Annotated in this window: 225 protein-coding genes, 3 tRNA genes and 2 riboswitches (2 of these 230 only partly in view); of the genes, 109 read left to right on the top strand and 119 right to left on the bottom strand. The window is 62.2% G+C overall.

The features are described from left to right. From ACR0NY_RS06480 to ACR0NY_RS06450, 7 genes are all read left to right on the top strand, one after another. Positions 1-106 carry the 3' portion of a cytochrome c oxidase subunit 3 gene (locus ACR0NY_RS06480; protein ID WP_093962747.1) on the top strand. It extends 710 nt beyond the left edge of the window, so only the last 106 of its 816 coding nucleotides appear in the window; the start codon falls outside the window, past its left edge; its stop codon occupies positions 104-106. Positions 107-279: 173 nt separating this feature from the next. Beyond that, the gene (locus tag ACR0NY_RS06475; RefSeq protein WP_170339384.1) at positions 280-957 is read left to right on the top strand and encodes an SURF1 family protein; all 678 of its coding nucleotides are present in this window, start codon (positions 280-282) and stop codon (positions 955-957) included. Then, positions 954-2,342, top strand: a complete 1,389-nt coding sequence (gene thrC, locus ACR0NY_RS06470) for a threonine synthase (protein WP_170337539.1) — start codon at positions 954-956, stop codon at positions 2,340-2,342. Before ACR0NY_RS06475 ends, thrC begins: the two co-directional genes overlap by 4 nt. Beyond that, positions 2,339-3,601, top strand: coding sequence for a M16 family metallopeptidase (locus ACR0NY_RS06465; RefSeq protein ID WP_170337540.1), 1,263 nt, complete (start codon positions 2,339-2,341; stop codon positions 3,599-3,601). The genes thrC and ACR0NY_RS06465 overlap by 4 nt, the downstream gene beginning before the upstream one ends. Further along, the gene (locus tag ACR0NY_RS06460; protein WP_093962743.1) at positions 3,601-4,185 is read left to right on the top strand and encodes a GNAT family N-acetyltransferase; all 585 of its coding nucleotides are present in this window, start codon (positions 3,601-3,603) and stop codon (positions 4,183-4,185) included. Before ACR0NY_RS06465 ends, ACR0NY_RS06460 begins: the two co-directional genes overlap by 1 nt. 92 nt (positions 4,186-4,277) lie before the next feature. Next, a complete protein-coding gene (locus ACR0NY_RS06455; RefSeq protein WP_170337541.1) occupies positions 4,278-5,096 on the top strand; it encodes an MBL fold metallo-hydrolase in 819 nt (272 codons plus the stop codon). Positions 5,097-5,134: 38 nt separating this feature from the next. Beyond that, positions 5,135-6,553 carry an FAD-binding oxidoreductase gene (locus tag ACR0NY_RS06450; RefSeq protein ID WP_170368820.1) on the top strand — a complete coding sequence of 473 codons (1,419 nt, stop codon included), beginning with the start codon at positions 5,135-5,137 and terminating at the stop codon, positions 6,551-6,553. 38 nt (positions 6,554-6,591) lie between these two features. Here the strand turns inward: ACR0NY_RS06450 and ACR0NY_RS06445 are convergent, their stop codons facing one another. Both ACR0NY_RS06445 and ACR0NY_RS06440 read right to left on the bottom strand, forming a co-directional pair. Beyond that, positions 6,592-7,074 (bottom strand): fasciclin domain-containing protein, encoded by a 483-nt coding sequence (locus ACR0NY_RS06445; RefSeq protein ID WP_093962740.1) that lies wholly within the window; start codon positions 7,072-7,074, stop codon positions 6,592-6,594. A 169-nt stretch (positions 7,075-7,243) separates the two neighbouring features. After that, complete coding sequence (locus tag ACR0NY_RS06440) at positions 7,244-7,783, bottom strand: adenine phosphoribosyltransferase (protein WP_170337941.1); 540 nt, start codon at positions 7,781-7,783, stop codon at positions 7,244-7,246. Between the two features lie 209 nt (positions 7,784-7,992). On the opposite strand from ACR0NY_RS06440, the gene ACR0NY_RS06435 reads away from it, so the two are divergent. After that, on the top strand, positions 7,993-8,166 hold the full coding sequence (locus ACR0NY_RS06435) for a hypothetical protein (RefSeq protein WP_222457049.1): 174 nt from the start codon (positions 7,993-7,995) through the stop codon (positions 8,164-8,166). 6 nt (positions 8,167-8,172) lie between these two features. Here ACR0NY_RS06435 and ACR0NY_RS06430 read toward each other — a convergent pair whose 3' ends face one another. Together ACR0NY_RS06430 and ACR0NY_RS06425 are read right to left on the bottom strand one after the other, a co-directional pair. After that, positions 8,173-8,802, bottom strand: a complete 630-nt coding sequence (locus ACR0NY_RS06430) for a LysE family translocator (protein ID WP_040634229.1) — start codon at positions 8,800-8,802, stop codon at positions 8,173-8,175. 61 nt (positions 8,803-8,863) lie between these two features. After that, positions 8,864-9,736: an S-methyl-5'-thioadenosine phosphorylase gene (locus ACR0NY_RS06425; protein WP_170368819.1), complete on the bottom strand. Its 873-nt coding sequence runs from the start codon at positions 9,734-9,736 to the stop codon at positions 8,864-8,866. 216 nt (positions 9,737-9,952) lie between these two features. Between ACR0NY_RS06425 and ACR0NY_RS06420 the strand changes: the two genes are divergently transcribed. Continuing rightward, positions 9,953-11,587 (top strand): SulP family inorganic anion transporter, encoded by a 1,635-nt coding sequence (locus tag ACR0NY_RS06420; RefSeq protein WP_170368818.1) that lies wholly within the window; start codon positions 9,953-9,955, stop codon positions 11,585-11,587. A gap of 15 nt (positions 11,588-11,602) precedes the next feature. Here ACR0NY_RS06420 and ACR0NY_RS06415 read toward each other — a convergent pair whose 3' ends face one another. Further along, positions 11,603-12,208 (bottom strand): flavin reductase family protein, encoded by a 606-nt coding sequence (locus tag ACR0NY_RS06415; RefSeq protein ID WP_093962734.1) that lies wholly within the window; start codon positions 12,206-12,208, stop codon positions 11,603-11,605. A gap of 72 nt (positions 12,209-12,280) precedes the next feature. Here ACR0NY_RS06415 and ACR0NY_RS06410 point away from each other — a divergent pair, with 72 nt between their 5' ends. From ACR0NY_RS06410 to ACR0NY_RS06390, 5 genes are all read left to right on the top strand, one after another. After that, positions 12,281-12,775: a GNAT family N-acetyltransferase gene (locus tag ACR0NY_RS06410; protein WP_170368817.1), complete on the top strand. Its 495-nt coding sequence runs from the start codon at positions 12,281-12,283 to the stop codon at positions 12,773-12,775. Positions 12,776-12,829: 54 nt separating this feature from the next. Beyond that, complete coding sequence (locus ACR0NY_RS06405; protein WP_170368816.1) at positions 12,830-13,579, top strand: EcsC family protein; 750 nt, start codon at positions 12,830-12,832, stop codon at positions 13,577-13,579. Positions 13,580-13,806: 227 nt separating this feature from the next. After that, on the top strand, positions 13,807-14,157 hold the full coding sequence (locus ACR0NY_RS06400; protein ID WP_254432907.1) for an NUDIX hydrolase: 351 nt from the start codon (positions 13,807-13,809) through the stop codon (positions 14,155-14,157). 72 nt (positions 14,158-14,229) lie between these two features. Further along, on the top strand, positions 14,230-14,685 hold the full coding sequence (locus ACR0NY_RS06395) for a DUF1178 family protein (protein ID WP_170368814.1): 456 nt from the start codon (positions 14,230-14,232) through the stop codon (positions 14,683-14,685). Positions 14,686-14,688: 3 nt separating this feature from the next. Beyond that, positions 14,689-15,327, top strand: a complete 639-nt coding sequence (locus tag ACR0NY_RS06390) for an SDR family oxidoreductase (RefSeq protein WP_170337552.1) — start codon at positions 14,689-14,691, stop codon at positions 15,325-15,327. Here the strand turns inward: ACR0NY_RS06390 and ACR0NY_RS06385 are convergent. Continuing rightward, positions 15,321-15,677: a hypothetical protein gene (locus tag ACR0NY_RS06385; RefSeq protein ID WP_093962729.1), complete on the bottom strand. Its 357-nt coding sequence runs from the start codon at positions 15,675-15,677 to the stop codon at positions 15,321-15,323. The genes ACR0NY_RS06390 and ACR0NY_RS06385 overlap by 7 nt on opposite strands. Before the next feature lie 166 nt (positions 15,678-15,843). Between ACR0NY_RS06385 and ACR0NY_RS06380 the strand changes: the two genes are divergently transcribed. The 6 genes from ACR0NY_RS06380 (at position 15,844) to ACR0NY_RS06355 (ending at position 24,654) form a co-directional block, all read left to right on the top strand. After that, a complete protein-coding gene (locus ACR0NY_RS06380) occupies positions 15,844-17,082 on the top strand; it encodes an aspartate kinase (RefSeq protein WP_170362969.1) in 1,239 nt (412 codons plus the stop codon). A gap of 46 nt (positions 17,083-17,128) precedes the next feature. Then, the gene (gene ptsP / locus ACR0NY_RS06375) at positions 17,129-19,372 is read left to right on the top strand and encodes a phosphoenolpyruvate--protein phosphotransferase (protein ID WP_170368813.1); all 2,244 of its coding nucleotides are present in this window, start codon (positions 17,129-17,131) and stop codon (positions 19,370-19,372) included. A 146-nt stretch (positions 19,373-19,518) separates the two neighbouring features. Further along, entirely contained in the window at positions 19,519-20,964 is a 1,446-nt protein-coding gene (gene zwf / locus ACR0NY_RS06370; protein WP_170337966.1) for a glucose-6-phosphate dehydrogenase, read from the top strand. Position 20,965: 1 nt separating this feature from the next. After that, positions 20,966-22,771, top strand: a complete 1,806-nt coding sequence (gene edd, locus ACR0NY_RS06365) for a phosphogluconate dehydratase (protein WP_170337557.1) — start codon at positions 20,966-20,968, stop codon at positions 22,769-22,771. Positions 22,772-22,775: 4 nt separating this feature from the next. Further along, positions 22,776-23,411: a bifunctional 4-hydroxy-2-oxoglutarate aldolase/2-dehydro-3-deoxy-phosphogluconate aldolase gene (locus ACR0NY_RS06360; protein WP_093962724.1), complete on the top strand. Its 636-nt coding sequence runs from the start codon at positions 22,776-22,778 to the stop codon at positions 23,409-23,411. 52 nt (positions 23,412-23,463) lie between these two features. After that, positions 23,464-24,654 (top strand): pyridoxal-phosphate-dependent aminotransferase family protein, encoded by a 1,191-nt coding sequence (locus ACR0NY_RS06355; RefSeq protein WP_170368812.1) that lies wholly within the window; start codon positions 23,464-23,466, stop codon positions 24,652-24,654. Here ACR0NY_RS06355 and ACR0NY_RS06350 read toward each other — a convergent pair. Further along, positions 24,651-25,760, bottom strand: coding sequence for a pyridoxal phosphate-dependent aminotransferase (locus ACR0NY_RS06350; protein ID WP_170368811.1), 1,110 nt, complete (start codon positions 25,758-25,760; stop codon positions 24,651-24,653). The genes ACR0NY_RS06355 and ACR0NY_RS06350 overlap by 4 nt on opposite strands. Before the next feature lie 144 nt (positions 25,761-25,904). Between ACR0NY_RS06350 and ACR0NY_RS06345 the strand changes: the two genes are divergently transcribed. Next, positions 25,905-26,687: a crotonase/enoyl-CoA hydratase family protein gene (locus tag ACR0NY_RS06345; RefSeq protein ID WP_170368810.1), complete on the top strand. Its 783-nt coding sequence runs from the start codon at positions 25,905-25,907 to the stop codon at positions 26,685-26,687. A gap of 26 nt (positions 26,688-26,713) precedes the next feature. Here ACR0NY_RS06345 and ACR0NY_RS06340 read toward each other — a convergent pair whose 3' ends face one another. Together ACR0NY_RS06340 and ACR0NY_RS06335 are read right to left on the bottom strand one after the other, a co-directional pair. Beyond that, a complete protein-coding gene (locus ACR0NY_RS06340) occupies positions 26,714-27,880 on the bottom strand; it encodes a benzoate/H(+) symporter BenE family transporter (RefSeq protein ID WP_254432906.1) in 1,167 nt (388 codons plus the stop codon). A gap of 128 nt (positions 27,881-28,008) precedes the next feature. Continuing rightward, the gene (locus ACR0NY_RS06335) at positions 28,009-31,170 is read right to left on the bottom strand and encodes a valine--tRNA ligase (protein ID WP_170368809.1); all 3,162 of its coding nucleotides are present in this window, start codon (positions 31,168-31,170) and stop codon (positions 28,009-28,011) included. A gap of 145 nt (positions 31,171-31,315) precedes the next feature. Here ACR0NY_RS06335 and ACR0NY_RS06330 point away from each other — a divergent pair, with 145 nt between their 5' ends. Both ACR0NY_RS06330 and ACR0NY_RS06325 read left to right on the top strand, forming a co-directional pair. After that, positions 31,316-33,607, top strand: coding sequence for a xanthine dehydrogenase family protein molybdopterin-binding subunit (locus ACR0NY_RS06330; protein WP_170368808.1), 2,292 nt, complete (start codon positions 31,316-31,318; stop codon positions 33,605-33,607). Then, positions 33,585-34,664 (top strand): DUF2235 domain-containing protein, encoded by a 1,080-nt coding sequence (locus tag ACR0NY_RS06325; RefSeq protein WP_170368807.1) that lies wholly within the window; start codon positions 33,585-33,587, stop codon positions 34,662-34,664. The genes ACR0NY_RS06330 and ACR0NY_RS06325 overlap by 23 nt, the downstream gene beginning before the upstream one ends. A 3-nt stretch (positions 34,665-34,667) precedes the next feature. Here ACR0NY_RS06325 and ACR0NY_RS06320 read toward each other — a convergent pair whose 3' ends face one another. Both ACR0NY_RS06320 and ACR0NY_RS06315 read right to left on the bottom strand, forming a co-directional pair. Beyond that, complete coding sequence (locus ACR0NY_RS06320) at positions 34,668-35,312, bottom strand: NUDIX hydrolase (RefSeq protein WP_217354880.1); 645 nt, start codon at positions 35,310-35,312, stop codon at positions 34,668-34,670. Between the two features lie 5 nt (positions 35,313-35,317). Continuing rightward, on the bottom strand, positions 35,318-35,896 hold the full coding sequence (locus ACR0NY_RS06315; RefSeq protein WP_093962717.1) for a GcrA family cell cycle regulator: 579 nt from the start codon (positions 35,894-35,896) through the stop codon (positions 35,318-35,320). Between the two features lie 126 nt (positions 35,897-36,022). On the opposite strand from ACR0NY_RS06315, the gene ACR0NY_RS06310 reads away from it, so the two are divergent. Then, positions 36,023-36,826, top strand: coding sequence for an ABC transporter permease (locus ACR0NY_RS06310; protein WP_170337564.1), 804 nt, complete (start codon positions 36,023-36,025; stop codon positions 36,824-36,826). Here the strand turns inward: ACR0NY_RS06310 and ACR0NY_RS06305 are convergent. Then, on the bottom strand, positions 36,823-38,058 hold the full coding sequence (locus ACR0NY_RS06305; RefSeq protein WP_170337565.1) for an MFS transporter: 1,236 nt from the start codon (positions 38,056-38,058) through the stop codon (positions 36,823-36,825). The genes ACR0NY_RS06310 and ACR0NY_RS06305 overlap by 4 nt on opposite strands. A 106-nt stretch (positions 38,059-38,164) precedes the next feature. After that, positions 38,165-39,049 (bottom strand): DMT family transporter, encoded by an 885-nt coding sequence (locus ACR0NY_RS06300; protein WP_170368806.1) that lies wholly within the window; start codon positions 39,047-39,049, stop codon positions 38,165-38,167. A gap of 306 nt (positions 39,050-39,355) precedes the next feature. Here ACR0NY_RS06300 and ACR0NY_RS06295 point away from each other — a divergent pair, with 306 nt between their 5' ends. From ACR0NY_RS06295 to ACR0NY_RS06285, 3 genes are all read left to right on the top strand, one after another. Next, positions 39,356-40,543 (top strand): aspartate aminotransferase family protein, encoded by a 1,188-nt coding sequence (locus ACR0NY_RS06295; RefSeq protein ID WP_170368805.1) that lies wholly within the window; start codon positions 39,356-39,358, stop codon positions 40,541-40,543. 63 nt (positions 40,544-40,606) lie between these two features. Beyond that, positions 40,607-41,533, top strand: a complete 927-nt coding sequence (gene argF, locus ACR0NY_RS06290) for an ornithine carbamoyltransferase (protein ID WP_170368804.1) — start codon at positions 40,607-40,609, stop codon at positions 41,531-41,533. Between the two features lie 57 nt (positions 41,534-41,590). Next, the gene (locus tag ACR0NY_RS06285) at positions 41,591-41,935 is read left to right on the top strand and encodes a 5-carboxymethyl-2-hydroxymuconate Delta-isomerase (RefSeq protein ID WP_170368803.1); all 345 of its coding nucleotides are present in this window, start codon (positions 41,591-41,593) and stop codon (positions 41,933-41,935) included. 14 nt (positions 41,936-41,949) lie between these two features. Here ACR0NY_RS06285 and ACR0NY_RS06280 read toward each other — a convergent pair whose 3' ends face one another. Both ACR0NY_RS06280 and ACR0NY_RS06275 read right to left on the bottom strand, forming a co-directional pair. Beyond that, positions 41,950-42,555, bottom strand: a complete 606-nt coding sequence (locus ACR0NY_RS06280; RefSeq protein WP_170368802.1) for a ferric reductase-like transmembrane domain-containing protein — start codon at positions 42,553-42,555, stop codon at positions 41,950-41,952. A gap of 5 nt (positions 42,556-42,560) precedes the next feature. Continuing rightward, entirely contained in the window at positions 42,561-43,049 is a 489-nt protein-coding gene (locus ACR0NY_RS06275) for a peptidase associated/transthyretin-like domain-containing protein (RefSeq protein ID WP_170368801.1), read from the bottom strand. Between the two features lie 205 nt (positions 43,050-43,254). On the opposite strand from ACR0NY_RS06275, the gene ACR0NY_RS06270 reads away from it, so the two are divergent. The 3 genes from ACR0NY_RS06270 (at position 43,255) to ACR0NY_RS06260 (ending at position 46,236) form a co-directional block, all read left to right on the top strand. After that, positions 43,255-44,097, top strand: a complete 843-nt coding sequence (locus ACR0NY_RS06270) for a phytanoyl-CoA dioxygenase family protein (RefSeq protein ID WP_170368800.1) — start codon at positions 43,255-43,257, stop codon at positions 44,095-44,097. Positions 44,098-44,199: 102 nt separating this feature from the next. Then, a complete protein-coding gene (locus ACR0NY_RS06265; protein WP_170368799.1) occupies positions 44,200-45,162 on the top strand; it encodes a pirin family protein in 963 nt (320 codons plus the stop codon). Between the two features lie 78 nt (positions 45,163-45,240). After that, on the top strand, positions 45,241-46,236 hold the full coding sequence (locus ACR0NY_RS06260; RefSeq protein ID WP_170368798.1) for a 2-dehydropantoate 2-reductase: 996 nt from the start codon (positions 45,241-45,243) through the stop codon (positions 46,234-46,236). Here the strand turns inward: ACR0NY_RS06260 and ACR0NY_RS06255 are convergent. Then, complete coding sequence (locus ACR0NY_RS06255; protein WP_170368797.1) at positions 46,233-46,688, bottom strand: NUDIX hydrolase; 456 nt, start codon at positions 46,686-46,688, stop codon at positions 46,233-46,235. The two genes, ACR0NY_RS06260 and ACR0NY_RS06255, sit on opposite strands and share 4 nt — an antisense overlap. Before the next feature lie 71 nt (positions 46,689-46,759). After that, a complete protein-coding gene (gene hrpB / locus ACR0NY_RS06250) occupies positions 46,760-49,210 on the bottom strand; it encodes an ATP-dependent helicase HrpB (RefSeq protein ID WP_170337575.1) in 2,451 nt (816 codons plus the stop codon). Between the two features lie 126 nt (positions 49,211-49,336). Here hrpB and meaB point away from each other — a divergent pair, with 126 nt between their 5' ends. The 3 genes from meaB to rpmB all read left to right on the top strand — a co-directional run bounded on the left by meaB (position 49,337) and on the right by rpmB (position 52,066). After that, positions 49,337-50,314, top strand: coding sequence for a methylmalonyl Co-A mutase-associated GTPase MeaB (gene meaB, locus ACR0NY_RS06245; RefSeq protein WP_170368796.1), 978 nt, complete (start codon positions 49,337-49,339; stop codon positions 50,312-50,314). Between the two features lie 156 nt (positions 50,315-50,470). After that, positions 50,471-51,607 carry a Hint domain-containing protein gene (locus ACR0NY_RS06240; RefSeq protein WP_170368795.1) on the top strand — a complete coding sequence of 379 codons (1,137 nt, stop codon included), beginning with the start codon at positions 50,471-50,473 and terminating at the stop codon, positions 51,605-51,607. 171 nt (positions 51,608-51,778) lie between these two features. Continuing rightward, positions 51,779-52,066 carry a 50S ribosomal protein L28 gene (gene rpmB / locus ACR0NY_RS06235; protein ID WP_039532366.1) on the top strand — a complete coding sequence of 96 codons (288 nt, stop codon included), beginning with the start codon at positions 51,779-51,781 and terminating at the stop codon, positions 52,064-52,066. Between the two features lie 69 nt (positions 52,067-52,135). On the opposite strand, the gene ACR0NY_RS06230 is transcribed toward rpmB, so the two are convergent. Continuing rightward, entirely contained in the window at positions 52,136-52,621 is a 486-nt protein-coding gene (locus ACR0NY_RS06230) for a GNAT family N-acetyltransferase (protein ID WP_170368794.1), read from the bottom strand. 456 nt (positions 52,622-53,077) lie between these two features. Here ACR0NY_RS06230 and ACR0NY_RS06225 point away from each other — a divergent pair, with 456 nt between their 5' ends. After that, positions 53,078-53,428, top strand: coding sequence for a hypothetical protein (locus tag ACR0NY_RS06225; RefSeq protein WP_170368793.1), 351 nt, complete (start codon positions 53,078-53,080; stop codon positions 53,426-53,428). Between the two features lie 45 nt (positions 53,429-53,473). Further along, positions 53,474-53,947, top strand: a complete 474-nt coding sequence (locus ACR0NY_RS06220; protein ID WP_170368792.1) for a copper chaperone PCu(A)C — start codon at positions 53,474-53,476, stop codon at positions 53,945-53,947. Positions 53,948-54,048: 101 nt separating this feature from the next. On the opposite strand, the gene ACR0NY_RS06215 is transcribed toward ACR0NY_RS06220, so the two are convergent. Both ACR0NY_RS06215 and ACR0NY_RS06210 read right to left on the bottom strand, forming a co-directional pair. Beyond that, a complete protein-coding gene (locus ACR0NY_RS06215) occupies positions 54,049-54,657 on the bottom strand; it encodes an HdeD family acid-resistance protein (protein WP_170337580.1) in 609 nt (202 codons plus the stop codon). A 52-nt stretch (positions 54,658-54,709) separates the two neighbouring features. Further along, the gene (locus tag ACR0NY_RS06210) at positions 54,710-55,405 is read right to left on the bottom strand and encodes an NAD-dependent deacylase (RefSeq protein ID WP_170358291.1); all 696 of its coding nucleotides are present in this window, start codon (positions 55,403-55,405) and stop codon (positions 54,710-54,712) included. A gap of 27 nt (positions 55,406-55,432) precedes the next feature. Between ACR0NY_RS06210 and ACR0NY_RS06205 the strand changes: the two genes are divergently transcribed. Continuing rightward, positions 55,433-55,876 (top strand): low molecular weight protein-tyrosine-phosphatase, encoded by a 444-nt coding sequence (locus ACR0NY_RS06205; RefSeq protein WP_170368791.1) that lies wholly within the window; start codon positions 55,433-55,435, stop codon positions 55,874-55,876. Here the strand turns inward: ACR0NY_RS06205 and ACR0NY_RS06200 are convergent. Both ACR0NY_RS06200 and ACR0NY_RS06195 read right to left on the bottom strand, forming a co-directional pair. Continuing rightward, a complete protein-coding gene (locus ACR0NY_RS06200; protein WP_170362997.1) occupies positions 55,873-56,835 on the bottom strand; it encodes a LysR family transcriptional regulator in 963 nt (320 codons plus the stop codon). The two genes, ACR0NY_RS06205 and ACR0NY_RS06200, sit on opposite strands and share 4 nt — an antisense overlap. A gap of 67 nt (positions 56,836-56,902) precedes the next feature. After that, on the bottom strand, positions 56,903-57,214 hold the full coding sequence (locus ACR0NY_RS06195; RefSeq protein ID WP_093962696.1) for a hypothetical protein: 312 nt from the start codon (positions 57,212-57,214) through the stop codon (positions 56,903-56,905). Between the two features lie 345 nt (positions 57,215-57,559). Here ACR0NY_RS06195 and lepA point away from each other — a divergent pair, with 345 nt between their 5' ends. Beyond that, a complete protein-coding gene (gene lepA / locus ACR0NY_RS06190) occupies positions 57,560-59,359 on the top strand; it encodes a translation elongation factor 4 (protein ID WP_170368790.1) in 1,800 nt (599 codons plus the stop codon). 67 nt (positions 59,360-59,426) lie between these two features. On the opposite strand, the gene ACR0NY_RS06185 is transcribed toward lepA, so the two are convergent. Further along, complete coding sequence (locus ACR0NY_RS06185; RefSeq protein ID WP_170337585.1) at positions 59,427-60,140, bottom strand: class I SAM-dependent methyltransferase; 714 nt, start codon at positions 60,138-60,140, stop codon at positions 59,427-59,429. 322 nt (positions 60,141-60,462) lie between these two features. Between ACR0NY_RS06185 and ACR0NY_RS06180 the strand changes: the two genes are divergently transcribed. Both ACR0NY_RS06180 and ACR0NY_RS06175 read left to right on the top strand, forming a co-directional pair. After that, positions 60,463-60,777 carry a hypothetical protein gene (locus ACR0NY_RS06180; RefSeq protein WP_110644555.1) on the top strand — a complete coding sequence of 105 codons (315 nt, stop codon included), beginning with the start codon at positions 60,463-60,465 and terminating at the stop codon, positions 60,775-60,777. 123 nt (positions 60,778-60,900) lie between these two features. Next, a complete protein-coding gene (locus tag ACR0NY_RS06175) occupies positions 60,901-61,353 on the top strand; it encodes a hypothetical protein (protein WP_170368789.1) in 453 nt (150 codons plus the stop codon). A 954-nt stretch (positions 61,354-62,307) separates the two neighbouring features. Here the strand turns inward: ACR0NY_RS06175 and ACR0NY_RS06170 are convergent. The 4 genes from ACR0NY_RS06170 to ACR0NY_RS06155 form a co-directional block, all read right to left on the bottom strand. After that, positions 62,308-62,445, bottom strand: coding sequence for an entericidin A/B family lipoprotein (locus ACR0NY_RS06170; protein WP_093962692.1), 138 nt, complete (start codon positions 62,443-62,445; stop codon positions 62,308-62,310). A 73-nt stretch (positions 62,446-62,518) separates the two neighbouring features. Further along, positions 62,519-63,313 carry an iron chelate uptake ABC transporter family permease subunit gene (locus ACR0NY_RS06165; RefSeq protein ID WP_170337587.1) on the bottom strand — a complete coding sequence of 265 codons (795 nt, stop codon included), beginning with the start codon at positions 63,311-63,313 and terminating at the stop codon, positions 62,519-62,521. After that, on the bottom strand, positions 63,313-64,056 hold the full coding sequence (locus tag ACR0NY_RS06160; protein ID WP_170368788.1) for a metal ABC transporter ATP-binding protein: 744 nt from the start codon (positions 64,054-64,056) through the stop codon (positions 63,313-63,315). Before ACR0NY_RS06160 ends, ACR0NY_RS06165 begins: the two co-directional genes overlap by 1 nt. Further along, a complete protein-coding gene (locus ACR0NY_RS06155) occupies positions 64,053-64,532 on the bottom strand; it encodes a Fur family transcriptional regulator (protein ID WP_170368787.1) in 480 nt (159 codons plus the stop codon). The genes ACR0NY_RS06160 and ACR0NY_RS06155 overlap by 4 nt, the downstream gene beginning before the upstream one ends. A gap of 91 nt (positions 64,533-64,623) precedes the next feature. Here ACR0NY_RS06155 and ACR0NY_RS06150 point away from each other — a divergent pair, with 91 nt between their 5' ends. After that, positions 64,624-65,685: a zinc ABC transporter substrate-binding protein gene (locus ACR0NY_RS06150; protein ID WP_170368786.1), complete on the top strand. Its 1,062-nt coding sequence runs from the start codon at positions 64,624-64,626 to the stop codon at positions 65,683-65,685. Positions 65,686-65,741: 56 nt separating this feature from the next. On the opposite strand, the gene ACR0NY_RS06145 is transcribed toward ACR0NY_RS06150, so the two are convergent. Continuing rightward, on the bottom strand, positions 65,742-66,077 hold the full coding sequence (locus ACR0NY_RS06145) for an ArsR/SmtB family transcription factor (protein ID WP_093962687.1): 336 nt from the start codon (positions 66,075-66,077) through the stop codon (positions 65,742-65,744). A 353-nt stretch (positions 66,078-66,430) separates the two neighbouring features. On the opposite strand from ACR0NY_RS06145, the gene ACR0NY_RS06140 reads away from it, so the two are divergent. The 6 genes from ACR0NY_RS06140 to ACR0NY_RS06115 all read left to right on the top strand — a co-directional run bounded on the left by ACR0NY_RS06140 (position 66,431) and on the right by ACR0NY_RS06115 (position 70,178). Then, on the top strand, positions 66,431-67,063 hold the full coding sequence (locus ACR0NY_RS06140; protein WP_093962686.1) for an ATP-dependent Clp protease proteolytic subunit: 633 nt from the start codon (positions 66,431-66,433) through the stop codon (positions 67,061-67,063). Positions 67,064-67,199: 136 nt separating this feature from the next. Next, entirely contained in the window at positions 67,200-68,468 is a 1,269-nt protein-coding gene (clpX, locus tag ACR0NY_RS06135; RefSeq protein ID WP_170337591.1) for an ATP-dependent Clp protease ATP-binding subunit ClpX, read from the top strand. A gap of 64 nt (positions 68,469-68,532) precedes the next feature. Beyond that, positions 68,533-68,895: a RidA family protein gene (locus tag ACR0NY_RS06130; protein WP_170338037.1), complete on the top strand. Its 363-nt coding sequence runs from the start codon at positions 68,533-68,535 to the stop codon at positions 68,893-68,895. Between the two features lie 79 nt (positions 68,896-68,974). Then, a complete protein-coding gene (locus ACR0NY_RS06125; protein WP_170338039.1) occupies positions 68,975-69,358 on the top strand; it encodes an NADH:ubiquinone oxidoreductase subunit NDUFA12 in 384 nt (127 codons plus the stop codon). 11 nt (positions 69,359-69,369) lie between these two features. Then, a complete protein-coding gene (mlaD, locus tag ACR0NY_RS06120; RefSeq protein WP_093962682.1) occupies positions 69,370-69,822 on the top strand; it encodes an outer membrane lipid asymmetry maintenance protein MlaD in 453 nt (150 codons plus the stop codon). Continuing rightward, the gene (locus ACR0NY_RS06115; protein WP_170337593.1) at positions 69,819-70,178 is read left to right on the top strand and encodes a DUF2155 domain-containing protein; all 360 of its coding nucleotides are present in this window, start codon (positions 69,819-69,821) and stop codon (positions 70,176-70,178) included. The genes mlaD and ACR0NY_RS06115 overlap by 4 nt, the downstream gene beginning before the upstream one ends. Here the strand turns inward: ACR0NY_RS06115 and aat are convergent. The 4 genes from aat to ACR0NY_RS06095 all read right to left on the bottom strand — a co-directional run bounded on the left by aat (position 70,142) and on the right by ACR0NY_RS06095 (position 73,369). Next, entirely contained in the window at positions 70,142-70,774 is a 633-nt protein-coding gene (aat, locus tag ACR0NY_RS06110) for a leucyl/phenylalanyl-tRNA--protein transferase (RefSeq protein WP_170337594.1), read from the bottom strand. The two genes, ACR0NY_RS06115 and aat, sit on opposite strands and share 37 nt — an antisense overlap. A gap of 55 nt (positions 70,775-70,829) precedes the next feature. Continuing rightward, positions 70,830-72,176 carry an acetyl-CoA carboxylase biotin carboxylase subunit gene (gene accC, locus ACR0NY_RS06105; RefSeq protein WP_170368785.1) on the bottom strand — a complete coding sequence of 449 codons (1,347 nt, stop codon included), beginning with the start codon at positions 72,174-72,176 and terminating at the stop codon, positions 70,830-70,832. 9 nt (positions 72,177-72,185) lie between these two features. Continuing rightward, the gene (gene accB, locus ACR0NY_RS06100) at positions 72,186-72,683 is read right to left on the bottom strand and encodes an acetyl-CoA carboxylase biotin carboxyl carrier protein (RefSeq protein WP_170337596.1); all 498 of its coding nucleotides are present in this window, start codon (positions 72,681-72,683) and stop codon (positions 72,186-72,188) included. A 149-nt stretch (positions 72,684-72,832) separates the two neighbouring features. Then, entirely contained in the window at positions 72,833-73,369 is a 537-nt protein-coding gene (locus ACR0NY_RS06095) for a LuxR C-terminal-related transcriptional regulator (protein WP_093962677.1), read from the bottom strand. Between the two features lie 220 nt (positions 73,370-73,589). Between ACR0NY_RS06095 and ACR0NY_RS06090 the strand changes: the two genes are divergently transcribed. The 5 genes from ACR0NY_RS06090 (at position 73,590) to ACR0NY_RS06070 (ending at position 79,502) form a co-directional block, all read left to right on the top strand. Further along, on the top strand, positions 73,590-74,885 hold the full coding sequence (locus ACR0NY_RS06090; protein WP_170368784.1) for a helix-turn-helix domain-containing protein: 1,296 nt from the start codon (positions 73,590-73,592) through the stop codon (positions 74,883-74,885). Between the two features lie 78 nt (positions 74,886-74,963). Beyond that, positions 74,964-75,344 (top strand): response regulator transcription factor, encoded by a 381-nt coding sequence (locus ACR0NY_RS06085; protein ID WP_093962675.1) that lies wholly within the window; start codon positions 74,964-74,966, stop codon positions 75,342-75,344. Then, positions 75,341-75,661 (top strand): hypothetical protein, encoded by a 321-nt coding sequence (locus ACR0NY_RS06080; protein WP_170368783.1) that lies wholly within the window; start codon positions 75,341-75,343, stop codon positions 75,659-75,661. Before ACR0NY_RS06085 ends, ACR0NY_RS06080 begins: the two co-directional genes overlap by 4 nt. Then, positions 75,649-78,327 carry a sensor histidine kinase gene (locus tag ACR0NY_RS06075; RefSeq protein ID WP_170337600.1) on the top strand — a complete coding sequence of 893 codons (2,679 nt, stop codon included), beginning with the start codon at positions 75,649-75,651 and terminating at the stop codon, positions 78,325-78,327. The genes ACR0NY_RS06080 and ACR0NY_RS06075 overlap by 13 nt, the downstream gene beginning before the upstream one ends. Positions 78,328-78,404: 77 nt before the next feature. Then, positions 78,405-79,502: a FliM/FliN family flagellar motor switch protein gene (locus tag ACR0NY_RS06070; protein ID WP_170337601.1), complete on the top strand. Its 1,098-nt coding sequence runs from the start codon at positions 78,405-78,407 to the stop codon at positions 79,500-79,502. 9 nt (positions 79,503-79,511) lie between these two features. Here the strand turns inward: ACR0NY_RS06070 and ACR0NY_RS06065 are convergent, their stop codons facing one another. After that, on the bottom strand, positions 79,512-79,943 hold the full coding sequence (locus ACR0NY_RS06065; RefSeq protein WP_170337602.1) for a protein tyrosine phosphatase family protein: 432 nt from the start codon (positions 79,941-79,943) through the stop codon (positions 79,512-79,514). Positions 79,944-80,212: 269 nt separating this feature from the next. On the opposite strand from ACR0NY_RS06065, the gene ACR0NY_RS06060 reads away from it, so the two are divergent. Continuing rightward, positions 80,213-80,428, top strand: a complete 216-nt coding sequence (locus ACR0NY_RS06060; protein ID WP_170337604.1) for a hypothetical protein — start codon at positions 80,213-80,215, stop codon at positions 80,426-80,428. 9 nt (positions 80,429-80,437) lie between these two features. On the opposite strand, the gene ACR0NY_RS06055 is transcribed toward ACR0NY_RS06060, so the two are convergent. Then, complete coding sequence (locus ACR0NY_RS06055; protein ID WP_170337605.1) at positions 80,438-80,656, bottom strand: hypothetical protein; 219 nt, start codon at positions 80,654-80,656, stop codon at positions 80,438-80,440. Positions 80,657-80,821: 165 nt separating this feature from the next. Here ACR0NY_RS06055 and ACR0NY_RS06050 point away from each other — a divergent pair, with 165 nt between their 5' ends. Continuing rightward, the gene (locus ACR0NY_RS06050; RefSeq protein ID WP_093962669.1) at positions 80,822-81,088 is read left to right on the top strand and encodes a DUF2312 domain-containing protein; all 267 of its coding nucleotides are present in this window, start codon (positions 80,822-80,824) and stop codon (positions 81,086-81,088) included. Positions 81,089-81,112: 24 nt separating this feature from the next. Here the strand turns inward: ACR0NY_RS06050 and ACR0NY_RS06045 are convergent, their stop codons facing one another. Then, positions 81,113-81,988 carry a hypothetical protein gene (locus ACR0NY_RS06045; protein ID WP_170337607.1) on the bottom strand — a complete coding sequence of 292 codons (876 nt, stop codon included), beginning with the start codon at positions 81,986-81,988 and terminating at the stop codon, positions 81,113-81,115. A gap of 445 nt (positions 81,989-82,433) precedes the next feature. Between ACR0NY_RS06045 and ACR0NY_RS06040 the strand changes: the two genes are divergently transcribed. Continuing rightward, positions 82,434-82,509, top strand: a tRNA-Thr gene (locus tag ACR0NY_RS06040). A gap of 74 nt (positions 82,510-82,583) precedes the next feature. Here the strand turns inward: ACR0NY_RS06040 and ACR0NY_RS06035 are convergent. Next, a complete protein-coding gene (locus ACR0NY_RS06035) occupies positions 82,584-83,543 on the bottom strand; it encodes a LysR family transcriptional regulator (protein WP_170368782.1) in 960 nt (319 codons plus the stop codon). Between the two features lie 133 nt (positions 83,544-83,676). On the opposite strand from ACR0NY_RS06035, the gene ACR0NY_RS06030 reads away from it, so the two are divergent. From ACR0NY_RS06030 to ACR0NY_RS06010, 5 genes are read left to right on the top strand one after another with little or no spacing between them, the layout of a single operon-like run. Then, positions 83,677-85,089, top strand: coding sequence for an aldehyde dehydrogenase family protein (locus ACR0NY_RS06030; protein ID WP_170368930.1), 1,413 nt, complete (start codon positions 83,677-83,679; stop codon positions 85,087-85,089). Next, positions 85,089-86,066, top strand: coding sequence for a membrane dipeptidase (locus tag ACR0NY_RS06025; RefSeq protein ID WP_170368781.1), 978 nt, complete (start codon positions 85,089-85,091; stop codon positions 86,064-86,066). The genes ACR0NY_RS06030 and ACR0NY_RS06025 overlap by 1 nt, the downstream gene beginning before the upstream one ends. A 44-nt stretch (positions 86,067-86,110) precedes the next feature. Further along, a complete protein-coding gene (locus tag ACR0NY_RS06020) occupies positions 86,111-87,748 on the top strand; it encodes a hypothetical protein (protein WP_170339392.1) in 1,638 nt (545 codons plus the stop codon). After that, positions 87,745-88,374, top strand: a complete 630-nt coding sequence (locus ACR0NY_RS06015) for a DUF3726 domain-containing protein (RefSeq protein ID WP_170337612.1) — start codon at positions 87,745-87,747, stop codon at positions 88,372-88,374. Before ACR0NY_RS06020 ends, ACR0NY_RS06015 begins: the two co-directional genes overlap by 4 nt. A gap of 10 nt (positions 88,375-88,384) precedes the next feature. Beyond that, on the top strand, positions 88,385-89,395 hold the full coding sequence (locus ACR0NY_RS06010; RefSeq protein ID WP_170337614.1) for an Ldh family oxidoreductase: 1,011 nt from the start codon (positions 88,385-88,387) through the stop codon (positions 89,393-89,395). Between the two features lie 52 nt (positions 89,396-89,447). Here ACR0NY_RS06010 and ACR0NY_RS06005 read toward each other — a convergent pair whose 3' ends face one another. The 8 genes from ACR0NY_RS06005 to ACR0NY_RS05970 form a co-directional block, all read right to left on the bottom strand. Continuing rightward, positions 89,448-90,668 carry an aminopeptidase P family protein gene (locus tag ACR0NY_RS06005; protein WP_170337616.1) on the bottom strand — a complete coding sequence of 407 codons (1,221 nt, stop codon included), beginning with the start codon at positions 90,666-90,668 and terminating at the stop codon, positions 89,448-89,450. A gap of 163 nt (positions 90,669-90,831) precedes the next feature. Next, entirely contained in the window at positions 90,832-92,043 is a 1,212-nt protein-coding gene (locus ACR0NY_RS06000; protein WP_093962661.1) for an ABC transporter permease, read from the bottom strand. A gap of 5 nt (positions 92,044-92,048) precedes the next feature. Next, positions 92,049-93,323, bottom strand: coding sequence for an ABC transporter permease (locus ACR0NY_RS05995; RefSeq protein WP_170337618.1), 1,275 nt, complete (start codon positions 93,321-93,323; stop codon positions 92,049-92,051). Between the two features lie 73 nt (positions 93,324-93,396). After that, on the bottom strand, positions 93,397-94,488 hold the full coding sequence (locus tag ACR0NY_RS05990) for an extracellular solute-binding protein (RefSeq protein WP_093962659.1): 1,092 nt from the start codon (positions 94,486-94,488) through the stop codon (positions 93,397-93,399). Positions 94,489-94,591: 103 nt separating this feature from the next. Beyond that, on the bottom strand, positions 94,592-95,740 hold the full coding sequence (locus ACR0NY_RS05985; RefSeq protein ID WP_217354879.1) for an ABC transporter ATP-binding protein: 1,149 nt from the start codon (positions 95,738-95,740) through the stop codon (positions 94,592-94,594). Between the two features lie 81 nt (positions 95,741-95,821). After that, positions 95,822-96,538, bottom strand: a complete 717-nt coding sequence (locus ACR0NY_RS05980; RefSeq protein ID WP_170368779.1) for a maleate cis-trans isomerase family protein — start codon at positions 96,536-96,538, stop codon at positions 95,822-95,824. Beyond that, the gene (locus ACR0NY_RS05975) at positions 96,535-97,680 is read right to left on the bottom strand and encodes a M24 family metallopeptidase (protein WP_170368929.1); all 1,146 of its coding nucleotides are present in this window, start codon (positions 97,678-97,680) and stop codon (positions 96,535-96,537) included. Before ACR0NY_RS05975 ends, ACR0NY_RS05980 begins: the two co-directional genes overlap by 4 nt. Next, entirely contained in the window at positions 97,677-98,720 is a 1,044-nt protein-coding gene (locus tag ACR0NY_RS05970; protein ID WP_170368778.1) for a pyridoxal-phosphate dependent enzyme, read from the bottom strand. The genes ACR0NY_RS05975 and ACR0NY_RS05970 overlap by 4 nt, the downstream gene beginning before the upstream one ends. Positions 98,721-98,957: 237 nt before the next feature. Between ACR0NY_RS05970 and ACR0NY_RS05965 the strand changes: the two genes are divergently transcribed. Further along, positions 98,958-99,043: transfer RNA gene (locus tag ACR0NY_RS05965), tRNA-Leu, on the top strand. Between the two features lie 32 nt (positions 99,044-99,075). Here the strand turns inward: ACR0NY_RS05965 and ACR0NY_RS05960 are convergent. After that, the gene (locus tag ACR0NY_RS05960; RefSeq protein WP_170337628.1) at positions 99,076-99,573 is read right to left on the bottom strand and encodes a hypothetical protein; all 498 of its coding nucleotides are present in this window, start codon (positions 99,571-99,573) and stop codon (positions 99,076-99,078) included. Beyond that, positions 99,566-100,318 carry a helix-turn-helix transcriptional regulator gene (locus tag ACR0NY_RS05955; protein WP_170366581.1) on the bottom strand — a complete coding sequence of 251 codons (753 nt, stop codon included), beginning with the start codon at positions 100,316-100,318 and terminating at the stop codon, positions 99,566-99,568. Before ACR0NY_RS05955 ends, ACR0NY_RS05960 begins: the two co-directional genes overlap by 8 nt. Positions 100,319-100,923: 605 nt before the next feature. Here ACR0NY_RS05955 and ACR0NY_RS05950 point away from each other — a divergent pair. The 6 genes from ACR0NY_RS05950 to ACR0NY_RS05925 all read left to right on the top strand — a co-directional run bounded on the left by ACR0NY_RS05950 (position 100,924) and on the right by ACR0NY_RS05925 (position 109,779). Beyond that, the gene (locus ACR0NY_RS05950) at positions 100,924-103,278 is read left to right on the top strand and encodes a hypothetical protein (protein ID WP_170363022.1); all 2,355 of its coding nucleotides are present in this window, start codon (positions 100,924-100,926) and stop codon (positions 103,276-103,278) included. Between the two features lie 133 nt (positions 103,279-103,411). Next, positions 103,412-105,367, top strand: coding sequence for a type I secretion protein (locus tag ACR0NY_RS05945; RefSeq protein ID WP_170368777.1), 1,956 nt, complete (start codon positions 103,412-103,414; stop codon positions 105,365-105,367). A 36-nt stretch (positions 105,368-105,403) separates the two neighbouring features. Beyond that, on the top strand, positions 105,404-107,695 hold the full coding sequence (locus ACR0NY_RS05940) for a type I secretion system permease/ATPase (RefSeq protein WP_170368776.1): 2,292 nt from the start codon (positions 105,404-105,406) through the stop codon (positions 107,693-107,695). 12 nt (positions 107,696-107,707) lie between these two features. Beyond that, positions 107,708-109,048: an HlyD family type I secretion periplasmic adaptor subunit gene (locus ACR0NY_RS05935; RefSeq protein ID WP_170337636.1), complete on the top strand. Its 1,341-nt coding sequence runs from the start codon at positions 107,708-107,710 to the stop codon at positions 109,046-109,048. A 74-nt stretch (positions 109,049-109,122) separates the two neighbouring features. Next, a complete protein-coding gene (locus ACR0NY_RS05930) occupies positions 109,123-109,515 on the top strand; it encodes a rhodanese-like domain-containing protein (protein WP_093962649.1) in 393 nt (130 codons plus the stop codon). 84 nt (positions 109,516-109,599) lie between these two features. Beyond that, positions 109,600-109,779, top strand: coding sequence for a hypothetical protein (locus ACR0NY_RS05925; protein WP_170337638.1), 180 nt, complete (start codon positions 109,600-109,602; stop codon positions 109,777-109,779). 5 nt (positions 109,780-109,784) lie between these two features. Here the strand turns inward: ACR0NY_RS05925 and ACR0NY_RS05920 are convergent, their stop codons facing one another. Continuing rightward, entirely contained in the window at positions 109,785-110,588 is an 804-nt protein-coding gene (locus ACR0NY_RS05920) for an alpha/beta fold hydrolase (protein ID WP_254432904.1), read from the bottom strand. A gap of 47 nt (positions 110,589-110,635) precedes the next feature. Between ACR0NY_RS05920 and ACR0NY_RS05915 the strand changes: the two genes are divergently transcribed. Then, on the top strand, positions 110,636-111,010 hold the full coding sequence (locus tag ACR0NY_RS05915; RefSeq protein ID WP_170337639.1) for a hypothetical protein: 375 nt from the start codon (positions 110,636-110,638) through the stop codon (positions 111,008-111,010). 72 nt (positions 111,011-111,082) lie between these two features. On the opposite strand, the gene glyA is transcribed toward ACR0NY_RS05915, so the two are convergent. Continuing rightward, positions 111,083-112,378: a serine hydroxymethyltransferase gene (gene glyA / locus ACR0NY_RS05910; protein ID WP_170368775.1), complete on the bottom strand. Its 1,296-nt coding sequence runs from the start codon at positions 112,376-112,378 to the stop codon at positions 111,083-111,085. Between the two features lie 168 nt (positions 112,379-112,546). Here glyA and ACR0NY_RS05905 point away from each other — a divergent pair, with 168 nt between their 5' ends. After that, positions 112,547-113,308 (top strand): NAD kinase, encoded by a 762-nt coding sequence (locus ACR0NY_RS05905; protein ID WP_170337641.1) that lies wholly within the window; start codon positions 112,547-112,549, stop codon positions 113,306-113,308. A 263-nt stretch (positions 113,309-113,571) separates the two neighbouring features. Here the strand turns inward: ACR0NY_RS05905 and ACR0NY_RS05900 are convergent, their stop codons facing one another. The 4 genes from ACR0NY_RS05900 to ACR0NY_RS05885 form a co-directional block, all read right to left on the bottom strand. Further along, entirely contained in the window at positions 113,572-115,011 is a 1,440-nt protein-coding gene (locus ACR0NY_RS05900) for an amidase family protein (protein WP_170337642.1), read from the bottom strand. A gap of 90 nt (positions 115,012-115,101) precedes the next feature. Next, positions 115,102-116,991: a propionate-CoA ligase PrpE gene (prpE, locus tag ACR0NY_RS05895; protein ID WP_170337643.1), complete on the bottom strand. Its 1,890-nt coding sequence runs from the start codon at positions 116,989-116,991 to the stop codon at positions 115,102-115,104. A 228-nt stretch (positions 116,992-117,219) separates the two neighbouring features. After that, complete coding sequence (locus ACR0NY_RS05890; protein WP_170368774.1) at positions 117,220-117,609, bottom strand: GFA family protein; 390 nt, start codon at positions 117,607-117,609, stop codon at positions 117,220-117,222. A gap of 46 nt (positions 117,610-117,655) precedes the next feature. Continuing rightward, positions 117,656-119,929: an NADP-dependent malic enzyme gene (locus tag ACR0NY_RS05885; RefSeq protein ID WP_170368773.1), complete on the bottom strand. Its 2,274-nt coding sequence runs from the start codon at positions 119,927-119,929 to the stop codon at positions 117,656-117,658. Between the two features lie 143 nt (positions 119,930-120,072). Here ACR0NY_RS05885 and ACR0NY_RS05880 point away from each other — a divergent pair, with 143 nt between their 5' ends. From ACR0NY_RS05880 to upp, 6 genes are all read left to right on the top strand, one after another. Further along, positions 120,073-121,158: a cupin domain-containing protein gene (locus ACR0NY_RS05880; protein ID WP_170368772.1), complete on the top strand. Its 1,086-nt coding sequence runs from the start codon at positions 120,073-120,075 to the stop codon at positions 121,156-121,158. Between the two features lie 106 nt (positions 121,159-121,264). Continuing rightward, positions 121,265-121,648, top strand: a complete 384-nt coding sequence (locus ACR0NY_RS05875) for a cytidine deaminase (protein ID WP_170338105.1) — start codon at positions 121,265-121,267, stop codon at positions 121,646-121,648. 11 nt (positions 121,649-121,659) lie between these two features. Next, positions 121,660-122,967, top strand: coding sequence for a thymidine phosphorylase (locus ACR0NY_RS05870; RefSeq protein ID WP_170368771.1), 1,308 nt, complete (start codon positions 121,660-121,662; stop codon positions 122,965-122,967). Beyond that, entirely contained in the window at positions 122,964-124,175 is a 1,212-nt protein-coding gene (locus ACR0NY_RS05865) for a phosphopentomutase (RefSeq protein ID WP_170337650.1), read from the top strand. Before ACR0NY_RS05870 ends, ACR0NY_RS05865 begins: the two co-directional genes overlap by 4 nt. Then, positions 124,172-125,158 carry an adenosine deaminase gene (locus ACR0NY_RS05860; protein ID WP_170368770.1) on the top strand — a complete coding sequence of 329 codons (987 nt, stop codon included), beginning with the start codon at positions 124,172-124,174 and terminating at the stop codon, positions 125,156-125,158. Before ACR0NY_RS05865 ends, ACR0NY_RS05860 begins: the two co-directional genes overlap by 4 nt. Next, positions 125,155-125,787, top strand: coding sequence for a uracil phosphoribosyltransferase (upp, locus tag ACR0NY_RS05855; RefSeq protein WP_093962638.1), 633 nt, complete (start codon positions 125,155-125,157; stop codon positions 125,785-125,787). Before ACR0NY_RS05860 ends, upp begins: the two co-directional genes overlap by 4 nt. Positions 125,788-125,793: 6 nt before the next feature. Here the strand turns inward: upp and ACR0NY_RS05850 are convergent, their stop codons facing one another. Continuing rightward, on the bottom strand, positions 125,794-126,807 hold the full coding sequence (locus ACR0NY_RS05850; protein ID WP_170368769.1) for a hypothetical protein: 1,014 nt from the start codon (positions 126,805-126,807) through the stop codon (positions 125,794-125,796). Positions 126,808-126,952: 145 nt separating this feature from the next. Between ACR0NY_RS05850 and ACR0NY_RS05845 the strand changes: the two genes are divergently transcribed. From ACR0NY_RS05845 to ACR0NY_RS05835, 3 genes are all read left to right on the top strand, one after another. Continuing rightward, positions 126,953-127,888 carry a DMT family transporter gene (locus ACR0NY_RS05845; RefSeq protein ID WP_170368768.1) on the top strand — a complete coding sequence of 312 codons (936 nt, stop codon included), beginning with the start codon at positions 126,953-126,955 and terminating at the stop codon, positions 127,886-127,888. Next, the gene (locus ACR0NY_RS05840; protein ID WP_170368767.1) at positions 127,885-128,532 is read left to right on the top strand and encodes a sulfotransferase family 2 domain-containing protein; all 648 of its coding nucleotides are present in this window, start codon (positions 127,885-127,887) and stop codon (positions 128,530-128,532) included. The genes ACR0NY_RS05845 and ACR0NY_RS05840 overlap by 4 nt, the downstream gene beginning before the upstream one ends. 185 nt (positions 128,533-128,717) lie before the next feature. Next, positions 128,718-129,482, top strand: coding sequence for a Hint domain-containing protein (locus ACR0NY_RS05835; RefSeq protein WP_260063326.1), 765 nt, complete (start codon positions 128,718-128,720; stop codon positions 129,480-129,482). Positions 129,483-129,537: 55 nt separating this feature from the next. Here the strand turns inward: ACR0NY_RS05835 and ACR0NY_RS05830 are convergent, their stop codons facing one another. From ACR0NY_RS05830 to ACR0NY_RS05800, 7 genes are all read right to left on the bottom strand, one after another. Continuing rightward, complete coding sequence (locus tag ACR0NY_RS05830; protein WP_170368766.1) at positions 129,538-131,739, bottom strand: 3-hydroxyacyl-CoA dehydrogenase NAD-binding domain-containing protein; 2,202 nt, start codon at positions 131,737-131,739, stop codon at positions 129,538-129,540. A 23-nt stretch (positions 131,740-131,762) separates the two neighbouring features. Further along, complete coding sequence (locus ACR0NY_RS05825; protein ID WP_170368765.1) at positions 131,763-132,974, bottom strand: acetyl-CoA C-acetyltransferase; 1,212 nt, start codon at positions 132,972-132,974, stop codon at positions 131,763-131,765. A gap of 10 nt (positions 132,975-132,984) precedes the next feature. Next, positions 132,985-133,623 carry a glutathione S-transferase family protein gene (locus tag ACR0NY_RS05820; RefSeq protein WP_170368764.1) on the bottom strand — a complete coding sequence of 213 codons (639 nt, stop codon included), beginning with the start codon at positions 133,621-133,623 and terminating at the stop codon, positions 132,985-132,987. 136 nt (positions 133,624-133,759) lie between these two features. After that, positions 133,760-133,972 (bottom strand): hypothetical protein, encoded by a 213-nt coding sequence (locus ACR0NY_RS05815; protein WP_005981899.1) that lies wholly within the window; start codon positions 133,970-133,972, stop codon positions 133,760-133,762. A 56-nt stretch (positions 133,973-134,028) separates the two neighbouring features. Then, positions 134,029-135,810: an acyl-CoA dehydrogenase C-terminal domain-containing protein gene (locus tag ACR0NY_RS05810; protein ID WP_170368763.1), complete on the bottom strand. Its 1,782-nt coding sequence runs from the start codon at positions 135,808-135,810 to the stop codon at positions 134,029-134,031. A 47-nt stretch (positions 135,811-135,857) separates the two neighbouring features. Continuing rightward, on the bottom strand, positions 135,858-136,259 hold the full coding sequence (locus ACR0NY_RS05805) for a MerR family transcriptional regulator (RefSeq protein ID WP_093962630.1): 402 nt from the start codon (positions 136,257-136,259) through the stop codon (positions 135,858-135,860). Positions 136,260-136,541: 282 nt separating this feature from the next. Further along, entirely contained in the window at positions 136,542-136,910 is a 369-nt protein-coding gene (locus ACR0NY_RS05800) for a MerR family transcriptional regulator (RefSeq protein ID WP_170337669.1), read from the bottom strand. A 113-nt stretch (positions 136,911-137,023) separates the two neighbouring features. On the opposite strand from ACR0NY_RS05800, the gene ACR0NY_RS05795 reads away from it, so the two are divergent. From ACR0NY_RS05795 to ACR0NY_RS05785, 3 genes are read left to right on the top strand one after another with little or no spacing between them, the layout of a single operon-like run. Beyond that, positions 137,024-137,443: a PaaI family thioesterase gene (locus tag ACR0NY_RS05795; protein ID WP_170358398.1), complete on the top strand. Its 420-nt coding sequence runs from the start codon at positions 137,024-137,026 to the stop codon at positions 137,441-137,443. A gap of 1 nt (position 137,444) precedes the next feature. Further along, a complete protein-coding gene (locus ACR0NY_RS05790) occupies positions 137,445-137,963 on the top strand; it encodes a PaaI family thioesterase (RefSeq protein WP_170368762.1) in 519 nt (172 codons plus the stop codon). Positions 137,964-137,968: 5 nt separating this feature from the next. Continuing rightward, complete coding sequence (locus ACR0NY_RS05785; protein WP_170368761.1) at positions 137,969-139,285, top strand: MATE family efflux transporter; 1,317 nt, start codon at positions 137,969-137,971, stop codon at positions 139,283-139,285. Here the strand turns inward: ACR0NY_RS05785 and arsC are convergent. Genes arsC through ACR0NY_RS05765 form a run of 4 tightly spaced genes read right to left on the bottom strand, consistent with a single transcriptional unit; the run spans position 139,282 to position 141,441 of the window. Further along, a complete protein-coding gene (gene arsC / locus ACR0NY_RS05780) occupies positions 139,282-139,623 on the bottom strand; it encodes an arsenate reductase (glutaredoxin) (RefSeq protein ID WP_170368760.1) in 342 nt (113 codons plus the stop codon). The genes ACR0NY_RS05785 and arsC overlap by 4 nt on opposite strands. Then, positions 139,620-140,678, bottom strand: coding sequence for a quinone-dependent dihydroorotate dehydrogenase (locus ACR0NY_RS05775; RefSeq protein WP_093962625.1), 1,059 nt, complete (start codon positions 140,676-140,678; stop codon positions 139,620-139,622). Before ACR0NY_RS05775 ends, arsC begins: the two co-directional genes overlap by 4 nt. Further along, entirely contained in the window at positions 140,675-141,106 is a 432-nt protein-coding gene (locus ACR0NY_RS05770; RefSeq protein ID WP_170368759.1) for a DUF1330 domain-containing protein, read from the bottom strand. The genes ACR0NY_RS05775 and ACR0NY_RS05770 overlap by 4 nt, the downstream gene beginning before the upstream one ends. Further along, positions 141,103-141,441, bottom strand: coding sequence for a DUF952 domain-containing protein (locus tag ACR0NY_RS05765; protein ID WP_170368928.1), 339 nt, complete (start codon positions 141,439-141,441; stop codon positions 141,103-141,105). The genes ACR0NY_RS05770 and ACR0NY_RS05765 overlap by 4 nt, the downstream gene beginning before the upstream one ends. A gap of 107 nt (positions 141,442-141,548) precedes the next feature. On the opposite strand from ACR0NY_RS05765, the gene ACR0NY_RS05760 reads away from it, so the two are divergent. Continuing rightward, entirely contained in the window at positions 141,549-143,126 is a 1,578-nt protein-coding gene (locus tag ACR0NY_RS05760) for a bifunctional metallophosphatase/5'-nucleotidase (protein ID WP_170368758.1), read from the top strand. A 63-nt stretch (positions 143,127-143,189) separates the two neighbouring features. On the opposite strand, the gene ACR0NY_RS05755 is transcribed toward ACR0NY_RS05760, so the two are convergent. Next, positions 143,190-144,842 carry a tetratricopeptide repeat-containing sulfotransferase family protein gene (locus ACR0NY_RS05755; RefSeq protein ID WP_170337682.1) on the bottom strand — a complete coding sequence of 551 codons (1,653 nt, stop codon included), beginning with the start codon at positions 144,840-144,842 and terminating at the stop codon, positions 143,190-143,192. 55 nt (positions 144,843-144,897) lie between these two features. On the opposite strand from ACR0NY_RS05755, the gene ACR0NY_RS05750 reads away from it, so the two are divergent. Both ACR0NY_RS05750 and mnmH read left to right on the top strand, forming a co-directional pair. Further along, complete coding sequence (locus ACR0NY_RS05750) at positions 144,898-145,566, top strand: SOS response-associated peptidase (protein ID WP_170368757.1); 669 nt, start codon at positions 144,898-144,900, stop codon at positions 145,564-145,566. Between the two features lie 51 nt (positions 145,567-145,617). Continuing rightward, positions 145,618-146,670, top strand: coding sequence for a tRNA 2-selenouridine(34) synthase MnmH (gene mnmH / locus ACR0NY_RS05745; protein WP_170337686.1), 1,053 nt, complete (start codon positions 145,618-145,620; stop codon positions 146,668-146,670). On the opposite strand, the gene selD is transcribed toward mnmH, so the two are convergent. The 7 genes from selD to ACR0NY_RS05710 are packed head-to-tail and all read right to left on the bottom strand — an operon-like array spanning position 146,661 to position 154,767. Further along, positions 146,661-148,820: a selenide, water dikinase SelD gene (selD, locus tag ACR0NY_RS05740; RefSeq protein ID WP_170368756.1), complete on the bottom strand. Its 2,160-nt coding sequence runs from the start codon at positions 148,818-148,820 to the stop codon at positions 146,661-146,663. The two genes, mnmH and selD, sit on opposite strands and share 10 nt — an antisense overlap. Before the next feature lie 4 nt (positions 148,821-148,824). After that, complete coding sequence (locus ACR0NY_RS05735) at positions 148,825-149,211, bottom strand: Na+/H+ antiporter subunit G (RefSeq protein ID WP_093962618.1); 387 nt, start codon at positions 149,209-149,211, stop codon at positions 148,825-148,827. Between the two features lie 7 nt (positions 149,212-149,218). Next, positions 149,219-149,488, bottom strand: a complete 270-nt coding sequence (locus tag ACR0NY_RS05730) for a K+/H+ antiporter subunit F (RefSeq protein ID WP_093962617.1) — start codon at positions 149,486-149,488, stop codon at positions 149,219-149,221. Beyond that, positions 149,485-149,982, bottom strand: coding sequence for a Na+/H+ antiporter subunit E (locus ACR0NY_RS05725; protein ID WP_093962616.1), 498 nt, complete (start codon positions 149,980-149,982; stop codon positions 149,485-149,487). Before ACR0NY_RS05725 ends, ACR0NY_RS05730 begins: the two co-directional genes overlap by 4 nt. Then, positions 149,982-151,538, bottom strand: coding sequence for a monovalent cation/H+ antiporter subunit D (locus tag ACR0NY_RS05720; protein WP_170368755.1), 1,557 nt, complete (start codon positions 151,536-151,538; stop codon positions 149,982-149,984). The genes ACR0NY_RS05725 and ACR0NY_RS05720 overlap by 1 nt, the downstream gene beginning before the upstream one ends. Beyond that, positions 151,535-151,894, bottom strand: a complete 360-nt coding sequence (locus tag ACR0NY_RS05715) for a Na+/H+ antiporter subunit C (protein WP_170337694.1) — start codon at positions 151,892-151,894, stop codon at positions 151,535-151,537. Before ACR0NY_RS05715 ends, ACR0NY_RS05720 begins: the two co-directional genes overlap by 4 nt. Continuing rightward, positions 151,894-154,767 (bottom strand): monovalent cation/H+ antiporter subunit A, encoded by a 2,874-nt coding sequence (locus ACR0NY_RS05710; protein WP_170368754.1) that lies wholly within the window; start codon positions 154,765-154,767, stop codon positions 151,894-151,896. Before ACR0NY_RS05710 ends, ACR0NY_RS05715 begins: the two co-directional genes overlap by 1 nt. 237 nt (positions 154,768-155,004) lie before the next feature. Here ACR0NY_RS05710 and ACR0NY_RS05705 point away from each other — a divergent pair, with 237 nt between their 5' ends. Both ACR0NY_RS05705 and ACR0NY_RS05700 read left to right on the top strand, forming a co-directional pair. Then, positions 155,005-155,460: a rhodanese-like domain-containing protein gene (locus tag ACR0NY_RS05705; RefSeq protein WP_093962612.1), complete on the top strand. Its 456-nt coding sequence runs from the start codon at positions 155,005-155,007 to the stop codon at positions 155,458-155,460. After that, the gene (locus ACR0NY_RS05700) at positions 155,460-156,275 is read left to right on the top strand and encodes a CE1 family esterase (RefSeq protein WP_170368753.1); all 816 of its coding nucleotides are present in this window, start codon (positions 155,460-155,462) and stop codon (positions 156,273-156,275) included. Before ACR0NY_RS05705 ends, ACR0NY_RS05700 begins: the two co-directional genes overlap by 1 nt. On the opposite strand, the gene mdoH is transcribed toward ACR0NY_RS05700, so the two are convergent. The 7 genes from mdoH to ACR0NY_RS05665 all read right to left on the bottom strand — a co-directional run bounded on the left by mdoH (position 156,276) and on the right by ACR0NY_RS05665 (position 165,769). Then, entirely contained in the window at positions 156,276-158,147 is a 1,872-nt protein-coding gene (mdoH, locus tag ACR0NY_RS05695; RefSeq protein ID WP_170368927.1) for a glucans biosynthesis glucosyltransferase MdoH, read from the bottom strand. After that, the gene (locus tag ACR0NY_RS05690) at positions 158,144-159,643 is read right to left on the bottom strand and encodes an OpgD/OpgG family glucan biosynthesis protein (RefSeq protein ID WP_170337703.1); all 1,500 of its coding nucleotides are present in this window, start codon (positions 159,641-159,643) and stop codon (positions 158,144-158,146) included. Before ACR0NY_RS05690 ends, mdoH begins: the two co-directional genes overlap by 4 nt. Next, entirely contained in the window at positions 159,640-160,857 is a 1,218-nt protein-coding gene (locus ACR0NY_RS05685) for an OpgC family protein (RefSeq protein ID WP_170368752.1), read from the bottom strand. The genes ACR0NY_RS05690 and ACR0NY_RS05685 overlap by 4 nt, the downstream gene beginning before the upstream one ends. A gap of 29 nt (positions 160,858-160,886) precedes the next feature. Further along, the gene (locus ACR0NY_RS05680) at positions 160,887-162,257 is read right to left on the bottom strand and encodes a tetratricopeptide repeat protein (protein WP_170337707.1); all 1,371 of its coding nucleotides are present in this window, start codon (positions 162,255-162,257) and stop codon (positions 160,887-160,889) included. 180 nt (positions 162,258-162,437) lie between these two features. Continuing rightward, positions 162,438-163,622, bottom strand: a complete 1,185-nt coding sequence (locus ACR0NY_RS05675) for a CaiB/BaiF CoA transferase family protein (protein ID WP_170337709.1) — start codon at positions 163,620-163,622, stop codon at positions 162,438-162,440. Beyond that, entirely contained in the window at positions 163,609-165,228 is a 1,620-nt protein-coding gene (locus tag ACR0NY_RS05670; protein ID WP_170368751.1) for a thiamine pyrophosphate-binding protein, read from the bottom strand. The genes ACR0NY_RS05675 and ACR0NY_RS05670 overlap by 14 nt, the downstream gene beginning before the upstream one ends. Positions 165,229-165,307: 79 nt before the next feature. Beyond that, positions 165,308-165,769: a DUF302 domain-containing protein gene (locus ACR0NY_RS05665; RefSeq protein ID WP_170337712.1), complete on the bottom strand. Its 462-nt coding sequence runs from the start codon at positions 165,767-165,769 to the stop codon at positions 165,308-165,310. A 146-nt stretch (positions 165,770-165,915) separates the two neighbouring features. On the opposite strand from ACR0NY_RS05665, the gene ACR0NY_RS05660 reads away from it, so the two are divergent. Beyond that, on the top strand, positions 165,916-166,260 hold the full coding sequence (locus tag ACR0NY_RS05660) for a DUF1636 family protein (RefSeq protein ID WP_170337714.1): 345 nt from the start codon (positions 165,916-165,918) through the stop codon (positions 166,258-166,260). On the opposite strand, the gene ACR0NY_RS05655 is transcribed toward ACR0NY_RS05660, so the two are convergent. From ACR0NY_RS05655 to cbiE, 9 genes are all read right to left on the bottom strand, one after another. Next, the gene (locus tag ACR0NY_RS05655) at positions 166,248-166,742 is read right to left on the bottom strand and encodes a hypothetical protein (protein ID WP_170337716.1); all 495 of its coding nucleotides are present in this window, start codon (positions 166,740-166,742) and stop codon (positions 166,248-166,250) included. The two genes, ACR0NY_RS05660 and ACR0NY_RS05655, sit on opposite strands and share 13 nt — an antisense overlap. 64 nt (positions 166,743-166,806) lie before the next feature. Beyond that, complete coding sequence (locus ACR0NY_RS05650) at positions 166,807-167,505, bottom strand: CbtA family protein (RefSeq protein ID WP_170337718.1); 699 nt, start codon at positions 167,503-167,505, stop codon at positions 166,807-166,809. 4 nt (positions 167,506-167,509) lie between these two features. Then, positions 167,510-167,680 carry a CbtB domain-containing protein gene (locus tag ACR0NY_RS05645; RefSeq protein ID WP_170337720.1) on the bottom strand — a complete coding sequence of 57 codons (171 nt, stop codon included), beginning with the start codon at positions 167,678-167,680 and terminating at the stop codon, positions 167,510-167,512. A gap of 36 nt (positions 167,681-167,716) precedes the next feature. After that, positions 167,717-167,925, bottom strand: a riboswitch (cobalamin riboswitch). A gap of 43 nt (positions 167,926-167,968) precedes the next feature. Continuing rightward, the gene (cobF, locus tag ACR0NY_RS05640) at positions 167,969-168,712 is read right to left on the bottom strand and encodes a precorrin-6A synthase (deacetylating) (RefSeq protein WP_170368750.1); all 744 of its coding nucleotides are present in this window, start codon (positions 168,710-168,712) and stop codon (positions 167,969-167,971) included. After that, complete coding sequence (gene cobA / locus ACR0NY_RS05635) at positions 168,705-169,433, bottom strand: uroporphyrinogen-III C-methyltransferase (RefSeq protein WP_170368749.1); 729 nt, start codon at positions 169,431-169,433, stop codon at positions 168,705-168,707. Before cobA ends, cobF begins: the two co-directional genes overlap by 8 nt. Next, entirely contained in the window at positions 169,430-170,746 is a 1,317-nt protein-coding gene (locus ACR0NY_RS05630) for a cobyrinic acid a,c-diamide synthase CobB (RefSeq protein WP_170368748.1), read from the bottom strand. Before ACR0NY_RS05630 ends, cobA begins: the two co-directional genes overlap by 4 nt. Then, on the bottom strand, positions 170,739-171,533 hold the full coding sequence (gene cobM / locus ACR0NY_RS05625; protein WP_170337728.1) for a precorrin-4 C(11)-methyltransferase: 795 nt from the start codon (positions 171,531-171,533) through the stop codon (positions 170,739-170,741). Before cobM ends, ACR0NY_RS05630 begins: the two co-directional genes overlap by 8 nt. After that, complete coding sequence (locus tag ACR0NY_RS05620) at positions 171,530-171,898, bottom strand: cobalamin biosynthesis protein (protein WP_170339400.1); 369 nt, start codon at positions 171,896-171,898, stop codon at positions 171,530-171,532. Before ACR0NY_RS05620 ends, cobM begins: the two co-directional genes overlap by 4 nt. Continuing rightward, the gene (cbiE, locus tag ACR0NY_RS05615) at positions 171,895-173,094 is read right to left on the bottom strand and encodes a precorrin-6y C5,15-methyltransferase (decarboxylating) subunit CbiE (RefSeq protein WP_170337730.1); all 1,200 of its coding nucleotides are present in this window, start codon (positions 173,092-173,094) and stop codon (positions 171,895-171,897) included. The genes ACR0NY_RS05620 and cbiE overlap by 4 nt, the downstream gene beginning before the upstream one ends. On the opposite strand from cbiE, the gene ACR0NY_RS05610 reads away from it, so the two are divergent. Beyond that, a complete protein-coding gene (locus ACR0NY_RS05610; RefSeq protein WP_170337732.1) occupies positions 173,093-173,842 on the top strand; it encodes a cobalt-precorrin-6A reductase in 750 nt (249 codons plus the stop codon). The two genes, cbiE and ACR0NY_RS05610, sit on opposite strands and share 2 nt — an antisense overlap. Here the strand turns inward: ACR0NY_RS05610 and cobJ are convergent. The 8 genes from cobJ to ACR0NY_RS05570 all read right to left on the bottom strand — a co-directional run bounded on the left by cobJ (position 173,815) and on the right by ACR0NY_RS05570 (position 183,017). Then, positions 173,815-174,567, bottom strand: coding sequence for a precorrin-3B C(17)-methyltransferase (gene cobJ, locus ACR0NY_RS05605; RefSeq protein WP_170337734.1), 753 nt, complete (start codon positions 174,565-174,567; stop codon positions 173,815-173,817). The two genes, ACR0NY_RS05610 and cobJ, sit on opposite strands and share 28 nt — an antisense overlap. Next, a complete protein-coding gene (locus ACR0NY_RS05600; RefSeq protein WP_170368747.1) occupies positions 174,564-175,292 on the bottom strand; it encodes a precorrin-2 C(20)-methyltransferase in 729 nt (242 codons plus the stop codon). The genes cobJ and ACR0NY_RS05600 overlap by 4 nt, the downstream gene beginning before the upstream one ends. After that, positions 175,289-175,918, bottom strand: a complete 630-nt coding sequence (locus tag ACR0NY_RS05595) for a precorrin-8X methylmutase (protein ID WP_170337738.1) — start codon at positions 175,916-175,918, stop codon at positions 175,289-175,291. Before ACR0NY_RS05595 ends, ACR0NY_RS05600 begins: the two co-directional genes overlap by 4 nt. Then, positions 175,918-177,045: a cobalamin biosynthesis protein CobG gene (locus ACR0NY_RS05590; RefSeq protein ID WP_170368746.1), complete on the bottom strand. Its 1,128-nt coding sequence runs from the start codon at positions 177,043-177,045 to the stop codon at positions 175,918-175,920. Before ACR0NY_RS05590 ends, ACR0NY_RS05595 begins: the two co-directional genes overlap by 1 nt. After that, positions 177,042-180,335 carry a cobaltochelatase subunit CobN gene (gene cobN / locus ACR0NY_RS05585; RefSeq protein ID WP_170368745.1) on the bottom strand — a complete coding sequence of 1,098 codons (3,294 nt, stop codon included), beginning with the start codon at positions 180,333-180,335 and terminating at the stop codon, positions 177,042-177,044. The genes ACR0NY_RS05590 and cobN overlap by 4 nt, the downstream gene beginning before the upstream one ends. 6 nt (positions 180,336-180,341) lie before the next feature. Then, complete coding sequence (gene cobW, locus ACR0NY_RS05580; RefSeq protein WP_170368744.1) at positions 180,342-181,397, bottom strand: cobalamin biosynthesis protein CobW; 1,056 nt, start codon at positions 181,395-181,397, stop codon at positions 180,342-180,344. Between the two features lie 2 nt (positions 181,398-181,399). Next, a complete protein-coding gene (locus ACR0NY_RS05575; RefSeq protein ID WP_093962591.1) occupies positions 181,400-181,783 on the bottom strand; it encodes a DUF1636 family protein in 384 nt (127 codons plus the stop codon). An 81-nt stretch (positions 181,784-181,864) separates the two neighbouring features. Continuing rightward, a riboswitch (cobalamin riboswitch) is annotated at positions 181,865-182,069 on the bottom strand. A gap of 72 nt (positions 182,070-182,141) precedes the next feature. Further along, the gene (locus ACR0NY_RS05570; protein WP_170337745.1) at positions 182,142-183,017 is read right to left on the bottom strand and encodes a LysR family transcriptional regulator; all 876 of its coding nucleotides are present in this window, start codon (positions 183,015-183,017) and stop codon (positions 182,142-182,144) included. 108 nt (positions 183,018-183,125) lie between these two features. Between ACR0NY_RS05570 and ACR0NY_RS05565 the strand changes: the two genes are divergently transcribed. Next, positions 183,126-184,082, top strand: coding sequence for an NAD(P)-dependent oxidoreductase (locus tag ACR0NY_RS05565; protein ID WP_170337747.1), 957 nt, complete (start codon positions 183,126-183,128; stop codon positions 184,080-184,082). Positions 184,083-184,301: 219 nt separating this feature from the next. On the opposite strand, the gene ACR0NY_RS05560 is transcribed toward ACR0NY_RS05565, so the two are convergent. Continuing rightward, positions 184,302-184,375, bottom strand: a tRNA-Cys gene (locus ACR0NY_RS05560). A 227-nt stretch (positions 184,376-184,602) separates the two neighbouring features. Between ACR0NY_RS05560 and ACR0NY_RS05555 the strand changes: the two genes are divergently transcribed. The 3 genes from ACR0NY_RS05555 to ACR0NY_RS05545 all read left to right on the top strand — a co-directional run bounded on the left by ACR0NY_RS05555 (position 184,603) and on the right by ACR0NY_RS05545 (position 187,663). After that, on the top strand, positions 184,603-185,256 hold the full coding sequence (locus ACR0NY_RS05555) for a protein-L-isoaspartate O-methyltransferase family protein (RefSeq protein ID WP_093963017.1): 654 nt from the start codon (positions 184,603-184,605) through the stop codon (positions 185,254-185,256). Positions 185,257-185,351: 95 nt separating this feature from the next. Beyond that, positions 185,352-186,770, top strand: a complete 1,419-nt coding sequence (locus tag ACR0NY_RS05550) for a TolC family outer membrane protein (protein ID WP_170337765.1) — start codon at positions 185,352-185,354, stop codon at positions 186,768-186,770. Between the two features lie 74 nt (positions 186,771-186,844). Beyond that, positions 186,845-187,663 carry a hypothetical protein gene (locus ACR0NY_RS05545; protein WP_170368743.1) on the top strand — a complete coding sequence of 273 codons (819 nt, stop codon included), beginning with the start codon at positions 186,845-186,847 and terminating at the stop codon, positions 187,661-187,663. Between the two features lie 3 nt (positions 187,664-187,666). Here the strand turns inward: ACR0NY_RS05545 and ACR0NY_RS05540 are convergent, their stop codons facing one another. Both ACR0NY_RS05540 and ACR0NY_RS05535 read right to left on the bottom strand, forming a co-directional pair. Continuing rightward, positions 187,667-189,124, bottom strand: coding sequence for a cobyric acid synthase (locus ACR0NY_RS05540; protein ID WP_170337768.1), 1,458 nt, complete (start codon positions 189,122-189,124; stop codon positions 187,667-187,669). 158 nt (positions 189,125-189,282) lie between these two features. Continuing rightward, on the bottom strand, positions 189,283-189,603 hold the full coding sequence (locus tag ACR0NY_RS05535) for a DUF6280 family protein (RefSeq protein WP_093962585.1): 321 nt from the start codon (positions 189,601-189,603) through the stop codon (positions 189,283-189,285). Positions 189,604-189,822: 219 nt separating this feature from the next. Here ACR0NY_RS05535 and efp point away from each other — a divergent pair, with 219 nt between their 5' ends. Further along, the gene (gene efp, locus ACR0NY_RS05530; RefSeq protein ID WP_093962584.1) at positions 189,823-190,386 is read left to right on the top strand and encodes an elongation factor P; all 564 of its coding nucleotides are present in this window, start codon (positions 189,823-189,825) and stop codon (positions 190,384-190,386) included. Between the two features lie 40 nt (positions 190,387-190,426). Here efp and ACR0NY_RS05525 read toward each other — a convergent pair whose 3' ends face one another. After that, the gene (locus ACR0NY_RS05525; protein WP_170368742.1) at positions 190,427-191,392 is read right to left on the bottom strand and encodes an ABC transporter transmembrane domain-containing protein; all 966 of its coding nucleotides are present in this window, start codon (positions 191,390-191,392) and stop codon (positions 190,427-190,429) included. Between the two features lie 106 nt (positions 191,393-191,498). Beyond that, on the bottom strand, positions 191,499-192,236 hold the full coding sequence (gene ygfZ, locus ACR0NY_RS05520) for a CAF17-like 4Fe-4S cluster assembly/insertion protein YgfZ (RefSeq protein ID WP_170368741.1): 738 nt from the start codon (positions 192,234-192,236) through the stop codon (positions 191,499-191,501). Between the two features lie 72 nt (positions 192,237-192,308). Here ygfZ and ACR0NY_RS05515 point away from each other — a divergent pair, with 72 nt between their 5' ends. Beyond that, a complete protein-coding gene (locus ACR0NY_RS05515; RefSeq protein ID WP_367646348.1) occupies positions 192,309-192,908 on the top strand; it encodes a glycosyltransferase in 600 nt (199 codons plus the stop codon). On the opposite strand, the gene ACR0NY_RS05510 is transcribed toward ACR0NY_RS05515, so the two are convergent. Next, entirely contained in the window at positions 192,856-193,725 is an 870-nt protein-coding gene (locus tag ACR0NY_RS05510) for a hypothetical protein (RefSeq protein ID WP_254432903.1), read from the bottom strand. The genes ACR0NY_RS05515 and ACR0NY_RS05510 overlap by 53 nt on opposite strands. A 106-nt stretch (positions 193,726-193,831) precedes the next feature. Between ACR0NY_RS05510 and ACR0NY_RS05505 the strand changes: the two genes are divergently transcribed. Beyond that, the gene (locus ACR0NY_RS05505; protein ID WP_170368740.1) at positions 193,832-194,602 is read left to right on the top strand and encodes an alpha/beta hydrolase; all 771 of its coding nucleotides are present in this window, start codon (positions 193,832-193,834) and stop codon (positions 194,600-194,602) included. Between the two features lie 14 nt (positions 194,603-194,616). On the opposite strand, the gene ACR0NY_RS05500 is transcribed toward ACR0NY_RS05505, so the two are convergent. From ACR0NY_RS05500 to parE, 4 genes are all read right to left on the bottom strand, one after another. Then, entirely contained in the window at positions 194,617-194,898 is a 282-nt protein-coding gene (locus ACR0NY_RS05500) for a DUF1496 domain-containing protein (RefSeq protein ID WP_170368739.1), read from the bottom strand. Positions 194,899-195,184: 286 nt separating this feature from the next. After that, complete coding sequence (locus ACR0NY_RS05495) at positions 195,185-195,799, bottom strand: hypothetical protein (RefSeq protein ID WP_170368738.1); 615 nt, start codon at positions 195,797-195,799, stop codon at positions 195,185-195,187. A 3-nt stretch (positions 195,800-195,802) separates the two neighbouring features. Next, a complete protein-coding gene (locus ACR0NY_RS05490; RefSeq protein ID WP_170368737.1) occupies positions 195,803-196,300 on the bottom strand; it encodes a hypothetical protein in 498 nt (165 codons plus the stop codon). A 93-nt stretch (positions 196,301-196,393) separates the two neighbouring features. Then, entirely contained in the window at positions 196,394-198,352 is a 1,959-nt protein-coding gene (parE, locus tag ACR0NY_RS05485; RefSeq protein WP_170368736.1) for a DNA topoisomerase IV subunit B, read from the bottom strand. A gap of 156 nt (positions 198,353-198,508) precedes the next feature. Here parE and ACR0NY_RS05480 point away from each other — a divergent pair, with 156 nt between their 5' ends. Continuing rightward, positions 198,509-199,117: a carboxymuconolactone decarboxylase family protein gene (locus tag ACR0NY_RS05480; RefSeq protein WP_170368735.1), complete on the top strand. Its 609-nt coding sequence runs from the start codon at positions 198,509-198,511 to the stop codon at positions 199,115-199,117. A 45-nt stretch (positions 199,118-199,162) separates the two neighbouring features. Here ACR0NY_RS05480 and ACR0NY_RS05475 read toward each other — a convergent pair whose 3' ends face one another. Continuing rightward, positions 199,163-200,041, bottom strand: a complete 879-nt coding sequence (locus tag ACR0NY_RS05475; RefSeq protein WP_170368734.1) for an alpha/beta fold hydrolase — start codon at positions 200,039-200,041, stop codon at positions 199,163-199,165. Positions 200,042-200,175: 134 nt separating this feature from the next. Here ACR0NY_RS05475 and ppk2 point away from each other — a divergent pair, with 134 nt between their 5' ends. Next, positions 200,176-201,105, top strand: coding sequence for a polyphosphate kinase 2 (gene ppk2 / locus ACR0NY_RS05470; protein ID WP_170337789.1), 930 nt, complete (start codon positions 200,176-200,178; stop codon positions 201,103-201,105). Positions 201,106-201,206: 101 nt separating this feature from the next. Further along, complete coding sequence (locus ACR0NY_RS05465) at positions 201,207-202,559, top strand: MATE family efflux transporter (RefSeq protein ID WP_170337791.1); 1,353 nt, start codon at positions 201,207-201,209, stop codon at positions 202,557-202,559. 15 nt (positions 202,560-202,574) lie between these two features. Here the strand turns inward: ACR0NY_RS05465 and ACR0NY_RS05460 are convergent, their stop codons facing one another. Both ACR0NY_RS05460 and ACR0NY_RS05455 read right to left on the bottom strand, forming a co-directional pair. Beyond that, a complete protein-coding gene (locus tag ACR0NY_RS05460) occupies positions 202,575-202,976 on the bottom strand; it encodes a hypothetical protein (RefSeq protein WP_170337793.1) in 402 nt (133 codons plus the stop codon). 14 nt (positions 202,977-202,990) lie between these two features. After that, entirely contained in the window at positions 202,991-204,193 is a 1,203-nt protein-coding gene (locus ACR0NY_RS05455) for a pyridoxal phosphate-dependent aminotransferase (protein ID WP_170368733.1), read from the bottom strand. 92 nt (positions 204,194-204,285) lie between these two features. Between ACR0NY_RS05455 and ACR0NY_RS05450 the strand changes: the two genes are divergently transcribed. The 3 genes from ACR0NY_RS05450 (at position 204,286) to ACR0NY_RS05440 (ending at position 205,499) form a co-directional block, all read left to right on the top strand. Next, a complete protein-coding gene (locus ACR0NY_RS05450) occupies positions 204,286-204,678 on the top strand; it encodes a helix-turn-helix domain-containing protein (protein ID WP_170337797.1) in 393 nt (130 codons plus the stop codon). Then, complete coding sequence (locus tag ACR0NY_RS05445) at positions 204,675-204,923, top strand: succinate dehydrogenase assembly factor 2 (RefSeq protein WP_170337799.1); 249 nt, start codon at positions 204,675-204,677, stop codon at positions 204,921-204,923. Before ACR0NY_RS05450 ends, ACR0NY_RS05445 begins: the two co-directional genes overlap by 4 nt. Before the next feature lie 78 nt (positions 204,924-205,001). Further along, positions 205,002-205,499: a MarR family winged helix-turn-helix transcriptional regulator gene (locus ACR0NY_RS05440; RefSeq protein WP_093962569.1), complete on the top strand. Its 498-nt coding sequence runs from the start codon at positions 205,002-205,004 to the stop codon at positions 205,497-205,499. Here the strand turns inward: ACR0NY_RS05440 and ACR0NY_RS05435 are convergent. Genes ACR0NY_RS05435 through ACR0NY_RS05425 form a run of 3 tightly spaced genes read right to left on the bottom strand, consistent with a single transcriptional unit; the run spans position 205,493 to position 207,347 of the window. Next, the gene (locus tag ACR0NY_RS05435) at positions 205,493-206,224 is read right to left on the bottom strand and encodes a DUF1194 domain-containing protein (protein WP_170368732.1); all 732 of its coding nucleotides are present in this window, start codon (positions 206,222-206,224) and stop codon (positions 205,493-205,495) included. The two genes, ACR0NY_RS05440 and ACR0NY_RS05435, sit on opposite strands and share 7 nt — an antisense overlap. After that, a complete protein-coding gene (locus tag ACR0NY_RS05430) occupies positions 206,221-206,922 on the bottom strand; it encodes a DUF1194 domain-containing protein (RefSeq protein WP_170368731.1) in 702 nt (233 codons plus the stop codon). Before ACR0NY_RS05430 ends, ACR0NY_RS05435 begins: the two co-directional genes overlap by 4 nt. Next, positions 206,919-207,347, bottom strand: a complete 429-nt coding sequence (locus ACR0NY_RS05425) for a VOC family protein (RefSeq protein WP_170337804.1) — start codon at positions 207,345-207,347, stop codon at positions 206,919-206,921. Before ACR0NY_RS05425 ends, ACR0NY_RS05430 begins: the two co-directional genes overlap by 4 nt. Before the next feature lie 178 nt (positions 207,348-207,525). On the opposite strand from ACR0NY_RS05425, the gene thyX reads away from it, so the two are divergent. Both thyX and ACR0NY_RS05415 read left to right on the top strand, forming a co-directional pair. Beyond that, positions 207,526-208,437 carry an FAD-dependent thymidylate synthase gene (thyX, locus tag ACR0NY_RS05420; protein WP_093962566.1) on the top strand — a complete coding sequence of 304 codons (912 nt, stop codon included), beginning with the start codon at positions 207,526-207,528 and terminating at the stop codon, positions 208,435-208,437. Between the two features lie 58 nt (positions 208,438-208,495). Continuing rightward, on the top strand, positions 208,496-208,789 hold the full coding sequence (locus ACR0NY_RS05415) for a hypothetical protein (RefSeq protein ID WP_170337808.1): 294 nt from the start codon (positions 208,496-208,498) through the stop codon (positions 208,787-208,789). An 82-nt stretch (positions 208,790-208,871) separates the two neighbouring features. Here ACR0NY_RS05415 and ACR0NY_RS05410 read toward each other — a convergent pair whose 3' ends face one another. After that, complete coding sequence (locus ACR0NY_RS05410; protein ID WP_008758035.1) at positions 208,872-209,078, bottom strand: cold-shock protein; 207 nt, start codon at positions 209,076-209,078, stop codon at positions 208,872-208,874. Between the two features lie 213 nt (positions 209,079-209,291). Between ACR0NY_RS05410 and ACR0NY_RS05405 the strand changes: the two genes are divergently transcribed. Next, entirely contained in the window at positions 209,292-209,609 is a 318-nt protein-coding gene (locus tag ACR0NY_RS05405) for an ArsC/Spx/MgsR family protein (RefSeq protein ID WP_170337810.1), read from the top strand. Between the two features lie 42 nt (positions 209,610-209,651). Beyond that, a complete protein-coding gene (locus tag ACR0NY_RS05400; RefSeq protein ID WP_170337812.1) occupies positions 209,652-210,020 on the top strand; it encodes a hypothetical protein in 369 nt (122 codons plus the stop codon). 1 nt (position 210,021) lies between these two features. Here the strand turns inward: ACR0NY_RS05400 and ACR0NY_RS05395 are convergent, their stop codons facing one another. From ACR0NY_RS05395 to thrS, 5 genes are all read right to left on the bottom strand, one after another. Beyond that, positions 210,022-210,549, bottom strand: coding sequence for a DoxX family membrane protein (locus tag ACR0NY_RS05395; protein ID WP_093962563.1), 528 nt, complete (start codon positions 210,547-210,549; stop codon positions 210,022-210,024). Further along, positions 210,546-211,310 carry an HvfC/BufC N-terminal domain-containing protein gene (locus tag ACR0NY_RS05390; protein WP_170337813.1) on the bottom strand — a complete coding sequence of 255 codons (765 nt, stop codon included), beginning with the start codon at positions 211,308-211,310 and terminating at the stop codon, positions 210,546-210,548. The genes ACR0NY_RS05395 and ACR0NY_RS05390 overlap by 4 nt, the downstream gene beginning before the upstream one ends. Continuing rightward, positions 211,307-212,164: an MNIO family bufferin maturase gene (gene bufB, locus ACR0NY_RS05385; RefSeq protein WP_093962561.1), complete on the bottom strand. Its 858-nt coding sequence runs from the start codon at positions 212,162-212,164 to the stop codon at positions 211,307-211,309. Before bufB ends, ACR0NY_RS05390 begins: the two co-directional genes overlap by 4 nt. Positions 212,165-212,237: 73 nt before the next feature. After that, positions 212,238-212,540, bottom strand: a complete 303-nt coding sequence (locus tag ACR0NY_RS05380; RefSeq protein WP_005982123.1) for a BufA1 family periplasmic bufferin-type metallophore — start codon at positions 212,538-212,540, stop codon at positions 212,238-212,240. Between the two features lie 222 nt (positions 212,541-212,762). Then, a complete protein-coding gene (gene thrS, locus ACR0NY_RS05375) occupies positions 212,763-214,721 on the bottom strand; it encodes a threonine--tRNA ligase (protein WP_170337815.1) in 1,959 nt (652 codons plus the stop codon). 219 nt (positions 214,722-214,940) lie between these two features. Here thrS and ACR0NY_RS05370 point away from each other — a divergent pair, with 219 nt between their 5' ends. The 5 genes from ACR0NY_RS05370 to ACR0NY_RS05350 all read left to right on the top strand — a co-directional run bounded on the left by ACR0NY_RS05370 (position 214,941) and on the right by ACR0NY_RS05350 (position 218,537). After that, positions 214,941-215,690, top strand: coding sequence for an alpha/beta hydrolase (locus tag ACR0NY_RS05370; RefSeq protein ID WP_170337817.1), 750 nt, complete (start codon positions 214,941-214,943; stop codon positions 215,688-215,690). Continuing rightward, positions 215,690-216,682 carry an alpha/beta hydrolase gene (locus tag ACR0NY_RS05365; RefSeq protein WP_170337819.1) on the top strand — a complete coding sequence of 331 codons (993 nt, stop codon included), beginning with the start codon at positions 215,690-215,692 and terminating at the stop codon, positions 216,680-216,682. The genes ACR0NY_RS05370 and ACR0NY_RS05365 overlap by 1 nt, the downstream gene beginning before the upstream one ends. Next, the gene (locus ACR0NY_RS05360; RefSeq protein ID WP_170368730.1) at positions 216,682-217,107 is read left to right on the top strand and encodes a VOC family protein; all 426 of its coding nucleotides are present in this window, start codon (positions 216,682-216,684) and stop codon (positions 217,105-217,107) included. Before ACR0NY_RS05365 ends, ACR0NY_RS05360 begins: the two co-directional genes overlap by 1 nt. 20 nt (positions 217,108-217,127) lie before the next feature. Continuing rightward, the gene (locus tag ACR0NY_RS05355) at positions 217,128-217,742 is read left to right on the top strand and encodes a hypothetical protein (RefSeq protein ID WP_170368925.1); all 615 of its coding nucleotides are present in this window, start codon (positions 217,128-217,130) and stop codon (positions 217,740-217,742) included. Between the two features lie 84 nt (positions 217,743-217,826). Continuing rightward, positions 217,827-218,537 (top strand): alpha/beta fold hydrolase, encoded by a 711-nt coding sequence (locus ACR0NY_RS05350; RefSeq protein ID WP_170337822.1) that lies wholly within the window; start codon positions 217,827-217,829, stop codon positions 218,535-218,537. On the opposite strand, the gene ACR0NY_RS05345 is transcribed toward ACR0NY_RS05350, so the two are convergent. Further along, positions 218,534-218,863 carry the 3' portion of a DUF6151 family protein gene (locus tag ACR0NY_RS05345; protein WP_170368729.1) on the bottom strand. 255 nt of this gene lie beyond the right edge of the window, so the window shows 330 of its 585 coding nt (coding positions 256-585); its start codon lies off the right edge, out of view; the stop codon is at positions 218,534-218,536. The genes ACR0NY_RS05350 and ACR0NY_RS05345 overlap by 4 nt on opposite strands.

Genomic DNA, 218,863 nt, shown 5'->3' with positions numbered 1-218,863 from the left:
ACACGTCGGGTTCGAGGCGGCCGCATGGTACTGGCACTTTGTCGACGTTGTCTGGTTGTTCCTGTTCTTCGCCGTTTACATTTGGGGTCAGGCACCTCTGATGTGACGTCGCGCAAGGCTGTCGAATTGCAAAAGCCGCCCTTCTGGGCGGCTTTTTCTCGATCAGGTGCGCAAGGGATTGCGCCCCTTACAATTGCAAGGTTGCATTTCCTTGCGCACAGACCGTAACAAGACGCCGGCTTGACCCCGAGCCGCTATGACACGCAACAAGGGCCAGACATGCGCCGCATCCTGTTTCTGCTGATTTTCGGGCTCGCCGGGCTGGCGGTTCTTGTGTCTCTGGGCACTTGGCAGGTTCAGCGTCTGGCGTGGAAAGAGGGCATTCTGGCCGATATCGAAGCCCGGATCGCCGCCTATCCGGTGCCGCTGCCCGAGGCGGTCGATCCCGAAGCCGACCGCTATCTGCCCGTAGAGGTATCGGGCGAGATGCTGCCCGGCGAAATCCATGTGCTGGTTTCGGTCAAACAGGTCGGGCCGGGCTATCGGATCATAGCGCCTTTCCGAACCGGTGATCGTACGATCCTGGTGGATCGGGGTTTTGTGCCCACAACGGCCAAGCAGGCCGAACGCCAGATCGGCCCCACGCAGGTTGTCGGAAATCTGCATTGGCCCGATGAGATCGACGGCTATACCCCCGATCCGGACCGGGCGGGCAACATCTGGTTTGCCCGCGATGTACCCGCGCTGGCCGATGCGCTTGGGGCCGAGCCGATCCTTCTGGTTGCCCGCAGCCAGACCGATCCCGCCATCACGCCGCTGCCGGTGGATACGGCGGGTATTCCCAATGACCATCTGCAATACGCGGTGACATGGTTCGGCCTGGCGCTGGTCTGGGCCGCAATGACCGGATATTTCCTGTGGCGCGGCCGCGCCCCATCAGAAAGTGACGCGCAATGAAATATATCTCGACCCGCGGGCAGGCGCCCGAACTGAGCTTTGAAGAGGCGATGCTGACCGGTCTTGCCCGCGACGGCGGCCTGTACCTGCCTGCCGAGATCGCGGTTCTGAGCCAGGACGAGATCGCCGCGATGGCCGGGCTGCCCTATGAAGAGATCGCGTTCCGCGTTATGTGGCCCTATGTCAGCGGCTCGTTCGCCGGGGACGAATTCAAAGAGATCATTGCCCGCGCCTATGCCGGGTTCGGTCATGATGCCCGCGCGCCGTTGAAGCAGCTGAACGAGAACCACTTTCTGCTGGAGCTGTTCCACGGGCCCACGCTGGCCTTCAAGGATTTCGCCATGCAACTGATTGGTCAGCTGTTTCAGGTGGCGCTGAAGCGGCGGGGTGAGCGTGTGACCATCGTGGGCGCCACCAGCGGCGATACCGGATCTGCCGCGATCGAGGCGTTCCGGGGGCTGGATGCGGTCGATGTGTTCATCCTGTTCCCGCACGGTCGCGTGTCCGAGGTGCAGCGCCGGCAGATGACCACACCCGCCGACAGCAACGTGCACGCGCTGGCCGTCGATGGCGATTTCGACGACTGTCAGGCCGCCGTGAAGGACATGTTCAACGATTTCGACTTCCGCGACGGGGTCAAGCTGGCGGGGGTGAACTCGATCAACTTTGCCCGCGTGCTGGCTCAGGTGGTCTATTATTTCTCGGCCGCGACCAGCCTGGGCGCGCCGCACCGCAAGGTCAGCTTCACTGTACCCACCGGCAATTTCGGCGACATCTTCGCCGGCTACATCGCCAAGCGGATGGGTCTGCCCATCGACCGTCTGGTGGTGGCGACCAACCAAAACGACATCCTGCATCGCTGCTTGTCGGGGCAGGGCTACTTCAAGGGCGACACCATCCCCTCGATCAGCCCGTCGATGGACATTCAGGTCAGCTCGAACTTTGAACGCGCGCTGTACTATGCCTATGGCGAGGACGGGCGGGCCGTGGCGCAGTTGATGGACGAGCTGAAACAGGGCGGCTTCCACGTCAGCCAAGGCGCGATGGAGGCCCTGCGCGAAAGTTTCGACTCGGGCCGTGTGTCCGAAGAAGAAACGCTGGCCACGATCAAATCCACGCTGGAACAGAGCGCCGAGCTTGTCTGCCCGCACACTGCCGTGGGCATCAAGGTGGCCGAAGACACCCGTGCCGCCGATGTGCCGATGGTCACGCTGGCCACCGCGCACCCTGCGAAATTCCCCGCCGCGGTCGAGCAGGCCAGCGGTGAGCATCCGCCTCTTCCCTCGCGCATGTCCGATCTATATGAACGTCCGGAACGGGTGACCCGCATCGCCAACGATCTGGGCGCCATCGAGGATCATATCAAAAGGCACATTGCTGAGTGACTGTCAGACTGGACCAACTAACGAACGGCTTTCGGATCGTCAGCGAGCAGATGCCGGGGCTGCAATCGGCCGCCATCGGAATCTGGGTGACCGCCGGCGGGCGGCACGAGCGGATCGAACAGAACGGCATCGCGCATTTCCTCGAGCACATGGCCTTCAAGGGCACCGAGCGGCGCTCGGCCCTGCAGATCGCCGAGGCGATCGAGGATGTGGGGGGATATATCAACGCCTATACCTCGCGCGAGGTGACGGCCTATTACGCCCGGGTGCTGAAGGATGACGTGGCACTGGCGATGGACGTGATCGGCGACATCGTTCTGAACCCCGTCTTCGATCCGCGCGAAATCGAAGTCGAGCGCGGCGTGATCCTGCAGGAAATCGGCCAGGCGCATGACACGCCCGATGACGTGATCTTTGACTGGCTGCAGGAACAGAGCTATCGCGACCAACCGCTGGGCCGCCCCATCCTTGGCCCATCCGAACGGGTCAGCGCCTTTTCGCGCGACGACCTGTCGGCCTTCGTGGCCGAGCATTATGCGCCCGACCAGATGATCCTGTCGGCGGCAGGTGCCGTCGATCATGACCAGCTGATGAAGCTGGCAGAAGAGATGTTCGGCCATCTGCAACCCCGCAAGGGGCTGCTGCCGGAACCCGCCCGGTTCACCGGCGGCGAGGCGCGGCGGGACAAGGCGCTGGAGCAGGCGCATTTCGCACTGGCGCTGGAAAGCCCGGGCTATCGCGATGACGAGATCTATACCGCGCAGATCTATTCGACCGCGCTGGGTGGCGGCATGTCCTCGCGCCTGTTCCAGGAAGTGCGCGAGACCCGCGGGCTGTGCTATACGATCTTTGCCCAGACCGGCGCCTATGCCGACACGGGAACGACCACGATCTATGCCGGCACCTCGGCCGATCAGGTGGGCGAACTGGCCACCATCACCATCGACGAGATGAAGCGTGCCGCCGAGGACATGAGCCCCGAGGAGGTTGCCCGGGCCCGGGCGCAGATGAAGGCCGGGATGCTGATGGGGCTGGAAAGCCCCTCGAACCGGGCCGAGCGTCTGGCCCGACTGGTGCAGATCTGGGGCCGTGTTCCGCCGCTTGAGGAAACCGTGGCCAAGATCGACGCGGTCAGCACTGCAGACGTCCGCGCCTTCGCCGAGAAGATGGCGGTTCAGGCCCCGGCGGCGCTGGCGCTTTACGGGCCTGTGGGGGGTGCGCCGACACTGGAGAGGCTGCAGGAGAGGCGCGCGGCGTGATGCTGTTGGGCAGACGCAGGCTGAAACTCGAGACCGAGCGGTTGAGCTTGCGCCCGCCCGTGCATTCCGACTTCAACGACTGGGCCGCGCTGCGGCTGGCCTCGCGCGAGTATCTGACCCCGTGGGAGCCGATCTGGGCCAAGGACCATCTGACCCGCAAATCCTTCACCAACCGTGTCTACTGGGCGCAACGCTCGGTGGCCAATGGCACGGCGGTTCCGCTGTTCCTGTTCCGCAGAACCGATGACATGCTGGTGGGCGCCATCACGCTGGACAACATCCGCCGGGGGCCGGCGCAGGCCGGAACGCTGGGCTATTGGACCGGGCAGGCCTTTGCCCGGCAGGGTTACATGCGCGAGGCCATCGGCGCCGTGGTGCATTACGCCTTTACCCGGCTCGACCTGAGCCGGATCGAGGCCGCCTGTCTGCCGGAAAACGCCGCCTCTCGCGGGCTTCTGGAAAGTTCGGGGTTCAAATACGAGGGCGTGGCGCAATCCTATCTGCAGATCAACGGGCGTTGGCGGACGCATGTGCTCTATGCGTCGCTGCGATCGGACCGGCGCGGGCGGACGGACGCGGGCTAGGGCGCCCGTTCGGCCCTGATCCGGGCGGGCCTGTTTCCGAAATCTGGGCCCCGTGACGTGACTCGAGGCGCCGATGCGCTAGACTTCCCGTCATGCGGAGTATTTTGGCGGGTTTGATCTTTCTGGCAGGGACGGCGGCGGCGCAGGAGCGTCGGCCGAGTCATTGCATCGCCATCGCCCAGAACACCCCCGGCATCGAATATCTGCACAAGGCGGCGTGGCAGGATCCGGTGCCCGAATTCTCGGTCCGGATCAGCTATGTCGCGCATGCGTCCTTTCTGATCCAGACACCCGGCGGGCTGAATGCCGTGACTGATTTCACCGGGTTCATCGGCGGCGCGGACCTGATCCCCGACATCGTGACGATGAACCACGCCCATGACACCCATTGGACCGCCTATCCCGATCCGGCCATCCCGCATGTGCTGCCGGGGTGGGGTGAGTTCGGGCAGGGCATCGAACACTATCTGGATCTGGGCGAATTGCTGGTGCGCAACGTATCGACCGATATCCGATCAGCATACGGCGGAGTGGAAGAGCGCGGAAACTCGATCTTCGTGTTCGAGGTCGAAGGCCTGTGCATTGGCCATCTGGGACATCTGCACCATGTGCCGTCCGACGCGCAATTCGCCGCCCTTGGGCGGCTGGACGTGGTCATGGCGGCGGTAGACGGGGGCACGACCATGCCCTTGCCCGAGATGATCTCGGTCCTGCAGCGGCTGAAAAGCTCGGTCATCATTCCGATGCACTGGTTCTCGGGCTATTCGCTGGACCGGTTCCTGGCCGATATCCGATCCGACTTCCCGGTGCGCCGGGATGGGGTTTCGGAGATCGAAGTGTCCCTGCGGACCCTCCCGGACCGCCCGACGGTGGTAGTGCTCGAGCCGCAATACCTGATGGAACTGGAATAAGCCTTGCCGTGCGCCGCGGGCTTGGGCATGCAGAGGGCATGCATTTGAACCCTGCCGACGAAACCTTTGCCGAAACCATCCGCGCCCGCCTGGGTGACGATATTCTGCGCCCGGTCGAGCCGCGCTATCTGGACGAGCCGCGCCGCCGCTTTGTCGGGCAGGCGGGTCTGCTGGCCTTGCCCCGCACGGTTGAGCAGGTCGCAGCCTTGGTGCGATTGGCGTCCGAGGCCCGCGTCCCGGTGGTGCCATACGGTGGCGGCACCGGTCTTGTGGGCGGGCAGGTCATGGCGGATGGCCCCGCGCCCCTGATCCTGACGCTCGGGCGGATGCGCGCGATCCGGGCCGTTTACCCGACCGAAAACATCCTGATCGCCGAGGCTGGTGCGGTGCTGGCCGACATTCAGGCTGCGGCCGAGGCGGCCAATCGGTTGTTTCCGTTGTCGCTGGCGGCGCAGGGGTCATGCCGGATCGGGGGAAACCTGGCTACCAATGCAGGGGGCGTCAACGTCCTGCGCTATGGCAATGCGCGGGATCTGTGCCTCGGGCTCGAGGCGGTTCTGCCCAACGGCGAGATCTGGCACGGGCTGGGGCGGCTGCGAAAGGACAACACCGGTTATGACCTGCGCAACCTGCTGATCGGGTCCGAGGGCACGCTGGGGGTTATCACCGCCGCCTCGCTCAAACTGTTCCCGCGTCCTGCCGGGCTGGGCACGGCGATCTTTCAGGTGGCCAGTCCCGAAGCGGCGATCGACCTGCTGGCCCTGGCCCGGGACCATCTGGGCGAAACCGTCAGCGCATTCGAACTGATCCACAGACAGGGGCTGGATTTTCTGGCAGAGGTCTTGCCGGACGTGCGGCAACCCTTTGACACACCGCCGGAATGGTCGGTGCTGATCGAGCTGGGATTGGCGGCGGGGCACGAGCCCGAGGCGGCGCTGGAATCCTTGTTCGTGGCAGCGGAGGCGCGTGGTCTGGTGTCGGACGGCGTCATCGCCCAGAGCGCCGCGCAGCGCGACGCGCTGTGGTCGGTGCGCGAACGCATCCCCGAGGCAAACCGGTTGATCGGTTCGGTGTCCAGCCACGATATCTCGGTTCCGATTTCGCGGATCCCCGACTTCATCCGGCAAGGCGGCAAGGCGATTGCGGCCCTCGGACCGTTCCGGGTGAACTGCTTTGGTCATCTGGGGGACGGCAACCTGCACTACAACGTCTTCCCGCCCAAAGGTCACGACCGGGGCGAGTTCGATGACCGGCGCGGCGCGATCAAGCGCGCGGTTCATGACCTGGTGCATGAATTTGAAGGATCGGTCAGTGCCGAGCATGGGGTGGGCCGTTTGAAGACCGGCGATCTGGAACGCTATGGTGATCCGGCCAAACTGTCGGCCATGCGCGCCATAAAGGCTGCTTTGGACCCGCTCGGGATCATGAACCCGGGCGCCGTCCTGTCAGATGTGTGAGTGCGGCCCGGACGCTCCGGGCCGCAGCGATGCGTTCTTTACGACTCGGGCAGGATAACCTTGTCGATGACGTGGATCACGCCATTGCTGGTTTCGATATCTGCCTGAACGACATTTGCGTCATTGACCATGACACCGTTGTCGAGATCGATCGTGATCTCTCCACCCTGTACGGTGGCGGCGGTCATGTCGTCGGACAGATCACCCGACATCACCTTGCCCGGAACCACGTGATAGGTGAGGATCGCCACAAGTTGATCCTTGTTCTCGGGCTTCAGCAGCGTTTCCACGGTGCCTTCGGGCAGCGCGGCAAAGGCTTCATCGGTAGGCGCGAAAACGGTAAACGGACCTTCGCCCTTCAGCGTGTCAACCAACTCGGCGGCCTGCACGGCTGCGACCAGAGTGTTGAAGCTGCCAGCCCCGACAGCGGTGTCCACAATGTCCTTGCCGTGGCCGTCGGCCATGGCAGCGGTCGAAAACAGGATACTGGCGACACCGGCAACAGCGAATTTGCGAAACATGATCTACTTCCCTTGTTGAGGATGTCATCGGCGACATCAGGGGCGATACGGCGACACGCCGGGAAAAGATCATGCGTCGGGGGCAAAAAACCGACTGGAAAACGAACGACGCCGCGCTAAGCGCGCGGCGTTTTCAGCGGCAAGTCACGAAATCGTGACTGTTGTCTGTTCACAGCCCTTCGAATTCGCACAAGACATGGACGTCCATGCCCATCTCCTCCAGCACCTTCCGGCCACCCAGCTCGGGCAGGTCGATGATGAAGGCGCAGCTGACGATCTCGCCGCCCAGACGCTCGATCAGCTTGATGCCTGCCGCGGCAGTGCCGCCGGTGGCCAGCAGGTCATCAACCACCAGAACCTTCTCGCCGGGCTGGATCGCGTCATCGTGGATCTCGACGATGGCCTCGCCGTATTCCAGCTTGTATTCCTCGCTGATCGTGGTGCCCGGCAGCTTGCCCTTCTTGCGGATCGGAACGAAGCCCACGCTCAGCTGGTGAGCGATCGCGCCGCCCAGGATGAACCCGCGCGCCTCGAGCCCAACGACCTTGTCGATGCGCTCGCCGGCATAGGGGTGCAGCATCTGGTCGATGGCCATGCGAAACCCGCGGGGATCCGCAAACAGGGTCGTCACGTCGCGGAACATGATCCCTTCGTGGGGAAAATCGACGATGGTCCGAATGTAATCCTTGACCGTTTTGCTTCTGGACATGGGGCAACCCTTCTTGCGTCAAAACACGGCGGTGTTTGGCGTATCACGGCCAGTCATGCAAGCCACGGCTGCCTTCCTGCGCGTATTTACTGCGGAACAGATGCGCCGGGACCACCCGCCCTTGGGGGGCTGTGGGTATCGACAAGCGATGCGCTTTGTCTATACAAGGTGCCACGCGCTGATGCAGGCCCAGAACAAGGATGACAGCCGTGGCCAAGGCCGACCTCAAGGGATCCACCAAAAAGAATAGCCAGCTGGTTCTGCGCCTGGACAAGGACGAACGCGACGCATTTGTTGCGCTTTGCCGCGATCTCGACACCTCGGCCGCGCGCGAGATCCGCAAGTTCATTCGCGCGTTCATGGCCGAGAACGCCGGGACCTGACTGCCTTCAGGCCGGGCGGCGCAGTACCGCCGTGGCCACGCCCATTCCGATCAGGGTCAACCCTCCGAAACGGGTCATGCCGGTGATGATGCCGGGGCGGCCGATTACGCGGCGCAGCCGGTCGGCCAGCAGCGCATAGGCCAGCGCGTTCAGCCCCGCCAATCCCACGAAAGTGGCGATCAAAATGGCGAATTGCGGACCCAACGGCTCGGCCGGGCGCAGAAATTGCGGCACGAAGGCAATGAAGAAGGCGATGGATTTTGGGTTTAGGGCAGTAACGGCGGCCGCATGGCCGAACACGCCGCGCGCGGTGACGTCGCGCCCGGTGGCAACCGCTTGCATCCCGCCGGACGGCGCACTGCGCAGCAGCTTGATGCCCAGCCAGACCAGATAGGCGGCGCCCACCCATTTCAGCACCGAAAACAGCGTGGCCGACGCCAGCACCAGCGCCCCAAGCCCCAGCAGCGAAGCGGTCATGGCAATCAGGTCCCCCAGCGCAACCCCTGTGGCAGAGGCCACGGCCACGCTGCGCCCTTTGGACAGCGCATAGCTGAGCACCAGCAGAACCGTCGGTCCCGGGATCAGCAGAAGAGCGGTCGAAGCTGCGACAAAGGCCAGCCAAAGTTCAAAATCCATTACAAACCTCCGTCAGATCCGCCGCAGCAATCCTGAAAAAACTTGTGGCCATCAAGACCGCCTACAATACCCGGCCCGCCACCGCATCCAGCTTGGCCAGCACTTGCGGGTCGCGCTTTTCCGGGGCCGTCAAAATCGCGTGGTCCAATGCCCGGTCGCAGCCATGCGGGCAGGGCGCGCGGTCCGCTCCCAGCAGGGCGGGCAGGCCTTTGACCAAGGCGCGCGCCTTCTCGGCGTTGCCAGTCAGCGTCGCGATGATCGCGGTCACGTCCACTTCGCCGTGATCGGGGTGCCAGCTGTCATAGTCGGTGACCATCGCCACCGAGGCATAGCAAAGCTCGGCCTCGCGGGTCAGTTTGGCCTCGGGCATGTTGGTCATGCCGATCACGTCGCAGCCCCACTGCTCGCGGTACATCTTCGATTCCGCCAGCGTCGAGAATTGCGGCCCTTCCATCGCCAGGTAGGTGCCGCCGCGATGCACGGTGATGCCGGCCGCACGGGCGGCGGATTCACAGGCATCGCCCAGGCGTGGGCAGGTCGGATGGGCCACGCTGACATGGGCGACGCAGCCGGTGCCGAAAAAGCTTTTCTCGCGGGCGAAGGTGCGGTCGATGAACTGATCGACGACCACGAAATCGCCCGGCGCCATGTGTTCGCGGAAGGAGCCGCAGGCCGAAACCGAGATCACATCGGTCACCCCCAGCCGTTTCAGCGCGTCGATATTGGCACGATAGGGCACCTCGGTCGGCGAATGCACATGCCCGCGCCCGTGGCGGGGCAGAAAGGCCATCCCTATGCCGTTCAATGTCCCGGTCAGGATCTGGTCGGACGGCGCGCCCCAGGGCGTTTCCACGGTAACCCATTGCGGCGTTTCCAGCCCATCGATGTCATAAATTCCCGATCCGCCGATGACGGCAATCTTTGTCTGGGCCACGTTCGTTCTCCGCTGCGATACCTGCCTGTGGGAATTTCTGCGGGCTTGTCGGGCATTTGGCAAGGCTTGCCGGTGTTTTTGCGCCCCACAGGGGCCACAAGGCGCGCGGCCTTGCAGTTTTTGCATGACAGCCTGCCATCGATGGGCTAGCAGACAGCGCCGAAGGCGGGTATACGACCGCCTTCGCGCGAACATTCTGACCCACAGGACCATTTCATGCCCCGAGCCTTGCTGGCAAGCTTTGCCAATCGCCTCGCTATTCCCGATCTGAGCTGGATGCCGGACGAAAAGCTGACCCCCGCCCGCCTGCGGATCGAGCTTCTGTCGGGCCTGACCGTCGCCCTGGCCTTGGTGCCCGAAGCGGTGGCCTTTGCCTTCGTCGCCGGGGTTCACCCTCTGGTGGGCCTCTACGCGGCGTTCCTGGTGGGGCTGATCACCGCGCTGATCGGGGGCCGTCCGGGTATGATCTCGGGCGCAACCGGTGCGCTGGCGGTCGTCATGGTGGCGCTGGTGGCGCAGCACGGGGTCGAATACCTGTTCGCCACGGTGGTCTTGATGGGCATTCTGCAGATCATCGCGGGGGCCATGCACTGGGGCCGGTTCATCCGACTGGTGCCGCATCCGGTGATGCTGGGCTTTGTCAACGGCCTGGCCATCGTAATCTTTCTGGCGCAACTGGGCCAGTTCAAGGTGCCGGGCACGATGGAAAACACTGGCCACGGCATGAGCGGCGGTGAATGGCTGTCCGGGATGCAACTCTATACGATGCTGGGGCTGGTCGCGCTGACCATGGTGGTGATCTGGGTGATGCCGCGCATCACGCGCATCGTGCCAGCGCCGCTGGCGGGCATCGTCGTGGTTGCCGCGTTGGTGATCGGCATGGGGCTGGATGTCCCGCGCGTCGGTGACCTGGCCTCGATCGAGGGCGGACTGCCGAAATTCCACATCCCCATGGTTCCGCTGACTTGGGAGACATTGGAGATCATTCTGCCCTACGCCGTCATCCTGGCCGCCATCGGCCTGATCGAATCTCTGCTTACGCTGAACCTGGTGGGCGAGATCACCGGCAAGCGCGGTGGTGCGTCGCAGGAATGCATCGCGCAGGGCACCGCCAACGTCGTGACCGGGTTCTTTGGCGGCATGGGCGGCTGTGCGATGATCGGTCAGTCGATGATCAACGTGAAGTCCGGCGGCCGCACGCGCATCGCGGGGATCGCTGCCGCGCTGTTCCTGCTGGTGTTCATCCTTGTCGGCTCACCCCTGATCGAACAGATCCCGCTGGCCGCGCTGGTTGGCGTGATGTTCATGGTGGTGATCGGCACCTTTGCTTGGAACTCGTTCAACATCCTGCGCAAGGTGCCGCAGACGGATGCCTTCGTCATCGTTCTGGTCACCGTCGTCACCGTGATGGAAGACCTCGCTGTGGCCGTCGTGGTCGGCGTGATCGTTTCGGCGCTGGCCTATGCCTGGAACAACGCCAAGCGCATCCACGCGGTCACCCGCGACTCGGAAACCGAGAAAGGCGCCAAGGTCTACGAGATCAAGGGGCCGCTGTTCTTCGGCTCGTCTGAGGGGTTTGTCGAACTGTTCGATGTCCAGAACGACCCGGAAACGGTGATCGTGGACTTCGCCGACAGCCGTGTGGTCGACCAATCGGCCCTGCAGGCCATCGAAAACATCGCCGCGAAATACGAGGCGGCAGGCAAGCGCGTCATGCTGCGCCATCTCAGCCGGGATTGCCACAAGCTGCTCAAGAAAGCAGGTCACCTGATGGTCGACAGCGACGATGACCCGGATTACGGCCTTGCGGTCGACTATTCTGTTCGAACCGGCGTTCTGGGCGGCCATTGAGCCCCCAAACCCGGCTCAATCGTCTGGACGATTGAGGGAAAACAACTCCGTCACCACCGAGTAGTCGCGATACCCAAGCCGCGACAATGGTTGAAAGGTGGTGACGTCGAACTTGCCGTCCTTCAGGCAGTCATCGCGCAGGTGCACGCCGATGACCTCTCCGAAAACCACCCGGTTGGCTTCGCCGGGCAGCGTGACGATCTGAGTCAACTTGCATTCCAGCGCGGCGGGGGCGCCTTCGATGCGGGCGCATGGGATGGTTTCGCATTCCACAGGTGTAAGGCCGGCGTGAGCGAACTCGTCCACCTCTTTCGGAAGGCTGGCCGAGCTTGCGTTCATCGCATCCCGATGGGCGTGGGCCACCACGTTGACGCAAAAGACGCCGGTCGCCTCGATATTGGCGATGCTGTCCTTTCCGCGGTCCTGGTCGTGCTTTGTGCCGGTTGAGGCAAACATCACCTGAGGCGGCGTATAGGCGACCCCGTTGAAGAACGAATAGGGCGCCAGGTTGTTGATCCCATCCGCGCCGCGGGTCGAGATCCATCCGATTGGGCGCGGCGTGATGATGGCGTTGAACGGGTTGTGCGGCAATCCGTGACCGTCTTCGGGGCGATAGAACATCTGATCTCCAAGCGTTTGCTCAAGGCCTAGCGAAGTGCTAGGGCGATTTCCAGAGTCGAAAAGAGGGCCGCGGTGCAGCAGTTCGGGATCAGGCCGGAAGAGCCGGAGGATTGGTGGGAAGTCGAAGCCCTCTATGACCTGTGCTTTGCGCCGGGGCGCGAGGCGCTGTCGTCCTACCGCTTGCGCGACGATGTTCCGCCAGTGTCGGGCCTGTCGATGGTGGCCCGTGACGGGCAGGGCATCTTGGCCGGGGCCATACGATTTTGGCCGGTTCATGTTGGCGCACACGATGCGCTCTTGCTGGGGCCCGTTGCGGTTCACCCGACCCACCAGGGGGAAGGGTTGGGTGGTTTTCTGATCCACGAAGGTATCGAAGCCGGGCGGGCCAAAGGGTGGGACCGGGTCATGCTGGTTGGTGATGCGCCCTATTATTCACGCTTTGGGTTTGCCCGGCTCGAGGGGGTAGGGATGCCGCCGCCAACCAACCCGGATCGGGTTCTCGGGCTGGATTTGATCCCCGGCGCATGGCACGGAGTGAGTGGTTTGGTGACCCGCTGGACGCGCTGATCTATTGAAACGGCGTTGTGAAATGCCAATGTTTCAGGGTCAGGAGGACACCGAATGAATGACGTCGTTCTCGTCGGAAAAATTGATCCCGACGCCGAGTTGGACCGGCTGGCAATCCACTACCGCAGCGCGGGCGGCAGCGGCATCCGGTTGCTCAATCGTCTGGGTGGATCGGCCGAGTCGCTGCTGGAACAGCTGCCCGGTTCGGTGCGCGATGGGCTGACCGGCGCAACCGAGCAGGCTTTGTGGCTTGCAGTCCGTGCCGCTGACGGATCGCGCCGCGCGGTTCCCGACCAAAAGCCGTGGGTCAACACCGCCATCTCGACCACGATGGGCGCCGCGGGTGGGGCTGGCGGCCTGACGACGGCGTTGATCGAGCTTCCGGCGACCACGGCCATGTTGTTGCGCGCAATCCAAGGGGCCGCATCGCGTGAAGGTTTTGACCCCTCGGCAAGGAACGTGCAGTTCGATTGCATCCGTGTCTTGTCGGCGGCAGGTCCCTTGGCGCATGACGACGGCGCAGACATGGGGTTCTTTTCGGTCCGACTGACCGTGACGGGCCCCGCTCTGCAAAAGATCATTGCCGCCGTCGCGCCGAGATTGTCGGTCGTTTTGGGGCAGAAACTGGCGGCACAGACCGTTCCGGTACTGGGAGCTTTGGCCGGAGGCGGCGCGAACTACCTCTACGCCCGGTACTATCAGCAGATTGCCCGTGTGCATTTTGGCCTGCGGCGTCTGGCGATCGATGCCGATATTCCGCATGACGAGCTTGTGCAGCGTCTGCAACGTCGCATGTTGGTCTGACCCACAGTTTCAAAATTGGACAGAACCGCAGGATGTGGTATCCTGCACCTAATCGGTCCGCAAGATAAGTGGCCGAAAACAGGCAAGAAGAACAAAGCAAGAGGCGGGGCAGCGTGAAAAACGCAGGGCTGTCACCAGATATTCTGTCCGAAACCGGGGCATTTCCGGTTCTGCCGCAGTCTGCGGCTCTATGCTACCGGCTTCGGCGCGGGGTGCCTGAGATATTGTTGATCACGACCCGGGGGTCGGGGCGGTGGATCATCCCCAAAGGCCGCATGATCGACGGCCTTAGCGGGGCTGAGACCGCAGCGCAGGAAGCCTGGGAAGAAGCCGGTGTGACAGGCCGCTGTGAGACGCGCAGTATCGGGCAGTTCTCTTTCGACAAACACCACCGGGATCTGGGGCGGGTGACATGTGTCGTTGATGTCTACCCGTTGCTTGTCGCCAAGACGGCGGATTGGTTCCCCGAAGTCGCCGAGCGGCGGCGTAGATGGATGCTGCCCGAAAAGGCAGCACAAGCGGTTTCGATCGACGGGCTTTCCGGGCTGTTGCGGTCAAATGCGCTCAATCCTCATTGAACCGCCTCTGTAAAGACTTGATATTGCCATGTCTGTCAGTATCTATTGGCCCACCGACATTTTGGGCGACAGATGATTCAATATTCACTGAAATGCTGCAATGGTCACGCGTTTGACAGTTGGTTCCAGTCTGCGGACGCTTACGACAAGCTGTCCAAGGCTGGACTGGTCTCTTGCGCGACTTGCGGCAGCACCCAGGTCGAAAAGGCGATCATGACGCCGCGGGTCCAGTCTGCGCGCTCATCTGCTGCAATGCCGCGCGCGGAGAACAGTGATCGACCCGAAGCCCAGCGCCAACCGACCAAGGCCGAGATAGAGCGCGTTCTCAACGCCCTGCGCGCCAAGGTCGAGGCGAATTCCGATTATGTCGGCCACGAATTTGCGCGCGAGGCCCGCAAGATACATCTGGGCGAGGCCCCGGAGCGCGCCATCTATGGCGAGGCCAGGCCGGAAGAGGCCAAGGCCCTGATCGAAGATGGGGTTCCCGTGGCCCCTCTGCCGTTCATTCCAAGCCGAAAGACGAACTGAACCGTGCATCTTGTTATCACCGGCGCCAATCGCGGCATTGGGCGTGCTCTTGCTGAATGCTATCGTGGCCGCGGCGATACTGTCACCGGCACCGCACGGGACGATTCCGCCGATATTCGTCTGGACGTTACCGACCCGGCGCAACAGGCGCAGATGGCGCGCAAGTTGGATGGCCAGCCCGTAGATCTGTTGATCTGCAATGCAGGTGTCTATCTGGACAAAGGCCAAACAATCGACGGCTACCCTGCCGAGATGTGGGGCCAGACCTTTGCGGCCAACGTCACCGGGGTGTTTCTGACCATTCAGTCCTTGTTGCCCAATCTGCGTGCGGCGCGCGGCAAGATCGCGATCATCTCGTCGCAGATGGCCTCGCACACGCGGGCGCCCGGGGGCAGCTATATCTATCGGGCCTCCAAGGCGGCTGTGCTGAACCTTGGGCGCAACCTGGCGGTGGATATCAAGGACGATGGCATCGCCGTCGGCATTTATCACCCGGGATGGGTGCAGACGGACATGGGCGGTCAGGCCGCCGACATCACCGTGTCACAGGCCGTTGCCGGGTTGACCGAGCGTTTCGATGCGCTGAGTTTGGACTCCACCGGCTGCTTTGAAACCTGGGACGGGCAGGCACACCCTTACTGAGCGGCCAGCGCTGCCTTGGGGATCTCGTAGACTTCACCGGGATCGATGAAAATCACCAGAATTTCGCCCCGCGTTTCCGAAGTGATCTTCGACGTCGAGCTGCTGGAATCCGGCTTTCCATCGGTGAAATAGATGCGGCGTACCTCCCCAGTATCCAACTGAACCGCCAAAGTTGCAGTGCCATCATCCTTGCGCCGCAACTCGGCAGGGCAATTTTTCAACGGCTGGCCCGCCAACGCGGCGCAGGGGACCGTTCCCAACGCGTTCTGGCCGTCCGTTCCGGACAGTGAAGCCACCTGAGCCATAGCCGGGCCGGACATCAGCACACAGGCGAAAACAAAACGCAGCATGGTTTTCCTCATGGTTTAAATCCTTGACGATACGCTGACATTGCTGCCGGTCCTTGTAAAGCGTTGCGCTGCAGTGTCCCGACTTTCTATGTACCCTTGCTCTTGCGTGTTGCCTCGCATAAGACGCACGGGACCGGAAATCCAAGGCGCGGAGACATTTGCCCCCATGCCCGTACTCGTGATGAAATTCGGCGGCACATCCGTCGCCAACCTCGACCGCATCCGCCGCGCGGCCAAGCGCATCGGCGTCGAAGTGGCCAAGGGTTATGACGTCATCGTCATCGTGTCGGCCATGTCAGGCAAGACCAACGAACTGGTGGGTTGGGTCGACGAGATCTCGCCGCTGTACGACGCACGCGAATATGATGCCGTGGTATCCTCGGGCGAGAATGTCACCGCCGGTCTGATGGCACTGACGCTGCAGGAAATGGACATTCCCGCCCGCAGCTGGCAGGGCTGGCAGGTGCCGCTGCTGACCGATGGCGCCCATTCGGCGGCGCGGATCCAGGATATCCCGACCGACAACATCAACCAGAAGTTCGGCGAGGGGATGAAGGTCGCCGTGGTGGCGGGCTTTCAGGGTCTCAGCCCCGAAGGGCGGATCACCACGTTGGGCCGGGGCGGTTCGGACACCACTGCCGTGGCTTTTGCCGCCGCCTTCGACGCCGAGCGCTGCGACATCTACACGGATGTGGACGGCGTCTATACCACCGATCCGCGCATCTGCGAGAAGGCGCGCAAACTGGACAAGATCTCGTTCGAGGAAATGCTCGAACTGGCCTCGTTGGGGGCCAAGGTGCTGCAGACCCGCTCGGTCGAGCTGGCGATGCGGTACAAGGTGAAACTGCGTGTTCTCTCGAGCTTCGAGGAACAGTCCGACGAGGCCGGAACCCTGGTCGTCGACGAGGAGGAAATCATGGAATCCAATGTAGTCTCGGGTGTGGCCTATTCGCGGGACGAGGCCAAGATGACCGTCGTGTCGGTTGCCGACCGCCCCGGCATAGCCGCGATCATCTTCAACGCGCTCAGCGATGAGGGGATCAACGTCGACATGATCGTGCAGAACATCTCGGACGAGGGGCGCACGGACATGACCTTTTCCTGCCCCACCAACCAAGTGGCGCGCGCCGAAAAGGCGCTGTTGGCAGTCAAGGAGCGTGGCGAGTTGAACTATGCCGAGCTGGTCGCCGACACCGATGTGGCCAAGGTTTCGGTGGTGGGCATCGGCATGCGCTCGCAGTCGGGCGTGGCGGCCAAGATGTTCAAAGTACTCTCGGATGAGGGGATCAATATCAAGGTCATTACAACCTCCGAGATCAAAATTTCCGTCCTCGTCGACCGGAAATACATGGAACTTGCCGTTCAGGCGCTGCATGATGCCTTTGAACTGGAAAAGGCGGCCTGAGCATCTCGGCCAAGGTCCCGCCTGACACCGCAGAGTAGATCGGGCGATGGCAGACGGAATGGAAACAGAATCCCGCAAGCTGCTGGGGCGGCTGCGCGAGGAGATGGCAAGCGAGGCGGCCGGTCAGGAGCGTCTTGACCGGATCACGCATCTGATCGCCGACAGCATGCGGTGCGAGGTATGTTCGATCTACCTGTTCCGCGACGACGAAACCCTGGAGCTGTGTGCCACCGAAGGTCTTGCTCCCGAGGCCGTTCACCAGACCCGGATGCGTCTGGGCGAAGGTCTTGTTGGCCGGGTGGCCAAGTTCGGCAAGGTCGTCAACGCCGCCGATGCGCCCTCCGAGAAAGGTTTTCGGTACATGCCGGAAACGGGCGAGGAGCGGTTTTCATCGTTCTTGGGTGTGCCCATTCAGCGGCTGGGGCAGAAGCTTGGGGTTCTTGTGGTCCAGTCCCGCGCTCAACGCGAGTTTTCCGCGGATGAGGTCTATGCGCTTGAAGTCGTGGCAATGGTTCTTGCGGAAATGGCCGAATTGGGTGCGTTTGTGGGCGAAGGTGCCGCCCTTTCACCGCTGCATCAGCAATCCATTTTGCTGCGCGGTGGCCCGGCACAGGAGGGCTCGGCCGAGGGGCATGTCTGGCTGCACGAGCCGCGCGTCGTCGTCACCAACCCGATCGCCGACGATCCACATCGCGAGCTGGAGCGGCTGAACGAGGCGGTCGAAGAGCTGCGCGTAGGCGTCGACAAGATGCTTGAAATCTCGCGGGGCGGTGACACCGAACAGCTGCAGGTTCTGGAAGCCTACCGGATGTTCGCCAATTCCAAGGGCTGGATGCGCCGGATGGAAGAGGACATCGCCCGCGGTCTCAGCGCCGAAGCGGCGGTGGAAAAGGAACAGTCGCAGGCCCGCGCCCGGATGAGCCAGGTTACGGATCCCTATTTGCGCGAGCGTCTGGCGGATCTGGACGATCTGTCCAACCGTCTGCTGCGCATCCTGACCGGGCAGGGCGGGTCGAAAGGTAAAGAGCTGCCGCCCGATCCGATCCTTGTGGCGCGCAATATCGGCCCGGGTGACCTGCTGGAGTATGGCCGTTCGCTGAAAGGTGTCGTGCTCGAGGAGGGCTCGGTCGGCAGTCATGCCACCATCGTCGCCCGCGCTCTGGCCATCCCGCTGGTGGTGCATGTGGGCCGGATCACGACCGAGGCCTTGAACGGCGACCACATCCTGGTTGACGGCGACGAGGGCGTTGTGCATCTGCGCCCTGAAGATACGGTGGTCAGCGCCTTCCGCGACAAGATGGCCATGCAGGCCGAGGCGCAGAAACGCTATGCCTCGATCCGCGAAACCCCGACCGTGACCAAGGATGGCGAGCGGATCAATCTGGTGATGAATGCCGGCCTGATGGCCGACCTGCCGTCGCTCAAGACATCCGGGGCCGAGGGTGTAGGCCTGTTCCGCACCGAATTGCAGTTCCTGATCCGCAACCAGATGCCCAAACGGTCCGAGTTGGTGGCGCAGTACAAACGCGTTCTGGATTCGGCCGATGGCAAGCGCGTAGTATTCCGTACGCTGGATATCGGGTCGGACAAGGTTCTGCCCTACATGAAACATGTCGCCGAGCCCAACCCGGCGCTGGGTTGGCGCGCCATTCGTGTGGGCCTGGACAAGCGCGGCGTGATGCGGATGCAACTGCAGGCCCTGTTGCGCGCGGCGGATGGCCGTCCTCTGACGGTCATGTTCCCGTTTGTCGCCCAGGCCGACGAATACCGCGAGGCCCGTTGGGAAGTGAACAAGACGCTGGAGCGCGAAAAGCGCTTGGGTCATGTCCTGCCAGAAACGCTGGAAGTAGGGGCGATGCTGGAAACACCGTCATTGGCCTTCGCCCCCCAGAAGTTCTTTGACGAGGTCGATTTCATTTCGATCGGCGGCAACGACCTGAAACAGTTCTTCTTCGCCGCCGACCGTGAAAACGAGCTGGTGCGCCGCCGCTATGACACGCTGAATGTCAGCTTCCTCAGCCTGATCGAGCGCATCGTCGAACGGTGCGGAATTTCCGACACGCCGCTGAGTTTCTGCGGCGAGGATGCCGGCCGCCCGATCGAGGCACTGTGCCTGGCGGCGATGGGTATCCGCACCCTGTCGATGCGCCCGGCCTCGATCGGACCGGTCAAAAGCCTGCTGTTGCGGTCCAACCTGCAGGATGTCCGCAAGATCATCGCCGACGCGCGCCATCGCGGCGAACAATCGGTGCGCCCGGCGATCATGGAGTATCTGCGCGACAACGGCTGAGGCCATGATGACCGCGAAAAAAGGCCCGATTCCGAAATCCGGGCTTGCTTTTTGGGCTTGGTCTTTCTATCCAAGCCACGAATGTTAGCGGTAACAGGGTGTCTGGCTGCAGACCGCGCCGGATTGTCCGAAGAAGGGAGCCAGCCATGGTTTCACGCGTAATCCCGGTAGATCCGTTCGACCTGGTCCTGTTCGGCGCGACCGGAGATCTGGCCCAGCGCAAGATCCTGCCTGGCCTCTACCATCGCTTCGAAGTGGGGCAGATGCCCGAAGATGCGCGCATCATCGGGACCGCGCGATCGGATATGGACGATGACGGGTTCCGCGCGCAGGTGCGCAAGTCGATGAAGGAATTCGCTCCGTCCTTCAAAAAGGACGTGCTGGACCGGTTTCTGGCCCGGGTCGAATACGTGCCCGTGGATGCGCTGGGCGAAAACGGCTGGGACAAGCTGGCCAAATCGCTGCGCCCCGACGTGGTGCGCGCCTTTTATCTGTCGGTCGGTCCGAAACTGTTTCCCGGCATCGCACAGCGCCTGCATGATCACGGGCTTGCCACGCCCGACAGCCGCATCGTGGTCGAGAAACCCTTTGGCCATGATCTGGCCTCGGCCAAGGCGCTGAACGAAGGTCTGCGCGCCTGTTTCGAAGAGCATCAGATCTATCGGATCGACCATTACCTGGGTAAGGAAACGGTGCAGAACCTGATGGCGCTGCGCTTCGCCAACTCGCTGTTCGAACCGCTGTGGAACGCGACCCATGTGGATCATGTCCAGATCACCGTTGCCGAAACCGTCGGGGTCGAAGGGCGTGGCGCCTATTACGACCAGTCCGGCGCGATGCGGGACATGGTGCAGAACCACTTGGTGCAGCTTTTGTGCCTGACCGCGATGGAGCCGCCTTCGACCTTCTCGCCCAACGCGGTGCGCAGTGAAAAGGTTAAGGTGATCGAGGCACTGGAACCTGTCGCCCCGACCGACATCGCCCGCGGCCAGTACCGGGCGGACAAGGGCGGCGACGGCTATGTCGATCATGTGGGCAACCCCGACAGCCTGACCGAAAGCTATATCGCGCTGAAGGTGCGCGTGGGCAACTGGCGCTGGTCGGGGGTTCCGTTCTATCTGCGCACGGGCAAGCGTCTGCGCGCGCGTGAATCCGAAATCGCGGTGTTTTTCCGCGACCCGCCGCACACAATCTTTCCCAATGTCGGCCCGCTGCACGGCAACGTTCTGGTGATCCGCCTGCAGCCCGACGAAGGCATCACCCTGCGCACCACGATCAAGGATCCCGGCCCGGGCGGCTTCCGCCTGACGGACGTGGCGCTGGACATGAGCTTTGCCGAGGCACTTGGTGCTGATGTGCGCGCGCAGGACGCTTATGAACGGCTGGTGATGGACGTGATCCGTGGCGACCAGACTCTGTTCATGCGCGGCGACGAGGTCGAGGCCGCCTGGGCCTGGGTCGATCCCATCATCAAGGGCTGGGAAGAGCGCGGCGACCGTCCCTCGCGCTATGATCAGGGCAGTTCCGGCCCAGAAGACGCATTGATGCTGATGCATCGCGACGGACGCCGCTGGCGCCAGATCGGAGGTTGAGATGGTTCACAACGTCATCACCGATGTCACCCAAAGGATAATCGAGCGAAGCGCCGATCCCCGCCGCACCTATCTGCAGCGGATGGAGCAGGCCCGGTCCGAAGGGCCGGCGCGCGCGCACTTGTCGTGCAGCGGCCAGGCCCATGCCTATGCCGGTGCAGGGGCCGATCAGCAAACGATGGCCACGACCAGCGTGGGCAATCTGGGCATCGTCACCGCCTATAACGACATGCTGTCGGCGCATCAGCCGTTCGAGCGCTATCCCGAACTGATCCGGCGCGCGGCCCGTGCCGCGGGCGGCACCGCGCAGGTGGCGGGCGGGGTGCCGGCCATGTGCGACGGGGTCACGCAAGGTGAGGCCGGGATGGAACTGTCGCTGTTCTCGCGCGACGTGATCGCGCTCGCGGCGGCGGTGGCGCTCAGCCACAATACATTTGACGCGGCGGTGTTCCTGGGGGTCTGCGACAAGATCGTGCCGGGGCTGGTGATCGCAGCGCAGAGCTTTGGCCACCTGCCGGCGGTGTTCCTGCCCGCCGGCCCGATGACCAGCGGCCTGCCCAATGACGAAAAGGCCAAGGTGCGCCAGAAATTCGCCGCCGGCGAAGCCACCCGCGAAGAACTGATGGCCGCCGAGATGGCCGCCTATCACGGGCCGGGCACCTGCACCTTTTACGGCACCGCCAACACCAACCAGATGCTGATGGAGTTCATGGGCCTGCACCTGCCGGGCTCCAGCTTCGTCAACCCCAACACGCCGCTGCGCGATGCGTTGACCGAGGAAGGCGCCCGCCGTGCCCTGTCACTCAGCGCGCTGGGCAACAACTACACGCCGGTGTGCCAGATCCTCGATGAACGGGCCTTCGTGAACGGCATCGTGGGGCTGATGGCCACGGGCGGGTCGACCAACCTGCTGATCCACCTGATCGCCATGGCCCGTGCCGGGGGCATCGTGCTGGACTGGCAGGACTTCTCGGACATCTCGGGCGTCGTGCCCCTGGTCGCGCGGGTCTATCCCAACGGTTTGGCCGACGTGAACCATTTCCACGCCGCGGGCGGTCTGGGGTATACCATCGGCACGCTGCTGGATGAAGGCTTGCTGCATCCCGACACGCTGACCGTGGCGGGGCAGGGGCTGCGCCACTATACGCAGGAGCCCAAGCTGATCGATGGCGCGCTGGTCTGGGAGGACGGCGCCGGCCACAGTCTGAACGAAAAAATCCTGCGCCCGGCCAGTGACCCGTTCCAGCCCACCGGAGGCCTGTCGCGGCTGAGCGGCAACCTGGGTACCGGCGTGATGAAGGTCTCGGCCGTGGCGCCCGAACACCAGGTGGTCGAGGCCCCGGTGCGCGTCTTCCACGACCAGGACGAGGTCAAGACCGCGTTCAAGGCGGGCGAGTTCACCGACGATGTCATCGTCGTGGTCCGTTTTCAGGGGCCCAAGGCCAACGGCATGCCCGAACTGCACTCGCTGACGCCGCTGCTGTCGATCCTGCAGGGGCGCGGGCAGAAGGTGGCGTTGGTGACCGATGGCCGCATGTCGGGGGCCTCGGGCAAAGTGCCCGCGGCGATCCATGTCTGCCCCGAGGCGCTGGACGGCGGCCCGATCGCCAAGCTGCGCGATGGCGACCTGCTGCGCGTCGACGCGGTGCGGGGTCAACTTGAAATCCTGACCCCCGGCGTGCTGGACCGCCCCGCCGCCACCGCCGATCTTTCGGCGCATCAATACGGGGTCGGCCGCGACCTGTTTACCACGTTCCGCAACGCCGTCGGCTCGGCCGATGCCGGTGCCAGCATTTTCGGAGCCTGAGCCTATGTCCGCAAAAACTCAACGCACACGCGAGATCTGCGCATTGGCGCCCATCGTCCCGGTTCTGGTCGTCGATGACGCCACCCATGCCCGCCCGCTGGCCGAGGCTCTGGTGGCCGGTGGCCTGCCCGCGCTCGAGGTGACCTTGCGCACGCCCGCCGCGCTGGACGCGATCCGCGCCATGGCGCAGGTGCCCGGCGGGGTCGTGGGGGCCGGCACGCTGGTCACGCCCGACGATGTCCGCGCCGCAAAAGAGGCGGGCGCGCAATTCGGGGTATCGCCCGGTGCCACCGACGCCCTGATCGCCGCCTGCGAGGCCGAGGGCCTGCCGCTGCTGCCCGGCGCGGCCACTGCGACCGAGGCGATGCGCCTGCTTGAGCAGGGCTATGACATGCTGAAATTCTTCCCGGCCGAAGCCTCGGGCGGGGCGCCTGCGCTCAAGGCGATCGGCGCGCCGCTGCCGCAGATCACCTTCTGCCCGACTGGCGGTGTGTCGCCCGCCAACGCGCGCGACTACCTGTCCCTGCCCAACGTGATCTGCGCGGGCGGCAGCTGGGTTGCGCCGAAACAGATGGTTACACAGGGTAACTGGGCGGGGATCGAAACCCTCGCGCGTGAGGCCGCCGCCCTGATGGATTGACCTCGCCTAACTGGGCGCTAGGGTGGGCGCCATTACAGGCAGGTTGATCCACATGACAGACAATATGTCCCTCGCCCAAGGGCGAAATTATCTGGCCATTCCGGGCCCTTCCGTGATTCCGGACGCGGTGCTGCAGGCCATGCACCGCCCGTCGCCCAATATCTATGCCGGTGAACTGGTCGAGATGATGCCCGACCTGACGGCCGACCTGCGCCGCGTGGCCCGTACACGGCACGAGGTGGCGATCTACATCGCCAACGGCCACGGCGCGTGGGAGGCGGCGCTGTCCAACGTTCTGGCGCCGGGGGAAACCGTGCTGGCTCCGGCTTCGGGGCGGTTCACCCATGGCTGGGCGGAAATGGCCGAGCGTCTGGGCGTGAAGGTCGACATGATCGATTTCGGCCCCTCCGACCCTTGGGATATCGACCGGATTGCACAGGCCCTGCGGGCTGATGCCGACCACCGGATCAAGGCGGTTCTTGCGGTGCATGTGGACACGTCCAGTTCCATCCGCAACGACATTCCGGCGCTGCGGGCGCTGTTGGACGACCTGAACCACCCGGCATTGCTGATGGCGGATTGCATCGCCTCGCTGGGCTGCGACCGGTTCGAGATGGATGATTGGGGCGTCGATGTCATGGTCACCGCCTGCCAGAAGGGGCTGATGACCCCTGCGGGCATGTCCTTCGTGTTTTTCAACGACCGGGCCAAGGCCAAACGGGCCGCGATGCCGCGGGTTTCGGGCTATTGGGACTGGCAGCCGCGATCAGAGCCCGACTGGTTCTATCAGTATTTCGGCGGCACCGCGCCGACGCACCACCTGTACGGCCTGCGCGCCGCCTTGGACCTGATCCATGCCGAGGGGATTGAGCAGGTCTGGGCCCGCCATGCGCGGCTGGCACAGGCTGTCTGGGCCGCCTGCGAGAAGTGGGCCGAGGCCGGGGCGCTGCACCTGAACGTCGGCGATCGCGCGCATCGCAGCCATGCCGTCACCGCCCTGCGCCTGACCGAGGGTCGCGGCACGCCCCTGCGCAGCTATACCGAGCGGCACCTGGGCTTGACCCTTGGCATCGGGCTGGGCATGGCGGACGAGGAATCGTGTTTCCGGCTGGGCCACATGGGCCATCTGAACGGGCACATGGTCATGGGCCTGCTGGGCGGCATCGAAACCGCCATGACCGCGTTGGAGATCCCGCGCGGGTCCGGCGCGCTCGAGGCTGCGGCGGCGGTTCTGGCAGGTTAAGCGCTGAGTGCTGCCGCCAGCGCCTGCGGCAGGGCGGCGGCAAAGGCGTTCAAGTGGGCTTCGGTGCCGCAACTGACGCGGATGCAGCGGTTCTGCGGGGCCGCAAAGGGCATCCGCACGAAGATCCCCTGCGCCACCAGCGCATCCAGCACCGCCTTGGCAAATGCTCCGTCGCGCCCGCAGTCGATCGCCACGAAATTGGTGGCCGAGGGCAGCGGGGTCAGTCCGTTGTCACGCGCGATCGCGCCGATCCGGTCGCGGGCCGAGACGATGCGCGCCTTTACCTGCGCCAGCCAGTCCTGATCGTGCAGGGCGGCCAGCGCCCCGGCTTGCGCCATGCGGTTCATACCGAAATGGTTGCGCACCTTGTTGAAGGCCGAGATCAGCTCGGGCGCTCCGATCGCATAGCCGACCCGCGCGCCGGCCATACCGTAAACCTTGGAAAAGGTGCGCATCCGGATCACGCGCGGATCATCCGCCGCGACCGGCGCAGCGGTGCCGTCGGGTGCACATTCCACATAGGCCTCGTCCAAAACCAGCAAACAGCCGTCCGGCAGGGCGTCCAGCGCCGCGACGATGTCCGCGCCGCGATGCCAACTGCCCATCGGGTTGTCCGGGTTGGCCAGATAGACCAGCTTGGCCCCGACCTCGGCCGCCTTGGCGAACAGGGCGGCCGGGTCCTCGTGATCGTTGGCATAAGGTACCTTGTGAATCGCCCCGCCATAGCCTGCGACATGGTAGTTGAAGGTGGGATAGGCCCCGTCCGAGGTCACGACCGCATCGCCCGAACCGACCATCAAACGCACCAGGTAGCCCAGCAGCCCGTCGATGCCTTCGCCGACCACGATGTTGTCAGGGCTGATCCCGTGATGATCGGCCAGCGCTTGGCGCAGATCGTGGTTCTCGGGGTCGCCATACATCCAGATGCCGTCAGCGGCCTGCCGCATCGCCTCGATCGCGCAGGGCGAGGGGCCGAACACGCTCTCGTTTGCGCCCAGCCGGGCCACGAAGGGCGCGCCGCGCTGGCGCTCCTGCGTCTCGGGGCCGACGAAGGGCACGGTTGCGGGCAGGGATTGGGTAAGCGGGGTGTATCTGGGTCCGGTCATGGGCGCAGATAATCCCAAGGGCATAGCCGGGGCAAGCCTTGCATGGGGCCGGGCCGTCCGCGCCGATCTGCCCTCACGTCGGGCTGGCGTCGGCTGCGGGTTTCGGGGCATGGTTTGCCCGGAACATCAAACCCGGAGGCCCAGATGGCGCGCGTATCAGTCGAATACAGGAACCACATCGCCCATGTCACCCTGACCCGCGGCGACAAGATGAACGCGCTGGACGATGCGATGATCAAGGCGATCCTGGCGGCGGGGCAAGAGGTCGCCGCCTCGGACGCCCGTGCCGTGGTGCTGTCGGGCGAGGGCAAAAGCTTCTGCGCGGGGCTCGACATGGCCAGTTTCGCGGCCATGGCGCACAAGGACCCGACCGAGTGGCTAATGACCCGCAGCCATGACGACGCGAATGAGATGCAGGAACTGGCGCTGATCTGGCGCCGCGTGCAGGTGCCGGTGATCTGCGCCATTCAGGGCGTGGCCTATGGCGGTGGTCTGCAAATCGCGCTGGGCGCCGATATCCGCATTGCCCATCCCGACGCCAAGCTGGCCGTGATGGAGATGAAATGGGGCATCATCCCAGATATGGGCGGCATGGTCCTGTTGCCGAAACTGGTGCGGTCCGACGTGCTGCGCATGCTGACCTATACCGCGCGGCCCATCGGTGCCGCTCAGGCCGCCGACTGGGGGTTGGTCACCAGCCTGTCGGATGATCCGCTGACCGAAGCCATCGCGCTGGCCGAGGATATCGCGGGCAAGAGCCCCTCGGCCATCCGCGCCGCGAAACGCCTGATCGAGGTGGCCGAAACCAAGTCGCGCGCCGAGGTTCTGCTGGCCGAATCCGCCGAACAGGTCGAGCTGATCGGCAAACCCGACCAGATGGAAGTGGTGATGGCCCAGATGCAGGGTCGCAAGCCCGAGTTCAAGTAAACTCGCGGGCCGCGGCCAGGTGGGCCTCAGCCCCGCAGGCGCGTCGTCACCCAATAGGCGATGCCGCCTGCCAGCAGACCCCAGACCGCCGCGCCCAGGCCAAACACGGTGATGCCCGAGGCGGTGATGGCAAAGGTCAGGATCGCGGCTTCGCGCTCGGCCGGAACCTCGAGCGCGGCGAAGGTGGCATTGGCCATGACCCCGATCAGCGCCACGCCGGTCAACGTGCCCATCAGCATCGGATCGGCATGGGCGGCAAACCCGGTTATGGCCACGGCGAACATCCCGAATAGGCAATAGAACACCCCGGCCATGACAGCCGACCAATAGCGCTGATCCCGGTCGGGGTGGCTGTCCTCGTTCGAGCACATGGCGGCGGTGATGGCCGCGAGGCAGGTCGCCGGCGCGCCGAAGGGGGCCGACAGGATGCTGGCCCCGCCCACGGCCGAGAATAGCCGCCCTGCCACCGGGGCATAACCAAAGCTGCGCATGACCGCGATGCCGGGAATGTTCTGCGTGGCCATCGTGACCACGAACAGCGGCACCCCGATGCCGATCATCGACGCCACCGAGAATGTGGGCGTGGTCCAGACCGGCGCGGCCAGCAGGTGGTCGGGGCGGACCGACGGTCCGTCAGAGAACAGAACTACGACCAGCGCGGCGGCCAGCACGGCGGCGGGGACCGCCAGCAGTCTGTGCACACGTCCGGCGATGAACCAGGTCAGGATCACCGGCAGGGCCTGCCAGGGGATCTCGACCGCGGCCTGAAACGGGACGATGCACAGCGGCAGCAGCACTCCGCCCAGCATCGCCTGCGCCAAGGAGGTGGGAATCGCCGCCGCCAACCGTCCCAACGGGCGCCACATTCCGGCCAGCACGGTCAGCGCACCCGCAAACAGGAACGCGCCGATGGCATCTGAGAAACCCGCGGCCGGCGCGGCCGAAACCGCCAGCAGCGCCGCACCGGGCGTGGACCAGGCCACGCTGATCGGCTGGCGGTACCACAGGCTGAGCACGATCGCCGCCAGCCCCATGGCAAGGGCGGCCATCATCAGCCCCGATGCCGCCTGCGGCCCCGAAGCGCCCATGGCGTCCAGCCCCTGCAGGACAATCGGAAAGGAACTGAAAAAGCCGACTACGGCCACGACCAGCCCGGTTGAAACGGTCTGCATCGGCGGAAAGGGTCTGGACATGGGGGCCTCGGTGGATTGGTTCCGAGATTGCTAGCAACCGTTTGGCCCGGTGAACAGGGCCGGGTGGAAAAAAACCCGCCGGGCGTGCGCGGCGGGGTTTCGTCAAGCGTGTGCGAGGGGCTGACGGATCAGGCGATCTCGGCCAGTCGGGCCAGCGCCTCGTTGATGCGGGCCTCTTCCTCTTCGCGGGCCGCCAGGTTGGCCTTGGCCTCTTCCACCACCTCTTCCGGGGCCGAGGCCACGAATTTGGGGTTGTTGAGACGCCCGCGCAGACCGCCCAGTTCCTTGGCCAGTTTGCCCTTGGCTTTTTCCAGCCGTTCCTTCTCGGCGCCGATGTCGATGATATCGGCCAGCGGCAGGCCAAAGGACGCGCCGGGCGCCGCGATCGAGATCGTGCCCTTGGGCAGCGTGTCGGCCTTGGTCAGGCTGTCGATCCGGGCCAGCCGCTTGATCAGCGCCTCGTTCCGGTCCCAGGCGGCCTGGCCGTGGGCGTCGATCTCGGTCACCAGCATCGGCACGTACAGGCCCGCCGGGACGCGCATCTGGGCGCGGGCCGAGCGGGTGTTCTCGATCACCGAGATCACCCAGTTCATCTCGCGATCCGCGTCGGCGTCGACCAGATCGTCGGCGGCATAGCTGGGCCAGTCGGCATGCACCAGCATCTTGGCACGGGTGCCGGTCAGGCCCCACAGCTCTTCGGTGATGAAGGGCATGATCGGGTGCAGCAGGACCAGGCACTGATCCAGAACCCAGCGCATGGTGGCGCGGGTCTCGGCCTGGGCCTCGGCATCGTCGCCCTGCAGCAGCGGTTTGGACAGTTCCACGTACCAGTCACAGACCTTGCCCCAGACAAAGGCATAAAGCGCATTGGCCGCGTCATTGAAGCGATAGCTCTCCAGCGCCGCGTCGACCTCTTCCCGCACGCGGGCGGTTTCGCCGATGATCCAGCGGTTTACGGCGGCCTTGGGCTGCAACTCGGCCACGTCCAGTTGCGGGACGGCGTCGGTAAAGACCTCGTTCATCTCGGCAAAGCGGACGGCGTTCCACAGCTTGGTGCCAAAGTTGCGATAGCCGGTGATGCGCTCGCGCGACAGTTTCAGCACGCCGCCGATGGCCGCCATCGACGCGTTGGTAAAGCGCAGCGCGTCGGCGCCGAACTCGTCCACGATTTCCAGCGGGTCGATGACGTTGCCGGTGGTCTTGGACATCTTCTTGCCCTTCTCGTCGCGGACGAGCTGGTGCAGATAGACGGTGTGGAACGGAATTTCGTTCACCACGGCCAGCTGCATCATCATCATCCGGGCGACCCAGAAGAATAGGATGTCGAACCCGGTGATCAGGACATCGGTGGGGAAGTAGCGCTGCAACTCCTCGGTCTGTTCGGGCCAGCCCAGCGTGCCGATGGGCCACAGGCCGGACGAGAACCAGGTGTCCAGCACATCCGGGTCACGCCAGACCGGATAGACCAGCTTGGTCGGATCGCGGTCGATGGCGTATTGCGCCAGGCTTTCGGCGAACCGGTGGATCGCCTCGTGCTTGTCGGCCACCTCGATCACCGTGGCGTGGCTGAGCGGGCTGGGAATGTCGGCATTGTCATCCAGGAATTTTCCGGTGACGTCCTCGAAGCTGGCGGCGCACTCCATGACCGCGCCCCGGTGCAGCATGCCGCCTTCGTTCAGCAGCCGGCCCAGTTCGACCAGGTCCAACTCGCCGTCGTTTTCGTCATCCTTGAAATCCTCGGCCGACAGGTCCAGCCCGTACCAGACCGGAATCTGATGCCCCCACCACAGCTGGCGGCTGATGCACCAGGGTTCGATGTTTTCCAGCCAGTGGTAATAGGTCTTTTCGCCCGATTCCGGGATGATCTTGACCCGGCCATCGCGCACGGCGTCCAGCGCGGGGCCCACGATCTTTGACGTCTCGACGAACCACTGGTCGGTCAGCATCGGCTCGATCACCACCTTCGAGCGGTCGCCGAAGGGCTGCATGATCGGTTTGCTCTCGACCAGCGGCACCAGCGCGTCCGCGCCTTCGGCATCGGGTTTCAGCGCGGTCGATCCCAGGCGCGGATCATCCGCACGGGTCATCACGGCCAGACCTTCGGCGGTGATCTCTTCGACCACCTTGGCGCGCGCCTCGAATCGGTCCAGGCCGCGCAGGTGGTCGGGCACCAGGTTGATCGCGTCGATCTCGTTCTCGGTGAATTCGCGCCCGCGGGCATATTCCTGGGCCTTGGCGGCTTCGTCCGCGTAGGGCGCGCCGTCGGCCCGCATGTGGCCGCGCGTGTCCATCAGGCGGTACATCGGGATCTTGCCGCGCTTGGCCACCTGATAGTCGTTGAAATCATGCGCGCCGGTGATCTTCACCGCGCCCGAGCCGAAATTCGGGTCGGGGTATTCGTCGGTGATGATCGGGATCTGGCGGCGATGCTCTTTCGGGCCCACCGGGATTTCGCACAGCTTGCCGACGATGGGCGCATAGCGTTCGTCCGACGGGTGCACCGCAACCGCGCCGTCGCCCAGCATGGTTTCGGGGCGGGTCGTGGCGATCGAGATGTAGTCGCGCTCTTCCTCGAGGATGACGTTTCCGTCCTCGTCCTTTTCGACGTAGGTATAGGTCTCGTCCCCAGCCAGCGGGTACTTGAAGTGCCACATATGGCCGGCGACCTCGATATTCTCGACCTCGAGGTCCGAGATCGCGGTCTCGAAATGCGGGTCCCAGTTGACCAGCCGCTTGCCGCGGTAGATCAGGCCCTTGTCGTACATGTCGACAAAGACCTTGATGACCGCGTCATGGAAATTGGGGCTGTTTTCGTGGCCCGTGCGGGGGTCGCCGGCCGCACCGGCCATGGTGAAGGCGTTGCGCGACCAGTCGCACGAAGAGCCGAGGCGTTTCAGCTGCTCGATGATGGTGCCGCCGTATTCGCCCTTCCACTCCCAGACCTTCTCGAGAAACTTCTCACGGCCCAGTTCGTTCCGGCTGGGTTGTTGCGTGGCGGCGAGCATCTTCTCGACCTGCATCTGCGTGGCGATGCCGGCATGGTCCTGCCCAGGCTGCCACAACGTGTCGAACCCGCGCATCCGGTGCCAGCGCGTCAGGATGTCCTGCAGGGTGTTGTTGAACGCATGGCCTACATGCAGCGCGCCGGTCACGTTCGGCGGCGGGATCATGATGCAAAAGCTCTCGTCGCGCGACTTGTTCGCGCCTGCCTTGAAGGCTCCGGCCTCTTCCCAGGCCTTGTAGATCCGGGCCTCGGCCTCGGCCGCGTTGAATGTCTTGTCCATCGCCATCGGGTGCGTCCTGCGTCATCGATCTTGGGTCAGCGCCTGCAATAGCGAATGGCGGCGGGAAGGGAAAGGGCCAAGCACCCCGCGCACTGGACATCCGCCGCATCAAGGCTAGGGTCGCGGTCTGAGGCAGTGAAAGGGGCGCGTCATGGAAAAGTTTGGCAAGAGCCAACTGGTCACCCGGACCGAGGATCAGCGGTTCCTGACCGGGCACGGGCGCTACATGGACGATACGGTGCCACCCGGCGCGCTGCACGCTGTGTTCTTTCGCAGCCCGGTGGCGCATGGCGACATCAGCGGGCTGGACCTCGGCGCCGCCCGCGCCGTGCCCGGTGTGCGGCTGGTGCTGACCATCGATGACCTGATCGCCGCCAGAATCGACCCGGTGCTGAGCGCCACGATCCTTGTCAACCGGGACGGCACCCGCGCCGCCAATCCGCCGCGCCACATGCTGGCCCGCGACCGGGTGCGCTTCGTCGGCGAGCCGGTGGCGATGGTCGTCGCCGAGACCCCCGCGCAGGCCCGCAACGCGGCCGAGCTGATCTGGATGGATACCACCGACCGCCCCGCCAAGCTGGACCTTGCGCCGGGTGGTGAGTCGCTGCACCCCGAGGCCCCCGACAACCGCGCCTTTGACTGGGCCGTGGGCGACGAGGCCGCGACCCAGGCCGCCTTTGACGCCGCCGCCCATGTCGTGTCGCTGCAGGTGGCCGACAACCGGGTGATCGTGAACTCGATCGAGCCGCGCGGCTGCAACGCGGTCTGGTCCGACGGGCGGCTGCATTTCAGCTATGGCGGGCAGGGTGTCTGGGGGATGAAGGCGCAGCTGGCCGACAAGCTGCGGCTGGATCCGCAGGCCGTCCATGTCACCACGCCCGATGTGGGCGGCGGGTTCGGCATGAAGGCGATGCCGTATCCCGAGTATTTCTCGGTCGCGGTGGCGGCGATGCAACTGGGCCAGCCCGTGCACTGGATGTCGGACCGAACCGAGGCGATGCTGTCCGACCACCACGGGCGCGACCTGACCTCGCTGGCCGAACTGGCCTTTGACGAGGACCTTCGCATCACCGCCTACCGGGTCCACAGCCGCTGCAACCTGGGCGCCTACAACAGCCATTTCGGCCAGGCGATCCAGACCAACCTGTTCAAATGCGTGCTGCCCGGCGTCTATGACGTGCAGAAAACCTATCTGCGAGTCGAGGGGTTCTATACCAACACCACCCAGGTCGATGCCTATCGCGGTGCCGGCCGCCCTGAAGCGATCTATGTGCTGGAACGCGCGATGGACTGCGCCGCGCGCGAGCTGGGCGTCGACCCGTGGGAGCTGCGCCGCCGCAACTTCATCCGGCCCGAGGCCTTTCCCTATGTCTCGGCGACCGGTGAAACCTATGACGTGGGCGATTTCGGAATGGTCCTGTCCCGCGCCGCCGAACAGACCGCCGGTTTCGCCGCGCGCAAGGCCGCCGACGCCGAACGCGGTCTGATCCGGGGGCAGGGGCTTTGTTACTATATCGAAAGCATTCTGGGTGACCCTTCCGAAGGCGCAAAAGTCGAATTCTGTCAGGACGGAACCGTGAGTCTTTATGTCGGGACGCAATCGAACGGGCAGGGGCATGAGACGGTCTATGCCCAGTTCCTGTCGGACCAGACGGGAATTCCGGCCGACCGGATCCGTGTCGTACAGGGTGACAGCGACCGTCTGGCGCAGGGCGGCGGTACCGGCGGATCGCGCTCGGTCACGGTCCAAAGCGCGGCGACGCTGGTCACGATTGACCAGATGATTGCCGCATTCACGCCCTATCTGGCGGATAAAATGGGGGTCGAAGAAAGTAATGTGACCTTCGACCATGAAACCTTTCGCGCGCCGGGGTCGAACCTGACGCCCACGCTGATCGAAGCGGCCGAGATGGCCCGCGCGGATGCCCGCACCGACCTGCTGCAGCACGAGGCCCGCACGCGGCTTGAGGCGCGCAGCTATCCCAACGGCGCCCATGTTGCCGAGATCGTGATCGACCCGGAAACCGGCACGACGACGGTCGACCGCTATACGGTCGTCGATGATTTCGGCAATCTCATCAACCCCATGCTGGCCGAAGGGCAGGTGCATGGCGGGGTGGCTCAGGGTATCGGCCAGGCGCTGTGCGAGCACGTGGTGCATGATGGTGAGGGGCAACTGCTCACGGCAACGTTCATGGATTACGCCTTGCCGCGCGCCGCTGACATACCCATGATTAGGTTTACCTCGGCGCCGGTTCCGTCGACCGCCAACCCCATGGGAATGAAAGGATGCGGCGAGGCAGGCACCGTTGGCGCATTGGCCGCGGTTGCAAATGCGGTGCAGGATGCGCTCTGGGATCATGGGGTGCGGCAGGCGGACATGCCGTTCACTCCGGTCAAGGTTTGGGAATTGTTGTCGAATGGTACTGTCGCGGTTCGGTAAAAAGATACTTGGATGGCTCGGCCGCCCCCTGCGGTCGGAGCATTCTGCCGAAACGCGCCACCGCGAACCCATCAGTCATGTCATCATCCTGGACGGAACGATGTCTACCCTGGAGCCCGGCTTCGAGACCCATGCTGGCCAAACCTTTCGGTTGTGCTGTGAAATGGGCAATCAGGTCTCGGTCTTCTATGAAGCGGGCGTGCAATGGGAGAGCTGGAAATCCACGCTGGATGTGATGATGGGGCGGGGGATCAACCGCCAGATCCGCAGGGCCTACGGCTACCTTGCCTCGCGGTACAAGCCCGGCGATCGGATCTACTTCATCGGCTATTCCCGCGGCGCTTATGGTGTACGCAGCCTTGCCGGCGTCATCGATATGATCGGGCTGTTGCGTGCCGAGCATGCCACCGAGCGCAACATCAAGCAGGCCTACCGACATTATGAGTGCAATCCGGGCGGGCAGGCCGCACAGGACTTTCGCCGGAACTTCTGCCACGAAGGCGTCGAAGTTGAGATGATCGGCGTCTGGGACACTGTAAAGGCATTGGGACTGCGCCTGCCATTACTGTGGCGCATGGCCGAAGAGCGGCATTCATTTCACAACCACCACCTTGGGCCGTCCACCCGCCACGGGTATCACGCGCTGGCGCTGGATGAAACGCGAGAGGTCTTCACGCCGGTCCTTTGGGCGACAGCACCGGATTTCCGCGGTCACTGCGAACAGGTCTGGTTCCGCGGCACACATGGTGACGTCGGGGGGCAACTCAGCGGGTTCGAGCCCGCGCGACCGCTGGCCAATATTTCGCTGGTGTGGATGCTCGACAAGGCCGAGTTGCATGGTCTGCCGCTGCCTGAAGATTGGCGCAACCGCTTTCCCACTGATCCGCATGCACCGTCGGTCGGGACGTGGCGGGGTTGGGGCAAGATCTTCCTGCTACGCAAGCATCGCACCGTAGGTCAGGACCCGTCCGAACGCCTGCATGTCTCGGTTTCGCCCGGCGAACTGCCCAAATGGGTGAATTTGCCGGCAGGGCCGCATTCACATCCGGCGCAGTAACGGTCAGTCAAACTTCGCCGGGCTGGGTGACTTGCCGTTCGCCTGAAACGCAGCGTGGATGTCTTTTTCCAGATTGCGTGTCCGGGACAGGTCCGGCAACGCATCCGGGGCGAAAAACGCCGCTTCGCTGGTTTCGGGGCCCGGTATCGGGGTGGCGGCATCCAAAGGGCTACACAGGAAGAACAGTTTGTAGAAGTCCCGTGGATCTGGCGGGTAGGGATGCCGTGCCTTGTGGCGTACGGCATAGAGTGTCTGCGCCGTGACACGCAGACCGGCTTCCTCCAAGACTTCGCGTTCGATGTTCTCCGCCGGAGAGCTGCCGATATCGGCAAAACCGCCAGGCATCGCCCACAACCCGTCGCTGCGTTCCCGTACTAGCAGGATACCGCCGTTGCGAATTACGGCGGCGCGGATGTCGATGCTGGGTGTTGCGTATCCGCCCGTATGGGCAGGCATCGTCATTTCGATCTGTGACAAAGGCACCCGACCCAGATCGGACAGCATCGCGCGGGCCATTCCGGCGATCTCGTCATAGCGTTCGCGGTCGAACGGATCGGTGGTGAAATGCTGGCCGGTTTCGGCCAGCGCCAAAAGCCGTTTGGCCCGGGCCAGCCAGGTATCCTCCATCGCTGTCGGATCCTGGCGCATGGGCCTCAGCGACGCCGGTCGCGGCGCGAGCTCATGGGTTGGAAGGCGACGCCCACATGCGCCTCGCAATAGGGTTTGCCCGGCTCGGCCGGCAGACCGCAGAACCAGAAATCATCCGTGGCCGGATCGCCCACAGGCCATTTGCAGGTCTTTTCGGTCAGTTCCATCAGGGTCAGCTTCTTGGCCTTCTTTTCGACCTCGTTGACCTTGGCCAGCGCCTCGGGGCTGATTTCATTGGCCGAAGGCTGCGGCGGCAGCGGCTGGCCGGCCGGAATGATCTGGCGGCGCGGCGGCGTGGCCGGCTTTGCCTCGGCGGCCGGTGCGGCTGCTGCAGGGCGGGCCGGTTCGGTCTTGGGGGCGGGTTTGGGCTTGGCCTCGGCCTTGGGTGCGGGGGCCGGTTTTTCCTTGGGCTCGGCCTTGGCCGGAGCGGCGCCGGTGGTCCGGTTCGACAGGCCCAGGCGATGGACCTTGCCGATCACCGCATTGCGGGTGACCCCGCCCAGTTCCTTGGCGATCTGGCTGGCCGACTGGCCTTCGCCCCACATTTTCTTGAGCAGTTCAACGCGCTCGTCTGTCCAGGACATGGGTAGCCTTTCAAAAGCGGGAAAGCGGCCTCGGTCACGGGCCGCCTTCGGAATTCGTCTCAGCGCCCTATTCTAATCACTGCGGGCCGAGTTACAAGCGGTCATCGAATCAGATTGGGGGCAGGAATGCAGAATCTCGCGGATCAGGACATGCGCCGTTTCGGAGCGGTCAACTGGATGGGGTTGTGGACACTGGCTCAGCGCGAAACCCTGCGCTTTCTGGCGGTCTGGACGCAGACCCTGCTGGCGCCTCTGGTCACAGCGGGCCTGTTCCTGCTGATCTTCAACATCGCCGTCGGCCCAGGGCGACCGGATGTGATGGGCGTGCCGTTCCTGACATTCCTGGCGCCCGGGATCATGATGATGACGGTGATTCAGAACGCCTTTGCCAACACTTCGTCCTCGATGGTGATCTCGAAAGTGCAGGGCAACATCGTGGACACGCTGATGCCGCCGTTGTCCCCACTCGAGATCTTGCTGGGCTATCTGGCGGGCGGCATCGCACGGGGTGTGCTGATCGCGTTGATGCTGGCCGCTGCGCTGGCGCTTGGCTTGGGGCTGATGCCGCAGCATCCCGTGCTGGCCTTGGTTTTTGTCATTCTTGGGGGTGCGTTCATGGGCGCGCTGGGCCTGCTGGCAGGGGTTTTTGCCAACAAGTTCGATCAGATGGCCGCAATCACCAACTTCATCGTTACCCCGCTGGCGTTTCTGTCCGGCACCTTCTACTCGGTCGATGCGTTGCCGCCGTTGCTGAACAGGATCAGTCACGTGAACCCCGTTTTCTACCTGATCGACGGATTGCGATACGGCATGATCGGTGTGTCGGACAGCAACCCGATGTTGGGGATGGCCGTCTGTTTGCTGTCGACCCTGCTGATCTGCGCCGTCATCTGGCAAATGCTGCGGACCGGTTACCGTTTGAAGGCCTAGGCAGCTTCGGACAACGAACCGGGCTGCAGCGGTACGCGAGGGCGTCCCAGCCGCGGGTGCAGTCGTGCGGCCACGGACCAGGCTCCCAGCATTGCAAGCCCACCTGCCGCAAAAACACCAGCCACCGGTGTCGCCAGCAACACCAAGGCGGCAACGCCCGGTGTCAGAATTCCCGAAACGTCGCGATAGCTGGAATAGATTGCGGACATCTCTGTCCGCTCGGACGGCTTCACCGCCATCAGGAATGGCAGCCCGGCACATATGTCCAGCACGATCAACCAGATTGACCCCATGACCAGTGCGACGACCGATGCCACCGGCCAGCCCGAGAGAAATGCAGCCAACAGAAAACATGTGGCGCAGGCGGCAAAGCCTGTTCGCACGGCGCTGCGCAGTGACCGGTTCTGGACCCAGCGCAGAATCAGGGGGGCAGCAAACAGCATGGCGTTCGTGGCGGACAAAAGCGTGCCGCCCAATTGCTCACCCAACCCGTTTTCGATGGCGAAAATCGGAAGGTAGACCACATAGATCCACCAGCCACAGGACCGGATCATGGCAAACAGATACCCGGCCACCAGCCGCGGTTGGGCAAAGAACCGTCGCAGAAATGACAGCGGATTCTTCGTCGCACCTCTGGCCTTGGTAATCAGTTTGCCGTTGCCCAGACGCATGGCCCAGAACATGATCAGCATCCCAGTGGCGGCGGCCGTGCTGATGACGAAAGGGGCAGGGGCCCATAATTCCATCAGCATCACGCCTGCCATCGGCCCCGCTGTCCAACCCAGCGCGCTGTAGAACATCCGGCTCGTTTCGCAGCGGCCGAGCTCGATCTTGCTGATGTAGTCCAAAACGTAGGCGTTGAAGCAGATGAAAGTCACCACCGCGGCCACGGTGTTCAGCGCAAGTGCGCCGATCACGGCCTTGGGGCTGCCGTCGATGGCCAGAAGAGCGCCGGTGATGAACATAACGCAGCCAGCGGTGTAAGCCCATCGCCGCGGGACATAACGGATCAGGAACGGCACCATCAGTCCGGCCAATAACGAAACGAGGCCGACCAGAAAGTAAACGAGCGAGACGGACCCGGCGTCGCCCATGGCCCGGTACATCACCAAGGGGAACACGGAAATCAGGATGCCGCGAACCACGGCCTCGAACCCGGCAAGTATTCCGAACTTGCGAACGGAGGGCGCGGGCGCGTGACGGACCCATTCCGGGATTCGGCGTTCGTGCATCGGGCAATCTCTCTAACCAACCGCATTCAGGGTGCGTCATGCGGTGTCGGTTTCATGAGAGTTTGCGACATCGGGGTCGCCTGCGGACAAGGCCGTAGAAAAAATCCTAGCGGCGTCTGGCTCGGGCCTCGCGCCAGACAAGGATCAGCGCTCCGGTCAGAATGACCCCTGAGCCCAGCAGACTGACCCAATCCGGAACGACCCGGAACACCCCATAGTCATAAAGCGCTGCGAATATCAGCGTTGCATAGCTGATTGGCGCTACGAACGAGGCATCTGCCAGGGCCATTCCATTGACGAAGCAGGCCTGCGCGCAAGCCATCAGAAAACCAATGCCGGCCAAAGCCGCCCACTGAGCGGGCGATGGTGGCTGCCAGACGGTTGCGACCGCGATGCTGGCAATCGTCAGGCCCATGGCGTTGTTGATGAGCAGGATCTGGATGGGACTCTCGCGGCCGGACAGCTTTTTGATGAAGATAAGTTCCATCCCGATCACTGCCGCCGCCGCCAAGGCCAGCAGGGCCGCAGGTTGAAAGCTGTCGGGTGTGGGGCGCAGCAGGATGATCGCCCCAGTCAAAGCGACCGCCGCAGCGAGCCAGCGCCAAGGCCCCACGGTCTCTTTCAGCAGAGGAATGGCCAGAACCATCGCGAAAACAGGGTTCAGAAACGATATCGCCGTGGCATCGGCTATTGGGATATAGGCGACCGACGCGAACATCAGAGTAATGCCAGTCCACCCGAAACTGGTGCGTCCGATATGCAGACCCCAATGCGGACGCCGGAGTTGGGGACGCAGAACGCCAACCGCTGCCACGATGACCACAAATGCGAACAGGAACCGGCCATGGCTGATCTGCATCGGGTGCAGGGGCGGGCCCAGTGCCTCGGTGCCCAGAGCTTTGGCCAGCAATGTCGTGCCCGCGATGAAAGCGCTGGCGCAGAAGATAAGTACGGCTGCCAGGGCAGGGTTGTGGGCTTGTGGTGAGAACATGGGCCATCGGTGCGCCAGCGTAAGAGAAATGACAAGCCCGAATTGCAAGGGGTCCGACCCGCGCCCGCAAAAAATCCATGGGCGGATACATTTTGCCTTTCCACACTGGGCTGGCCCCGATATACGGGCGCCCATGATCAAACTCGTGCATATCCTGCCGCTCCGACGTCGACGCATCATTGCGTAACCGGCCCGTTTGATCCTGTGCGCGCGAACCAAATCCGCGCATCTCTCACCAAATCTGTTGACGAACCCTGTCTCAGTGTTTCAGTCACTGGGTTCAAGTTTTCCAAAAAGGATGATCCGATGATCCCGTCCGTTCTGCCGACCTACAATCGTGCTCCGCTGACCTTCGTGAAGGGCGAAGGCGCCTGGCTGACCGAGGCGGACGGCCGACGTTTCCTTGATCTGGGCGCGGGTATCGCGGTGAACGCGCTGGGCCATGCCCATCCGGCACTGGTCGGCGCCTTGACCGAGCAGGCGCACGCGCTGTGGCACGTGTCGAACCTGTACCATATTCCGCAGCAGCAGGCCCTGGCCGACAAGCTGGTGGATCTGACCTTTGCCGACACGGTGTTCTTCACCAATTCCGGAACCGAGTCCTGCGAATTGGCGGTCAAGATGGCCCGCAAATACTTCTACGATCAGGGGCAACCCGAGCGGGTGGAGATCATCACGTTTGATGGGTCTTTCCACGGGCGCTCATCGGCAGGCATCGCCGCTGCCGGGTCCGAGAAGATGACCAAGGGGTTCGGCCCGCTGCTGCCCGGGTTCGTCCATGTCGCCTTCGGCGATCTGGACGGTGTGACCAACGCGATCAGCGACAACACCGCCGCGATCATGATCGAGCCGATCCAGGGCGAAGGCGGCATCCGCCCCGTCCCCGATGTCGAACTCAAGGCCCTGCGCCAGATCTGCGACGACAACGGGCTGCTGCTGATCCTCGACGAGGTACAGTGCGGCGTCGGCCGGACCGGGAAACTCTTCGCCCACGAATGGGCGGGCATTACGCCCGACATCATGATGGTGGCCAAGGGCATCGGCGGGGGCTTTCCTCTGGGTGCAGTGCTGGCCACCGAAGCGGCCGCCAGCGGCATGACCGCGGGCACCCATGGGTCGACCTATGGCGGCAACCCGCTGGGCTGCACAGTGGGCTGCGCGGTCCTGGACCATGTGGCAACCCCGGCCTTCCTGGACGGCGTCAACCGCAAGGCGGGACTGCTGCGCCAAAAGCTCGAGGGCCTAGTCGCCGATCACCCCGACGTTTTCGAAGAGGTCCGCGGATCTGGCCTGATGCTGGGCCTGAAATGCAAGGCGCCCAACGCCGACGTGGTCGCGGCCGGCTATGACAACGAAGTCATCACCGTGCCCGCGGCCGACAACGTGATCCGCCTGCTGCCGCCGCTGACCCTGACCGAGGATGACATCGCCCAGGCCCAGATCCGCCTCGAGAAAGCCGCCCAGCAGGTTCAAGGCCAACTCGCCTCGGCCTGACGCCCCTATTCCCGAATGCGCCGGAGGCTCTCCGGCAACCGACAGTGAAAAAAGCGAACCGACATGAACCATTTCCTTGATATCCACAAAACCGACGCCGCCGCGCTGCGGTCGATGATCGACCAGGCCGGCGCGATGAAGCAGGCCCGGTTGGGCCGTCCCAAGGCCGCACCCGACGACGAACAGCCGCTGGCGGGCCGCATGGTGGCGCTGATCTTCGAAAAACCCTCGACCCGGACCCGCGTTTCGTTCGATGTGGGTGTGCGTCAGATGGGCGGTCAGACCATGGTGCTGTCGGGCAAGGACATGCAACTGGGCCATGGCGAGACCATCGCCGACACCGCCCGCGTGCTGTCGCGCTATGTCGACATGATCATGATCCGCACATTCGACGAAACCATCCTGACCGAGATGGCCGAATACTCGGACGTGCCCGTGATCAACGGCCTGACCGACCGCACCCATCCCTGCCAGATCATGGCCGACGTGCTGACCTATGAGGAACACCGCGGCCCGATCGCCGGGAAAAAGGTGGTTTGGACGGGTGATGGCAACAATGTCTGCGCCTCGTTCCTGCACGCGGCGGGCCAGTTCGGGTTTGACCTGACCTTTACTGGCCCGGCCCAGTTCGACCCCGAGGAAGAGTTCATGGGCTTCGCCCGCCAGAAGGGCTCGAAGATCGTGATCGAGCGCGATCCGTACAAGGCCGTCGAAGGCGCCGATCTGGTTGTGGCCGACACTTGGGTTTCAATGCACGATTCCCAATCCGCGAAGGAACGTCGGCATAACCTGTTGCGGCCCTATCAGGTCAACGCCGAGCTGATGGCCCATGCCAAGCCCGACGCCCTGTTCATGCACTGCCTGCCCGCCCACCGCGAAGAGGAAGCGACCTCGGAGGTGATGGACGGGCCGAACTCGGTGATCTTTGACGAGGCCGAAAACCGCCTGCACGCGCAGAAGGCTGTGATGCGCTGGTGTTTGGGCGTCTGAAGCTCCCTCAGACATTCAATGGGAGCCGCTGGTTCTCTTTCAATCCCGGAGGCTCCCATGCCGCACGTCGTCTTGGAATTTTCAACTGGGCTTGAGCGATCGCATGATTTTCAAGCCATATGCGAAGAACTCTATACGGTCCTCGCCACGCATCAGGAGTTTGACGCACCAACGCTGAAAATTCGCGCGATACCGATCCCGTATTCCTTCATCGGGACTGAGCCGCAGACCTTCATCCATGCCTCACTGTTGCTGATGCAGGGACGGGATGAACGGACGCGAGCCGAGCTGAACGCGATCATTCTGGATGTTCTGACCGCCGCTGCGCCAACGGTCGGCAGCATCACGGTGCGGGATGTAGAGATGAACCGCGCCACCTATGCCAAGCGCCTGGCGACCTGACGTGCGCCCGTCGCCTAACCTCGCGGTTTAACGTCCCAGACCTGCAGTCTGATCAACGCCCCGAAGCAGGCGAACAATACAAGTCCGCACAATGTGGCCTTGGTGACGGTTTCCATTGCGCCCTCGATCAGCAGGGCATGAACGACGGTGCCCAGGATGGTCACAAGCGCAAGACTGGCATGGGCCAACCGCCAAAGGCGGAACCGCCATCCCAGCCGGCTGCGCAGCGCGGCCAGCGCCGCGGCAGCGAACGCTGCCCACATGGCCGCCACGCCCCAGGCCGAGAACGGGGTGGGGGACCGGAACAGAAGGGCATCCACCACGTCCGGGGGGCTGGTGATCCACAGTCCGCCCACATGCAGGGCAATCATGGCGATCAGGGCGATGCCGACCCAGCGGTGCACCATTCGGCCGTTCATCGCGGTCAGCCCCGGCAGCATGCGCGCGGCCAGCAGCGGCTGTACCAGCAGCAATCCCAACCCGATGACTCCGGCAAAGCCCGCAGCGATGTAGATCGGGCTGCGCCAGGCCAGATACGGGCTGAACCCCGCCACCACCACGGGCACCGCGATGGCCGCAATCAACGCCAGCCAGACCGCAAGTACGCCCGGGCGCGGCACGTGGTTCAGACCGGTTGCAGAACGAAATGCGCGGCGAGAGTCTTGTCGCGCGCACTGGACATGATCGGGCGCAGGAAGACGGTCTCGAATTCGCCGCTGTCATAGGCCAGATGTCCATGCGGCTGACCAAAGGCCGGCACGATCTGCGGCATCTCCAGCCGGAATTCTCCGTTCGCATCGGTCAGGGTGGCACCGTGGCTCTGAGGGTCGCGCTCGTGGCCTTCTGTGGTATGTGCCCAGATCTGGATGCGCTGACCGGGCAGGGGCGCGCCGTCGCCGGCCCGCCGTACTGTGCCGGTCATCCAGAAACCGCCGCCGCCGATCCGGTCGACGACCGGCGCGCCCGGGCGGTAGTTGTTCGATCCGCCCCGCATCGACGGGGTCGGCGCCAACCCACTGGCTCGCGCAGGCATGATGAGGCCGCTGCCGGCCGTGGCGACCAGAGCGGTGCCGGCCACCAGCATGGTTCTTCGGTTCAGTGAATCTCCGGGCATCGAAACCTCTCCTGTGCTGACCCGGCAGCTGTTCCAACCGCCACAGTGGAAGAATAGCACGATCGCGGTTCATTCCGAGCGTTCCGGGCAAAATCCGGCCGACCTGCGGACAAAAGCGCGTGAAACGCAACGAGGCCGCAAAAGTCTTTGACGCCTGCGCCATTCGGGTGCGATCCTTTTCCTTGCGTCACCAAGGGGGAAGCCGATGACAGATGCCAGCCTGCTGACCAAGGATGAAATCTCCGCCTTCCGCCGCGATGGTGCGGTGGTGCTGCGCCAGAAATTCAGCGCCGACTGGCTCGAGTTGCTGCGCGCGGGCATCGACGCCGATCTGCGGGCCCCGACCGAGAACTTCACCCGCCACACCAAGGACCCGGACGCGCCGGCCTATCTCGAGGACTACTGGGCCTGGAGCAAGATCCCCCAGTTCGAGGAATTCGTTCGCAACTCGCCTTGTGCGCCAATCGCTTCCGAATTGCTGGGCGCCGCGTCGATCAATCTGGTGATGGACAACTGGTTCCTGCGCGAGGCCGGATCGACCTCGCGCCCGCCATTCCATCAGGACCTGTCCTATTTCGATTTCGAAGGCTCGATGTGCGTGCTGTGGCTACCGCTTGAACCGGTCAGCAAGGACAACGGGATCGCCTTCGTGCGCGGCTCGCACCTGTGGGACACGCTGTTCATGCGGGTGCGGTTCGCCGACGGGCACCCCAGCTATGAACCCACGCAGGTTGCAGGCCGCACCTATCACCCGCCACCGGACGTGAATGCCGACCCCGGCGCCTATGACCTGCTGCAATGGGATATGGATCTGGGCGACTGCATCTATTTCGACATGCGCACGCTGCACGGGGGGCTGTCCTCGGTCACGCCCACGGAAACCGTGCGCCGCTTCACCCTGCGCATGACCGGGCCGGACGGGGTGATCCGGTATCGCGGCGATTGGGCAAAGGAGGAGCGGGCGCAGTTTGAGGTTGCCGGCTATTCCGAGGGCGACCGGATCGCCGGCCCGTTTTTCCCGCAGCTCTGGCCCCGCGCACAGGACTGATCCGGGGCGCAGCCTGTCTGTGCGCAGATGCACTTTGTCCGCTGGTATTTTGCGCTAGATTGCCAAGGGTGAACATCCCGCCGCACCGGATTGGAGGCCGACATGAGCTGGAACCCCACCCACAGTCCCGAATGCGTCAGCGAAGGATCGGCACTGGAAACCCTGATCATCCCGCGCGCCCGCGATCTGGGCGGGTTCGAGGTGCGCCGCGCGCTGCCCTCGGTCAAGCGCCAGTTGGTGGGGCCCTTCATCTTCTTCGACCAGATGGGACCGGCCGAGTTCATCACCGATGGCGGCATCGACGTACGCCCACATCCGCATATCGGGCTGGGCACGGTCACCTACCTGTACCAAGGCGAATTTGAACATCGCGACAGCCTCGGCACCCATCAGATGATCTATCCCGGTGAGGTCAACTGGATGGTCGCGGGCCGCGGCGTTACCCATTCCGAACGCACCAGCGCCGAAACCCGCGCCAAGCGGCACAGCCTGTTCGGTATCCAGACCTGGATTGCGCTGCCGGAAGCGCACGAAGACATGGCCCCCGATTTCGAACATCAGAAGCAGGCCGCGCTGCCGCATATCCGGGATGCCGGTGTCAGCGCCCGGCTGATCCTCGGCTCGGCCTACGGGGAAACCAGCCCGGTCACGATGCTGTCGGAAACCTTCTATCTGGACGTTCAGCTGGACCCCGGCGCCGCTTTTCCGCTGCCCGACGATCACGAGGATCGGGGCGTCTACGTCACCCAGGGCTCGGTCGAGATCGCGGGTGACCGGTTCGAGGAAGGCCGCATGATGGTCTTCCGCCCGGGTGACCGCCTGTCGGTGACCGCCGGGCCGGCGGGGGCGCGGCTGATGCTGCTGGGCGGGGCCACCATGAATGAGGATCGGTATATCTGGTGGAACTTCGTCTCGTCTTCGAAGGACAAGATCGAAACGGCGATCCGCGAATGGAAAACCGCCGATTGGGCCAACGGTGCCTTCCACCTGCCGCCGGGGGACGAGGACGAGTTCATACCAATCACCCCGGAGCTGGAACGCACAAAGCCCCGGCGCGCGCGCTGAACGCGACGTCAGCGCCCGCCCGGCTTGCCCACCCGCGCGATCCCGGCGATCCTTGGTGGCAAACGGGAAGGGGACGGCATGAAACTGGTGATTGCGGGCGCGGGCAGCATCGGATGCTATTGCGGGGGGCTGTTGGCCGATGCCGGGCATGACGTTACGCTGCTGGGCCGGGCGCGGGTGCTGGACCCGATCCGGCAGAACGGGCTGACCGTCACCGACTATTCCGGCATGCGCAAAACGATCCCCGCCGACCGTCTGACCCTGTCTGAAGATCCTGCCTGCCTGTCCAACGCCGATCTGGTCCTGGTCGCGGTGAAAACCGGCGCCACCGCCGAGATGGCCCGCCTGATCGCCGCGCACGCCCCGGCCGCGGCCCCGGTCATTTCGTGGCAGAACGGAATGGAAAACGCCCGCACCCTGCGTACCGCGCTGCCCGGGCGGGACGTGCGCGCCGGGATGGTGCCGTTCAACGTGGTGCCTGCCGGTCCGGCCACCTGGCATCGCGCGACATCCGGCGACATCGTGATCGAGTCCGGCCCCAGCGGGCTGGCCCGCGGCCTGTCCACGCCCGATCTGCCGGTCACCGAAACCGACGGGATTGAGGCAGTGCAATGGGGCAAGCTGGTCATCAACCTCAACAACGCACTGAACGCGCTGTCGGGTCTGACCCTTCGCGAACAGCTTTTGAACCGCGACTGGCGCCGTCTGATGGCCGATCAGATGGCCGAGGCGCTGGCGGTTCTGGCCGCCTCCGGGCGCCCCGTGGCCTCGACCACGCCGCTGCCGGCCTCGATGACGCCGCATATCCTGCGCCTGCCCACGCCGCTGTTTTCGCGCATCGCGGCGCGGATGCTGACGATCGACCCCGCCGCGCGCACCTCGATGGCCTATGATCTGGATGCCGGTCGCCCGACCGAAATCGACAGCCTGCAGGGCGAGATCATCCGTCTGGGCCGCGAAACCGGCACACCGACCCCTATCTGCGACCGGGTGGCAGCGCTGATCACGCAGGGCGAGACGGGTCCGCTGACCCCCGACCAGATTCGTTCCGGGCTGCGCGCTGCCGGTGGTTAGATCCGCAACAGCAGCTTTTTCAGCTCTGGTTCATGGACGCGTTCAGACGCCTCTTGCGGCGAGACCCACTCGCGGGTGCGTTCGTGAATTTCGGGAAACTCATCGGCCAGGTCGGTCACCCGCAGCCGATAGACCGTGGTGCAGACCGGATCGATCGCGCCGCTTTTGCGGACCTTGACATAGCAGTAGCTGCCGACCGGCTCTGGATCGACCTCGGCTTTGCGCACGCCGGCCTCTTCCCAAGCCTCCTGCGCTGCCGCCTCGGCCCCGTTCAGCCCGTCAATCGGCCAGCCCTTGGGGATGATCCACCGCCCGGTGTCACGGCTGGTAACCAGCAGCACCTGCGTATCGGGGCCATCGCCACGGGTACACAGAGCCGCGAACTGCACGAGGCGCGGACGCTGAAACAGGGGTTTCAGAACCCCCTCCCAGAATTTGTGCAGCCATGTCATTGCGGGTGCCTGCCGTTTTTTTGTTGTTCTGCCTTCCAGACGGCGAGAGATATCAATCTGACAGGCGGTATTCAAGCACCCCTGCGTTTGGCCCGCAGGGTCGGGTCGGCCTGGGTCGGGTCCTCGGGCCAGGGGTGCTTGGGATATTGCGCGCGCATGTCCTTGCGCACATCGGCATAGGACCCGGCCCAGAACCCCGGCAGGTCACGGGTGATCTGGATCGGGCGTTGCGCGGGGGACAGAAGGGTGATCTTCAGCGGCTCGCCGCCCACCATTGGGTGCCGCGTGACCCCGAACATCTCCTGCAGGCGGACCGCGATCTCGGGGACTGCCTTGCCATAATCGATCGGGACCTTGCGCCCCAGCGGCGTGACGAAGGCCGGGGGCGCGCGGCGGTCCAGTTCCTGCATCTGGTCCCAACTCAGCCGCGCCTGAAGAGCGGGCAGCAGGTCGAACCGCTTCCAATCCTCGGCACTGCGCACGCCGGTCAGCATCGGCAGCAGCCAGTCCTCAAGCGTGTCCGTCAGCCCGTTTTCCGAGAAATCGGGCAGGTCGACGCCCGCCGCCCGCACCAGTTCGACCCGCGCTGCCAGTCGCGCGGCCTTGCCCTCCAGCCGCAGGCCCATATCGCGCACGCCGTCCAGCATCGCGCGGGCCACGGACTCGTCGGGCACGTCCTTCCAGATGCGGTCATCGAGCACCAGCGCCCCGAACCGTTCCTGCCGCCGGGCCACCACCCGACGGTCCCGTTTCGACCAGGCGCAGGTCTCGACCCATTCGATCTGGTCGGCGAACAGCGCGCGGATCTCGGCTTCGGTGATCTGCGCGGCCATACGCAGCCGGGCCTCGCGCGGGTTGCCGTCAGTATCGATGGCAACCAGATACGGCGCCGCGGCCAGCGGATCGCCGGGGTCCATCACCACACCCTTGCCGCCGGACAGCACATAGCGTGGCGCGTCGCCCTTGCGCCGCTGGCCGACCCGGTCGGGATAGGCCAGCGCGGCCATCGCCGCCGGGCTCAGCGGGTCGCCTTCGGTCTTGATCTGGCCGCGCAGCCGTTTCGCCTCGGACCGGATCCGGTCCAGAATACCGGGATTGGCGGGCCAGACCCGGTTGCGCTGATAAGTGCGCGGATCGCGCAGCGCCTCGAGCCGCAGCGACAGGTCCACCGGTGCTCCCTTCAACGGGTCGCGCTCGGCCATCAGGGCGGCAAGCGGGGCGGCCTGCGCACCGGCCGTGACCAGCATGTGCCCCAACCGCGGATGCAGCGGCAGACCAGCCAGTGCGCGGCCATGTTCGGTGATCCGGCCCTTGCCGTCCAGCGCACCCAGCATCCGCAGCAGCGTGCGCGCCTCGGCCAGCGCCCCCTCGGGCGGTGGTGTCAGAAAGGCCAGATCCTGCGGCTCGGCCCCCCACAGGGCCAGTTCCAGCGCAAGTCCGGTCAGGTCGGCGGCTTCGATCTCGGCGGGTGGAAAGGCGGGTAGGGCGCCTTCCTCACCCTTCGACCACAGGCGATAGCACAGCCCTTCGGCCACGCGGCCCGCGCGTCCGGCGCGTTGGGTCGCCTCGGCGCGGGTGACGCGCTCGGTCACCAGCCGCGACATGCCCGAGCCCGGATCGAACCGCGCGCGGCGGGCCTGACCCATGTCCACTACCACCCGGATGTCCGGAATGGTCAGCGAGGTCTCGGCGATCGAGGTGGCCAGCACCACCTTGCGCCCGGCCTCGGCCGGCGCAAGGGCGGCGCGCTGGGCGGCAAAGGGCAGGGCGCCGAACAACGGCCAGATCGCGCAATCGCCGGGCAGCCGGCCGGCCAGCGCGGCCTCGGCCCGGCGGATCTCGCCCTCGCCCGGCAGGAACACCAGAATGCCGCCGCCGGTGGTACGGGTCTCGCGCTCGGCCTGAACCACCAGATCGACCAACGCGTCCAGCCGCCGCGCCTGCGGGCCCAGCGGGCGGTCCAGCCAGCGGGTCTGAACCGGAAAACTGCGCCCCTCGGATGTCACCAGCGGCGCGTCCATCAACCGGGCCACCGGATTGGCATCCAGCGTGGCCGACATCGCCAGCAGGATCAGGTCGTCGCGCAGCGCACCGGCGACCTCAAGGCACAGGGCCAGCCCCAGATCGGCGTTCAAAGAGCGTTCGTGGAATTCGTCGAAGATCACCGCACCCACACCGGGCAGGTCGGGTTCGGATTGCAGCATCCGGGTCAGGACGCCTTCGGTCACCACCTCGATCCGGGTGGCTTTCGACACTTTCGCCTCGCCCCGCACGCGATAGCCGACGGTCTCGCCCGCACGTTCGCCCAGTGTCTCGGCCATGCGTTCGGCGGCGGCGCGGGCGGCCAGCCGCCGCGGTTCCAGCATCACGATCCGCCTGTCGCACAGGCCGGCGTCGCGCATAGCCAGCGGCACGCGCGTGGTTTTGCCGGCGCCGGGCGGAGCCTGCAGCACGGCGCGGCCGCGCGCGCGCAGCGCAGCGATCAGGTCGGGCAGGGCATCGTCGATCGGTAGGCGGGTCATGCCGCCTTATCGCCAAAGCCCCGGCCAAGGTCCAGAACGCCTGCGTCAAATCCCGCGCGCGGCGGTACTAGACAAACCCGGCCCATCCCCGTCATCTAGGGCAGATTTCAACGAAGGACCCCGCCCATGACCACAGCCGAGCTTGCCGCCAGGATCCTCAAGGGCGACCGCCGGGCGTTGGCCCGCGCGATCACCCTTGTCGAAAGCACCCGCGCCGATCACCGCGCCCAGACGGCACAGCTGCTCGACGCGCTGTCAGGCGCCGGGCGGCAGGCGCTGCGCATCGGCCTGTCGGGAACGCCGGGGGTGGGCAAATCAACCTTCATCGAGAGTTTCGGCATGATGCTGATCGGGCAGGGGCTGCGGGTGGCGGTTCTTGCTGTCGATCCCAGCTCGGCCCGGTCGGGCGGCTCGATCCTGGGCGACAAGACCCGGATGGAACGCCTCAGCCGCGAGCCGAACGCCTTCATCCGCCCCTCGCCCAGCCAGAGCCACCTGGGCGGCGTCGCCCGCCGCACGCGCGAGGCTATCGCCCTGTGCGAGGCGGCCGGGTTCGACGTGGTGCTGATCGAAACGGTGGGCGTGGGCCAGTCGGAGACCGTGGTGTCGGAAATGTCCGACCTTTTCCTGCTGCTGCTGGCTCCGGCTGGTGGGGATGAATTGCAGGGCGTCAAGCGCGGCATCATGGAGATGGCCGACATGATCCTTGTGAACAAGGCCGACGGCGACCTGAAAGCGACGGCCACCCGCACCTGCGCCGACTATGCCGGGGCGCTGCGCCTGCTGCGCAAACGCCCGCAGGACCCCGAGGGCTTTCCCAAGGCGATGACCGTTTCAGCGGTCGAGGAACACGGCCTGGACCAGGCCTGGGCCGAGATGCAGGCCCTGGCCGACTGGCGCAAACAGAACGGTCATTGGGACGCCAACCGCGCCGAACAGGCTCGCTACTGGTTCGACCAGGAGGTGCGTCACGCGCTGCTCGCCAAGCTGGAGACCCCGCAGGCCCGGTCCGAGATGGACCGGCTGGGCGCCGAGGTCGGTTCTGGGCGGCTCAGCCCCTCGGTGGCGGCCGAGCGGATGCTGAGGACTCTTGCATTCGGGTAACACCGTTGCCCGCGCGGACAGGAAAACTTGGCGCAACGCCCAAGAGTTCTGTAGCCTGAGTGCAGGTGAAATCCTTGGTTGTGGCGCCCAGCAAATAGAAAAACCGGAGCGCAGCTGGCTGGACGTGACCAAGCGGAGAAACAGGACCCGCCTCTCATGCCCGATATCTTTGGGACAAACGGCGATGACGATATCGATGTCACCAATGACAACGGTACGCTGAACGGCACCCCTCAGGGTACGCCGATTGATGATATCCGCGCGCGCGGCGGCAACGACATCATCACTGTTACCAACAGTACCATCTCTGGCAGTGTCCGTGGAAATGCCGGGATCGATACGATCACGGTGATCGGCAGCACGATCGGCGGTCAGGTAAGAGCCGGATCAGACGACGACACGGTCACGCTGCAAGGCTCGGTCATTGGCAATATCCGTTTGGGCGGTGGAAATGATGTTCTGAACTTCCGCAGCACCAGCGTGTCCGGCGACGTGCGCGGTGGCAGTGGTACCGACACGCTGAATCTGCCTGCTGGAACCGTGGTCAACGACAGCTCATTCGGGACATTTACCGTGTCTGCCGGCACCAGCTATTCGTTGACCAGCGGCAGTTTCACTCTGCCGTCGGGAATTACAGTCACCTATTCCGCATTTGAAAACGGTTCCGGCGTTCCCTGTTTTACCGCTGGCACGAGCATTCTGACTGACCGCGGCCCGGTACAGGTGCAAGACCTGCGCCCCGGTGACCTGATCTGTACGGCCGAGAGCGGCAACCAATCCATCCGCTGGATCGGTCGGCGCAGGTTTGACGCGATTGATCTGAGGGCCAATCCGAAACTGCGCCCAGTTCGTATTTGCGCCGGGGCTTTGGGTGCAGGGCTGCCCACGCGGGACGTGTTGGTTTCCCGCCAGCACCGCATGATGGTCGGTTCTCGCATCGCGCAACGCATGTTCGGCCAGTATCAAGTTCTGATTCCCGCGATCAAGCTGACGGCGCTGCCGGGGATCTTCGTAGATTGCACGGTCGACAGCATCGAGTACTTCCATCTGCTGTTCGACCGGCACGAGATCCTGTTTGCCGAATCCGCGCCGACCGAAAGCCTGTATACCGGCCCTGAGGCGCTGAAATCTCTGGGACCCGCGGCAAGGACTGAAATCCTTGCGATTTTTCCGGAACTGGCTGATGAGAACCACGAATCCGAACCCGCAAGGTTGATCCCGGTAAACCAACAGCAGACCCGTCTGATTGCTCGTCACCTAAAAAATCACAGGCCTTTGCTTGTTGATGCCTGAGCCGTTTCAGGACCATTAATTGGCCCGGAAAGATTTCGCAGCTGCTGTCTTGACCCTTCCGGCGATTCCCACTAAACGCATCCAACCAGTTTTCGGGCGCGACTTCGGGTTGTGCCCCTTGTGATTTGGCTGCGGATTTATGCCCGGCCTCCAGAAACAAAGGAAGAAACCATGTCGCGCCGTTGCGAACTGACCGGAAAAGGCCCGATGACTGGCAACAATGTCAGCCACGCCAAAAACAGAACTCGTCGTCGTTTTCTGCCCAACCTGAACGACGTGACCCTGCAGTCGGAAACCCTGGGTCGTGGCGTTAAGCTGCGCATCTCGGCCGCCGCGCTGCGCTCGGTCGATCATCGTGGTGGTCTGGACGCGTTCCTGGCGAAAGCCAAGGACGAAGAGCTGTCCGCCAACGCGCTGAAAGTGAAAAAGGAAATCGCCAAGGCGCAAGCCTCGGCCTGATTTTCCCAAAGACTGTTTCGTGGCCCCTGTACCCGTTGGTGCAGGGGCTTTTCGTTTGTTTGTGGGTCCTCAACCTGTCTCAAGCCTGTATTTCAGGAACCGCGCGCCGGAATAGGTCACCGGACCGACACAATGCGCGCCGATGCGCCGTAGCGCAGAGAGATTGCGACGGGACGGTGGAAGCAGAAAAGTGACATAAGGAATGCGTTCATCGGCTCGGGCGAATGCGATGGCCTTGCGGGTGATGCGCGTGCCCAGACCGAATGCGTCCGCCGTCAGGACCAGACCGAAATCCCATTCACTGCCTTCACGCTGGAAGCCGCCCCAGCCGACATAGCAACCGCCGGACGTGATCGCCCAGTGCCCAAGCCCGTCGCGTTCCCAGCAGGCTTCTTTCGCGTCTATGAAGGCCCGCGCCATCGCGATGTCCCAGGACCCCGTCAGCAAAGGCAGATGCCGGGCGACGCGGGGATCAGACATGTGCCGTGCGATTTCAGCCGGCTCAATCTGTGGCAGCCTGAGGAACTGAATTTCTGTGTGCGCTTTGAGTGGCATGACCGCGATCTACGCTTGAATTTCTGCCCAAACCAGACCGTCCCGATCACTTTGCCGTTGGACTGATGCCGCACGCGATCTCGGTGCGGAAGGCAGAGGGACGCGACTACGTGACATTGTTCACATACAGGGTTTTGAATCTGTTTTATGTATGCGGTTATTCTATGGCGGAGTGTGGTAATGTCTGCGAATACTTCAATTATTATTTCCTTCCTTTCGACTCTTCTGGTCGGCTCATTTTCCAGCTGTGCGCGAATGCAGCGGCGGGTGAACCGGCTGCATACCGGTCTAAACACAGGTCCGGATGATCGCGGAATTCTTTGAAGGTCGCGATCAAAGCAAATTCAGGGGTCGGCCAGTCAGGCCGGCCCTTTTTTCTTGGTTCGCGCCAAACTGTCTCAGCGCTCACGAAGGCACTTGCAGTCCGTTTCCGATCGGGCCTAAACCTCTGCCAAGATGACCCGATCCTATCGCCTCGTGTTGCCGTTGCTGCTGTCGCTGATGCTGGTTCTGACAGGCCAGGGTTTTGCGGCGTCACGGGGATTGAATGCAGCGGTCGGTCAAATGGTGCTTTGCACCGGGAACGGACCTGTCGTCGTCTATATGGACGAGCACGGCCAGCCCACCAAACCACCTCATTTCTGTCCCGACTATGCGCTCAACTTGCTGGGTGCGGTTCTGGATGCCCCGCCGCCGGTACCGAAAGGGCCCGAGCGGGCAAAGTCTGACATACCGCTGCGTTCCGACAGCCTTGTTGCGGCTCCTATCCCGCAGCGACCGGCGCGCGCGCCGCCGGCCCCTGTCTGAGACCCTTCGCAACACAATCAGACCGTCAAAAAAAGGAGAGGCGAGATGCCCTTCAAATCACTCCTGCCCGCTATTTTCGTCGCTGCAATCATGTCCACCGCCGCCCATGCGGAAAGTGTGATCTCGGTCGAGGATGCCTACGCCCGATCCTCGGGGGCCAATGCCAAGGCTGGTGCGGCCTTCATGATGATCCGCAATTCAGGCGACAGCGATGATCAACTCGTTGCTGTCAAATCAGATATCGCTGCACGGGTCGAGCTGCATACGCACAAGATCGACGACAACGGCGTGGCCAAGATGATGGAAGTCGAGGAGGGTTTTGCGATCCCCGCCGGCGAGGCGCATATGCTGCAGCGGGGCGGAGACCATGTGATGTTCATGGGGCTCAAGCAGCCGTTTGAGCAGGGCGCAACCATACCCGTCACTTTGGTTTTTGAGCAGGCCGGTGAGGTCGTTGTCGAGATTCCCGTGGACCTTGAGCGGAAAGACGGCCACGGGCATATGAAGCACTCGAACTGACGGCACGCCTGTCTTCGGGCCGCGATGCGGCCGTCATCCATGCGTCAGGCCGGGTCAAGCCCCGGCCTGTTCGCGTTTCGCCTGCCGATCAGCGTTGTTCTTCACTTGTTGACCACGCGCATCGAAACTCGTTCTCCGGCCCGTTTGAAGCGTGCGGCCATGAACAGCATGACGCCGGCAAAGGCCAAGGCGGAGAACGCGATTGCCCAGCCCAGTGCGACGACGCCGCTTCCGGGCCAGAAGATCAGCACCAGCCCGATGATAAGGGCCACGATGCCCGAGTTCCGAACGGTCGCGCGTTCTGGGTCCAGCTGATGCATCTGGCCCAGCGAAATCAACGACCCGATCCCGATGATCAGCGCCCAGGCGCCCAGTAGGAAGAACGTCAGACGTGCTGTGCCTTCCGGCCAGATCAAAAGGACCAGCCCAATCAAGACCGCCCCGATACCCGCGCCTCCGATCAGTCCGCGCCGCCCGAAGCCAAGCAGGGTCAGGCCGCCATCGAGGATCAGCAGCACTCCTACCAGCCGCAGCAACAGAGCGATGCTGCCGGTTGGCCAGAACAGCGCGGCAATGCCAACGGCCCCCGCAAGCAATCCTCGCAGTAGGAACGTCCACCACAGATCCGCGAGGGTGTCGCCCAGCGCTTCGCGGCTGTCGATGCCTTCGTCGTCAACGATTTCGCCACGGGGGGCTTCAGGCTCGGTCATCTGTTTCTCCTGGTTCAGGTTCCTTCAGCTTAGACCAGCGTGATGACCCGAGTCACCTGCGGCCCAGCAAGTCATCGACCCAGCGTGGCACGATCTGGGTGGCGGGGCCAAGCAGCGTCTGATCGAAGCTGGATGCACCAACCGAAGGCTCGAGGTTCAATTCGACTGTCTGTGCGCCCGCAGCAATGGCTTCGTGAACGAAGGCCGCAGCCGGGTAGACTTGGCCAGAGGTTCCGATGGCGGCGAATATCCCGGCCTGTGCCAGATGGTCGTAAATCTGATCCATGTGGTAAGGCATTTCGCCGAACCACACGATGTCGGGTCGGGCGGTTGCCGCGCGGCAGGCGGGGCACGGTTCGCCCACGGACATTTCCGCTGGCGCAGTCCAGCGATGCCCGCAAGAGGCGCAAAGCGCGCCGGACAGGATGCCGTGCATGTGGATAACCCTGGTCGCACCTCCGGCTTCGTGCAGGCTGTCCACGTTCTGCGTTACGATCACCACTTCTCCCGGCCAGTCGCGCTGAAGCCGGGCCAGTGCTGTGTGGGCTGCATTTGGGTCGGCGCCACCCGCCTGCACCCGGCGCGCGTTGTAGAAGCCATGAACAAGGGCAGGGTTTCGGGCAAAACCTTCGGGTGTCGCCACGTCTTCGATCCGGTGCTGTGCCCACAATCCGCCTTCATCGCGAAAGGTGCCCAATCCGCTTTCCGCCGAAATCCCGGCTCCGGTCAAAATCACGATCTTTTCCATTCGCCCTCCACACGTTAAACCCGAGCCATGTCAAAGCGTATCCTGTTTGTCTGCCTCGGCAACATCTGCCGGTCCCCTGCTGCCGAAGGTGTTTTCCGTGTCAGGGCGCCTCATCATGTCTGCGACAGTGCCGGAACGTCCGACTGGCATGTCGGGGATCCACCCTATGCGCCGATGCAACACGCGGCTCGCAACCGAGGGCTGGAGCTGAGCGATCTGCGCGCGCGCCAGTTTGCGGTGTCCGATTTCGACAGGTTTGACCTGATCATCGGTATGGACAGCGAAAATATCGCCAAGATCGAGGCTTTGCGCCCGGCCGACAATCCTACACCCGTACGCTTGCTGACCGAATTTGCGCCCCACGCCGGCGCTGATCATGTGCCCGACCCCTACTATACCCGCGATTTCGACGGGGCGCTGGACCTCATCGAAGCCGCCGTGGATGGGTTGGTGGCATATCTGGACGGCTAGCCGCCGATCACCTTCAACTGACCGGATAACCAGGGCAGGCGGGAAAGGGCTGGTTCGATCATCTGGCTTTGCATCAAACGGCGCGTCATGCCCGCGACTTCGCGCGGAACCTGATCTGACCAGTCAGACCGCGTGAACAGGGAAATAGTGCGCGAGAACTCTCCGAACGGAGCCGGGTAGACATCCATGCCTTCGTGGAAGCGGGCTGCCCGCATGTATCCCAACGGCGTGGTGATCGCCCAGCCAAGGCCGCGCGCCACCATCGCCATCAGTGCCAAGTGCGACCCAATCTCGAACCGCTCTTCGAACTGCAGCTGTTGCCGCGCCAGGTGGCTTTCGATTTGCCTGCTGATCAACTGTTCCCGCGCATAGCGCAGAAAGGGCAGGGTCTGCAAAGCAGCCTCTACGCCCCCATTGGGCACACCGCCCTTCGGCGCGACCAGAATGAAAGGATCCTGTACCAAAGGGTACTCCACCACGCCTTCCAGTACCTCGCCGCTATGGGCCGAGACCGCCAGATGCAGACGTTGCGAAGCCAGCGCCTCAAAGATTTCGAGGCTGGGGAGGGTTATGAGTTTGAACTTGGAACGGGTCAGGCTGTCGGCCAGCAATGTGGCAAGACGCGGGGTCAGGTCATTGTCGAAATCGTCGATCAGGCCGATCGAAAGTGTGCTCAGATGACCCAGGTCCATGACCGACAGCTCGCTTTGGGCCATCTGCAACTCGGCCAGTACGGATTCGGCCCGCGCCAGAAAGCTGCGCCCGGCTTGGGTCAGGCGCATGGGTCTGCGCCCGTGATCCACGAGGTCCGTGCCCAGAGCATTCTCGAGATTGCGCAACTGCTGGCTGACCGATGGCTGGCTGAGTCCGGTAATCTCGGCAGCCTGTGCCACCGAACCGGTCCGCGCCAAGGCCTCGAACACTTCGAGACCGCGCAGGGTCAACCCTTTCGTCACCATATGATTTCCCTTTCACTGCGCCATTACTGAGGCGCAGGGCGGGTCAGGTCAAGGATCGCGGTCAGCGTCAGCTGCAGATCGCCTGCGCCATGCGGCCAAAGTTCTGATACCGCTCCCACAGCGCGTCATCGCGAGCGGATTTCGACATCTTCAGCTCTTGGGCCTGATGCGGGTCGGTGAACCATTTGGCCACGGTTTTCTGATCTTTGTTGGTCAAAGCCTGATCGGCCACCCGCTGGATGCACTTGCACCTGTCACGGGTCGCAGCCGAACGGTCGGACGCCAAACATGCACGTTTGATCTGCGCCGCTTCGGTCATGGCCGGAGCCAAAGTGGTCAGCGACGTGGCGCATAGCGCGATAATGAGGAACTGTTTCATGCTCATGCCTCGTTTTGCCTGCCCGGAGGAGTCTTGTGTCCCTCTCGGCTTGCGGCGCAGTATCGTCCAAGTTTTCCTGCCGTTCAACAATTTGCTTTCAGAAACTCAGTACCTGAGTCGAAAGTGCCGCGGTTGGCGCGACGGTCGGCTGTGGCATGCCCTTCGCAATCCGTTTTGGGCCGCGCAATGCGGCCGAGTTCTTTCTGCGATCGGCCGCCTAGACGCAACTGAGGCCTTGGAACGAAGCCAACCGCAGCGTCATTGCTTCATAGCGCTGAAGTATGGGGTGTTCGCCGTGCTGTCTCACCTTGACCAGCGCCCGATTTCGAACCATATCCCGACGCTATGACAGACCTCGCTCATATCCGCAATTTCTCCATCGTCGCGCATATCGACCATGGCAAATCCACCCTTGCCGACCGGCTCATCCAAGAGACCGGAACGGTCAAGGATCGCGACATGAAGGAACAGCTGCTCGACAGCATGGATATCGAGCGCGAGCGCGGCATCACCATCAAGGCCAACACGGTCCGCATCGACTATACCGCCGACAATGGCGAAAAGTACGTGCTGAACCTGATCGACACTCCCGGCCACGTGGACTTCGCCTATGAAGTCTCACGGTCCATGCGTGCGGTCGAAGGCTCGCTGCTGGTGGTGGACTCGACGCAAGGGGTCGAGGCGCAGACGCTGGCCAACGTGTATCAGGCCATCGACGCCGACCACGAGATCGTGCCGGTGCTGAACAAGATCGACCTGCCGGCCTCGGACTGCGACCGCGTGGCCGAGCAGATCGAGGACGTGATCGGCATCGACGCCACCGACGCCATCCGCGTCTCGGCCAAGACGGGCGAGGGGATCCATGAGACGCTCGAGGCGATCGTGAACCATCTGCCCGCGCCCAAGGGCGAGCGCGACGCGCCGCTCAAGGCGATGCTGGTGGACAGCTGGTACGACGCCTATCTGGGCGTGATCGTTCTGGTCCGCATCATGGACGGCGTTCTGAAAAAGGGGATGCGGGTCAAGTTCATGTCGAACGGCACCCTGCACCATGTCGACCGCGTGGGCGTCTTCCGCCCCGAGATGCAGATGGTCGACCAGCTGGGTCCGGGTGAGATCGGCTTCCTCACGGCGTCCATCAAGCAGGTGCGCGACACCCGCGTGGGCGACACGATCACCAATGATCGCAACGGTGCCGAAACCGCTCTGCCGGGCTTCAAACCCGCGCAGCCCGTGGTGTTCTGCGGCCTGTTCCCCGTGGACAGCGCCGAATTCGAAGACCTGCGCGACGCGATCGAGAAACTGGCCCTGAACGACGCCAGCTTCTCGTTCGAGATGGAAACCTCGGCCGCGCTGGGCTTTGGCTTCCGCTGCGGCTTCCTCGGCCTGCTGCACCTCGAGGTCATCCGCGACCGCATCGAACGCGAATACGATATCGAGCTCATCACCACCGCGCCCTCGGTGATCTATCACGTCTACATGAAAGATGGCGAGATGATCGAGCTGCACAACCCCGCCGACATGCCCGACATGTCCAAGGTCGACCACCTCGAGGAACCGCGCATCAAGGCCACCATCCTGGTGCCGGATGAATACCTGGGCGACGTGCTGAAACTCTGCCAGGACCGCCGCGGTATCCAGATGGACCTGACCTATGCGGGCAGCCGCGCGATGGTCGTCTATGACCTGCCGCTGAACGAGGTCGTCTTCGACTTCTACGACCGCCTGAAATCGGTGACCAAGGGCTATGCCAGCTTCGACTACCAGATGACCGGCTACCGCGAGGACAGCCTGGTCAAGATGTCGATCCTGGTGAATGACGAGCCGGTGGACGCACTGTCGGTCATGGTCCACCGCGACCGCGCCGAGACCCGCGGCCGCGCCATGTGCGAAAAGCTGAAAGAGCTGATCCCGCGCCATATGTTCAAGATCCCGATCCAGGCCGCCATCGGCGGCAAGGTCATCGCCCGCGAGACCCTCTCGGCCCTGCGCAAGGACGTGACCGCGAAATGCTATGGCGGGGATGCCACGCGGAAACGGAAACTGCTGGAAAAGCAGAAGGCCGGCAAGAAAAAGATGCGCCAGTTCGGGAAGGTAGATATCCCGCAGGAGGCGTTTATTTCAGCGTTGAAGATGGATGGGTGAGGCTTCTCAGGAATTTCTTTGCCTAAGAGATATCAGTTGCCCGAAGGTCGGCGCGGTTCAGATGATTTCATACCTTGGCGCGAATGATATGGAAATCACATTCTACTAACCCGTTGGATTGATAGTCCAATGGTTTTGAGAAATTGATTCTTCTAAGTTGCCGGTCGGCCACCCGAACATTTCGCATCTGGAAATCGTCGTGAACGACAAACCCATCGGTTGGCATCAGTCCGCCAATCGCAATGGCTTCCCGAAGGTGTGTGTCCTTTGAGCCGTCAAGATGAAGAAAATCAACTGTCGCATCCGGGTTCTCAAGCTGGAACCGGGGTGTTTCGATCAAAGAGTTCCCCTTAATTAGTTCGACCCGATCGCCAAATTTGTACCTGAGCCAATTGAAAGCCGCCGGTACGTAAATATCCACGCGCGCCCAACGCTGGTTCAGACGTTCGCAAACGTCCACACCTACGCATTTCAGCTCGGGGTTAGCCATAAGCGCCAGCAACATGCTGTGGCCAGCATTCACTCCAATTTCGAACAGGCAAGTCGATCGCCGGGCCAGTTCGAAGAAGTTTCTGCGTTTGGATTCGAATTCTGTATTCAATGGCAGGTTATGAAAGTCCCTTTCCAAGTGTTTATAAAACAAATTCCCGTTAATAACTGCAGGTTCCCCGGCTCGAGCCAGATTATCCACGATATAGTCGTTGAGATCCTGAAGAGTGTCTTTCCAGCTTGATGAGGTGATGAGGTCGTTGTAGTCAGCGGCCCGGTTGCTGGAGTCCATGGTCTGTACCCTCGTGTGTGTGGCTCCGTCGACAAATAACCAATCCAGCCAGCTGGTGAAACTTCAAAAAATTCAAGTCACCCTCGGGGGCAAGGCCGGACCGAAAAAACCTGTGATATAGCTTCGGGCCAGTCGCCTCGTGCCTCCCTGCTGAACGACCGCCGCAGCAGCGATTGCGCACTGGAGCTCCGTCTGTTCAGCCCAAAAACGCTCCACAGGACCGCTTCCGAGAGGGGCCTCCCCTCAACGTGACCCACTTCACAGCCCCGCCGACCCGCACCTGCTAAGGTTAACCCAACGGAAACCAGCGGCGGAGGCCCCCATGTCCATGATCCCCATCATCGCGCTTGGATCGGCGGGTCTCTATTCCGTGGCCATGATATCGATGAAGTTCTGGTGGAAACTCCCCGGCCTCGGGCTGGGGCTGCTGATCGTCGCCACCTTGCTGGCCGCCGCCACGCTGGAACTCGCCGCGCTGCGCGACGAACGGCTGGGCATCATCTATACCGGCATTCTGGGGGCCGAGGTCGTGCTGATCGCCATCGCTTCGTTCTTCCTGTTCGGCGAGTCCTTTTCCTACCGCGAGGGGCTGGGCATCGCCCTTGTCATCGCGGGCACCGCGCTGGCCTGGGCCTGAGCCCGTCGGTGAGCGCCGCATGAACCCTTCATGAAGTTTCCCTTAGGTAAGTTGTAACGGCCGCGCGCCCTCCCAATCTGTTCAGCAGGCCAGCAAGGCCCGCCGATCACAGGGAGAGAGCCCATGACCAGATACATGACCGCCAGCGCCGCCGCCGTGGCCGCGACATTGACCATGGGCTCTGCCGCCCTCGCCAATGCCATGCCCGACCTGCGCGGCACGTGGACGGCCAGCCAGACAACGGTGTCGCCTTCGAACGCCAACACCGCCACCGCGCCGCGGTTCAACACCTCGGAATGGGTGCTCGAGATCCAGGCGCAGTACGAAAACGTGTTCTGGGGGCCCAGCATGTGGCGGCGCAATGCCATGGATGACTGGACGATGTACGAGGCCACCGGCTCGATCAGCCAGGATGGTTCGGGCAAGATCGGCATTGTCGAAACCGATGCTGATCCGACCTCGGGCGTCAACGCGCTGATCGATGCGCGGTACGAGGACGGCAAGATCTATGCGGATTTCCGTAGCCTGCGGACTGGAACCACCTACAGCACGGTTCTGGAACGACAGGTGAACTGAAGCGTTTCCGGCCCAGGCGGTTGTAGGGGGTAGTTGCCGTTGCCCGATTTTGCGGGAGACGGAGAGTAGTAGGTTGCCTCGTCCGGGTCGGAACGCTTCTCAATTCGTGGGCTGCACGTTCGTTCACCGTTGCGTGTGGCGACTCATCGATGTCGATTCGAGCGATATGCCCGTATCTGTCACGTCAGGTCCGCCATGAGGGCCGGGATTTTCTCTTCGCACCCGCAGAAATCGCCTATTTGAGCGGAGAGAAATCCGCCTTCGGCTTTTCCCAGTGCAACCCAGCCCGATTTCATCATTTCCCGACTTATCCACATCGTCTTCCAGTCGGATATCAACATTTTATCCCCGGCTAATTTTCATGCTGCAGTGCTATTTTCTTGCCGGACGGGAGGGCGAGTGCCACGGTTCAGACATCGCCAAGGTTCATGACGATCCAAGGCGGGACGCAAAGGTCAGGGGGTCCTGGCACCGCAGGCAGATCTTAGGATTTTCGTCGGGTTGCAAGGGCTTACCGGTAGGTGACCAGTCAGGAGGGGCGCAAGCCCGGCTTGAGCGGTCAGCTTCTCAGAAGGCCAGAGCGGGCGGCAGGGTGCCATCAGGTGCTTTGCGGCAGCGAGGTCCCCTCGGGGGCTGAAGCAACTGGATCGGGGCGTCCCTCGGGCGTGTCGACCCGGCAAGGCGTCAGGGGTGTCCGCAAGGGCACATGCAAAGACCGCGTCTGCGCACCTGGCGCCTTTTCCTTTTGCCGATTTCGGTTTCGTACAGGCTTCCACTCACCGCCCGTCAGAACGGGAACGGGGTTCTTGCGCAATTGCACAAGAACCCCGCAGTCGTGTCAGTAATGCATTACCGCGTCTATGCACCTGTGGCAGGGACAATAATCCGGTCGCCTGGAACTTTCAACCATATGTTGGTAGTGCTGCGCCGCTGTCCGCTAGATGCTGACGGGTGTCAGAGGCTTTCCTGAACGTCCGTCGCCGCGCCCTGGATGGCGTCGCCGGCTTTTTCGATGTCTTTGCCCGCGCCTTTTGCGGTTTCACAGGCCGTCAGGGCCAAAAGGCTCAGCCCGATCAGAATAGTGCGGATCATCGATATCTCCTTGGTTGGTCGACTACCAATCGGTAGCACCATTCAGGCAATGCAGACAAACCTTTTTGGGTGATCAGCCTTTGCGGAAGATGGGACCAAGGATGGCCGTCGCGACAAAGATCAACGCGGCCGCGCAAACGATGCTTGGTCCAGCGGGTGTATCCGCCCAATATGCACCGCCCAGCCCGCCCAACGCCGCCGTCGAGCCTATGATCGCAGCGGTGAAAGCCATACTTTCTGGGGTGCGGGCCAATGGGCGGGCTCCGGCCGCTGGAATGACCAGCAGGGCCGCGATCAGAAGAATTCCGACAACTTTGATGGCGACCGCAACGGCCAGTGCCATCGCCAGAGTCAGCCATAGTTCTTCTCGTTTAGGATCGATCCCGGATGCCTGAGCCAAGTCCGGGTTGAGTGTCGAAACCAGAAGGGCTGACCAGCGCCAGACCATCAGCGCCAAAATCGTGGCGCCACCGATCCAGATCGTGGCCAGATCGGACTTTGTGACGGCAAGGATATCGCCGAACAAAAAGGCATTCAGGTCCAGTCGGACATCGGACAGCAACGCCACGGTTACCAAGCCGGCGGCCAGTGCGGTGTGTGCAATCACACCCAGAAGCGTGTCCATGGCGTAACCGCGACCGCGCAGCAGGCTGACCGACAAGCCCATGGCAAGCGCAGCGGCAATGATTGCGGGCAGCAGCGGCAGAGAAAAGCTGAGCGCCAGCGCTACACCCAATACGGCCGCATGTGCGGTGGCCTCTCCGAGATAGGCCATGCGCCGCCAGACGACAAAACATCCCAGCGGTGCCGCGGCGATCGAAACACCGAGTCCTGCCAGGGCGGCGCGAACCATGAAATCGTCCAGCATCAGTGTGACGTATCCTGCGCGTGATTGTGATCGTGGGTATGACTGTGCTTGTGTTGGTACAAGGCCATCGTGCCCCGTGTTCCACTGCCGAATAACGCCCGATATTCCGGCGCGTCTGCGACCATGTGGGGTGCCCCTTCACAGCAGACATGCCCGTTCAGGCACAGAACCCGATCCGACGCGGCCATGACGACGTGCAAGTCATGGCTGACCATGACTATGGCGCAGCCGAGGTCCGTGCGAACCTGTTCAATGCGTTCATAGAAGGCAGCTGCGCCGGGCTGATCAAGCCCCTGGGTTGCTTCGTCCAGCAGCAGCACCTGAGGCTCTTCCAGCAGCGCGCGGGCCAGAAGGACGCGTTGAAACTGACCGCCGGACAGTCGGGTCATCTGTCTGTCACGCAAGTCCGGCACGCCGGCCAGTTCAAGCGCGGTTTTGGCCTTGCTGGCCGAAACCCGTTTCGGCAGACCAAGGAATCGTTGCACAGTCATCGGCAGGGCGGCGTCCAGCGCAAGTTTCTGGGGGACATAGCCGATCCGCAAACCCGGGGCGCGCCGAACAGTGCCCTGAGCCGTGGGAACAGCTCCGATCATGGCGCGCAGCAGAGTCGATTTTCCCGAACCGTTCGGGCCGACAATGGTGACGATTTCACCAGCGGCGATCTGTGCTGATACGTTGTCCAGAATGAGCCGGCCATCCAGGCGCACCGACAGGTTCTGTAGAGAAATGAGGGGGGTCGTCATGGCTGCGTTCCAATGCAATCCGGGCAAAGACCTTCGGCCTCGACCACGATCCTTTCTATGGTGAAACCTGATGTGTCGGCGGCAGCACCAAGCCGGCCCTGAGTCAGCTCGGTTTCGGTTTCGGCCACGGCCTTGCACGCCCGGCAAATCAGAAACGCAGGCACGTGGTCGTGCGTGGGGTGGGCGCAGGCCGCATAGGCGTTCATCTGCTCGATACGGTGCACGAACCCATGCTGCACCAGGAAGTCCAGTGCACGATAAGCCACCGGAGGTTGCGACCCCATGCCTTCGGCCGACAGAATAGCCAGAATGTCATAAGCTCCCATTGCCTTGTGCTGCTCCAACAATATCTCCAACACGCGGCGGCGCACCGCCGTGAACTGAAGCTTTTGGTTGGCGCATTTTTCCTCGGCCTTGCTCAGCGCGGTTTTCATGCAGTGGTTATGATTGTGGTGCCTGAAGCCTACTGTGCTCATGTGCGCTCCGAAATTTTTGACTTGATATGTTATAACGTGGGCAATATCAAGCCGACCAGCAATGTAATAACATATCATTTCAGGAGGTGACATGTCCCGAAAATTCTTGTTGCTGGCCGGCGTCGTGCTGGCCGGAAAGGCGGCGGCCGATGCGCCCAACGTTGCCGTCGATATCGCACCGGTTCACGCGTTGGTTGCCCAAGTCATGGACGGTGTTGCCGAGCCTTCCCTGATCATCCCGCCCGGAGCCTCACCTCATGACCACGCCATGCGCCCGTCCGAGGCGCGAGCGTTGCAATCTGCGGACGTGGTTTTTTGGGTAGGCCCGGAACTGACCCCGTGGATGACGGGACCACTTGGTGCCCTGTCCGAGGGAGCGACGCAGGTTGAGTTGCTGGAGGTGGCAGGGACTGTGCGGCACGATTTCCGCGACGTGGCCGATCATCATGAGGGAGAAGAGGAGCATGCAGACCACGACGAGCACGACGATCATTCGGACCATGATGACCATGCGAAACACGATGAACACGAGGATCATGCAGGTCACGACGACCATGCGGACCACGATGAACATGAGAAACATGAAGAGCACGCCGATCACGATGTACATGACCATGACCACGGGCATGACCACGACGGTGTAGACCCGCATGCCTGGCTGGACCCGGAAAACGCGCGCGTTTGGGTGCAGGCAATTGCCGAAACTCTGTCAGAGAAGGACCCGGATAACGCTGCGCTGTACCAAGCCAATGCGGACAAGGCGGTTGAAGGCCTGAGTGCTTTGGAAGCCGAGATACGGGCGGATCTGGCCCAGTCAGAGCCGCGGTTTGTCACTTTTCACGACGCCTACCAGTATTTCGAACACCGGTTCGATCTGGCATCTTCGGGCACAGTGAGCCTTGGCGATGCGTCTGCCCCCGGACCGGCCCGTCTGGCCGAGCTAAAAGCCCGGATTGCAGAGGAAGGCATTGATTGTGCATTTTCCGAGCCGCAATACGATACCCGTCTGATCTCCGCCGCGACGGAGGGGATGGATGTGCAAATCCTCGTGCTGGACCCGATCGGTGCCACGCTCGAGCCGGGTCCAACCCTGTATCCGGACCTGTTGCGTGCAATGGCTGCAAGTTTCCAGGCCTGTAGCCGCAACTCGTGAAAAACGAAGGGCGCAACCATCTGTTGCGCCCTTCGCCATTCTACGGGTTTTCTGACTTATTCCTCGTCGCAGAACAACTCGTACACCGTTTCCAGCATTTTGCGAGGTCTGTCGTCTGCAAGGCGATAGTAGATCGCCTTGCCTTCGCGCCGGGGCGTGACCAGCCCCTCAAGGCGCAGCCGCGACAGTTGCTGTGAAACGGCGGCCTGTCGGGCGGACAGCAGTGACTCGAGTTCGGTCACTGATTTTTCGCCGGATACCAGATGACAGAGGATCATCAACCGGCCCTCGTGGCTGATCGCTTTCAGAAAATTCGAAGCGCGGGTTGCGTTAGCGGCCATCCGGTCCATGTCGTCGCGCGAGATGTCTTCGGAAAGTTGGGGAAGTGCCATCTTCTTGTCCTTGTTGGCCCCTTGGTGAGTGTGGGGCAGGTGTTCCCTTTGTTAGTTTCGCCTGAGCGAATTGGGTCTCTATACAGAATGATCAGATATTTCCATATGCATGGATCAAAATGGCGTGATGAAAGCGCTGTGAATGGCGGCGAGGCCAAAAAACAGCCGGGTATTTGCGTCGCGAGCGGTTGTGCGCTCTGTTTTGCGGCATCCCGACGATGCGGACTGACCCGTATTTCTCAATCGGCGTCGCGTGTCCGCTGCCCCTTGCAGGCCCCCGAAGGCAACACTAAGACTCATGTAACTTCTCATCGGGTATGGTCCCGGTTCACACCAAAGCAGGCAGGTTCCGAATGTTCGATCCAGTTGACACCTACATGAATACGCTCGTCCCGATGGTCGTTGAGCAGACCAGCCGCGGCGAAAGGGCCTATGACATCTTCTCGCGCCTGCTGAAGGAGCGGATCATCTTCATCAATGGCCCGATCCATGACGGGATGAGCCACCTGATCGTAGCCCAGCTTCTGCATCTGGAAGCCGAGAATCCGAACAAGGAAATCTCGATCTACATCAACTCGCCCGGCGGTGTCGTGACCAGCGGTCTGTCGATCTACGACACAATGCAGTACATCAAGCCAAAATGTTCGACATTGGTGATCGGTCAGGCGGCCTCGATGGGGTCGGTCCTTCTGGCGGGTGGAGAGAAGGGGATGCGCTTCTCGTTGCCGAACAGCCGCATCATGGTGCACCAGCCCAGCGGCGGTTACCAGGGTCAAGCCAGCGACATCATGATTCACGCGGCCGAAACGCAGAAGCTGAAGGATCGTTTGTACGATATCTATGCCAAGCATACCGGACAGTCGAAAAAGGCCATTGAAAAGGCTTTGGACCGTGACAATTTCATGAGCCCGGAGGAAGCAAAAGAGTGGGGCCATATCGACGAGATCGTCGAAAGCCGCTCCAAATCCGAACCGACCGAAGCGTGATGCGGAAACCCCGCACCCACGGGTGCGGGGTGCGATTTTGACATTGTAGCTGCCCCGGTGCTGGCCTAAGCTGCACGGACAGGCGGCAAGCGCGGTCCGGATCCGGGCCGCAGGGATGGAGCCCGAAAGGTAGAACATGGCGACGAATTCAGGCGGCGACAGCAAGAACACGCTCTACTGCAGCTTCTGTGGAAAAAGCCAGCATGAGGTGCGTAAGCTTATTGCTGGACCGACCGTGTTCATCTGTGATGAATGCGTCGAACTGTGCATGGACATCATCCGCGAGGAAACCAAAGCCAGCGGGCTGAAATCCTCGGACGGTGTGCCCACCCCCAAAGATATCTGCGAGGTGCTGGACGACTATGTCATCGGTCAGGCTCGGGCCAAGCGTGTTCTGTCGGTTGCGGTGCACAACCATTACAAACGTCTGAACCACGCGCAGAAGGCCGGTGGTGACATCGAGCTGGCCAAGTCGAACATTTTGCTGATTGGTCCCACCGGTTGCGGCAAGACTTTGCTGGCGCAGACGCTGGCGCGGATTCTGGACGTGCCGTTCACGATGGCAGACGCGACCACACTGACCGAAGCCGGTTATGTGGGCGAGGATGTCGAGAACATCATCCTCAAGTTGCTGCAGGCCAGCGAATACAATGTTGAACGCGCGCAGCGCGGCATCGTCTATATCGACGAGGTCGACAAGATCACTCGCAAGTCGGAGAACCCCTCGATCACCCGCGACGTGTCGGGCGAGGGTGTGCAGCAGGCCCTGCTGAAGCTGATGGAAGGCACCGTGGCCAGCGTTCCGCCGCAGGGCGGGCGCAAGCACCCGCAGCAGGAATTCCTGCAGGTGGACACCACCAACATCCTGTTCATCTGTGGCGGCGCCTTTGCCGGCCTCGACAAGATCATCGCGCAGCGCGGCAAGGGCTCGGCCATGGGCTTTGGCGCCGATGTTCGCGACAATGACGAGCGCGGTGTGGGCGAGATCTTCCAGGATCTCGAGCCTGAGGACCTGCTGAAATTCGGGTTGATCCCGGAATTCGTTGGACGTCTGCCGGTTCTGGCGACGCTTGAGGACCTGGATGAGGACGCGCTTGTCACCATCCTGACCAAGCCCAAGAACGCGCTGGTCAAGCAATACCAGCGTTTGTTCGAGTTGGAGAACGTCGAACTGGACTTTACCGACGACGCGCTTGCGGCGATTGCCAAAAAGGCGATCGAACGCAAGACCGGTGCCCGCGGCCTGCGTTCCATCCTGGAAGACATTCTTTTGGACACGATGTTCGAACTGCCTGGCATGAAGAACGTGACCAAGGTGGTCGTGAACGAAGAGGCCGTGACGTCGGACGCGCAGCCGCTGATCATCTATGCGGATGCCGCGCCGGAATCGGCATCTGCCGGCTGAACTGCCTGAAATTTAATGCAGATATGGCGCGGCAAAGGCCGCGCCGTTTTCATATGAGGGTGCCATGACGATCCAGCGTATTTCTTCGGGGGGTGAGTTCGAAGCCAAGGTCGGCTACTGCCGGGCCGTTGTTGCGGGTGGCTGGGTCCATGTTGCCGGAACGGTCGGGCAGGGCGAGGGCGTCGTCGACCAATGCCGCTCGGCGCTGACGATCATAGGCAACGCCTTGGCAGAGGCGGGCGCCTCTTTTGCCGACGTGGTGCGCGTGACTTACATGCTGCCCGATCGCCGCGAATTTGAAGCGTGCTGGCCGGTCCTGGCTGAGACGTTCGGTGCCAACCCGCCTGTTGCGACGATGATCGAATGCGGGTTGATTGATCCAAAATACCGGATCGAAATCGAGGTCACCGCATTCTTGCCCAAGTAGTGGGTGCGGTACTTGTGGCTCTGGACCTCTGCTCGGCTTTGGTCCATATCTGCATGGACAGAAATGCCGGAGGCAGCCGATGGGAATCCTGAACACTCTTTTGCGGGCCGTGACCTGGTGGAACGGGGCCACTCTGAACACGCAGATCTACACTGCGCGCAAAGGTATCAAGGTGGGTGAGGACGATCAGGGCAACGTGTTTTATCGCAACGCCGATGACAGCAGACGGTGGGTGATCTTCAATGGAGAGGCCGAGGCCAGTCGGATCGACCCGGAATGGCACGGCTGGTTGCACCGCACCTGGGATGAGCCTCCGACCGACAAGCCACTGCCACACAAGGCGTGGGAAAAGCCGCATCAGGAAAATCTGACGGGCACCGCGATGGCCTATGTGCCGGCGGGGTCCCTGCGCCGTCCCGATCCGATCGAGCGCAAGGACTACGAAGCCTGGAGCCCGGAATAAGCGAGATTCAAATGTCGACCCACAACATGACCGAAGTTCTTGTCGGCGGTGTCGTGCTGGCCAGTGCATTGGCGTTTGGCGTGTATGCCAGCCAGTCCACGGGCTGGTCGCGCGAAAACGGGGGCTACCACCTTGAGGCGTCCTTTCGGTCGCTTGAAGGTGTGGCGGTGGGCACGGATGTGCGCCTCGCGGGTGTAAAAATCGGTACCGTGACCGATGTCGAGTTGAACCCTGAAACCTACCGTGCCGATACGACGATTTCGGTTGCCGAAAACATCCAGATTCCGGATGACAGCGCGATTGTGATCTCGTCCGAAGGCCTTCTGGGGGGTAACTTCGTCGAGGTCATGCCCGGCGGTTCTCCGTTCTATTTTGAGCCGGGCGATCAGATTGAAGACACGCAAGGAGCCGTCAGCCTGATCTCGTTGCTGGTCAAGTTTGTGGCCGGGGATGGCAGCGAATGATGCGTGCCGCCCTGATGGCGCTGCTGTTGGCCGCGACGACGGCCGGCGCGCAGCAGAAGGTTTCCTCGGGACCGGGGGCCATGCTGCGCGGGCTGGACAAGGTCAGCGGTCAGACGGTGGACGTGCAGGTGCCGACAGGTGATACGGTCGAAATTTTTGGCTTGGATGTCGCTCTGGGTGATTGCCGGTATCCGTCTGAAAACCCGACCGGTGACGCGTTTGCCTATCTTACGATCTGGGAAAAGGGAAAGGCCGACCAGCTGTTCGACGGCTGGATGATCGCCACGTCCCCGGCGCTCAACGCCCTGGATCACTCGCGCTACGATGTCTGGGTGATCCGCTGTATCACCCCCTGAGGGGTCTGGCACAACTCGGCGGTGAAATCTGCGCTGGCAGCAGTGGCCTGATCCAGAAGTTGGCGGTATTGCTGTCTGGGGATTTCGATCGCCCCCAACGAAGCCAAATGTGCCGTCAGAAATTGTGTGTCGAACAGTTGAAAACCTGTCTGGCGCAATCGGTCGACCAGATAGGCGAGCGCAATTTTTGACGCATCGGTACGGCGCGAAAACATGCTTTCCCCGAAAAATGCCGCACCCAAGGCAACTCCATAGACGCCACCGACAAGCTCCTCGCCCTCCCAAACCTCAAGTGAATGGGCGCGGCCCGAGTGGTGCAGTTGGGCATAGAGTCTGCGCAGTTCGTCATTGATCCAGGTGTCCGCCCGGTCCGCGCATCCGTCTACGACGGCTGCAAAATCCCGGTTTATGGTCACGGAGAACCCGCAGTTCCGGATGCGTCGCGCAAGGCTGCGGGAGATGTGAAACCCGTCCAACGGGAATACACCCCGCAGCTTTGGATCGACCCAGAAAAGATCCGGGTCGTTCCTGTGTTCGGCCATCGGGAAGATGCCGATGGAATAGCCGTGCAACAGCAGGTCAGGCGTCAGGCCCATGGCTCACACCGCGGCGACAAGCCTGAGAGCGCGTGCTCTCGCGGCTTGGTCGATACTAGGCCATGTTCTCCGCAAGCCAGTGCTCCAGCCAGTGGATGTTGTAATCGCCGCTGTGGATGTCGGGTTCCTGCAGAAGTGCGTGAAACAGGGGAACCGTCGTGTCTACACCGTCCACGATCAACTCACCCAAGGCCCGGTTCAACCGTGCCAGCGCTTCGGGGCGGTCGCGGCCGTGCACGATCAGCTTGCCGATCAACGAATCGTAGTAGGGCGGGATCGAATACCCGTTGTACAGCGCCGAATCCATCCGGACACCCAGGCCGCCCGGCGCGTGATACGCCGTGATCTTGCCCGGGCAGGGCGCGAAGTTCGGCAGCTTTTCGGCGTTGATACGCACTTCGATCGCGTGGCCGTTGATCTCCAGATCGTCCTGGCCGAACGACAACGGTTCTCCGGCCGCAACAAGGATCTGCTCGCGAACAAGGTCGACGCCGAAAATGCCTTCGGTCACAGGGTGTTCGACCTGCAGGCGGGTGTTCATCTCAATGAAATAGAACTCGCCATTTTCATACAGGAACTCGATCGTACCCGCGCCGATATAGTTGATCTTGGCGACCGCATCCGCGCAGACCTTGCCGATTTGGGCGCGCTCCTCAGGAGTGATGCAGGGGCCCGGAGCCTCTTCGAATACTTTCTGGTGACGGCGCTGCAGCGAACAGTCGCGCTCGCCCAGATGGACCGCATTGCCCTTGCCGTCGCCGAAGACCTGAATCTCGATATGGCGGGGCGTGGTCAGGTATTTCTCGATATAGACCTCGTCATTGCCGAACGCGGCCTTGCCCTCGGCCCGCGCGGTCATGAAGGCGCTTTCCATTTCGGCCGCAGTCTGCGCGACTTTCATGCCGCGTCCACCGCCACCGGCGGTGGCCTTGATGATGACCGGATAGCCGATCTCTTCACCGATGCGTTTGGCGGCCTCAAGATCCGGAACGCCGCCGTCCGAGCCCGGTACGCAGGGAACGCCCAGCTCTTTCATGGTGTCCTTGGCGGTGATCTTGTCGCCCATGATGCGGATGTGTTCGGCGGTGGGGCCGATGAACGTGATGCCGTGGTCCTCGACGATCTGAACGAACTCGGCATTTTCGGACAGAAAGCCATAGCCAGGGTGGATCGCTTGGGCGCCGGTGATTTCACAGGCCGAGATGATCGCGGGCATCGAGAGATAGCTTTGGGGGCCGGGTGCCGGTCCGATACATACGGACTCGTCAGCCATGCGCACGTGCATGGCGTCACTGTCGGCGGTCGAGTGCACGGCAACCGTCGCAATCCCCATCTCGCGCGCGGCGCGGATCACACGCAGGGCGATCTCGCCTCGGTTGGCAATCAGGATCTTGTCGAACATGGGCCCGCCTTACTCGATGATGACCAGAGGAGTGCCGAATTCGACAGCGTCGCCATCCCCGACCAGGATCCGCTTGACGGTCCCGGATTTGGGGGCGTGGATGTGGTTCATGGTCTTCATCGCTTCGACGATCAGCAGCGTGTCGCCTTCGGAAACAGATGCGCCGACGGCAATGAACGGGGACGCGCCGGGTTCCGGCTGCATATATACGGTACCAACCATGGGCGAGGTCACCGCGCCGGGGTGGCTCGCCGGGTCCTCGACGGCAGCGGGTGCTTCGGCGGGGGCAGCAGCGGGGGCTGCGACAGGTGCCGGCGCGGCAGCGGGTGCCGGAACGGCAACTTGCACAGGCGCGGCGGTCGGGCTCACTCGGCTGACCCGGACGTTTAGGCTGTCTTCTTCGCCATATTCCCGTTTCACCTGCAACTCGGTCAGGTCATTTTCGCGCAAGAGTTCGGCCAGTGCCTTGATGAACGTCACATCCGCTTCGTGTCTGTTGTCTGTCATGAGTGTCCTCGAAGGTTCCCCTTTGGCCCGTCTGTCTGCGCGGGCTCTGGTCAATTACGCTGCGTTATAAGGCAACCGCGCGGCCATGAAAAGCGCCGACTGGGGCCGTTCTGCCCCGGTTTCTGCGTTATCGACAGGGTCCACGACGGTCAGAGCGGCGTGCCGGACAGTTTGGCGACGAGTTCCGGCAGCTTGCGCGCGCCGAATTTCTCGAGCAGCCGGGCGCGGTAGGCTTCGATGGTCCGGTAGCTGAGCCCCAGTTCGACGCCGATTTCCTTGGCCGACAGGCCGCGACAGGACAGGATCGCGACTTCACGTTCGCGTTTGGTCAATTCGACCAGTGGGCGTTCCTCAGAAATGTCGGAAAAGCTCCAGATTCCATGGCGGAATGGGTCATCGGGTGTCAGCGACCGGCCGCGCGCGCGACACCAGAACAAGTCGCCGTTGCGTCGGCGCATGACCCGCTCGTCCGTGTAGTAGCCGGTGTCCCGCATGACCTGAAGACTTCGTGCGCCAATTCTCTCCCAATCGGCAACGGATGGGTACAGGTGCAGCAAAGGCAGGTTGCGGTAGTCGGATTCGTTGCCCCCGAATGTCCGGGCAAACTGCAAATTGCACCGCCGGATGATGCGGTTTTCAAGCTCGACAAGCCCGATAGGTGCGTATTCGAAGGCCGGATCACTCATTTGCCTATCGTGCCGCCAATTCGGCCGGAATAGAAGAGGGCATTGCAGCGCAGGATTGATTTGGCGTCCGAAAGCGATCAGGGCCCGGCGAAAGCCACGACATTGTCAAGGTTGTAAAACTGCTTTGAAAAGGGCAGCGTAAACCATATAAATTCATGAAGTATTCAGAAAATACGGGATCGTTTCGAGAGTAACTCGAACACGTTTCGGCGGGGGCACCATGCGTGATTCATTGACGGGCAGCCGTATCCGCGAAAGGCGGCAAATCTCGGGCTTACGTCAGGCCCAGCTGGCGCGACAGGTCGGCATTTCGGCGTCGTATCTGAACTTGATCGAGCACAATCGGCGGCGTATCGGGGGCAAACTGCTGGTCGATATCGCTTCGGCTTTGTCCGTTGAGCCTTCGGTTTTGACGCAGGGGGTCGAGGCGACGCTGATCGCGGCCCTTCGTGAAGCAGCGGCGGATGCGGTCGGCCAAAAGGCCGAGGTTGAGGCGCTTGATGAATTCGCTGGCCGGTTTCCCGGCTGGGCCGCTGTACTGGCACAGATGCATCGTCGGGTGGTTTCGCTGGAACGTACCGTGGAAACCCTGTCAGACCGGCTGACCCATGACCCGCACCTTGCGGCATCCATGCACGAAGTCCTGTCTGCAGCGGCAGCGATTCGGTCGACAGCCGCCATCCTGGCCGAACCGGGCGAGATCGAGGCCGAGTGGCGCGACAGATTCCACCGCAACTTGCACCAGGATGCCGAACGTCTGGCCGAAAGCTCAAAGGCTTTGGTCGCCTTTCTGGACGAAAGCGAGGACACCGGCGAAAGGCGAGGGTTGCCGATGGAGGAGGTCGAGGCATTTCTGGAGAAGCGCGGGTTTCATTTGCCGGAACTTGAGTCAGGACAGGACCCGGTATCCCTAGCGCAGGCCGAGATGGCCTCTTCCGCCTCAAGATCTGTCGCGCGTCAGGTGCTCGACGCCTATGCGGCGGATGCCCGGGCCATGCCGCTGGAAGCGGTTTCGCAGGCACTGGAGGTCGACGGCGTTGATCCTCTGCGTTTTGCCGCGCGGTTTTCGGTTGAAGTGCCGACAGTCCTGCGACGGCTTGCGTTTCTGCCCGAGGATGTCATGCCGCGTCCGGCCGGTTTGGTCATATGCGATTCATCAGGAAGCATTTTGCTGTTTAAGCCGGTCCCTGGTTTCGCGATGCCACGCCACGGTGAAGCCTGTCCTTTGTGGCCGGTCTTCAGCGCGCTGAACCGGCCCCTTGTACCGATCCGAAAACGTGTGACCCTGTTGGGCCGGACGCCGGCGGATTTCGACTGCTTTGCAATCGCCTGGCCTCAGCCCGTCAGCGCTTTCGGACAAGAGCCTGTCTACAGATCGGCGATGCTGGTGTTGCCGGTCGAAGAGCCCGGCGCCGCCACCGACTTGCCGGTACAGGTCGGCACAAGCTGCAGGATCTGCCCCCGAAAGCCGTGCGACTCGCGGCGGGAGCCGTCGATTTTGAGTGAAGGTTTTTGACAGTTTCCTGACACAGCGATTAATCTGCACTTGGCAGGTGGCTGGAGGTGCGACCGGTCTTGGGGAGGAAGTGAACATATGAGCCGCAAGGTTCTGTTGATCGAGGATGAACCGAACATCACGGAGGCAATCAGGTTTCTGCTGACCCGCGAAGGTTGGCAGGTCGAAACCCATGCCGAAGGTGAAAACGCGGTTCAAACGATACTGTCTGCGCAGCCTGATCTGGTCATTCTGGATGTGATGCTGCCCGGCAAGAGCGGTATGGATGTTCTGCGCGAATTGCGCGAGCACGAGGAAATGCGCGCCCTGCCTGTTTTGATGCTGACCGCTCGCGGTCAGTCGCGGGACCGCGAGATGGCTGAAAAAGCAGGCGTCAGCCGGTTTATGACGAAACCGTTCTCGAATACCGAAGTGCTGACGGCTGTGCGTGATTTGCACGCGCAGGCGTCACAGTCATGAACACACCGGAAAACGAGCCAGCCCGCCCGACAGGCCCGCGTCCGTCGGTGTTTTTGGAACGGCAGAGTTACCGCCGCCGCAGGCTGGCCGATGCGGCCCGAATGCTGCCCTTTGTCGGCGCGGGTCTAATCTGCATCCCGCTGCTGTGGCCGGATCCGGGGTCGGAAAACTCTGGCGTCCCGTTGTCGTCGGCCATTCTTTATATCTTTACATGCTGGGCCGCCCTGATCGTGTTTAGCCTTCTGTTCGGCTTTGCCGCCCGGCGGATGTCGTCCTCGGAAAGGTCCGCGGCAGAGAGTGAGCAATGGCCACGCTGAACGTCCTGATCCTTGTTTGCCTGGGCTACGTTGTGCTTTTGTTCGGCGTTGCGTTTGCAGCCGATCGCATGGCCGCCGCGGGACGAGGCAAATGGCTGCGGTCACCGTTGATCTACACGCTGTCTTTGTCGATCTACTGCACCGCCTGGACCTTCTATGGCGCGGTTGGCAATGCGGCACGGTCCGGTCTGGAATTCGTGACGATCTACCTCGGGCCGACCTTGGTGATGATCAGCTGGTGGTGGGGGCTGCGCAAGCTGGTGCGGGTGGGTCGCAGCCAGAGGGTAACATCGGTCGCCGACTTGATCTCATCGCGCTATGGCAAGTCGAACACCTTGGCCATCTGTGTGACCATCCTCGCCGTGCTGGGGGGCACACCCTATATCGCACTGCAACTTCAATCGATTACGCTGTCTTTCTCGATTTTCGCCGAGGCCGATCCTTCGGGCCTTTATCGCGAGGGCGCCAGCGTATTCTGGGTGGCAGCGGGTCTGGCCGTGTTTGCCATTCTGTTCGGCACCCGGAACCTTGATGCCAATGAACGGCACCATGGCGTGGTGACCGCCATCGCGTTGGAATCCGTCGTCAAACTGTTCGCTTTGTTGGCGGTGGGCATCTTTGTCGTCTGGGGGGTAGCCGGAGGCGTCACGCCAATGATGGAGCGGATCGACGCGTCGGAAATCGGGCGTTGGAACGTCGATACCGGACGCTGGATGGCCATTACCTTCCTGTCGGCGGCTGCTTTTGTCTGCTTGCCGCGGATGTTTCAGGTCATGGTCGTCGAGAACGACGACGAAAGTCACCTGAGAACGGCGGCCTGGGCTTTCCCGCTCTACCTTCTTTTGATGAGCCTTTTCGTGGTTCCCATTGCGGTTGTCGGGCTGGATCTGCTGCCGGCCGGGTCAAATCCGGACCTTTTCGTGCTGACGGTTCCTCTGTCACAGGGGAATGACTGGCTGGCGATGCTGTCCTTCATCGGCGGTTTTTCGTCGGCCACGTCGATGGTCATCGTGACGGCGATGGCCCTGTCGACCATGGTCTCGAACCACGTCGTGATGCCGATCTGGCTGAATACGCGCGAGAACGCCAGTTCCATGTCAGGCGATGTGCGAAACGTGGTGCTGATGGCGCGCCGGGTTTCGATTGCCGCCATCATGGCCTTGGGGTTCTTCTACTATCGTATGTCCGGTGGCGGCGCCGCGCTGGCCTCGATCGGCCTGGTGGCGTTTGCAGGTGTGTCGCAGATTCTGCCGGCTCTGGTTGGTGGCCTGTTCTGGCGCGGGGCCACACGGACAGGTGCCCTTGTCGGGCTGAGCGTGGGGTTCTTCCTTTGGATCTACACGCTGTTGCTGCCGGGAATGGGCGGCAGTGTCATGTCCGCCTCGGTCATCGAAAACGGTCCTTTCGGTCTTGGATGGCTGCGTCCGCAGGCGTTGTTCGGCCTTGATGGTTTGGACCCGATGACCCACACGGTGCTGTGGTCGCTGTCACTGAACACGTTGGCCTTTTGCCTCGCGTCTCTCCTGAGCTTTCCCAGCCCGCTTGAACGGTTGCAGGGGGCGCAGTTCGTCAATGTCTTTGATCATTCTGTCGCGCCCGGGGGGTGGACGGGATCCGTTGCCCAGAGTGAAGACCTGATGATCATGACCCAACGGATCCTCGGGGCCGGTCCCGCTCAGGATTTCTTTCAGGCCGAGGCGGAAAAGCAGGGCGTGCGCGGGCGCTGGCCCGAACCTACGCCGGGTTTTCTGGAACGGCTGGAACGCGAATTGAGCGGCTCGGTCGGTGCGGCCACCGCTCATGCCATGATCGGGCAGATCGTCGGAGGTTCGTCCGTTTCGGTCGAGGATCTGTTGGCGGTGGCCGACGAATCCGCGCAATTGCTGGAATACTCCAGCCAGCTTGAGGCGAAGTCGGCCGAACTGAGCCGTACGGCCCGCAAGCTGCGTGAGGCCAACGAAAAATTGACCCAGATCTCGCGTCAGAAAGATGCCTTTCTGGGGCAGGTCAGCCACGAGTTGCGCACTCCGATGACGTCCATTCGTGCCTTTTCGGAGATCATGCGGGACACTGACGGGCTGAGCGCTGAGGATTCCCGGCGTTATGCGACGATCATCCATGACGAAGCGCTGCGTCTGACGCGGCTGCTGGATGACCTGTTGGACCTGAGCGTTCTGGAAAACGGTCAGGTCAGCCTGAATATGGGTGATGCCAGCTTGCGAACGGTTCTGGATCGGGCCGTTTCAACGACTATGGCCGGGGCAGAAAGCCCTTTGACCATTCGCCGCAATCTGTCTGCCGAGCGCATCGCGTTGCATTCCGATCTGGATCGCCTGGGGCAGGTCTTCATCAATCTGATTTCGAACGCCCAGAAATACTGTGACGCGCCCGAGCCGGTCCTGACGATTTCAGCCCATGATGTCGGCGGCCAGGCGGTGATCGACTTTGTCGACAACGGCAGCGGCATCCCGCCGGACGCCCAGTCGATGATCTTTGAGAAATTCGCGCGGGTCGGATTCGACAAGGCGGGCGGTGCAGGTCTTGGACTGGCAATTTGCCGTGAGATCATGCACCGGCTTGGAGGAGAAATCACCTATCTGCCCGGGCAGGGCGGCGCAGCTTTCCGCGTCAGCCTGCCATTGCCACACCGCCAGGCCGCTCAGTAACGGCCAAGTAAAGGTATTCGTAACGAACAATGGGCTAGACCAGTAGCGAGCAGAATGGAAACTGGCGGACCGTTGCGATGTCAAAGACTGTCAGCGCGGCCTTGGCGCGCAAATTGTCGGCAGGACAAGAGGGGACGGGCAGCAGATCCCGGGCGCTGCTGCGGGCATTGCGCCTTGCGATTGCCCGTGCCGCGGTCGAACGGTTCAAGCTATCAGCATCTGTCATTGGCGCGAAACAGGTCAGCAAATGCCAGGAAGTCGTCACGAGCCGGCTGGAAGACGGTCAGATGTTTCTGCTGTTCGCGACCAAAGAGGGCAGGGTAGCCAGTGTTGTCTTGGACGTCGGTTTGGTCTCGGCAGTCATCCAGAAGCAGACAATGGGCGAAGTATTCGCGAACCCGCCCCAGCCTCGCGCCCTCACCGACACCGATGCGGCAATGGTGGTCCCGTTGGTCGAGGACATGCTGGACCGGGCCCGGAAACTGGTCGATGATCAAAGCGATGCAGCCCGCCTGAATGGATATGAGTTCACCTCAAGGGCGGTCGATCGGCGCACGCTTTCTTTGGCACTGGTCGAGGACAGGTATGATGCGTTCGAGTTCACGGTTGAACTCGAGGGCGGTGTGCGGCAGGGAACGGTCCTCATCCTGCTGCCGAAAATCTCGGTGGCCGAGGGGCAGGCCAAACACGCAGATTTGGAACCGCTCAAGACACTGTCGCAAGCTGCAGGCGTGGTTCGGGCCGAACTCAACGCGGTGATTTGTCGGATGCATCTTCCGCTGACAACGCTGTCGGATCTGGGCATCGGGGATCTGCTGCCACTTGCGGGCGCGCGACTTGATCGGATCGACATTGCCGCGATTGATCGGAACCAGGCCACTACAGGACGTCTGGGCCAATGTGGCGGTCAACGGGCCGTGCGGATCAACGAATTTCTGCAGCCACCCGCCCCAACACGACCCGAAGCGCAGAGCTTTATCGAGCACAAGCGAAGGGACGCGCCGGTTGAAATGGCAGATGTTGAATTGTCGCGTCAGGACGCCGTTGCCGAAGACCGATCGCATGCGCAATCCGCAGCGGATGAAGACTTCGCGCAAGCAAGCACCGACCGCCTCGCGTCCGAGATATCCGAGTTGGCGGGTCTTCCTGCTCCTGTGGAACGACCCAACGACTGACGTATGAAATCAGGTGTTCGCAGACCGCATCTGCACCAATGCCGGCCGCAAACCGTCCAGCGCGTAGCCCGCCTTTGCCGTGGCTTCGAGAATTTCATCGGGGCTCATTGTGTCACACTGCCCAAGAGCCCAAACGACAGAACAGCGTGTGCCCGAGGCACAGTAGGCAAGAACCGGGCCTTCGCAAGACTCGGCAAGGTCGCGCTGCCGTGCCACGTTCTCGGGCGTCATGGTTTGGTGCGTCAGTTCAAGCACCTCAAACTCGAGACCCGCATCCCGCACGGCCTGGCCGATTACCTCGGATTGCATGGCGGCAGGCACTTCGACATTCGGCCGGTTGCAGATGACCTTGACGAAGCCGGCGGCAACGATGGCGGGCACATCCTCGACCGTGATCTGCGGCGAGACGAAATAGCGGGGCGTGATCTGTCGAATCTCCATTCCGATTTCTTAGGTCGCAGAGTCAGCCCTGTCCAGTTCCACGGCGTGAAGGTACTTGCGCAATGCGATTTCTTCCATTGCGGCTTTTGCGGATTGATGTCTGTCAAGGCAGTTTGGTGGAAATCAGGTTAATATTCGATCGACTCGCGGCCCAGTGCCGGTCGCCTGATAGCGAGCGGGCGATTTTTTGCTGGGATTGGGCGGGTCCTGTGTTGGTCTCAATCCTGTTACCTATATCAGGCAGGATGGCAGCATTTGGGAGGATGGCCATGACCACGAACGAGCTATATTTCGAAGCCGAGCGGCTGGAGCGGAAACTGCACGGGGCAAATCTCGAGACCCGGCTGGCACTGCAGCCCAGCGTCACGAAGGTAATTGAACGCATGCGCGCTCAAGGCATGAGCGTACCATCGCGCTTCCGACGGCTGGACGCTGCCTTGATCGAAGATGCGGTTGAAGCTCAGTTCGACAATATGCCGATCTGACACCGGCGATCAGCCGAACGATATGCCAAGGATAACCAGTATCAGTCCTATGACGGACAGAAAAAGCGCGCCCATGTTCCAAGGCAGCACCCGCTGAACGGCCGCCCGCAATTCGTCGTCAGTCAAGCCTGACCGACGAGCCTTCATCACGCGCAGAATGCACCAGACCAATCCTGCCAGCCCGGCCAGTGACAGGCTGGCGCCTCCCCAGATGAACACCTCGAACATTGCGCCCCGCATCGTTCTGTTTCGCTGCCGATGCGCTTAGCGGATCGTTGCCGGCGGCACAAGGCAAGCAGCCCCATTGTTCGCTTGCGGCTGACCCGCCGGCACGGTATCCGACATGTTGCCCGTGACCCCGGCTAAAGAGATTTCCACTTGGGAGAGACGCATATGGAAGACATGACCGAAGACCAGGCCGCTGCGAACTACCGCGTGACCGCAGGCGAGCTGCGTCAGTTCATCGAACGGTTCGAACGTCTGGAGGCCGAAAAGAAAGACATCGCTGACCAGCAGAAGGAAGTGATGGCTGAGGCCAAGGCACGTGGCTACGACACCAAGGTGATGCGCAAAGTTATAGCGCTGCGCAAGCGTGACAAAGACGATATCGCCGAAGAAGAAGCGGTGTTGGAAATGTACAAAGAAGCCCTCGGCATGTAAGCCTCGGGCCTTGTGAGGCTTCGGTCAGCGCCCCAGAAACCGCACGCCCGGCATTTTCTTGAGCCGTTCCAGATCCTGTGTGTAAAGCTCGGAAAACGCCGCGTGGATTTCGGCGCTCCACCCGGGGAAGTCCAGTTCCTCCTCGATTCTGTCCGGCAAGGCGTGCTGCGAAAAGACGGCCGCGAGGCGGTCGTGAAGGAGGGTCGGGTCCGCGTGCCCGACCTGTTGTTGGATCTCTTCAATCTCCCGCTTGCCGTCTGCGTCAACCAGCGAGGATAGCAGCGAGAACTCCTCGGTCAGTGGTATGTCGGCGCTCAGACCGCACAGGCTGCGGATAATGTCTCCCCAGATCAGCGGGCACTCCTCATTGGCCCAGACCGTGATCGAAACGGCCGGGGCAAGATCGTGAATATCCTCGATAAGGGTCAGCCAACTTAGGCAACTCAGGTCAGTTGAAGCCAGAATGCTGTCGCGGGTTTCGTCCGGCAATGCCATCAATACCTTGGGTATGAAGCTGCCCGGATTTTGCAGCCCGATAAACAATTCGAGCTCGTGTCCTTCGAAAGCCTGATCCAGCAAGGCTAGCCGACGACCTGCATGGGGGAAGAATTGGCCGTCCTTTATGGCGCTGTTCAGTTCTCCGATGAAGTCCGCAGTGCTCATGACCACCCGGCCGGTTTCCGGATCATCAGGAATTTGGGCTCTCAAACGCTCGAAGGCATCTGGGGTCAGCTTGCCTTCGTCCAGTGCATTCAGCGGCGTCTTGAACGCCTTCCGGAACCGGCGCGGACCAAACAGCACAATGCCGTTTTCCTGCAATACACTGGCATTCGCCTGAAGCGATTTGAGCAGGAGCCCCCCGTCTGAAAAAACCACACCGGAGTGAATGGCCACATGCATGTCGACCGCTGTCCTTGCCCTTCGATTGAGTACGTTCCGGGGTTACAGGTTGAACGATCGACAGTCAAACCTGCCACTCTTTCGCAATGATAAAGATTGCCTGAGAACGTCCAAACTTGATTGTGGTTCAAGCTCAAAGAACAGAACAGCGCCAGAAACGACTGGGTCGAGATGCCTCGAAATCGTCGTTGCTGCATACCCATCTGCGGCGTCTGTGTTGCAGATGATCGAGGCGATTTGATGTGGCGCAGATTTTCCGCATGTTGTTGCAAAATTCCGTCGCAAACCCGCTTGCCTTTATTGAGGCTTTCACCTAATCACAGCGCCATCGGCTCAATGGAATTACAGGTCTTTCGATAGCCATGTAATCACAGTGGGTTGACAAGGTAGGAGTGGTTGCCCGTTCTTGCCTTTGCCTGCAAAGGTATCTGAAAGCGTAATGCTTGCCCCTATAGCTCAGCTGGTAGAGCAACTGATTTGTAATCAGTAGGTCCGCGGTTCGAGTCCGTGTGGGGGCACCATCTTCTTCGAACACGCTAAAAAAGATTTCCCTTTTCTGAACGCGGAACGGTTTTCCGCTGGTTCAGCACGTATTTTATCCATCGTATTTAGGAAACGCATTCCGCAAGCTTGCTCCATTTCCCCCGCGTGGGTGCGCTTGGCAGGGTTGTTCTCTGTGGTCTCTATCGCGAGGCCAATTCAGGATATGCCTGCGACATTCCTCTGCCACTTCGGGGAACTGTGTTCGCTCGCGGGTGTACAGAAAAACATCACGAACGTCCGACAAATCCTCGATCGGACGGAAGGCAGTGTTTTCTGGCAGAAACCGTGCGACCGTTTCGGGCAGTATGGTCACCCACCGCCCGGTCGCGACCATGGCGATCAACGAGTGAGTGTTGTGCACCGTTATCGCAGACCCTGCGATAACGTCTTCGAAACCCGGATTTTCAATGAGTTGGCACAGTGAGTTGTGCACGAATCCCTTGGCCGCGACCTGGTTCAGCGTTGGTGGCTCGTGCGCGGTGATCAGGGCGTGATCAGCGGCGGCCACAAGCCCGAACCTATCCTGAAACAGCGGCTCGGCCTGTATTCCGTTCAACGGGTGATGACCCGAGGCAATCCCCACATCCGCCCGCCCCTCGGCGAGGCTGTCCAAAACCTGTCGGGTGTCGGTGTCCCTCAGCTCGATCTTCAAGCCGGGAAAGGCGCTGGACAGGTAGTCAAGCACCGATGGAAACAGCAGTGCTGCCACCGACGGGACGGACACGATCCGGATCAGCCCTTGGGACGCCTTGGCCAGGGCTTCGATACTTTGGACCGTGTCGTCAAATTGGCGGACCTGATTTTGGGCGAGGGCAAAGACTTCCGCCCCCAGAGGCGACAGCTGGTTCTTTCGCTCACCCAGAAACAAGCGTTTGCCCAGATGCTCTTCAAACTGTTTCAGGGTCATCGAGACTGCAGACTGAGTGCGACCCAGACGGCTTGCGGCTTCGGCCAGATTTCCGGACTGGGCGACGGTGCAAAAGCAGCGGAGCATTTCCAGTTTCAGCGACAAATTTCAGATTTCCTGAAGTCCATTAAATTTGTTTGAGTTTGCCTGATGTCCGGGCAGAGGTCTATTCTGTTCGTGAAACGTACCAGAGCCGAGGCACCCTGTGACAAAATTGAACCTGATTGCCGGCGAGTGGATGGCCGGCGACACCGCTATCGAGAACCGAAACCCCTCTGATCTGACGGATGTGATTGGCCTGTTCGCCCAGGCAAGCGCCGATCAGCTGTCCGCGACCCTCGACCGGGCACGTAACGCGCAGCTGGAATGGGCGGCCTATGGGTTGGAGCGCAAGCAGGCGGTACTGATGAGTATCGGGACCGAGTTGATGTCCCGCGCCGAAGAGTTGGGGCGGTTGTTGTCGCGAGAAGAGGGGAAGCCGTTTGCCGAGGGCAAGGGCGAGGTTTACCGCGCGGGGCAGTTCTTTACGTATTATGCGGCGGAATGCCTGCGCCAGATTGGTGAAAACGCGGACAGCGTACGTGAGGGCGTCGAAATCGACGTGCGCCGCGAACCGGTCGGGGTTGTCGCGGTAATCTCTCCTTGGAATTTCCCGACAGCTACGGCCGCATGGAAGATCGCGCCCGCTTTGTGTTATGGGAACGCCGTTGTGTGGAAGCCGGCCAACCTGACCCCTGCGTCAGCCGTGGCCCTGACTGAGATCATTGAGCGTCAGGACATTCCCAAGGGTCTTTTCAGTTTGGTCATGGGGTCAGGCGGCGCAATCGGCCAAGGACTGGTTGAGAGCCCTCAGGTGGATGCAATCTCGTTCACCGGGTCGGTACCCGTCGGCAAGGGCATTGCCGCAGCAGCCATCCAGAACCTGACCAAGGTGCAGATGGAGATGGGCTCCAAAAACGCGTTGGCCGTGATGGATGACGCGGATCTGGATCTGGCGGTGTCACTTGCACTGGGCGGGGCGTTTGGCGGCACCGGGCAGAAGTGCACCGCCTCTTCGCGGTTGGTGGTCCATGCCGCGATCCACGACGCGTTTGTCGAGAAGCTTGTCGCCGGCGCCAAGGCACTGAAGGTCGGGCATGCCCTGGAGGAAGGCACGCAGATGGGGCCGGTCGTCAGCGAACAGCAACTGCAAGAGAACCTGGCCTATGTCGAACTTGGCCAATCCGAAGGCGCCGAGCTGGCGTGCGGCGGGCAACGGCTGGAGCTGCAGCATGACGGGTATTACATGTCGCCCGGCGTGTTCGTGAATACGAACAACACCATGCGGATCAACAGGGAAGAGATGTTTGCCCCGCTGACCAGCGTGCTCAAGGTCGACAGCTATGGTGAGGCTTTGACGATCGTGAATGACACGAATTTCGGCCTGACATCGGGCATCGTGACCCAGAATCTTGCACGCGCGACGCATTTTCGACGGCATGCAAGAACCGGTGTCGTGACCGTCAATTTGCCCACGGCAGGCACTGATTATCACGTTCCTTTCGGTGGCCGGGGCGACAGCTCGTATGGACCGCGCGAACAGGGCAAAGCGGCCGCCGAGTTCTACACCACTGTCAAAACCGCCTATATCAGCGCCGGGACCCCGATCTGATGCGGATTGACGGCCTGCAATATGCCAACTGGTCGGAAAAGATCTTCCGGCAATTGCAGGAAGGGGGCGTGGATGCCATTCACGTCACCGTCGCCTACCACGAGAATTTTCGTGAAACGGTTCAAAACCTCGAGAAATGGAACCGCTGGTTCGAGTTGTTCCCGGACCTGATCATGAAGGGACGATCGGCCAGTGACATCGACACCGCGCGTGACACCGGGCGCACGGCCGTTTTCTTTGGTTTCCAGAACCCATCACCCATGGAAGATGACATTGGGCTGATCGAAATACTGTACGACCTTGGTGCCCGGTTCATGCAGTTGTCCTACAATAACCAATCCCTGCTGGCGACCGGCTGCTACGAGGCGGAAGACACCGGTATCACCCGGATGGGGCGGCAGGTGATCAAGGAGATGAACCGCGTGGGATTGGTCATCGACATGAGCCATTCGGCCGACCGTTCGACGATCGAGGCGGCCGACCTTTCCGCGCGTCCGATCGCCATCACCCACGCCAATCCGCATGAATGGGCGCCCGCCCTGCGCAACAAGCGTGACCCCGTCATCCGCGCCGTGACGGAAAGAGGTGGGATGCTCGGGTTTTCGGTCTACCCTCATCACCTGAAGGACAAGTCCGACTGCACGCTTGAAAGCTTTTGCGCCATGATTGCCCGAACGGCCGAAAAGTACGGAACACAGCATCTCGGGATCGGAACCGACCTGTGCCAGGACCAACCCGACAGCGTTGTCGAGTGGATGCGTGTGGGTCGCTGGACTAAGGAAATCGATTACGGCGAAGGATCGTCTGCGAACCCGGGCTTTCCGCCGATGCCAAAGTGGTTCCGGGACAATCGTGACTTTGACAAGATCGAGGCCGGCCTTCTCGCGGTTGGGATGACCCAGACCGAAGTCGCCGGGATCATGGGGCAGAACTGGTACCGCTTCTTTGCGGACAACTTCGGACCTGTCCAGAATTGACCGGACCGGGGCCGCATATCGCGCGCCGGGATCCGGCAACCGTTATGCGGCTCAGCCGGCTCGGGTCTTTGCACCAGTGCAGGCTTAGCTTTATGCGCGTTCTGACCCGCCGCCTGGCACGCGACAACTGGCGGTTTTCCACGCCGGTGTTCGAGATTGACGAGGCAGGTGTCGGACGAGCCGTCTATGTCGCCCAAGGACCCGAGCGCGCTTATTCTCTGGTGGCCTTCGCCCATGATCTTCCACCTGAAAAACGGTCGGACCGAGTGATCGCGGATGCGTGGGACGCGACCTTCACCCTATTCGACGGAATCCCTTCCGAGGCCGACCTTGACCGGCTGTCCCGCAATGTTCCGCTGCAAGAGGCCGGTCGGATCAGCGAAACCGAACTGTCGCTGTCCCGGGCCAACCGCTCGGTCCGATTGTGGGCGCATGTAGTCGAAGCCCTGGCCGACGGTCGACAGCCGGATCTGGAGCAGATCCAAATGGTTGGCTACCTGATGCGAACTACGGCTGTGTACGGATCGGGTAAATTCGGCGCCGCGGACCGGGAAAACCTTGCAAACCGTGCGGAAACCGAGGGGCCGTTTCAGGCCGAGATGCTGTCGGTCTTCCTCACCCGCGCCTTCGTGCGGGACCTGGTCGAACACATGGCGCGCGCCAAAGGGGGAAGCAAGGCCGTCAGGATGTCTCCTGATATCGCGCGCCGCCTGGGCATAGGGAATTCCACGGGACTGGGCATGGCGCCCTTCCTGATCAATCATCCGGTCCTTCTGAACAACTGGATCATGGCGCGCGAGGAGGCAATCGCCCGGGTTCGAGCCGTGGAAACCGCGACCCAAGAAGAAATCAGTGTATTCCGGTCGGTGTTTGATCGCAGCCAATTGTCGATTGGCCAATGGCATTCGGAACATCCGATACAAGAGCGGAAACTGTCTGCTCTGAAATCGGACCTCGGGGCGATCGCGGGCTTTCTTCGCCATGACGAGCTTACTGGCCGAAGACCGTGGAACCGTCTGGTGGAGTGGTCGGAAACTGTTCTGAGCGAGGAGGGGCAGGAGTTGCTTCTTTCCCTGATCCTCGAACCCTATTCAGACTTGGTGGACGGTTTGTCAGGATGCATGGCAGATTCAAGCCCGCATCTGTACGAGATTGACGGCGCCATGCCGCTAGCCGATGTGCGGCAGGCGATCCGCGACGGTTTCGGTTGGGCGTTGGATCTGGACTGGGGCGCCCGGGAAGCCTGCGCAAGGGTCTGGTATGTATCGGAAGAAAAGCTGGAACCCAGACTGGGTGAGCGCTTTGACGAGCCGGTAGCCGAGTACGAACAACCGCTTGCCCCGGCACGGGATGCGGCAGCGGCATATTCGGCAATGGCCGATTGGGACACAGCCGCGACCACCGCGGAATTTCTTCTGCGCCATCCTGAACATCGCCACACGATCCGCCGGGCGCAGATCAGCCGCAAGGCCCCCTACAGCGAGATCCGAGACAACACGATAGGTGCATCGGTTCTGCCGATCGACATGCTCCGCGCCAAACTGTCCTTTTTTGGCGCCACGCATTTCGATCCCCGCTCGGACCGTTGGGTCCGTATCTGCATGTATTCAGGCGCGCCTTACCCAGAGAATCTTTCGCCCGAAAATGCCGATTTCTGGGTTTATCCTGAGGTGCCGGTATGAATCTGTCGCTGAACGAGGTCGAAGGATTGGCAAAACGCGCGGCACGTGGGGCGGGTCATCACTGGGGGCCGGCCGAGGACGCCGCCAAAGCGACCCGCTGGCTGTGTCGTCAAGGTTTTGACGGCGCAGCCGCCTTGTCAGCGGTCCTGCGCCAGGAATTTGCCCTTCGGTTTGTTGCACACACGCCGCAGGTTCTCGGGGCGAATTGGCGTGCGCATGGGCAGATGTGCCCGTTGGGGGCGGGGATGCTGCTGTCAGATTGTTCGGAACATCTGGGTCGCGGGCCGATCGTTCTGCATAACGTTGCGGTTCCGCTGTTTCTCGTGCCGTTCGCTGGCAACGCTGCACGCCGATTGCGGACCACTGTGACTGTCGTCTGCGCTGAACTCAGTGCCACGACGGACGGGGAGGTCGTGGACGCTCCGGATCTTTGGCCGGAAAGCGCCACAAAGGTCACCGTAAGGATCGGCGGTACGCCCAACAAACTGCGCGCCAAGCGGACGCGCGCCCTGCCGGCGTCTGCGGCTCTGGCTTTTTTGAACACTCTGGCTCAACGCACCTATGCCCCGGCAACCGAAGAGTCTCGCCGGTTGGGTGCAGGTGCTGGTTTGTCCGATAATGACTGAGGAGGCCGAGATGCCGGAAACCCGAACGTTGTCACTTGCTGAAATCGAGGACCTGTCGTTGCGCGCACTGATGGCGGCCGGAACGTCCGAGGACAATGCCCGGCCATTGGCGGTTGCGACCGCCGCGACCGAGGCGGATGGAGTGGCCAGCCACGGGCTGGCCTACATCCCGATCTATTGCGAGCACGTACAATGCGGCAAGGTGGACGGGCGTGCACAGCCGGTGATGTCCGCCCCCAAACCGGGCGTGGTGGTCGTTGATGCGGCCACCGGTTTCGCGCACCCGGCGATCGACTTAGGGTTCGACGCGTTGATCCCGGCTGCACGCGAGCAGGGGATAGCTGCGCTGGCCATCCGCAACAGTTACAATTGTGGTGTGCTGGGGTATCACACCTATCGCTTGGCTCAGGCGGGCCTTGTTGGTCTGGGGTTCACCAATGCACCTGCATCCATTGCACCGTCGGGTGGTTCACGGCCCGTCGTGGGCACGAACCCGTTTTCGCTGGCCGTTCCGGGTGCTGATGGGCAGCCTGCCGTCTTGATCGACCAAAGCGCCAGCACGATCGCAAAAAGCGAGGTCATGAAACACGCCCGCGAGGGAAAACCGATTCCGGTCGGTTGGGCGCTGGACCCTGATGGCAACCCGACAACTGACCCGGCCGTTGGCCTCAAGGGCTCGATGGCGCCTTCGGGCGGCTACAAGGGCGTGGGCGTCGCACTCCTGACCGAGGTAATGGCCGCCGCATTGACCGGGGCCACTTTGGGCATCCATGCTTCACCCTTTTCCGGAACTGTGGGCGGCCCGCCAAAAACCGGCCAGTTCTTCATTGCCATCGACCCCGGCGCTACGGCCGGGTCGGGGTTTTCTGCCAATATCGCGGAACTTGTCGAGGCGATCCGGTATCAGGAAGGAGCGCGTCTGCCCGGCGATGGTCGGCGCGCCAAGCGCCTGCAGGCCAGCCAGGACGGGGTTGGTGTCAGCGTCGCGACGCTGGACAAAATCCACGCCATACTGGCCTGACACCCGTTTCAGGCGGAAACAGGGGCAAGGCCGATGCCGCGCCCCCTCTGCATCACGCCTGGATGATGTTGTGTTCCGGTCCGTACGGAAAGCCGGTGATATTCTCGGCCCCGTCCTTGCCTACGACCAGAATGTCGTGCTCGCGGTAGCCGCCCGCGCCGGGCTGACCTTCGGGAATCCACAGCATCGGCTCGATGGACACCACCATGCCCGGCTCGAGCACTGTGTCGATGTCCTCGCGCAGTTCCAGGCCCGCCTCGCGGCCGTAATAGTGGCTGAGGATGCCGAAGGAATGGCCATATCCGAACGAGCGGTATTGCAGCAGGCCCTGATCGGCGAAGAACCGGTTGATCTCGGCTGTGATGCCGGAACAGGTCGCGCCGGGTTTGATCAGGCTCAGCCCCAGTTCGTGGGCGGCGACATTGGCCTGCCACAGGCGCAGGCTGTCGGCGTCGGGCTCGCCCAGGAACAGGGTGCGTTCCAGCGCGGTGTAATAGCCCGAGATCATCGGGAAGGTGTTGAGCGACAGGATATCGCCTTTCTGCAGCGCCCGCTTGGTGACGGGGTTGTGCGCGCCGTCGGTGTTCAGGCCTGACTGGAACCAGACCCAGGTGTCGCGGTACTCGGCTTCGGGATAGGCGCGGGCGATCTCGATCTCCATCGCGTCGCGGCCGGCCATGGCAATCTCGATCTCGGTGGCACCTTCACGGATCGCGGCATGGATGGCTGCGCCGCCCACATCCGCCGTGCGGGCGCCGCCCTTGATCAGTTCGATCTCCTCGGCCGATTTCACCATCCGCGCGGCCATCGTGTCGGGAGCGATGTCCACAAGCTCGGGCTGGTTCAGCATGGCCAGGGCCGTGTCGCGCGCAGCCAGCGTCATGTGGTCGCTTTCGATGCCGATCCGGCGGGCATTCCCGATCAGGCTGGCTACGGCGCGCCAGTAGTTGTCGCGCTTCCAGTCGGTGTAGATCACGTTGTCTTCGACCGACCGGCGCCAGGGCTGGCCCGCGTCGATATTCGCCGACACGGTGGTGCAAGTGTCCTGCGTCACCACGCAGCCATAGGGCCGGCCGAAGGCGCAGTACAAAAAGCCCGAGTAGTAGGCGATGTTCTGCATCGAGGTCAGCAGAACGACCGGGATGTCCCGCTGCGCCATGATGGCGCGCAGTTTGGCCAACCGGCGGTCGTACTCGGCCCGACTGAAGGGCAGGGGCGCCTTGTCGCCGTTGTGGCAGGTGAAGAATTCGGGGCGATTTGAAAGGTCTGTCATGTGCTCTCTCGTTTCTTTGCCGGACGTGCAAAGCCCGGCCACATGTCCCGGCGTACAGGACAGGCGGTCTCGGGGTCCGAGAGCCGATCACCCCCTTGGGTGCTGCGACGCCATCGCAGCAGGGGGTGAACCAGGAAATCGTTAGATCAGCAAATGCCGCCGGTCAAGCCGGCGTCAGCCCGCGCAGACGTTCCGACCGCCGCCGCAGCAGCTCAACCGTGGTGAGCAGCGCGATCGAGATGACGACGAGGATCGTGGCCACGGCCAGGATGGTCGGGCTGATCTGCTCGCGCAGGCCGGTGAACATCTGCCAAGGCAGGGTCTTTTGGCTGGCCGATCCGACGAACAGCACCACGACCACCTCGTCGAACGAAGTGATGAAGGCGAACAGCCCGCCCGAGATCACGCCCGGCAGGATCAGGGGCATCTGGATCTTGAAGAAGGTCCGCACCGGGCCCGCGCCCATATTCGCAGCGGCCCGCGTCAGCGAGCGGTCAAACCCGACCAGCGTGGCCGTCACGGTGATGATGACGAAGGGAATGCCCAGAACGGCGTGGGCCAGAATCACCTTGAGATAGCCCACAAAGGTCTTGTTCATGCCCAAAGTGCCTTCAAGGAAGCGGCCGATGTCGCTGTAGAAGAAGAACATGCCCGTGGCCGAGATGATCAGCGGCACGATCATCGGAGAAATCAGGATCCCCATGATGGCGCGCCGCCCAGGCACATGCGATTGGCTGAGACCGATGGCCGCCAGCGTTCCCAGCGTTACCGATATGATAGTCGCGATGGGCGCGATGATCAGCGAGTTCTTGAAGCTGCGCTGCCATTCGTTGTTGGTGAAGAAATCCTGGTAATGCTTCAGTGAATACCCTTCGGGGTCCAGCCGCAGCATCTCGGGCGTAAAGGTAAAGAAGTCCTGCGCGTTGAACGACAGCGGAAGAACAACCAGAATTGGCGTGATCAGGAAAACGAAGATCGCGCCGCAGATCACCCGGAACAGATAGTGATAGAACACCTGCTGTGCCGTCAGATAAGGCAGCAGTTTGCGGCGGTATCGGCCCTCGTACAGCCAGAATGTGAACCATGCGAAAAACCAGCCGCCCAAGAAGCCGAGCACACCGCCCATCGGCCCGGAAACCGCGAAGCCGACGGCCGCGAAGCCGATGATGTTGATCCAGTAGGCAAGCCTCTCGTTCTTGAGGACCGAGATGTAGATCCAGGCCAAAAGGGCCGTCAGCGCCGCGCCGCCGATCATTCCCAGGGGGACCGAGCCGTTTCCTGCGCCAACAAACATGCCGGCAAACGCGCCGGCCAGTGCGACGCTGGGCAGGACCATGGATAGGGGCTTGCGCGAAATTGGTGTCAGTGCGGCCATGTCGATTACCCCAGCTTCACGTTATCGATGCCCACGATCTTGTCGTAGACCCAGTAGAGGATCAGAACCACCGCCAGCAGGATCGTCCCCAATGCTGCAGCCAGGCCCCAGTTCAACGACGACGATATGTGATAGGCAATCCGGTTCGAGATGAAGACACCCTTGGTGCCGCCCACGATTTCGGGCGTGATGTAGTAGCCGATTGCCAGAATGAACACGAGGATCGATCCCGCTCCTATGCCCGGGATGGATTGCGGGAAGTAGATCCGCCAGAACGTGGTCCAGTTCGTCGCGCCCATGGATTTGGCCGCGCGGGTGTAGGATGGCGGAATCGTCTGCATCACCGAATACATCGGCAGGATCATGAACGGCAGCAGGATATGCGTCATGGCAATGATCGTGCCGATCTGGTTGTTGATGATGATCAGCCGGGCGTCATCTGCGACCAGCCCGAGCCAGACGAGGGTGTCGTTTATAACGCCCTGCTGCTGCAGCATGACCTTCCATGCGGATGTCCGCACCAGAAGCGACGTCCAGAAGGGCAGCAGAACCAGAATCATCAGCAGGTTCGACACGCGCATTGGCAGGGTCGCCAGCAGGTAGCTGACCGGATAGGCCAGCAGGATGCAGGCCCCGGTGATTACCAGCGACATGAACAACGTACGCCCGAACAGCTTGATAAGAATCTGCTTGTCTTCCGGCTGAGCCTGAGCACCTTCCGGGGTGCGCCGCATGTCGATTGCGTTCAGGAAGTAACCGTTGGTGATCGGAACCGCATGGGTTTTGATCACGCGCCACGTCTGCGGGTCCCCCCAGCCGTCGTGGATCTCGATCAGCTTTTCCTTGAACGGACCGTCGGTTTCGGGGTCCAGCCGTTTGATCTTGCGGCCTGACTGGCGGAACAGCGAAGACATGCCGGTTTCTTCGTAGTTCAGACGCGTTCCAAGCCGGGTGTGTTCCTTGTTTTCGATCGCGACCACCATGTCACGAACGAAGGCATCATAGACGTCCTCGCCCGGCAATTCGCCGCTGGTTTCATCCCAGTTGTCCAGCGCTTCGACCGTCAGGGGCAGGGTTTCCGAGACAATCCCATTTTCCACCGACCGAAACAGCATCGATGCGATCGGTACGAGGAAGGAAAACAGCACGAACAGAAGCAAAGGCGCGATCAGCATAAGCGCGCGCAGTTTCTGACGTCGCAATGAACGCGCCAGCGATTGCTTGAGCGGCGTTCCGTCCGCTGCCAGCATGGGTCCTGCTGTTTGGCTTGCGTCAGTCATCAGTGCCTCTTGGTTGTGCCCGGGTCAGATGGCGGCGCACCGCCACCTGACGTTTCTTCAGAGATTCAAGCGCTTATTGCGCCAACCACGCCTGGAATTTGGCGTCGATGTCATCGCGGTAGTCAGCCCAGAACTCGTAGTTGTAGAGGAACGTGTTCTTGGCGTTTTCCGGATCGGTCGGCATGTGCGGAGCCATGTCGATTCCCAGTTCGGCATGCTTGCCGACCAGCGGAGCCGACGAAGCGCGAGCCGGGCCGTACGAGATGTATTTGGCCTGATCCGCCAGGCGCTGGGTGTCGGTCGCGAACATGATGTAGTCCAGCGCGCGCTGCTTGCGCTCTTCGCTCAGACCGGCGGGAATGATCCAGCCGTCCAGATCGAAGACCTGCGCGTCCCACAGCATGGCGACGGGCTGTTTCTGCTCTTCGATGACGCTGAACAGGCGGCCATTGTAGGTCGAGCCCATGACGACTTCGCCGTCAGCCAGCAGCTGGGGCGTATCGGCACCGGCGGACCACCAGACGACGCTGTCCTTGATGGTGTCCAGCTTCTTCAGAGCACGATCCTGGCCTTCGTCGGTTGCCAGAACGTCATACACTTCGTCCTTAGGGACGCCGTCGCACAGCAGGGCCCATTCCATGTTGTTGATCGGGCGCTTTTCCAGCGACCGCTTGCCGGGATAGGTCTCCAGGTCGAAGACCGCGCAGATGTCGGTCGGCGGGTTGTCCCCGACCATGTCGGTCCGATACCCAAAGGTGGTCGAATACACGATCTGAGGGATGAAGCATTCGCTGACCAGCAGATCGCCGAAGTCTTCCGAAGCCGGGGTGCCGTCCGGCGCAGGCGCCAGCTGGGTGTCCGGGTCGATTTCCATTGCCAGACCTTCGTCACACAGACGGATCGCGTCCGCGGCAACCACGTCGACCACATCCCATGTGATGTTGCCCGCCTCGTTCATGGCGCGCAATTTGGCCACGGCCTCGGCCGAGCTGTCATCGTTCAGGATGGTGACGCCGGTCTTTTCCGAATAGGGCTCGTGATAGGCCTTGAGCTGCGACTTGGAATAGGCGCCGCCCCAGGACACGATCGTCATTTCTTCGGCGGAAACTCCGCCTGCTGCAGTTGCCAGAGCAACAGCTGTCAGCATTGTGGTGGTACGTTTCATATGTAGCTCCCAGTTTTTCCCGTTTTTTGATTTGTCGACCAACGCACGGGTTTTCGTCGGTCGGTTCTTTCGGCTTGGGGGCGGATTGCGAAGCCGGGCGCGCCTAGGCGTCCAGAGCGCGGCAATCCTGCGCCAGCCATCCGATCTCGATCTCCTGACCCGGTGTCAGCCTGACGGCGTCAGGGGCATTCCGGGTCTTGACGATGAATTCATCATTGCCGGCCACCGACATGCGGAACCTGAATACATCGCCCATGTAGATGAATTCCTTGACCACAGCCTTGAGCGTATGCGCTTCGGGGCTGAGGCGATCCTTGTTGAATTCCACGCGCTCGGGCCGGATCGAGACCTTGGTCCGTTCCCCCGGTTGGCTCACGTTGATCGGAACCGCGTCGATCTCGGACCCATCGTCCAGCGTTACGACGCATTTCCCGCCATTGACGGATTTCAGAACGCCTTCCAGCGTGTTGTTCTCACCGATGAACTGCGCAACGAAACTGTTCTCCGGTTCTTCATAAAGCTGGTCCGGCGGTGCAAGCTGCTGGATCCGCCCATCGTCAAAGACCGCTACGCGATCCGACATGGTCAGCGCTTCGGTCTGGTCGTGGGTCACATAGACGGTTGTGATCCCCAATTCATGGGCCAGACGCGTGATTTCAAACTGCATGTGCTCGCGCAGCTGTTTGTCCAATGCGCCCAGCGGTTCGTCCATCAGAACCAATTCGGGTTCGAAGACCAGCGCGCGGGCCAAGGCGATACGCTGTTGTTGTCCGCCTGACAGCTGAGCGGGTCTGCGGCTGCCGAAGGCACCCATCTGCACCATGTCGAGGGCGCGCTGGACCTTTTCTTCGCGCTCGGACTTGCCGATTTTTCGGACTTCCAGCGGAAAGGCGAGGTTCTCGGCCACAGTCATGTGCGGGAACAGGGCATAGTTCTGAAACACCATCCCGATGCCACGCTTGTGCGGCGGAATGTTGTTGATCGGTCGCCCATCCAACAGAATTTCGCCATGCGTCGCAGTTTCGAACCCGGCCAGCATCATCAGGCAAGTGGTCTTGCCAGATCCCGATGGGCCCAACATTGTCAGAAACTCGCCCTTTGGCATCGCGAGGTTAAGGTCTTTGACGACAAGATTTTCGCCGTCATACGATTTTTGAACGCGTTGAAATTCGACAAACGCGGCGTCGCTAGAAGTGCCGGTCACAAGACCCCCTGTTGCGTCAATTCTTGATCCGGTTGGTCCGGATTTCATTGATCCCTGAGCACATTAAAGACGCAGCAATGTCCGGCTGGCAAGACTCAATGACAAAAACCAATCCTCATTGGGTGGGATTCAAGGATTTTGCGCAGTGTTGAGGCGCCGCATGTGCCACGCAAGGGTCTGATTGCTGGACAAGACCGGTTTGCCAATCTGTTCATGGATCTGCGGGATGGCGTCCAACGTGCGAAGGTTGGTGCAGCTGAGAAAAACAGCTTCGACCGCTCTGTCCGAACCCAGCCTCACCGCGGCGTCAACGATGGATTGCGTTGATATCCGGACGACCTTTGCTTCTTCGGAAATCCCAAAGGTGCCGAACACATCCATGAGGATCCCTTGATCGGCGAAGGCCGCGCGAAGCGCCGTGTTGACCTGCTCCTCATAAGGGGACAGCAGTGCAAAGCGTGACACACCCAATTCGCGCGCCTGAGCAACCGCGGCGCGCAGAGGGTTGGTCACCGTTTGCACGTCACAAGTCTGCTTTACCAGTTCTTCGACCTTTTCCGATCCGATGACCGAGCTTGCCGAGGTGCAGGCGTAACCCACAGCCCGGAAGGGGTGCGCCTTGGGCAGTAAATCTGCCGCCGCTGGAAGCGCATGTTTCATGCGGGTCAACGTCTTGGTCGTGACCTGCGGGTCGCTGGTTATGCGCGAGACATAAACGGGTGACGGGTCGCCGGCAAAAAGCCTGCGGAAATCGCCTTCGATCGTTTCGTCTGTCTGCAAAACGATCAGGCCAAGCGGAGATATACCCGGGTCATCCGTGTCCAGAGAAAATGGCAGTGTTGTCATAGCTCGGGAATCTCCCGTCCTGCTTTGGGACTCAGGAACCGGGGTGCGCCTTCGGTGATCAGCACGTTTTCCTCGTGCACAAGTATTTTGCTACCGACCTCAATACCTGGCTCCAGCGTCAACACCATTCCGGGTTTCAGAACCGTGTGATCCGATGGGATGAGCGAAGGCCACTCGGTCAATGACATGCCCAACCCGTGGCCCAGGCGCCCGGCTTCGGTCCCGCCGCCGCCATGGGACAGGACCGAGTTCATCGCGTGATACAGGTCCGAGGCCGTCGCGCCCGGTCTGGCCTGCTCGAACGCAGCCTCGGTGGCATCGATCAGCGCGTGGTGCGCCGCGCGCACGGCCGGACTGGCCGGGCCGACGGACCAGTTGCGGTCGAAATCGCAAAAATACCCATCCCAGACCAGCCCGGTATCCAACATAAGCACGTCGCCCGGCTTCAACGGTTGTTGGGTTGCCGGTGAGATTACGTCGCCATATCCGCCCTGGTCGGCCGCGCCAGCAAGATAAGGCACCCAATCGGCGCCTGCGTCGAGACACAACATCTGGAACCGTCGAAAGACCTGATCCAGAGGAACACCGGCCGATGCAATCTCAGGAACCCGCTCAAAAGCCTGTCCCGCGATCAGGCAGGCGGTTTCGATCTTTTTGATTTCGGCTTGAGATTTGACCATGCGCAGGTCGCGCAGAATGCCAAGGTCGCTGGTGATCCTGCGGCGGTCGATTTCGGATTTCAGACGCCCGAAATCTGCAAGCGGCATCCGCAAGTGCGTTTCATGACCATCGGGGCATCCGATCAAGCCGCCGTCCGGAACAAGTTCGCGCAGGGTTTCGGCCAGCAACGATACTCCGTCGTCTGCCAGATCCGGGGCGGACCAGGTGCGGATGTCTTCGATCCAGGTCTGCGCCATCAAGGCCGCGCCAATCGACGGGATCACCGCGACAGGTTTGCCGGTCGCAGGAACGACAAGGAACCAGGGGCGCGTCGGGCTTTCCCAGAACCGGGTCAGAAAGCCGCTGAAATACCGGACGTCGGGCTCGGTCGTCAGCAGCAGGGCGTCCAGGCCATGCTCTTGCATGAGATCCTGTGCACGCGCAGTTCTGTCCGCGAACTCGGCTTGTTCGAACCCTTTCACGAGGCTTGCTCGGTCACGATGCACAAAGCGCGGTCCTGTGGTCCGATATTGAGCAAGTTGCGGCTATCGGCATCCAGAACGGCGGCCAGTCCGGCGCCGCCTGACGCAGTCGTTTCGAACCCGGCCTCTGCCATTACCGGAAGCTGAGCGGCCACGGTGTCATCCTCCAGCGTCAGAAACTGATCGGCATCCCGCGCCAGTCCATTCAGTGCAATCAGCGATGGCTCCTTGCAATCCAGCCGTCCCATGATGCTGTCCGGACCGTCTGCAAAAATCGGCGCGCCGGCTTGGATGCTGGCCATCAGCGCCGGGGCTGCGGCCGGTTCGACCACGATGATCTTGGGGTCGTCTCCCCAAGCCTTTCGGAAACATGCGGCAACGGCGCCCGCCATGCCTCCTACTCCGGCCTGCAGCAGGATCAATGTCGGAGGTTCGGGACACTGATCAACCGCCTCGACAGCCATTTGAACGTACCCCTCCATCAAGAGATGGGGCAGGTCATAATACCCTTCCCAAGAGCTGTCTGACAGAAGCGTCCAGTCGTTGTCGTTCGCCGCGCGGCTTGCGGCGCTCATGCTTGCGGCGTAATCGACGCCTTCGCGCACCACTCGCGCACCTTGCGCCGAAAGGCGCTGAGCAAAGCTCTCGGGCACGGTTTCAGAAATGAACACTACGGCATTCGCACCAAAAACGCGCGCACCCGCAGCCATGCTTAGGCCGTGGTTCCCGGCGCTGGCCGTTACATAAGTACGGCCGGAAAGGGATGTGTTGTCGGGTGTCTCGGTGGCTTCGCTCGCTTGGCAGGCGATGACATAGGCCGCGCCCAATGCCTTGAACGACCCGAGATTCATCCGCGTCCGTTCATCTTTGATCCAAAGGCGGGAAACGGGCGCCAAACCCTGCGCTTCGGCCAGTGGTGTCACGCCGGAGGCCGGGCACGGCGACAAAAGCTGCGCCAACCGGCTGGAATTGGTTGAAGGGAAGGGGGCCTGTGAAAACAGTTTGCCTTTGCCCCGATACGGGTTGGTGACGGTCTTCATCGCGGCCTCCCTCAACGATCCGGCAGACGTCATAGAAATGCAGTCGATCTGTCAAGGCAAAGGGGTGGAATGCGAGAATTGCGCGCTTCTTCTTCCCTTGGGAAATTGGCTGCTTGCACTGAACCGCACGGCGTTGATCAGGCTGGCGAATTAACTGCTTGCGGTCTTTGCAATCGGAATGGGTGCGTGTAAGTGTTCGGCACGTGATCCGTTGCCGGTGCACCAGACCGGCCGGATGCGGGCGTGATGGAATGGTAGACATATCGGACTTAAAATCCGAAGGCCTTAGCGCCGTGTGGGTTCGAGTCCCACCGCCCGCACCAAACACAATGGTCGGCTTGGCCGAGGGCGATCGTCAGACCGGATAACCCAGCTTGGAGATCAGCCGCCATATGTCCTGGTTCGCCGCCGACAGCTGCGCTACGACATCCTCGATTTCCTGCATCGCCTGTTCGTCGACCGTATCTTCGCGCCCCAGCTTGATGTCGGTTTTTCGATCGGCAATGCGCATCAGGATCGTCTTGGGATTCCCGGTTTCCTGGTCGAAGGAATAGATGCAGTGGTTGAACTTGTTGCGTATGCCCGACAGACGGCTGAGCCGCTGCGTGTGCTCAAGGATAGGATCACGAACCGAGACCGGCCTTCCGTCCATCTTTGCCAGACGCTCGACCAGATCAATTCGGGCGCGGGTCGTGTTCAGGGTGAGGAAAGTGATGACGGCTACGTCTTTGCTGGTCCCCGAGAGGCCGGCAATCAGATGTATCAGCAGGCTTTCGGTGTTCGTCCAGACATAGTTCAGGCGGCCGACCAAAAGGATCAACCGATCGAACCTGGCTTCGAAGTCGTCAGTCAACCGAAGTTCGGTGCGCGTCTTGCGCCGCCGCCTCAAAGAAGAAATGCGCCGCTGCCGTTCTGTTGCTGACACCGATCTTGCCCGACACGTTGTGCATGTGCAGCTTGACCGTGTGTTCGGTGATACCCAACTGGGCAGCGATAGCCTTGTTGCTTTTGCCTTCGGAGACAAGCTGCAGAACCTGCTTCTCGCGCCTGGTCAGTTTAGACAACAGAGGGCCAGCCGCAGGGGATTTCGGAGTTTCCCGGGCTGCAGTTGGGGTTTTCGCGCACGGCTTCGATGCAACGCAATTGGCTACAAATCCCGGCAGGTACAACTCTTCATGCATCAGCAGCCGCAGGATCGCGCGCCATGCGTCCGGGGCGACGTTCATCGGAAGATACCCGATTGGTCCGTACCGGGATCGGTCCCATCGCTCGAAAACGAAACGGGCTGCGTCCTCTTTGCGGTATGCGAAGGCAAGGCATCCCGGCATGGACGATCGAACATAATCGGAGGGATGGGCCAGCAGATCCTCCATCATGATCTGATCCACGACAACAATCTTGCCGGAACCCTCAGCATTGCTCGCCTCGGACAAGAATGCCGCGAGGGATTCAAACCGATGGGCTGCCACGCCGAATTCGTGCTGAACGCTTCGCAGGGTTTGGTTGGAGTAGAAGAGCTCTTTCCCAACAAAAACAATCATGAAATCTTCACTTTTGTCGATCGTGCTGGAACTGTTACTTAATTCAGAAATGCTCATATTTGCGCCCCCCTAAATACCCCAGATTACGTCCTGAATTGGCCGTTATTGGCCGGGGTGAAACTGAATAAAAACAATTAAAAATATGTATTGAGTATACCAGAAAGTTCAGTTTTCGACAACTGTACGGCTTTGAGAATCACCAGATTTTAGAACTTTCGATTAAGGCCGTTTGACGGTCGGACCGCTTAAATATCTGGATTGAAAGAACTTAAATTCACCAACCTTTGTCGCTGGCCAATTCGGCTCCGAACTCGGCCATGAAATGCGTGTTCGAGTAATACATCAAGCAAATCAGCCTTTTAGTGATGTTAATACTTTCTGCCAGCTAGGCAGGCCGAACGGCATCTGTACCCTGTGTCGTGCTTCAATTTGCGAAGTGTACTTGTACCTGGCGTGTCTGCGGCCCGCGTATTTTCGCGTGATTTTGAGCAGTCACGGAATCGGCTTGGCCGAGAAAAGGGGGGTGACAACACATCATTCGAAAGACAAGGCCGCAGACATGCGCAGTTTCGCGAATGGATGCTCAATAATATTTTTCAACCGCGCCGAATATCGCTTTGTAGATGAATGGCGGTCTGGCGCTTCAAAAATGGAAGATTGTTATGCGACGCAATGTGAACAATACCAATGTCACGACCGTTGACGAAGTTAATGTTGAAAATCTCGAAGCTCCGATCTCGGTGGAAATCCCCGTTGAAGAAGCAAATATCGAGGCCGAACTGACCGCGCAGCAACAGCAGCAGGGTCAGGAAGTTCAAAACGCTGCAAACAACGAAGACGAACAGAACCAGGCTCAGGCTCAGGCGACCGAGGTTGCAAACGAACAGGCCCAGGGTCAGGATCAGGGCCAAGCGCAGCAGCAGGGCCAACAGCAAGGTCAGCAGCAATCGAACGTCAATGGCGGCGATGACAGCAACAGCATCGCAAACTCGATCAACATCGATTTCGGTGAAGGCGAGTGGATCCCGCGCGACGATGACCAGGTCGATCTGGATATCGGTGACTCGGCATCGATCGGTGATGTCATCACGGCCGGAAACGACGTGAATTATGATCCCGGCGATGATCTGAACCTGTCCATCTCGATGAATGGTGACGGCAATGACATGTCGTCGATCAACAACCAGTTGGCCAGCCTGAGTGACGATGACACGCTGGATTCGCCCAGCCTGTCGAATGACGGCTCGTTCTATCAGAACGGCAGCGCGACGGGCGGTTCGGCCTATGCCGAAGAAGGCATCGGTTCCTCCTCCGGCGGCGGTAACTCGGGTTCTGGCGGAACCAGCTACGGCGGTGCAGCAAGCGGCGAGACCAATGGCAGCCACGCATTCGCGCTGGGCGGCCACACCGGCAATGCCGGCGCGGCTTCGCAAGGCGGCAACGGTGCGGCTTCGGGCGGCGCCAACAACACGAGCCTGGGTCTTGGTCTGTCGGGCGCCGAAGCCAGTGGCGAAAGCACGGCTGGCAATGGCGGCAACGCCAACAGCACCTCCAGCGCCAACAACACCGGCAGTTCGAATGCCAACGGCCAGGGAACTGGCGGTGAAGGCGGTAATGCCGGCTCGATCGGTCTTGGCCTTGGTCTGGGACTGTCCGGCGCCAACTCGGAAGGCAATGCCAACGGTGGTGAAAACGCGACCGGTTCGATCGGCGCGGGCCTTGGCCTGGCCGGAAACGAGTCGGGTGCGAACGGCGCCAATGGCGGCAACGGCGAGTCATCGAACTCGGGTTCTGCATCGAACAATAGCACCGGTACGACCGAAGCGAATGAAGCGACGGCCGGAAGCAACACGGGTGCGGGCATGGCTGGCAGCGGCGCGCAAAGTGGCGCCAATGGCACCGGCGGGTCTGGTTCCGGTGGCACGGGTTCCGGCGGCTCGGGCTCGGGTGGTGAAGGTGCTGGTGGCGAAGGCTCTGGTGGCGAGGGATCCGGCGGATTCTCGGCCATGGTCGAAGCAGCCATTGCAGCGCTGAACCAGGAAATCGCGGATGGTGGTCCGGCCTTGAATGCGGCTGATACCGACGCTGCGACCGGTGGCGGCGGAACCACGGGCAACAACCCGGGTGCCGGCGGAGCGGGCACCGGTGGTGCTGGAACCGGCGGCGCAGGAACCGGCGGTGCCGGAACCGGTGGCCCAGGGTCCGGCGGAGCCGGCACGGGCGGCAGCTCGGCAGCCAACTCTGGCGCACAGGGCGTCGGCGATCTGGCCGCAAGCGGTCCGAATATCAGCCAGTCGCCTGGTGACGTGAACGGTGCAGCCAGCAACCCGCAGACGTCGACCGGAACCGGCGGAGCCGGCGGTTCGAACGCGGCCAATGGCGCGGCAAACGGAACCGGTTCGGGTTCGTCCAGTGCAGAAGGCGCTGGCGGAGCCGGTGGGACCACGACGCCAACGTCCACCTCGTCCGGTAACGGTGCGGGTTCTGCGGATGCGGTCAACACGGCCGGTACCGGTGGTGCGGCAGAAGTCTTTGCTGACGCTGACACAAACGGTTCCGCCGACAGTCTGGCCGAAGCCATCGCGGGATACGGCGGCGCGTCGTACACCGACAACGATGCCACCTCGACCGGATCCGGTAGCGCGACTGGCGCGGCCAGCTCGGGAGCCGGTGGTGCAGGCGGTGCGTCTGCGGCCAATGGTGGTACCAGCGGCTACGCCATGGGTAGCGCCATGTCCGGCGATACCACGGGTGGCGCAGTCACCGGTGGCAGCGCGGCCGGCGCCTATTCAGGTGACGGCGGAGCCGGCGGCAATGGCGGCACCTGGGGTTCCAACAATGGTGGCGACGGTATCGTCACCGGTGAATCCTACGCGTCGGCAGCAGCAGTGGTCGATACCTCGGCCTTCAACCAGACGATCGTCATGGGCGCCAACGTGCTTGGCAACTCGGTCGATACCACGATGGTTGGCGGTTCGATGAGCTCGACCTACGCGAGCGACGACACCGAGGCATAATGCCTGACCCCGGAGGCCGCGATTTCGGCCTCCGGTCTTTGATGAAAACACCGGGGCCGTGTTTCATGGCCTCGGTCCAACTTAACCCAGACCCGGAAATTTTCTGCCGGAAAGGGTGACAGGGATAGTCCAGATGTCACTTGACAGCATTACGGAAACGATCGCGCATTTTATTGGTACTTTTCAGCTCACGATGGAACAGGCCATCCTGCGGCAGCAATACGAGGAGTTTACGGCGCTCCGACGGCTGGCCGAAGTTGAAGGCCTGGAGGATCCGATCAGGATTGTCGTCAAGGCCGATCTGGATCTGAAGCCCAAGGACTACGACCCGCTTCCCTACCGTTTCCCCGAACCGCCCGCGGACCCGCAGTTGCCGCTGCCACCCGCCGGTCCGATGCTCGAGTCGAGCATCCAGATCGGTGACCCGTTGGCGCCGGGCGGATTCGTTCCGCAGTCCGAATTGCCTATCTCGGTCGGGCCGCAATTCTTGATGTTGCAGCCGCAGGTCGTCAGCGACCTGATAGGGTCTGCCGTCGCTTACACATTCCAGACATTGGTCCTGCGTGACAATGATACCGTCGGCGCGGGTGACTTCCGCGATGCGGCGATGCTGACAGCACAGGCCGAGGCCGCGTTGGACGTGGCGCACTCGCTTCATGCGATGGCGGTGCCTTCACTGGCGATACCGGACTACATGACGCCAGAATACCTGGATACGCTGGTCGAACAGATAACGACACCGATGAATGGATCGGTCCAAGGTGTCACGGTTCACCAATTCCAGGGTGAAGACGCGGAAGGCATCATCGTCAACGGTCAACACGTGTCGGAGGCTCCGGTCTGGAGCGATCTTCTGCCGGCCTACCACCAGCCGGAGGAGGCTGAGGAAAATCTGGTGTCACAGTCCTATCCGGCCGAGTGGAACCAGTCCGAGGGGCCGGAGTCACACGAGGGTCATACCGTTGTCAACGGCGGCAATCTTGCGATCAACGAAGTCGCGCTGAACGTCGGTTGGGTGGATGCCCCCTTCATCGCCGTGGGTGGACAAGCGATCAGCCTGACGATGATCAGCCAGGTCGCGCTGGTATCAGATGTTGATGTCGGAAACACCGGCAGCGGCGCGGGCACCAACGTCGTCCAATCCGCCCAGATTGAAACAGAGGCGAATCCTGCGCCGTGGCTTGCCGGAACCTCGGCCGTCGCTGGTGGGGCCGGGCAGCCGTCCTTTTTGACCGTCGATTGGATCCATGGCGATCTGGTGGTTGCCAACTTCCTCAAGCAGGTCATCAACGCCACCGATATCGACCATATCCAGACCGAGATTTCCGCGTCTTCGACCATGTATGCGATGGGTGGCAACCAGATGGTCAACGTGGCCGATATTGTTCAACTCGGCAACTATTATGACCTGATCATGATCGGCGGCGACATGATCTCGGTCGACATGTTGTTCCAGACGCTTGTCCTGATGGATGACGACCTGGTGTCAGGCGGCCTAGCCGGACCTGCCGGAGGTGCGAACGAAAACCTGCTGATGAACCAGGCCTCGGTGATGACCAACGGCCTGGACCTGCAGGAGGCGCTTGAGGAGAACATGGCCGAGGCCATGACTCTGAATGAAATGAACATGGCGGCGCTCGAGGACGCATTGCTGAACGATCCGATGTTCGCGGGTATGGAGCAGATGCGCGTTCTGAAGATCGACGGAAACCTGCTGCAGGTGAATATTATTGAGCAGGTCACCATGCTTGCCGATCAGGATGACATTTTCCTGTCCGGTCCGCATGGGGCCAGTACCGAAGTCGTGGCCGGCAGCAACGCGATGCTGAATGCGGCCAACATCAACAAGCTGGGCGTGGACTCCGTTGTCATGGCCGGGCAGGGCGCATATTCCGAGCTTTTGCTGCACCAGGCCAGTCTCATCGACTTGCCCGAGAATGAGATCGGCCCGGAATTTGCCAATGAAGCCATCGCAATCCTGATGGAGGAGGCAATGACCGCCGGGCAAGCAGTGAGCGGCCCGACCGCTCCTGCACTAACCCCCGAAGACTTGGACGCCAATGTAGGAATGCAATCCATCCTGACCTGATTTTCCCTTTTTTACGAGTGACCGGAAGGTTTGTTTATGTCGATCGTTTTTTCGTCGCGCCGCACCCGATATGCCAGCCCGCTGGACCGGTCGGGAAGCGGACAGCCTCTGACTTTGCGACCCAGCGACATGGTGTCTGGCTCGTCATTTGCAACGGAACGGCTGACCGCACGGCTAAGGCTGACCAAGGAGATGCGCGTGCCCGTGACCGAGCAGAGCCAGAACAAGGCAGCGCAGGAGGGCCCGGCGACAGCGCAGAAGGAGCAAGAGGTTGCTCGCAATGCAGCGGCTCCGGCACCGGAAGCCCGGGACGAAACCGATCAGAAAATAACAGACGACAACACACTAGAAACAACATTCAGCGCCGCCTCTCCCCGACGGCGCGAAACGCCGGAGACCGTCGCTGTGGAAGGGCGTGCGGGTGACGGCGAAGGGGTGGCCAATGCCGAGGACTCGGAACCGCAAACCGTCGAAAGCCCGACCGCGCGCATGACCCCCTCGTCCCGGTCGGGTGGGACGGATCGCATGGGCACCACTATCGAGGCCGAAGCGAACAAGCCGCTGCTGCGCACTGGTTCAGGCGATGGCGGCGGCAAAGGGCCACCCCAAACTTTTCACAAGCGCACGCCGCCCGAAGACTTTCAACGCACCCTTCGGACCTCGATGCGAGCGATATGGCGAAACCTTGCCTTTGTTCTGGTACTGACCTGCGCGACCAATCTGTTGATCCTGGCGATCCCGATCTACCTGTTCCAGATCAGTGACCGGGTGCTGACCAGCCGCTCGTTGGACACCCTGATCATGCTGACCGCGATCGTGGCCGGGGCAATCATCTTTCAATCGGCTTTCGATGCGGTGCGGCGCTTCATGTTGATGCGCACCGGGGTCGAAGTGGCGGCGCGACTGGGTGCTCCGACCCTCAGTGCCGCAGCGCATGCCTCGTTGCACGGGACGGGACGCGAGTATCAGACGCTGGGTGATCTGCAGCAAATCCGCGGCTTTCTCGTTTCAAGCACCCTTCTCTCCTTTTTGGATGTTCCTTTTGCGCCGTTGTTCATCCTTATGATTTTTCTGGTTCACCCAGAGTTGGGCATGATCGTGGTGGTGACGGCCGTGATCCTGATGGTTATCGCGCTGATCAACCAGCGGATGACGGCCAAACCGTTTGCCGAGGCCAACATGGCCCAATCTCTGGCCAACCAGCATCTGGATTCGATGTCGCGGAACAGCCAGATCATCAACGCACTTGCAATGATCCCCGAGGCGGTTCGGATCTGGGGACGCGACACCGCCAACTCCCTGACCTGGCAGGTCCGGGCGCAGGACCGAAACGTGGTGTTCGCGGCGATCTCGCGCACCGTACGCCTGCTGACGCAGGTCGGCATTCTGGGATGGGGGGCCTATCTGGCCCTGCAAGGCGAAATCACGGGCGGCATGGTGATCGCGGCCTCGATCATCGCTGGGCGGGCTTTTGCGCCAATCGAAGGGTCAATCGAGGGCTGGAATACATTCCTGCTGACCCGCGGTGCCTACAGCCGCATCAAGGCATTGCTGTCCAATTCGGCGCTTCAGTATGAGAAGCTGCGCTTGCCCCGCCCCGAGGGACGAGTGGATGTTGAACGCCTTCTGTTTGTACCCGGGGGTACCAAACGCGTGGTTCTCAACGGCATCAGTTTTTCGCTCAACCCGGGCGAGACGCTGGCGATCATCGGCAACTCGGGCGCGGGCAAGACCACGCTGGGCAAAACGCTGGTAGGATCGATTCTGCCGACTTCGGGCAGCGTGCGGCTCGACCTGATGGATATCCGAAACTGGGATCCGCGCCAGTTCGGCGAAAGCATCGGGTACCTGCCGCAGGACGTTCAGCTGTTTCCGGGCACGATCAAGGACAATATCGGCCGAATGCGCGCCGATGCCACCGATGAGCAAATTCATGATGCTGCAGTTCTGGCCGACGTGCACAACATGATCGCCACCTTGCCACAGGGCTATGAAACGGTGGTCACTGCCGATGGCTCGCCCCTGTCTGGCGGTCAGAAACAAAGGATCGCGCTGGCCCGCGCGTTCTTTGGCAATCCGCGGATGGTGGTACTGGACGAGCCGAACTCGAACCTGGATGTCGCGGGCGACAAGGCTCTTGCCCGGGCGATCGAGCAGGCGAGGGAAAACAAGATTACTGTGGTTGTGATCACTCAGAAACCAACGCTTTTGAACGTGGTGGACAAGATCATGCTGCTGACGGACGGGCGGGTCGCCCTGTTCGGTCAGCGTGAGCAGGTGCTGCAGCAACTGAACGGGCCGCGTCAGCAGCCCGAGTTGAAAGGGTAGACGGGGGTAAAGATGAACGAGTTGGTACAAGTAGACGATCCCGCCCTTTGGTACGCCGAGGTTCCGAGATCGATAACCAAGTTCATAGTCGTGGGCACCGTTTTGCTGGTAGCCTGTTTCGGCGGGTTCGGCCTGTGGTCGTTTCAGGCGCCGCTCGCGGCCGCAGTGATTGCACAAGGCAGCTTTGTTGCCACCGGGCGCAACAAGATCGTTCAGCATCTTGAAGGAGGCATCATCGAACAGATCCTGGTCACCGAAGGCCAGACCGTACAGGAGGGTCAGGTCTTGATGACACTGGACCAGACCTCGGCCGAGGCAAATGAGCGTGAATTGTTTATCCGCAAGATCCGCCTTAAGGCGATGGTCGAACGCTTGCTGGCCGAATACGCCGAAAAGGACACTCTGGAGTTCTCACCCGCCTTGATCGAGGCGTCCGACGACGTGGAGGTTATGACCATTCTCGACAATCAGCGCCTCAGTTTTGAAGTCTCGCGCAAAACGCTGCTGAATGACATTGCCCTTCTCGAACGCAATATCGAGGCGCTGAAGATCAGGGCCAGCGGCTTCGAGGCGCAATTGGAAAGCATGGAGCGCCGCAAGGCGATCCTTCAGGAAGAATACGAAACCAAGAACTCGTTGTTCGAAAAAGGGCTTGTCCGAAAGGGTGAGTTGAACACCATCCGACGGGTCCAGGCCGAAGCGGACGGGCAATTGGCCCGACTGGTGGCCGAGGCCTCGGAAACCAGCCAGATGCTGCTGAAATACGAAGAGCAGATCACCCGGACCCGGTCGGCCTATCGCGAAGCGGCGCTGGACGAATTGGGTGTGATCGAGGCGGATCTGGAAAGCGTGCGGGAAAAATCGCGCCAGGCCAGCAGTGTTCTTGCCCGCGCGGTGGTGCGCGCCCCGGTTGATGGCACGGTCGTGCGACTGCACTATCACACGCCGGGCGGCGTCATCGAGACCGGCAAGCCGATTGCCGAAATCCTGCCAGCCGATGCCCCGCTGATCATTGAGGCCCAGATCCCGCGCACCGATATCGACAGCGTTGTAACCGGCCAGGCCGCGACCGTGCGGTTGGTGGCTCTAAATCAGCGCACGACACCGGTTCTGACGGGCGAAGTCTTCTACGTCTCGGCGGACGCGATTCTGGAAGAAGCCAGCGGAATACCGCAAGAGGTCTATCTGGCCCGGGTGTCGTTGAAGCCCGAAGAGATGGACCGCGTACGGGGCTTCATTCCGACCCCCGGTATGCCGGCGGAGATCATGATCCAGACCGAAGAACGCACCTTTGCCGCGTATATCGCCAAGCCGATCGTCGACAGCATGTCTCGGGCCTTTCGCGAGCAATAGGCGCCCATCATAGCGCTTACAAATACAAAAGGCCCCGTGCTAGCATTCGTGAAAATCCGGGAGGGACCGCACGAATGCCATTGACCGTTCAAGAGATGCTTGAGGCCGCGAATTCCGTTGTTCAACGTATCAGCGCCGCGCAAGCAAGAGAGTTATTGCAGCAGGGTGCGCTGCTACTGGATATTCGCGATGCGCCTGAACTGGAAAAGACCGGTCGCGCCGTTGGGTCTCACCATATCTCACGCGGTATGCTCGAGTTTCGTGCCGATCCTGCGCTGCAGTCGCATGACCCCGAGCTGCGGAAAGATCGCCCGATCATTCTGCATTGCGCCTCGGGCGGACGGGCGGCACTTGCGGGCAAGTTGCTCAAGGACATGGGGTATCAGCATGTCTACAACCTGGGTGGGTTCTCGGACTGGGTAAACGGCGGGGGCGACTATGTCGGCCCGGTTGATTCCGGGATGTAGGAACCCAGCCTGATCTGCATCAAGGCCGATTTTTTCCGCTTCGGCAATTTGAGGGTCAGACGCCATCAATAAGGACGACTGGCCATGATGAGACTTTCAGCGCTACTGTATTCCCTGATCGCGACCGCCCTCGTGGGGACGGCCGTTATCGCCGTGCTGACCGCGGGGATGGTTTCGGCCCTGGCCATCGTGGGCGCCGCAGCCGTCGGAGCGGTCGCGGCTTTGCCCGCATCCTGGCTGGTCGCCAAGCGCCTATACCAATAGAGAGCTTAGGCGGCGTTCAGAAATGTCCGGACGGCAGCTTCGAACTCACGCGGTTTTTCGGCGTGCAACCAATGGCCTGCGCCCAGAATCTTGGCGAAACGGGCGTTCGGGAACAAGGATTTGATGATTTCGCGGTGACTTGCCTGAACATAGTCCGACTCCGCACCGGCGAGAAACAGCGCCGGACCGTCCCAGTGCGAGGTAAAGTCCGGAAAACCCATGATATTCGACATCTCTTTGGCCAATACGTCCAGATTCAGCCGCCAACGTTTGCCGGGAACGTCCAGCGACTGAGTGAAGAAGCTCTGCAACGCCTTCTCGACTCCGAGATCGGCCAGTTGCTGTTCCACATCCGAGCGGCGCGCGACCTGTGTCATGTCCACGGCGCGCATGGCCTCGATATATTGCATTTGCGTGTGGCTGTACCGAACCGGAGCAATGTCCGCCACGACCAACCTGTTGACCATTTCGCCATGCTCGAGCGCCAATGTCATTGCCGACTTGCCGCCCATCGAATGCCCGATCACGTCTGCCACGCCGCCCATGCTTTCGATGACCTCAGCCAAATCATCCGCCAATGCCGGATAATCGTGCCGGTCGTCCCAGAAGCTGTGGGCGTGATTGCGCATGTCGACCGCCACCACCTGACGTTCGTCTGACAGCCGACGCGCGATCACCCCCCAGTTTCGGGCCGATCCGTATAGCCCATGGGCAATCAGCAGCGGTGTGCGGGACGTCGGTTCGCCATGTGTGATCGTGTTCAGCATGTCTTTCTGATAGCCTCCGGCGCCCCGGACAACCAGCCCCATTGTGACCGCCTGCGCAGACCGTTAGATTGCCCCATCAGGAGGGGCGCATGGCTCAGGAAACAGAAATTCAGACCCAGATCGCGCAGACGATAATCCTGTTGCGCAAAAAACTGGGCGCAAAGGGCAAGACCCTGGCCGAGTCGGTGCGCCGTGCCAAGCGTCGCTTGCCGCGTAAGGTCTACAAACAGGCAATGGAACTCGCCCGTGCCGAGCCGTTGGTCGAGCATCCCAAGCTCCGGCTGACCCTGGACTCGCCGACCCTGGAAAAGGCGGCGAAGGATGTTCAGTCGCATCTGCGCGCCATTAATCTGGCGGATCGCCGCTGGGGTTGGTTCCTGGGCATGCTCGGGGGGCTGGCCTTCAACATTCTGGCCTTGGCCGCACTGTTCCTTGTCGTGCTTTGGTGGCGCGGTCTGATCTGATCAGGGCATCTGCCGGCAAGGAAAAATGGCGCCCGAAAAAGGCGCCATCTTGTTGTTTCTAAACTTGTAGCGTCAGAGGTTCGGGTAGATCGGGAACTTTGCGCACAGATCCGCGACCTGCGCTTTGACCCGCGCCTCGACCTCACCGTTGTTGTCTTCACCATTGGCGGCCAGTCCATCGACCACCTCGATGATCCAATCCGCAATCTGGCGGAACTCGGGCTCTCCAAAGCCTCGGGTCGTGCCGGCGGGCGAACCCAGACGGATGCCGCTGGTCACGGTCGGCTTTTCTGGATCGAACGGCACGCCGTTCTTGTTGCAGGTGATGTGCGCACGGCCCAGCGCCTTTTCGGTCGCGTTGCCCTTGACGCCCTTGGGGCGCAGGTCGACCAGAACAACATGGGTGTCGGTGCCGTGGGTCACCGTGTCCAGGCCGCCCTTGATCAGTTGATCCGACAACGCCTGAGCGTTGACGACGACCTGTTTGATGTAGTATTTGAACGAAGGCTGCAGCGCCTCGCCAAATGCCACGGCCTTTGCCGCGATCACATGCATCAGTGGGCCGCCCTGGATGCCCGGGAAGATCGCCGAATTCACCTTCTTGGCGATCGTCTCGTCATTGGTCAGGATCATGCCGCCACGCGGGCCGCGCAGGGTTTTGTGCGTGGTGGTCGTGGCCACATGCGCGTGCGGGAAGGGGCTGGGATGCTCGCCCGCGGCGACCAGACCGGCGAAATGCGCCATGTCCACGTGCAGATAGGCGCCCACCATGTCGGCGATCTCGCGCATGCGTGCAAAGTCGATCTGGCGCGGAATGGCAGAGCCGCCGGCGATGATCAGCTTGGGCTGGTGTTCTTTGGCCAGCGCCTCGACCTGATCGTAGTCCAGCATGTTGTCCTGCTTGCGCACGCCGTACTGAACCGCATTGAACCACTTGCCCGACTGGTTGGGCTTGGCGCCATGGGTCAGGTGACCGCCAGCATCCAGGCTCATGCCCAGAATGGTGTCGCCCGGCTGGATCAGCGCCTGGAACACGCCCTGGTTGGCTTGTGATCCCGAATTCGGCTGCACGTTGGCGAATTCGCAACCGAACAGTTGCTTGGCGCGGTCGATGGCCAGGTTCTCGGCGATGTCGACGAACTGGCAGCCGCCATAGTAACGCCGACCGGGATAGCCTTCGGCGTATTTGTTGGTCATGACCGAGCCCTGCGCCTCCATGACGGCTGCGCTGACGATGTTTTCCGAAGCGATCAGCTCGATCTCGTCGCGCTGACGTCCCAGTTCGGAGGTGATTGCCCCAAAAAGTTCAGGGTCACGATCCGCGAGGGACTGGGTGAAGAAACCGGTATCACGAAGGTTGGCGTTCATGGGCGCTCCGCATGGCTGAGGTTGGTTTGGCGGATTTCCTATAGGAAACTGTACGGATGAAAAAGACTTTAAAGCGACGAAATGGCCAGCTGCGGCGTCACGTCTGGCCTAATGGGGAAAGGTATGTTTGTTTCGGAACCAAATGCGCAGCACCGGAAACCGGAAAACATGACCAAGAGAATCGCTTTTCTCGCCAGCGACGTGGATGTCGCGCAGTCGGCCCGCAACAAACTGGTGGCACGCTATGGCAATGCGGCGCCCCGAGATGCGGATGTCATCGTGGCGCTGGGCGGCGACGGGTTCATGTTGCGGACGCTGCACAACACGCAGCATCTGGATGTGCCGGTCTACGGCATGAATCGCGGGACCATCGGGTTTCTGATGAACGAGTTCCACGAAGCCGATCTGATGGAGCGTCTGAGAGCCGCCGAAGAAGAAGTCATCAACCCCTTGACGATGAAGGCCATGGACCAATCGGGACAGGTGCACGAAGCCCTTGCGATTAACGAGGTTTCGTTGCTGCGCGCCGGTCCGCAAGCCGCGCGCCTGAAGATCAGCGTGAATGGCCGCGTGCGGTTGGCCGAACTGGTCTGTGATGGCGCGCTGTTGTCCACGCCCGCCGGGTCGACCGCCTACAACTATTCGGCACATGGCCCGATTCTGCCCATTGGGTCGGACGTTCTGGCGCTGACGGCCATTGCGGCCTTTCGCCCTCGGCGGTGGCGCGGTGCGTTGCTGCCCAGCACGGCGCACGTGCGCTTTGACGTGCTTGAAGCCGACAAGCGCCCGGTGATGGCGGACGCTGATTCCATATCCTTTCCGGATATCGATTGGGTCGAGATTCGGTCGGAACCCAAGATCCGCCACAGGATCCTTTTTGACCCCGGGCATGGCCTGGAAGAGCGTCTAACGATTGAACAATTCACATAAATTCCCGAAATTCTCGGGCTTATGTGAAGCAGTTCACAGGACGCTGACCATCTCTCAGCTATGCTGAACCTGCCCGGAGAACACGCCGCGGTGGGAGTGAGTGGCCACCAAATGGTGTTTTCGGATGATTGCGCAGTTTTCGCGCTGGCGAGGGTGGGTGGTGCTACGCTCGTCATCACAATCCGGGCATATTTTAGCACGTGGACCCCGGGCTCTCAGTCCCGGGGTCAATTATTTTGGGGCATTTGAAAGCGGTTGGTGTTTCAGCCCGTGCTTGCCAGATCGGCCCACAGGTGATCAGCCATACGACCAACCCGGGCTTCAATTGCGACGGCTGCGTCCACGGCAAGGTCCTCGCGCCAGCGCTGCGCCGCGATCTGAACGTTGATTGGTTGGCGCCCGTTCGGCAATTCGGCCAAACGCGCCGGAACGCAGGCGGCGGGTAGGCCCAGAAAGTTCATGGCGTAGGAATAGACTGCGCAGCCCAGCACTTCGTGCACACCTTCCGAGCCTTCTGTGTCGCGGTCGGGTCTGAAAAAGGGCTGCGGCAGGAAAGGAGACAGCACCAGCGGATAGTCCTCCATGAACAGGGACCATTCCCGCGCATGGTGGCTGCGCTGCGCCAGCGCCCGGATCAGGTCCGGTCCGGTGATCGGGGGAAATTCCTGGAAGTAAGTGGCAAAGATGCGTTGGATGGTCTCGGACCCGGCCGCCTCGACATCGGCTTTCATCAGGGTCAGAACCTCGCCCATTAATGCGCGATAACCAATCCGTCCACATTCAAAAACGTTCGGAGCGTCGATCTCGTCAACGGTGTACCCGGCATCAACCAGTGCATCACGGGCCGTGTCCAGCGCCTTGTCGACCTCGGGGTGGAGATCGTAACCGAAAGTGTTCTTGGTGAAAGCCACCCGCGGCTGCTGGTCAGGCTCGGCCATGCGCCATGGCAGCGGAACGTGAAACGGATCGCGCGGATCCGGCGCGATGAGGCTGGGCATGGCCAGGTGCAGGTCAACCGCGCTGCGGGTGATCAGTCCTTGCACCGACATCAGTTGCGCCAGCAGACCGCGTTCGGCGGTTTGGCTTGGGTTCCATGCGGGGACGCGGCCAAGGCCCGGCTTCACTGTGACCGCGCCAAGGGCCGCGGCCGGGAACCGCAGGCTGCCGCCGATGTCGTTGCCATGCGCCAGCGCCCCCATGCCCGTCATCACCGCCACGCCGGCCCCGCCCGAGGAGCCGCCGGGCGAAATATGCTGTCCCCACGGGTTGTGCGTGCGCCCATACAGCGGGTTGTCGGTGTCGGCGCGGAATGAGAACTCGGGCGTGTTGGTCCGGCCGATCACCACCGCACCGGCCTTCAGCAGGTTCGACACGACGGGCGCATCGTCAGGGGCAATTACGTCTTTCAGAGCGGCCACGCCATTGGTCGTGGCATGGTCTTTCTGGTCGACATTGACTTTGATCGTGACGGGAACGCCGTGCAGCGGGCCGGTCGGTTCGCCGCGCGCCCACTGGGCATCGAGGGCGCGGGCGCGCTCCTGCGCCTCGGTGCTGAGGTCTTCGACGACGGCATTCAGCGCCGGGTTCAGCGCGTGCATCCGGTCGATCGCACTTTGGACGGCTTCGGTCGCGCTCAATTCGCCGGAGCGGGTCAGTTTTGCGAGTTCTGCAGCGCTCAGGCGCCAGATGTCGTCATTTGCCATGTGCCCTCCGTCAAGGGCACAGTAGGCGGTCTGCCAATGGTTGCAACCCTGCAGGGCAGGGCGGGCGGCCCAGGGCCGCACAATGCCCGGTTACTGGGCGTAACCGATTGATTTCAGGGCTTCGGTGATCTCGTCCAGAATGGCCGGATCGTCGATCGTGGCTGGCATTTTGTATTTCTTGCCATCGGCGATCGACACCATCGTTCCACGCAGGATCTTGCCGGACCGTGTCTTTGGCAGACGATCCACTACGACGGCCAGCTTGAATGCTGCTACGGGCCCGATTTTGTCGCGCACCATCTGCACGACCTCTTTCGCGATCTCGGCATGGTCACGATTGCAACCCGCGTTCAGGCACAGGAAGCCAACCGGGGCCTGACCCTTCAACTGGTCCGATACACCGATGACTGCGCATTCGGCCACATCGGGATGGGCGGCCAGAACCTCCTCCATCGCGCCGGTGGACAGGCGGTGGCCGGCGACGTTGATCACGTCATCGGTGCGGGCCATGATGTAGAGGTACCCGTCCTCGTCGATCATGCCTGCATCGCCGGTTTCATAATAGCCCGGGAAATGCTCGAGATAGGATTTCTTGAAACGCTCCTCGGCATTCCACAGGGTCGGCAGCGTGCCCGGGGGCAGTGGCAGCTTGACCGCGATCGCGCCCAGTTCGCCCGGTTTCATCGGGTGACCGCCTTCGTCCAGGATCTGCACGTCATATCCGGGCATCGGCTTGGCGGGCGAGCCCAGCTTGATTGGCAGTTCCTCGATCCCCAGCGGGTTTCCAGCGATGGTCCAGCCGGTTTCGGTCTGCCACCAGTGGTCGACGACCGGAACCTTCAGCGCGTCCTGTGCCCAAGTGATCGTGTCCGGGTCGGCGCGTTCACCGGCCAGGAACAGGGCCTTGAGGCAGGACAGGTCGTATTTCGCCAGCATTTCGCCCTTGGGGTCCTCGCGCTTGACCGCCCGGATCGCCGTTGGGGCGGTGAAAAAGCTTTTGACCTTGTGCTCGGATATCACCCGCCAGAAGGTGCCCGCGTCGGGGGTGCCGACGGGTTTGCCCTCGAACACGATGGTGGTGTTGCCGTGGATCAGCGGACCATAGCAGATGTAGGAATGCCCCACGACCCAGCCCACGTCTGAGGCCGCCCAGAACACGTCGCCGGGATCGACGTTGTAGATGTTCTTCATCGTCCAGTTCAGAGCCACAAGGTGCCCGGCCGTCGGCCGCACGACACCTTTGGGTGCGCCCGTGGTGCCCGAGGTGTAAAGGATGTAGGCCGGATCATTGCCTTCGACCGGGACACACTCGGCCGGCTCAACGCCGTACTGGAAGCCGTGCCAGTTGAAGTCGCGCCCCTCGACCAGCTTGGCCACTTCCTGTTCGCGCTGGAAGATCACGCAGAAATCGGGCTTGTGTTCGGCCATGTCGATGGCACCGTCCAGCAGCGGCTTGTAATGCACCACGCGACCGGGCTCCAACCCGCAGGACGCCGCGATGATCGCCTTGGGTTTGGCGTCGTCGATCCGCACCGCCAGTTCGTTGCTGGCAAACCCGCCAAAGACCACCGAATGCACCGCACCCAGCCGCGCGCAGGCCAGCATCGCCTCAAGAGCCTCTGGGATCATCGGCATGTAGATGATGACGCGGTCGCCCTTTTCGACGCCCTTGGCGCGCAGCGCGCCGGCCAGGGTCGCCACGCGATTGCGCAGCTCCATATACGAGATTTCGCGCTTGGTGTGGGTGATCGGGCTATCATAGATGACGGCGGTTTGCTCGCCTCGGCCGTTTTCAACGTGGCGGTCCACCGCGTTCCAGCAAGTGTTCACCTTGGCATCACAGAACCATTCATAGAGAGGGGCGTTGTCGTCAAACAGGGCCTTGCTTGGCGGTTGGAACCAGTCGATCCCCTTGGCCGCGTCCATCCAGAAAGCCTCTGGGTCTTTTTGCCAGCTCTCGTAAACGTCCTGGTATGCCATGGGTCCTCCTCCCAAAAATTGCTCGCATTGTGTTAGGCGCGGACGGCTGACCGAGCAAGCGGCGCGCGTGACGGCGCGTCAGTTTATCGCGAAATATTTGCAGAACCGCCCCATTTGCCTTGCAAAGTTTTGCAAATGATCCTTGTTTTCGCGCCTGGGCGGGAAATTTTTGCGGAACTTGCAAATTTGCGAAGCGTCTGGTGCAAAAGTGGCGTTGCCAGATTCGGATCAGGTCGTTGTTCCCGCATATCGGGGCAGACTGTCCTCGATGTTCAGCCAATGCAGATGCTCGGCGTGAAAAACGTGAAACCGGGGCGCGGCATCCTCGGGGTTGTCCAACGTGGCGGTATAGAGGTGAATGTTCACCCGGTCGCGGGCATTGCGGTATGCCATCGGCGTGCCGCAGGTCCCGCAGAACAGGCGTTCGACGTCCTTAGACGAGTTGTACACGTGCGGCGCATCCCCCGACCACGTCACCGAACCGTGGGGCAGCCCGATGAACGCCGTGACTGGGGCGGCGCAATTGCGCCTGCAATCCGCGCAGTGGCAGTAACAGCTCCAGGCGATCTCGGCATCGCTGGCCCATCGCACGGCGCCGCAGTGGCAGTGACCTTTCATGATGACCTCCCTCGGCAGGGCGGCCAGACCGGTCGGGCCGCCGTGGTCAACCGTAATGCGCGACGGGCGTTCCGGCAATTGCCGCCATGTTCAGCAGCCCGCGCGCGGTGATCGAAGGTGTCACGATATGCGCCTTGTTGCCCATGCCCATCAGGATGGGGCCGACCTCGATGCCGTCTGCCTTCATCTTCAGTATGTTGCGCACGCCGCTGGCCGCGTCCGCATGGGCAAAGATCAGCACGTTGGCGGCCCCCTCCAAGCGGGAATTGGGGAATATCCGCTCGCGCAGTTCGGGGTCCAGGGCCACGTCCAGGTTCATTTCGCCTTCATAGATGAAGTCGCGGGGCTTGCTGTCCAATATCGCGATCGCTTCGCGCAGGCGCTTGCCCGAGCCCTCGGCCTGATTGCCGAACTGCGATTGCGAGCAGAACGCGATCTTTGGCGCCAGCCCGAAACGCCGGACATGGCGCGCGGCGCCGACGGTGATCTCAGCCAGTTCTTCCGGGCTGGGCAATTGCCGGACATGAGTGTCGGCGATGAACAGCGGGCCGTCTTCAAGGATCATGAGGGACAATGCACCATGGGGGCGAAGGTCGCCGTCATTCAGCACCTGCTCAACATAGTTCAGGTGCCACCGATACTCGCCGAAGGTGCCGCAGATCATGCTGTCGGCTTCACCCCTGTGAACCATGATTGCGCCGATCGCGGTGGAATTGGTCCGCATGATCGCCTTGGCCAGATCAGGCGTTACCCCCCGACGCTGCATGATTTGGTGGTACGAGTTCCAATAGTCATAATAACGAGGGTCGTTTTCCGGGTTCACGATCTGGAAGTCCTGCCCGGGGCGGACCGACAGGCCCAGTCGTTCGCAGCGTGCCTCGATCACCTCGGGACGGCCGATCAGGATCGGGGTTTCGGTGGTTTCCTCAAGAATCGCCTGAGCGGCGCGCAGCACGCGTTCATCTTCGCCTTCGGCAAAGACGATGCGGCGCGAAGCAGCGGCTGCGGCCTCGAAGACGGGGCGCATCAGTAGGGCGGACTTGAAGACCGTCTGGTTCAGCTTTTCCTTGTAGGCTTCGATGTCCTCGATGGGGCGCCTGGCCACGCCGCTTTCCATCGCGGCGCGGGCCACGGCCGAGGACACCACACCCACCAGTCGCGGGTCGAACGGCTTGGGGATCAGGTAGTCTGGGCCGAAGGTCAGCTGTTCGCCCTTGTAGGCGGCTGCGGCCTCGGCGCTGGTGGTGGCGCGGGCCATTTCGGCGATGCCTTCAACGCAGGCGATCTGCATGGCATCGTTGATCTCGGTCGCACCCACGTCCAGCGCACCGCGGAAGATGAACGGGAAACACAGGACGTTGTTCACCTGGTTGGGAAAGTCGCTGCGCCCGGTGGCGATGATGGCGTCGGGGGCCACTTCACGCGCGGCGTCGGGCAGGATCTCCGGGGTCGGGTTCGCAAGCGCAAAGATGATCGGCTGTTTGGCCATGCGCGCGACCATCTCGGGCTTGAGCACGTTCGGCCCGCTGAGGCCCAGAAACAGGTCGGCCCCGTCGATCACCTGATCCAGCGTGCGCAGGTCGGTTTTCTGGGCGAATTGGTCCTTGTGCGGGTTCATGTCTTCGACGCGACCCTCATAGACCAGCCCGTGAATGTCGCAAAGCCAGATGTTCTCGCGCTTGACGCCCAGCTTGACCAGCATGTTCAGGCAGGCGATCCCAGCCGCACCGCCGCCGGTGGACACGACCTTGATGTCCTCGAACCGCTTGCCGGCCACGTGCAGCGCGTTGCGCGCAGCGGCCCCCACCACGATGGCGGTGCCGTGTTGGTCATCGTGGAAGACCGGAATGTTCATCCGCTCGCGGCACAGTTTCTCGACGACAAAGCAGTCGGGCGCCTTGATGTCCTCGAGGTTGATCGCGCCGAAGGTCGGCTCCAGCGCGCAAACGATATCGGCCAGCTTCTCGGGGTCGGGTTCGTTCAACTCGATGTCGAAACAGTCGATGCCGGCGAATTTCTTGAACAGGACGGCCTTGCCCTCCATCACCGGCTTAGAGGCCAGCGCGCCGATATTGCCCAGCCCCAGCACCGCGGTGCCATTCGAAACCACGGCCACCAGATTGCCGCGCGCGGTATACATCTCGGCGGTCGCCGGGTCGGCCTTGATCTCAAGGCTGGCCTCGGCCACGCCGGGCGAATAGGCGCGGGCAAGGTCGCGCCCGTTGGCCATGGGTTTGGTCGCCTTGATCTCCAGTTTCCCAGGCTTCGGATGCGCGTGGTAATCAAGTGCGGCCTGACGCAGGCTGGGTGTGTCGGACATGTCAAAACTTCCCGTTTGGAATTTAGTTTAGTGCTAAACTATTTCTTACGCAGGGGAAACCTCGAAATCGCATGACGGCGGATCCGACCCCGACTTGCAAATCCCCCAACGGCCCCTCACAGTCCCGCGCAGAGGAGACCAGCATGACCGATACCATAGCCGAATTCCGCATTCCGACCCAAGAACTGCGAAACGACATTCCGTTCTACACCAAGGTTCTGGGCATGCGGATGGACATGATCTATCCGGCGGATGACCCCCGCGTCGCGGTGTTTTCCGGGCATGGACTGCGCCTGCGGGTGGAAAAGGACGCGCCCGAGGCGCCGGGCACCTTGCGCATCCTCACTGATGATCCGGACGGGTTTGCCGGCGGTCAGCGCAGCCTGGTCGCCCCCAACGGCACCCGCATCGAGATTGAAGAGCGCAACCCGCCGCTGGTGATGCCCGAGACGGTTCATTCCTTCGTCGTCCGCAGGCTCAAGGATCAGGCGCCCTGGGTCATCGGGCGCGCGGGCATGCACTACCGCGACTTGGTGCCGGACCGGCTGGGCGGGTCGATCATCGCCAGCCACATCCGCATTCCCGACGGCGGCCCGGTCCCGGATATGGTGCATTTCCACAAGGTCGGGTTCCAGCTGATCTTCTGCATCCACGGCTGGGTGGATGTGGTCTATGAGGATCAGGGCGACAAGATGCGCCTGACCGCTGGCGACTGTTTCATCCAGCCGCCCGAGATCCGGCACCGCGTGCTGGAAGCGTCGGACAACGTGCAGGTGATCGAAATCGGCGTTCCGGCCGAACATGTGACCGAGATCGACCACGAAATGCAGCTGCCCACGCCGCTTTACCGCCCCGAGCGGGAATGGCAGGGCCAGCGGTTCGTCTACAACCGGGCCGAAGGGGCAGCGTGGCAGCCGTTCCGCCTGCCGGGCTATCAATGCCGCGACACGACGATTGCTGAAAACACCAAGGGCGTGGCGGGCGTTCAGGTGGTGCGCCGGGGGCAGGGCGACCCGGTCTGGGCCAGCCATGATGCCGATATCCACTTTACCTTCGTGATGAACGGGGCCGTCACCCTGGAAGGTGAAGGACGTGATCCGTTTCGTCTGGAGCAGGGTGATGCCTTTGTCATCCCGCCTGGAATGCGAACACGCTTGGCCGACCCCAGCGACGATGCCGAACTGCTCGAGGTCACGCTGCCGGGGTATTTCAAGACCGATCTGGGCTGACGCGCGGGCGCGCTGCGATTCCCGTGCAGAGGGGGCTTCAATTCCCCCGCGCATTTCCAGTAGGGTATGGCATTCTGACCAGATGATCAAAAATCGGGGAATCGCCATGTCGTTGAAAGAAGCAGCCCTCAAGGTGCGTGAAAACGCCTATGCGCCCTATTCGAATTTCAAGGTGGGCGCCGCGGTCCGCACCCCGTCGGGCGAAGTCTTCGCGGGCTGCAACGTGGAGAACGTGGCCTATCCCGAGGGCACCTGCGCCGAGGCCGGTGCGATCGCCGCGATGGTTGCCGCCGGAGAAAACAAGCTGGCCGAGGTCTATGTGGTGGCCTCCAGCCCGCAACCGGTACCGCCCTGCGGCGGGTGCCGGCAGAAACTGGCCGAGTTCGGGGACAAGGACGTGGTCGTCACCATGGCGACGGTGGACGGGATTGAGACCCGCACGACCATCGGCGAGCTGCTGCCCGGCGCCTTCGACGCCTCGTTCATGTAAGGGCCGCGCCCATGGACGCCCGTTCGATCATCGCGAAACTGCGCCGCCACGAGGTGCCGGATGCCGGCGAGCTGGCGTGGTTTGCCCAAGGCCTGGCCGATGGAAGCGTCAGCGACGCCCAGGCCGGAGCCTTTGCCATGGCCGTCTGCATGGGCGGGCTGGGGCCCGAGGGCCGCGCCGCGCTGACGCTGGCCATGCGCGACAGCGGCCAGGTTCTGACCTGGGATCCGGACGGCCCGGTGATCGACAAGCATTCGACCGGCGGGGTGGGGGATTGCGTCAGCCTCGTGCTGGCCCCGGCACTGGCGGAATGCGGGGCCTATGTGCCGATGATCTCGGGCCGCGGTCTGGGCCATACCGGCGGGACGCTCGACAAGCTCGAGGCGATCCCCGGCGTGTCGACCCAGATCAGCCAGGACCGGTTGGCCCAGATTTTGGCCGAGACCGGTGCCGCAATCGTCGGCGCGACGGCACAGATCGCCCCGGCGGACAAACGGCTCTATGCGATCCGCGACGTGACCGCCACGGTCGAAAGCCTCGATCTGATCACGGCCTCGATCCTGTCCAAGAAACTGGCGGCCAGCCCGGATGCGCTGGTGCTGGACGTCAAGGTCGGCAGCGGAGCCTTCATGAAAACGCTGGACGAGGCGCGCAAGCTGGCGCAGGCCCTGACCGAAACGGCCAATGCGGCCGGGTGCCGGACCTCGGCCCTGATCACCGACATGAATCAGCCGCTGGCGCCCGCCTTGGGCAACGCCCTGGAAATCGCCGAGGTGATGAAAGTGCTGACCGGTGGGCAACCCTCGCCCCTGGCCGAGATTTCGGCCGAACTGGGCGGTGTTCTGCTGTCTGACGCCGGTATGGTCAACGACGCGCAGGCCGGGCGGGACATGATCGCCGAGGTGATCCGCGATGGCCGCGCGGCCGAACGGTTCGGCCGGATGATGGCCGCGGTGGGCGGGCCGCTGGGCCTGGTCGAGGACTGGGCGCGCTATCTGCCCGAGGCCAGCGTGATCCTTGAAGTCACGGCGCAGGACGAAGGTTATGTAACCGCAATGGACGGCGAGGCGCTGGGCCTTGCGGTCGTGGCGCTGGGCGGTGGCAGGCAGGTGGAAAGCGACGTGATCGACCCGGCGGTGGGCCTGTCGGGGCTGGTGCGGCTGGGCGAAAAGGTCTCGGACGGAACGCCGCTGGCCGTGGTCCATGCCGCGCGAGAGGACGCCGCGCAGCGTGCCGCGCAAGCCGTGCGTGCCGCAATCACCATCGGCCCGGCGCCCGTTCCGGTGCCGGAGCTGGTACAGGAAAGGATCCTCGCATGAGCCGCGCGTTCCTTGTGGTGATGGATTCGGTGGGCATCGGCGGCGCGCCGGATGCCGACCGCTTTTTCAACGGCGACGTGCCGGATACCGGCGCCAACACGGTGGCCCATATCGCGCAGGCCTGCGCTGAAGAGCGGGCCGAGGATGGCCGGTCCGGGCCGTTGCGCCTGCCCAACCTCGATGCGCTGGGGCTGGGGGCGGCGGTGCGGCTGGCCTCGGGCGCGGATGTGCCGGGCTTGGAGGCCGACCCGACCGGCCTGTGGGGGTGCGCGCGCGAACATTCGCCGGGCAAGGACACGCCGTCGGGTCATTGGGAGCTGGCCGGGCTGCCGGTGCCGTGGGACTGGCACTATTTCCCCGACACGGTCCCCACGTTCCCTGATGATGTGACCCGCGCCGCCGCACAAGCTGCAGGTACCGAGGGCATTCTGGGCATATGCCATGCCTCGGGTACCACGATCATTGCCGAACTGGGTGCTGAACATATGCGCACGGGTTGGCCGATCTGCTATACCTCGGCCGACAGCGTGTTCCAGATTGCCGCGCACGAGGAGACGTTCGGGCTGGAGCGCCTGTACCAAATGTGCCGGACACTGGCCCCCATGCTGCACGAGATGAAGGTCGGACGGGTGATCGCGCGCCCCTTCGTGGGTTCGCCCGAACAGGGGTTCGTCCGCACCACCAACCGCAAGGATTTCGCCATCACGCCGCCCGCGCCGGTGCTGACCAACTGGGCGCAGGATGCCGGGCGCAAGGTGCATGGTGTGGGTAAGATCGGCGACATCTTCTCGATGCAGGGGATCGATACGCTGGACAAGGGCTCGGACGCCGATCTGATGGGTCACCTCTCGCGCCTTGTGGACAGCGCCGAGGACGGCAGCCTGACTTTCGCAAATTTCGTCGAGTTTGACAGCCAGTACGGCCACCGGCGCGACATCTCGGGCTATGCGCGCGCGCTGGAGTGGTTTGACGCCCAGATCGGCCGTATCCTGCCCCGGCTGCGCCCGGGCGACCTGTTTCTGTTGACCGCCGATCACGGCAACGACCCCAGCTGGGTCGGCACTGACCACACCCGCGAACAGGTGCCGGTGCTGATCGCCGGCCTGGGGGCCGGACAGATCGGGCAAGTCAATTTCGCCGACGTGGCCGCCAGCATCGCCCATCACCTGAACATTCCGGCGCAAGGGCCGGGAAGGACCTTTCTATGACCGTCGCAGACCTGCCCAAGATCGAACTGCACCTGCATCACGAAGGCGCGGCCCCGCCCGCCTTCATCCGCCAGCTGGCGCATGAAAAGAAGGTTGACCTGAGCGGCATTTTCAAACCCGACGGCAGCTATGACTTTCGCGATTTCGCGCATTTCCTCAGCGTCTACGAGGCCGCTTGCGAAGTGTTGAAAACCCCTGAGGATTTCCGCCGCCTGACGCTGGCGATCCTGGAGGAAAGCGCGGCGAACGGGGTGGTCTATTCCGAAACCTTCCTCAGCCCCGATTTCTGCGGCGGGGGCGATCTGTATGCCTGGCGCGACTATCTGGCCGCCATTCAGGACGCCGCTGACGAGGCCGAGCACAAGTTCGACATCACCCTGCGCGGCGTGGTGACCTGCGTGCGCCATTTCGGACCCGACAAGGCCAAGCGCAGCGCGCGCTGCGCCGCCGAAACCGCGGGTGACTGGATCACCGGGTTCGGTATGGGCGGGAACGAGGCCATGGGCCAGCAGGCCGATTTCAAATGGGCCTTCGACTGCGCGCGCGAGGCCGGATTGCGCCTGACTACCCATGCCGGTGAATTCGGCGGCCCCGAAAGCGTGCGCGATGCGGTGCGCGCGCTGGGGGTCGAACGTGTGGGCCACGGCGTGCGAGCCATCGAAGACCTCGATCTGGTACATGAACTGGCCGACCGGGGCATCACGCTCGAGGTCTGCCCGGGCTCGAACGTGGTGCTGGGACTGTACCCGGATTTTGCGGCCCACCCGATCGCGCGGCTGCGCGAGGCGGGTGTGAAGGTCACGGTTTCCACCGATGACCCGCCGTTTTTTCATACCACCCTGCGCCGCGAATATGAGATGCTGGCCCAGGCCTTCGGCTGGGACGCCGAGGATTTCGCCGCGCTGAACGACACCGCCCTGAACGCCGCATTCTGCGATGAAGAGACCCGCGCAAGGGTCAGAAAAAGACTGGAGAACACATGAGCGAACATCTGACCGTCGTCGACCACCCGCTGGTTCAGCACAAACTGACGCTCATGCGGGACAAGGGCACCTCGACCGCCTCGTTCCGGCAATTGCTGCGCGAGATCACGCTGCTGCTGGCCTATGAAGTCACGCGCGAGATGCCCCTGACCACGCGCCATATCGAAACCCCGATGGAGGAGATGGACGCGCCGATCCTGGCGGGCAAGAAACTGGCGCTGGTGTCGATCCTGCGTGCGGGCAACGGGATGCTTGACGGCGTTCTGGAACTGGTGCCCTCGGCCCGGGTTGGATTTGTGGGCCTGTATCGCGATGAAGAAACGTTGCAGCCGGTGCAGTACTACTTCAAGGCCCCCGAAGGCCTGAAGGATCGGCTGGTGATTGCGGTCGACCCGATGCTGGCCACCGGCAATAGCTCGGCCGCTGCGATCGACCTGCTGAAACAGGCCGGTGCCACCGACATCCGGTTTCTGTGCCTGCTGGCCGCCCCCGAAGGCGTGGCCCGCATGAAAGAGGCGCATCCCGACGTCAAGATCGTGACCGCCGCGCTGGACCGCGAGCTGAATTCCAAGGGCTACATCATGCCCGGTCTGGGCGATGCCGGAGACCGGATGTTCGGCACCAAATAGGCACGCCTAGTCGCTGCAGATATTCTGCAGCCGCACCCAATCGCGGTCGGGCATAACCTGATCCAAAGGCTGACCCGCCATCGGGTCGGCCTCGATCAGACCCAGTACCGTTTCGCCCGTGATATCAACCGCATAGGCATATGGGGTTGAGGGCAAATTGGCGGACGCAAACGCCTCCAGCAGGTCGTCTTCCGGAACTGCGGGGCGGGGTTCGGCCAGAACCTGTTCTGAATAGGTGTCAACGATCTGAGGCGTCAGTTCGCCCGTCGTCAGCAGACGAAACGCTGCAGTGGGCCCAGTTTTGTCCAGGAGATCGTCCAACGGATCATGCAGCCTGGCCCGCGTGCGTTCAGCTATCACGTAACCGGCGGCAACCGCGGGATCTTCACTGTCTTCAACCAGCGCTCGGTTCAGCAGCACGATCCCACCGGGAAGTGACAGGCTTTCCTGCACCCCGGCCGGCAACACAACGATCCGTCGCACACCTGTTCTCTGGGCCAGCTTCTGCAGCGCCGGCTGCGCGTCCGCCGAGGCGCAGGCCCGGCCCGAGACCCGCTCGATCCGTTGCAGGATCGTGGTCCCGATGTCCTGCCGTTTGATCTCGGGTACAACCTTTTCGACATGGCTTTGCAGGGCGCCGGGCAGCCAGAACAGCAAGACCGCCGCGACAGCCGCAACCACTCCTCCGACGCTGGCCCACCGCAGGCGTCCGGGATGCGGGCGCGCCCGTTCGATGGCGCGTTGCAAGCGGTCAATTGCCTCGATCATGGTGGTTTCGGACTGCTCCAGCTCCAGTGTCTCGTCCGGGTCGCCATCGGGGTTGAATATCGCGGGGTACTTGCCCGGGTTCTGCCTTTCAAGTGCGGCAAGCGACCAGTGCGTCAGCGCGCGATCGTTGAAATCGGTGATGGTCAACGTCGCCTCGCCGATCGAAACAACAACTTCGCGGCGCTGCTCGTCGGGCGACGGGCGCCACAGACCGGTAGCCTCGATCCGCTGGTATTGTTTCAGTGCCGTCATTTCGATGAGGTCTGCTCGTTTTATCTTTCGTCGATTTCTAACACGGAGAGACTAATCCGCGCAAACCTGTTGCGTGGTGAATTGGAAATGTGCTCGATAACCGGGACGCGCAGTTTCGGCCAAAGGGCCCGGAGGCCAAGGCCACATGCAGACAGCACATCCTTCTTCACCGGTTCTTGCATCGGTTCTGATGGTCTCGGCCATGGCAATCATCGGCGTCGTGGACAATTTCGTCATTCGGCTGGCCGAAACGATCGGTCTGTGGCAATTCCACCTTAGCCGGGCCGTGATGATGCTGCCTCTTATCGTTGGACTGTCGTTTCTGGGGTTTGGAGGGCTGCGACCTCAGAGGTTTTGGGCGGTCCTGTTGCGCAGTGTTCTGATCACTCTGGCGATGTTGTTCTATTTCAGCTCACTGGCTTTGATGCCAATTGCCCAGGCCCTTGCGGGGCTGTTCACATCACCGATCTTCGTTCTGTTGATTTCCGCGCTGTTGCTGGACCAGAAGATCGGCCCCTGGCGGGTCTTGGCTGTGCTTATGGGGTTTGTCGGAATCCTCTGTGTTTTGCAGCCTGACCCCAATGCCTTTGATGCGACCAGCCTATTGCCGGTGGCAGGCGGCTTTTTCTATGCGCTCAGTGCGATCCTGACCCGAACGCATTGTGCAAACGAAAGCACCGTCGCCTTGCTGGCTGCGATGATTGTCACGCTTGGGCTGGCCGGCGCCCTTGGCCTCGCCGTGTTTTCGGTTTTGCCGGTTGTGGAGTCTGACGGCCCGGCCGGTTTTGTGACCCGGGGCTGGGTCTGGCCGATGGAGGCCGCTCTGCCGTGGGTCGCATTGCAGGCGGTTGGGTCCACGGCTGCGGTATTCATGCTGATCAAGGCCTACCAACTGGGCGAGCCGTCATATGTCGCGGTGTTCGAGTATTCGGTCATGATCTTCGGGCCGGTTTTTGCCTGGGTGGTGATGGGGCAGGGGATCGGACCGCTGCAGATTGCGGGCATCGCCCTGATCGCCGCGGCCGGCGCAGTGCTGGCGTGGCGGGCGAGCGTGGTTCCCCAACGGGAACCGGTGCGATGATCCTGTCAACAGGGCGGTCCTACATCTTCATACATATTCCCAAGACCGGGGGAACATCGTTGGCGCTGGCGCTCGAGCAGCGGGCCATGAAGGACGATATCCTAGTGGGCGACACCCCCAAGGCGCAGCGTAGAAACAAACGCAACAGGTCACTGAAGACGGCGGGCCGGCTGTGGAAACACTCCCGTCTGACCGACTTGCGGGGGCTTTTACCCGACCAGCAGATGCAAGAGATGTTCGTGTTCACGCTGATCCGGAACCCGTGGGACCGGATGGTCAGCTATTACCACTGGCTGAGGGATCAGTCCTTTGATCACCCAGCAGTCCATCTGGCCGGGCGGCTGGATTTTGAGGCCTTTGTTCTGCACCCTAAAATCCAGCAGTCCTTTCGGGAAAACCCGTTCCCATCCTATGTCAGAGACGCCACCGGAACCGATCTTTGTCGCGCATACATTCGGATCGAAAGCTTTCAGCGGGATGCGGCCCCACTGTTCGATCATCTGGGGTTTCGTCTGGACCTTCCGCATGAAAACCGGTCAGCCCGGGGGGCGGAATACGCCAACTACTACTCGGTCCAGGCAAAAAAGGCTGTGTTTGACGCCTGTCGCGAAGACATAGAGAGATTCGAATATCGGTTCGAATAAGGCTGGTCGATTATTTCCCGAATTGTGCAAAACGCTGACAAATGCAGGCTTTTGTTTATCGGAAACGCGATTAATGGGGCGAAAAAGGCCCAAATTGGCCCTAAATATGGCAAAACTAAGTCACTCCCGAAAACTTCGTGCTAGCACAATGGGATAGTTTGAAAGTGCCAAAAGGGGGTCGGCACGTGTTGGAAGTAGTGAGTGTTTCGGGGTTTTCCGAAAATAATATCCAGACCGTACCGGGTGACGCCGTTTCGGTCAGGCGTGGCGGATTGCTGCATGGGACGAAGGTTGCCACCACCAGTGGCTGGAAACTGGCCGAGGCATTGGTCGCCGGGGATCTGGTCAGAACGATGGACAACGGGTTCCAGGAAGTGAAACGCGTGTCCCACGACAGAATAGCCGTACCGGCTGGCGAGGTTCGACCTGACTTTTTGCCCGTGCGCGTGCCGTCCCGCGCGGCATATAACGGTCGCGCGGTCTGGCTGATGCCCGAGCAGGGAATGGCCGTAGCCTTGTCTTCTGATGGCAGCATCGACGAGGGGCTGGCGATCATTCCGGCGCGTCTGCTAAGCGGGCACTTCAGCTTTTCCTCTCGGACACCGGCAGAGGAATTCCAGGTCACATCGCTGTTTTTTGAGCAGGACGAAGTGGTCTTTATCGAGGGTGGCTTTCAAGCCTTCTGTTCCTCGTGCCGCATCCGTTCGCTATCTGGCCCGTCCCGACGATCCTACGCGGTGCTGGAAGAATCCGAGGCGCGGAGCCTCGTTACATCTATCGCAGAGGCGGGCGAACTGTCGGCCCTTGCAAACCCGTTGGGTGCACTGCCTGCACCCATCCCGCAGGAACCGATCTTTCCGATCCGTCCCCCATCGGGGGTGCGGCGTCCGGGACGTCCGGGGCGGCCCAACGTGCCGGCTTTGTTTCTGCGGCCTGAATGGCAGACCTGACCAAACACCTTAAAAAAGATGCTGGCGCATGGGATCATGTGCCAGCATCACTTGGTCAGGCAGCTTTGGCTTCGGGGTCGAAGCGGCCGTAGAAGGTCTGACCTTTTTCGGCCATCTCGCGCAGTAGCGGCGGGCAGGCGAAGCGGTCACCGTACTTCTCCGACAACTGGTCACAACGCTCGGCCGCGTAAGGCGCACCGATGATATCAAGCCAGCTGAACGGACCACCTGACCAGGGCGCAAAGCCCCAGGCCAGGATGGCGCCGACATCGCCTTCGCGGATGTCTTCCAGAACACCTTCTTCAAGCGCGCGAACGGCTTCAAGAACCTGTGCGAACATCAGGCGTTCCTGTACTTCGATCAGGTCGGGCTGCTGCTCGGCCAGCGGATATTTGTCCTGCAGACCTTTCCAGTAGCCGATGCGCTTGCCATTTTCGTCATAATCGAAGAACCCGGCCTTGGACTTGCGGCCCAAGCGACCCTGTTCTTCCATCCAGAAGATCAGATCGTCCGCAGGGCTTTCCGGGTAGGCGTCGCCCATTGCCGCCTTGGTCGCCCGCGCGATCTTGGCGCCCAGGTCGATCGAAGTTTCGTCGGTCAGCTGAACCGGACCCACCGGGAAGCCCAGTTGACGGGCGGCGTTGTCGACCAGAACCGGGCTGACGCCTTCGGTGATCATCCGTGCCCCTTCGTTGATGTAGGGGATGATGCAGCGGTTGCAGTAGAAGAACCGCGCGTCATTGACCACGATCGGCGTCTTGCGGATCTGGCGGACATAGTCCAGCGCCTTGGCCACGGCCCGGTCGCCAGTTTCCTTGCCCTTGATGATCTCGACCAGGAACATCTTCTCGACCGGCGAGAAGAAGTGGATGCCGATGAACTGATCGGGCCGCTTGCTGGCCTTGGCCAGTTCGGTGATCGGCAGGGTCGAGGTGTTCGAGGCAAAGATGCAGTCCTCGGGGATGATCGCCTCGACCTTCTGGGTCATCTCGGCCTTGACTTTGGGGTCCTCGAACACGGCTTCGATGATCAGATCGCAGCCCGCCAGCTTTTCAAGATCAGGCGTGGCGGTGATGCGGGCCAGCATGGCCTCTTTCTTCTCGGCCGTGACCTTGCCACGCTTCATGCCCTTGTCCAGATAGGCTTCGGTATAGGCCTTGCCCTTGTCGGCGGCGGCTTGATCGCGGTCGATCAGCACGACCTCCATCCCGGCCTGCGCCGAGACCAGCGCGATGCCCGCGCCCATCATGCCGGCACCCAGAACGCCCACCTTCTTGACCGACTGGTCCGGAATGCCCTTCGGACGAACGGCGCCTTTTTCCAGCGCTTCCTTGTTCAGGAACAGCGAACGGATCATCGCGCCCGAGGACGGGTTCATCAGCACCGAGGTGAACCAGCGCGCCTCGATCTTCAGCGCTGTGTCGAAATCGACCAGTGCGCCTTCATAGACCGCGCTCAGCAAGGCTTTGGCCGCCGGGAAGGCGCCTTGGGTCTTGCCGTTCACCATCGCCGAGGCGCCCACGAAGTTCATGAACCCCGCAGGGTGATACGGTGCGCCGCCGGGCATCTTGTAGCCCTTGGCGTCCCACGGCTTGACCAGATCGGCGTCCTTGGCGTTCAGAACCCATTCCTTGGCCGCGGCCAGCGGATCGGCTGCGATCTCGTCGATGTAGCCTGCGCCCTTGGCCTTTTTCACGTCCAGCATCTTGCCTTCCAGCAGCAGCGGAGCCGCCGCGATGGCGCCCACTTTGCGGACCATACGCGTGGTGCCGCCTGCGCCGGGGAAGATGCCGACCATGATTTCCGGCAGGCCGTATTTGGCCTTGGGGTTCTCGGCGGCAAAGATGCGGTGCGTGGCCAGCGGCAGCTCCATCCCGATGCCGGCGGCGGTGCCGGGCAGGGCGGCCGCGATCGGCTTGCCACCTTTCTTGGTCTTGGGGTCCATGCCGGCCAGCTCGATCTTGCGCAGCAGGGCGTGCATCTTCATAGTGCCTTGGAACAGGCCCTTGGCCGGGTCGTCGCCCGCCTGTTCCTTCATCACCGCCAGCAGGTTCAGGTCCATGCCGCCGGCAAACGAGCCTTCCTTGCCGCTGGTGATCACGATGCCTTTGATCTCGTCATCGGCCAGCGCCTGATCAATGCAGTCGTTCAGTTCGGACAGGCCGTCGAACGACATCACGTTCATGGTCTTGCCGGGGACGTCCCAGGTGATGATGCCAACGCCGTCGGCGTCTTTGGTCAGTGTAAAATCAGCCATTTTTCTTCTCCTGATCCCCGCCGTTACACACGTTCGATGATGGTTGCCGCGCCCATGCCGGATGCGATGCACAAGGTGGCCAGACCGGTTTCCTTGTCCTGGCGCTCCAGCTCGTCCAGCAGGGTGCCGATGATGATCGCACCGGTGGCGCCCAGCGGGTGGCCCATGGCGATCGAGCCGCCATTGACGTTGACCAGCGCCGGATCGACGTCAAACGCCTGCTGGAACCGCAGCACGACCGAGGCAAAGGCCTCGTTGACCTCGAACAGGTCCAGATCGCTGATCTTCATGCCGGTTTCAGCCAGGATCTTTTCGGTCACCGGAACCGGGCCGGTCAGCATGATGGTCGGGTCGGTGCCGATCTTGGCGGTGGCCTTGATGCGGGCGCGCGGCTTCAAACCGTATTTCTCGCCGAACTCCTTGTTGCCGATCAAAACGGCCGCTGCGCCATCCACGATGCCCGAGCTGTTGCCGGCGTGGTGGATGTGGTTGATCTTTTCCAGATGCGGGTATTTCAGCATCGCCACCTTGTCGAAACCGGGCATCTGCTCGCCCATCATCTGGAACGAGGGGTTCAGCGCGCCGAGGCTCTGCATGTCGGTGCCGGGGCGCATGTATTCGTCGCGGTCCAGCATGGTCAGGCCGTTGCGGTCCTTCACCGAGATCACCGACTTGGCAAAGCGGTTCTCTTCCCACGCCTTGGCCGCGCGTTTCTGCGACTCGACGGCCAGCGCGTCGGCATCGTCACGGCTGAAACCGTATTCGGTGGCGATGATGTCGGCCGAGATGCCCTGAGGGACGAAATAGGTCTCCATCGCCAGCGACGGATCGACCGCGATGGCGGCGCCGTCGCTGCCCATGGGCACGCGGCCCATCATCTCGACGCCACCGGCGATATAGGCCTCGCCCGCGCCACCCTTGACCTGGTTGGCGGCCAGGTTCACGGCCTCCATGCCGGAAGCGCAGAAACGGTTGATCGCCAGACCGGGGATCGATTCATCCAGGTCCGAGGCCAGAACCGCGGACCGCGCCAGGCAGCCGCCCTGTTCCATTACCTGGGTGACGTTGCCCCAGATCACGTCCTCGACGGCGTGGCCTTCCAGGTTGTTGCGTTCCTTGATGGCGTTCAGGGCCACCGCCGACAGGCGCACCGAGGTCACCTCGTGCAGGCTGCCGTCCTTGCGGCCTTTGCCGCGCGGGGTGCGCAGGGCATCATAAATGTAAGCTTCGGTCATACTTCTCTCCTCAAGCTCGATCCGACGGATTGCCGGGCATCAGGTCATAGGGGTGTTTCCATCCAGGCTGCTCGGACAGGCGGGTCAGCCAAGCGTTGATATGGGGCCATTCGGCGCGGTCGAAGCCGAAGGGTTCGGGGTAATATAGGTAGCCGCAGCAGCTGAGATCGGCGTTGGTCACGCAGTCGCCGACGATCCAGTCGCGTCCCTCAAGATGCGCGTTTAGCACCTGATAGGCGGCTTTCAGGCGGCCTTGGTTGAAGGCGATCACATCCGGGTTGCGGTGCTGTTCGGGCAGAAAGTTGATCAGGAACCGGGTCATGCCAGCCATCGAGCTGAACTTGTGGTTGTCCCACAGCACCCAGCGCAGGATGTCATAGTTCTCTTCCCGCGTCTTTCCGCCGAATTTCCCGGACTTCTCGGTGACATAGGCCTGAATCGCGCCCGACTGGCTGGTCCGGAAATCTCCGTCGATCAACACCGGCGCTTCGCCCATTTCGTTGACTTCGGCGCGATATTCGGGGGTTCGGGTCTGGCCGTTGAAGAAATCGACAAAGACCGGCTCCCATTCCAACCCCGACATCTCGAGCGCAAGGGCGGCCTTGTACGAGTTTCCGCTTTCTCCGAAGCAATGCAGTTTTATCGTCATGCACTCACCCCTCCCAAGGCGGTTTGTACGGTTTCGTCACGCACGTGTTTCGAGAAAGACCTGACCGCGGGCCGCAGCTGCGTTCGGACTTGTCTTGCTGAAAACACGCCGGGCCTGGGCCAGGCATTGGGGTCGTCTAGCGTTTGCGCGCCTCAAGCTCGGAATTGAAGATGCGCAGCCGGTGGGTCAGGTTCTCCTCGTCGATCACGCTGTTGAAGTTCTCGAACAGGAATGACAGCGCCTCTCCTTCGTCCAGCCCGGCCTCGCGGGCAAACCCCTTGAGTTTTCGATACCCGTCCTCAGTCATGGCGACGGGAAAGCGGCGGGTCAGGCGAAAGCGTTTGGGCATGTCATCTCCTCCATGAGCGCTGGTTCCGGGCGGGGTCGCCCGGAACCAGACTGGGATCAGAAGTTCGCCGCGTCCAGTGCCATCACCGTGTCGGCGCCGGTCTGGATCCGCGCCAGGTGCATGCCCGTGGCCGGCAGACGGCGCGCCATGTAGTAGCGGCCGGTGGCGATCTTGGTCTCGTAGAAGTCCTTGTCGGACGCACCGGCATCCAGTGCTTCCTGCGCGGCCTTGGCCATCTGCGCCCACATCAGGCCCAGGCAGACATGACCGAACATGTGCATGAAGTCATACGAGCCCGACAGAGCGTTGTTCGGGTTGGTCATGCCGTTCTGCATGAAATACATGCCGGCGGCCTGCAGGTCTTTCGAGGCGGCCTTCAGCGGTTCGATGAAGGCCTTGTCATAGGCTTCGTCCTTGCCGCTGTTTTCCTTGCAGAAGGTTTTGACCATGTCGAAGAAGGCCATGACATGCTTGCCGCCGTCCTGCGCCAGCTTGCGGCCGACCAGGTCCAGCGCCTGAACGCCGTTGGCTCCTTCGTAGATCATGGCGATGCGGGCGTCGCGGGTGTATTGCGACATGCCCCATTCCTCGATGTAGCCATGGCCGCCATAGACCTGCTGGGCCTGAACGGTCATGTCATAGCCCTCGTCGGTCAGGAAACCCTTGATGACCGGGGTCATCAGCGAGATCAGCCCGTCGGCGTCCTTGTCGCCTGCGCGGTGCGCCTTGTCGATCAGGGTCGCGCCCCACAGGATGAAGGCCCGCGCGCCTTCCACAAAGCTTTTCTGGTCCATCAGGCTGCGGCGGATGTCGGGATGTACGATCAGCGGATCGGCCGGGCCGTCGGGATTCTTGACGCCGGTCACGTCGCGGCCTTGCAGACGGTCCTTGGCGTATTCCAGCGCGTTCTGATAGGCGGCCTCGGCTTGAGCCAGACCTTGCATGCCGACACCCAGACGCGCTTCGTTCATCATGGTGAACATGGCGCGCATGCCCTTGTGTTCCTGACCCAGCAGGTAACCGGTTGCGCCGTCATAGTTCATTACGCAGGTCGAGTTGCCGTGGATGCCCATCTTTTCTTCGATCTTGCCGACCGAAACACCATTGCGCTCGCCCAGGCTGCCGTCTTCGTTCACCAGGAACTTGGGCACGATGAACAGCGACACTCCCTTGATGCCCTCGGGTCCGCCGGGGATCTTGGCCAGCACCAGGTGGATGATGTTGTCGGCCATGTCGTGATCGCCGGACGAGATAAAGATCTTTTGGCCGGTGATCTTGTAGCTGCCATCGCCCTGCGGCTCGGCCTTGGTGCGCATCAGGCCCAGATCGGTGCCGCAATGCGGCTCGGTCAGGTTCATGGTGCCGGTCCATTCACAGCTGACCATCTTGGGCAGATATGTGTCTTTCTGCGCGTCGGTGCCATGCGCCAGGATGGCCGAGGCCGCGCCGTGGGTCAGGCCCTGATACATGGTGAAAGCCTGGTTCGCGGCCGAGAACATCTCGCCCACGGCCGTGCCAAGAACATAAGGCATGTTCTGGCCGCCATATTCCTCGGGCATGTCCAGACCGGTCCAGCCGCCTTCCTTGACCTGCTCGAACGCATCCTTGAACCCGGTCGGGGTGTAGACGACGCCGTTTTCCAATCGGCAGCCTTCGGTGTCGCCGACCACGTTCAGCGGGTGCAGCAGGTTGACGGCGACCTTGCCGGCCTCTTCCAGAACGGCGCCCGTGAACTCGGGCTCCAGCTCATTGTAGCCCGGAATATCCGAGGCCGAGATTTTCAGAACGTCATGCAGAACGAATTGCGTGTCTTTGGTAGGCGCGTTGTAAACGGGCATTTGAAGCTCCCTTAATTCAGATGTCCGGGTGGCAGGCGGGCGAGGAGTTACTCGGCCGCCTTCTTTTCCTGTTTCATCGAGGCGATGACCTTCTCGCCCCAGCGCAACTGCTCCTTCAGATCGTCAATGGCCTGAGTCAGTTCCTCGCGGCGGGCTTCCATGTCCGCCAGACGTTCGCACGCGATTTCATAGGTGCGGGTCATCTGGGTCAGTTGCTGGTCGCCGACATGGTACAGATCCAGAAGCTGTCGAATCTCTTCCAGGCTGAAACCAAAGCGTTTGCCGCGCAGGATCAGCTTGAGCCGCGCCCTGTCACGTTTGGTGAACAGCCGTTTCTGGCCCTCACGGATCGGAAACAAAAGCTCTTTGGCTTCGTAGAACCGCAAGGTCCGCGGCGTGACGTCATAGGTCTCGCACATCTCGCGGATGGTCATAAGATCTTCGGTCATTGGTCACCCTCTCGTCGCTGGTGTCATGAGAAAGTTGCGCAGTCGATGGCCGCTTTACAACATGAGATTGACGTTTACGTAATCCAGACGCTGCGTCACTAAGAAATTGACGTAACTTCCGGTCGCGTAAAGCGGCGGGTTGGCAATTTTCTTTCCGTTGGGTCAGCCAAATCCACTGTACCCGCGCGGTTCGCCTCCGACGGGCAGGCGGCAGGGCGCCAGCCGAAAAATGCAGATTTCCGGTGTAATGAAGGATGGATTTGGGGGCTCGAACTGGCCGATTTAGGTCAGGGAGTTGGCCGTTTGATCGCGAAGGCGCTGCAACTCGTCCATAGCTTCGTCCAGTTGCTGACGCTGCTGACGCAGCTCTTCCATCTGGCGGTCGGCCATTTCGATAAAGGTAGCCATCTGGGCCTTGTTGCCTTGATCTTCGTAGATCAACAACCACTGCCGGATTTCCTCAAGTGGAAACCCGAACTTTCGGCCACGCATGATCAGCTTCATCCGCGCACGCTCGCGCGGACCGTAAAACCGGGACCGTCCTTCCCGGTCTGGCTGCAGCAGCTCGATATACTCGTAGTAGCGCAGGGTGCGCGGAGTCACGTCGAACTCGGCGCACATCTCTTTGAATGACAAACGCTTGTCGGACATTCCTGTTCTCCTCGGTTGCAACCTAGGGCGTTGTGCGGACAAGCGCAACAGGCGGGCTTGCCCTTTGCGCGCAGAGCAGATCATAAAGGGGCAGGACAACAGGACTGAACCTCATGGTCGACAAGACAGTACTCGCCCGCCAGTTCATCGAGGCGATCCCCCATGCGCGGGCCCTGGGCCTGACGCTGACCCATATCGGCGAGGGTGAGGCCGAGATCACCATGCCTTACAACGAGGATCTGATCGGCGATCCCCGCACTGGCGTGATTCACGGCGGGGCTGTGTCGGCCAGCCTGGATACTTGCTGCGGGGCTGCGGTCATGAGCCATCCGGCGGCGCCGGGCGGCACAGCAACCATCGATCTGCGCATCGACTACATGCGCGCCGCAACGCCCGGCCAGACGATCACCACCCGCGCGACCTGCTATCACATCACGCGCAATGTGGCCTTCGTGCGCGCCACCGCGATGGACGACGATCAGGATCGCCCGGTGGCCACCGCCTCGGGCGCCTTCACGGTCGAGGGGAAGTAAAATGGCAAGACCCCGCCCCGAACCTATGCAGGTGGTGAAACAGCGCCGCGACGCGGCCCTCAAGGCGCTGGTCGAAGGGGTTCCGTATATTCGGTTCCTCAACATCAGCTTCGACCGGCGCGGAGATGAGCTGACCGGAGTTCTGAATTTCGACGAAAAGCTGATTGGCAACCCGTTCCTGCCGGCGATTCATGGGGGTGTCACGGCGGCCTTTCTCGAGGTGACGGCGGTGATCACGCTAAGTTGGGAGCACCTGTTTCCACGCATCGAAAGCGGTGAGATCGACGCCGAGGACATCATCTCAGATCACAGTATCCGTTTTCCCAAGACCATCGATTTCACGGTGGATTACCTGCGCTCGGGTCTGCCGCGCGATGCCTATGCTCGCGCCTTCATCAGCCGGGCGGGTCGGCGGTATGCCTCGGTGCGCGTCGAGGCTTGGCAGGACAACCACGCCAAGCTGTTCGCGCAGGCCACAGGGCATTTCCTGATGCCGCAAGAGCCTTCGGCCAAGAGCTGAGCAAAATGCGGGACGCCTCGGCACCCATTACGCACAGACGGGTGCTGAAGATCGCGGTGCCGATCGTGCTGTCCAACGCGACGGTGCCGATTCTGGGCGCGGTAGATACCGGCGTGGTCGGCCAGATGGGGCAGGCCGCCCCGATCGGCGCGGTTGGCATTGGCGCGGTCATTCTGGCCACGATCTACTGGGTGTTCGGCTTTCTGCGCATGGGCACGACCGGATTGGCGGCGCAGGCCCGAGGCGCGGGAGACACGGCCGAAACCGGTGCGCTGCTCATGCGCGGCCTGCTCTTGGGCGGCGCGGCGGGGCTGTTCTTTATCGTGGCGCAGGTGGCGGTGTTCGCAGGGGCCTTCGCGCTGTCGCCCGCCAGCCCCGAGGTCGAGGCGTTGACGCGCAAATACCTCGAGATTCGCATCTGGGGCGCGCCCGCGACCATTGCGCTTTACGCCGTGACGGGCTGGCTGATCGCAGTCGAGCGCACGCGCGGCGTGTTCGTCCTGCAGGTCTGGATGAACGGGCTGAACATCCTGCTGGATTTGTGGTTCGTGCTAAGCTTGGGCTGGGGCGTCGAAGGCGTGGCGGTGGCCACTCTGATCGCCGAATGGACGGGTTTGGCGTTGGGCCTGTGGCTGTGCCGCGATGCGTTCGGGGGCAATCAATGGCGCGATTGGGCGCGGATCTTTGACCCCGCCCGCCTGCGCCGGATGATGCAGGTCAATGGCGACATCATGATCCGGTCGGTCCTGCTGACCGGGTCCTTCACCACCTTTCTGTTCGTTGGCGCCGATCTGGGCGACGTGACGCTGGCCGCCAACCAGGTGCTGCTCCAGTTCCTGGAAATCACCGCCTTTGCACTGGACGGGTTCGCCTTTTCCGCCGAGGCGCTGGTGGGCAGCGCCGTTGGGGCCAAGGACCGATACCAGGTCCGGCGCGCCTCGGTCATGGCGTCGCAATGGGGTGTCGGTGGGGCTCTGCTGCTGGGGGTCACGTTTTTTGTAGCGGGGCCCGCGTTGATCGACCTGATGGCCACCGCGCCCGATGTGCGGGTCGCGGCGCGCGAATACCTGATCTGGGCGGCACTGGCCCCGGTGATCGGCGTTGCCAGCTGGATGTTCGACGGCATCTTTATCGGCGCCACCTGGACCCGCGCCATGCGCACCGCCATGATCCAGTCGGTGGCGATCTATGTGGTGGCGCTGTTCCTGCTGGTGCCGACCATGGGCAATCACGGGCTGTGGGCCGCGCTGATGGTGCTGAACACCGCCCGCGCGGTGACGCTGGGCCTGCGCTACCCCCGGCTGGAGGCGCAGGTGGCCTAGAGCAGGGTCAGCAGGTTCTCGGGCGGGCGGCCGATGGCGGCTTTGTCGGCGGTGATCCCGACGGGGCGTTCGATGAGGATCGGGTTCTCGGCCATGGCCTGAACAAGGGCTTCCTCGGGTGTATCCTTGCTCAGCCCCAGTTCCTTGAACCGCGCCTCGCCCCTGCGCATCATCTCGATCGCCGGGATGCCCAGCCGGGACAGCACCGCTCGCAGCTCATCCGCGCTGGGCGCGTCCTCGAGATATTTGCGAACGGTGACTTCGGCGCCGCGGTCCTGCAGCAGTGCCAGCCCGGCGCGCGATTTTGAACAGCGTGGGTTGTGCCAGTATTCGATCACAGCCAATCCTCTCGTTTGCTGCCGACGGCGTCAGCCACCGACTTGAACCCGTCCCGCGCCAGCAGGGCATCCAGCCCTTGCGCGATCTCGGCCGCCAGTGACAGGCCGCCATAGACCATCGCGGTATAGAACTGCACGGCCGAGGCCCCGGCACAGATCTTGGCATAGGCCTGTTCGGCCGTGCCGATGCCGCCCACGCCAATCAGCGGGATCTGCCCATCGGTCAACTGGCTCAGCCGGGCCAGAACGCGGGTCGATTTCTCGAACAGGGGCGCGCCTGACAATCCGCCGGCCTGATCCTTGTGCGGGCTGCGCAGCCCTGCGCGCGACAAGGTCGTGTTGGTGGCGATGACACCGTCGATGCCCGTGTCACGGGCGACATCGGCGATGTCCCGCAGTTCGTCATCCGTAAGGTCGGGGGCGATCTTCAGAAACACCCGGATCGGCCGCGCCAAGGCTCCGCGGGTTTCCAGCACACCTGCCAGCAGGGCGCTCAGCGCCTCTTTTCCCTGCAGGTCGCGCAGCCTTTCGGTGTTGGGCGACGAGACATTCACCGTGGCGAAATCCAGCCATTGCCCGCAATGGGCCAGCACCTGCGCAAAATCCCGCGCCCGGTCGGTGCTGTCCTTGTTGGCGCCCAGGTTCAGGCCGATCACCGCGTCCTTGGGGCGGTGCGCCAGACGCCGGGCCATCGCCTCCATCCCTTCGTTGTTGAAGCCAAACCGGTTGATGGCGGCGCGGTCCTCGGTCAGTCGGAACAGGCGCGGCTTGGGGTTGCCCGGCTGCGGGCGCGGTGTGACGGCACCCACCTCGATAAACCCAAAGCCCGCGCGTGACAGCGGGCCCAGAACCTCGCCATTTTTGTCGAACCCGGCGGCCAGCCCCACCGGGTTGGGCAGATCCAGCCCGGCCAGTTGCGTGCGCAGGCGCATCGAGGTGACGGGGCCGGGCGCGGGGCTCAGACCCGTTTTCAGTGCCTTGATCGACAGGCCGTGCGCGGTTTCAGGATCCAGGCGATGCAGCGCGGCCAGGGCCAGTTTCTCGGTCAGGTTCATCCGAAGGACGCTCCGGTTGGGGTAGGGGCAGTGCGGATCAGGCGCGAGTCGGCCACCGCTGCCTGCCGGTGAATCACCGCCGCACGATATGCCGGGTCGGTCACCATCTCCAGAAACGCGTGGGCCGAGGGGTAACGGGCGATGAACATCTCGTCCCACGCTTCGCCTTGCGGGCCGATCAGCGTTGTCTGGAACGTGCCGCGCCAGATGATCGAAGCCCCCAGCCGCGCAATGATCGGGGCGGTTTCGGCCCCGTACCCGCGATAGGCTTCGGCGCCGCTCAGCCCCGCGCCGGCCAGGTCGTGGCCTGCGGGATAGACGGCCTTGGCGCGGAACCGCACCAGGTTTAGCATCTCGATCGGGTGATCGCGGTCCAGCGCCTTGAACGCCTCGAACTGGGCGCGGTCGGGGTCGATATGGCCGGTCATTGCATCTCCTTGGGGAAGCGGTGCGCGCCGTTTTCCAGCGGCAGCGGCTTGGCCCAGACCACATCCGCCAGGCGCATGTTGCGATAGAGATGTGGGAACAAGGCCCCGCCGCGCGAGACCTCCCATTTCAGATCATCGCCCATTTTCTGGGCATCGCAGGCCACGAGGGTCAGGTTTTCGGCCCCGACAAAGTGCTTGGCCGCGGTTTCCGCCGCCTGTTCTGCGGTGGAAAAATGAACGAACCCATCCGCCACATCGACCGGCGCGCCCCGGGTTTCGCCCTGTGCCTGCAGAGCCGCCCATTCTTCGGCCCGGAATATCTTGTAGATCAGCATGGCGCCGTGATGCCCCGCGCGCGGGATGGAATCAAGCCGCATTTCCCCCTTTGACTCTTTGTCGCCCTCGGCGCACGATCCTGACAATCAATAACAGGGAGTTTCAAATGATTACCCGTTTCCTGACATCCGTGGCGGCCCTTGGTCTGACTGCAGGCATGGCGGCGGCCGACTACAAGCTGACCATTCTGCACACCAACGACTTCCATTCCCGGTTCGAGCCGATCAACAAATATGACAGTGGCTGTGGCGCCGAGGACAATGCCGAGGGCAAATGCTTCGGCGGTTCGGCGCGACTGGTGACCGCGGTCAACGACGCCCGCGCGCGGGCCGAAAACTCGATCCTCGTGGACGGCGGCGACCAGTTCCAAGGTTCCTTGTTCTATACCTACTACAAGGGCAAAGTCGCGGCCGAGTTCATGAACAAGCTGGGCTATGACGCGATGACCGTGGGCAACCACGAATTCGATGATGGCCCCGAGGTTCTGGCCGGTTTCGTCGATGCGGTCGAATTTCCGATTCTGATGTCGAATGCGAACATCGAGAACGAGGAACTTCTGACTGACCGGATCAAGAAATCGACCGTGATTGAAGTGGGTGGAGAGAAGATTGGCCTGATCGGCCTGACCCCCGAAGACACCGACGAGCTGGCCTCACCCGGTCCGAATGTCGTGTTCTCTGATCCTGTTCCGGCGGTTCAGGCCGAGGTGGACAAGCTGACGGGGGAAGGCATCAACAAGATCATCGTGCTCAGCCATTCGGGCTATGGCGTCGACCAGCGGGTCGCGCAGGAAACCACGGGTGTTGACGTGATCGTGGGCGGACACTCGAACACCTACCTGTCGAACACTTCGGACAAGGCCGCCGGGCCGTACCCGACCGTGGTGAACGGGGTGCAGATCGTTCAGGCCTATGCCTACGGCAAGTTCCTGGGCGAGCTGAACGTGACCTTCGATGACGACGGCAACGTGGTTCAGGCGGTCGGTGAGCCGCTGATCATGGACAACACCGTGACCGAGGATCAGGCTGCCCTGGATCGCATCGCAGAACTGGCCAAGCCGCTGGACGAGATCCGCAACAAGGTCGTGGCCAACGCCGCGGCTCCGATCGAAGGTGACCGGTCGATCTGCCGCGTGCAGGAATGCGAGATGGGTAACCTGGTGGCCGATGCCATGCTGGCGCGGGTCGCCGATCAGGGCGTTAAGATCGCCATCGCCAACTCGGGTGGCTTGCGCGCCTCGATCGACGCGGGCGACGTGACCATGGGCGAGGTGTTGACCGTTCTGCCCTTCCAGAACACGCTCTCGACCTTCGAGATCAGTGGGCAGGGTATCATTGATGCGCTGGAAAACGGCGTCAGCCAGGTAGAAGAGGTCAAGGGTCGCTTCCCGCAGGTGGCAGGGCTGAAATTCACCTGGGATCCGTCGGTTTCCCCCAACGAAGGCCGCGTGACCGAGGTCATGGTGGCCGAGGGTGATGGCTATGTACCAATCGATCCGGCCAAGACCTATCTGGTGGTGACCAACAACTATGTCCGCAACGGTGGCGACGGGTACAAGATGTTCTCTGGCGAGGACAAGAATGCCTACGACTTCGGTCCCGATCTTGCGGATGTGACCGCTGAATACCTTGCGGCCAATGCGCCCTACACGCCCTATCTGGACGGACGTATTCAGCAGAAGTGATTGCTGACACAAAGAAAGAAAAGGCCGCATCCCCGGATGCGGCCTTTTTTGTTGGGTTTCGGCTTAATCGAATTCGTACTCGGGCCACAGTTCGGGGTCGAAACCGTCCAACATGGGCCGGATATAATCCGCAACCTGACGCCAGCCGCCAACCGATTTGGTCGAGATTTTGTTGCGCACTTGGTCGATACTGGCCGTACGCACCTGTTTCTTGTTTTCTTCCGGGTGCATCATGCTTTCGCGCCATTCGATCCCGCAGAATTCTGCAACCTGCTTGCTGTAGGTCTCGGGATCGGCCACCAGTTTTTCGTAGGGCACCGTCAGGATGCGATCACCGAAGATGGCGTCCCAATGCTGCATGTAGCGGCGATACATGTTGGCCGAGTGCGCGATCGAGTTCAGGTTCGATGCGTACCGCATACCGGCCGCGGGAAAACGCCGGATCCATTTCGACAGGCCGACGTCCCGAGGGTCACGCAGCATGTTGATGATCTTGGCGTTGGGGAACGCTGCCAAAAGAAAACCAACCCGCTGGTAGTTGTGCGGCATTTTGTCGACGAAAGCGATCGAGCTCTCGGGGATCGGGGGCATCAACTCGCGGAAATGCTTGGCGAATTCCGCAGCTTCGGCGTCCGAGAATGCCTTTTTTTCGTTCGAGTATGGCGCCGAAAGGTCGGTTGCGAGGGTCAGCTCTCCACATCCCGCGATGTCGGGGGCGGAACTCAGCATCATTTCCATCAAGGTGGTGCCCGACCGAGGCTGTCCGATCACGAAAATCGGCAGGGGCATTTCCTCGATCCCGGAACTTGGGACCGACGCGCTGTCGGGGAACAGGCCGCAGATTCGGCGTAGTTTGCGCTCTTCTTCTTCGAAATCGTATGGGTTTTCGTCGTGCTGCACCCTGTTTGCGACTGCAAACTGCGCGAGGGCGGCCTCCAGCCCACCGATCTTCGATTGAAGCTGTGCCAGCGTGAACTCCAGAGTCGAATTGGGATGTTTCCGCTTTGCGATCGCAGCCTCGACCCGGGGCAACAATGCTTCGGCCTGTTCGGCGTCTACCATCGACGACAATTGGAACAACGCCGATGCGTGATACGGATCCTTGTCCAAAACACGCCACAAAATGTCAGTACAGCCCTTCTTGTCGCCAGCCTGGTGCAGGTCCACCGCTCGGCGGAAGGCGATTTCGATGCTGTCGGGATCCAGCTCGTATGCACGCGCAATATCGGCCGAGGCCGCATCCACGAAGCCGACGCGTCCATAGGCCCTGCTGCGGGTGGACAGCAGCTTGGGGTTGTCTGGATCGGTCATCAGGCGCTTGGTGGCGTTCTCGATGATGCTGCGCCAGTTCTTGCCCTTGAGCGTGATTTCATCGATCACCCGGACGATCTCGCGGTTGCCGGGCATCTTTTCGGCCATCTTTTCGGCATAGGCCAACGCTCGCGCGATCTGGCCGGTCTGCATCAGGGCATTCGCGATGTTTTCGACGAATTGCGGGTCGTCCGGTTTCAGGCGGGCGGCTTCCTGGAAATGCGGCAGCGATTTCTTGTACTGCTTCATCTCGGTCAGAACGAACCCGGCAATCGCGTGGTAGTCCGCGTCATTCGGGAATTTCTTGATGCCGAGCGTAGCTTTCTTCAGAGCCTGAGGAAGCTTGCCGGAGTCCAGATCCGCCACCGCCTTGGCCTTGAGGGAATTTGGTGCTTGATTTGTCATCTGACTGCGCGAGACCCTGTGCCTGATTGAAACTTTTGTTGTTGGTTCATTACCCATGTGCGGACGGTTTGCAATAACTCTTCCCAACGATGCCATGGCGCAGCTGTTTGCTGCGCGGCCATCAAACGCATTGCCGGACGTGCCCAACTACAACATCTGCCCGACAAATCAGGTGCATGTCGTGCGCGCCGGAGAGGGAGGGCGGCAATTGGACCCGCTGCGATGGGGTTTCTTGCCACATTGGTACAAAACCCAAAATGACGGTCCGCTGCTGATCAACGCGCGCGCCGAAACTCTGGCCCAGAAGCCGGCCTTTCGCGCAGCCTGCCGCGATCGGCGTTGTCTGATCGTGGCCACGGGTTTCTACGAATGGACCAAGACACAGGACGGTGCGCGGCTGCCTTGGTACTTTTACCGCAGCGATGGTGCGCCCATCGCCTTTGCCGGGATTTGGCAGAACTGGGGCGAGGGCGAGGCGCGGCAGGCGACCTGCGCGATCGTCACGACCGCAGCCAACGACAATGTGCGTGCGGTGCATCACCGGATGCCGTTGATCATCGAACCGGCGGATTGGGCCTTGTGGCTGGGCGAGGTCGGCAAGGGGGCAGCCCGCCTGATGAAACCCGGCGCCGAGGATGTGTTGCAGTTTCACAGGGTCGGCACGGCCGTAAACTCCAACCGGGCCAGCGGGCCGGACCTTATCGCGCCCGAAGCCGATGAATGACATCAGCGGGGCCTTCTTTTCTTTTGCCATCCTGCGCGCTAAACCCCTGTCATGGCCCTGAAATTCTCAAACCTGCCGCAGCTGTACGCGCATCCGTTCGATACGATCATCGATGTGCGCAGCCCGGCAGAGTTTGCCGAGGACCATCTGCCCGGGGCCATCAACCTCCCGGTTCTGGACAATGAGGAACGCGCATGTGTCGGCACGATCTACGTTCAGCAGAGCCCGTTTCTGGCGCGCAAGCTGGGGGCCGCGTTGGTGTTCCGCAACGCCGCCACCCATATCGAGACGCAACTCAGCCACCACGAGGGCGGTTGGCGACCTCTGGTCTATTGCTGGCGCGGCGGTCAGCGTTCGGGATCCTTCACTTGGATGCTGCAGCAGATCGGCTGGCGAGCCGAGGTGATCGAGGGCGGATACCGCAGCTATCGGCGTCTGGTGAAGCAGTACCTCTACGATGACCCGCTGCCGTTCAAGCTGGTGGCGTTGGATGGCTACACCGGCACTGCAAAAACGGAACTTCTGGCCCAGTTGCAAACGCGCGGGGTGCAGGTTCTGGATCTCGAAGCGTTGGCCAATCACCGCGGTTCGCTGCTGGGCGAGCAACCCGGCGGACAACCCAGCCAGAAAGCGTTCGAATCTGCCTTGGCTTCGGCCATGTGCGCCCTTGATCCGGCACGGCCCGTATTGGTCGAGGCCGAGTCGTCAAAAATCGGTTCGTTGATCCTGCCCCCAGCGGTCTGGCAGAGCCTGTGCCAAGCGCCGCGAATACTTGTCACGGCAGATATCGAGGCGCGAACGGACTATCTGGTCGCTGCCTATGACGACATTCTGTCTGATGCCGAGCGTTTGCGGGACCGCCTGTCGCCGCTGCGGTTTCACCGGGGGCATGATGTCGTGGATGCGTGGATGGCTCAGATTGCCGAGGGCAACAAGACGGCCCTGACGCGCGCCTTGATGGAGCAGCACTATGACCCGGCTTACGAAAAGTCGCGGAGAAACCACCAGTTTGATGTGATCGCGCGCGTGCATGCCGCGTCCTTGACCACGGACGGGCTGGATCAGGTCGCGTCGGAAATCGAAGGGGTTGTGGTTCAGCTCTGAAGGCGCAGGCCGGGTGTGTCGCTCAATACTCCGATGACTGCAGCCGGGTAACCAGCGGCACGCAAATGGTCGCAGATTTTTCGTGCGTCGTCGGCCGAAACGGCAGCCAGCAACCCACCTGCGGTTTGAGGATCGAACAGCAGATCGGCCTTGCCGCCGATTGGAACTTCGGGCGCGATGGAACGATTGTCGTTGAACAAGCTGGACCGGAGCCCTTGCTGGCTAAGCTCCAGGGCACCCGCCATGACCGGGACTGCGTCGAGGTTCAGGACTGCGCCGCAGTTGGATGCCTCGCACAGTCCAACGAGATGCCCGGCCAGTCCGAACCCGGTGACGTCGGTCATGGCATGGGCCTGGGCCAGAATGCGTGCGGCGTCACCCTGCGGCTGCGTTATGTGGTCATAGGCGGCCACTACCCACTCGCCGTTGGCTTGCCCAGCCATTTCCGCGGCCATCAGGACTCCGCTGCCAATCGGTTTGGTCAGGATCAACACATCACCGGGCCGCCCGCCGGACAGGGTGATCGGATCAGACTGGCACAAACCTGTGATGGTGAAGCCGATGGTAAGCTCATCGCCCATCGAGCTATGGCCGCCGACGATCTCAGCCCCGGCGCCGCGCATGACTTCGGTCGCGGTTTGCATGATTTCAGCCATGGTGCGGTGTTGCAGCTGGGAGGACATGCGCGGCAGGATCAGTGTGGCCGTCGCGGCCTGTGGGGTCGCACCCATCGCCCAGATGTCCCCCAGTGCGTGAATGGCCGCGATGCGGGTCATCAGAACAGGGTCCGGAACGACACTGCGCAAATGATCTGACGTCAGCACCTGCCGGACGCCTCCAAAGGTCAACACCGCTGCATCATCGCCGGGCAGGGGTGTGATATCTGGACGGTCGGATCGCTGTACCGCGGATAGCGCGGCCTGCAAGGCGCCGCGACCTACCTTGGCGCCGCAACCGCCGCACATGGGCTTGTCGCCCAGAGCATCGCGCAGTCCATCCGCATGGTGACGGGGAATTGCGGGGGCTGACATCTGGGGCAGCTCACGAAAGCGACGCATGAACTTCTGGTCGATATGGTTTTTCCACCGCCACATCACAGGTCCGCTGAATGACGTCCCAAAGCGCTCGGCCAGTGCCGAGCGTTCCCCCAGCGAGACCAGCTTCAGGTAATCCTTCTGCGGCTTGTACCGGCGCATGGTTCCAGCCCCGAGAGCTGCGCGCAGGTTGTTGAAGAGAACGGGAGCCTCTCGTACGGCAAAGACGCCAGCCTTGGGGCGCGGCGTGTCATCCAGATGAGCGCAGTCGCCGACTGCGAAGACCGATGGATCGCTGGACTGCAAATACCCGTTCACTCGGATAAAGCCGTCTTGCAGGTCCAGTCCGGTCAGACCGATCCAGTCATAGGGGCGGGCGCCCGCCGCGCCAGTTGTGAAATCGGCCGTGATGTGACGCCCATCGGTCAGTTGCACGCCTTCGGGTGTGATTTGCGCAATTTTGGCCTGTTCGATGCAATCGATGCCAAGCTGTTCCATCGCCCGCCGAATGGTCTGGGCGGCCTTGGGGTTTATCGCGGTCAGAATTTGCGCCTTGTCGATCAGAGTGACCGTTGCTTGCCGACCCTTGGCGCGCAGAGCATGGGCCATGGCCATCGCCAGTTCGACGCCCGCTACACCGCCGCCAATGACCGCCACCGAAGCGGGGTCGGTTGTCTCCAGGTACTGGGCCCATTTTGCGGCAAAGGGACCAAGAGGTTTTGCAGGGATGGCATGTTCCGTGAACCCGGGCAAAGACGGCATGTCCGATGTGATTCCGACATTGATTGAGGCGACATCGAAAGCGACATCAGGGTGATCGGCCACATTCAACAGCCGCCGGTTCAGGTCCAGGCCGATCGCGGCACCCAGAATGATCCGGGCCCCCGCAAACCGTGCCAGCCGGATAAGATCGATGTCCAGGTCGCGGCGCGCGTAGTGCCCCGCGACATATCCGGGCAACATCCCGGAATAGGGCGCGGTCGGGCCAGGATTGATCACGGTCAACCGCGCGCCGGGTAGGGGGTTCATCCCCCATTTCCGAAGGAAAAGCGCGTGCGTATGACCTCCGCCCACCAGAACCAGATCGCGGGTAAGTGGCAACGAAGGTGTTTTCATGAAGTCAGTTCGCGCTGTGATCCGGGACGTCTTCGACCTGCTCGACCGCGTGGGTGGCCCAGAGCTTGTCTTCGCCCGCGTCCGGCAGATCTTCGGGGGCTTCATGGCGATGAATGTGCCACTTGGCAATGAACAGAGCCGTGATCGGAGCCGTCAGAAACAGGAACAGCGTGATCAGCAGTTCATGCATGGAAAGGCGCTGCTCGATCAGGATCGAATGAAAGATCGAGGCCAGCAACACACCGCCCACGCCCAGCGTGGTGGCTTTGGTCGGGGCGTGCAGCCGCGACATCGGATCCTTCAGCTTGATCATGCCGAATGACCCGACAAAGCCGAAAATCCCTGAAACGATCAGGAAAAATGCAATCAGAAGCTCGAAGATGAATTCCATGGCGGCCTCACTCGATGATGTTGCCGCGCAGCATAAAGCGCGCATAGGCCACGGTCGAAACAAAGCCCAGCATGGCAATGATCATGGCGGCTTCGAAAAAGATCTCGGTGCCCAGATGCAGGCCGTACAGGATCATTAGGGCGATGGTGTTGATCACCATCGTATCAAGGGCGAGCACTCGCGTCCCCACACCATCGGCGGTGATGATCCGCCACAGGCACATCATGATCGCGGCCCCAAAGCAGGCAAAGGCAAAATAGATTGCATATTCGATCATTCGAAAATCTCCTTCAGGCGGCGCTCGTAACGCTGCTTGATCTGGTCTCGTACCGCGCCCGGATCCGGAGCGTCCAGGCAATGGACCAGCAGACAATGCCCTTGGGCCGAGAGGTCGCAACTGACGGTGCCCGGAGTCATGGTGATGGTTCCAGCCAGTACCGTAATCGCTTCGGGTGTGCGCAGTTCCAGCGGGATTGAGATCCAGTTCGGCTGTCTGTCCGCGTCGCGTTTGAACAGGATGATGCGTGCCACGGTCACGTTGGCCACCACGATGTCCCACAGAACTACGATCATGTACTCAACGACCATGGGCCAGTTCCGCAGGACGGGCCGGTCGGGCCAGTAGGGTTGGGTGATGAAGGGAATGATGATCCCCAGAAGCAATCCAAACACCAACGAGTTCAGTGAGGGCGCGTTGGCCAACAGCACCCAGACCAGAGTCAGCAGGAAGCTCAGATGCGGGTGGGGGAATATCCGGCGCAGCAGTTTCATCAGTCTTCCCTTCCCAATACGGCCGAGATGTACTGTTCCGGCGCAAACAGTTGCGCGGCGGTCTTGCGAGTGTAGTCCAGCGAGGGCCCGGCGAACAGGGTCAGCAGGACGAGGCCCAGAACCACTCCGAACACCGAGGTGAACGCCAGCCCCGGCTGCGGTTCAGGCGCGGGCCGGTGCGGCGGTTCATTATCGTTGGTGGCCTCGGTTTCGGGTTCCGGGTCGATCTGGGTGCTGGCGTCATAGCTTTTCCAGAAGATCAGGGATCCGGCGCGGGCCAGACCTACGATGGTGACAAAGGATCCGATCAGAACGACCGCCCAGACCGCAGTGGCATCCGGCGCATACCAAGACGCATCCAGCACCAGAAGCTTGCCGATGAACCCCGACAAAGGCGGCATGCCCGCCATCGCTATGGCTCCAACGAAGAACAGCGCCGAGATCAGTCCGCTTTGCGGCATCGGCGGGCGGGGCGCAATGGCCCCTCCACGACGTTCCATCACCAGATCGGCCACCAGGAACAGCAGCGCGGTCGCAAGTGTTGAATGGTAGACGTAATACAGAGCGGCGGCTGTGGCCGTCTCGGTGAACAAGGAAATAGCCACCAGCAGCGTTCCCATCGAGGCGATGGCGCAAAACGCAACCATGCGCGCGATGTGCCGCGTGCCTAGAATACCGATCGAGCCGATGGCAAGGGTCACCAGCGCGGCAGGTTGTAGCCAGTCACCAACCAGTCCTTCGGTGACGGCAACATCCGGGCCGAATGCCAAAGTATAGACCCGCAGGATCGAATAGGCCCCCACCTTGGTCATGATCGCAAACAGCGCGGCAACTGGCAGCGGCGCGTTGGCATAGCTGGCCGGCAGCCAGAAATGCAGCGGCAGGACAGCGGCCTTGATGCAGAAGACCAGCAGCAGAAGAACCGCACCCACGCGCAACAGGGCGGTGTCTTCGGCCGGAATTTCCGCGACGCGCACAGCCAGGTCGGCCATGTTCAGGGTACCGGTAACCGAATAGATCGTGCCCAATGCAAACAGGAACAGAGTTGACCCCAAGAGGTTGTAGGTGACGTATTGCACCCCGGCCTTCAGGCGTACCGCGCCGCCGCCATGGGTCATCAGGCCGTAGGAGGCGATCAACAACACCTCAAAAAATACGAACAGGTTGAAAGCGTCCCCGGTCAGGAAGGCGCCGCAGACACCCATAAGCTGGAATTGGAACAACGGGTGAAAGTGATTGCCGCGTTCGTCCCAACCGGACGCGATGGCGTACAGCACGACAGGCAAGGCTAGCAACGCCGTCAGCAGCACCATCATCGCGGACAGTCGGTCAAGGACCAGAACAATGCCAAACGGGGCTGGCCAATCGCCCAGTTCGTAGACATGAATCTCGCCGCCCGCCGCCTGCGCAGTGATGGTCAGCGCGATGCCGAGCAAGCCCACCACACCGGCGACTGAAAAGATACGCTGCAGGTCCAGATGGTACCGCAGAACCATGATGATGAAGGGGGCCAGGATCGCGGGCAGGACGATCGGCGCAACGATCCAGTGGTTCATGCGTCTTCTCCTGCGTCATCCACGCTGTCCTGCGCGGCCATGTCTATATGGTCATCCTTCGAAGACAGGTAGGCGCCCAATGCGATCATCACGATCACAGCTGTCATCCCGAACGAGATCACAATCGCCGTCAGAACAAGGGCCTGCGGCAATGGATCGGTATAGGGAACCTCTTCGTATTTGTTCAGAACTGCAGGCGCGTTCACGGCCAGCCGTCCCGTGGCGAACAGGAACACGTTGACCGCATAGGTCAGCAGAGACAGGCCCAGGATGACCGGAAAGGTCCGACGGCGCAGGATCAGAAAGATCCCTGCGGCGGTCAGAACGCCAACGGCCGATGCGACGAGTGCTTCCATCAGCCCTGCTCCTTCGCTTTTTCTTGCTCTTCGGCCAGATCATCCCGCAACGGGTTGATGTCCATCGGGAATTCCTGTGCCATGCCCGGCCGCCACGCAAAGCGCGACAGGCTGTCCAGCGCCAACATCACGGCGCCCAGAACGGCAAGGAACACGCCTGTGTCGAACAGCATGGCCGTGGCCCATTCGAACTCTTCCAGCGGCGGCCAATGCAGATAGCCGAAATCGCTGGTCAGGAAGGGCCGCTCGTTGAACCAGGCGCCCAAACCCGTGGCCGCAGCGATCAGAACACCCCAGCCGATGGTGCCATGGTAGTAGAACCGCTGCCGCTCGATCGCCCAGGTATAGCCGCTGGCCATGTACTGCATCAGGAAGGCGATCGCGACCACCAGACCGGCGATGAACCCGCCTCCGGGCTGGTTATGCCCCCGGAAGAAGATGTAGGCGCCTACCATCAGGGCGATCGGCATCATCACGCGCGTTGCAACAACCATCATCAGCGGATGAGAGTCGCCCGACTGGGGCCAGTGAGGTTTGCGGTTCAGCAGGTAGGCGCGGACACTGGTGCCCAGCACGGCCTCGGTCAGGGCAAAGATGATCAAGGCCGCGATCCCCAGCACGATGATCTCGCCGAAGGTATCAAATCCCCGGAAGTCCACCAGGATCACGTTGACCACGTTGGTGCCTCCGCCACCCTTGTAGGAATTGGCCAGGTGGAACTCCGAAATCGTCGGGAAGGCGAAATCGCGCAGCATGAGCGCATAGATCAAGCCCCCGGCGCCGATACCGGCCACTACCGAAATGGCGGCATCACGCCAACGCCGTGCCGCGCTGCTGTCCCATGGGGTCTCGGTCGGCAGGAAATTCAGCGACAGCAGCAGCAGTATCATCGTGACGACTTCGACCGAGATCTGCGTCAGGGCCAGATCAGGCGCGGACAGATAGTTGAAGGCCATCGACACGATCAGGCCGACGACACCGATCAGAACCAGAGACAGCAGCCGGTTGCGGTGGAACCACATGATGCCCATCGTCGCCACGATCAGGCACAGCCAGCCGATGATCGGAATGATCGGAGCCGGCAGCGGAACCCGCGTTTCCACGCCAATCGTGCCGGTCGAATAGGCATAGTATCCAAGGCCGACCGTAAAGGCGATCAGGATGATCGCATAGCGGCTGATGACACCGTTGTGCAGCTCGTCCGTGATCCACCGGCTGGCGGCGGTCAATCCGTCGATCACGGCGTCGAAGATGGTCTTGGCCTCGGGGCGGGGCAGGATATTCCAGACCTGCTCGCCGCGGCGGTGCAAAGCCAACAGGAAGAGGCCGCCAAAAGTTGCGACGATCGACATGTACAAGGCAGGCGTGAACCCGTGCCACAGCTTCAGTGAGTAATAGGGCAGCTTCTCGCCGCCGATCACTGCGGAAGACACAACCGCAACCAAGGGGCCGACGATGGCGGCCGAGTTCAGGCCGATCAGCACGACCAGCACAACCAGGAATGCCGGAGCCAGCCACAGCCCCACCGGCGGGTCATGCGGGTGCGCAGGGTAATCCTCGCGTTCAGGGCCCAGGAAGACGTGGGACACGAACCGGAAGGAATATGCGGCAGAGAAGATCGCGGCTACCAGGGCAAGGGCTGGCACCAGATAGTGCGAGTTTCGCCAGACCGTGTGCACGGTTTCTTCCAGCATCATTTCCTTCGACAGGAATCCGTTCAAAGGTGGAATCCCTGCCATGGACAATGCGGCGATTGTTCCAATCGAAAAGGTGATCGGCATCAAATGGCGCAGGCCGCCCAGGCGCTTGATGTCCCGGGTGCCGGTTTCGTGGTCCACGATCCCGGCGGTCATGAACAGGGCGGCCTTGAAGGTGGCGTGGTTGATGATGTGAAAGATGGCGGCCACGACCGCGATCTTGGTGCCAAAGCCCAGCAGCATCGTGACCAGCCCCAGATGCGACACCGTCGAAAAGGCCAGCAACGCCTTGAGGTCATCCTTGAACAGCGCGATCACCGCGCCGATCAGCATGGTCACCAGGCCGGTGGTGGCGACGATGTAGAACCACGCCTCGGTTCCGGCCAGAACCGGCCACATGCGCGCCATCAGAAACAGGCCAGCCTTCACCATCGTGGCCGAGTGCAGATAGGCCGAAACCGGCGTTGGAGCGGCCATTGCATGCGGCAGCCAGAAATGGAACGGGAACTGGGCCGACTTGGTGAAACATCCCAGCAGGATCAGTATCAACGCCGGCAGGTAGTAGGGCGAAGACTGGATCAGTTCGCGGTTCTGGAGGATCACGCTCAGGTCATAGGACCCCACGATATTGCCGAGGATCAGCATCCCCGCGATCATCGCCAGCCCGCCGGACCCGGTGACCGCCAGCGCCATCCGCGCGCCCTGGCGGCCTTCGGGCAGGTGTTTCCAATAGCCGATGAGCAAGAACGAACTGAGCGAGGTCAATTCCCAGAAAATCAGCAAAAGCAGTATGTTGTCGGACAGAACGATACCGACCATCGCGCCCTGGAACAGCAGGAGATAGGTATAGAATTGCCCCATTGGGTCTTCACGCGACAGGTAGAACCGCGCGTACAGGATGATCAGCAGACCAATGCCGAGGATCAGCAGCGCGAACAGAAATCCCAGCCCGTCCAGCATGAAATTGGCGTTCAACCCCAGCCCCGGAATCCAGTCGAACCGCGCGGTGACCACCGTGCCGTTCATGACGTCCGGGATATGAATCAGCAGCCCCATCAAGGCCAGAAACGTGGTCAATCCCGCCGCCGATGCGGCTGCGTTGCGCCCGGCGCGGATTAGCAGGGCGGGAAAGACAGCTCCGAGGAAGGGAAGGGCCGCGATAAGGAATAGGGACAAGTGCGATACTCCAGGCTGAGCGGTCAGGGTGCTGTTGATTTTGTAAGGATAATTTATTGACTGTCCAGCTATTGCAAGTTTTTCACCTTGCACTACTCCCCGCGATTTTTCAGCCAAAGCCTGCGCGAAAATGACGCGAACTTGATCTGCGCCCGGCTTTTCGGCGCAGCGTCGGAGGCGGACCCGTGATAAAACCGGCGTGGAAAAACCGGAGGGCGCACATTGGCGATCAAAACCATGCTCAGCCGCAGAGGCGTGTTCCTTGGGGGCGCAGCCGCTGTGCTTGCGGGTTTTGCGATCCGCGAATACCGTCTGATCCCCGAAGACTTTTCTGGCGGTACGTTGACCGTCGCTCAGGCGCATGAAAAGGCTGTTGCGGGGGAAATCCTGTTGCTCGACATCCGGACCCCGCGCGAATGGCGTGCCTCAGGCATCGGGCAGGGCGCTCAACCGCTGGACATGCGCCGTGAAGACTTTCTGGATGCGTTGGATCGCCTGTCCGGCGGTGACAAGGGGCGGCCGATTGCCGTGATCTGCGCCCGTGGTGTGCGGTCAGCGCGGCTTGGCAACAGATTGACCGAGGCGGGCTACGGCAACATCCTTGACGTGCCCGAAGGGATGCTGGGGTCAGCCGCAGGTCCGGGCTGGGTGCGGGCCGGGCTGCCGGTGCAGGCGTATTCGGAGGGGGCGTGATGAGGCTCAGGGATCTGTTGGCTGTGTTGTTCGCAACGGCCGCAACTCCGGCATTGGCCGTGTGTGGGCAGGATCAGGGTGTTTGCGAGACTGAAACCGGAAGCTATCGCATCGAGCTGCCGGAAGAGTCCAACCCGCCATTGGTCGTGTTCCTGCACGGGTATGGCGGCAGCGCGCAGGGAACCATGAAAAACCGCGGCATGGTCGAACCCTTGCTGGCGCGGGGATATGCGGTCATGGCCCCCGAGGGGGCCGAGCGGAACGGTCGAAAAAGCTGGAACTTCTATCCGGGGTGGGACGGGCGAGACGAAGCCGCGTTCCTGAAGGAGGTTGTTGCGGATGCGGCCCAACGGTTCGGGGTCGATGACCATCGCGTGGTGCTGGGGGGATTCTCGGCCGGCGGCTTCATGGTGAACTATTTGGCCTGCGCCGATCCCGAGGCATTCTCGGCCTACGTGCCTGTCTCAGGAGGATTCTGGCGCCCGCATCCCGAAAGCTGCGCGGGGCCCGTGCGCCTTTTTCACACACATGGCTGGACCGACAACGTGGTGCCGCTAGAGGGGCGCGCACTGGGCGGTGGTCGGTTCCTTCAGGGCGATATCTTCGCCGGGCTCGAGATCTGGCGGCAGGCCAACGAATGCGCCGACAACCGTCCAGACGGGTTTTCAACGACAGGCCAGTTCATGCGTCGCAAGTGGACCGCCTGTGCTGACGGCAGCGCATTGGAGTTCGCGCTGTTTCCCGGCGGTCATTCCGTTCCTCGGGGTTGGGCCGACATGATGGTGGATTGGTACGAAGGATTGCCCGGCGGGTGATCATTCCGCCGGGGTCATGGTTCCTTTGCCCTCGATCAGGCGTTTCAACTCGTTGCGATGCGAACGTGCCGCCCGCGTGATGGCGGGCTCGTGGAAATCCTCGGGCATGCCGACCATGCGACGCGCCGCAGCGGCAGATACGCCGCTGAGAGCGGAGAGCGGTACCGCAAAAGTCAGGCTGATGGCGATTGGAGCCAGCCAGACCGAGACCAACCCGGCGAGGATACCCGCGCTCAGCGCGAGGCCGCTGATGGTTTCGAGCGCGTGACACACGATCAGCGTCCGCAGCACATAGGTGCCGCCATCCCGTGCCTGCGGAGTCCAACCTTTTTGCACACCGAGAAGGGTGCGGAACACGGCGATCATCTGCTGCACCATAAGGATCGGTGCGTACAGGATCGACAGCACGACCTCGAACAGGAATGACGCAAGAAACCGGGTCCGGCCGCCGAAATCTTCATAGCGAACACCGCTGAGGGGCAATGCCAGTGCCCCCAGAATCTTGGGGGCCAGCAGCATCGCGTACATGACAAGTATGATCAGAACATGCCGCGTTTCGGTCATTTCCGGCCACTGGGGGAACATCGGATTGTCCGGGCTGAAATAGTGCAGCACCGAAGCATCCTTGCCCTGACCGATCAACGCCCACATGACCAGCAGTGCGAACCACAAGGGTGACATCAGGTATCCGACGGCGCCGTGGAACAGATGAAACCGCGACACGGCCCGAAACCCGGTCGAGCCCAGCAGACGCAGATGCTGCAGGTTGCCTTGGCACCAACGGCGGTCGCGTAGGGCGTGGTCGATCAATGTCGGCGGTGTTTCCTCGTACGAGCCTCGGATGCGCGGCAGAAAGCGCACGCCCCAACCGGCACGGCGCAGCAACCCGGCCTCGACGAAGTCGTGGCTCATGATCAGCTGTTCCCGGCCCGAGAGCGAGCGCAGCTTGGGCAGACCTGCGCAGGTCGCAAAGGCCTTGGTGCGGATGATGGCGTTGTGGCCCCAATAGTTGCCTTCCTGGCCGCACCAACGGGACAGGCCCTCGGCAAATGCGATGCCGTACACACCATTGGCGAATTGCTGCATCCGGGCAAAGACGGACTGGGCACCGATCAGTTGCGGATAGCTTTGGATCAGGCCGGCGCCGGGATCGCGGGCCAGCGCGTCGGTCAACCGTGCGATCGCACGCCCGGTCATCAGGCTGTCGGCGTCCAGAACCAGCATTGCATCCCATGCGCCACCCCAGCGGCTGACCCAATCAGCGATATTGCCGACCTTGCGGTCTGTATTCTGTTCCCTGCGTCGGTAATATAGCTCAAGCCCCGGGGCGAGCGTGGTACGCAGCGCCTCGATGCTGGCCTGTTCCTGGGCCGCAATTTCCGGATCGCGGGTGTCGGACAGGATGAACATCGCATAGTGATGCTTGCCCCCTCGGGCGCGCAGTTCTTCCAGCATCGTGCGGGCATTGCCCAACACGTTCCACGGCACTTCGTTGTAGACGGGCATCAGCAAAGCGACCCGCAGTGGCTGCGCACGACCCTGCCGTACCGGACGCTCTTGCCGGGCCAGAGAGACCATGCCCAGTAGGACTGTGCAGACCGTGAAGGAAATCCAGAAGAAATTGAACGAAATCAATGCCAACAGGATGGCTTCGACCACGTTTATCCCTTCGGCGTCGAACCAATCCGCCATGACCCACAGCAAAGCAACCGAGGCGGCCATGGCCGGGGAAAACGCCAATGCGCGCCAAAGGCCCGCCGACGACCGGCGGGCATCCGCAGGCGCTTGGGCGTCCCGAAACCCGGCGGCAAAATCCTGCTCCGGCATCGCCAGCGGTGCCTCGGGCGGCATGATTTTCAGGTCCGGGTTCATGCTGTCCATCTGTACATCCAGACTTCCGAGGCGGGCTCGTCACCCAGCCTCAATTGCGCGCGCAATTCGACGTGGTCGCGGTCGCCCGGCTGAAACGAAAAGGCCAGACGCAAGCCGCCCGTGTCCGGGTTGCGTTGCAGAACCCCATCCGAAGTTTCCGCATGAGGCGACTGCACGAACACGCTGAGGGCGTCCGGATCGTCGAACAACTCGCTGGCTTCGAAGTCGATCACCGCAAGCCGCCCTTCGCCAAACGTGTTCTCGCCCATGGCGGTATTGATCACCCGTGGCATGGCGGTCCGCTGAGGTTCCTCGCCCCAGATCAGGCGGTACGACAAGTCGAGCTGAGCACCGGCAGCGACCGGTTCAGCGGGACGCCAATAGGCGACAATGTTGTCGTAGATCTCCTGATCGGCCGGAATTTCGACCAGAGTGACCGTACCTTTGCCCCAATCGCCCATCGGCTCGACCCAAAGGCCGGGGCGCTTGTGGTATTGCGCCTCGAGGTCGGCATAGTCGGAAAACGCGCGTTTGCGCTGCATCAATCCGAACCCGCGCGGCTTCATGTCGACGAATGAGGACACCTGCAATCGCTTGGGATTGGCGAGCGGGCGCCAAATCACTTCTCCGGCCCCGTTTCGGATCATCAGACCGTCGCTGTCATGCACGGCCGGACGGAAATCGTCGAACCGGTTGCGATTGGTCTGATCGAACAGGAACATCGACGTCCCCGGTGCGATCCCGACGTGGGGAAGCTCTTCCCGAGCAAACAGGGTCGCCTGCACCTCCATGATGCAGTCGGTGCCGGCGGTGATATCGAACCGGTAGGCGCCGGTTACACTGGGACTATCCATCAGTGCGTGAACGATCATGTTGCGTTGGCCGGGCTTTGGGCGCTCCAGCCAAAATCGGATGAAATCCGGAAATTCTTCGCCCTCGGGATCCCCGGTTTTCAGTGCAAGACCTCGGGCTGACAGACCATAAACCTCGTGTAGGCCGATGGCACGGAAATAGCTGGCTCCCTGAAAGACGCAGAACTCGTCCGTCTTGCCAGGGCGATGCATCTCGGTGCGCAGCCGGAAACCCGAAAAACCCAGCGTTTCGTCTACGGGCAGATCGGGGACATCCTCGGCCCGGTCGAACATCTCGAGGTCGAATGCAACCGGCGCGGTCATCCCGTTCTCAACTGCCGAGACCTGAACGGTTCGGGGGAAGTAGAGGCCGGGGGTGAAGAAATCGACGTTGAACGGCGTATCGGTCCCGTACCAAAGCGCACGGTCCAGCCGGAAACGGATGGAGCGGTACTGTTCGTAGGTGAGGTCCTGCCACGCCTGCGGAACGGTTTCGCGCGCCTCGTAGGGGCGGCTGGCCAGATCGCGGGCAAGGGCGATGATATCGGCCCGGTCGAATGGCACCTCGCCACCGGTGGCAAAGGTGGCCGGGGCGAAGGCCAGCGCCGTAGTCGACGCAAGGAATGCACGACGCGTGAACTTCATGACTTCGATTTCCATGGGTGTGATTTGAACCAAGCGGCCAGATAAGCCACGCCGATGATCAACGCAAATCCAATTAGGTTTGCGGCCAGAACGGTGGCGAAATCCCGCCCAAATTCGTCGAGGAAAACGCCGATAAGTCGTGCCGCTGCCATGGAAAATACAAAAACCGCCAAGGACTGCTGGCCCACTTTGGTGATCTGCTTCAGGATCCATCGCCACAGCTGCGCGCCGATCGTGTTGCCGGTGGCGATCAGGCGATGCCCATGTTGCCCAGCAGCCACCCATCCCAGGTAGGCCAGCGACAGGAAGTGCATGTACCGGAACAGGCCGAAATCGGTTTTTTCGCGCAGCTCGCTTGTCAGGGGCCAGACCTTTCGGATGTTCTCGGCAAGATCCGGCGCGGCCGCCTGGACCCACAAGAACACTTTCCACGATCCGAACGGGGCTGAGAGGACAAGGAACAATGCCGCGGCCCAGATCAGCGTCTTGGAAACCGGCGGTGCAGGAATCCAGCCCCGCATGAATGCAAAGCCGGTGAAAAACAGCAACTGCCATCCAAACGGGTTGAAGAACCACTGGCGGTCAGACCACGGCTCGGCCGGAAGCGCCAACATACCGGTCTGCGCCACCAGCCAGATCGCGACCGAGACCAACCCGACCGCCCAGATGCTGAGGCGCGACAGGCCCATGAATATCGGCATCATTGCCAGAACGACCAGGTACATCGGCAGGATGTCGAAATAGTTCGGCACATAGGTCAGTGTGAACAGCCCTACCATCTGTGGCATCGGGTCGTTGAAGAAATGCTGCAGGTTCAACCCCGAGACATAGCTTTTGTCGAAGGCTCCCGACAGATCCAGCGCCGCCATGGACATTGCGACAAAGAAAAACAGACAAATATGGGCCCAGTAGACCTGCCAGATGCGGAAGCTGACCCGGGCGGTACCCATCCACCAGCCCTTGCGCTCAAACGCGCCGCCAAAGGCGATCGCCGAAGCCATGCCCGAGCAGAAAACAAAGATTTCAGTCGCGTCCGAGAACCCGAAACGGGCCGGGATCCATCTGGCCCAGGGGTCGTTCGGGATGTGCGCGATCAGGATGATGAACATCGCAATACCGCGATAGAAATCCAGCCGCGGGTCGCGGGTTGTGGCAGCAGGGGCGGAGGATGCCGCCACCGGTGCAAAATCAGAAGCGGGCGAAGCGGTCGCCATTCGTTTCTCTGTCCTTTGTGGTCGTCTTGTTATTCAGCCGGTACGCTTTGCACACCGGATTGGTCGCGGGCCGAACTGATCAGAGCGCGGCGCGCGAGGGCGTAATTGTCTTCGGTGCCGGTCCGTTTGGCCTTGCGGTCGTCCAAAATGCGCTCGACATCATCGAGGCGTCCGGCACGCAGGCCGGAATCGATCGTAATGCGTTCAAAAACATCCCTCTGGGCGTGACTGCCGCCGGCCAATTGCATCGAATTTCGCGCATTTGCAAGATGCTCGAAGGCTTGGAGATAATCGCCTTTTCCAAAGGCCTCGAGCCCTATGGCGGCGGCCAAGCCCGGGTCGGCCATGCGACGTGCCGTGTCGGTTGCGGGCTGTTGCGAGTCCTTGTGTATACGGGCCAGCAACTTGGCGGTCGAGTCGGGCCTGTTGTCACCAGTCAGTGCCAAAAGGTAATGCAGATCGGCGAAGATCAGACAGCCGTCTTCGGTGCGGGCGGCGCTCAGGTCGGCCAGTTCTTCCCATCGGGTGCCAATGTCCACGCCTTCAAGCTCGAGCCTCGACAATAGCGAAGTCGCATTCGAAATATCGCGATAGTCATCTGTCTTGTCTTGGCGAATCTCGTGGTCGTACAGATCAAGCACCTGGTCGATCTGACCCAGATCCAGATGCATCAACGCTTTGTGCCACCACACGTGATACCGGAAGTTGTTGCAGTGGGACCAGGCAGCCTCGCGCCCGGCCAGCCAGTCCAGGCCAGATTGCGCATTGCCCGTCATTTCGTGCACGTGAGCGACTGCGTGCAGGCCCCACGCGTCGTCCGAAACCATCCACAGGGCCTGACGCCCTGCGATCTCGGCCTTTTCATAGGCACCGGTTTCTTCCAACGCAAAGGAATGGCACCCAAGCAGGTATCCACGACCGGGGTGATCAGGCGCATAAGCTGGCAGAACCCGTTCGATTGAGCGTCGCATCCCTGCGGAATCACCCAACACGAAACGGGTCGCGTGGCTGAGCTTCATGGCAAGCGTGTCCTCGGGGTGAGTGCGCAGAATTGCCTCGAAAGTTTGTACGGCGCGGGTGGGTTGGCCTGCCAGCCAGTGATCCAGGGCCTCAAGATACAGTGTCTCGCGGGCTGAAATCGGCTGCTCAGCGGCCGCACTCTTTGCCGTGGCGGCGGCCTGATGGGCGACCTCCATCATTTCCCGGCGCCCCAACAGAACCATGAAAAGCCCCTTGATGGCATGTCCAAGCGCAAAGCCCGGTTCAAGCTCAAGCACCTTGCCCAGATGCTGAGGTGTGACGGCTGCGTGTGCCATGAAACCAAGCAGAACACCATTCCACGCTTCGGCGCTGTCCGGGTGGGTCAGGGTGTTCATCTGTCCGAAAACATCTTGCTGCATGCTTGGGTCCAATCTGGTTGCAAAAACTCACACTCTTGGACTTAGCAGAGTGTGCAGACGGGACGTAACAGTATCGGGCTTGCTCTCGAATTGGTGAAAGCTTGTGTTCGCAAAAAGCGAAAAAAATCGCCGATTCAATGACATGTTTCAGCGACTTGCCGCCGAAAAAGGCAGAGTGTTTCAATCCTCGAAGGGGTTTTCCGCGTTCAGAACCGCCTGCGTGTCAGCGCCGAACTCGGGCGGAGCGGAGCGATAGGTCACCGGGCTGCGGGACAACTTCAATGGATTCCCGATCAGACGCACCGGGCCGGGCCGGGCTGGCATATTCACTTGCATCCCCCGCGTGGCCACTTGGTCCGAGGCAAAGACCTGATCCAGCGTCTGAACCGGGCCGACCGGCACTTTCAACGCCTCAAGGCCATCGATGACGGCCTTGGTCTTCAGCCGCTGCAGCGCGGGCCGCAGAACGGCGTTCAGGGCGTCGCGGTGTTCCAGCCGGGCTGGGTTGGTGACGAACCGCGTGTCGTCGGGCAGGTGGCTCAACTCCAGAAATCCGCAGAAGCGCCGGAACTGGCTGTCATTTCCCACGGCCAGAATGACGTGGCCATCAGCTGTTTCATAAACATCGTAGGGCACGATGTTGGGGTGCCCATTGCCGCGCCGTAGTGGCACCTGGCCCGAGGTCAGATAGTTCACGCCCTCGTTGATCAGCCACGCGATCTGGCTGTCGACCAGCGCGATGTCGATCTGCTGGCCTTCGCCGGTCTGATCCCGGTGGCGCAGCGCCGCCAGAATGCCGACGGTCGCGTACATGCCGCACATCACGTCGGCGATGCCCACGCCCACCTTCATCGGGGCTCCGTCAGGCTCGCCGGTCAGCGACATGATCCCGCCATAGCCCTGCGCCATCAGGTCATAGCCCGGCTTGGCAGCGTTTGGCCCGGTCTGGCCGTAGCCCGAGATCGAACAGTAGATCAGCCCCGGAAAGTCCCGCGAGAGGGTTTCATGGTCCAGCCCGTATTTGGCCAGCCCGCCGGGTTTGAAATTCTCGATGAGGATGTCGGCATGGGAGGCCAGCCGCCGGATCTGTTCCTGCCCCGCTGGCGAGGCGATATCGATGGCGACGGACTTCTTGTTGCGGTTCGCGGCCATGAAATAGGCGCTCAGATCGGTCGGGTTGCCATCCGCGTCGGTGACATAGGGCGGCCCCCATTGGCGGGTATCGTCGCCACCGGTTGCCGGGTTTTCCACCTTGATCACGCTGGCGCCCAGATCGCCCAGCAGCTGCGTGCAGGTCGGCCCGGCCAGAATGCGTGACAGATCCAGAACCTTGACGCCCTTCAGCGGCCCTTCAGATGCGGCCATCATAGCCTCCGCGGTCGATCTCGGCGGAGATCACCGTAAACGTGTCGGCGGCCATCGCGGACTTCAACGCCGCGCGCAGCTCGGCGCGGTTGCGCACGGTGTGGCCGTTGCCGCCGAACGCCCGGCCCATAGCGGCATAGTCATGCCGGTCGAAATCGACGCCCCGATTGCCCATCTGGCGCTGGCGCTGTTTCAGCTCGATCAGCGCCAGGCTGGCATCGACAAAGACCAGAAAGATCGGGTTTCCACCCATTTCTGCGGCGGTCGACAACTCACCGGCCACCATCAGGAATCCGGCATCGCCGGAAAAGCTGATTACCGGGCGGTCGGGTTCGGCCAGTTTCAGGCCAATCGCCATCGGAACAGCGCAACCCATCGTGCACAGCGCCGAAGACTGGATCAGGTCGCGCGGCTCCAGGCACTGCCACATCTGGCTAAGGAGGATGCGATGCGCACCGCTGTCTGCGGTGGCCAGTGTTTCGGGGGGCAGGGTGTCGCGGGCCTCGGCGATCACGGCGGCGGGGCCCCAGTCGTCATCGGAGGGAAAGGCCGCGGCCAAGGCGGCCTTGACCTGCGCCGGTTGGCCTTGGGGCCAAGTCGGTCGCGCAGGGTTGCCCTTGGCGATCGCTTCAAGCGTGGCTCCGGTATCGGCCACCAGGTTCAGCCCCGCCTGGTGCATGTAGTGGTCATTCACCACGGCCGAGATGTCGATCACCCGTTTCTCGTCCGGGTCCCAGATCTCGCGCCAGCCGGGGCGCATTTCGATTGGGTCGTAGCCCAGGCACAGGATCAGGTCGGCCTGTTCGACCAACGGTACAAGCTGCGTGTCGGCAAGGGGCGACAGGCCCGCGCCACCTAGGCACAGCGGGTGATCCTCGGGCACCACGCCCTTGGCCTTGTAGGTCGTGACGAACGGGATGCCGAAATGTTCCAGAAACGCGCGCACCACGCTGCGCGAGTCGTCATGCAGCACGTCCAGCCCGATGATCGCCAGCGGACGCTCGGCCTCGGCCAACCAGCGGCGGGCCTTCTCGAGGCATGTGCCCTCGGGCGCGACGCGGGCGGCCCGGGTCAGCCGTCGGCGCTTGGCGACCGACACCCGTGTATCGGCGACCGAGATCGGCACGTCGATATGCACCGGCCCGGGGCGCGGCTGCGTGGCAAGCGACACGGCCTTGTCGGCGATGATGTCGGCGCCCTTGGCCGTCAGGGTGAACGTACCCTTGGTGATCGAGCGATAGACCTGCGCATGATCCATGACCTGATGGGTGTAGGTCAGCGCCTCGTCGGCATCGACGCAGCCGGTCAGCACGATCATCGGCACCCGGTCCTGCAGCGCGTTGGCCACGACATTGATGCCGTTCATGGCCCCAGGACCCAGAGTCGCCACCAGAATCGCCGGCGCGCCATCGCGGTGATGTACCGCCTCGGCCATGAAACCAGCGGAGTTTTCGTGCTTGGTCAGGTGAAAGGTGATCCCGGCCTGTTCCAGCGCATCGACCAGGGTCAACACCTCGCCTCCGGGCATGCCGAAGGCGTGGCGGCACCCGGCCTCGTACAGCCGTTGCGCCAAAAGGTCCGCAGCGCGGGGGGACAGGTCCTGCATCGAACAAGCTCCGTAAGTTCCGTTGCGCAGCAGATTGCGGAGGTTCCGGGCCGGCGCAAGCCGCATCACGTCAGTGTGACTATTTGACAGCCAAATCGGCGATGGCGGCGAACTTGGCGTCCAACTCTGCGGCGATCGCGGGCAAGGTGTCGGAGCCGCCGGTGTAGGAGGCAAAGACAAGGCTGGGTGTCTTGTAGGACAGCGTCGCGGTGCCATCCTCGTTTTCCGTGACGTACAGGCGGATCGGCGCCTCGATCATCGCGGGCACCGATTGTTCCAGAACCCGCACCGCATAGTCGTTGTTGAAGACGCCGATCACCCGATTGCCTGGAATGGTGATGCCGCGCGCGGCGGCGGCCTTGGTGGGCCCGGCCTGCGTTACCACGATCAGACCGTTTGCCTTGACCGCTGCGATCGTGTCGGCCACCAGCGCGTCATGGGTCTTGGTCGTCGGGTGGACGGCCCAACCCGGCCGGGGTTCGATATCGGCCGCCAGCGCGGGAAGCGCCAGCAGGCCTAGGAAAAACATAAGACGTGTCATCACGGGCTCTCCAAGTCGTAGTTGGCCCAAGTCTTCCCGAATTCCCGGGTGCGTACAGTCACAATATCGTGGGTGGCGGGCTTGCGCCGGGGGTGCGAAACCCGCACAAGCGACAGTGTGAAACGGAAAAAAGGCAGGCGAGGGGCATGCGTGTTTTGATCTGCAGCAGCTGCGCGGGCGAGCGCGACTTGCTGGCCGAGCGTCAGGCCGTATTGGAGGCCGTGCGCGCTGCGGGACTGGACGGGCGGGTCGAGATCGCCGAGCATGCCTGTTTCAGCGGCTGCGAGGAGCCGACCGTGGTGGCGATGCAGGGGGAGAGCCTGGCGTCCTACGTGTTTTCGGGAATCGATCCGGTCGCCGATGCCGATGACATTGCGGCGACCTGTCGGACCATTCTGCACAGCCCGAATGGCTGGATCGAAGACGCCCGGCCGTGCGGGCGGCTTCGCTTGTGTCTGCGGGCGCGGATCCCCGCGTTTCAGTCCACCTGAACCGTAACCGAGGCGCTGACCGGCACCCCATCCACGGCCAGCGGGCTGTGGCTGTTGGCGTTCAGCGAGACCTCGATGGTCGTTTCGCCCTTGGGCAGGTCAGGGATGTGCATCCAGTTGCCATAAAGCCGCGCCAGCTTGACGCCGTTCACGTAGACATGCGCATGGCCTTCGCCGGGTTTGTCGTCCAGCGAGGCGTGCTCGGGCGCGAACGTGAAGTTCCGCGGCATCACATGCAGGTTCCAACCCGCCATCGGGTCGGGGGAGACGGCGATCTCCAGCCCCGGCGCGTCCGGTCCGGCGGGCAGGTTGATGGCGGTGCTGTGGTCATGGGCCATGGCCTCGGCGTGATGGCCGCCATGTTGGGCGGGGTCGGCATGGTCGTGGCCGTCGAAGGTGACGCCGTTGGCCGCGGCCAGCACGAACCCGGCACCCCCGCCAAAGACCAGACCGATCGCGAAAAGAGCAAGCGAGCGTGTCATCTTGTTTCCTAAAAAAGCAAATGACCCGCCGGTTGGGCGCCGGCGGGTCGTGGGATTTCGGGGATCAGGCTGCGGCTTCGACGCGCTTGCCCTCGCTTTGCCAGAAATACCCGGCAAACGAACCCAGCAGCACCCAGGCCACAAGGCCCACACCGAAGGCGCGCGCGGCGAACAGTGCCCCGATCTCGGTCGGAACCGGCCCGGTGAACACGTCGGGTTCCGGTGCGCCGATCAGGTGCGGGGCCATCAGCAGCACGGCCGCAACCAGATAGCTGACGATGTTGCCACCGAAAGCGATCAGCCACATGGCCACACCAGCAGCCGCGACGGTTGCCCACCACCAGATCTGCCGCGCAAACACATCGGCTGCGGCAACGCCCGGAACCTCGGGGGCCAGGGTGAAGCCCGGCGCCAGGTGAAAGGCGATGAAACCGGCAAGGCCCCACAGCACGCCCGTGCGCCCGTCAACCGGGTGGCCCTGGGCTTCGGCCAGCGACATCAGGGCGACCAGAACCAGCGCATAGCCGGTATAGGTCAGCATCGTGAACACCACGCTCAGCCCGTCGCGGGTCAGGTCCGAGAACATGCCCGGCAGCTCGGGATGGGCCGAGACGGCTTCGGCTCCGAAATGCACCAGCTCTCCGGATTCATACAGTTCAGCATGCAGCAACACAGGCTGCACGAATACCAACTGCAGCAGGGCGACGATCAACCCGGCTGCAGCACCAGCGAACAACGCGCTGGTCAGAATGCGACTGAACATTGGTTTAGTGGCAGGGGAAGCCGGTTGCGTGGCGCACGTCATGCGCGGCGTCATGCAGCGCCGATGCCTGAACGTGACCGGCCAGAGCGATGATCCCCAGGCCCAGGGCTGCCGCGAACACTGCCGAAAGAATGCCAGCGCGTGCCGTTGATGCGGTTTGCGTTTGTGTCGTCATTTTCTGTCCTCCTGTGCCGCCGCACCCGACGGCCGGTGTTTCATTGTTCGCCTGGCAGGTCTCCTGGCTTGCGGGTCAGCGCCTCTGTTCGCCTTCCCCCCGAACGGATCGGGAGTGGCTGGTTGAACAGGGCTCACCGCTTACAGTCGCGGGGGCGGCTTTGGATTTGACCTGCGCGCAGGCCGCACCAAATTCCCTCTTAGCATCCGGATGTCTCCGGCAGGACCAGACCCGTCCATTTAGACGTGAATGCCGCTGTGGCGCAATCGCCATTTGCGACCTTTCGCGTCAATTCCCGCGCTTTTTCAGAATGTAGATGTCCATGATCCACCCGTGCCGGGCGCGGGCCTCGGCGCGGGTGCGGAGAATCTCGTCGGCCACATCCGCCAGCGGACCTTTGATCAGGATCTGCTCGGGCATACCCACGTACGCCCCCCACCAGATGTCAAAATCGGCCATGTCCAAAATCTGGAACGAACATTCGCCATCGAGCATCACCGCAACCGTATCCGCAGCGCTGGGCCAGCCCTCGTCGCGGAGGCGCCGGCCGGTGGTGACCAGATAAGGCGCGCCGATCTCGTTGATCGGCATGGCATGGGCCGCCGTCAGCGCCTGCAGCGCCGTGATGCCGGGGATCACCGTCGTGTTAGGCTGCGGGTCCAGCCGCGCCGCGATTCGCAGCGAGCTGTCATAGAGCGACGGGTCGCCCCAGATCAGCAAGGCGACGGTGCGCGCCTCAGGGTGCCGGGCCATCGCCTCCTGCCAGCGCAGGGCGATTATGTCGTGCCATTCATCCACGCCGCGCAGGTAGCCTTCCTGCGACCGGCGCTCGGGGATGTCGAAATAGGCGATTTGGGGCGGTGTGCCGGTGACCTTGCGAATGATTTCCTCGCGCACGCCGGCCAGATCGGTCTTGTTGGCGCCCTTGCGCGGGATCAGGATCAGATCGGCCGTGCGGATCGCCTGCGCGCCCTGAAAGGTCACGTGGTCCGGGTTGCCGGTGCCGATCCCGATCAAGACCAGATCAATCATCGTCGCTCTCCGCCAGCGGACCATAAAGGATCAGCGCCGGCGCGGTGCCGATCTCGGAACCCAGGCGCTCGGCCAGTGCGCCGACGGTGGACCGGTGCAGCGATTGGTCAGGCGTCGAAACCGATTCGGCCATCAGCGCTGGGGTGTCCAGCGGCAGCCCATGCGCGTGCAGCGCCTGCGCCAGCAGGGGAAAGGTGCGCTTGCCCATGAACACCACCGTCGTCGCACCCGGGTCGGCCAGCGCGGGCAGGTTCAGATCCTCGGGCAGCTTGCCGCTGACATCGTGGCCGGTGACGAATTGCACCCGCCGCGCAGTCAGGCGCCGGGTCAGCGGGATGCCTGCCGCGGCAGCCGCGGCAATGGCCGAGGGGATGCCCGGAATGATCTCGTATGCGATCCCGGCAGCGCGCAGGGCCACCAGTTCCTCCTCGAGCCGCCCGAACAGGCCGCCATCGCCCGATTTCAGCCGCACGATCCGCTGGCCGGTCTGGGCGTACTCCACCAGCAGGCGGCTGACATGGTCCTGCTTGGGCGAGGGCCGCCCGGCGCGCTTGCCCACGCCCACAAGGTCGGCCTCCTTGCGCGCATGGCTCAGGATCGGCCCGCTGCTGAGGTCGTCGAACAGAACCGCGTCGGCCTTTTGCAGCCGGTCCACGGCCTTGAGGGTCAACAGCTCCGGGTCGCCGGGGCCGGACCCGATGAAGGAAACGAAACCGCTCATGCGCTGGCCTCTGCGATCAGATGGAAGAACGTACCGGTGACATGCCCGCGGCGCGATCCGGTTTGTGGGCCTTCGGCGCCTTCGGTGTCAAAAACCCGCGCCAGGGGCGCGTCGGGCTGCTCGACGATCGAGGAATAGTGGAACTCGTGCCCCCGCAGCGCGGTCCCGGCCGAGAACCCGGGCATGTCGGCCAGCAACTCGGCCCGGCGATAGCCCAGGTTGAACTTGCGCTTCTCGTACGAGGTGACCAGACCCAGCAGGCCGGCCATCCGGTGGCGGGTGCCGTCCTTGTCGATCAGCCCTTCCCCCAGGGCCATGTAGCCACCGCATTCGCCATGTACGGGCCGCGTTTCGGCATGTTTGCGCAATCCGGTCAGGAACCGCTCTGCCGCAGCCAGGGTTCCGGCGTGCAGTTCGGGGTAACCGCCGGGCAACCAGACCAGATCGGCATCCGGGGCCGGCGCCTCGTCCGCCAGCGGAGAAAACGGCAGGATCTCGGCCCCGGCCGCCCGCCAGCCTTCCAGAAGGTGCGGATAGGTAAAGGAAAACGCCGCGTCCTGGGCCAGTGCGATCCGTTGCGCCGGAGGGCGCGGCAGCGCGGCCGACGACGGCCCCGCGGGGCCAGAGCAGGCCGCCCGCTTGATAGCTTCCAGATCCACATGTTCGCGCAGAAAGGCCGCGTAGCCGGCAATTGCGCTTTCCAGATCGGGGTGCTCGACCGCCTGGATCAAGCCAAGATGCCGCTCGGGCAGGGTCAGGTCGCCGCGCCGGGGCAAAACGCCCAGAACCGGCAGGCCCGCGCGCTCCATCCCCAGACGGGTCAGGCGTTCGTGGCGCGGGCTGGCGCAGCGGTTCAGAATCACACCGGCAAAGGGCAGGTCGGGGTTGTACATCCGGAACCCCAGCGCCGTTGCTGCGGCCGATTGCGCCTGGCCTCCCACGTCCAGCACCAGAACCACCGGCCAGCCCATGCGCAGCGCGGTCTCGGCGCTGGACCCATGGCCCAGCTCGCCCGGCTTGGCGACCCCGTCGAACAGGCCCATCGACCCTTCGGCCACCACGATGTCGGCGCCTTTGGCCTGCGCCGCAATCGCGCCCAGCAACGGCGCGCCCATCGCCCAGCTGTCCAGGTTGAACGAGGCCCGCCCCGCCGCCGCCCGGTGAAAGGCCGGGTCGATGTAGTCGGGACCGCTCTTGAAGGGCTGCACCGTGAGCCCGTCCTCGGCCAGCGCGCGCAGCAGGCCCAGCATCACCGTGGTCTTGCCCGTCCCCGAGGATGGGGCCGAGATCAGCACTCCGGGCGGGTTAGTCATCTCCGTGACTCCAGCTTGACCACGGGCTGTCGGCGCTTTGCGGGCGATAGCGACGGTCATAAGTCTTTGAATACAGACAGCTTTCGTCGAAGCCTTCACCGGCCAGCGCCGGCCCGACCAGGATCAGCGCGGTGCGCGAGATGCTCTCGTCCAGCGAGTCCTTCAACGTGCCCAGCGTCGCGCGGATGATCCGCTCGTCCGGCCAGCTTGCGCGGTACACCACGGCCACCGGGCAATCGGCGCCATAGGCGGGGGTCAGGTCGGCCACAACCTTGTCCAGATTGCCGATCGACAGGTGAATGGCCAGCGTCGCGCCGGTGCGGGCGAAGTTTTCCAGCGTTTCGCCCTCGGGCATGGACGAGGCGCGCCCCGGGGTCCGCGTCAGCACCACCGATTGCGCCAGCCCGGGCAGGGTCAGTTCGGTGCCCAAAGCGGCTGCGGCGGCGGCAAAGGACGGAACGCCGGGGGTCACGCTGACGGGAATACCCATCTGTTTCAGGCGCCGGATCTGTTCGCCCATCGCCGACCAGACCGACAGGTCGCCCGAATGCAGGCGGGCCACGTCCTGACCGGCGTCATGGGCGGTTTTGATTTCAGACATGATCTGATCCAGATCCATCGGCGCGGTGTTCACGATGCGCGCGCCTTCGGGGCAGTGGGCCAGGATCTCCTCGGGCACAAGTGATCCGGCATACAGGCACACCGGGCAAGCGGCGATGATGTCGCGTCCGCGCAGGGTCAGAAGGTCGGCGGCGCCCGGTCCGGCGCCGATGAAATGAACGGTCATGTCTGTCCTCCAATGGCGACCGCGCAGGTGGCAAGCCGGTCGTCCGAGATCTGTCGGGGTGAAAGCAGCCGCGCGCCCGGTCCGGCGGCGGCAAGGGCGGAAGCTTCAGCCACGCTGCCGGTGCCATGACTGGCGCGGCTGCGGGGCGAGCAGGTGAGGGTGCGTTGCCCGGCCAGATCGGCCGGGTCCGCGAAATGCAGGGGCAGGGCGCAAGCGGCGGCAAATTCGGCCAGCGCCGGATGGCCGGCCTTGTCGGCGGCGGTGGCCAGCGCGTTCACCGCCTGTCCGGCAGTGGCGCGGTCGAACGCGGCACGCAGGCTGGCGCAGGTCGCGGTGGACGAAAACCCAAGCCCGGCCACGATCATAGGGTCACGCTCCACTGCACGACCGGATAGGCCGATTTCCAGCCGCGCCGGGGGCCGAGGTCCCCGGCCTGCGCCAGCTCGATCCGCAGCAGGTCGCCGCCCAGCTTGGCGTGCCATTGGCTCAGCACCGCTTCGCTTTCCAGCGTCACGGCATTGGCCACCAGCCGGGTGCCCGAGGGCAGGTTGGCCGCAACCCAGTCCAGCAGTGCGTCGCTCAGCCCACCGCCGATGAACACCACGTCAGGCAAGGGCAGGCCGTCCAGCGCATCGGGCGCCCGGCCATGGATGACCTGCAACCGATCTTGTCCCAGCGCGTCGGCATTGGCGCGGATGCGCGCGGCGCGGTCGGCGCGCGGCTCGATTGTGGTGGCAGTCAGGGACGGGTCGCACATGAGCCACTCGATGCCGATCGATCCACTGCCGCCGCCGATGTCCCACAGATGCTCGCCCCGCGCGGGTGCCAGCGCCGACAGGGTCAGCGCGCGCACCGGCCGTTTGGTGATCTGCCCATCGGTTTCGAAAATCTCGTCGGGTTTGCCCGAGGCCATCGGCAGCGAGCGCCCGTCGCCCGAAACCTCGAGCGCAACGCAGACCGGGTGCTCGAACGCGCCCAGCAAGGCTTCGGTCAGGGACATGCTGCGCGCGCGTTCCCGAGGGCCACCGAGGGCCTCCATCACGTGCAGGGTCGTATCGCCGAACCCGGTCTCAGTCAGATAGCGGGCCAGCTCGGCCACAGCGGCCCCGTCGCGCAGCAGGACGATGGCGCGCAGGCCGCGCGACAGATGCGGACGCAGGCGGGTCAGGGGGGCGGCGTGCAGGCCGAAGGTGGCAGTGCTTTCCAGCGGCCAGCCCAACCGCGCGGCCGCCAGCGAAAAGGTCGACTGCCCCGGCCGTGCAACCCAGTCTTCGGGGGCGAAATTGCGCGCGATCACCGACCCGGCGCCAAACCAGAACGGATCACCCGAGGCCAGAACCACCGTGCGCCGGCCCTTCAGTCCCTGCAGGATGGGCAGCCCGTCGGCGAAAGGCACCGGCCATGCGATGCGTTCGGCCCCGGTTTCGGGAACCAGCGACAGGTGCCGGGGCGGGCCCATGATGACCTCGGCGCGCTCCAGCTCTTGACGGCTTGCGGCCGACAGGCCATCCAGTCCATCCTCGCCCAGGCCCAGAATGGTCAGCCACGGAGTTTCAGACATGCCCAACCTCCTGATCCTTGGCGGCACGACCGAGGCCAACGCATTGGCCCGCGCCGTGGCGGATTTGGGTGTGGCGGCAACCTATTCCTATGCGGGTCGGGTCGACAACCCGCGGCCGCAACCGCTGCCCACTCGTGTGGATGGCTTTGGCGGGGCCGAGGGGCTGGTGCGCCACATCCGCGACACCGGCGTGACCCATGTGATCGACGCCACCCATCCTTTTGCCGCGCGAATGAGCCGCAATGCCATCGCCGCCTGCCAGCAGACGCATACGCCGCTGGCCGCGCTGACCCGCTCGGAATGGACGGCTGCCCCCGGCGACCGGTGGCAGCGCGTACCCGACATCGCCAGCGCCGTCGCCGCGCTGGCCGGGCCGCCGCGCCGGGTGTTCCTTGCGGTGGGGCGCATGCATCTTGAGGATTTCGCGGCGCAGCCCCAGCATCACTATCTTCTGCGGCTGGTCGATGAACCCGGCACGCTGCCCTTTGCCGAATGCGACGTCGTCGTGTCGCGCGGGCCGTTTTCGGTTGAAGGCGACACGGCGCTGATGCGCCGGCACCGAACCGAACTGGTCGTGTCCAAGAACGCCGGCGGCACCGGCGCGCGCGCCAAGCTGGACGCCGCGCGAGCATTGGGAATCCCGGTGCTGATGATCGACCGGCCCAAGCTGCCCCGTCGGGTCGAGTTGACAAGCGTGCCGCAGGTTCTGGACTGGTTGGCTCATTCCGGCGTGGACCTTGGCGTATAGACGATGGGGCCGATGGGACGGTCGATGACGCGGGTCAGCGACGAGCCGACGATCACCACCGTCTGCATGTCGGCCATGTCGGGCGTTGCCTCAGCCAGGGTCGCGATGCGGATCGCCTCGTCTGGGCGCGATACGGCGCGGGCGAACAGGATCAGGCGCTCGGGCTCGCATTCCTGCCGCAGGATTTCCAGCGTCTTTACAAAACCTTCGGGCCGCGACTTCGAGCGCGGATTGTAGAAGGCCATCGCGAAATCGGCCTGCGCGGCCAGCCGCAGGCGTTTCTCGATCACGGCCCAGGGCTTGAGGTTGTCACTGAGGTTGATGGCGCAGAAATCATGGCCCAGCGGCGCGCCCGCCCGGGCCGCGGCGGCCAGCATGGCGGTGATGCCGGGCAGAACCTCGACAGGGATCTCGCGCCAGGTGTCGGGGCCGTTTTCCAGCGCCTCGAACACGGCGGCGGCCATGGCGAACACGCCCGGATCGCCTGATGAGACCACGACCACCCGCTTGCCCTCGGCCGCCATGCGCAGCGCGTGCTGCGAGCGGTCGATCTCGACCCGGTTGTCGCTGGCGTGAAGGGTCAGGCCCGGCCGTTCGGCCACCCGCGCAACGTAGGGAATATAGCCCACCACGTCGGTCGCCTCGGCCAGTGCGGCGGTGACCTCGGGGGTCACAAGCGCCTCGTTTCCGGGGCCAAGCCCCGCGATCTTGACCCAGCCGCTCATGGCCGACGCCCCTGTCCATGCACGATGATGATCGAGAAATAGGGCGTGACCTCGGTGCAGGCGTCACTCAGCTTGCGGACGGTCTGGTTGGGCATCTGCGCATATTCCACGATCCAGGCCCGGTCGAACAGGCCCGCCGTTTTCAGCGCGCGTTTCACCTTGTCGATGTTGCGGCCGATCTTCATCACCACCAGCGCATCGGTGCGCGCCATGCGGTCGGCCAGAACCTCTTCGGGCAGGGTGCCCATCAGCACCGTGAGGATGTCGTCGCCCCAGGTGATCGGATCACCCGAGGCCGTCCAAGCGCCCGACATGCCGGTGATCGCCGGGACGACCTCAACGGGCACTACGTCGCGCAGGCGGCTGTAGAGATGCATGAACGAGCCGTAGAAGAACGGGTCTCCCTCGCACAGCACCACCACGTCCTCGCCCTGATCGGCCAGTTCTTTCAAGCGCGCGGTGCAGCGTTCGTAGAACTCGGCCAGCAGTGCGTTGTAGCGCGGATCGGTGACCGGGATCTCGGTCGTGACCGGGTATTCCATGGGAAACTCGACCGCATCGTCGCGGATCATCCCGTTCACGATCTTGCGCGCCTGCCCGGTACGGCCGGGCTTGCGGAAATAGGCCACGTGTTTCGCGCCGCGCAACAGGCGGTCGGCCCGGACGCTCATCAAATCGGGATCGCCGGGGCCGAGGCCCAGGCCATAGATCGTGCCCATGGTCATTCCGCCCGGCTTGCGATGGCGTTGATCGCGGCGACGGTGATGGCGCTGCCGCCCAGGCGGCCCTTGACGATGCAGCTGGGCACGGGCTGGGCCTCCCACAGGGCGTCCTTGGATTCAACCGCGCCGACAAAGCCCACGGGGCAGCCGATGATCGCGGCGGGGCGGGGGCAGTCGGGGTCTTCGAGCATGTTGAGCAGGTGAAACAGCGCCGTGGGCGCGTTGCCGATGGCCACCAGCGCGCCCTCCAGATGCGGGCGCCACAGTTCCAGCGCGGCGGCGGATCGGGTGTTGCCCATCTTCTCGGCCAGCGGGCGCACGCGGTCGTCGTGCAGGGTGCAGATGACCTGGTTGTCGGCGGGCAGGCGAAAGCGCGTGACGCCTTCGGACACCATCCGCGCGTCGCACAGGATCGGCGCGCCGTTTTCCAGCGCGGTGCGGGCGGTGCGCACGAACCCGTCCGAGAAATGGATGAACTCTTCCAGCCCGACCATCCCGGCGGCGTGGATCATGCGGACGGCGACCTGCTCTTCATCCGGATCAAAGCGGGCCAGATCGGCCTCGGACCGGATCGTGGCGAAGGATTGCTTGTAGATCGCCGCGCCGTCGGTTTCGTATTCATAGGGCATCAGGTCAGGTCCATGGTCTTCAGTGTTTCGAGGTCCAGCCCGCGCTGGAGGGGCTCATCCCCCGCGCGGCCGTGTTTTACAAGATCAAATCGCCCGTCGCGGCCCACCAGCGTCAGATCGGCCGCGCCCATGCGCGCGCAGCCCTTGGCGCAGCCCGAGACATGCAGGCTGCCGGACACGCTCGGAGCCAGTGCGCGGGCGATGGCGCGGGTCTCGGCCTGTGCCTGCGGGCAGAATGGCGCGCCGGGGCAGGCGTCGGTGGTCAACAGAGGGTCGGCGCCATCCGTTACGAAGGCCGGGGCGGGGATCGCCGCCCCGCCTTCCAGCAGGAATAGCCGCCAGGGCGTGACGCGCAGGGCGGCGGCGCCCGAGGCCTCGACCAATGCGCGCAACTCGGCGGCGGGCAGTTGCCCGAAGGCCGCGCCATAGATCGGGCCGATTGCTCTGTTGCCGGGTTGCAGCGCCGGTGCCTTGGGGCCGGGGGCGCGGCCCTGCCAATCCTTTGGCAGGTCATGCACCGCGATCAGCCGGGCCATGCGGCGGGTGTCAGAAGTGAAGCGCTCGGAGAACCATTGGGCCAGATCGATCACGCGGTCAATCGCCTCATCTTCGGTCACCAAACGGCCGGTCTCGGCCCCGTCGGCGCGCAGGATCAGGCCCGAAGCTCCCCGCTCCAGCCGGATATCGGCCGAGTCCTCGGTCAGCAGCCGTGCCGCGCCGGTATCCACCGCAAAGCCGAACTTGGCGGGCAAAGCGGGCAGATCGCCCAGCCGGTCGATCAATGCCTGTGTCAGGCGCGCGGTCAGGTCGCCGGGTTGGAAAAGCGGTGACACAAGGATGTTGCGCCGGGTTTCGATGCCCGGTTCGGCATCCAGCAGGTTCAGCGCCGACAGCTCTGCCAGCAGCGCCTGATGGTCGGCCTCGGCCACGCCGCGAAGTTGCAGGTTGGCGCGGTTGGTCAGGTCGATGGTGCCGTTGCCGAACCGCAAGGCCAGATCGCACAGACCCAGCGTTTGCGCGGCGCTTAGCCTGGCCAGACGCGGGCGCACCCGTACCACCAACCCGTCGCCGGACATCATCGGGCGATGCGCGCCGGGGCACCAGCCCTGAACGACCGGGGCGCTCATCCCAACCCCTCCAGATCGGCGCGGATCGAGTTGCGACGGGTGTTCCACAACCCGGCCTCGTAAAGTGCGCGGAACCTGTCCTGCATAGCCTGATGGGCCTGCGGGTTGGCTTGCTGCAAAAACGCGTCCACTTCGGGGTTGCCCAGGGTGGCATCGTGGTAGAGGTCGAACAAATGCGGGGCGACGCTGCCTGACAGATGTGCGAACGAGGCCATGTGATCCAGCGTCGCCGCGATCTCGGCCGCGCCGCGGAAGCCGTGGCGCTGCATTCCGGCGATCCAGTCGGGGTTGGCGGCGCGGGCGTGGACCACGCGACTGATTTCCTCGGGCAGGGTGCGGGCGCGGGGCGTTTCAGGGCGGGTATTGTCCAGGTGGTACAGCTGCGCCTGACCGCCGGTCAGCTTCTTGGCAGCGGCAAATCCGGCCTCATGCGTGGCATAGTCATTGGCCAGCAACAGATCGGTCTCGGTCAGGTCCTGCAGGTGCACGAAGCTGTCGGCCTGCGCCACGCGCTGGGTGATCCCGTCGGGGTCGTGGGCAATGTGCTCGCCCTCGAAGGCGAAGGCGCTGGCGTCCAGCCAGGCCTGACCGGCCTGCGCGCGGGCCTCGTCTGTATAGGTCTCGGACAGGTGGGTCATGTTCAGCCCATAGCTGCCCGGCGCCGGGCCATAGACGCGGGCGGCGGGAGCGTGGCCGGCGTAGGGGTTCCAGTCTGGCGCCTCGTCGCGCTCGGACAGCGCCCGGACCGCCTGACCGAACAGGGCCGACAGGGTCGGGAACACGTCGCGGAACAGGCCCGAGACGCGCAAGGTCACGTCCAGCCGTGGGCGCTCCAAGTCAGTGATCGGAAGAACCTCGATCCCGCTCACGCGCTCCGACCCCGGATCCCAGACCGGTTTGACGCCCAGCAGGTGCAGCGCCATGGCGAATTCCTCGCCCGCCGTACGCATCGTGGCCGAGCCCCACAGATCGACGATCAGGCCCTTGGGGTAATCGCCTTCCTCCTGCAGGTGGCGGCGCACCAGTTCTTCGGCCAGTTTTACCCCCTGCGCATAAGCCGCGCGGGTGGGGACGGAGCGCGGATCGGTGGTGAACAGGTTGCGGCCCGTGGGCAGCACGTCGGTGCGCCCGCGATAGGGTGAGCCCGACGGGCCGGCCTCGATCCGCTTGCCGGCCAACGCGTCCAGCAATGCCGTGCGTTCGGCCCGTGCCGAAGCGGCGGTGTCAAAATTGCCCGCAACCTGCGGCGCGCGGCCAAAGACATGCAGGCCGTCGCCGAACTGGCTTTCCTTGATGTCACAGACGAAACGGTCGATGCGGGTGATCGCCTCGGCGGTGCTGGTGGCCTGATCCAGCCCCAGATCGGCCTCGAGCCCGATGGCGCGGGCCTCGTCACGGATATCGGCCCGCAGCCGGTCGCGCCGCTTGGGGTCCAGCCCGTCGGCGTTCGAGAACTCGTCCAGCAGCGATTCCAACCGCACCATGCGGTCGGGCGTGCTGCTCTGCTTCATCGGCGGCGGGATGTGGCCCAGCGTCACGGCCCCGACCCGGCGCTTGGCCTGCGCGGCTTCGCCCGGGTCGTTCACGATGAACGGATAGATCACCGGCAGATCGCCGATCAGCGCCTCGGGCCAGCATTCGGCCGACAGGGCCACCGATTTGCCCGGCAGCCACTCCAGCGTTCCGTGGGCGCCGACATGGATCAGCGCGTCCGCCCCCAGCCCGCGCCGCAGCCACAGGTAGAAGGCCACATAACCATGACGGGGCGTGCGCGACAGGTCGTGATATTCGTCGTCACGCAGCTCGGGCACGCCACGTTCGGGCTGCAGCGCCACCAACGCCCTGCCGCGCCGAAGCGCGGTGAAGTGGAAGGCCCCATCGGCGCAGGTCGGGTCGTCCTCGGGCGCGCCCCAGACGGTGTCCAGATCGGCGCGCAACGCCTCGGGCAGTTGTGCCAGCGCTGCGCGGTAAGCATCGACCGACCATGAAATCCGGGCGTCCAGAAGCGTTTCGGCAATCGGTTCGGCGGGGGCGGTGTCATACCCCGCGCCTTGCAGGTCGGACAGGATCGCCTCGGCCGAGGCCAGTGCGTCCAGCCCCACCGCATGGGCCATCTGCCAGTCCTTGCCGGGATAGGTGGACAAAACCAGCGCGGGTACCTGTTGCGCCTTTGGTTTCTCGGCCAGGTCCACCCAGGCCATCGCCCGGTCGACGATGGCGGTGATCCGGTCCGGCTCGGGCCGGTGGGCAAAGCGGGAATATTCCAGATGCGGGTCGCGCTTGCCCGGTTCCTTGAACGAGGCGACACCGGCCGAGATGCGCCCGTCCACTTCGGGCAGCACCACATGCATGGCCAGATCGGCAGGCGACAGGCCGCGTTCGGCCTCGGCCCACGCCTTGCGGCGCGAAGTGGCCAGCGCGACCTGAAACACCGGCACGCCCGCCACGTCCAAGGGCGATGTGCCCGACGCGCCTTTGCCCGAAAACGAGGTGGCATTGATGATCGCCGAGGGCGTCATCGCGGGGATATTCTCGGCCAACCACTCAGCCGCCGTAGGCGCCTTGAGCGAGGGTGCGAATAGCCCCACCGCCTGATGACCCCGCGCGCGGATTTCCCGGATCAGCGCCGCGACCGGCGCGGTATCGGCTGAGGTCAGGTAGGCGCGGTAGAAGGTTACGATGATGCGCCGGCCTTGGCCTGCGAAGGCGTCCTCGGGCGCGATCACGCCGCGATCCGGGCACCACGCGCCGCAGTCGGGTAGTGTCTTGGCCCCCATCACCGGCCCGGCATACAGCCCCGCTGCCAGCGCCATCTGCGCCAGAGCCGCCTGGGCTGCCACTTCGCCGCCGGTATCGCACAGATGCGCCAGCCGCCGCAGGGTCGAGACCGGCAGGGTGGAATAATCGTCCAACCGCGTATCCTCGCGCCCGTCGGCGGGCAGAACCGCCAGCGCGATGCCCTTGGCCTGCGCCAGCGCCAGCACCTGCTGCAACCCGTAGGGCCAGTAGGGCACGCCGCCGATCAGCCGGATCAGGATGCCCTTGGCGCCCTCCAGCGTCTGTTCGACATAGGTATCGACCGACAGCGGGTGTTTCAGCGCCGTCAGGTTGGCCAGCCGCAACGAGGGCATCCGCCCCTCGGGCCCGCCGCCGCGATGCCATCCGGCTGCGAAGGCACCCAGATCGCTGTCCGAAAAGGACAGCACCACCAGATCCGCTGGGCTCTGGCCCAGATCGGTCGGGGTCTCGGTTTCCTCGAGCCCGTGGCTTTCGCGAAAGACGACGTGCATCGGTGCTTACTCGGCGGCCTCGGTGACGCCCGTCAGGATGCCGCGGATCGCAGCCTCGTCGATGTCGTGATGCTCGGCGATGACAACAAGGCGCGAGCGGCGCTCCTCGTCCGGCTTCCACGGGCGGTCATACTGGTGCCGCACCCGCGCGCCGACCGCCTGAACCAGCAGGCGCATCGGCTTGCCCTGAACGGCGGCATAGCCCTTAACACGCAGGATGTTCAGCTCGTTTGCCAGACGCTCGATTTTGGCGACCAACTGCGCCGGGTCGGTCTGTTCGGGCAGTTCGACAACGATGCTTTCGAAATCGTCATGTTCGTGGTCGTCATGGCCATCGTGATGCGAGGGGCGGGCGTCCATGTCGTCTTCGGCTGCGGCTTCCAGTCCCAGCACCACGCGCACGTCCACCGCGCCCTCGGCAACCTCGACTACGGGCAGGGGGCGCGGCGCCTCGGCGGCGATGACCTCGCGCGCCTTGGCCACGCCTTCGGGGCCGGCCAGGTCGGGTTTGGTCAGAAGGATGATGTCGGCGCACGAGATCTGATCTTCGAACACCTCGGACAGGGGCGTTTCGTGGTCGATCGAGTCATCGGCCATGCGCTGGGCGTCCACTGCCGCGACATTCGGGGCAAAACGGCCTGCAGCCACGGCCTCGGCATCGGCCAGCGCGATCACGCCGTCCACGGTGATCTTGGAGCGGATATCGGGCCAGTCGAACGCCTTGAGCAGCGGTTTCGGCAGGGCCAGACCGCTGGTTTCGATCAGGATGTGGTCGGGGCGCGGGTCCAGCGCCATCAGCGCCTCGATCGTGGGGATGAAATCGTCGGCCACGGTGCAGCAGATGCAGCCATTGGCCAGTTCCATGATGTTCTCCGCCGGGCAATCGGGGATGGCGCAGCTTTTCAGGATTTCGCCATCGACGCCCACGTCGCCGAATTCGTTGACCACCACGGCCAGCCGCTTGCCCTGCGGCTCGGACATCAGGTGGCGGATCAGCGTGGTCTTGCCCGAGCCGAGAAAGCCGGTGATGACGGTGACGGGAAGTTTTTCGAGGGTGCTCATGCTCAGGCTCCAATCGGGGGAATGCGGGCGGCGCAGTTCTTGCGGAAATGTTCAGGGCGGTCGCGCCATTTCACAAGGCCATCATCGGCGGCTAGGTACTTGGTGGCGCCTTCGACGATGATCTCGACATGGTCGGATTCGTTGAGGTTCTCATAGACGAAGGTCCAGCGCGACGGCCCGCCGCGCAGAACGATCGAGCAGCCCTGGTCGCAGTTCGACAGGCATTCGACCGGCTTCAGGGTGATGCCTTCGGGCAGGTCGGCGGCGGCCAGCGCCTTGTGCAGCAGCGTGCCGGGGCGCTGGGCGTCGTCCTCGATGGGCAGCCCGCGTCGGCAGGTGGTGCAGACCAGCAGCTCGACTGGTGTGGTCTCGGTCACGTCTCTCATCCCCATCACTCGGTTGTCGGGGGACGGGGTATGCGCGGGCCACGTTGCGGACATGGGCCCGACACCGGAACACCCCGTCCGGTTTGTCTTCGGGCGTTGGCAGGTCTCCCGGCTTGCGGATGTCAGAGCAGTGCTCTGTCGGATGTCCCGCCTTCCCGGCCTGCGGCCAGTGGCATTTGGGCACCCTCTCCGGTCACGGTCGCGGGGGCGGCTGCGTTTGACGGAAAACCGCTGACGCATTCCCTTTTCATCTGTTTGCACAGACACCAACGCAAGCGACATGCGGTACGGGCAGGGGGGTTGTCAAGCGCGCAGGGGCAAGTGCTTTGCGTCGGATCGAAAAAGCGACTTGCCGGGGTCAGTCCGCGGCATCACCGGCCAATCGGTCGCGCAACCACGCGAGGAACAACTGGGCGGGGATGGACGGAGGCGCCGCGCTGACGCTGCGGATCAGGTAGTGCGACTGGGCAAAGGGAATCGCCGGCCCTGCAACCCGGATCGGCGCGCCCTGCGCGATCGCGTTGCGCCCGAACCGCTCCAGAACGGTGGCGTAGCCCGCGCCGGCCATCACCAGTTGCAGCGCCGTGACGGTCGTATCCGCCGAATGCCGCGCGGGGCGGTCGGGCAGGTCGGTGTCCGTCGCCTCGAAGTACCGCGCCCAGTTGTCCTCGTACCCCAGAATGTGGATCAACGGGCCGTTGCGCAGGTCTGGCGCCGGGTCCTGCGCCCGGCAGATGGGCACCAGCCGCTCCGAGCACAGCCGGTCGGCCGCAACACCGGGCCAGTCGCCATAACCCAGCCGGATTTCCACGTCCACATCGGCAGGCGCGGCCGAGTCGTTCCAGATATGCGACACCAGCCGCACGGGGATCTCGGGGTGCTGCGCGCTGAACGCGGGCAGCTCGGCCGCGATCCAGTAGGTCATCGACGATATCGCCGCCCGGATGGTCAACGCCTGTCGCGAGGCGGGGCCGAACAAGCTGTTGGTGGATAGCGCGATATCCGACAACGCCCGGCGCACGGTCAGCGCATAGGACTGGCCCAGCTCGGTCAGCGACAGGTGTCGTGCGTTGCGGGCAAAAAGCGGCTGCCCGAGGTCCGCCTCGAGCGAGCGGATATGCAGCGACACCGCCGTTTGCGTCAGGCCCAGTTCCTGCGCGGCGGTTGTGAAATTCAGGTGGCGGGCAGCGGCCTCGAAGCTGCGCAGCCAGGCCGGATTGGGCAGGCGGTCCATTCAGCACCAAAATTTTTTGCATCTAAACTGACTTTTTATTCGTTTCTTTTGTCGGTGGGCAACGGAAATACTCGGGCCAACGAAATTGCGCCTGCAGGAGGGCAGAACATGAAGGTCGGGTTCATCGGTTTGGGCAATGTGGGGGGCAAGCTGTCGGGGTCGCTGCTGCGCAACGGTATCGACCTGACGGTATACGACCTTAACCCCGATCTTGTGGCGGAGTTCGCCGCCAAGGGGGCAAAAGCCGGTGAAAGCCCGGCGCAGATGATGCGCGATTGCGATGCGGTCATCACCTGCCTGCCGTCGCCCGCTGCCTCGGACGCGGTGATGCAGCAGATGCTGCCCGAGGTGACCCACGGCAAGATCTGGATGGAGATGTCCACCACTGACGAGGCCGAGGTCAAACGCCTGGGGGCCATGGTGATCGAGCGCGGCGGGGCGGCGGTGGACTGCCCGGTTTCGGGCGGGTGCCACCGGGCGGCCACGGGCAATATCTCGATCTTCGCGGGCTGCGACCGGGCAACGTTCGAGCGGATTCTGCCGTTCCTGACGACGATGGGCCGGCGTATTCTGCATACCGGCGATCTGGGCACGGCCTCGGTTCTGAAGGTGCTAACCAACTATCTGGCCACCGCCAACCTGATTACCTGCGCCGAGGCGCTGGTGACCGCCACGGCCGCCGGGATGGATCTGAACACCACCTATGAGGCGATCAAGATCTCGTCCGGCACGTCTTTCGTGCATGAGACCGAAAGCCAGGTGATCCTGAACGGCTCGCGTGATATTTCCTTCACCATGGACCTGGTGAAAAAGGATATCGGTCTGTTCCAGGAGGTCGCCGACCGCGCCGGCGTGCCTTTGGAGATGAACCCGTTGATGATCAAGATTTTCGACGACGCCATCGCCCGCTATGGCGAGCGCGAGCTGTCGCCTAACATCATTCGGCGGCTCGAGGATGCAACCGGGCTGAGCATTACCGCGCCCGGTTTTCCGGCCGAGATGCAGGACGATGAACCGGAAGAGCCGGGGTACGAGGTGATTCCGCAAGGTAGAAGCGCGGTCTGATCGGACGGTCAGCGCAAACGCGCGGTTTCGGAGGTGTCTTGCATGGATCGAGTGCGTAGGTGGTGCTCCTGCGCTGACTAAACCCTTGCCCGATAGTTACTGGTTAGCTCGGCTGGGCTAACCATCTCCGCACGTATTTTGGCGTTTCGTATCAACAAACTGTTCCAGTCGACTATTATTAGGACCAGAGAGCAGCGATGCAGTGCGAGGCTAAAAAGTTGGAGGCGAGTACCGGAATCGAACCGGTGTACACGGATTTGCAATCCGCTGCGTCACCACTCCGCCAACTCGCCTTTTCAAGCAATTTCAATTACTTGACGTGGTGCAGACGCGGTTCTAGCAGCTTTCCAGAACAACGTCCAGAGGGTTGCTGAAATTTCCGCCGGCCATGGCGTTGGATGGCCGGTCAGCGCAGTGGCAACTTTTGTCGCGGCCTGCAATTTTTGCCGGGCTGGCCGTTGCCGGGCGGGATCGGATGTGGCAAAAGCCGAGCAACCATGGGAAATATACGAGCGGTCACATGACGGATTTCGCAGCCCGACGCCACACGATGGTAGACACTCAGGTCAGGCCCTCTGATGTCACCAAATTCCCGATCATCGATTCAATGCTGAAGGTCCAGCGCGAGAACTTCGTGCCGGATGCCAGTCGCGAAGTGGCCTATGCTGGCGACCTGATCGATCTGGGAAACGGGCGCTGCCTGCTGGAGCCGAGGACTCTGGCGAAGATGCTGGATGCATTGAATATTTCGAATGACGAGGTGGTTCTGGATATCGCCCCGGCGTTCGGATACTCGACCGCCGTCGCCGCGAACATGGCGCAGCTTGTGGTGGGCGTCGAGGATGACGAGGCCAACGCAGCCGACGCGCAGTCCCGCCTGATGGAGGCGGATATCGACAACGCGATCATTCATGTCGGACCTTTGGAGCAGGGGGCGGCCGAGCATGGCCCCTATGATGTCATCATCATCCAGGGCGGTGTGGAACGTCTGCCCGATGCCCTGCTCGATCAACTGAAAGATCATGGCCGCATCGCTTGCCTGTTCGTCGAAGGCAACCTGGGCACCGTTCGCATTGGTCGAAAGTCCGATGGGCGGGTGACATGGCGTCATGGCTTCAACGCAAACGCCCCGGTACTGCCGGCGTTTTCGGCCGAGTGTGCATTTTCGCTATAGTCGATCAGCGGTTTTCCGCGGTCCCTTGATTAGTTGAAAACAAAGGCGCAAACTGCCTACGGGCTTGCGTTATTTTGATTTGAGAGGATTTGGGTATGCTTGGAACGGCTGGAGGGAAGCTGGTCAAGGCAGTCGCTCTGACGGCGGGAATCGCGCTGAGCGTGATACCGGGGCGCTCGGTTTTGGCGGACAATCTGACCGACGCGTTCATCGGTGCATACAACACAAGCGGGCTGTTGGAACAGAACCGCGCCTTGCTGCGCGCAGCCGATGAAGACGTTGCAATCGCGTTGTCGGCCCTGCGCCCGATCATCAACTGGACCGTCCGTGTCAGCCAGGATTATGCCAAGTCTCGCGCCGGAACAGTGGTGTCGACGGTCGAACCGTCGCGCTTCTTCTCGGGACTCACGCTGAGCCAGCTGGTCTATGACGGCGGTGCATCGATTCTCGGGAAACAGTCGGCTCAGGAAACAGTTCTGGCAACTCGCCAAGCATTGATCGATATTGAGCAACAGGTTCTGTTCCGCGCAACGACGGCTTATCTGAGTGTTCTGCTACAGGAAGAAACGGTTCAGATTCGCCAGAACAACGTCAATCTCTCAGGCGAGGAACTGCGGGCCACGCAGGACCGTTTTGAAGTCGGTGAGGTCACCCGGACCGACGTCGCGCTGTCCGAAGCGCAGTTGGCAAGCTCGCAGGCTGATCTGGCCGATGCGCGAGGCGACCTGAGCACTGCCCAAGCGGAATATGTGAACGCCGTCGGCAAACAGCCGGGCCGTACTGCGGGCCAGCCGCGTCTGCCGAAGCTGCCCGGTTCTTTGGCCGAGGCCATCAGCCTGGCACAAAGAAACCACCCGGCAATCCTTTCGGCGCAGCATCAGGTGCGTGCCTTGGATCTGACCGTGCAACAGCAGCGCGCGGGCCTGGGTCCGAATGTAAGCCTGAACGCGGACGCGGGGATCACGGAAAGCTATGACAACGACGACTATACCAACGATGCGTCCATCTCGTTGAATTTCAATCAGCCCATCTATGCCGGTGGCCGATTGGCGGCCAACGTGCGCCGCGCAATGGCTCAGCGGGACGCATCGCGTGCCAATCTCCTGAATGTGCAGAAAGACATCACTCAGGGTGTGACGGACGCCTATGTGCGCTTTGAAACGGCCACTGCCAGCCTGCGGGCATCCGTCGAACGGGTACGCGCATCGCAGGTCGCCTTTGACGGGATTCGCGAGGAGGCCACCTTGGGGGCTCGGACCACACTGGACGTTCTGACCGCTCAGCAGGATTTGCTGGACGCACAATTGGCCGAAGTTGCCTCGCGGACGGAACGGTCTCTGGCTGCCTATCAGCTGTTGCAGGCGCAAGGTCTGTTGACCGCCGAGCGCCTTGGACTGGCAGTCCAGATTTACGACCCGACGCTCTACTACAACCTGGTCAAAAAAGCGCCAGCACAGATCAGCAAGCAAAGCCGCGACCTGGATCGAGTTCTCAAAGCTTTGCGGCGCGAGTGATCAGCCACACTATCTGTTGTTAGGTTCGACCGGATTGGATACACTGGTCCAAAAGGTCAGAGCGGTAGAGAACAATGACAGATAGCAGTGTCAAAGCAGGTGTCGAAGACGTATTGTCGTCGATCAAGCGTTTGGTCAGCGAAGAAGGGCGCAAGGTCCCGAACCTGATCAAAGCGACTGCGGCCCGCAAGCCGGGCCGACTGGTTTTGACGGATGCCCTGCGGGTTGGCACACCGGCCGAGGATCCAAAAGCACCTTTGAAACTGGCCCAAAAGATCTCGGCTGAGGCGGCCTCGCATCATGCTGCGAATGTCGAGGCGTTCCGCCCGGCCAACGACCTGTCACAACCTATGCGGTTGCGGTCTTGCGATATCGTTCGCCCCGGAACCCCGGCAATCAACGACATTGGCGGTGAGTCTTCGGATGATCGCGAAGGCCGTAGGGATCTGGCCGGAAGCCTGAGCGCCAAGATCGCGGCTCTCGAGGCTGCGATTGCGCGGACCGAAGATCAGTGGGAGCCCGACGGCGAAAGCGACGACGCTTATTCCGGCACGCGCACCGACAAGGTCAGTTGGGCCACGGACACCGGGTTTTCGACGTCGAAGGATGCGGCTGAGTCCGAAGCTGAGATGAACGCTGACAGCGACGAGGAAACAACGCCTGCCACGTTTATTCGGGACAACCGGGATGCCTCAGAGGCCGAAGTCGAGCTGGATCAGGAAGCGCCGGCGATGGCGACCGGCACGATGGATGAAGACGAATTGCGCGAGTTGATCGCAGACATCGTCCGTCAGGAACTGCAGGGCGCGCTGGGTGAACGTATCACCCGCAACATTCGCAAGCTGGTGCGGCGCGAGATCAACCGCGCTTTGGCCGCTCAGAATTTGGATTGACCCTCAGCCGAACCGAGGCTCGGCTGCCAGTGACAGCAGGGCATCAAGGTCCATATGCTGTTCGAGGTGGTCGGCCAAAGCCTCCAACGTTTGCTCAACACTGTCTTCGTATGCCAGTTCCGACCTGGCGCCAAACCGCTGCAGATACGACGCGCGGAAGGCGTCTGACGTGAAAATACCGTGCAGATAGCTTCCCAGTACGCGCCCGTCTCTCGATGCGGCGCCTTCAGGTCGACCCTCCACCTGTAACCATGCACGGGCAGTATCCGGACCTTGGGTGCGCCCCATGTGGATCTCGTAGCCGGTGACGGGCTCGCCGCCGGGCAAGGCCTGCGCTGATCGCAGTTCGACCCGTTTTTCCCAGGACATAACCGTTTCCACGTCCAGCAAACCCAGCCCATCGACGCTGCCGGGTCTGCCGTCCACGCCATCAGGGTCGGTGATCACCCGGCCCAGCATCTGATACCCGCCGCAGAGGCCAAGAACATGGCCGCCCCGCCGTACATGGGCATACAGGTCGATGTCCCAACCTTGTTTGCGGAAAAAGGCCAAATCTCCGATCGTGGATTTGCTGCCCGGCAGAATCACCAGATCCGCGTCACCGGGAAGGGGGCGGCCAGCCGGAATGATCTCGACCGAAACACCCGGCTCGGCAGACAGCGGGTCCAAATCGTCGAAATTCGCCATGCGCTCCAACTGCGGCACCGCAACTTTGCAGGTGCCGCCTGCGTGCGAGCGAATATCCATCATGTCTTCGGCCGGCAGTTTCCAGGCGTCCTCAAACCAGGGAACGACGCCCAGGCAAGGCCATCCGGTGCGTGCCGCAATGTCGTCGCGACCGTCATCAAACAGGCTGACGTCTCCCTTGAAACGATTGACCGCAAAGCCGCGGATCATTGCTAGATCGGCACTGTCCAGCACTGCATGGGTGCCTACGATCTGCGCTATGACACCGCCCCGGTGAATGTCTCCTACCAGTATCACGGGCACATTTGCGGCGCAGGCAAAGCCCATGTTGGCGATGTCGCCTACCCGCAGGTTGGTCTCGGCCGGACTGCCGGCGCCCTCGACCAGCACAAGGTCGGCATCTTGGCAAAGCCTGGCAAAGCTCTCGAGCGCGGCGTTCAGAAGCTTGGATTTGTCCTTGCGATAGTCCTTGGCCCGCATCGTTCCCGCCCGCTTGCCCTGAACGATCACCTGCGCACCGGTATCGGTTTCCGGTTTCAGAAGGATTGGATTCATGTCCGTATGCGGCGCGCGCCCCGCCGCCCGGGCCTGCAGCGCCTGGGCGCGGCCAATCTCGCCTCCATTTGCCGCCACTGCGGCGTTGTTGGACATGTTCTGCGGTTTGAAGGGGGCAACCTTCAACCCTCGCCGCGCAAAGGCCCGGGCCAGCCCGGCCACAAGCATCGACTTGCCGACGTTGCTGCCGGTCCCCTGAATCATGATCGCGCGAACCATCTGAGCCTCCTGCGGATGTTGGCAGATGACCGCATTTATTCAGCCGACGAAAGCGTGGATCGGGCCATTTGCACGACGAATGCGACTATTCCGCTGCGTACAGGGCAAAAAAAAGCGCGCCGAAAGTACCGGCGCGCACTTTTGAGTCGGGCAAAGCCTTAGGCGGCTTCGGCCTGCTGTGCAGCGTTGCGGCGTTCGCTTTCTTCGCGCGACAGGGCGACGGAGGTACGCACGCCACGGCCAACGAACTCCATCAGTCCGTGGACAACCCGTTCGTTCGGGTCGATGCCAGCGCAGGACAGCACTTCGCGCCCATCGCGCGAGCGTGCCCAGCGGGCGATTTGTTCCGGGCCATTGCCGTATTTCTTGTCATCGGCGATGGCATCATCGAGTGCAGCCAGCACAACGGCCGCGAAAAGTTTGCGGGCACGGTTGCCTTGCTCATTGTTAAAGGCGGTGCCGTCAACGAAATCTCTCATCTCGTTTTCCTTGTTGTTCTTGCTCTTGTAATTTTCGGCGTGGCGGTCCTTATGACCTATTTAGTGCGATTCGGATACACCTAATTTGCATAGTTGCGTTGCGTCATTTGCATGGCTCTCTGCAGGTGCAGCACTAGGTTTCGTTGTATTGCATGGATCGCTCCCGCCAGATATAGGGACGACAACTGACGCATCAACCATGTGTGAAGGAAATATGTCATGCCCAAGATCAATGGGAACGAAATTCGCCCGGGCAATGTGCTTGAGCATAACGGCGGTCTGTGGGCGGCGGTCAAGGTCGATCACGTCAAACCGGGCAAAGGCGGTGCCTTTGCACAGGTGGAATTGCGGAACCTGCGCAACGGTTCGAAACTGAACGAGCGGTTCCGTTCAGCGGACAAGGTCGAGCGTGTTCGGCTGGAGCAGAAAGACCAGCAGTTCCTGTATGAAAGCGACGGGATGCTGGTATTCATGGATGCCGAGACCTATGAACAGATTGAATTGCCTGCAGATTTGCTGGGTGACCGTCGTCCGTTCCTTCAGGACGGAATGACCATCGTGGTCGAATTCTATGAAAGCGAGGCGCTGAACGCGACGCTGCCTCAGAAAGTCGTCTGCAAGGTCGTCGAGACCGAACCGGTCGTCAAAGGTCAGACTGCGGCGAACTCGTTCAAACCGGCGGTTCTGGACAACGGGGTCAAAGTCATGGTGCCGCCGTTCATCGCGCAGGACGAGATGATCGTCGTGAACACCGAGACCATGGAATATTCCGAGCGCGCGTAACGTCGCGTCATACTCGGAGAAAGACCAAGAAACCGCGCCGCTATTTGGCGCGGTTTTTTTCTTGCGAGGCGGCCCCGCCCCGGCGGTAGCGGGCGCGGTCCGGGCCAAACAGTTCCAGCAACAGCTCGAACTTGATGCGATTGGCGCTGACCTGCCGGTAAAAAGCGATGAGAAACCCGGTCGGCCCCTGGATCCGGGCCAGACCGCTGGTCGCGGCGACCACGGTTCCGACGTCGGTTTCTCCTTGCAGAACCAGCCATCCGCCCAGCATCAGAACACCGACGGTGCCTGCACCGTTGATCACGCTCAGCAGAAACTTGGCCGACAGTTTCCACAGAAACATCCGCCGTCGGGTGTCGTAGATCGCGTCGAACTGGTCGTGCACCTCTTGAGTCACGGCCTCGATGTCCTCGATCGTCAGATGGTCGGTCGCGCTACGCAATATGCGGACGCGGTCCGCCACGAACACGTTCACCTTTCTTTGCGAGACGAGAACGATAAGGATCTGCGGCGCGATCATCGAAAGGGCAATCAGTCCCAGCCAGGGTTGTGTCGACGAGATGTAGCCGATCACACTGACCAAGGTTCCGATCTGTACGACCGGGTCCGAGAATGCGCCTCCGGCGAATTTTCCCAGTTCTTCGGCTTCGGCAGAGATGGCCGTCGTCATGGTTCCCTTGCGGACATTCTCGCCCGACTCGTCCACGTCCACGGTGCGGGCCAGCAAAAGCTGACGGATCCGACGGATCATGTCTTCGCCCAATGTCCCCGCGCGATATCCCAGAACCCATTTCAGGGCGAGGCTCAGCAGGATCACCCCCATCATGCCGGCACCCAGCAGCAGAAGATGAGGCGCTTCGATATTGTCCGAGGTCAGATGATTGACGATGTCCCGTTGAAACTCCAACGGGGCCGCGGCAAGAGCCGCGACCGACAAGGACAACAGGATCAGTATGACTTGCCGTCCGGCGCTGGCGCGCCAGATGGCTGAATACAGTTGGAGCATGTAGGCACCCGATCAGCCAAGTGCCTCAAGTCTTACCGTGTGGCAGGCCCGGATAAAACGTTTGCAAAGCGGCCTGATCGTTGGCCGTGCCGGTTGGGCAACAGGCTCAATCCAGCAGACGCAGGCGGGCGTCTCCGGCCTGCATGTCGTCGCCCGCCCGATCAAGGCGCAGATAGGCGATGGCCTGTCCGTTCGATTGCGTGAACAGCGTACCGGCCGGCTTTCCCGCCGAAAGGATTTCGGAGCCGACCGGAGCCGCGCCGTCGATGGCGACAACCCGCAGCCCCTTGCGCAACTGGGTTTTGTGCTTCATGCGGGCGGTTACCTCTTGCCCGACATAGCAGCCCTTCTTGAAATCGACGCCGTTGAGCGGCTCGAAACCGGCCTCGAGGATATACGTGTCCGGTGTCAGCTCGATCCCGGTTTCCGGGATGCAATGACGCACCCGAATTGCGTCCCAATCCGTTCCATCATCGGCTTCGGGGGCGTCAGAATATGCGCGCCAGCCCATATCAGGGTGACGAGGATCGGGCAGGGCGCCTTCCGGTGCGGGCCCGGTTCCGCGTTGCAGGTGCAGGTTGGTTTCCTCGATACGCACATCCGCCCGCAGCTTGTACATGTTCAGCCGCTTGATCAGTGCATCCGCCATCCCCTCAGCCACGTCCAGCAGCACCGAGGCGCCATCGCGTTTCAGAAAGAAATCGGCCAGGTATTTGCCCTGCGGGGTAAGGATGGCCGAGTAGACAAGACCATCGTCCAGCTTGCGGGTGTCATTGGTGACCAGACCTTGCAAGAAGCTGTCGGTATCCGTGCCGGTCAGGCGCAAAATGCGGCGGGTGCTCATCTTTGGGTCCTCGTCATTGCCCTGAGAGCGGTGATATAAGCGAACCCGTTGCCAAGACCAGAGGTTTCGAACGTGTCCGCCCCGATCAGCATCGTGATTCCGACATTCGACTCCCAGACCGAACTCGCGCGCACGCTGATGACCCTGATGGAGGGACTGCACGCCGGGCTGATCCGCGAGCTTGTCATCTCCGACGGAGGGTCGACCGATCATACGTTGCGTATTGCCGATGAAGCAGGTGCCCGGATCGTTGCCGGGGCCGGGTCTCGTGCCGCACAGCTGCGCGCGGGATGCGACACCGCGGTGGGCGACTGGTTGCTGGTGATCCGTCCGGGGACCGAGCTTGAGCCAGGGTGGACCGACGCGGTGGCCGAGCACCTCGTAACGCGGCGTCCGGGTGTGTTTCGCCTTGGGTTCCGGTCCTCAGGCCTGATGCCGACCTTGGCAGCAGGTTGGGTCAATTTGCGCAGCCGGGTCTTTGGACTGGCGTCTGGTGATCAGGGCCTGCTGCTGCCGGCGCAACTGTACAAGGCTGCCGGCGGATATCCGGATCAACCGGGGAAGGAGGGGGCGCTGATGCGCTCTCTGCCGCGCGCGACACTTTTGCGGGCGCGTGCCATTACAGGTGCCGGGCGCCGTGATCGGGCGCGTTCTGAGGCGCCACCTCAGTAACCTCGGTTTCAGGTGCTTCCGAGGTTGGTTGCCGGGCCGGAGGCTCGGTGATGAGGTTGGACCGCAACTCGACAACAGATTTGCCCAGCCGGAATGGTGCCGCAAAGCTGACCAGACACAGCGCGATGATCTGCAGCACGAGAATGTGGGCGTTTTCCTGAAGATACTCCCACTCTCCCTTCAGTTTGGCGACCTGAGCGATCAGGTCATCATAGCTTTGCGCGAGGATCATATAGTCTCCGGCGATTGCCGGCACTTTCCGCCGCATGTTGTCGATCGCGGTCTGCGTTTCTTCGTCCAGCGTGGTGAAAACCAGGAATTGCTCGATGTCGAAGGCATCGGCTTTGGCGGCCATGTCCTGAATGTCATCCATCTGGTCTCGGGACCGGGCACCGAAGATGAAGTTCAGGCCCTGCAGCGGTGCAACTTCGTTGGTGACCGCGATGAACAGCGGCAGGTCGGCGTTGCTGGCGGTTGAGGCCGACAGGAACTCGACCTTGTCGCACAAAACCGCCGTGTCCGGGTCGTAGGCCGGATCGCAGAACCGCAGCCGGAACCGCGCGGCGTCGCGATCGAAGGCCAGTGTCGCCGCATAGGCAACGTCGATCTGTCGGTCCAGCCTTGAACTGTCGGATTTGTAGAGCCCCGCCATGACCGCCACCAGCGCGCCCAGCCCACCCAATACGACCCACACGAGGTCGGCCAGCTTCCATGCCCGGTGACCCGCTGGTTTGCGAAACAGGAACGCGGTGCCAATCGATCCGGCCAGAAAGAAAAGCAACAGCAGGGGCAGCTGGTAGTCGGTGATGAAGCTCATGCATCCGAGTTTAAGTGGTCAGCCTTCCCACGCAACAGCGATCACGTGCAGTTGTAACGCGTGTCAGGATGCCCATACTCGGGTCAGGAGCCGGAGGGAGAACGTGATGACCAAAGAGATTGTGCTGATCCACGGGGCGTTTGCCGGGCCGTGGTGCATGGCGGACTATGCGGAGTTCTTCCGCGCCCGTGGCTGGACGGTGCACACCCCGGCGCTGAGGTTCCACGGCGGCGATCCCGCAGCCGAGCCCGATGCGGGTCTGACCGACACCAGCGTAATGGATTATGCCAACGACATTGCCGAATTCGTCCAGGGGTTGGGCAGCAAACCCGTGATCCTCGGGCATGCCATTGCGGGCGTCGTTGCCCAGCAGGTTGCGTCTCGCGGACTGGCCAGCGCCATCGTGTTGATCAACCCGAACGCGGCCTGGGGCACCCTGCCGGAAACCGATGACGAACGCGCCGTGCCGCGCGCCTTAATGGAGGGCGGGGCGTTCTGGAAGCAGCCCATGCGCGTCGATTTCGACCTGATGGCCCCCTTCGCGCTGAACAAAATGCCCGAGGCTCAGCAACATGCCGTGTTCGATCGACTTGGCCCGGAAAGCGGGCGGGTGATGTTCGAGATGTTTTTCTGGATGTTCGACGATCACCACGCGATGAAGGTTGATATCGACAAGGTCGACTGCCCGGTTCTGATCGTTTCAGGCTCGGAAGACAGGGCGGTGAACCCCAACACCTGCCGTGCCTTGGCGAAACTCTATGGCGACCGCGTGACCTTTCTGTCCGCAGAAGGTCACGCGCATTTTCTGTTCATGGAGCCCGGTTGGGAAAAGCCAGGCGCACAGATCGCGGACTGGCTGGACCAGAAGCTGGGCTAGGGGCCGTTCAGGCGTTATTTGCTGACCTGAAACGTGCTCTGCGGCCGCCAACGCAGCACGCCGTCGCTTTCACGGTAACAACGCAACAGGCGTTCCTGCACCGTGCTCACCGTGCTGGTAACGGTGTTGTCACCGACCATCAGCACAAAGGCATCCTCGGAATAGGCCATGCCGTCGTAATAGCAGAACCGGGTCTCGGCCCCGTCGGGAATGGGGGATGCAGTGCTGAGCATCTGCTGCGCGGGGGCTGCCGAGGCGCTCAGGGTCAAGGCCAGCCCGAGGGTCAAAGTTTTCATGTCGTCCTCCCGTTCGGATATCCGTTTTTCAAATTGGGTCTTGGACGCTCGGAACCTCAAAGCTCGTTCTTGGTTGACGGGTTGAGAGTAAGTGTGAACGGGATCAACGGGTTAGGCAAGGGGGGCGTTTGTTGGGCGCTTATGGAGATGTGGAGCTTGCTGGTGGATTTCTCGGGCAAAGCCGCGCTTTGTATACCTAATCAATGGCTGAAAAAATATTTTTTTGTTCAGGCAAGGATGCAAAAAGAGATCGCAGAAGACCCCTACTGCTCAATTATGCCCGCTTTCAAAGCTCGAGGTTCAATACTTCGGTGAGCCCAGACAAAATTTGAGTTATTATTGTCAGACGGTCTCCAACAGTCTTTCTTGGTCCAAAGTCGCTGGTTGAGATTACGGTGTCAATTTCGGTTAAATTCTCGCCTATAAATTCGGACAATAAGTCGCCAGCAAAGTAATATGCATCGGGAGGAGAGGTCGGCGGTTTTTTGCCGATCAGCAGAATATTGTCGAAGTATAATTTAATTGATTCTTTTGCATTTTCACTGGTGCTTTCAGGAAATTGAACAAGGCTGAGCTGATCAGGTAATCTGTCACCGGCATCGAGATGTCCGGCAGTTTCATAATAGTATTTAGAAGCATCCAATATGTCGATTTTGAATTGCTCTAATATTTTCTGTAACATTTGCGTCGTTTCGGCATCCGTGGACTGACCTTCGCTAGACATTCTGTCTAATTCCGCAGATACATACCTAAATTTGCTGATCCCAAACTCAAATTTGCTAGATGCCAGAGTGCTTTTTATTCTTGCATCTTCACTAGCGGATAGAATAACCGCAGATTCGGCAACGGCATTTGTAGGAATAAAGATTAATGCCAAAAGTGCGAAAGTAAAACTTTTCATTTGTCACCTGCAATTTGGTTTAGCAGCGATTACTGCATATTTCAAAGTGTCTTTGAAGTCTTTGTCCCACGGTCTAGATCCGACGAAAGGGCCCCAATAACGGCAATCGACGTCAACTTTTTGAATCACATTTTCCATATCTGCCAAAAAGTAATCCCATTGCTTTTTTTTCAAAAAGCCCATGGCGTACAATTTGTGAAGTGCTTGGTACTCAAGAATCAAGTCTTCAATACGAAATTCTGGTGTATTAATCTTGTGGGACAGCTCTCTTAGTTTTGTCATTTGATCTAACATGATTTGGCTCTGGGCGGTCAGAGTTGATTTGTGTAGTTGCTCAGTTGCAGATTTATTGCCGAAATACAAAGCGAAACAGGCAACAATAGCCGCGGAGACTGTAGCCCAATGAGCAAAATCCTCCACAGAGTTTGATTTAATCAAAATTGTTGGAATTGCACCAACCGCATATCCCCAAAAAAAATATATTAAGGCTTCAGGAATCAATTACTAAGGGCCCTGTGATGTAGTATAACGTAATAAGACTTACGCGTCATTTTAGCACACTAGGAACGCTCAGTTAAGTAAGCTTCAACATCCTCAAACATCCAACTCCTCCACGAACCGCGCGTTCTCTTGAATATATTGGAACCGCAGTTCGGGTTTCTTGCCCATCAGGCGCTCGACCAGGTCTCCGGTCTCGCCGGGTTCGTCCTCGTCGATGGTCACGCGGATCAATTTCCGCGATTTGGGGTCCATCGTGGTTTCTTTCAGGTCCTTGGCGTCCATTTCACCCAGACCCTTGAAGCGTGAGACGTCGATCTTGCCTTTGCCGCCCAGACCTTTTTCCAGCCATTCGTCGCGCTCGGCTTCGTCCAGACAATAGACGCGCTTGGCGCCTTGGGTCAGGCGGTAGAGCGGCGGGCAGGCCAGGTACAGGTGGCCCGCGTCGATCATCGGGCGCATCTGGGTGAAAAAGAAGGTCATCAGCAGCGAGGCGATATGCGCGCCGTCCACGTCGGCGTCGGTCATGATTATGATCTTGTCATAGCGCAAGTCGTCGAGGTTGAACTTGCTGCCCAGCCCGACGCCAAGCGCCTGCGTCAGGTCATTGATCTCGGCGTTGGTGCCCAGTTTCGAGCTTGCCGCGCCCAGTACGTTCAGGATCTTGCCGCGCAGGGGAAGCAGGGCCTGTGTCTTGCGGTCGCGGGCCATCTTGGCCGAGCCGCCGGCCGAGTCGCCCTCGACGATGAATAATTCGGTGCCGTCGCGTGTTGAACTACTACAGTCCACCAACTTGCCGGGAAGACGGAGTTTCTTAGTGGCGGACTTGCGTTGTGTTTCCTTCTCGGCCCGTCGGCGCAGGCGTTCCTCGGCCCGCAGGATGAGGAAGTCCAGAATGGCGCCGGCGGATTTGGTGTCGGCGGCCAGCCAGTTGTCGAAATGGTCGCGGACCGAGTTTTCGACCAGCCGCTGCGCCTCGACCGTGGCAAGACGGTCCTTGGTCTGGCCGACGAATTCGGGTTCACGGATGAAGCACGACACCAGCGCGCAGCCGCCGGTGATCAGGTCATCGCGGGTGATCTGGGCGGCCTTCTTGTTGTTGATCAGTTCACCGTAGGCCTTGATGCCTTTGAGGATCGCGGCCCAGAAGCCTGCAACATGAGTACCGCCTTCGGGCGTGGGAACGGTGTTGCAGTAGGACTGGATGAAGCCATCGCGCGACGGTGTCCAATTGATCGCCCATTCCACTTTGCCGGGGGCGCCGAATTTCTCGTTGAAATCGACGGTTCCGGCGAAGGGCTGCTCGGAATAGGTCGAGGAGCCGTTCATCGTCTCCTTGAGGTAGTCCGACAGGCCGCCGGGGAAGTGGAAGGTGGCCTCGGTGGGCGTCTCGCCGTCGTCGATGGCGGTTTTCCAGCGGATTTCAACGCCCGAGAACAGGTAGGCCTTGGAGCGGATCGATTTGAACAGGCGGGCGGGTTTGAACCGGTGGTGGCCGAAGATTTCGGGGTCGGCGTGGAAGGTGACGGTGGTGCCGCGCCGGTTGGGAGCCGAGCCCACCTTTTCGACCGGACCCAGCGGGATGCCGCGCGAAAAGCGCTGTTCGTACAGCTCCTTGTTGCGGGCCACCTGTACGACCATCGAATCCGACAGCGCGTTGACCACCGAGGCGCCCACGCCGTGCAGACCGCCCGAGGTCTGGTAGGCCTTGCCCGAGAACTTGCCGCCGGCGTGCAGGGTGCACAGGATCACCTCGAGCGCGGATTTGTCGGGGAACTTCGGGTGTGGGTCGATTGGAATACCGCGGCCGTTGTCGCGCACAGTCAGAGAATAATCTTCGTGCAGTTCTACCTCGATACGATTGGCGTGGCCTGCAACGGCCTCGTCCATCGAGTTGTCGAGGATCTCGGCCACCATGTGGTGCAGTGCCCGTTCATCGGTGCCGCCGATATACATGCCGGGGCGTTTGCGCACGGGCTCCAGACCTTCGAGGACCTCGATCGAGGAGGCGTCGTAGGTGGTGGCGGATTCGGGCGTCAACAGGTCGTCGGGCATGGGTGCTGCTCTTGTTTTTGGGTTTGGCCCATTATGGCAGGTGATGTGGGTCGGGGGAAGAGGGACGCGAGGTGTTGTATCAATCTTGCGGTCGGTGGCGGGTTGCAAAACGGGTGGTTTTCCCGCTGAGTTGCGGAAATCGCGGAGGAGCAGGTGATGAGCTGGATCAAGACGATACCATTCGACGAGGCACGCGGTCGGTTGAAGACGCTGTATGACCGGGTCACGGGGCCCGGGAACAATGTGGACAACATCATGATGGTGCATTCCCTGCGTCCACATTCGATGGAAGGTCACATGGCGCTCTACAAGAACGTGCTGCACCATTCGGGAAACTCGGTTCCCAAGTGGTTTCTGGAAGTGCTCGGGGTCTGGGTCAGCTCGCTGAATCGCTGCGGCTATTGTGTCGAGCATCATTTCAGCGGGTTGCAGCGACTCTTGGGCGACGAGCAGCGCGGTTTGGCCATTCGCGTGGCGATCGAGGCAGAAACACCCGAGACGGCGCCGCTGGACCCCGCACAGGTGGCGGCGATGGAATACGCCCGAAAACTGACCGAGAACCCGGCCGACCTGGTGGCGGGGGATATCGACGCGTTGCGATCTGTTGGCTGGGACGATGGTGAGATCCTGGAGATCAATCAGGTCTGCGCCTATTTCTCCTATGCCAACCGCACCGTTCTGGGGCTTGGCTGTTCGACCAAGGGCGACATTCTGGGGTTGTCTCCGAACAATTCGGACAATCCAGATGACTGGGGCCATCGGTGAAAGGCGCTGCCTCCTGCGTCCTTTAGTGCCGGGCGAAGAGTTGGCTTAGTTGTCCTGAACCCAATCGAGAACAGCGTCGGCCACCGCCTGAGGCCTCTGGTGATGCAGCCAATGGTCTGTTCCGTCGATCTGCTTGCGGGTCAGGTTGGGAGCGAACTCCTCCAGCCCATCGGTGCATTCGGGAAGCAAGGCTTTGTCCCGCGGCCCCCACAGAAGCAAATGCGGGCAGCGGACCCTCAGCCTGTCAACGGGCAGTTCCGGCAGGTCCGTGCAGGGCGCGCCCGGCTCAGCCACCACAAGGGGTGAGGCCCGGTACCAGTTCAGCATGGCGTCGAGCCGTCCCGGGCGGGCCCATTCGGTGCGATAGTCGCCCATGCGCGCGTCGCTCATCCAGTCCAGCCCCATGCCGTGCCGGAAGAATTGTTCCAGCTTGGCGAAGTTGTCGGCCGAAAGAAATTCGGCTGCATCGGGCGCGCGCAGGCGGTTGATGTATTGCGAGGCCTCAGATTGTTTGCCACCTGCCGCCAATTCGCGTTGGAACGGGACAGGGTGAACACCGTTGGCGATGATCAGGCGGCTGACCAACTTGGGGTGGAACATGGCAAGACCGTAAGCCACCGAGGCACCCCAATCATGTCCCAGCACAGTGACAGGGCCGCCGAACTGCTCGATCAGCGCGGCCATGTCCGACACCAGCTTGGACAGCGCATAGTTCGAAATACCCTCGGGGGCCCAGCTCTGACCATAGCCACGCTGATCCGGCGCGATGCTGTGAAAGCGGTCCGACAGGTGCGGGGCCAGGTCGGACCACGCGCCGCCATACTCCGGGAAACCGTGTAACATCAAAAGCTTAGGAAGGTCGGAATCGCCCCAGCGGCGGACGAAGAACGGGTGGCCGCTGAGGTCGAAGAATTCGCTGTCCATGCGGGATGTCCCTGACTGAGTGCTCTCTTGCAGAGTTTTCGGAGCCGTCGCCGAAGTCAACTTGATACGGATCAACGCGGAAAAGATGCGAATTTGCTAGGCGTTTCGGCGGACAGTGACACAGGAGAGAGCACATGGACGCAGTGACCCGAAAAAAGACGAACGCAGCCCCCGTGGCCGTCATGGCCAAACCGAACGCGGACACCGAAGCGCCCACTCGCGAAAAGATCCGGCAGGCCTTTGAAAGCGGGGAGTATCCGTATCGCTCGAAACTGTCGCGGGCGGCTTATGAAAAGCAGAAAGCCCAGTTGCAGGCCGAATTGTTGAAGGTGCAGTTGTGGGCGCAGGAGACCGGGCAGAAGTTCGTACTGCTGTTCGAGGGTCGCGACGCTGCCGGCAAGGGCGGCACCATCAAGCGGTTCATGGAGCATCTGAACCCGCGTCAGGCCCGGGTGGTGGCGCTGAACAAGCCGACCTGGGAGGAGAAGGGCCAGTGGTATTACCAGCGCTATATCCAGGAATTGCCCACCGTCGGCGAAATGGTGTTTTATGACCGGTCCTGGTACAACCGGGCCGGAGTCGAGCGGGTGATGGGGTTCTGCACCCCCAACGAGTACCTCGAGTTCATGCGCCAGACGCCCGAGTTGGAGCGCATGATGGTTCGGTCGGGCATCCAGCTTTATAAATACTGGTTCTCGGTGACGCGGGATGAGCAGCTGCGCCGCTTCAAGAGCCGCGAGACCGACCCGCTGAAGCAGTGGAAACTGTCGCCCATCGACAAAGCCAGTCTGGACAAATGGGACGACTATACCGAGGCGAAAGAGGCGATGTTCTTCTATACCGACACCGCCGACGCGCCCTGGACCATCGTCAAGTCGAACGACAAGAAGCGCGCCCGCCTGAACTGCATGCGGCATTTCCTGTCGACGCTGGATTATCCGGACAAGGATCATGACATCGTGGGCCAGCCCGATCCGTTGATCGTGGGGCAGGCGCATCATGTGGTTCACCGGTCGGATCATATTCTTGGTACGGCGATACATCCCGAGGCGCGCGTCACCTGATTGGCCCGACGGGCGTCATCGAGGTCTCGAAATGAAATTTCAGAGATCTCCCCTTGCCCCGGCTCGGGGCCGCGCATATGGCTGGCGGGATGAGAAAGGTCATGACATATCCCGCCCATTTCCGGGCCATTGCAGTGCTGGGGCTGCCGTTGATCGGTGGTCATCTGGCGCAATTCGCCATTGGCCTGACGGATACGATCATGCTGGGCTGGTATGGGGTCGAGGCTCTGGCCGCGGTGACGCTGGCCAGCAGCTTTTACTTTGTTCTGTTTCTTTTCGGAGGCGGATTTGGCCTAGCCGTCATGCCGATGGTCGCGACCGCGGCCGCCGAGGAGGATGAAACCAGCATTCGCCGCAGCACCCGAATGGGCCTGTGGCTGTCGCTGCTGTATGGCATGCTGGTCATGCCGCTGCTGTGGTGGTCCTACCCGATTCTGATCGCCACGGATCAGGATCCGCAAGTGGCGCAAACCGCCTCCGAGTATCTGCAGGTTGCGGGCTGGGGCCTGTTTCCGGCGCTGGTGGTGATGGTTCTAAAATCCTATCTGGCCGCGCTGGAACGCACGCAGATCGTGCTGTGGATCACCGTCGCGGCGGCAGTGGTCAACGGACTTACGAACTATGCGCTGATCTTCGGCAACTGGGGCGCGCCGGAATTGGGCGTGATGGGGGCGGCGATCGCGTCGGTGGTGACGCAGACCGTGTCCCTGGTGGCGGTCATCTTCTACGCGGTGAAGGTCCTGCCGGAACACAGCCTGTTCCAGCGGTTCTGGCGCCCGGATTGGGAGATGTTGCTGAGCGTCCTGAAGCTGGGTGTGCCCATCGGTCTGACCTTGCTGGCCGAAGTGTCTCTGTTCGCCATGTCCGCCTTCATGATGGGATGGATCGGACAGGTGCCGCTGGCGGCGCACGGGATTGCGCTGAACCTGGCCTCGGCCACGTTCATGGTGCATCTGGGCCTGTCGAATGCAGCAACGATCCGGGCCGGCAACGCGTTGGGCCGCAAGGATCGACCGCATCTCGAGAAAGGCGCAATTGCGGTCACGGGCATGTCCCTTGTGGTGTCCGTGCTGACAATCATCCTGTTCCTGACCTGCGCCGAGCCTCTCATCTCGGTATTTGTCGAACCGGACGACCCGCAGCGTCCCCAGATTTTGGCAATCGGGACCGGTCTGCTGGCCATGGCGGCCCTGTTCCAGCTGGTGGACGGCGCGCAGGTAATCGCTCTGGGTCTTCTGCGCGGGTTGCAAGACGCCAAGGTGCCCATGGTTATGGCAGGCCTCAGCTATTGGGTCGTGGGGATCCCCGCATCCTACTACTTTGGTTTCGTGCAAGACATGGCGGGGATTGGAGTCTGGCTTGGCCTTGTTCTGGGTCTGGCCTGTGCGGCGGTCATGCTGATGGGACGGTTCTGGCTGCGATCCATCCGAGTGGTTGGTGCGCCAGCCGCATAGCGACAACCGGCACGTTCAGCCCTTTTCCAGCCGATCGGCCTTTTTGCGCACCAGCACCGTGCGCAAGTCGTGCATCGCCAGCAGCAACCGGTCCGTGATGTCTTCCAGCTGTGTATCGGTCGCCTTGGACTGGGCCCATTGCGTGGTCAGGTTCAGGTGATCGATCGTGCGGTGGATGTCGTCAACGTCGCGCCGCGCAAGCAGGGTTTTGCGTTCGTCCATCCAACGGGCGATTTCGGTTTTGTCGGCTTCGGTCAGGGTACCCTGACCATGCGGCTTGACCTCGCCGTTGCGGATGTTGATCACCGCGATCTGGTCCATTTCGATCCGGCGCTGCCGGTTCTCCGTGTCGATCTTGAACACGACCGCGCCGTTCTCGCGGACGCGAAAGTAATATTCGGGCAGTGCTGCGGACATGTCGAACCTCGGTGTTAGCTCAGGGACGCACAGAACCGCTGGATGCGGGTGCAGGCCTCGGTCAAGGCTTCGTCCGAAGTCGCATAGCTGACGCGGAAATTCGGGGACAGGCCGAAGGCCGCGCCGAATACCACGGCCACATCGGCCTCTTCCAGCAAGGCCGTGGCGAAGGCCTCGTCGCTGTCGATGACCGTACCGGCGGGCGTGGTCTTGCCGATCAGCCCAGCGATCGAGGGGTAGACGTAGAATGCGCCCTCGGGAGTGGGGCAGGTGATGCCGTCAATCTGGTTCAGCATCCCGACCACAAGATCGCGCCGGCGCTTGAAGGTCTCATTGTTCGGGGCAAGGAAGTCTTGGGTGCCGTTCAAGGCCTCGACTGCGGCCCACTGGCTGATCGAACACGGGTTCGACGTGGATTGTGATTGGATCTTGCGCATAGCCGCGATCAGTTCAACAGGGCCTGCGGCATAGCCGATACGCCAGCCGGTCATGGCATAGGCCTTGGAGACACCGTTGCACGTGAGCGTGCGATCATACAGCCCGGGTTCGACTTCGGCTGGCGTGCAGAACTCGAACCCGTCATAGGCCAGGTGTTCATACATGTCGTCCGACATGATCCAGACATGAGGATGCCGCATCAGAACATCGGTCAGAGCCTTGAGTTCAGCGCGGTTGTACCCTGCGCCGGTCGGGTTCGACGGCGAGTTGAAGATGAACCATTTGGTGTTTGGCGTGATTGCGGCTTCCAACTGGTCTGGGGTCAGCTTGAAGCTGTTTTCCAGCGTGGTCTCAACCACGACAGGCGAACCGCCCGCAAGCAGCACCATGTCCGGGTAGCTGACCCAGTAGGGGGCGGGAATGATCACTTCGTCGCCCGGGTTCATCGTCGCCATCAGCGCATTGTACAGCGTCTGCTTGCCACCTGTTCCGACCGAGATCTGTGCTGGCGTGTAGTTAAGCCCGTGGTCACGTTTCATCTTGGCGCAAGCGGCCTGTTTCAGCTCGGGAATGCCGTCCGGCGCGGTGTATTTTGTTTTGCCGGCGGCGATTGCGGCAACGGCTGCGTCCTTGATGTTCTGCGGCGTGTCGAAATCGGGCTCACCTGCGCTGAGGCCGATGACGTCACGTCCAGCGGCCTTCAACTCGGCGGCTTTGGCCGTCATGGCAATGGTCGGCGAAGGTTTGACGCGCGACAGTGTCGCAGACAGAAAGCTCATGGCGGGCCCCGGTTTGTATGTTGCTCAGGACTGTCATAGGGTGCCGCTGAAACACGATCAAGCGATATGCTTTTGAAGAACTGGAGAGTTTGATGAGCGACGAAACCGACTGGTTCGGACCCGAGGCCGCGACATTCGGAGACCGCGTTGCAGGCGCACGCGAAGCCGCCGGCATGACCCAGACCCAACTGGCCCGTCGGCTGGGCGTCAAGAAGTCCACTGTGGTGGCCTGGGAGAATGACCTGTCCGAACCGCGCGCCAACAAGCTGTCGATGATGGCAGGTATGTTGAACGTGTCGATCATGTGGCTGCTGACCGGTGAAGGCGAGGGCATGGACGCTCCGGATGTTGCGGAAGCCGCGGATATGGAGCTGGCGCCGCTGGTCGCGGAGTTGCGCGCCATCCGAGGCGAGATGCGTGCCAGTTCCGAGCGCCTTGCGCGGGTCGAGAAAACGCTGCGGCTGAAGCTGGAGAAAGGCGAATGAACGACATCCGGATCAAGCGGCTGAAGATGCGGTCGATGCGGCGTGGCATCAAGGAAATGGACATCATTCTGTCTGCCTATGCCGACCAGCGGCTTGAGCGGATGTCTGCGGCCGAGTTGGACCTGTACGAAGCTTTGTTGCACGAAAACGATCAGGACCTCTACCAATGGGTAACCGGGCAGGTCGCCGCCCCCGAACACTACGCGAGCATGATCTTCGATATCTCGCAAGTATTTCAAAAGTAATGGGAAAACAGACTTAACTGATTCTTCGGGATTTCGCGTCAAAGTTTCCTGAACGGCGCGATTGAATCGGAGGATCGGATGAGTTTGGAATTGCAGGTCTCCGCACCCGGAACCAAGGGGTTCATGTCCAGCTATCTTGAGGCGCTGGCATTGGTTGAACGTCTGCATCGGTTGCTTCTGGACGTCATCAAGGACGAGTTCGAGCGGGTCGGCGTTCTGGAAATCAATGCGGTGCAGGCGCTGTTGCTGTTCAACATCGGCGACCACGAGGTGACTGCCGGTGAACTCAAAAGCCGCGGCTATTATCAGGGCAGCAATGTCAGCTACAACCTCAAGAAACTGGTCGAAATGGGGTTCATGCATCACCAGAGATGCGAGATTGACCGACGTTCGGTGCGGGTGCGTCTGACGCCTCGGGGACGGGAAATCCGTGACATCGTGGCCGATCTCTTCTCGCGCCACGCCGAAGGGCTGCAGGCCAAGGGTGTCCTGGGCACCGAAGGGATCGAAGAGATTACCAGCGCTTTGCGCCGGGTTGAACGGTACTGGACGGATCAGATCCGGTACATCTACTGACTACCGCCGTTCAATGGCAAAACTTGGGACATGGTAAGCGAATCCAGCTCTCTGATCAGCTTGCGCGTCATCGCGTTTTCGTAGGCTTCAAATCCCAAAGCGGTTTCGACGAAGGCTCCGGGGCCCAGAATGACCCAAGCGTTGTAATAGGCCGACAACTCTCCGATTTGCACATACCGCTTGTCCCCGGTGCTGGGATCATCGGCTCCGATCACAAGCCCGTTGATCGTGATGCCGGTTGCTTGCAGTTGGGCTTTAGCTTCTCTGGGATGGAGGCCGACATTGTGCTTGCCATCTCCTGAGAGGTCCAGCGTCCGCTTCCAGCAGGCGGCTTGGGCATCCAACAAATCAGCCCCGTACTGCATGGCAGACCCCACCGCTGTGCCCTGAGGTGCCGATGACCGACGGGTGGATTGCAGACGTCGCGCAATCCCGGACAAATCGGTCGGGGACCGAATGTCGGTCCAGCCGACCAACAGCCGCTGGAAACCTGCTTCGCTCCATTCGAAAACGGCGATGCGAACGGGGGCTTCGGGATTTGACAGGATCAGCCGTTTCACCTCCGGCCGTTGCAATGCAGCGGCCAAGCCGTCCAATTGAAGTCGGTATTCGTTGCTGTCGACTGAGCCTGAAACATCCAACCCAAGCGCCAGGGCTTGCCGGCATTGAGCAGCGGCCGGGCTGCCCAAGGCCAAACAACACAGAGCCAGCACACGGGTAATCATTCTGCCTTGCGCCCCAACGCGCCGACCTGAAGGCTGGTCAACTCCCGTTCCAGCTTGCGCCGCATGGCGCGTTCAAAATCTTCGAACCCTTGCGCGATCTCCAGAAAGGCGTTTGGCCCATGCAAGACGTTGTTCTCAAAAAACGGGATGAGGAACAGCTCCCCTTCGAAATCCGCCGCATTTATGACCAACCCATTCACGGTTATGCGGTCGAAGGGAAAGTGGCGATAGGCGATCTGCGGACCGTATCCGTCGTTGTTCGAGCCGTCCCCGGACAGGTCAATCGTTTGAAACAGGCATTGCGGAGCCTGCTCCATCAGAGAGGCCCCGAAAGCCAGGGCATATCCCATGGCAGTGGCCGAGCCGCTGTCAGATCTTTGGGACTCGCTCACCTGTTTCGCCGCAACAAGCAGATCAGCCTCGGTCTCGATCAGGCGCCAGGGAAGGACGATGTACTGGGCGTCGCGACCGCTCCACTCATAAACCGTCAGGGCTACGGGCAGCGGCGAGGAAAAGAACGCTTTCCGGACTTCAGGAGCGATCAGGGCTGAAGCCAGGCCCTGCCGCTGCAGGGCGTCTTCTTTGGCGTCGACCGAAACGGAGATGTCCAAAGCAAGCGCCAAGGCCAGCCGGCAGTTTTGGGCCTCAGCAGAGCTGGCCAGAACGGCCAGCCCCAATCCTGTCAGCCAGTGGATCACCAGTGGCCGGTGCTTTCCATGCTGGCCCAAGGTTCGGCCGGGGGCAAGGCATCGCCATTCTGCAGCAGTTCAACCGAAATGTTGTCAGGCGAGCGCACGAACGCCATACGCCCATCGCGGGGAGGGCGGTTGATGACGACGCCATTGTCGGCAAGGTGCTGACAGGTCTCGTAAATGTTGTCGACCCCATAGGCCAGGTGGCCGAAATGGCGGCTGTCGCTTGGCAAACCCTCATCGCCATCCCAGTTCCATGTCAGCTCGATCGGCCTGTCCTCCTGACCCGGAGGGGCCATGAAGATCAGCGAAAACCGCCCTTCCTCGCTGTCGTAACGGCGGGTTTCCTGGAGTCCCAGCAGCTTGTAGAAGGCCATGGATTTTTCCAAATCCTTCACGCGCACCATGGTGTGGAGGTATCTCAGCCCCATCTCGGCGATCCTTTCGGTGTTGATGATTGTGTGCAGCTTAGCGCGCTGCAGGGGCGTGTCGAGGGGGCGGTCGCAGAGAAACCGAAAAATGCGCGACGCAGCACACATATGGCGGTTTCAGTGCTGATGTTGCCGATATATAGTGGTTGGCGACTCATTTCAAAAACGAGGTATGTCCATGCCGCTGTCTGCCGAACAACTGGCCGAGATCGAAGAGCAACGCGCACAAACGCAGTCGACCCGCCGTGTTGTGGCTCCGGGTATGGAACAGCACCTCTACACTGCGCATCCTGTTCTGGACCATGGTTTCGTGCGGGTCATCGACTATATGGGCGATGATGCTGCGATCTGCCAGGCGGCCCGCGTGTCCTACGGCAAAGGTACGAAGTCCGTACAGAATGACGAGGGGTTGATCCGCTATCTGATGCGCCACTGGCATTCGACCCCGTTCGAGATGTGCGAAGTGAAACTGCACGTTAAACTGCCGGTCTTCGTCGCCCGTCAGTGGATCCGCCACCGCACGGCGAACGTGAACGAATACTCTGCCCGCTATTCGATCCTTGACCGGGAATTCTACATTCCCGCGCCGGATCAGCTGGCGGCGCAATCAGCGATCAACAATCAGGGGCGGGGCGAGGCGCTGCAGGGCGAAGAGGCTGCGCGTGTTCTGGACATTCTCAAGGCCGACAGCGCCCGCTGCTATGACAATTACGAAGCGATGATCGGCCAGGATGGCCAGCAGGGTCTGGCGCGCGAACTGGCGCGGATGAACCTGCCGGCAAACATCTACACGCAGTGGTATTGGAAGGTGGACCTGCACAATCTGTTCCACTTCCTGCGCCTGCGGGCAGATCCGCATGCGCAATACGAGATCCGCGTCTATGCCGAAACCATGTGCAAGATCGTGGCCGACTGGGTACCGTTCGCGTACAAGGCGTTCGAAGACTATCGCCTGGGTGCGGTCAACCTGTCGGCGCAGATGGTCGAAGCGCTGCGTCGTATGCTGAAGGGCGAGCAGGTGACGCAGGAAAACTCGGGCATGACTGCGCGCGAATGGCGTGAGTTCGAAGCGGTGATCCGCGAAGGCTGATCGCCACCTGTTCGGATTGTCATGATCCTGTTACACTTTGGGCATGACGTTCAGCTTGATGTTTAGAACTGCAGCGGTCGCTTTGTTGCTGGGCCAGCCAGCGTATGCAAAGTCGCCAATCGCTGAGGTGATCTGCGAGCCCACGGCGCGGATGCATGACAAACTGCGCCACCAATTTGGGGCGCAGCAGACCGCCTCTGGTGTTCGCGGACCCGAGCAGATCATGGAGGTGTGGACCAGCCGTCGCGGTGACTGGACCCTTGTCGTAACCTATGCGACCGGGACGTCCTGCATTGTGGCCATGGGCGACAACTGGACAAACCGCATCGAGACCGACCCGACGCGAGGCTAGACTATCCGGGAAGAGGGTGGACAACGGCCTGTGAATTGGCCGTTGACCTTGTTTCGTCGCACCCGCCAGTTGGCGGGCCCTTTTACAATGGCTTCAAATCAGCCGCCATCTGGCGGCCGTCACGTCCGTCCTGCAACTCGTACGAGACTTTCTGATTGTCGGCGAGTCCGGTCAGGCCGGATCGTTCTACGGCCGAGATATGCACAAACACATCCTTACCCCCTTCATCGGGGGCAATAAAACCATAGCCTTTGGTCGTATTGAACCACTTCACGGTGCCGGTTGGCATTTCCCGTGTCTCCTTCTCCTTGCGCGTCACCCAGCAAATCGGCAGGGCATAGTCAAAGCGACCACAAACCCACGCAGTTCCGAACGAACGAGACGGCGTAAATTGTGTGTTTCGCCTTTTTCAACATTGCACGGTGAAGTAAAAAATCAAGGAATACTGGGTTAACCTATTCGTTTTGCCCGAAATTGCTGCAACGACCGGAGTAGATACACTATGCGCCTTTTTGGCCTGAAGACCTGCGATACCTGCCGTAAGGCACTGAAATCACTTCCTGATGCCGAATTCATCGATGTCCGAGGCGCGGGTGTTCCTTCGGAGGTGTTGGCCAAAGCGTTTGACCAGTTCGGCGAAGCCTTGCTCAACACCCGCTCGACAACCTGGCGTGGATTAGACGACGATCAACGCTCGCGACCGCCGCTGGAACTGCTGGCGGATCATCCTGCCCTGATGAAACGTCCGCTGATCGAATGGGACGGGCACTTGTTCCTGGGCTGGACCCCGCAAACCCGCACAGCCCTTGGCATTGCTTGATCGGGTGACTATCTGAACCGGCGCAACAATCAGGAATACTTCATGCGAAACGCAGCGATGATATTGGGTGTCATTGCCGGTCTGGTCGGAATGATCGTCGGTTTTTTTGGGTACGGGTTTGTCGAGCTTGTGGATCGTTACGGCGAGATCGAGGGGCTCGCAGAACAGGTGGACAACCCCCAGCTTATCAAGACGGCATCGCTTCTGGCGCCGTTGCTGGCGATTGCCGGGGGTGCCATGGCGCATGCGCGTGCTCTGTTGGCCGGTGTGTTGTTGCTGATTTCCGCGGCGGGGATGTACTACGCCTTTGGCTTCGGCGTGTTCACCATGTTCCCGATTGCCTTCGCCGGCGTTGCGGGGCTGCTTGGGATCGCCGCGGGCAAGCCGGACGAACCCAAAGCGCATTTCTAGATCATTTCAGGCGTAGAACCCGGTCGAGCGAGAGCGGGCCCGCGCCGTTGATCACGATCACCACGAACAGGAAGGTCCACATAACCCGCTGATCCATCAGGGTTATGGTGTTGTCGAACAGACCGCCCAGCTTGACCCCGTGCCCGGTGACATCGGTGAAGGTCTGGACCCAGACGAACCCGATCATGCCCAGGGCGGCAAGGCGGGTCAGCAGCCCCACCAGAAGCAATGCAGGCAGGATGAACTCGGCCCAGGTTCCGGCGACGGCAACGGGCCAGGTAAAGAACCCTAGCTGCGAGCTGTCGTAGCCGACGGCCTCCATGGCCTTGGGGAAGATCTGCACATAGGCCCCGTCCGAGGGGAACAGGAACCCGAAAAACCCGCTGCCCAGCTTGGTCATGGCCGAGTTCCAGTAATAGACCAGAAGAACCGCTATGAAAGTCAGCCGCGCCACGGTCGGTGTCAGCCAGTTCGAGGCGTGGTCCAGCTTTCCGAGAACGGAATTGTGCATAGAGATCAGGGCAGTCATGTTTCCGGCCTTTCGATAGTCACTGAAGTAATCGCACTGCCCTGCAGCAGCAGTGCCAGGGTGGCGCCCAGGTCGAACTCGGGCGTCCGGGTGGTGGTTGCCTCGAAGGCCTGACCAATGGTCTGGCCGGCCTGCATGGCGGTGATCCAGTCGAACCCGCCGGGCGGCAGCAGGTGTGGCGACGGGTCAAATTCGGGGCGCGTGATCAGCACGTCCTGCGCGCCGGGCTGGGGCTTTGGCGCGCCGTCTTCGGTGTTGAACCGCCAGATGGCGTGGATGGGCCAGTCGGACCGGATCAGCTGCATGGTTGGGGCAAAGCCCAGCCGCGCCTGCATCAGGTCTTCGGGCGGCAGGGCGGCCAGCGCGTCGGGCGTGATCGGTTGGCTGTCGGCGGCGTGGTAGGACCGGCGCAAGGCCAGTTCCAGCCGCGCCACGTCGGGCAGATAGCCAAGATGCGCCAGTTGTTCGGTGTCGGCGAGGAATTCGGGGAAGTTCTCGCCATAGAACATCATCAGCGGAGAGCTAGGCGGGTGCTGACGCAGGTAGATTCCGGCCAGGCCGTCCATGTTCTGCGGACCCAGCAGCTTGGTTATGACCGGAAAGGCCTGATGCATGGCTTCGGTCAGAGACACGGCCACGTTGTTGCGGTAGACGCTGAAGCGGCGTCCGGCGGGGCGGGCCTGATCGTCCAGCAACCCCTCGGGCACGGGGGCCGTCGGGTCCAGCAGGGCCGCCCGGAACTCTGATTGCGAAACGCTCATGCCGGGATCCGGTCCAGCGCGGATTGCGCGCGTTCGGCCTCGGAGCGCAAGGTGGGCCAGTCGGGCACGTCGTTGTCCCATTCGATCAGCACGGGTTTGGGGCCTGACTGGTCGAGCACATAGTCCAGCAACGCCCAGACCGGATCGACGACGGCGCGGCCGTGGCTGTCGATCAGCAGGGGTTGGCCGTGATCGTCCTGATCCTCGTCATGGCCCCCCAGGTGGATCTCGCCAACCTGGTCCAGAGGGTAGGCGTCGATATAGGCCTGCGGGCTGTAATTCAGATTGGTGGCCGAGACGAAGACGTTGTTGACGTCCAGCAGCAGGCCACATCCAGTCCGGCGCGTGATCTCGCGCAAGAAGTCGGGTTCGGACCACGTGCTTTCAGCAAAAGCGAGATAGCTGGAAGGGTTTTCCAGCAGCATCTGCCGGCCCACCGTCTCCTGTACCTGATCGATATGATCGCAGATGCGGGTCAGTGTGGCGTCGGTATAGGGCAGGGGCAGCAGATCGTTCAGGAACTGGCTGTCATGGGTGGACCATGCCAGATGCTCCGAAAAGCTGGCCGGGTTCAGCCAGCCCACAAGATGCTTCAGGCGGGCCAGGTGCTCGGCGTCCAGCGGCCCTTCGCCACCGATGGACAGGCCCACGCCGTGCACCGAAATGGGAAACCGTTCGGACAGGTGGCGCAGCTGCGCCAGCGGTCGACCGCCGTCGCCCATGTAGTTTTCGGCGTGAATTTCCAGCCAGCCGACCGGGCCGGGCTGGTCAAGGATCTCGGTGTAGTGCTGCGGCTTGTAGCCGACCCCGGGCGCGGCGGGCAGCCGTTGCATTCTGCGGGCGTCATCCAACATCGCGTGATCCTTCTCAGCAAGAAACAGGGCGGGCTGTTTGGTTTAGCCCGCCCCTGACATTCCTTCCCGTGCCTTATGCCGGCAGATCGCGTTCCAGCGGCTCGAGCGAGCCTTTGCGGGGCGTTCCGTCCGCGGATTTGGGCAGCTCGATGTCGGCGCAAGTGCCCGCATCGACCAACGTCCAGGCGTTGCCTTGGTAGTCCACAGTCGAGGTACCGGCACATGTGGTGCCCGGACCGGCAGCGCAGTCATTCTGGCCTGCCAGCGATACGCCATAGCATTTTTCTTTGGCCTGAGCGGCGGCGGTGGTTGCAGAGCCCGCAACAGCTGCGGCAACGGCGCTTGCGATTACGAGGGTTTTGGCGGTGTTCGACATCTCAGGTAATCCTTTTCGTGATTGCGTATGTCTGCTTGTGACAGTGACAAAGGTAACGGCTGACACTGCTCTGTTGAATTCACGAGCCCGTGTCTCACGGCTGTGTCAGCGAGCGTTAATGCCCCTTGCAAGTTAACACACTGTTATAAATTAGGAAATCCAGAAATGTTTCATTCCGGCCCCGTGCTGGGGGCCGGATCGGCGGCAAGACTGTGCCGATTGTTACAGAAGATCAGGGGGCGTGGCCGCGTGCGCCAGCTCTTTTGTTACAGCGTCAAGCGGCTGGACCTGGGTCTGCTTCTCGCCAAGGCGGCGCACACTGACGGTGCGCTCCTCGACCTCGCGGTGGCCGACGGCCAGGATCACTGGCACCTTGCCGACCGAATGTTCGCGGACCTTGTAGTTGATCTTCTCGTTGCGGATGTCGGCCTCGGCCCGGACACCGGCAGCCTTGAGCGTTTCGACCACTTCCAGAACATAGTCATCGGCCTCGGAGGTGATCGAGGCCACGACGACCTGGCGCGGCGCCAGCCAGAAAGGAAGTTTGCCGGCGTGTTCTTCGATCAGGATGCCGATGAACCGTTCGAACGATCCCAGGCAGGCGCGGTGCAGCATCACCGGACGGTGTTTGGCACCATCGGCGCCGATATAGGTGGCGTCCAGCCGTTCGGGCAGGACGAAATCCACCTGGAAGGTGCCGCATTGCCAGTCACGCCCGATCGCGTCGGTCAGGACGAATTCCAGTTTCGGCCCATAGAAGGCACCTTCGCCGGGGTTCAGTTCCGGCTCGACCCCTGCTGCGCGGGTGGCGGTCAGCAGGGCCTCTTCGGCCTTGTCCCAGACCTCGTCCGAGCCGGCGCGCTGTTCGGGGCGGTCCGAGAATTTGACCTTGAAACTGTCAAAGCCCAGATCCTTGTAGACATCGGTCAGAAACCCGATGAAGCGGGCACATTCGTCGCCGATCTGGTCCTCGGTCGAGAAGATATGCGCGTCGTCCTGGGCAAAGCCGCGGACCCGCATGATGCCATGCAGCGCGCCCGAGGGTTCGTAGCGCGCGCAGGATCCGAACTCGGCCATGCGCAGCGGCAGGTCGCGATAGGATTTCAGGCCCTGCTTGAAGATTTCCACGTGGCAGGGACAGTTCATCGGCTTGAGCGCGTTCACGGCCTTTTCGCGGGCGTGTTCCTCGTCAACTTCGACGATGAACATGTTTTCCTGGTACTTGTCCCAGTGGCCCGAGCGTTCCCAAAGCTTGCGGTCGACCACCTGCGGGGTGTTGACCTCGACATAGCCGCCTCGGTGCTGGGCACGCCGCATATAGTCCTGCAGCGTGGTGTAGATGGTCCAGCCGTTGGGGTGCCAGAAGATCTGGCCAGGGGCCTCTTCCTGCATGTGGAACAGGTCCATCTCGCGGCCCAGCTTGCGGTGGTCGCGCTTGGCGGCCTCTTCCAGCATGTGCAGGTGCGCCTTCAGCTTTTCCTTGCCGGTGAAGGCCACGCCGTAGATGCGTTGCAGCATCGGGCGGTTGCTGTCGCCGCGCCAGTAGGCGCCGGCGATCGACATCAGCTTGAAGGCGTCACCGGGCAGTTGGCCGGTATGCTGCAGGTGCGGACCGCGGCACAGGTCCTGCCAGTGGCCGTGCCAATACATGCGCACCGGCTCGTCACCCGGGATCGCCTCGATCAGCTCGACCTTGTAGGGCTCGTTGTTGGCCTTGTAGAACGCGATGGCACGCTCGCGGTCCCAGATCTCGGTGGTGACGGGATCGCGCTTGTTGATGATCTCTTTCATCTTTTTTTCGATGAGGCCGAGATCTTCGGGCGTGAAGGGTTCCGAGCGGTCAAAGTCGTAGTACCAGCCGTTTTCGATGACCGGGCCGATGGTGACCTTGGTGTCAGGCCAGATTTCCTGCACCGCGCGGGCCATCACGTGGGCAAAGTCGTGGCGGATCAGTTCGTTGGCCTGGGCCTCGTCCTTCATCGTATGGAGAGCGATTTCGGCATCCTGTTCGATGGGCCACTGCAGGTCCCAGTGCTGGCCGTTGACGGTGGCCGAGATGGCCTTTTTCGCCAGCGAGGTGGAGATGTCGGCCGCGACCTCGGCCGGCGTAACGCCTGCCGCGTAGGATCGGGAATTGCCATCGGGGAAGGTAAGAGAGACGGATTTTGAATCCAAGGCCATGGTCTGGCTCTCCTCGTCGGTTTGGCGCCCACTGAACGCCCGGTTGCGGGTTATGGTGTCGGGTCCGTTTGGCAGTTGGTGGTGTCCGTGTCAAGCGTTGGCGGGCAGAGGGCTCTGCTCCTGGCGTGCCGCGGGATATCTGCCTCCAGATGACGGAGGGGCGGGAATTGCACTTGGGCGCGGCGCGTGCATGATGCTGGAAAAGCATGTGAGGATTTCATGGCAGCAACGACATTTCTGGAAACGCCGCAGGGGCGGCGGCTGGCCTATCATAAGAGCGAAGGGACAGGGCCCGCGGTCGTTTTTCTGGGTGGCCTCAAGTCGGACATGGAGGGCACCAAGGCGGTGCATCTGGAGGACTGGGCGCGGGCGCGTGGGCAGGCCTACTTGCGGTTCGACTATTCCGGGCACGGGGAAAGCTCCGGCCGGTTCGAGGAAGGGTGCATCGGGGATTGGCATGAAGACACGGTTGCGGCGGTTTCAGCGCTGACCGAAGGGCCGTTGATTGTGGTGGGTTCGTCCATGGGCGGCTGGCAGGCGTTGCTGCTGGCGCGGGCCATGCCCGAGCGGATCGCCGGCATGGTCACCATCGCGGCGGCGCCGGATTTCACCGAGGACGGCTATTGGGCCTCGTTCACAGACGCGCAGAAAGAGGCGTTGGAGACGGTCGGGCACGTTGAACTGCCTTCGGACTACATGGAGCCCTACATCATCACCAAGCGGATGATCGAAGATGGGCGGACGCGGCTGGTATTGCGGTCGCCGTTGAACCTGCCGTTCCCGGTACGGTTTCTGCAAGGCACGGCGGATACGGCGGTTTCGGTCGACACCGCTGTACGGCTGCTCGACCATGCCAGCGGTCCGGACATGCGGTTGTTGCTGGTCAAGGATGCGGATCACCGGTTCTCGGACGGGCCGTGCCTGGGGCTGATCGAGGATGCGGTTCGCGACGTGATGGGGACAAACTGATGCGGCGGCTGGGGCGGTTTCTCGGGCGGGCCTTGCTGGCGTTGGTGGTGGTCGGCGGGCTGATCTACTGGTTCGGCCCGCGCGAAGAAGTGGATCTGCACCCGCGGTTCGATCCGCGCAAGTTCGGCGAGGGGGTTCAGGTCTATTTCGAAAGCATCGAGTCCGCCTATGACGACATCGTACCGGGTGTCGAAAAGCGGGTGATCTGGCAGGACGGGTTCAAGGAACGTCGCGCGCCATATTCGGTGCTCTATGTGCACGGGTTCTCGGCCTCGTCCGAGGAAATCCGCCCGGTGCCCGACAGGATCGCCGAAGCGCTGGGGGCCAATCTTGTCTATACGCGCCTGCAGGGGCACGGGCGCGACGGGTTGGCAATGGCCGAAGGGACGGCCTCGGGCTGGATGCAGGACATGGCCGAAGGTCTGGCCGCCGCCCGCGCGGTGGGCGACACGGTTATCGTGATCTCGACCTCGACCGGGGGAACCCTGGCGGCAGCCGCGGCGCTGGACCCCGAGCTGAGCAAGGACGTGGTCGGGATGGTGTTCATCTCGCCCAATTTCGGGGTGCAGGCGGCCGGATCCTGGATACCATCACTGCCTTGGGCGCGCAGCTGGCTGCCGTTGCTGATGGGGGAAACCCGCGACGTGTCGGGCCCTGATCCGGAAAAGAACCTGTACTGGTCGTCCTCTTATCCGTGGGAGGCGGTGGTTCCGATGTCTGTTCTGGTGGATACCGTCGACGCGCTGGATTTTTCGGGTGCACTGGTGCCGGCTCTGTTCTGGTTCTCGGATGACGATCAGGTGGTTCGGCCCGACCTGACTCACAAAGTTGCAGAAGACTGGGGGGCACCTGCGACCGTTCAGACCGTAACCATGGGGCCGGGTGACGACCCGCAATCGCACGTCATTGCCGGACGGCTGATGTCGCCGGGGCAGACCGATGCGACGGTGGCGGGTATTCTGCAATGGCTGAACGGTTTGGGGGTAGAGTGATGGAGCAACGCGTCAGCCTGATCACGATCGGGGCCGAAGATCCCGAAGCCGCAGCCCGCTTTTACGAGGCGTTGGGCTGGCGCCGCACCGACAGCCCGGACGGGGTGATCGTTTTTGACCTGATCGGCCAGACGCTGGGTCTGTACCCATTGACCGCTCTGGCCGAAGAAATCGGGGTTGGCGTTGAAAACCTGGGGCGCGGCGCGATGACGCTCAGCCACAATTGCCGATCCAAGGAGGGTGTCGCTGAACTGTTGCACGCTGCCGAGGCAGCGGGGGCCGAAATCCTGAAACCAGCCTCAGACGTGTTCTGGGGCGGGCACCATGGGTACTTTCGGGCACCGGATGGCACGATCTGGGAAGTTGCGTTCAACCCGCACTCGGCCCTTGCGCCGGATGGGGCCTTTCGTTGGAACGGGTACTGAATATGCGCAGACCGGGCAGCATGTGGAGCCTCGAGACCCTCGGCCGCGTGCGCCTGTCGCGCCATTTCTTCATGCGCGAATTCCTTTATTCCGAGATCGGGAACTTTCACGAAAAACAGAACCTGCCGGACAACCCGGATCTGGCCATCGAAACCGGCCGTGCATTCTGCGAAACCCTTCTGGACCCGTTGGAGGAAACATTCGGGCGTGTTGCCGTCCGGTCTGGATACCGGTCACCCTCGCTGAACCGGTTTGGAAACGAGAACAAGTTGAACTGCGCGCGCAATGATCATCCCCTTGAATGCCACATCTGGGACCGCGGCACAGGCGAGGCGCGAATTGCCGGAGCCTCGATCGTGATCCCATGGTTTGCCGACCGTTACGCACAAGGCCGGGACTGGCGCGATCTGGCCTGGTGGATGCACGATCATCTGGATTATTCCGAGATCTGGTTCTTTCCCAAACTTTGCGCCTTCAACCTGGTGTGGCGGCCCACCCCGCTGCGCCGGATCGACAGCTACATTGCGCCGCGTGGCAGCCTGCTCCGGGCCGGCGCCGATCCGGATGAGACTCTGAGCGAACGCCGTCGGCGCTATGCGGACTTTCCCGAATTTCGCGTAATCCGCTATCCTTAAAGTTTTTCTTGCCCGTCTGCGCCGAAACTCTCATCCTGATCAACAAAACGGCCGAGCCGATCGGCCAGTACAAGGAGGCCCTGCGTGATCGAGCCGCTGGTCTTGCTGCCAGGATTGATGTGCGATGCTCGGCTGTTTCAGCCGCAGACAACCCGGCTGTCTCAGACCCGGCCGGTGATGGTCGCGCCGATCGGCGGCGGTGATCGGATCGAGGAGATTGCCTCGGCGCTTTTGGACCAGTTGCCGCACCGCTTTGCGTTGGCTGGTCTGAGCATGGGGGGCATTGTCGCGCTGGAACTGGTGCGCCGCGCCCCGGAACGCGTGACCCGCCTTTGCCTCATGGCGACGGATGCGCAGGCCGATACCCCCCAGATCGCAGCCGACCGCGAAGAGCTGATCGTTGCGGCGCAGGCTGGCCGTCTTGAGGATGTCATGCGCAAGGTTCTGGGCTCGGACACTCTGGCCCCCGGACCGCAGCGGATTCCGATATTGAACCACATGCTGGAAATGGCGCTGGAGCTGGGGCCGGACCTGTTCGTGCGCCAAATGCGCGCTCTGCAGCGCCGCCCGGATCAGCAGGGCACCCTGCGGAGGATAAAGGTGCCGACCTTGGTTCTGTGCGGGGCACACGACACTTTGACGCCGGTCAGAAAACACAGTTTCATGGCCGAGCTGATCCCCGGGGCCGCCTTGCATGTGGTGGACATGGCAGGGCATCTTCCAACGCTTGAGGCGCCGGGTGAAACCACGGACGCGCTGTCCGATTGGTTGAACATACCCGTGCGGGCTTTCTAGTCGTACAGCGCCTTGCGTTCTTCAAGGGTGATGACATGCGGAGCCACAACCGGCTTGCCTGTTGCGATGTCGAAGAACGGAGTTTGCTTCCAACGACCGGAAAGGCGCGCCGAAATGACTCTGCGGATCATGCCGAGAACAGCAGGAGCCACATTCTCGTGCTTCCATTTCCCATTCGCCTGCGGAACATGGGCGCGGGTCTTCACCGGCCCCAGAGGGGATGGATCGGAAAACCTGGCGACATCAAAACCAGCAAAGGGGAATTTCATGCTGCTGGTGGTGGTCGCCACAGGCGCGTTGCAGCATTTGGCGTACCATCGAAACAG

This window comes from Ruegeria sp. BJ5, from assembly GCF_056537865.1.
The sequence above is the reverse complement of the archived record's forward strand: the minus strand, read 5'-3'. Positions and strand labels throughout refer to the sequence as shown.

What these genes read in the sequence shown, in the direction of transcription:
- ACR0NY_RS05550 (WP_170337765.1), top strand. Translation starts at nt 185,352, where the DNA reads ATGCTTGGAACGGCTGGAGGGAAGCTGGTCAAGGCAGTCGCTCTGACG.
- upp (WP_093962638.1), top strand. Translation starts at nt 125,155, where the DNA reads ATGAGCGAACATCTGACCGTCGTCGACCACCCGCTGGTTCAGCACAAA.
- ACR0NY_RS05365 (WP_170337819.1), top strand. Translation starts at nt 215,690, where the DNA reads ATGCGGCGGCTGGGGCGGTTTCTCGGGCGGGCCTTGCTGGCGTTGGTG.
- ACR0NY_RS06175 (WP_170368789.1), top strand. Translation starts at nt 60,901, where the DNA reads ATGACCAGATACATGACCGCCAGCGCCGCCGCCGTGGCCGCGACATTG.
- ACR0NY_RS05725 (WP_093962616.1), bottom strand. Translation starts at nt 149,982, where the DNA reads ATGAAACTGCTGCGCCGGATATTCCCCCACCCGCATCTGAGCTTCCTG.
- ACR0NY_RS05645 (WP_170337720.1), bottom strand. Translation starts at nt 167,680, where the DNA reads ATGACGACACAAACGCAAACCGCATCAACGGCACGCGCTGGCATTCTT.
- ACR0NY_RS05840 (WP_170368767.1), top strand. Translation starts at nt 127,885, where the DNA reads ATGATCCTGTCAACAGGGCGGTCCTACATCTTCATACATATTCCCAAG.
- ACR0NY_RS06315 (WP_093962717.1), bottom strand. Translation starts at nt 35,896, where the DNA reads ATGTCCTGGACAGACGAGCGCGTTGAACTGCTCAAGAAAATGTGGGGC.
- lepA (WP_170368790.1), top strand. Translation starts at nt 57,560, where the DNA reads ATGACAGACCTCGCTCATATCCGCAATTTCTCCATCGTCGCGCATATC.
- ACR0NY_RS06180 (WP_110644555.1), top strand. Translation starts at nt 60,463, where the DNA reads ATGTCCATGATCCCCATCATCGCGCTTGGATCGGCGGGTCTCTATTCC.
- ACR0NY_RS06355 (WP_170368812.1), top strand. Translation starts at nt 23,464, where the DNA reads ATGACAGACAATATGTCCCTCGCCCAAGGGCGAAATTATCTGGCCATT.
- mlaD (WP_093962682.1), top strand. Translation starts at nt 69,370, where the DNA reads ATGTCGACCCACAACATGACCGAAGTTCTTGTCGGCGGTGTCGTGCTG.
- ACR0NY_RS05730 (WP_093962617.1), bottom strand. Translation starts at nt 149,488, where the DNA reads ATGATCGAATATGCAATCTATTTTGCCTTTGCCTGCTTTGGGGCCGCG.
- ACR0NY_RS05475 (WP_170368734.1), bottom strand. Translation starts at nt 200,041, where the DNA reads ATGGACAGCGAATTCTTCGACCTCAGCGGCCACCCGTTCTTCGTCCGC.
- ACR0NY_RS06300 (WP_170368806.1), bottom strand. Translation starts at nt 39,049, where the DNA reads ATGTTCTCACCACAAGCCCACAACCCTGCCCTGGCAGCCGTACTTATC.
- ACR0NY_RS05700 (WP_170368753.1), top strand. Translation starts at nt 155,460, where the DNA reads ATGAGGCTCAGGGATCTGTTGGCTGTGTTGTTCGCAACGGCCGCAACT.
- ACR0NY_RS05765 (WP_170368928.1), bottom strand. Translation starts at nt 141,441, where the DNA reads ATGCTGATCTACAAGATATTCCGGGCCGAAGAATGGGCGGCTCTGCAG.
- ACR0NY_RS06085 (WP_093962675.1), top strand. Translation starts at nt 74,964, where the DNA reads ATGAGCCGCAAGGTTCTGTTGATCGAGGATGAACCGAACATCACGGAG.
- ACR0NY_RS06015 (WP_170337612.1), top strand. Translation starts at nt 87,745, where the DNA reads ATGAATCTGTCGCTGAACGAGGTCGAAGGATTGGCAAAACGCGCGGCA.
- selD (WP_170368756.1), bottom strand. Translation starts at nt 148,820, where the DNA reads ATGAAAACACCTTCGTTGCCACTTACCCGCGATCTGGTTCTGGTGGGC.
- ACR0NY_RS05865 (WP_170337650.1), top strand. Translation starts at nt 122,964, where the DNA reads ATGAGCCGCGCGTTCCTTGTGGTGATGGATTCGGTGGGCATCGGCGGC.
- ACR0NY_RS05595 (WP_170337738.1), bottom strand. Translation starts at nt 175,918, where the DNA reads ATGCCCTATGAATACGAAACCGACGGCGCGGCGATCTACAAGCAATCC.
- ACR0NY_RS05720 (WP_170368755.1), bottom strand. Translation starts at nt 151,538, where the DNA reads ATGAACCACTGGATCGTTGCGCCGATCGTCCTGCCCGCGATCCTGGCC.
- cbiE (WP_170337730.1), bottom strand. Translation starts at nt 173,094, where the DNA reads ATGTCTGAAACTCCGTGGCTGACCATTCTGGGCCTGGGCGAGGATGGA.
- ACR0NY_RS05945 (WP_170368777.1), top strand. Translation starts at nt 103,412, where the DNA reads ATGTCACTTGACAGCATTACGGAAACGATCGCGCATTTTATTGGTACT.
- ACR0NY_RS05445 (WP_170337799.1), top strand. Translation starts at nt 204,675, where the DNA reads ATGAACGACATCCGGATCAAGCGGCTGAAGATGCGGTCGATGCGGCGT.
- ACR0NY_RS05995 (WP_170337618.1), bottom strand. Translation starts at nt 93,323, where the DNA reads ATGACTGACGCAAGCCAAACAGCAGGACCCATGCTGGCAGCGGACGGA.
- ACR0NY_RS05685 (WP_170368752.1), bottom strand. Translation starts at nt 160,857, where the DNA reads ATGGCGACCGCTTCGCCCGCTTCTGATTTTGCACCGGTGGCGGCATCC.
- ACR0NY_RS05465 (WP_170337791.1), top strand. Translation starts at nt 201,207, where the DNA reads ATGACATATCCCGCCCATTTCCGGGCCATTGCAGTGCTGGGGCTGCCG.
- ACR0NY_RS05810 (WP_170368763.1), bottom strand. Translation starts at nt 135,810, where the DNA reads ATGCCCGTTTACAACGCGCCTACCAAAGACACGCAATTCGTTCTGCAT.
- ACR0NY_RS06055 (WP_170337605.1), bottom strand. Translation starts at nt 80,656, where the DNA reads ATGTTCGAGGTGTTCATCTGGGGAGGCGCCAGCCTGTCACTGGCCGGG.
- ACR0NY_RS05750 (WP_170368757.1), top strand. Translation starts at nt 144,898, where the DNA reads ATGTGCGGACGGTTTGCAATAACTCTTCCCAACGATGCCATGGCGCAG.
- ACR0NY_RS06345 (WP_170368810.1), top strand. Translation starts at nt 25,905, where the DNA reads ATGGCGCGCGTATCAGTCGAATACAGGAACCACATCGCCCATGTCACC.
- ACR0NY_RS05790 (WP_170368762.1), top strand. Translation starts at nt 137,445, where the DNA reads ATGGCAAGACCCCGCCCCGAACCTATGCAGGTGGTGAAACAGCGCCGC.
- zwf (WP_170337966.1), top strand. Translation starts at nt 19,519, where the DNA reads ATGGTTTCACGCGTAATCCCGGTAGATCCGTTCGACCTGGTCCTGTTC.
- ACR0NY_RS05535 (WP_093962585.1), bottom strand. Translation starts at nt 189,603, where the DNA reads ATGAGAGATTTCGTTGACGGCACCGCCTTTAACAATGAGCAAGGCAAC.
- meaB (WP_170368796.1), top strand. Translation starts at nt 49,337, where the DNA reads ATGACCACAGCCGAGCTTGCCGCCAGGATCCTCAAGGGCGACCGCCGG.
- ACR0NY_RS05825 (WP_170368765.1), bottom strand. Translation starts at nt 132,974, where the DNA reads ATGACCGAAGCTTACATTTATGATGCCCTGCGCACCCCGCGCGGCAAA.
- ACR0NY_RS05735 (WP_093962618.1), bottom strand. Translation starts at nt 149,211, where the DNA reads ATGGAATTCATCTTCGAGCTTCTGATTGCATTTTTCCTGATCGTTTCA.
- ACR0NY_RS05785 (WP_170368761.1), top strand. Translation starts at nt 137,969, where the DNA reads ATGCGGGACGCCTCGGCACCCATTACGCACAGACGGGTGCTGAAGATC.
- ACR0NY_RS06335 (WP_170368809.1), bottom strand. Translation starts at nt 31,170, where the DNA reads ATGGCGATGGACAAGACATTCAACGCGGCCGAGGCCGAGGCCCGGATC.
- ACR0NY_RS06170 (WP_093962692.1), bottom strand. Translation starts at nt 62,445, where the DNA reads ATGATCCGCACTATTCTGATCGGGCTGAGCCTTTTGGCCCTGACGGCC.
- ACR0NY_RS05920 (WP_254432904.1), bottom strand. Translation starts at nt 110,588, where the DNA reads ATGGGGCTGGTTGTCCGGGGCGCCGGAGGCTATCAGAAAGACATGCTG.
- ACR0NY_RS06325 (WP_170368807.1), top strand. Translation starts at nt 33,585, where the DNA reads ATGGTACTGTCGCGGTTCGGTAAAAAGATACTTGGATGGCTCGGCCGC.
- ACR0NY_RS05830 (WP_170368766.1), bottom strand. Translation starts at nt 131,739, where the DNA reads ATGGCTGATTTTACACTGACCAAAGACGCCGACGGCGTTGGCATCATC.
- ACR0NY_RS05705 (WP_093962612.1), top strand. Translation starts at nt 155,005, where the DNA reads ATGCTCAGCCGCAGAGGCGTGTTCCTTGGGGGCGCAGCCGCTGTGCTT.
- ACR0NY_RS06160 (WP_170368788.1), bottom strand. Translation starts at nt 64,056, where the DNA reads ATGACGACCCCCCTCATTTCTCTACAGAACCTGTCGGTGCGCCTGGAT.
- ACR0NY_RS05970 (WP_170368778.1), bottom strand. Translation starts at nt 98,720, where the DNA reads ATGAAGACCGTCACCAACCCGTATCGGGGCAAAGGCAAACTGTTTTCA.
- ACR0NY_RS05935 (WP_170337636.1), top strand. Translation starts at nt 107,708, where the DNA reads ATGAACGAGTTGGTACAAGTAGACGATCCCGCCCTTTGGTACGCCGAG.
- ACR0NY_RS05805 (WP_093962630.1), bottom strand. Translation starts at nt 136,259, where the DNA reads ATGACCGAAGATCTTATGACCATCCGCGAGATGTGCGAGACCTATGAC.
- ACR0NY_RS05565 (WP_170337747.1), top strand. Translation starts at nt 183,126, where the DNA reads ATGAAGGTCGGGTTCATCGGTTTGGGCAATGTGGGGGGCAAGCTGTCG.
- ACR0NY_RS06475 (WP_170339384.1), top strand. Translation starts at nt 280, where the DNA reads ATGCGCCGCATCCTGTTTCTGCTGATTTTCGGGCTCGCCGGGCTGGCG.
- ACR0NY_RS05980 (WP_170368779.1), bottom strand. Translation starts at nt 96,538, where the DNA reads ATGACAACACTGCCATTTTCTCTGGACACGGATGACCCGGGTATATCT.
- glyA (WP_170368775.1), bottom strand. Translation starts at nt 112,378, where the DNA reads ATGAACGCCAACCTTCGTGATACCGGTTTCTTCACCCAGTCCCTCGCG.
- ACR0NY_RS05390 (WP_170337813.1), bottom strand. Translation starts at nt 211,310, where the DNA reads ATGAGCGTTTCGCAATCAGAGTTCCGGGCGGCCCTGCTGGACCCGACG.
- ACR0NY_RS05670 (WP_170368751.1), bottom strand. Translation starts at nt 165,228, where the DNA reads ATGCAGGACCTGTCCCCCCGCGCTGCGGACCTTTTGGCGCAACGGCTG.
- ACR0NY_RS05555 (WP_093963017.1), top strand. Translation starts at nt 184,603, where the DNA reads ATGACGGATTTCGCAGCCCGACGCCACACGATGGTAGACACTCAGGTC.
- ACR0NY_RS06385 (WP_093962729.1), bottom strand. Translation starts at nt 15,677, where the DNA reads ATGCTGCGTTTTGTTTTCGCCTGTGTGCTGATGTCCGGCCCGGCTATG.
- parE (WP_170368736.1), bottom strand. Translation starts at nt 198,352, where the DNA reads ATGCCCGACGACCTGTTGACGCCCGAATCCGCCACCACCTACGACGCC.
- ACR0NY_RS05610 (WP_170337732.1), top strand. Translation starts at nt 173,093, where the DNA reads ATGCCCAACCTCCTGATCCTTGGCGGCACGACCGAGGCCAACGCATTG.
- ACR0NY_RS05525 (WP_170368742.1), bottom strand. Translation starts at nt 191,392, where the DNA reads ATGCTCCAACTGTATTCAGCCATCTGGCGCGCCAGCGCCGGACGGCAA.
- ACR0NY_RS06210 (WP_170358291.1), bottom strand. Translation starts at nt 55,405, where the DNA reads ATGGAAAAGATCGTGATTTTGACCGGAGCCGGGATTTCGGCGGAAAGC.
- ACR0NY_RS06200 (WP_170362997.1), bottom strand. Translation starts at nt 56,835, where the DNA reads ATGGTGACGAAAGGGTTGACCCTGCGCGGTCTCGAAGTGTTCGAGGCC.
- ACR0NY_RS05955 (WP_170366581.1), bottom strand. Translation starts at nt 100,318, where the DNA reads ATGAGCATTTCTGAATTAAGTAACAGTTCCAGCACGATCGACAAAAGT.
- ACR0NY_RS05660 (WP_170337714.1), top strand. Translation starts at nt 165,916, where the DNA reads ATGCGTGTTTTGATCTGCAGCAGCTGCGCGGGCGAGCGCGACTTGCTG.
- cobJ (WP_170337734.1), bottom strand. Translation starts at nt 174,567, where the DNA reads ATGAGCGGCTGGGTCAAGATCGCGGGGCTTGGCCCCGGAAACGAGGCG.
- ACR0NY_RS05870 (WP_170368771.1), top strand. Translation starts at nt 121,660, where the DNA reads ATGGACGCCCGTTCGATCATCGCGAAACTGCGCCGCCACGAGGTGCCG.
- ACR0NY_RS06305 (WP_170337565.1), bottom strand. Translation starts at nt 38,058, where the DNA reads ATGCACGAACGCCGAATCCCGGAATGGGTCCGTCACGCGCCCGCGCCC.
- ACR0NY_RS06230 (WP_170368794.1), bottom strand. Translation starts at nt 52,621, where the DNA reads ATGCCACTCAAAGCGCACACAGAAATTCAGTTCCTCAGGCTGCCACAG.
- mdoH (WP_170368927.1), bottom strand. Translation starts at nt 158,147, where the DNA reads ATGAACCCGGACCTGAAAATCATGCCGCCCGAGGCACCGCTGGCGATG.
- ACR0NY_RS06275 (WP_170368801.1), bottom strand. Translation starts at nt 43,049, where the DNA reads ATGCCCGGAGATTCACTGAACCGAAGAACCATGCTGGTGGCCGGCACC.
- ACR0NY_RS06445 (WP_093962740.1), bottom strand. Translation starts at nt 7,074, where the DNA reads ATGTTTCGCAAATTCGCTGTTGCCGGTGTCGCCAGTATCCTGTTTTCG.
- ACR0NY_RS05900 (WP_170337642.1), bottom strand. Translation starts at nt 115,011, where the DNA reads ATGGCAAATGACGACATCTGGCGCCTGAGCGCTGCAGAACTCGCAAAA.
- thyX (WP_093962566.1), top strand. Translation starts at nt 207,526, where the DNA reads ATGCCGCTGTCTGCCGAACAACTGGCCGAGATCGAAGAGCAACGCGCA.
- ACR0NY_RS05505 (WP_170368740.1), top strand. Translation starts at nt 193,832, where the DNA reads ATGACCAAAGAGATTGTGCTGATCCACGGGGCGTTTGCCGGGCCGTGG.
- ACR0NY_RS05455 (WP_170368733.1), bottom strand. Translation starts at nt 204,193, where the DNA reads ATGAGCTTTCTGTCTGCGACACTGTCGCGCGTCAAACCTTCGCCGACC.
- ACR0NY_RS06205 (WP_170368791.1), top strand. Translation starts at nt 55,433, where the DNA reads ATGTCAAAGCGTATCCTGTTTGTCTGCCTCGGCAACATCTGCCGGTCC.
- rpmB (WP_039532366.1), top strand. Translation starts at nt 51,779, where the DNA reads ATGTCGCGCCGTTGCGAACTGACCGGAAAAGGCCCGATGACTGGCAAC.
- ACR0NY_RS05770 (WP_170368759.1), bottom strand. Translation starts at nt 141,106, where the DNA reads ATGACCGGCCATATCGACCCCGACCGCGCCCAGTTCGAGGCGTTCAAG.
- ACR0NY_RS06405 (WP_170368816.1), top strand. Translation starts at nt 12,830, where the DNA reads ATGAATGACGTCGTTCTCGTCGGAAAAATTGATCCCGACGCCGAGTTG.
- ACR0NY_RS06005 (WP_170337616.1), bottom strand. Translation starts at nt 90,668, where the DNA reads ATGACAGACCTTTCAAATCGCCCCGAATTCTTCACCTGCCACAACGGC.
- accC (WP_170368785.1), bottom strand. Translation starts at nt 72,176, where the DNA reads ATGTTCGACAAGATCCTGATTGCCAACCGAGGCGAGATCGCCCTGCGT.
- ACR0NY_RS05540 (WP_170337768.1), bottom strand. Translation starts at nt 189,124, where the DNA reads ATGGTTCGCGCGATCATGATTCAGGGGACCGGCAGCAACGTCGGCAAG.
- ACR0NY_RS05400 (WP_170337812.1), top strand. Translation starts at nt 209,652, where the DNA reads ATGCGAAACGCAGCGATGATATTGGGTGTCATTGCCGGTCTGGTCGGA.
- clpX (WP_170337591.1), top strand. Translation starts at nt 67,200, where the DNA reads ATGGCGACGAATTCAGGCGGCGACAGCAAGAACACGCTCTACTGCAGC.
- ACR0NY_RS06430 (WP_040634229.1), bottom strand. Translation starts at nt 8,802, where the DNA reads ATGGATTTTGAACTTTGGCTGGCCTTTGTCGCAGCTTCGACCGCTCTT.
- ygfZ (WP_170368741.1), bottom strand. Translation starts at nt 192,236, where the DNA reads ATGAGCACCCGCCGCATTTTGCGCCTGACCGGCACGGATACCGACAGC.
- ACR0NY_RS05795 (WP_170358398.1), top strand. Translation starts at nt 137,024, where the DNA reads ATGGTCGACAAGACAGTACTCGCCCGCCAGTTCATCGAGGCGATCCCC.
- ACR0NY_RS06310 (WP_170337564.1), top strand. Translation starts at nt 36,023, where the DNA reads ATGCAGAATCTCGCGGATCAGGACATGCGCCGTTTCGGAGCGGTCAAC.
- ACR0NY_RS05690 (WP_170337703.1), bottom strand. Translation starts at nt 159,643, where the DNA reads ATGAAGTTCACGCGTCGTGCATTCCTTGCGTCGACTACGGCGCTGGCC.
- ACR0NY_RS06195 (WP_093962696.1), bottom strand. Translation starts at nt 57,214, where the DNA reads ATGAAACAGTTCCTCATTATCGCGCTATGCGCCACGTCGCTGACCACT.
- ACR0NY_RS06020 (WP_170339392.1), top strand. Translation starts at nt 86,111, where the DNA reads ATGCGGCTCAGCCGGCTCGGGTCTTTGCACCAGTGCAGGCTTAGCTTT.
- ACR0NY_RS05355 (WP_170368925.1), top strand. Translation starts at nt 217,128, where the DNA reads ATGTGGAGCCTCGAGACCCTCGGCCGCGTGCGCCTGTCGCGCCATTTC.
- cobM (WP_170337728.1), bottom strand. Translation starts at nt 171,533, where the DNA reads ATGACCGTTCATTTCATCGGCGCCGGACCGGGCGCCGCCGACCTTCTG.
- ACR0NY_RS05395 (WP_093962563.1), bottom strand. Translation starts at nt 210,549, where the DNA reads ATGACTGCCCTGATCTCTATGCACAATTCCGTTCTCGGAAAGCTGGAC.
- ACR0NY_RS05435 (WP_170368732.1), bottom strand. Translation starts at nt 206,224, where the DNA reads ATGATTACCCGTGTGCTGGCTCTGTGTTGTTTGGCCTTGGGCAGCCCG.
- ACR0NY_RS05950 (WP_170363022.1), top strand. Translation starts at nt 100,924, where the DNA reads ATGCGACGCAATGTGAACAATACCAATGTCACGACCGTTGACGAAGTT.
- ACR0NY_RS06215 (WP_170337580.1), bottom strand. Translation starts at nt 54,657, where the DNA reads ATGACCGAGCCTGAAGCCCCCCGTGGCGAAATCGTTGACGACGAAGGC.
- ACR0NY_RS05905 (WP_170337641.1), top strand. Translation starts at nt 112,547, where the DNA reads ATGACCAAGAGAATCGCTTTTCTCGCCAGCGACGTGGATGTCGCGCAG.
- ACR0NY_RS05915 (WP_170337639.1), top strand. Translation starts at nt 110,636, where the DNA reads ATGGCTCAGGAAACAGAAATTCAGACCCAGATCGCGCAGACGATAATC.
- bufB (WP_093962561.1), bottom strand. Translation starts at nt 212,164, where the DNA reads ATGTTGGATGACGCCCGCAGAATGCAACGGCTGCCCGCCGCGCCCGGG.
- ACR0NY_RS06070 (WP_170337601.1), top strand. Translation starts at nt 78,405, where the DNA reads ATGTCAAAGACTGTCAGCGCGGCCTTGGCGCGCAAATTGTCGGCAGGA.
- ACR0NY_RS05760 (WP_170368758.1), top strand. Translation starts at nt 141,549, where the DNA reads ATGATTACCCGTTTCCTGACATCCGTGGCGGCCCTTGGTCTGACTGCA.
- ACR0NY_RS06080 (WP_170368783.1), top strand. Translation starts at nt 75,341, where the DNA reads ATGAACACACCGGAAAACGAGCCAGCCCGCCCGACAGGCCCGCGTCCG.
- aat (WP_170337594.1), bottom strand. Translation starts at nt 70,774, where the DNA reads ATGGGCCTGACGCCTGACCTGCTGTTGCACGGCTATTCCATCGGCATC.
- thrC (WP_170337539.1), top strand. Translation starts at nt 954, where the DNA reads ATGAAATATATCTCGACCCGCGGGCAGGCGCCCGAACTGAGCTTTGAA.
- ACR0NY_RS06455 (WP_170337541.1), top strand. Translation starts at nt 4,278, where the DNA reads ATGCGGAGTATTTTGGCGGGTTTGATCTTTCTGGCAGGGACGGCGGCG.
- ACR0NY_RS06460 (WP_093962743.1), top strand. Translation starts at nt 3,601, where the DNA reads ATGCTGTTGGGCAGACGCAGGCTGAAACTCGAGACCGAGCGGTTGAGC.
- ACR0NY_RS06265 (WP_170368799.1), top strand. Translation starts at nt 44,200, where the DNA reads ATGAGCTGGAACCCCACCCACAGTCCCGAATGCGTCAGCGAAGGATCG.
- ACR0NY_RS06025 (WP_170368781.1), top strand. Translation starts at nt 85,089, where the DNA reads ATGCGGATTGACGGCCTGCAATATGCCAACTGGTCGGAAAAGATCTTC.
- ACR0NY_RS05570 (WP_170337745.1), bottom strand. Translation starts at nt 183,017, where the DNA reads ATGGACCGCCTGCCCAATCCGGCCTGGCTGCGCAGCTTCGAGGCCGCT.
- efp (WP_093962584.1), top strand. Translation starts at nt 189,823, where the DNA reads ATGCCCAAGATCAATGGGAACGAAATTCGCCCGGGCAATGTGCTTGAG.
- ACR0NY_RS05545 (WP_170368743.1), top strand. Translation starts at nt 186,845, where the DNA reads ATGACAGATAGCAGTGTCAAAGCAGGTGTCGAAGACGTATTGTCGTCG.
- ACR0NY_RS05630 (WP_170368748.1), bottom strand. Translation starts at nt 170,746, where the DNA reads ATGACTAACCCGCCCGGAGTGCTGATCTCGGCCCCATCCTCGGGGACG.
- ACR0NY_RS05575 (WP_093962591.1), bottom strand. Translation starts at nt 181,783, where the DNA reads ATGAGAGACGTGACCGAGACCACACCAGTCGAGCTGCTGGTCTGCACC.
- cobN (WP_170368745.1), bottom strand. Translation starts at nt 180,335, where the DNA reads ATGCACGTCGTCTTTCGCGAAAGCCACGGGCTCGAGGAAACCGAGACC.
- ACR0NY_RS05655 (WP_170337716.1), bottom strand. Translation starts at nt 166,742, where the DNA reads ATGACACGCTCGCTTGCTCTTTTCGCGATCGGTCTGGTCTTTGGCGGG.
- ACR0NY_RS05845 (WP_170368768.1), top strand. Translation starts at nt 126,953, where the DNA reads ATGCAGACAGCACATCCTTCTTCACCGGTTCTTGCATCGGTTCTGATG.
- ACR0NY_RS05885 (WP_170368773.1), bottom strand. Translation starts at nt 119,929, where the DNA reads ATGTCCGACACACCCAGCCTGCGTCAGGCCGCACTTGATTACCACGCG.
- ACR0NY_RS05675 (WP_170337709.1), bottom strand. Translation starts at nt 163,622, where the DNA reads ATGGCCGCATCTGAAGGGCCGCTGAAGGGCGTCAAGGTTCTGGATCTG.
- ACR0NY_RS05425 (WP_170337804.1), bottom strand. Translation starts at nt 207,347, where the DNA reads ATGGGGCTGAGATACCTCCACACCATGGTGCGCGTGAAGGATTTGGAA.
- ACR0NY_RS06225 (WP_170368793.1), top strand. Translation starts at nt 53,078, where the DNA reads ATGACCCGATCCTATCGCCTCGTGTTGCCGTTGCTGCTGTCGCTGATG.
- ACR0NY_RS05755 (WP_170337682.1), bottom strand. Translation starts at nt 144,842, where the DNA reads ATGACAAATCAAGCACCAAATTCCCTCAAGGCCAAGGCGGTGGCGGAT.
- ACR0NY_RS05380 (WP_005982123.1), bottom strand. Translation starts at nt 212,540, where the DNA reads ATGTCGAACACCGCCAAAACCCTCGTAATCGCAAGCGCCGTTGCCGCA.
- ACR0NY_RS06010 (WP_170337614.1), top strand. Translation starts at nt 88,385, where the DNA reads ATGCCGGAAACCCGAACGTTGTCACTTGCTGAAATCGAGGACCTGTCG.
- ACR0NY_RS05600 (WP_170368747.1), bottom strand. Translation starts at nt 175,292, where the DNA reads ATGACCATGGGCACGATCTATGGCCTGGGCCTCGGCCCCGGCGATCCC.
- ACR0NY_RS05410 (WP_008758035.1), bottom strand. Translation starts at nt 209,078, where the DNA reads ATGCCAACCGGCACCGTGAAGTGGTTCAATACGACCAAAGGCTATGGT.
- ACR0NY_RS06030 (WP_170368930.1), top strand. Translation starts at nt 83,677, where the DNA reads ATGGCCGGCGACACCGCTATCGAGAACCGAAACCCCTCTGATCTGACG.
- ACR0NY_RS06360 (WP_093962724.1), top strand. Translation starts at nt 22,776, where the DNA reads ATGTCCGCAAAAACTCAACGCACACGCGAGATCTGCGCATTGGCGCCC.
- ACR0NY_RS05815 (WP_005981899.1), bottom strand. Translation starts at nt 133,972, where the DNA reads ATGCCCAAACGCTTTCGCCTGACCCGCCGCTTTCCCGTCGCCATGACT.
- ACR0NY_RS06395 (WP_170368814.1), top strand. Translation starts at nt 14,230, where the DNA reads ATGATTCAATATTCACTGAAATGCTGCAATGGTCACGCGTTTGACAGT.
- ACR0NY_RS06130 (WP_170338037.1), top strand. Translation starts at nt 68,533, where the DNA reads ATGACGATCCAGCGTATTTCTTCGGGGGGTGAGTTCGAAGCCAAGGTC.
- ACR0NY_RS05460 (WP_170337793.1), bottom strand. Translation starts at nt 202,976, where the DNA reads ATGTCCGCAGCACTGCCCGAATATTACTTTCGCGTCCGCGAGAACGGC.
- ACR0NY_RS05800 (WP_170337669.1), bottom strand. Translation starts at nt 136,910, where the DNA reads ATGTCCGACAAGCGTTTGTCATTCAAAGAGATGTGCGCCGAGTTCGAC.
- ACR0NY_RS06060 (WP_170337604.1), top strand. Translation starts at nt 80,213, where the DNA reads ATGACCACGAACGAGCTATATTTCGAAGCCGAGCGGCTGGAGCGGAAA.
- ACR0NY_RS05450 (WP_170337797.1), top strand. Translation starts at nt 204,286, where the DNA reads ATGAGCGACGAAACCGACTGGTTCGGACCCGAGGCCGCGACATTCGGA.
- ACR0NY_RS05860 (WP_170368770.1), top strand. Translation starts at nt 124,172, where the DNA reads ATGACCGTCGCAGACCTGCCCAAGATCGAACTGCACCTGCATCACGAA.
- cobW (WP_170368744.1), bottom strand. Translation starts at nt 181,397, where the DNA reads ATGAGCACCCTCGAAAAACTTCCCGTCACCGTCATCACCGGCTTTCTC.
- ACR0NY_RS06260 (WP_170368798.1), top strand. Translation starts at nt 45,241, where the DNA reads ATGAAACTGGTGATTGCGGGCGCGGGCAGCATCGGATGCTATTGCGGG.
- ACR0NY_RS05715 (WP_170337694.1), bottom strand. Translation starts at nt 151,894, where the DNA reads ATGGAAGCACTCGTCGCATCGGCCGTTGGCGTTCTGACCGCCGCAGGG.
- ACR0NY_RS06240 (WP_170368795.1), top strand. Translation starts at nt 50,471, where the DNA reads ATGCCCGATATCTTTGGGACAAACGGCGATGACGATATCGATGTCACC.
- ACR0NY_RS06115 (WP_170337593.1), top strand. Translation starts at nt 69,819, where the DNA reads ATGATGCGTGCCGCCCTGATGGCGCTGCTGTTGGCCGCGACGACGGCC.
- ACR0NY_RS05850 (WP_170368769.1), bottom strand. Translation starts at nt 126,807, where the DNA reads ATGACGGCACTGAAACAATACCAGCGGATCGAGGCTACCGGTCTGTGG.
- ACR0NY_RS05940 (WP_170368776.1), top strand. Translation starts at nt 105,404, where the DNA reads ATGTCGATCGTTTTTTCGTCGCGCCGCACCCGATATGCCAGCCCGCTG.
- ACR0NY_RS06095 (WP_093962677.1), bottom strand. Translation starts at nt 73,369, where the DNA reads ATGAGTGATCCGGCCTTCGAATACGCACCTATCGGGCTTGTCGAGCTT.
- ACR0NY_RS06165 (WP_170337587.1), bottom strand. Translation starts at nt 63,313, where the DNA reads ATGCTGGACGATTTCATGGTTCGCGCCGCCCTGGCAGGACTCGGTGTT.
- ACR0NY_RS06270 (WP_170368800.1), top strand. Translation starts at nt 43,255, where the DNA reads ATGACAGATGCCAGCCTGCTGACCAAGGATGAAATCTCCGCCTTCCGC.
- ACR0NY_RS06140 (WP_093962686.1), top strand. Translation starts at nt 66,431, where the DNA reads ATGTTCGATCCAGTTGACACCTACATGAATACGCTCGTCCCGATGGTC.
- ACR0NY_RS06155 (WP_170368787.1), bottom strand. Translation starts at nt 64,532, where the DNA reads ATGAGCACAGTAGGCTTCAGGCACCACAATCATAACCACTGCATGAAA.
- cobF (WP_170368750.1), bottom strand. Translation starts at nt 168,712, where the DNA reads ATGATTGATCTGGTCTTGATCGGGATCGGCACCGGCAACCCGGACCAC.
- ACR0NY_RS05930 (WP_093962649.1), top strand. Translation starts at nt 109,123, where the DNA reads ATGCCATTGACCGTTCAAGAGATGCTTGAGGCCGCGAATTCCGTTGTT.
- ACR0NY_RS05680 (WP_170337707.1), bottom strand. Translation starts at nt 162,257, where the DNA reads ATGCAGCAAGATGTTTTCGGACAGATGAACACCCTGACCCACCCGGAC.
- ACR0NY_RS05480 (WP_170368735.1), top strand. Translation starts at nt 198,509, where the DNA reads ATGAGCTGGATCAAGACGATACCATTCGACGAGGCACGCGGTCGGTTG.
- ACR0NY_RS06420 (WP_170368818.1), top strand. Translation starts at nt 9,953, where the DNA reads ATGCCCCGAGCCTTGCTGGCAAGCTTTGCCAATCGCCTCGCTATTCCC.
- ACR0NY_RS06440 (WP_170337941.1), bottom strand. Translation starts at nt 7,783, where the DNA reads ATGTCCAGAAGCAAAACGGTCAAGGATTACATTCGGACCATCGTCGAT.
- ACR0NY_RS05405 (WP_170337810.1), top strand. Translation starts at nt 209,292, where the DNA reads ATGCGCCTTTTTGGCCTGAAGACCTGCGATACCTGCCGTAAGGCACTG.
- ACR0NY_RS06050 (WP_093962669.1), top strand. Translation starts at nt 80,822, where the DNA reads ATGGAAGACATGACCGAAGACCAGGCCGCTGCGAACTACCGCGTGACC.
- ACR0NY_RS06065 (WP_170337602.1), bottom strand. Translation starts at nt 79,943, where the DNA reads ATGGAGATTCGACAGATCACGCCCCGCTATTTCGTCTCGCCGCAGATC.
- ACR0NY_RS06145 (WP_093962687.1), bottom strand. Translation starts at nt 66,077, where the DNA reads ATGGCACTTCCCCAACTTTCCGAAGACATCTCGCGCGACGACATGGAC.
- ACR0NY_RS05360 (WP_170368730.1), top strand. Translation starts at nt 216,682, where the DNA reads ATGGAGCAACGCGTCAGCCTGATCACGATCGGGGCCGAAGATCCCGAA.
- ACR0NY_RS05620 (WP_170339400.1), bottom strand. Translation starts at nt 171,898, where the DNA reads ATGATCGTGGCCGGGCTTGGGTTTTCGTCCACCGCGACCTGCGCCAGC.
- ACR0NY_RS05775 (WP_093962625.1), bottom strand. Translation starts at nt 140,678, where the DNA reads ATGAACCTGACCGAGAAACTGGCCCTGGCCGCGCTGCATCGCCTGGAT.
- ACR0NY_RS06000 (WP_093962661.1), bottom strand. Translation starts at nt 92,043, where the DNA reads ATGGCCGCACTGACACCAATTTCGCGCAAGCCCCTATCCATGGTCCTG.
- ACR0NY_RS06350 (WP_170368811.1), bottom strand. Translation starts at nt 25,760, where the DNA reads ATGACCGGACCCAGATACACCCCGCTTACCCAATCCCTGCCCGCAACC.
- ptsP (WP_170368813.1), top strand. Translation starts at nt 17,129, where the DNA reads ATGGCAGACGGAATGGAAACAGAATCCCGCAAGCTGCTGGGGCGGCTG.
- ACR0NY_RS06255 (WP_170368797.1), bottom strand. Translation starts at nt 46,688, where the DNA reads ATGACATGGCTGCACAAATTCTGGGAGGGGGTTCTGAAACCCCTGTTT.
- ACR0NY_RS06125 (WP_170338039.1), top strand. Translation starts at nt 68,975, where the DNA reads ATGGGAATCCTGAACACTCTTTTGCGGGCCGTGACCTGGTGGAACGGG.
- ACR0NY_RS05875 (WP_170338105.1), top strand. Translation starts at nt 121,265, where the DNA reads ATGTCGTTGAAAGAAGCAGCCCTCAAGGTGCGTGAAAACGCCTATGCG.
- ACR0NY_RS06320 (WP_217354880.1), bottom strand. Translation starts at nt 35,312, where the DNA reads ATGCGCCAGGATCCGACAGCGATGGAGGATACCTGGCTGGCCCGGGCC.
- ACR0NY_RS05820 (WP_170368764.1), bottom strand. Translation starts at nt 133,623, where the DNA reads ATGACGATAAAACTGCATTGCTTCGGAGAAAGCGGAAACTCGTACAAG.
- ACR0NY_RS05510 (WP_254432903.1), bottom strand. Translation starts at nt 193,725, where the DNA reads ATGAGCTTCATCACCGACTACCAGCTGCCCCTGCTGTTGCTTTTCTTT.
- ACR0NY_RS06185 (WP_170337585.1), bottom strand. Translation starts at nt 60,140, where the DNA reads ATGGACTCCAGCAACCGGGCCGCTGACTACAACGACCTCATCACCTCA.
- ACR0NY_RS06285 (WP_170368803.1), top strand. Translation starts at nt 41,591, where the DNA reads ATGCCGCACGTCGTCTTGGAATTTTCAACTGGGCTTGAGCGATCGCAT.
- argF (WP_170368804.1), top strand. Translation starts at nt 40,607, where the DNA reads ATGAACCATTTCCTTGATATCCACAAAACCGACGCCGCCGCGCTGCGG.
- thrS (WP_170337815.1), bottom strand. Translation starts at nt 214,721, where the DNA reads ATGGCCTTGGATTCAAAATCCGTCTCTCTTACCTTCCCCGATGGCAAT.
- mnmH (WP_170337686.1), top strand. Translation starts at nt 145,618, where the DNA reads ATGGCCCTGAAATTCTCAAACCTGCCGCAGCTGTACGCGCATCCGTTC.
- hrpB (WP_170337575.1), bottom strand. Translation starts at nt 49,210, where the DNA reads ATGACCCGCCTACCGATCGACGATGCCCTGCCCGACCTGATCGCTGCG.
- ppk2 (WP_170337789.1), top strand. Translation starts at nt 200,176, where the DNA reads ATGGACGCAGTGACCCGAAAAAAGACGAACGCAGCCCCCGTGGCCGTC.
- ACR0NY_RS05415 (WP_170337808.1), top strand. Translation starts at nt 208,496, where the DNA reads ATGTTTAGAACTGCAGCGGTCGCTTTGTTGCTGGGCCAGCCAGCGTAT.
- ACR0NY_RS06415 (WP_093962734.1), bottom strand. Translation starts at nt 12,208, where the DNA reads ATGTTCTATCGCCCCGAAGACGGTCACGGATTGCCGCACAACCCGTTC.
- ACR0NY_RS05990 (WP_093962659.1), bottom strand. Translation starts at nt 94,488, where the DNA reads ATGAAACGTACCACCACAATGCTGACAGCTGTTGCTCTGGCAACTGCA.
- ACR0NY_RS05590 (WP_170368746.1), bottom strand. Translation starts at nt 177,045, where the DNA reads ATGAGCGCCCCGGTCGTTCAGGGCTGGTGCCCCGGCGCGCATCGCCCG.
- ACR0NY_RS06220 (WP_170368792.1), top strand. Translation starts at nt 53,474, where the DNA reads ATGCCCTTCAAATCACTCCTGCCCGCTATTTTCGTCGCTGCAATCATG.
- prpE (WP_170337643.1), bottom strand. Translation starts at nt 116,991, where the DNA reads ATGGCATACCAGGACGTTTACGAGAGCTGGCAAAAAGACCCAGAGGCT.
- ACR0NY_RS05370 (WP_170337817.1), top strand. Translation starts at nt 214,941, where the DNA reads ATGGCAGCAACGACATTTCTGGAAACGCCGCAGGGGCGGCGGCTGGCC.
- ACR0NY_RS05890 (WP_170368774.1), bottom strand. Translation starts at nt 117,609, where the DNA reads ATGAAAGGTCACTGCCACTGCGGCGCCGTGCGATGGGCCAGCGATGCC.
- ACR0NY_RS05650 (WP_170337718.1), bottom strand. Translation starts at nt 167,505, where the DNA reads ATGTTCAGTCGCATTCTGACCAGCGCGTTGTTCGCTGGTGCTGCAGCC.
- ACR0NY_RS05985 (WP_217354879.1), bottom strand. Translation starts at nt 95,740, where the DNA reads ATGAAATCCGGACCAACCGGATCAAGAATTGACGCAACAGGGGGTCTT.
- ACR0NY_RS06075 (WP_170337600.1), top strand. Translation starts at nt 75,649, where the DNA reads ATGGCCACGCTGAACGTCCTGATCCTTGTTTGCCTGGGCTACGTTGTG.
- ACR0NY_RS06330 (WP_170368808.1), top strand. Translation starts at nt 31,316, where the DNA reads ATGGAAAAGTTTGGCAAGAGCCAACTGGTCACCCGGACCGAGGATCAG.
- ACR0NY_RS05665 (WP_170337712.1), bottom strand. Translation starts at nt 165,769, where the DNA reads ATGACACGTCTTATGTTTTTCCTAGGCCTGCTGGCGCTTCCCGCGCTG.
- ACR0NY_RS06090 (WP_170368784.1), top strand. Translation starts at nt 73,590, where the DNA reads ATGCGTGATTCATTGACGGGCAGCCGTATCCGCGAAAGGCGGCAAATC.
- ACR0NY_RS06295 (WP_170368805.1), top strand. Translation starts at nt 39,356, where the DNA reads ATGATCCCGTCCGTTCTGCCGACCTACAATCGTGCTCCGCTGACCTTC.
- ACR0NY_RS06150 (WP_170368786.1), top strand. Translation starts at nt 64,624, where the DNA reads ATGTCCCGAAAATTCTTGTTGCTGGCCGGCGTCGTGCTGGCCGGAAAG.
- cobA (WP_170368749.1), bottom strand. Translation starts at nt 169,433, where the DNA reads ATGAGCGGTTTCGTTTCCTTCATCGGGTCCGGCCCCGGCGACCCGGAG.
- ACR0NY_RS06045 (WP_170337607.1), bottom strand. Translation starts at nt 81,988, where the DNA reads ATGCATGTGGCCATTCACTCCGGTGTGGTTTTTTCAGACGGGGGGCTC.
- ACR0NY_RS05880 (WP_170368772.1), top strand. Translation starts at nt 120,073, where the DNA reads ATGACCGATACCATAGCCGAATTCCGCATTCCGACCCAAGAACTGCGA.
- ACR0NY_RS06340 (WP_254432906.1), bottom strand. Translation starts at nt 27,880, where the DNA reads ATGTCCAGACCCTTTCCGCCGATGCAGACCGTTTCAACCGGGCTGGTC.
- ACR0NY_RS05925 (WP_170337638.1), top strand. Translation starts at nt 109,600, where the DNA reads ATGATGAGACTTTCAGCGCTACTGTATTCCCTGATCGCGACCGCCCTC.
- ACR0NY_RS06450 (WP_170368820.1), top strand. Translation starts at nt 5,135, where the DNA reads ATGCATTTGAACCCTGCCGACGAAACCTTTGCCGAAACCATCCGCGCC.
- ACR0NY_RS05500 (WP_170368739.1), bottom strand. Translation starts at nt 194,898, where the DNA reads ATGAAAACTTTGACCCTCGGGCTGGCCTTGACCCTGAGCGCCTCGGCA.
- ACR0NY_RS05440 (WP_093962569.1), top strand. Translation starts at nt 205,002, where the DNA reads ATGAGTTTGGAATTGCAGGTCTCCGCACCCGGAACCAAGGGGTTCATG.
- ACR0NY_RS05495 (WP_170368738.1), bottom strand. Translation starts at nt 195,799, where the DNA reads ATGAAAAGTTTTACTTTCGCACTTTTGGCATTAATCTTTATTCCTACA.
- accB (WP_170337596.1), bottom strand. Translation starts at nt 72,683, where the DNA reads ATGACAGACAACAGACACGAAGCGGATGTGACGTTCATCAAGGCACTG.
- edd (WP_170337557.1), top strand. Translation starts at nt 20,966, where the DNA reads ATGGTTCACAACGTCATCACCGATGTCACCCAAAGGATAATCGAGCGA.
- ACR0NY_RS06380 (WP_170362969.1), top strand. Translation starts at nt 15,844, where the DNA reads ATGCCCGTACTCGTGATGAAATTCGGCGGCACATCCGTCGCCAACCTC.